Genomic DNA, 228,566 nt, shown 5'->3' with positions numbered 1-228,566 from the left:
GCGTTTCCCTCCGAGGACGGCCGCCGCATCCACCGCACTGACCGCCACCTCCGGCAACGCGCGTGCACACCACAATGCTGCGCGCCCGGAGGCACGCCCCGGCGCCACCCCCGGTGCTCCCAGGGGGAACCGGTGCGTTCCGCCGGCCGTTGTCGGGACAGGATTCCGATCTGCACCAGGGCGGCAGGATGAGCGAGCTGGTCCCCGGGGCCCATGTGCCCCTCCCGGGCGGTGTCCTGGTACTCCGGGTGCCCGGCCCCTTCGACATCTGCGCGCTCGTCACCGGCGACGGGCGCAAGGTCAGCGGCGACCGGGACTTCGTCTTCTACAACCAGCCGTCCGCCCCGGGAGCCCGGCTGGCCGGGGAGACCCTGCGGATCGAACCGGCGCGGCTGCGTGCCGGTGCCGGCCGGGTGACGGTGGCGGTCGGCTCCGCCCGGCCGGGCACACCGCTCGGACGGCTGCCGATACCCGTGCTGAGCATCACGGACGCGCGCGGGTGCGGTCTCGCGCGGTTCGCTCCCCCGTCGCCCGGCCCGGAGACGGTGCTGCTGCTGGCGGAGATCTACCGGCGGGGCACCGCATGGCGCTTGCGCGCACTGGGCCAGGGGTACGCCGACGGACTGGCGGGGCTCGCACGGGACTTCGGCGTGGACGTGGTCGAGGACACCGGCCCGGCCCCCGCCGCCGCACCTGCGGCGCCGTCGGCACGCAAGAGCGGCACCTCGCCCGCACCCGCCGGCTCGTCCGTCCGGGACGACTTCCTCGTCCCGGTCAACGCGGCCCGCGCCACGGCCGGGTCCCGGCCGGTTCTCACCGACACGCGGCTCGCCACGGCCGCCCGGGCGCACTCCCGCGCGATGGCGAGGGCCGGACGGCTCTGCGCCGAGGGGGCGGACGGGGTCTTTGTCCACCAGCGGGTGACCGCGGCCGGCTACGCCTACCTCACGGTCGGCGAGCATCTGGTCTCCGGTCCGCGCACGGCGCAGGAGTTCGTCGCGTACTGCCTGCGCGGCGAGGAGTCCCGCCGTGCACTGCACGATCCGGCCTTCACACACGTCGGTCTGGGCCGGTGCGCCGCAGGTGGCGACGTCTACTGGACGGCGGTGTGGGCGGCGCCGCTCACACCGGACGGGCTGGCGCGGACCGAGGCCGAGGTCGCCGACCTCACCAACCGGGAGCGGTCGCGTGCGGGCCTGCGGCCCTTGAGTGCCGATCCTCGGCTCGCCGCCGCCGCGCGGGCCCACAGCGCGGACATGGCCGCCCGGGCGTACCACGCGCACACCTCTCCGGACGGGACGCGCCCCAGGGACCGGGCCGCGGCGGCGGGCTCCACGCGGGGCACGATCGGCGAGAACATCGCGTGCGGCCAGCGGTCCCCCGCCGAGGTGGTGGCGGGCTGGATGGACAGCCCCGGCCACCGCGCCAACATCCTCCGCCCGGCGTTCACCCACATCGGTGTGGGCTTCGCCGGCGGCGGGCCGTCCGGCACGTACTGGACACAGCTCTTCGGCGCCTGACGCCGCGGCGGTGCTCCGTGGTGGCGGAAACCCGCCGACCGGCCAGGAGCTTACCCACGGTTACGTATCGCTCGTTGAACACCGGCCGCCGCGCTCCCCGTACCCATGGCAAAGAGCCGGGGGTTCAGCGAGAGGTGGCCATGGCCGACGTGCCCGTTCCCGCAGACGAGTTGATCGCGGGCAGATACCGGCTGCTGCGCGTCGTGCACCGGGAGACCAACCGCGTCTGCTGGTCCGGCGAGGACGTCGAGGCCGGGCGGCCCTGCCTGGTGACGCGGACAGGCCTGCCGACGGGGCCCGACACACCCCACGAGGAGGGGGCGCGCCGCATCACCGGCCGGGTGCTCCGCATGGCGGAGACGATGGTGCGCCTGTGCCCGGGCCGGATCCCCGTGGTCGTCGACGCGATCGTGGCGGAGGGAGGCCTGTGGACCGTCACGGAGGCCGTCGACGGGCCCGCACTGGGGGAGATCCTCGGCGAGCGGGTCGGGTTCCACCCCGTGCGGGCCGCCCGCATCGGTCTGGAGATCCTCGACGTGCTGCAGGCCGCGCACGACGAGGGCATCACGCACGGCGAGCTCAGCCCCGGCCAGGTGTTCGTGCGGGAACACGGCCCGGTGCTCGTGGCGGGCTTCGGACTGGCGGGCGCCACGCTGGCACCGCGCATGGCGGCGCCCTCGTACGCCTCTCCGGAGCAGGCGCGGGACGAGCGGATCGGTCCCGCCGCCGATCTGTGGGCGCTGGGCGCGATCCTGTACACGATGGTCGAGGGCCGACCGCCGTTCCGCGACCGGGACCGGCCGGAGACCACTCTGAGGGGCGTGGACCGGCTGCCGCTGCGCGCTCCGGTGCGGGCCGGGCCGCTCACGCAGACCGTGCGGGGGCTGCTGCGCAAGAACTCGCGGGAGCGGCTGACCCGTACGGCGGTGCGCGAGGCCCTCACCCGGGTGCTGAACGAGGACGAGGCCCCGCCCGAGGCACCCGTGCCCCGGCTGCGTCGCGCCTACCGCGCCGTGACCCGGCCGGGACGCACGGGGCGCGGGCGGGCCATGGCGTTCGGGACGGCACTGGCCGTCGTGACCGTCGCCGCCGCCGTCCTGGCCGCCACCGTCCACACACCCGGCGGCACGGTGGCCGAACCGCCGCCCCGCCGGCCCGCAGCGCCGTCGGCCCCGGTCCGGCCGAGCACGAAGTCCCCGGCCTCGCCCACCACGCCTCCGGCCGGGTTCCGCACCTACGCCGCGCCGGAGGGCTTCTCGGTGGCGCTGCCCGACACATGGCGGCGGCTGCGCACCACGCGCGTGTCCGATCTCGCCTACCGGGTGGTGTTCGGTGCCGACGACGACCCCCGCACCCTCGCCGTGACCTACAGCGAACGGGTCGGCCCCGACCCGGTCGCCGTATGGCGGGAGGACGTCGAGCCGGGGCTGAAGAAGGCGGGCGGCTACCGGCGGATCGGCGAGATCCGCGCCACGACGTACCAGGACCATGCTGCCGCCGACATGCAGTGGATCGCCTCCGTCGACGGCGAGCAGGTGCGGACCTTCGGGAGGGGCTTCCTGGTCGGCGGTGGACGCGGCTACTCGCTGCGCTTCACCGCCCCGGCCGCCGAGTGGACCGGGGCCGCCGAACGGCAGGCCCTGGACACGGCTCTGCGGACCTTCCGCCCGCCGTCAGGCTGAGGCTGCCCGGGGTGCGCGCCGGGAGCGGAGCGGGCCGGGGCCGAGCGGGGCCGTTCGCCAGCGCGCCGTGAAGGTGCGCTCCGGCAGGGAGCAGGTGACCTCCAGACGGTGCGGGGTCTCCAGGACGGCGACGTCCAGGGTGAGGGTGCCGGCGTCGGTCCACCCGCCGCTCACCGCGACCGGCAGGGGGTCCTCGGTGACGGTCCAGTCGTCCGGCCCGATCCGCAACGGCAGCCGGTGACCGTCCTCGGTGAGGGTGAGTGTCCAGCCCCGCCCGTCCCCGGTGAGTGCGGCACCGGTGAGGCCGGGCAGGTCCGGGCAGGTGCCGCCGCGCGGCGTGAAGGGGGTGCCGGACCAGTCGTCCCCGCGCCCGGGCGGGGCGTGCCTGCCGGGCGCCGCGGACAGGGCGAGAGCGGCGAGCCGTTCCCGCAGTGCGGTGTCCGCCTTCGCGCGGCCCGTCAGGGGAGCGGGGCCGAACGCGGGCAGGAGATGCTCCCAGACGAGGTCGAGCACCGCCTGCATGCCGACGGTCTCGGAGGTGAGTGCGACGACCGCGTCGTGCTCGGGCAGGACCAGGCAGAACTGGCCGAACGCGCCGTCGCCGCGCCAGCCGTGACGGGACATCCAGAACTGGAAGCCGTAGCCGCGGTCCCAGTCCCGGCGTTCCTGCTCGGCGAGGTGGGGTGCGGTGGGGATCTGCTCGCGGGTCGCCTCGGACACCCACTCCCGCGGCAGCAGCTGCCGTCCCTGCCACCGGCCGCCCCTGAGGTACAGCTGGCCCAGCCGGGCCACGGCGTCGGTGGTGGCGTGCAGTCCGCTGAAGCCCTGTTCGCGCCCGGCCCGGTCGCGCTGCCAGAACGCCTGGGCGATGCCGAGCGGTTCCAGCAGCCGGGGCCGCAGGTACTCGGTCAGGGACTGTCCCGTGACGCGCTGCACGATCGCGGCGAGGGCGTAGGTGGCGGGCTGGCTGTAGGCGAAGACGGCGCCCGGGTCGCGGTCCGGCGGCAGCAGCAGGAAACCCCGGACGAGGTCCCGCGGATCGAGCGCCAGCGCCCGCTGGAGGGTCTCGGAGGTGTGCCCGGCGGCCATCGACGCGACGTGCCGGACGCGCACGGCGCGGCTGCGCAGGTCGGTGATGTCCGCCGCGAACTCCGGGAAGTACGAGACCACCGGAGCGTCGAGGTCGATCAGCCCCTCGGCCTGAGCCAGGCCGGCGGCCGAGCCGGTGAAACTCTTGCTGAGGGAGTACAGCAGCTGGACACGGCCGGGGGTGTACGGCGCCCACCAGCCGGCGGCCACGACCCGGTCGTGGCGGAGGACGAGGAGGCCGTGCGGCGCGATCTGCGGGTCGGCTTCGAGGGCGTCGAGGAAGGCGTGCACACCGAGGGCGTCCACTCCCTCGGCGGCGGGCGTGCTCTCGGGCAGCGGGCGCGCGGTCATGCGTCCACCCTCCCCTGCGGCACCGCGGGAGAGCGATCGGATTCCGGCCCGGGGCACCGCGGTCGTCCGGCCGTGGGTGTGCGGCCCGCCGGGCTCGGTGGACTCGGGGTCCGCGGCAGGTGAGGTCGCCTGCTCGCCTGTCGCGCACGCAGGGCTGACGCGATGTCCATGCCCGTCAGGACCGCGAGCAGTTCCGGCCTGGGGTGGGCGGAGATCCGCGAAGGGGAGGCGGTCGTCCACCGCCGTCCGTCGAGCAGTTCGCGCCCGCGTTCCAGGACCGGACCGCCGAGTGCGCCCGAGGCCGGGCGTCCTGTGCGGGTGCGGCGTTCGGGGACCGGGCCGACGGCGTCGCCGCCGGAACGCGGGTTGTCCCGGTTGTGCCGATATGGGCTTCTGCACCGCACCGCCGTACCCGCTGCCGTACGCACCGCTGCGCGCGTGCGCCCCGGCATCCCGACCAGTTCCGGGGAGAGTCCGCCGCGACCCTGGCGACCGTCCCGTCCGAGACGTCTCCCGTCCCCGCGCCCCGAGTCCCGAGCGTCGCGCCGGACGCGCGCGTTCGGGGCCCAGGCGCGCACCGGCGGCTGCGTCTTCGTGCTGAGGGTGGCGCGCAGCGTGCGCCCGGGCGGGCCGGGTGCGCAGGAGACGGCGAAGGTCTCGGCGAAGGAGTGCGCGGAGCCGGACGGGTGCTCGGCCGAGCGGGTCGTGCGCCACCACCGGGCGTGGGACCGGGCCGCGGACGACGGTCTCGTCCCGCAGTTCGAGGAACTCGCCCCCGGTCAGGAGGTCGAACTGCCGGACGCGGACGTGTGGCCGGCTACCACGTGCGAGGGGCGCGCGCCGCGTCACCGGGTGGTGTGGCGGCGCCGCGCCCACAGGGGCAGAGCGAACCAGCACAGCAGGTACCAGGCGACGACTGCGGACACCAGCCACGGCACGAAGGCGCCGTGCGTGGCCACCCGCAGGATGAGCAGCAGCGAGGACGCCATGGTGGCCAGCAGCAGCACCAGGCCGACCACGGTCAGCTTGGCGGCCCAGCGCACGGCCTGCGGTTTGACGCGGCGCCCGGCGACCAGCCGGTGCAGGGAGACGGGGCCGATCAGGGCCCCGGTCGCGCAGGCGCCGAGGACCACGGTGACGATGTAGATCGACCGTTCGGCGTCCTCCAGCTGGAGGAAGCGCGGCGTGAAGACCACGGTGAGCAGGAAGCCGAAGAGGATCTGCACGCCGGTCTGGGCGACCCGGACCTCCTGGATCAGCTCGACCCACATCCGGTCCGCGCGTTCCTCTTCGGTCTCGTCGCGTCCGGTGCGCCTGCCCGGCCGTGCTCCGGTGGCCGACACGTCTCCTCCTGATGGCGCCGGCGACGTCTCCTCCCCCGGACGGGTTCCCCGTCCGGGCGGGTTCCGATCGTCGCCGGGCATCGGAGTTCCTCCGTTCTACCAGCGGCTCTCGACCTGGTCCTTGATCCGCCGCTCGTAGAGGTTCCGGACGGCGGCCAGCGTGGCCTCGTCCAGTTCCGGCAGCCGGGCGGCGGCGGCATTGGCTCGGGCCTGCCCGGGGGTGCGGGCACCGGGGATGACGGTGGTGACACCGGGCTGCTGGATGATCCACCGCAGGGCGAGCTGGGCGGGGGCGTATCCGCGGGGGGCGAGGGCGGAGAACTCGGCCGCCGCGTCGACGCCGGTGGTGTAGTCGACGCCGGAGAAGGTCTCGCCGACGTCGAAGGCCTCGCCGTGCCGGTTGTAGGTGCGGTGGTCGTCGGCGGCGAAGACGGTGTCCTTGGTGTACTTGCCGGACAGCAGGCCGGAGGCGAGGGGGACGCGGGCGATGACGCCGACCCCCGCCGCGCGGGCTGCCGGAAGCACCTCCCGCAGCGGCTTCATGCGGAAGGGGTTGAGGATGATCTGCACGCTCGCCACGTTCGGCCGGGCGATCGCCGTGAGCGCCTCCGCGCAGGTCTCGACGCTGACTCCGTAGGCCGCGACACGCTCCTCGGCCACCAGGGTGTCGAGGGCGTCGTACACCTCGTCCGAGGAGTAGACGGGGGTGGGCGGGCAGTGCAGCTGGACCAGGTCGACGCGGTCGACGCCCAGGTTGCGGCGGGAGCGGTCGTTCCAGGCGCGGAAGTTGTCCAGGACGTAGTTCTGCGGGATCTGGTCGACGCGGCGGCCCATCTTGGTCGCGACCAGGACGTGCAGGTCGGGCCTGCTGCTCTGGAAGGTGGCGATGGCCTGCTCGCTGCGGCCGTCGCCGTACACGTCGGCGGTGTCGAAGAAGGTCACCCCCGACTCGGCCGCCGCCTCCAGCACCGAGAGGGCCGCCTTGTCGTCGACGTCTCCCCAGTCGGCTCCCAGCTGCCACGTGCCGAGACCGACGACGGAGGCGTGCTGACCCCACCTGTCGAATGCGCGCTCTTCCATGCGCCCAGTCTGACACCCGGCCCGGCCGCGCAGCGGAAGGGGCCGTTCCGCGCGTTCGCCGGGACGGCCGGATTCATCTGCGGGAAGTGAGCGCGCGGGCGTGGGCCGTTCGGGCGACCTTCGGGCCCAGCCAGCGCTTGAGCCGGCGCAGTGCCTCCAGCCTCCCGGCCGCCCGGTCGAGCCGGTGGTACAGCTGGGGCGGCACGTACGGCAGCAGGGGCGAGTGGCGCTGGCCGAGCAGGGCGAACATCTGCTCCGGGGGGAGCTCGATGTAGCGGGGCAGGTTCTCGTACCACTGGGCGCTGTAGCGGGCGGCGCTCTGCACCGGCAGCAGTGCGGCCCTGCGCTCCTGCTCGTAGGCGGGCAGCGCCCGGGAGAGGTCGCCGTGCTCGCGCAGCGCCCCGGCCAGGGCCATGGCGTCCTCCAGGGCGAGGGTGGTCCCGGCGCCGATGGAGTAGTGGGTGGTGTGGGCGGCGTCACCGAGCAGGACGAGGTTGCCGCGGTGCCAGGTGCGGTTGGTGAGGGTGCGGAAGGTCAGCCAGGGGGCGCTGCCGTCGGCCGGGGAGCGGCCGATGAGGGAACGGCCGTCCAGGACGTGGGCGAACAGCTTCTCCAGCAGGGCCAGGGCGTCGGCCTCGCTCGCCCGGTCCAGGCCGAGGCCGGTGAAGGTCTCGGGGGCGCATTCGACGACGCAGGTGCTGCGGTCGGGGCCGTAGCCGTAGCCGTAGCACCAGATCCAGCCGTGCTCGGTCTCGACGAAGGCGAACGTGAAGGCGTCGAAGACCTTGCCGGTGCCGAGCCAGATGTAGGAGTTGCGGCCGGCTCGCACATCGGTGCCGAAGTGGTCGGCGTGCCGGGTGCGCAGGGCGCTGCGGACGCCGTCGGCGGCGACGACGAGGTCCGCGGCCGGGACGTTGCGTTCGGTGATCTCGTGCTCGAACTCCAGCCGCACGCCGAGCGAGCGGGCGCGTTCGGCGAGGATCTGCAGGAGCCGGTGGCGGCCGATGCCGAAACCCTGGTCGCCCTGGTGCCGGGTGCTCAGGTCGCGGACGTGCGCGACGCCCTCGTTCCAGCACACGGAGGCCTCGGCGATCGCGCGGGCGGACTCGGGGTCGTGGGCGCGGAGCCGGTCGAGCAGTCCCTGCCAGTAGGTGACGCCCCATCCGTAGGTCGACCCCTCGGGGCCGCGCTCGTGGACGGTGATGTCGCGGGACGGATCCTGCCGCTTCAGCAGGATGGACAGGTACAGGCCGGCGGGTCCGCCTCCGACGCAGGCGACCTTCACAGACACCCCCAATGGTCACAGAACGCGGTCGTACGGAAACGCAGGGTATCAGCGGCGGGGCCGATGCATCCGCCTCCCGTTTCGCGTCATTTCCGCGGCGTGAGCCGCGTCACGAGGGCGGGGCCCGGCGGCGAAGGTCCACCCCGAACGTCGCCGTACAGGGAAGGAATTGCCCCTTCCGGCAGCCTCGGACCGACGGCCGAAGCAAGATCACCTTGGTTCAACTCTGTATGACATGTACTCAATTGTCCTGATCGCAGCGATCCGGACGGGGGCGATTTCTCCCGGTCCCGGTGGTCTCGATAGGCATGCGGCATCACCTGTCGACCACGTCCCCCGGAGGTCCCGTATGCCGGAACTCAGCCGTCGCCGCGCGCTCACCGCCGCAGCCGCCCTCGCCGCCACGGCGGCGGGTGCGCAGACCCTCGCCGCGCCGCCCGCGCACGCCACCGAGCACCCGCACGACTCCCCCGCCCCCTTCGACGAGGTCTACCGGGGCCGCCGCATAGCGGGCCGGCCGGTGGCCGGGGGCGGCCACCACCACGGCGGCGGCTACGCCGTGTTCGTCGACGAGGTGGAGCTGCATGTGATGCGCAACGCCGACGGCAGCTGGATCAGCGTCGTCAGCCACTACGACCCGGTGGCCACCCCGCGCGCCGCCGCCCGCGCCGCGGTCGACGAGCTGCAGGGCGCGCAGTTGCTGCCGCTTCCCGTCAACTGACCAGCACCCACGCATCCCTGGAGCCGACCAGCCATGACCGTCCGCAAGAACCAGGCCACCCTGACCGCCGACGAGAGGCGCCGCTTCGTCGCCGCCGTCCTGGAGCTGAAGCGCAGCGGGCGTTACGACGCCTTCGTCACCACGCACAACCACTTCGTCATGTCCGACACCGACTACGGCGAGCGCACCGGACACCGCTCGCCGTCGTTCCTGCCCTGGCACCGCAGGTTCCTGCTGGAGTTCGAGCGGGCGCTGCAGTCGGTGGACGCCTCGGTCGCGCTGCCGTACTGGGACTGGACGGCGGACCGCACCGCGCGTTCCTCGCTGTGGGCACCGGACTTCCTCGGCGGTGACGGACGCAGCCGCGACGGGCGGGTGACGGACGGCCCGTTCGCCGCCGCGGCCGGCAACTGGCAGATCAACGTGCGGGTGGACGGCCGCACCTATCTGCGCCGGTCCCTGGGAGCCGGCGGGTGGGGGCTGCCGACCCGGGCGGAGGTGGAGTCGGTGCTGGGCATCCGGACGTACGACATGGCCCCGTGGAACAGCGCCTCGGACGGCTTCCGCAACCACCTGGAGGGCTGGCGCGGGGTGAACCTGCACAACCGGGTCCACGTGTGGGTCGGCGGGCAGATGGCGACCGGGGCCTCCCCCAACGATCCGGTGTTCTGGCTGCACCACGCCTTCGTCGACAAGCTGTGGGCGCAGTGGCAGCGACGCCACCCGGGGTCGGGGTACGTGCCGGACGGGGGGACGCGGGACGTCGTCGACCTGTACGAGACGATGAAGCCGTGGAACGACGTGCGCCCCGCGGACCTGCTGGACCACACGCCGCACTACACGTTCGACACCGACTGACGGCGCGCGGGCCGCGCCGGGACGGGCGGCGGGCTCAGGCGCCGGCCGTGCGGCACTCCGGGTGGCCCCAGCCCTGGGCGTTCTTCGCGATGGACTCGCCGGCCGCGTAAGCGCGGCCGCACTGGCAGCGGCCGGGGAACTTGGCCTTGATCGTGCGCGTGGCCCCGGCGGACTGCGCGGATCCGGAGGCCGTGCCCGCCCGCTTGCCGGGGGCCCTGCGGCGAGCGGGCCGGGACGCCGGGGCATCGGGGGCGGGCGGCGGTTCGGGGGAACCGAGCGCGCTGCCCGCGGCCTCCTGGACGCTCGCGGCCCGGCTGGCGGCCCGGTCCGCGAAGTCGTTGAGCGGGTCTCCGTCGACCTGGTGCGCGGGCACGTAGCGGAACTCCACCGAGCGGCCGGCGAGCAGCTCGTCGATGCGGACGACGAGCTCCTGATGGGCGACCGGCTTGCCCGCGGCGGTCTTCCATCCGTTGCGCTTCCAGCCGGGAAGCCAGGTGGTCACGGCCTTCATGGCGTACTGCGAGTCCATGCGGATCTCCAGCGGCACCTGCGGGTCGGTGGCCGCCAGCAGCTGTTCCAGGGCGGTGAGTTCGGCGACGTTGTTGGTGGTGCGGCCGAGCGGCCCCGCCTCCCAGCGCTCCGCGCTCCCCGCCTCGTCCGCGACGACCCACGCCCAGCCCGCCGGTCCGGGGTTGCCCTTCGATGCCCCGTCGCACGCGGCCACCACTTGTTCACGCATGGACTCGATCATGCCATGGCCGGGCGGTCCCGCCGCCGGGCGGTCCCGCCGCCCGGCGGTCAGGGGACGTCGGTGGTCTGCGGCATCTCTCCGGCCGTGGTCGTGACGTCGATCACGGAGAAGTTGGCGCCCTGCGGGTCGCTGAGCGCGGCGAACCGGCCGAAGGGGCTGTCCATGGGGCCGAAGCGCAGCACGGCACCCAGCTTCGTCGCCGTCGCGACCGCCTCGTCGCAGTCGGGGACGGTGAAGTAGACGTTGATGTAGGAAGGGACCTCGGGCGGGAAGTCGTCGGTCATCCTCATCCGGCCGAGGACGGTGCTGCCGTCCAGGTCGTAGAGCCGGAAGTCCATCCCGTCGTCCTGCATCTGCTTCGCCGTGTACGGGAAGACGGCGGACAGGAAGGCGTCGGTCCGGTCCGGATCGCGGGTGAAGACCTCGGCCCAGCAGTACGCGCCCGGCGTCTGCACAGGGGCCTCGAAGCCCTCGTGGGTACCCGCCTGCCACACGCCGAAGACGGCGCCGCTGGGCTCGCGAGCCAGGCACATCGTCCCGAACTCGCCGACCTGCATCGGCTCCATCAGGACCTCGCCACCGTTCTCCCGGATGCGGCCCGCGACGGCGGCGGCGTCGGTGGCGGCGAAGTACAGGCACCACTGCGACTGGCCTTCCTGGCCGGGCATCGGCGGGACGACGGCGGCGGCGGCCTTGCCGTCCGCGTAGGCCTGGGTGTAATTGCCGTACTGCGACGAAGCCTCGCCGAAGGTCCAGCCCAGTACCTCGCCGTAGAAGTCCTTGGCAGCCTCCAGGTCGGTGAACATCGCGTCGGCCCAGCAGGGGGTTCCCTCAGATGGTGCGGCCATGACTGCGAACCTCTTCCGGTGCGGTGGGTCGTCCCCCTCCCTCACGCTAGCCAGGAGCGGCACGAAGCGCGCGCCGAGGGCGCCGGTGCGTTCCAGACTTGAAGGGCGGAGGGCGACGGCTCTCGGCGGTTCTCCGGGGAAGCGAGGCACGGTATGGCGGACAGGACGATGCGGGCGTGGACGGTGGCGTCCCCGGGGCCGGTGGCGGAGGGTGCCCTGGAGTTCGTGGAGAAACCGGTCCCGCAGCCGGCCGACGGCGAGCTGCTCGTACGGGTGCGGGCGTGCGGGGTGTGCCGGACCGACCTGCACGTGGTCGAGGGCGACCTGCCGGTGCACCGGCAGCGTGTCACACCCGGCCACGAGGTGGTGGGCGAGGTGGCGGAGCTCGGGGCCGCGGTGACCGGTTTCGCGCCGGGCGACCGGGTGGGCGTGGCCTGGCTGCGGCACACCTGCGGCGCCTGCGCCTACTGCACGCGCGGCGCCGAGAACCTCTGCCCCGCCTCGCGGTACACGGGCTGGGACGCCGACGGCGGGTACGCCGAGTACACGACCGTCCCCGCGGCGTACGCCCACCGGCTGCCCGAGGGCCTGGACGACGTGGCCGCGGCACCGCTGCTGTGCGCGGGCATCATCGGCTACCGGGCGCTGCGCCGGGCCGCTGTGCCGCCGGGCGGACGGCTGGGGCTGTACGGCTTCGGGGGCAGCGCGCACCTGTGCGCACAGGTCGCGTTGGCCGAGGGCGCCACGGTGCACGTGCTGACCCGGGGCGCGGCGGCACGGCGGCTCGCGCTGGACCTGGGTGCCGCCTCGGCCGGCGGCGCGCGGGACATGCCGCCCGAGCCGCTGGACAGCGCGATCCTCTTCGCACCGGTGGGCGATCTGGTCCCCGTGGCGATGCGGGCCCTGGACCGGGGCGGGGTGCTCGCGATCGCCGGGATCCATCTGAGCGATGTGCCGCCCCTGCACTACGAGAGCGACCTCTTCTACGAGAAGGAGATCCGCAGCGTCACCTCCAACACCCGGGAGGACGCGCGCGACTTCCTCTCCCTCGCCGCCCGCCACGGGGTCCGCGCCACCACGCACCCCTACCCCCTCTCCGATGCCGTACAGGCCCTCACCGACCTGAAGGAGGGGCGGTTCGACGGGGCCGCGGTGCTGGTGGACGACGTGACGTGACAGAGGGCGCGGAGCGCGGGGCTTGCCGGGCCCGGCGGCGGAAAGCGCTTCGACGCGGGCGGTTTGATCCGGTGTCATGAAGGGTGTGTGCGCACAGAGAATGCATCCGGATGAGATCGAACTCGACGCCGCCCTCGTCTCCCGGCTGATCGCCGACCGGTTCCCGCACTGGGGACCGCTGCCCGTGCAGCGTGTTCCCTCCTCGGGGACCGAGAACGCCATGTTCCGGCTGGGAGCGGACCTGGTGGTGCGGCTGCCGCGGCGTCCCGGTGCCGTCCAGGACGTGGCGCACGAGCAGCGCTGGCTGCCCCGGCTGGCACCGCTGCTGCCGGCCGCCGTACCCGAGCCGATCGGGCACGGCCGGCCCGACGGTGCCTTCCCCCGGCCGTGGTCGGTCTACCGCTGGCTGGACGGCCGCAATCCGGAGGCCGGGGCGGTCGAGGAGCCGCGCCCGCTGGCCGAGGACCTGGGTGCCTTCGTCACCGCGCTGCGTGGGGTGGACACGTCCGGAGCACCGCGCGGTTCCCGGGGCGTGCCGCTGGCCCGGCGCGACGAGCCCACCCGCGCGGCCGTCGCCGAGTTGGGGGAACGGGTCGACGCCGACGCGGTGACGGCCCTGTGGGAGGAAGCGCTGCGGGCTCCCGCCCACGACGGGCCGCCGGTCTGGGCACACGGCGACCTGTCGCCCGGGAACGTCCTGGTCGAGCACGGCCGACTGGGCGCCGTGATCGACTTCGCCACGGCCGGCGTCGGCGACCCGGCCGTGGACCTGATCGTCGCCTGGAACCTGCTGCCCGCCGCGGCGCGCGGTACCTTCCGCAAGGCCGTGGGCTGCGACGACGCCGAGTGGGCGCGGGGCCGCGGCTGGGCGCTGTCCATCGCGCTGATCGCCCTGCCGTACTACTGGCGGACGAACCCGCCGCTCGCCGACAACTCGCGGCACGTGATCCGGGAGATCCTCGCGGAGTCCGCCCGGAGCGGATCCGGGCACGATCTCTGAGGTCCGGCGCCCGACCAGCGCCTCGAACGTGATCACTCGGTTGGATTTCCGGCATACGTCGAGGTGTTCGACGGCGCCCCGCGAGATCCGCGCGGGCCTGCCCCCGGCCGGCGGGCCCGCCCGCCCTCGCGTGTGCGGGGCCGATCGCGGTCGGGCGCGACGCGAGGGCCCCGGAGGCGCTGCGGACCGGGGCGGGACCCGCGCGGCGCGGCTGCAGCTACTCCCCCGCGTACGCCTTCTGCAGCGCGGCGATGTCGAGCTTGCCCATCGCGAGCATGGCCCCCATGGCGCGGGTCGCCCTGTCCGCATCCGCCGAGCCGATCATCTCCATGAGGACCTTGGGGACGACCTGCCAGGAGACGCCGTACTTGTCCTTCAGCCAGCCGCAGGGGCCCGGCTCACCACCCTCGGTGAGCTTCGACCAGTAGTAGTCGATCTCCTCCTGGTCGTCGCACAGGATCTGGAAGGAGACGGCCTCGTTGAAGGTGAACTCGGGGCCGCCGTTGAGACCTACGAACTTCTGCCCGTTGGCCGTGAACTCGACCGTCAGCACGGTACCGGCGGGGCGCGGGGCCCCCTCCGTGTAGCGGGTGACCTCGCCGAGGCTGGAGTTCTTGAAGATCGAGACGTAGTGGTGGGCGGCCTCCTCCGCCTGATCGTCGAACCAGAGGCAGGTGATGAATCCGTCGGCGGTCATGAGTACCTCCTGGGGGAACGGGACGCCGGTCATGTGTATGGACCGGGACGGTCCCCGAAACTCATCGCTCGCCGCGGAGTCGGCCGGAATGCACCCGGACGGCCCTGTCACCGGGCCGCCCGTGCCACGCCGGGCGGCCCGGTGACGGCGCGGCACGCGGACCGTCGCGGGCGACTACCGCCCGTTCGAGGCACGGCGGGGACGCCGTCCCGGGCATCACGACGGGCCGACGTCGCCCGGGACGCGACAACTAGTCGCCGCACCAGGCAACGTTCGCCCCGTCGCGACGCCCGGCACGCACTCTCGCTGCACCGGACGAAAGCCCGAGTACATCCCGTACGAGGGCTTCCGGCCGGCACACCGGGAGCACGCACCGGACGCCGCTCCTCGACGGGCGAACGTTGCCTGCCGCGGCACTAGCATCACGGTCATGACCGCCTCACCTGCCGACAGCGGCATCCGCCCCCTCCGCCTGGCCGTTCCGCAGCGTGTTCTCGACGACCTGCACGACCGCCTCGACCGGGCCCGGTGGCCGGACCGGCCACCGGGCCCGGACTGGGCGCACGGCGTCCCGCTCGACTACCTGCGCGACCTCGTCCGGTACTGGCGTCACGACTACGACTGGCGTGCCGCCGAGGCACAGCTCAACCAGTGGCCGCAGTTCACCACGACCATCGACAGGCAGAACGTCCACTTCGCGCGGGTCCGCTCCCCCGAGCCGGACGCCACCGCGCTGATCCTCACCCACGGCTGGCCTGGGTCGATCGCGGAGTTCCTCGACGTGGTGGGGCCGCTCACGGACCCCGTGGCCCACGGCGGGGACCCGGGCGACGCCTTCCACGTCGTCGTCCCGAGCATTCCCGGATTCGGGCTGTCCGGGCCCACCACCGAGGCGGGCTGGGAGGCGGGCCGCGTCGCGGACGCGTGGGCGGAGTTGATGACACGGCTCGGCCACGACCGGTTCGGCGTGCAGGGCGGGGACTGGGGCGCGGCGATCTCCCGCGAGGTGGGGCGCGCCCACCCCGGGCGGGTGATCGGCGTGCACCTCACCCTGCTGCCCGGGGCGCAGCAGGCCACCGAGCCGACGGAGCAGGAGCTCCGGGAACTGCCGGCCGGGGAGCGGGACCGCGCGCTCCGCTCGTGGCGGCGGTGGCAGGCGTTCTCGGCCGAGGGGACGGGCTACTTCCACCAGCAGGCCACCCGGCCGCAGACGCTCGCGTACGGACTCACCGACTCGCCCGTTGGTCAACTCGCCTGGATCGTCGAGAAGTTCAGGGAGTGGACGGACTGCCGCCAGGTTCCCGAGGAAGCCGTCGACCGGGACCGGCTGCTGACGAACGTGATGCTGTACTGGCTGACCGGGACGGCCGGTTCCTCGGCCCGGATCTACTACGAACGCCTGCACACCACCTCCGGCCGCGTGGCGGCGCCGGCAGAGCCGTCGACCGCGCCGACGGCGCTGGCGCTGTTCCCGGCCGAGCCGCAGATCCCCATGCGGCGGAACGCCGAGCGCACCGAGAACCTGGTGCGCTGGACGGAGTTCGACCGCGGTGGGCACTTCGCGGCGATGGAGGAGCCGGACCTGCTGGTCGGCGACGTACGGGCGTTCTTCCGGGGGCTGCGGGCCGAGGACGTGGAGTGAGGGCTCTGCCCGTGGCGAATTCGCCGCGGGCAGAGGAATCCCCCGCAGAGCGGGGTCCCGGCCGACAGTGGGTCTCGTCCACCGCACCGCACGTGACGACGAGGAGCACCGATGCCCCCACTGAGCGCCGGCCCCGCGCCGGCCCCGACGCCCCGCGCCCAGGAGGGCGACACCCCCGTGACCCGGTTCGACGACCAGCTCGCCGCCCAGTTGCTCGGGCAGCGGATCGTGCTGCTGGGCACGCAGGTCGACGAGGTCTCGGCGAACCGGGTCTGCGCCCAGCTGCTGATCCTGTCGGCGGAGGATCCGCGCACCGACATCGGCCTGTTCATCAACTCTCCCGGCGGCTCGGTCCACGCGGGCCTGGCCGTGTACGACACGATGCGGCTGATCCCGAACGACGTCTCGACACTCGCGATGGGATTCGCCGCCAGCATGGGGCAGTTCCTGCTGAGCGTCGGCGCGCCCGGCAAGCGGTACGCGCTGCCCCACGCGCGGATCATGATGCACCAGCCGTCGGCGGGGATCGGCGGCACCACCGCCGACATCGAGATCCAGGCGGAGAACCTGGAGTTCACCAAGCGGACCATCGAGCGGATCACCGCCGAGCACACCGGTCAGAGCCCGGAGACCATCTCCCGGGACGGCGACCGCGACCGCTGGTTCACGGCCGAGGAGGCCAGGGAGTACGGCATGGTGGATCGGGTCGTGGAGTCCTTCGTGGACATCCGCCCGGCGGCCGGCCGGCGACGGACGGGGCTGTGAGCATGGGCACCTACACCATTCCGCAGGTGATCGAGCGCACCCCGCAGGGGGAACGGTCCTTCGACGTGTTCAGCAGGCTGCTCGACGAGCGGATCGTCTTCCTCGGCACGGAGATCGACGACGGCGTCGCCAACGTCGTCATCGCGCAGCTGCTGCATCTGGAGTCGGCGGCCCCGGAGCGGGAGATCGCCCTCTACATCAACTCGCCGGGTGGTTCGTTCACTTCGCTGACCGCGATCTACGACGCGATGACGTTCGTGCAGGCGCCGATCTCGACGTTCTGCGTCGGGCAGGCGGCGTCCACGGCGGCAGTGCTGCTGGCGGGCGGGGATCCGGGGCGGCGGTTCGTGCTGGAGCACGCGCGCGTGCTGCTGGGGCAGCCCGCCTCCGGCGGCCGGCAGGGCACCGTCTCCGACCTCGCCCTGGAGGCCAAGGAGATGGTGCGTGTCCGGGCGCAGGTGGAGGAGGTGCTGTCCCGGCACACGCACCACGACGTGGCCACGCTGCGCGCGGACATGGACCGGGACAAGGTGTTCACCGCGCACGAGGCGGTGGCCTACGGGCTCGCCGACGAGGTGCTCGTCAGGCGGCTCCCGGGCGGGTGACCCCGCCGCTCAGGCAGCCAGGCACAGTCCGTCGAACGACGCCGTGGTCGACCTCGGGCGGCTGCGGTGCACGGGCCGGGTGAGCTGCGTGTGGGCTCGGGCCAGCAGGTCGCCGAGGCCGAGGCCGAGTGCGTGGGCGGCGGCCGCGAGGACCTCGGAGGAGGCCTCCTTGCGGCCCCGCTCGACCTCCGAGAGGTAGGGCATGGAGATCTTGGCGGCCTCGGCGACGTCCTTGAGCGTGCGCTCCTGCGCCAGGCGTTCGCGCCGCAGGATGTCGCCGACCAGATCGCGCCAGAGCGGTTCCTGGCCGGCGGGGCGGGGCCCGGGCCCCGGAGCCCGTTCCGCGGAGCGGGGTCCGGGGCCGGTCGCGGGCCGATCCTCGGGGCGATGCCCGGATCGGCGTTCGGGCCGGGCGGCGGGGGTCCGCAACGGGACGGCCCGGGCCTCGTCCGGCGTACGGCTGCTCACCTGATTCCACGTCTGATGGCTCACCCGGCCAGCCTAGGAGCGACGGCCGCCCGGCGGGGGGCATCGGCGTTCCGCCCTGCGAGAAGTCCCTTCGCGGCACGGCAGTTGGCATGCATGACGGGTACCGGGGTAGTCGGACCCTCGGTGAGCACGATGCCGACGTCCGTCTCATTCGACTTGCAGGAGGGGAAGCCGATGTCCACCGCCGTGATCCGGCAGGAGACAGAGGTCGTGGAGAAGAGCACCGGGACCAGCACGGGTGAGGGAGCCCTGCCGGACGTCGTCGACGCACGGAGTGTGGCACCGCGCGACGCGCGGCAGCTGTCGCGTCAGTTCTTCAGGCGCCTGGCAGAGCTCGAGGAGGGCACGCACGAGTACCAGTACGCCCGCAACACCCTCATCGAGATGAACATGTCCTTGGTGCGATTCGCCGCGGGGCGTTTCCGGGGTCGCGGGGACGACATGGAGGACATCGTCCAGACCGGGATGATCGGCCTGATCAAGGCCATCGACCGGTTCGAGCTGTCCCGCGAGGTGGAGTTCACCTCGTTCGCGCTGCCGTACATCGTCGGTGAGATCAAGCGGTTCTTCCGGGACACGACGTGGGCGGTACACGTTCCTCGGCGACTGCAGGAGCTGCGGGTGGAACTGGCCAAGGCGCGGGACGAACTGTCGGGCCGGCTGGACCGGGAGCCGACGGTGTCGGAGCTGGCCACGCTGATGAACCTCTCGGAGAACCAGGTCGTAGAGGCGCAGATCGCCGCCAACGGGTACAACTCCTCCTCGCTGGACGCGGCGCTCACCGGCGACGGGCCGGAGCAGGGAGAGGCCGTCCTCGCGGACTTCATCGGCGTCGAGGAGGACGGGCTGCGGCTCGTGGAGGACTTCCAGTCGCTGGCCCCGCTGATGGCGGACCTCGACGAACGCGACCGGCAGATCCTGCATCTGCGATTCGTGGAAGAGGCGACACAGGCCGAGATCGGCGCGCGGCTGGGATGCTCGCAGATGCACGTCTCGCGGCTGATCAAGCGGATCATCACACGGCTGCGGGAGGGCATGCTGGGCGAGCTGGACCACGCCTGAACAAGCGTGGGGAGCGGGCCGTCGGGGACGGCCCGCTCCCCACGTCCGGATCGGCTCACGTCGTGCGCGGTCCGGGCCGGCTCACCGCGCCTGCAGCGGCACCACGGCCCGGACGCGCTTTCCGACCGGCACCACCTCGCACCTCACCTCGGTCGCCAGGGCGTGGACGATCTCCAGACCGTGGCGGCCGATCCGTGTGGGGTCGCGCGGGAAACGCAGGGGAAGAGCGACGCTGCTGTCGTAGACGCAGACCGTCACAGCCGTGTCGGTGCCCTCCAGGTCCAGGACGTAGGGGCCGTTGCTGTGCCGGTCGGCGTTGGTCACGAGTTCGCTCACGACGAGCATGAGCTCGTCGCGTGCCCGGTCGCCGATCATGGCGCACCACTCGGTCCTGAGCTGATCGACGAACTGCGCGGTGAACGCCCGCGCAGCGGCGATGCTCCCCGGTTCGCCGGTGTAGTGGGCGGCCCGTCTGAGTGGTTCCACGGGCACGTCGAAACCAGTGGGTATCACTGCCCCGCCCAGGTGTTCGGTCATGCGTGGTCTTTCTGGATAGCCGGACTGGCCGGATCGTGCTGCACCAGTCCTCGTACCCCGAGCACGGCGGTGCACTCCCCGGGGCTGGTGCGTCGGGGAGTGCTGTTGGTTACAGCGTGAGTGCCGGTGCGCCGGCGGTCGTCCGCGCGGACGGCCCGGCGCCCGTGGCGGCGGCGCCCGGCGACCGGGACATCGGGGCCGAGGCCGAGGTGGACGTCGTCGCCGGCGACGCGCCGGTCGCGGGCGCCGAGGTGGTGGACGTCCCACCGCCCTACGACGTCTGGCTGGGCGGCGGCTCGGACGACGGCGACTGGCTCGGCGGTGTGGAGCCCGGGGACTCCGAGCCGGGCGACTGCGAGTCCGAGGACGGCGTGGAGGGGCTGGTCGACGTCGACGGGCAGCCGGTCGGCGGTGTCTCGTCACCGGAGGGGCACGGCGTGGGGCTGGTGGGCGTGACACTCGGGGTGGGCGTGGCCGGCGGCGGGGTCGGCTTGTCGTGGTGGCCGGTGTCACCGCGCTGGCGGGCGAACCAGTCGTGGTCGTCCGGGTCGTAGAGGACGAAGATGTTGATGATCGTCGTCGTCGGCTGGACCACCACGACGTTCGCGGGGTTGTACGACGGCCAGGTGTCGCCGGTGACCTTCGGGGTTCCCTGCTGGGCGACGGGCTGCGTGAGCGGGTTGCCGCAGGCACAGCGCACCCGGGGCACGCCGTGGCCGTCGACGAGGACGGCGGTGCCCGCCTGGAGGACAGCCTGGTACGTGGTGGCGGAACCGTCACGGTAGCCGTGGTTGGTCACCCGGGTGTCCATGCGCAGCTGGACGGGGGTGAGGGCGCGCAGGTAGCCGGGCACCTTGGAGGGCTGGACGCCCGCGACCGACGCGAAGGCCTGGTTCTTGTCCGGGTCGGACTGGAGGAACTTGATCTGCTTCTCCACGTCGCAGCTGGAGGTGTTGCGGGTGCCGCCGTACAGGCCGGGGGCGCCGCCGCTGACCCCGCGCACCTCGTTGGCGGGTGCGGACTCGCCGGGCGCGGGGGGCGAGACGGGCGGGGCGGAGCTGTCCTCCGCGGTGGACGCGGTGAACGGGTCGGGTCCGGTGTTGGCCGCCGGCTGGGCGAAGATCTCGCCGCCTCCGCCGCCGCCCGAGCCGCCGTCGGGCCGGGTGAGGACGACGACCAGAGCCACGACGGCGACCACCGCGGCGGCGGCAGCGGCCACCCGCGGCGCGGACCGCCACCAGGGGTGGTGGGGTTCGGGTCCGCCGTCTCCCCCGCCCGTGCCGGGCGGCTGGGAGGGCGGGCCCGAGGGCGGCTGGGAGGGCCCCGACAGGGGGCCGGACGGCGGCCCTGTGGGGCGGCCGGACGACGGCGGTTCGACGCTCACGAGCACTTCTTCCCGCGTGGGGCCCCATCGGAATAACCCGAATTCAGCCCATTCGATCCACAACACCCTATTGTGTGCATCGCTCGCTCCCGCGCCGCAAGCGGGACGCGGACGGGTCTCTCGGCGGGCGCGCGGCCCCGGGGCTGCTTAGCGTGGCGGTGTGAGCCCGTCGAACCCTTCCGGCCGGACCGTCGCCCCGCACGGCTGGGTGCAGGCCGTCGCCACCGCGCTGGCCGGCCTGGTCGCCATGGGGGTCACCGCTGCGCTGGGCCTGTGGGCGGCGGGCGCCGCCGATCTTCCGGGCGGCGGCTTCGCACCCGTGGTCGCGGCGACCGTGGTCACGGCCGTCGGCGGCACCGTGGAGGTGTCCGGGAACGCCGGGGGTCTCGCCGACACCGCGGCCGGGCTGACGGTGATGCCGCTGTCGGTCACGCTGGCCGGGGTGCTCGTCGTCGCGGCCGGATTCCTGCGGCCGTTGCGACACCGGGCGGTCGCGAGCGCCGGCGAACTGGCCGGCTGGGCCGGCCGCATCGCCGTGGTCTGGCTGCTCGGACTGATCGGCCTGGCGCTGGCGGCCCGGCACACCTTCGCCGTCCCGCTGGGCGACGAGACCATCAGCGACCTGGGCGACCTGTTCGGCGTCTCTCCGGAGGTCGGGTTCCGCGCGAACGTGCCGCTGACCGTGGTCGTCGGCCTGGTGTGGCTGGCCGGGACCCTGCTGCTGGCGCTGGCCGTGTCACGGCGGGCGCCGCTGCCGGGCAGGTTGCTGCCCTTCCAGACATCGGTGCGCCCCGCCGCGTACGCCATGGTGGTGCTGCTGCTCGTGCACGTCGTGGCGGGCCTGGTCGTCGCCGTGGTCGTCGCGGCGACCCGCGGGCACCCGGCCGAGACGCTCGCCGTGGCGCTGCTCGGGCTGCCCAACGTGGTGTGGCCGGCCCTGACCATCGGCCTGGGCGCCGACTGGCACGGCCGGGTGCAAGGCCCGTTCGACCTGCCGATGCCGCATGTGCTGGACGAGGTGCTGCGCACGCCGGACGTCTCCACTCTGAACCTGCAAGCGCTGGCCGACTACGACAACCGGTGGTGGTGGCTCGTGGTCGTCGAGGCCGTCCTGCTGCTCGCGGCGGGGTTCCTGACGGCGGTCCGGTCACCGGCCCGCATGCGGACGTGGCAGCACGCGGTGCACCTGGCCGTGGCGCTGGCGCTGACCGTGCTGATGATCTGCCTCGTCTGCCGGATCTCGGCGCACCTCGGCCTGTCCCTGTTCGGCATCGGCGACCTCGGCGGCGCCCTGTCCGCGCGGCTGTTCCTGCGCGCCGACGTGTGGCCCGCGCTGGGCCTGGCCCTGCTGTGGGGGCTGGTGGCCGGCTTCCTCGGGGCCCTGGCCGCCCGGCCGGTGCGGCGGCGCGGCGTCACCCCCGGCGACGCATGACGGGCTCCGCCCAGGCGGGGGGCGGTTTCGCGGTCCCGCCGGCGGGTGCGGGGGCCACCGCCACGTCGACCTCGGTCGGCGCGTGCCCGGCCGCGGGGCCGCCGGTACCGGCGTCGCGCAGCGCCGAGACGAACGCCAGGCAGGAGTCGTAGCGTTCGTCGGGGCTCTTGGCCAGGGCCCGGGCGAAGACCGCGTCGACCTCGGGCGGCAGGTCCGGGCGTGCCTCGGTGAGCGGCGGGGGCTCGTCGTACTGGTGGGCCCACAGCAGAGCCATGTCGTCGTCGCGGCGGAACGGCGGACGGCCGGCCAGGGTCTCGTGCACGACGCAGGCGAGGCCGTAGACGTCGCAGCGGCCGTCGACGGGTCGGCCGGAGATCTGTTCGGGGGCGACGTAGTCGAGGGTGCCCACGAACTGGCCGACGGTGGTGAACCCGGTCAGCGACAGCGACTTCTTGGTCAGCCCGAAGTCGGTGAGGTAGACGTGCTCGGGATGGTCGCTGTCGGTGCCGCGGGCCACCAGGATGTTGCCCGGCTTGACGTCCCGGTGGACCAGCCCGTGATCGTGTGCGGCGTCGAGCGCCGAGGCGACCTGTGTGGCGATGCGCACGGCGGTGGCCAGCGGCAGGGGCCCCTGCCGGTCGAGCAGGTGCCGCAGATCGCTGCCGGCGACGTAGCGCATGGCGATGTAGAGCACGCCGTCGGTCTCGCCCGCCTCGAAGACCGGCACGATGTGCGGGTGGTCGATGGCGGCGGCCGTCCGGGACTCGTGGACGAAGCGCTTGCGGAAGGTGTCGTTGCGTGCCAGCTCCGGTGCCAGCAGCTTCAGCGCCACCGTGCGGTCCAGCCTCAGGTCGCGCGCGCGGTAGACGACGGCCATGCCGCCGCGGCCGATCTCCTGCTCGATGCGGTAGCCCGCGACCCGGCGGCCGATCAGCTCGGAGGGGCGACCGGAGAACAGGCTCGTGTCACCGCCCATCAGCCGTCACCGTCGGGCGCCACTACGCGCGTCGGGGCGTGTCCGGCGCCCTGCCCGGGTGGGCGCGGTTCCCCCTCGGCCGCGTACGTGGTCACCCGGGTGCCGTCCCCGTAGAGCCACCGGTCGCGCTCGGCGTCGTACAGCCACATGTCCTCCCCGTCCACCACCACTCCGATCCGCAGCCCCTCGGTGCGCTGCCGGAAGGCGGCGCCGTCGAGCCCGCCGGCGGCGAGCTCCTGGGCGGCGGCGCGGTAGCGGGCGAGGACGGTCTCGACGCCGGAGAGCAGCGCGAGGGGGTCGCCGGCGGCCTCCAGGGAGCCGTCCGCGGTGGGTGGGTCCTGGGGTACGGCGACCAGGAGGCGGCCGTCGACCCAGGCGGACCAGCCGTTGGCGCACAGCACGTGCCCCCAGTCGCCGCGCCGCTCGGTGAGCTGGACGGGCAGCAGCGGATCCAGGGAGACGGTGGGCCGGGTCGGGTCGGGGGACTCCCAGGCGGGCATGCCGTCCGGGGGGACCACGTGCGAGGGCCGGAAGCCGGGCGTCGGCAGGGTCATCGCTCTCGCCTACCTCCGCATCACGGCGGGCTCGTGGCGGCGCAGCAGCCGGGCCACCAGCAGCCCGAAGAGCAGAGACAGCACGAGCAGCATGCCGATGTCGAGCAGCCAGGTCCCGGTGTCGTGGGCGAAGAGGGGGTCGCCGGTGAGGTCGCCGGGCACGATGCGGGCCAGGTCGAGGGTGCCGGCCATCGCGCCGAACGCCCATCGGGAGGGCACCAGCCAGGACAGCTGGTTCAGGCCCGGCACCCCGTCGAGCGGCAGCAGGGCACCGCAGAAGACGACCTGGACGATCGCCAGCAGCACCAGCAGCGGCATCGTCACCTCCTCCTTGCGCACCAGCGCGGAGATCAGCAGGCCGAGCATCATCGCGGTGAACGCGAGCAGGGCGACGGCGATGGTGATCTCGACGAGCGGGGGCATCAGCACGCCCTCGCCCCCGGGCGCGTTGAGGTCGACGCCGAGCAGGGCGACGAGGGTGAGGACCACGGCTTGGAGGATCGTGACCGTGCCCAGCACCACCACCTTGGACATCAGGTACGCCGATCTGGGCAGGCCGACGGCCCGCTCCCGCTGGTAGATCACGCGTTCCTTGACCAGCTCGCGCACGGCGTTGGCGGCGCCGGTGAGCACGCCGCCGACGCACAGGATCAGCAGCGCGTTCATCGCGGTCTCCCGGGTGAGCTCGCTGCCGGCGAGCGCGCGGGCCATGGCGCCCATCACGAACGGCAGCGCGATCATGATGGCGAGGAAGGTGCGGTCGGCGCTGAGAGCCGCGGTGTAACGGCGCACGAGCGTGCCGAGCTGGGCGCCCCAGCTGCGCGGCGGGGACGGCGGAGTCATGATCACCGGGCCCTCGCGGGGCCGGTGGGGCTGCACTCCGGCGTCGGAGACGTATCTGCGGTACTGGACGGAGAGGCGGTAGTCGCCTGCCCAGTCGCGTTCGCGGTCCCGTTCGAACGACTCGAAGGCCTCGGGCCACTCCTCGAACCCGAAGTAGGGCAGGGCTTCCCGGGGCGGCCCGTAGTAGGCGATCCGCCCGCCGGGGGCGAGCACCAGCAGCCGGTCGCAGACGTCGAGGCTGAGCACGCTGTGGGTGACGACGATGACGGTGCGGCCGTCGTCAGCGAGCCCGCGCAGCATGTGCATCACCGAGCGGTCCATGCCCGGGTCCAGACCCGAGGTCGGCTCGTCCAGGAAGAGCAGCGAGGGTTTGGTCAGCAGCTCCAGCGCCACACTGACGCGTTTGCGCTGGCCGCCCGAGAGGCTGTGCACGGGCTGCGCGGCGCGCTGGTCCAGGCCGAGTTCGCGGACGACCTCGTCGACGCGGGTGCGCCGCTCGTCCCGGGCGGCGTCCTGCGGGAAGCGCAGTTCGGCGGCGTAGCCGAGGGCGCTGCGGACGGTGAGCTGGGAGTGCAGGATGTCGTCCTGCGGGACGAGGCCGATGCGCTGCCGCAGTTCGGCGTAGTCGTGGTAGAGGTCGCGCCCGTCGTACAGGACGGTGCCGTGGTCGGCGGGGCGCTGCCCGGTCAGGGCGCCCAGCAGCGTGGACTTGCCCGCGCCGCTGGGTCCGACGACGGCGAGCAGGCACTTGGCCCCGACGGGGAAGGACACCTGTTCCAGCAGGGTCTTGCGGCCCCGGTCGACGACGACCGTGAGGTCCTGGACGTCGAGGGAGACCTCTCCGGTGTCGACGTACTCCTGGAGCTGGTCGCCCACGAGGCAGAAGGCGGAGTGGCCGATGCCGACGATGTCGCCGGGGGCGAGCGGGGCGCTGGTGACGCGGCGGCCGTTGAGGAACGTGCCGTTGTGGCTGCCGACGTCGGCGATCTCGTAGCCGGCCCCGGGCGCGAAGCGCAGTTCGGCGTGGCGGCGGGAGACGGTCAGGTCGTCGACGACGAGGTCGTTGTCGGCGGCACGGCCGATGCGCACGCTGCGGGCGGGCAGCGGGCGGACGGTGGTGGGCTGCCGGAAGGTGCCGGTCAGCGCCGGCATGGAGACCTCCGACGGACGCTCGGGCACCGGTTCCGGCTCCGGGGGGCTCACGAGGACCACGCAGGGGCCGTCGGCGGGGTTGCCGAAGCGGATGACACTGCCGGAGCCGACGTACCGGTCCTGGACGCGGTGGCCCTCGGTGTAGGTGCCGTTGGTGCTGTCGTCGTCGTGCAGGACCCATCTGCCGGCCTCGGGGTGCAGGACGGCGTGGTGCCAGGAGACGCGGGCGTCGTCGAGGAAGATGTCGCTCAGCGGGTCCCGGCCGACGTGGTAGTCGCGGCCCGGGGTCATCACCAGGGAGCCCGTCTCGGTCTGGAGCACGAGTTCGGGCGCGGTGGACAGGGCCGGCCGCTCCGCCATGCCAGGATTCTACCGATTTGGCGGTCGGCGCGCCCCGCAGACCGGGACCTCAGCCCACGGGCATGGCCAGCGACGCGGCCATCCGCTGCATGCGCAGGGCGTCGACGGACTCGGCGAGCAGTTCGTACTCGGTGGTGTCGTCGCTGGCGGCGACGCGCACCAGCCGGCCGTCGGCCAGTTCCTCGGCCACCAGCTCCTGCTCGCCGGCGTCGGCGCACCAGGCGCGCAGCACGCCCGGGACGTCGGGCACCCCGTCGGCGACCGGCACGAGTGCGGCGGTCGGCACGTGTGCGCTGTCGGGGCCGGGGTCCAGCCGCTCGGCGATCCAGGAGGCCCGGTCGCGCAGCCACCACAGCGCGAGCGCCAGCGTGGGAGCCCGGTAGGTGCCGAGCGGTACACCGACGCGCCGGCCGTCGCAGACGCCGTACGCCGTGACATGGCACAGGAACTCGTCGTGCACGTCTCACTCCCCCGTGACGCGTCGTTCGCCGGCCGGATCGGCCCGGCATTCCGTGCGGCTCGTGTGCGGTGCACTACCCCTCGTGTTCGAGTATGTTCACTCCTGAATCACTGTCACCACGCTTTTCCAGCCAGTCTCCTGGCATATGCGCGAGGCCGACTGGCCGAAACACGGCGACCGGGGCGCGGGCGGCTCGTGAACGGTTCCGGCGGCGGGGGACGCGGACCCGGTGGCCTACGGCCGGGGACAGCGGCTCCGGCATGCCGGTGCAGCGCGGGCGTACCCCTCGGGGCCAGGCACCAGGAGCCGCGCGGTGCAGCGCTGCCGCACAGCGGGGGCGTCCCGCAGGTACGCGGCGACGGTCTGTTCGACCGCGAACGTCGCGGCCGCGTGCGTCGCTTCGACCGCGCCGCCCTCCTCGATGAACCCGCCGTCCGGCAGGCACCGTCCGACGTCCCACCGCCGCGGTGCCCGGGCTGCGGTGGACGGTCCAGGCCACAGCGTCTGTTCGGCGTGGAGGATCACCGGGTCGGTGACCGGCTCGGGGTGGAGCCGGGCCTCGAGAATGTTGGGGGAGCGGGGGATCGGGCATGGCCAGGGAGTGCGTCCACACCCGGGACTGGAGCTGTTCCTGGCCTCTCGCAGAGCCCGGGACCGGTCCATTGCCGAAACCCAGGGCTCGCCGACCCACCGTGGCCCAGCCGGCGAGCCGGGAACAGGAGGCTCAGCGGGCCAGCAGGTCCTGGATCGCCTCGGCGATCTCGTCGGGCGCCTCCTCGGCCATGAGGTGCCCCGCTCGGGTCAGCCGGTGGTCCAGGTTCGGCGCCCACGCCTTCCACACCGCGGCAGCGTCATAGCCCAGCTGCGCGCCCCAGTCCTGCTGGACGACCGTCACGGGCATGGCCAGCTGCGACCCGGCGTCCAGGTCCGCTTGGTCGTGCGTGACGTCGATGCCCGCCGAGGCCCGGTAGTCCGCGACGATCGATGTCACCGCCGCGGCGCTCGCGCGCAGGTATTCGGCACGCACATCCTCCGGCATGGCGGTCGGGTCGTCGGCCCAGGCGTCGAGGAACGAGCCGAAGAACGCGTCCGCGCTGCCTGCGATCATCGCCTCCGGCAGGCCTGGCGGCTGCGCCATGAGGAAGAGGTGGTAGCCGACCACCGCCGAGGCACCGCGCAGGACGTTCCACATGTCGAGCGTCGGCACGATGTCGAGGATGCCCAGGTGGGTGATGGTCTCGGGGTGGTCCAGCCCCGCCCGGAAGGCGACCAGGGCGCCCCGGTCGTGGCCGACGAGGGCGAAGCGCTCGTGGCCGAGGGCCGCCGCCAGGGTCACGACGTCGGCAGCCATGGTGCGCTTGGCGTACACATCGGGGTCGGTGACCGTCGGCTTGTCGCTGGCGCCGTAGCCCCGCAGGTCAGGACAGATCACCGTGTGCTTGTCGGCGAGCCGCTCGGCGACGTGTCGCCACATCAGGTGGGTCTGGGGGAAACCGTGCAACAGCACGACCGGACTGCCGCTGCCGCCGACGGCGGCAGCCAGCTCCACACCGTCCGCACCGGGCAGGCGGATGTGATCGAAGCCGGGAAGGGTGAGCGTCATGAAGGCCGTCTTTCGGGTGGGGGACTGACCGGATCAGCCTGAGCGACGGCGATCAGCAGCCGATCAGTACGGTTGGGCGCAGCCGGCCCCTGGCACGGAGGATGAGGCCATGCGAATCGACGTGCTCGGTGCCGTGCGGGCCTTCCGCGCCGACGGCAGTCCGGTTGACCTGGGCGGACCCCGCCATCGCGAGGTACTCGCCCGGCTCGTCGCCGCCGAGGGACGGATGGTCACCACCGACGGCCTTGTCGACGACCTGTGGACCGATCCGCCGGCCCGCGCCGTGGGCGCCTTGCGTACGTTCGTCGCCGCGCTGCGCCGCGCCCTCGAACCCGACCGGCCGCCCCGCAATCCGCCGCGCGTACTCGTCACCGAAGGTCCCGGCTACGCGCTGTGCCTGCCGCGCGAGGACGTGGACGTCCATCGGTTCCAGGACACCCTGGCCCGCGCCCGCCGCGACCCCGGCACGGTGACCGACCTCGGCACGGTGCTCGCGGACTGGCGTGGACCCGCCTACGCCGACGTGACCGGCTCCCCATGGGCACAGCGCGAGCGGACTCGACTGGAGGAGCTGAGGTTGGAGGGGGCGGAACTGCGCGCCCGCATCCTCCTCGACTCCGGGGAAGGGGCCGACCTCGTCGCCGAACTGGGTGCCCACGTCGCCGAACATCCGTGGCGCGAGCCTGCCTGGGGGCTCCTCGCCCGCGCGCTGTACCGCGCGGGCCGGCAGGCCGACGCGCTGGCCGTCCTCCGTCGCGCCCGCACGATGCTCGTTGATCAACTCGGGCTCGACCCGGGTGCCAACCTCCAACGCCTGGAGACGGACATCCTCAACGGGTCCGTGCCCTCCGAAGGCGCGCGTACCGCGTGGACCGGCCATGGCGTCCGTCTCGGCCCGCGCACCACCGTGGATCTGGCCCGCACCCTCGCCCTGGCGGGTGGCGACGCCCTCGTCCGCTCGCGGCGCGACCGCCTCGCCGCCGTCCAGGCGGCGGAGAGCACGGGAGACCTCTCCCTGACCGCCCGGATCATCGGCGCCTACGACGTGCCTGCCATCTGGAGCCGGGCCGACGACCCCGAGCAGTCCCGCGCCGTCGTCGCGGCTGCCGAGCGCACGCTCACCGCGCTCGGCCCCGACGGCCCCGCCGACCTGCCCGCCCGCCTCCTGGCCACGATCGCCGTCGAGAGCCGCAGCGCCGATCTGTCCAGGTCCGAGCTGAAGCGCGCGCAGCAGGCGGCACTGCAGGCCGTGGCACTGGCACGGGACCTGGCCGATCCCGCCCTGCTGCTCTTCGCCCTCAACGGGGTGTTCCTGCAGTCCTTCACCCGCCCCGGGCTCGCGGCGGTACGAGACCGGACAGGCGCCGAGATCCTCGACCTGGCCACCCGGCACGAGCTGCCGAACTTCGCCGTACTCGGGCGACTCGTCCGCCTCCAATCCGCCTCGGCCCTCGGCGACCTCGACGCCGCAACCTCGCACGCCGAGGCAGCCGAACAGCTCGCCGCTACCACCGAAGCACCCCTCGTCTCCGTCCTCACCGGGTGGTTCAGGGCCCGGGCCGCGGCCGCCCGCAGCGCCGAATCCGGCGGACCGGCCGCCGCCACGGCCGCAGCGCACTACCGCGCTGCCGAGGATGCCCTCCAGACGGCCGGAATGCCGGGGCTGCACCAGGGCCTGTTCCCGCTCGCGCTGCTGGGGCTGCGCCTGCTGCACGACCGGCCCGCGCCCACCGACCCGCACCTCGACTGGGGCCCGTACCGACCCTGGGCGCGCCCCCTCGTGCTGCTCGCCCAGGACCGAGTCGAGGAGGCTCGTGCCACCCTCGCCGCGGTGCCCGAACCACCGCGTGACCACATGCAGGAAGCGCTGTGGTGCCTGACCGCCCGCGCCGCCGTACGCCTCGGCGAGCGCGGAATCGCCGCACGCGCCGAGGCCGCCCTGCGCAATGCCCGTGCCGAACACGCCGGCGCCGCCAGCGGAATGCTGACCCTGGGCCCGGTGGCGCGCTACCTGGCTGAGGCGGAGGCATGCGCCGATGCGGGATAGGCGACCGCAACACGCGAAACCCGAGCCAGTGCGCGCCCGCCCCACGGCCCCGCGTGATCAGGTCGCCATGGCGCTCAGAGGGCGTCCATTGCCGCCGCCAGGCGGTCGCTGACGGTCTCGGCATCGCGCACGTGGTGTCACTGCCCGCAAGCGTTCGCGAAGGCCGTCGTGGCGATCTGGGCGACAGCCCCGGGCGTGCCCGTTCCCGATCTCGCCAGAAGCTGACGATCAAGACCGGAAAGAACGCCGGACAGCACCCCTGCGTCGCCTCTGCCTACCGCGCGCTCGCGGACGCCGAGGAATCCGACGCACCGACCGGGCCGGACGTCACCACCCCGCGCCGGCCGACCCGGGTGGACCCCACCGGCCCCAGCTGCGGCACTCCCAGACCTGCTGCTCCGCAGGCAAGGGACTCAGCGGAATCTGCATCAGCGCCCAGCGTGTGGAGGTGAGCAGAGCTTCGCCGGCGATGCCCTCAAGCCGGTCGAAGTCCCGGTCCCCGCTCCCGGCGCCCGGAACGGCGGTGACGCGGCGCCCCCTCCCCGACGCCCGCCCCCGTCCGAGCCCATCCCGTCCGAGCCCATCCCGTGCGAGCCCATCCCGTGCGAGCCCATACCGTGCGAGCCCATACCGTGCGAGCCGTACGCCGCACAGCGGGCGAGCGGACGGGCGTGGCGCCGCACACGGGATCCGTCGGGCGCGCTATCCCTTGATCGCCGCGTCGATGCGCGCCAGTTCGTCCCCGGTGAAGTCCAGGTTGCGCACGGCGGCGACACTGTCCTCCAACTGCGCCGGGCTGCTCGCGCCGACCAGCGCGGAGGTCACCCGGCCGCCGCGCAGCACCCAGGTCAGGGCCATCTGGGCCAGGCTCTGGCCGCGCTCCCGGGCGATCTCGTGCAGGGTGCGCAGCCGGGCCACCAGCTCACCGGTGACCGCGTCCGTGTTCAGGAACGGACTGTCGCTCGCCGCACGGGAGTCCTCCGGGATCCCGTCCAGGTAGCGGGCGGTCAGCAGGCCCTGCTCCAGCGGGGAGTAGGCGATGGAGCCGACCTGCAGTTCATCGAGCGCGTCCAGCAGGCCGCCCTCCTCGGGGCGCCGGTCGAGCATCGAGTAGCGCGGCTGGTGGATCAGCAGGGGGGTGCCCAGCTCACCGAGGATGCGGGCGGCCTCGCGGGTCTGCTCCGCCGAGTAGTTGGAGACGCCGACGTAGAGCGCCTTGCCCTGCTGCACCGCGGAGTGCAGCGCCCCCATCGTCTCCTCCAGCGGAGTGTCCGGGTCCGGGCGGTGCGAGTAGAAGACGTCGACGTGGTCGAGGCCCAGCCGCTGCAGGCTCCGGTCGAGCGAGGACAGCAGATACTTGCGGGACCCCCACTCGCCGTACGGACCGGGCCACATCAGATAGCCGGCCTTGGTGGAGATCACCAGTTCGTCGCGGTAGCGCGCGAAGTCGGTCCGCAGGAACCCGCCCAGCGCGCCCTCGGCGGCGCCGGGCGGCGGACCGTAGTTGTTGGCCAGGTCGAAGTGGGTGATGCCGAGGTCGAAGGCGCGGCGCAGGACGGCCCGCTGGGTCTCGACCGGCCGGTCGGGACCGAAGTTGTGCCACAGTCCGAGCGAGAGCGCGGGGAGCTTCAGGCCGCTGCGTCCGGTGCGGCGGTAGGGCATGTCCGTGTAGCGGTCGGGATGTGCGGTGTACAACGCGACTCCATGAAAGGTGGGCGCCGGGGATGCGGTTCCGGAGAACCGCTACCACTCTGGCCCGACCTGCGGCGATACGTCCAACCGAAGAATCCGATGGTATTCAGCGAGCGAACTGCTGAATGCGGGTAGACTGCTTCACCGTGGAATTGCGCCAGCTCGAACACTTCGTCGCGGTCGCCGAGGACCAGCACTTCACCCGGGCGGCCGAGCGACTGCGGGTGTCCCAGTCGGGTCTGTCGGCGTCGGTCCGCGCCCTCGAACGCGAGCTGCAGGCCGCGCTGTTCGTCCGCACCACGCGCCGGGTGACGCTCACCGAGGCCGGGCGGGCGCTGCTGCGGGAGGCCGAGCGGATCCTGGCCGGGGTACGGGCCGCGTACGAGGCGGTGGCCGCGGTACAGGGCGTAATGCGCGGCACGCTCTCGCTCGGTACCGAGCAGTGCATCGCCGGAGTCGACGTGGCGGCGGTGCTGGCGGCGTTCCGGCGCCGGCACCCGGAGGTGGAGATCCGGCTGCGGCAGTCCGACTCCGCCGCACTGGCCGAGGAGGTCGCGGCCGGGCGGCTGGACCTGGCGTTCGCCTACCGCACCCAGGCCGACACCGACCAGCTGCGCTCCGTCGCTCTGGCGGGGGAACCGATGACGGTCCTGTGCCATCCCGGCCACCGTCTGGCGCGGGCGGGCGCGGCGGTGGCACCGGACGACCTGGGCGCCGAGGTCTTCGTCGACTTCCAGCAGGACTGGGGGCCGCGCCGGGCCACCGACGCCGCCTTCGCCGCCGCGCGGGTGCGGCGCACGGTCGCCCTGGAGGTGAACGACGTGCACGGCCTGCTGGACCTGGTCGACCAGGACCTCGGCATCGCCGTCGTACCGCGCCACTTCCGCCATAAGCGGGCCTCGCTCACCGCGCTGCCGCTCAAGGGGGTGGAGGAGACGGTGTACGAGACGGTCGCGCTGCTGCCCCCGGCACAGGCCACCAGCCCGGCGGCACGGGCGCTGATGGGTCTCCTCTCCGGGGAGGGGGACGACCCGCGGCCGCCGGAGGGCGCGTCGCCGCCGGCCTGAGCCGGCTGCGCCCCGCCATGGATCCGTGACCGAGGGGAACCGTCACCCTCGCCGGCCGGAGGTCCGACCGGACCCTCCCGCGCCCCGCGCGGGTCGGGCGGGCCCTGCGGCACCGGCAGCGCACCCGGGCGGGCGCCGTTCGCCGAGGACCGCGAACGCGGGGCCGACCGGTCCCGCGGGAGCGGGATCCGGACAGGTGAGGCGCTCCGGCCGGGACGGGAACGGGATTCCGGGGGCGGAGCGGGAGGCGATGCGCGATGGTGGACGTATGCATGCCAAGGACATCCTCATCGACGGCTTCGGCCGCATCCGGGAAGAAGTCCACGCCGCGGTCGCGGGGCTCGGGCCCGAGGGCCTGAACGTCCGCCCGACCACCGGCACCAACTCGATCACGTGGCTGGTCTGGCACCTGACCCGCATCCAGGACGACCACGTCGCCGATGCCTTCGGCCTCGACCAGGTGTGGCTCGTGCAGGACTGGGAGAAGCGCTTCGGCCTGGACGTGCCGCCCCGCGACACCGGGTACGGGCACAGCGCGGCGACGGTGGCGAAGGTGCGGGTCGACTCACCCGACCTGCTGACCGGGTACCACGACGCGGTCCACGCGCAGTCGCTGCGGGCCCTGCGCGACATGACCGCGGCGGATCTGGAACGCGTCGTGGACGAGCGCTGGGACCCTCCGGTCAGCCTCGGTGTCCGGCTCGTGAGCGTCCTGTCCGACGACCTCCAGCACGTCGGACAGGCCGCCTACGTCCGCGGTCTGCTTCAGAGCGCGGCGGCGTAACCCGGCAGGACCACGTCCTCGATGAGGGCCTTGCGCTCGTCGAAGGGCAGGAACGCGCTCTTCACGGCGTTCAGCGTGACGGTGCGCAGGTCCTCCACGGTCCAGCCGGCCTGCTCGACCAGCAGTTCCATCTCGCGGGTCATCGTGGTCCCGGACACCAGCCGGTTGTCGGTGTTCAGCGTGACCCGGAAACCGAGGTCCTTCAGCGCGGTGATCGGGTGCTCGGCGATGGAGGTCGCGCAGCCGGTCTGCAGGTTGGAGGTCGGGCACATCTCCAGCGCGATCCGGCGGTCGCGCACCCAGCCCGCGAGGCGGCCGAGCTTGCCGTCCACGATGTCCTCGGTGATCCGCACCCCGTGCCCGATGCGCTGTGCGCCGCACACCTGCAGGGCCTGGTGGATGCTGGGCAGGCCGTGCGCCTCACCGGCGTGGATGGTGAACGGCACGCTCTCGCGACGCAGGTGCTCGAAGGCGTCCAGGTGGTCGGCGGGCGGGAAGCCGTCCTCGGCGCCGGCGATGTCGAAGCCGACCACACCGGCGTCGCGGAAGGCGACGGCCAGATCGGCGGCCTCGCGGACGCGGTCGAACATCCGCATGCCGCACAGCAGGGTGCCCACACGGACGGGGGTGCCGGCTGCGGCCGCCTTGGCCATGCCCGCGGCAAGGCCCTCCTGGACGGTCTCGACCACCTCGTCCAGGCCGAGGCCGGCCCGCTGCATCAGCTCGGGGGCGTAGCGCACCTCGGCGTAGACGACGCCGTCGGCGGCGAGGTCGAGGACGTACTCCTCGGCGGTGCGCAGCAGGCCCTCACGGGTCTGCATGACGGCCAGGGTGTGCTCGAAGGTGGCTATGTAGCGGACCAGGTCACCGGAGTCGGCGGCCTCGACGTACCAGGCGGCCAGCTCGTCGGGGTCGGTGGTGGGCAGGGTGTGCCCGATCTCGGCGGCCAGTTCCACGACGGTGGCGGGGCGCAGACCGCCGTCGAGGTGGTCGTGGAGGACGGCCTTGGGCAGGCGGCGGAGAAGGGTGGGGTCTACACGCGTAGCGTTCATCGGTGGGTGTCTCCTTGAGCGGGCGAGCGGGGTGGTGCGATGCAGAGTGGACCGCGAGGGGGGGGGGACTGCGGAGGGAACCGGGAAGAAGGGGGCGCGGAGGACGAAAGGAGGAGCCGGGCGAGCGGCAGCCGGGGGGCGGGGCGATCAGCCCGCGGGTTGCAGAAGGTCCCAGCGGTTGCCGTAGAGGTCCCGGAAGACGGCGACGGTGCCGTAGGGCTCACGCCGGGGCTCCTCCAGGAAGGCCACACCGGCCGCCAGCATACGGGCGTGATCGCGGGCGAAGTCGTCGGTGTGCAGGAAGAAGCCGACGCGTCCGCCGGTCTGGTCGCCGACCCGGGCGGCCTGGGCCCCACCCTTGGCGCGGGCCAGCAGCAGCGCGGTGGCGGGGCCGGGGGCACCCGGCTCCACGACGACCCAGCGGGAGCCGTCGGGGCGGGGCGCGTCCTCGGCGAGACGGAAGCCGAGCGCCTCGGTGTAGAAGCGGATCGCCTCGTCGTAGTCGTCGACGACGAGGGTGACCAGGGCAATGCGTCTCATCGGGACCTTTCGGGAGGGCTGACCGAAGAGGTTATACGTAAAACTTCATCCGCGCCAGCGACCTCCACCCACAGCGGTCCGATCTATCAGTCAGGTTCATGCCATATCGATGCCGCACGGGTGTTACCCCGGAGTAATCCCTGGTGGTTTGATGTGCGGCGCCACTCAAACCCCCTTCACCCACAGGGAGATCCAGTGACGCTCTTCGCATCGCGCCGCACCCGGGGCGCCGTCGGGCTCGCCCTCGCTCTCGCCGCGGCGCCCCTGGCCGCCCCGGCGCCCGCCGCAGCAGCGGGGCAGCCGCCCGCGCTGCGCGTGCTGACGTACAACGTCTTCCTCATGAGCACGAACCTGTACCCGAACTGGGGTCAGGAGCACCGGGCCGCCCAGATCGCCAAGGCGTCCTTCCTCCACGGCAACGACGTCGTCGTACTCCAGGAGGCCTTCGACAACTCCTCCTCCGACTCGCTGAAGAGCGCCGCGGCGACCGAGTACCCCTACCAGACGCCGGTGGTGGGCCGCAGCAGGAGCGGCTGGGACGCCACGAGCGGCGCCTACTCGGCCCTGACGCCCGAGGACGGCGGCGTCACCGTGCTCAGCAAGTGGCCGATCCTGCACAAGGAGCAGTACGTGTACAAGGACGCGTGCGGCGCCGACTGGTGGTCCAACAAAGGGTTCGCCTACGTCGTGCTCGACGTGAACGGCACCAGGGTCCACGTGGTCGGCACCCATGCCCAGTCCACCGACCCCGGCTGCGACCCGGGTGAGGCGGCGGCGATGCGCAGCCGGCAGTTCCGGGCGATCGACGCCTTCCTCGACGCCGAGAACATACCGGCCGACGAGGAGGTGCTGGTCGCCGGCGACATGAACGTGGACTCGCGCACCGCCGAGTACGCGTCGATGCTGGCCGACGCGGGGCTCGTCGGCGCCGACACCCGCACCGGACACCCGTACTCCTTCGACACGAAGGAGAACTCCATCGCGCGCTACCGCTACCCCGACGACCCGCGCGAGGACCTGGACTACGTGCTGCACCGGGCGGGCCATGTCCGCCCCACGGTGTGGAAGAACGAGGTGGTGAAGGAGGAGTCGGCGCCCTGGACGGTGACCAGTTGGGGCACCGACTACACCTACACGAACCTCTCCGACCACTACCCGGTGACCGGCTACACCGGCTAGTGCCCCGGCCGGGGGCCGCCGGGCGACACGGGGCGTGCCACGCCGGCGGGCCTCTCCGTCGGCCGTGGCGGGCGGTCAGCTCCCCACGGTGTGCACCGAGTCCAGCTGCCGGAGTTCCTCGGCGGTGAGCCGCAGCGCGCCCGCGGCCACGTTCTCCGCGAGGTGGCCGGGGTTCCCGGTGCCGGGGATCGCGAGCACATGGGGCCCCCGGTGCAGGGTCCAGGCGAGGCGGACCTGCGCCGGGCTCGCACCGTGGGCGCGGGCCACGGCGTGGACCGCCTCGCCGTGGTCCGCCGTGGCGCCCCGCTCGGCGCCGTCCCCCGCGACGGCGAAGAAGGGCACGAACGCGATGCCCTGCTCACCGCACAACCGCAGCAGTTCCTCGGTGGCGGGCCGCCGCGCGTCGAGTCCGTACCGGTTCTGCACGGCCACCACCGGCGCGACGGCCTGCGCCTCCGCGAGGTGTCCGGGCCCGACGTCGGAGAGGCCGAGGTGCCGGATCAGGCCGGCGTCGCGGAGTTCGGCCAGTGCCCCGAAGTGCTCGGCGACCCGGTCCTGACCCATGCGGCGCAGATACACGAGGTCGAGGTGGTCGCGGCCCAGCTGGCGCAGGTTCTCCTCGACATGGCCGCGCAGGTCCTCCGGCCGGGCGGCGGTCGCCCACTCCCCCGCCCAGTCCCGGAAGGGGCCCACTTTCGTGGCGATCACCAGGTCGTCGGGGTACGGCGACAGGGCGCTGTTGATCAGCTCGTTGGCGGAGCGCAGCTGGGAGAAGTAGAAGGCCGCCGTGTCGATGTGGTCGACGCCGAGCTCGACGGCCCTGCGCAGGACCGCGATCGACCGCTCCCGGTCGCTGGGCGCACCGAGGTGGAAGGCGGCGCTGCCCGTGAGGCGCATCGCGCCGAAGCCGACACGGTGCACGGTGAGGTCGCCGAGCCGCCAGGTGCCCGCGCTGTCCGCGGTGATCGTCTGCGTGGTCATCGGCGCAGTGTGTCATGGCTCGCCGGGCCTGCCAGGTGAGCACCCGGCGCGCCCCGTCCGGACACCGGGCGTCCTGCCGTCAGGAGGCCGTCACCTGCCGGCCGTCCGCCTCCAGCACCACCGCCAGCCGGCCCAGCAGGGCGCGCAGCAGGTCCGCGTCGCCGTCCCCGGCCGCCGGCCAGTCCGCACGCACCGCGCGGTCGACCCGCCGCCAGTACTCGAGGCCTCGCGGGGTGAGGTGGGCCAGGATGCGACGCCGGTCCACGGGGTCGACGCGGCGGTGCACGAGGTTCCGGTCGACCAGGTGGTCGACGAGTTTGGTCAGCGTCGGCGGGGGCAGGAAGGCCGCCTCGGCGATCGCCGTCATATGGTGCCCCGCCCCGTCGGAGAGCAGGGCGAGGACCCGCCAGGCGTCGAGGGAGCAGCCCTCCGCGTCCAGGGCGGCCTGGATCCGGCGGGCGGCCAGCCGTTCGGCCCGCGTCAGCAGCTGCACCAGGTCGTGGGGCCTGCGGCCGGTTGCGGAGGTGGACATCGCGCTCCTAGGTCGGTGACCGGGAAGGGGTGGCCGGGTGGTCGGCGGCGTCCGGGGGTGCGTCGTACGGAGGTGCACGACCCGCGACACCGGACGTGCCCGGGCCGTGCGGCGACGCGGAGCGGGGGTACCCCGGCCGGAGGGCCGGCAGACACGTGCCGGGCGCCGCGGGCCGGTGGGCCCTCCCGGTCGCCGCGCGGGGTCACGGGGTGCGTACATCTTAGGAGACAGGCTGGAGTTCGGTCCGTGGACCCGGAATCATGACGCCATGTTCCGGCACGATCCCCGCTCAGCCGAGTGGTTCACCGCCGACGACTCCGTGCTCGGCGTCGCCCTGGTCTTCCCGCTGCAGGGCCCGGCCGGGATCTTCGGTCCGGCGTGCGAGTTGTGCGCGCGGCTCGCGGCGGAGGAGGTCAACCGGGCGGGCGGGGTGCTCGGCCGGGAACTGAGACTGCTGCCCGTAGACGGCGGCGCACCGCCGCGGGAGGTCGCCGAGCACGTCGAGGCGCTGGTGGAGCTGGGCGTCGTGCAGGGCGTCACGGGCTGGCACATCTCCTCGGTGCGGCAGGCCCTGGCGCCGAGGGTCGCCCATCGGGTCCCGTATGTCTACACGGCCCTGTACGAGGGCGGCGAGCACACCGCCGGCGTGTTCCTGACGAGCGAGACGCCCCGCGACCAACTCCGCCCGGCGATGGTCCTGCTGGCGCACGAACGCCGGGTGCGGCGCTGGTTCGTGGTGGGCAACGACTACGTGTGGCCGCGCCGTACGGCGCGTGCGGCGCACGCCTACGCGCGCGAGTGCGGGGGCAGGATCGGCGGGGAGGTGTATCTCCCCCTGGGTTCGCACGACTTCGAGCCGGTGCTGCGCCGTATCGAGCGGTCCGACGCCGACGCGGTGCTGATGCTGCTGGTGGGCAGCGACGCGGTCCGCTTCAACCGGGCGTTCGCCGAGTTCGGCCTGCACGCCCGCTGCCTGCGGCTCAGCACCCTGATGGACGAGAACATGCTGCTGGCCAGCGGCCCTGCGGCCACGCACGACCTCTACAGCACCGCGGGGTTCTTCGCCTCGCTCGCCAACCGGGACACCCTCGACTTCCACGGCCGGTACGCGGACCGGTACGGCGTCGAGGCGCCGGCCCCGGGCAGTCTCGGGGAGTCCTGCTACGAGGGCGTTCTGCTCCTCGCCGCGCTGCTGCGGCGGGCGGGGACCGTGGACGTGGCGGCGATCGGCGCCACGGCCGACCAGGTGTCCTACGAGGGTCCGCGGGGGCTGCTGCGGCTGCGCGGCGGCCATGTGCGCCAGCGGATCTACCTGGCCCGGGCCGACGGGCTCGACTTCGACGTGCTCACCGAACTGGCGCCGGGCATCCGCCTGCCCTGACGGTCCGTCAGTACTGCCGCGTTACTTCCCACGGAAAGTAAGGGGAATGCCCCGGGCGAATTGCGAATGCGCTCTTGGAATGCGCACCAGGGCCCGCCGGGGCGTCTTTTGTTGCCTCGGGGAAAGTCGCGCGAAACACCTTGGAAACAGGGCGACTTGAAGCTGTGGACCGCACTCCAGGGGGTCCTTGCCCCCGGCGCACCCGAGGGGGTTCTCCTTGTCCATCAGGCTCATCAGGTCCCTGCGGTCCACCGGTCCCGGCGCGCCCCGACCGCACCGCCGCCGGCTGCTGGCGGGAGGCGCGGCGCTCACCGCCGTCGTGGCGCTGTCGGCGTGCGGCGCCAAGACGGACACGGCCGGCGCGTCCGACAAGGCCGCGAAGATCGACGTCAGCGGCGACACCGTCAAGGTCGGCCTGCTCAACTCGCTGTCCGGCACCATGGCGATCAGCGAGGTGACCGTACGCAACTCGCTGCAGTTGGCGATCGAGGAGATCAACGCCTCCGGCGGAGTGCTCGGCAAGAAGATCAAGCCGATCAGCGAGGACGGCGCCTCCGACTGGCCGACGTTCGCGGAGAAGGCGCAGAAGCTCATCGAGGAGGACGGCGTCGCGGCCACCTTCGGCTGCTGGACCTCCGCCAGCCGCAAGGCCGTCAAGCCGGTCTTCGAGAAGAACAAGTCGCTGCTGTTCTACCCGGTGCAGTACGAGGGCCTGGAGCAGTCGCCGTACATCTTCTACACCGGGGCGACCACCAACCAGCAGATCGTCCCCGCCCTCGACTACCTCAAGGCCCAGGGCAAGAAGAAGATCTACCTGGTCGGCAGCGACTACGTCTTCCCCCGCACCGCCAACAAGATCATCAAGGCGTACGCCGCGGCGAACGGCCTGCAGATACTCGGCGAGGACTACGCGCCGCTGGGCTCCACCGAGTTCGGCACGATCGCCAACAAGGTCAAGGCGTCGAAGGCGGACGCCGTCTTCAACACCCTCAACGGCGACTCCAACGTGGCCTTCTTCAAGGAGTACAAGTCGGCCGGCCTGACCGCGGCGAAGATGCCGGTCGTGTCGGTGTCGATCGCCGAGGAGGAGGTCAAGTCGATCGGCCCACAGTACCTGGCGGGCCAACTGACGGCCTGGAACTACTACCAGACCACGCCGGGCGCGGCCAACGACACCTTCGTCGCGGCGTACAAGGCCGAGTACGGCGCGGACAAGCCGACCAGCGACCCGATGGAAGCCGCCTACACCTCCGTCCACCTGTGGAAGGCGATGGTGGAGAAGGCGAAGTCCTTCGACCCGGAGAAGGTCAGGGCGGCCGCCGACGGCATCACCTTCGCCGCCCCCGAGGGCACGGTCACCGTCGACGGAGCCACCCAGCACATCTACAAGACCGCGCGCATCGGCAGGATCGGCTCCGACGGTCTGATCAAGCAGGTGTGGGACTCCGGCGAGCCCATCGGGCCCGACCCGTACCTCAAGGGCTACTCCTGGGCCTCCGGCCTGTCCTGAGGGGACACCGCATGAGTGTGATCCTCGGCCAGACCTTCACCGGCATCAGCATCGGCGCCGTGCTGCTGCTCATCGCCCTGGGCCTGTCGCTGACCTTCGGCCAGATGAACGTCATCAACATGGCACACGGCGAGTTCATCATGGCGGGCGCCTACACCACCTACGTACTGCAGAAGTCCATTTCCGACGCAGGAATTTCGCTTCTGGTCGCACTTCCCGTCGCCTTTTGCGTGTCGGGCGTTCTCGGAGCTTTGCTGGAACGGCTGCTGATTCGCCGTCTGTATCTGCGGCCGCTGGACACACTCCTGGTCACCTGGGGCGTCTCGCTGATGCTCCAGCAACTCGCCCGGGACATCTTCGGCGCACCCAATGTGCAGACCCGGGCACCCGACTGGCTCACCGGCCACATCACCCTCGTCGGCGGCGACGATCCGCTCACCGTCGCCGACAACCGCCTGTTCATCCTGGGCCTGGCGGTCGCGGCCGTGGCGGCGCTGTCGCTGACGCTGCGGCTGACGCCGCTGGGCCGCCGGATCAGGGCCGTGGTGCAGAACCGGGACCTCGCCGAGGTGTCGGGCATCTCCACCTCGCGGGTGGACCGTACGGCCTTCTTCCTCGGCTCCGGCCTCGCCGGCGTCGCCGGAGTGGCCCTCACCCTGGTCGGGCCGATCGGGCCGACGATGGGCACCAACATCATCATCGACGCCTTCCTGGTGATCGTCGTCGGCGGCATCGGGCAGCTCAAGGGCAGCGTGATGGTCGCCTTCGCGCTCGGCGTGCTGCAGTCGGTGCTGGAGTACTCCACCACCGTCAGTGTGGCGAAGGTGCTGGTCCTGGTCGCCATCGTGGCGTTCCTCCAGTGGCGGCCCCAGGGGCTGTACACGCTGCGGACGAGGAGTCTGGTGTGAATGCGCTGAAAGGGCGTGCGGCGCGTGCCTGGTACGGCTTCGCCGCCGGGGCGGTCCTGCTGTTCGCCGTCGCGCCGGCGGCCCTGTCCGACTTCCGGCTGGGCCTGTTCGCCAAGTACCTGTGCATGGCGATGGTCGCGGTCGGCATCTGCCTCGCCTGGGGCCGCGGCGGGCTGCTCACCCTCGGCCAGGGTGTCTTCTTCGGCCTCGGCGGCTACGCGATGGCGATGCACCTGAAGCTCGCCGACGCCGGCCCTGGCAACCTGCCCGACTTCATGCAGCTGTACGGCACCGCCACCGAACTGCCTTGGTGGTGGCGTCCGTTCGCGAACCCGGCCGTCGCGCTCGCGGCGACCGTCCTGCTGCCCGTGGCGGTCGCGGCACTGCTCGGCCTGCTCGTCTTCCGCCGCCGGGTCAAGGGCGCCTACTTCGCGATCCTCGGCCAGGCCCTCGCCGCCGCGTTCGCGATCTGGCTGGTGGGCCAGCAGGCCACGACCGGCGGCACCAACGGACTCACCGACATCCAGGGATTCTTCGGCTACGACCTCCACGACCCGGTCAACCAGCGCATGGTCTACTTCGTCATCGCCGCCGTGCTGCTGCTGGTGGTCCTGCTCGCCCGGCAGCTGATCCACAGCCGCTACGGGGAACTCCTGGTGGCCGTACGGGACGCGGAGGAGCGGGTGCGCTTCCTCGGCTACAACCCGGCGAACGTCAAGCTCGTCGCCTACGTGGTGGCCGCGGGCACGGCCGGTCTGGCGGGCGCGCTGTTCGTGCCGGCGGTCGGCATCATCTCACCGGCACTGGTCGGCATCGTGCCGTCGATCGAGTTCGTGATCGGCGCCGCGGTGGGCGGGCGCGCCAGCCTGGCCGGCGCGGTGCTCGGCGCCGTCGCGGTCGCCTGGGCCAGGACGGCGCTGTCGGAGGAGTTCCCGGCGGCCTGGACGTACTTCCAGGGTCTGCTGTTCGTCGTGGCGCTGGCGTTCCTGCCCGGCGGCCTCGCCTCGCTGCCGGCCGTCGTCCGCAGGCGCAGGGCGGCGGCGCCCGTCGCGGTCGGGGAGGCGGCGTGAGCGGCGGACTGGAGATACGGGGCCTGCGGGTGGTGTTCGACGGCTTCACCGCCGTGGACGGGGTGGACCTCGACGTCCGCCCCGGCGACCTGAGGTTCCTCATCGGGCCCAACGGCGCCGGCAAGACCACCCTGGTGGACGCCGTCACCGGCCTGGTCCGGGCCGAGGGCTCGGTGCGGTTCGGCGGCGAGGAGCTGCTCGGCCGGAGCGTGCACCGCATCGCCCGGTCGGGTATCGGGCGCACGTTCCAGACGGCCACCGTCTTCGAGGAGCTGACGGTGCTGCAGAACCTGGACATCGCCGCGGGGGCCGGCCGCAGCATGTGGACCATGCTGCGGCGTCGCCGGGACGTGCCCGTGCCCGTGGCCCGGGCACTGGAGACGATCGGGCTGACCGATGTGGCCGACTCCCCCGCCGGGACGCTCGCGCACGGCCAGAAGCAGTGGCTGGAGATCGGCATGCTGCTCGTGCAGGACGTACGGCTGCTGCTGCTCGACGAACCGGTGGCCGGTATGAGCCACGACGAGCGGCAGGCCACCGGCGAGCTGCTGGAGCGCATCAGCGAGGAACGCACGGTCGTGGTGATCGAGCACGACATGGACTTCCTGCGCTCCTTCGCGCGCAGCGTCAGCGTGCTGCACGCGGGCCGAGTGCTGAGCGAGGGGACGGTGACCGAGGTGCAGGCCGATCCGCGGGTGCAGGAGGTCTACCTCGGGCACGCCCCCGAGGTACCGTCCCGCGGAGCGGACGACGGGCCGGACGACGGAGACGGCGGGGCGGCGGTCGGCGCAGGTGCCGCGTCGGCGGGCGACACGGCCGCGGACGCGGCCGTTCAGGAGGCGTGATGCTGCAGATCGACGACGTCCGGGTCGGCTACCACCGCAGCACCGTGCTGCACGGCGTCTCCGTGCGGGTGCCGCGCGACGGCGTGGCCGCGGTCCTCGGCCACAACGGTGCGGGCAAGAGCACCCTGCTGCGGGCCGCCGTCGGCCTGCTCCCGCCCGCCTCCGGGCGCGTCCTGCTGGACGGCGAGGACATCACCCGGCGGCGCCCGCACGAACGGGTCGCGCGCGGCATGGCCTACGTGCCGCAGGGCCAGCAGTCGTTCCCCCACCTGACCACGGCCGAGAACCTCCAGCTGGTCGCCGACGGGCGCAGGCGGGGCAGGGAGGCCATCGCCGAAGCGCTCGACCTGTTCCCCGCGCTGCGGGCGCTCGCGGGCCGTCGCGCGGGGCTGCTCTCCGGCGGCCAGCGGCAGCAACTGGCCATCGCCCGTGCCCTGGTGACGGAGCCCCGGGTACTGCTGCTGGACGAGCCGACCGAGGGCATCCAGCCGTCCGTGGTCGCCGAGATCGAGGAGACCGTCCTCTCCCTGGGGGCCCGCGGCGGGCTGTCGGTGCTGCTGGTCGAGCAGCACGTCGGTTTCGCCGTGCGGGCGGCCGGGCGCTACTACGTGCTGGAGGCCGGACGCGTCACGTCGTCCGGCGAAGGCGGCCAGGGTGCGGAGCGCACCGTGCGGGAGGCGCTCAGCGTGTGAGCACCCTGCCGGTCGGGGCGGGGCGCCGCACCGGCCCCGGCGGCCGCGCGGGCCCCTCGCGATCCGGGGCACGGCGGGCATCCGGAGCACGTGGCGACGGGGGTGGGGACGGCTCCCGGGGTGAGGAACATCCTTGTCGGATCGTGGGCCAGGACCTCAAGGTCCTCTCCGGCGCCTCGGTCCCGGCCGATCATGGCGCAGCCTTCGCGGGTCGGTGTCGTCGGTCACTGGAGGACCTGGTGGCAGGCTCTTGCAGAGCCCGGCCAGCCGGTACCGCCACCTCTCTACTGATTGGTAGCCCACCAGCCGGGTTCCCGTTAGAGTCTGGGTAAGCGATCGCTCAGTCACTGGTGGGGACTGTTCACCGCAGCGCCCGGGAGAAGGGGCCAGAACCGTGCCGGTCATCGATGCGTGGATGCAGCATCCGACGTTGCGCCACTCCAATCACGAGATGTTCGACTCCTTGCGGAGGTGGACCGGGCGCGGGCTCCTGGAGCAGGCGCTGCCGGTGGAACTGACGGTGGCCGCGCTGAGGGCGGCGGACGTGGAGATCGGTCTGTCGGCTGCCTGGTACGGGCCGCAGGGTGCGCTGATCAGCAACGATGAGGTGGCCGGGTTCGTCGCCGAGGCGGGCGGCCGACTGCGCGGGGTGGCGGGCGCCGACCTGGCCCGGCCCATGGAGGCGGTGCGGGAGCTGCGGCGGGCGGTTCAGGAGCTGGGGTTCGTGGCCCTGCGGGTGACGCCGTGGCTCTGGGAGCTGCCGCCCACCGACCGGCTGTACTACCCGCTGTACGCGGCATGCGTGGAACTCGGTGTCCCCTTCTGCACCCAGGTCGGGCACACCGGCCCGCTCAAGCCGTCGGAGACCGGGCGGCCGATCCCGTACATCGACCAGGTAGCGCTGGACTTCCCGGAGCTGACCATCGTCTGCGGGCACATCGGCTACCCGTGGACGACGGAGATGATCGCGGTCGCGGACAAGCACGAGAACGTCTACATCGACACCAGCGCCTACACCGCCCGCCGCTACCCGCCCGAACTCGTGGACTACCTGCGCGGCCGAGGCCGCCGCAAAGTCCTCTTCGGCACGAACTACCCGATGATCACCCCCGCCCAGGCCCTGGAACACCTGGACCGGCTGGGACTCGACGGGGAAGCACGTGAGCTGTTCCTGTCCGGCAACGCCCGCCGCGTCTTCGCCCTGTAGGTCCGGGCTCGGCACCTACTGTCCCCGGGCCAGCCCGCGGGCCCTGCGTTCCAGGACGGCTCGCTCCGCGGCGCTGTCGGTGAGCGCGACGGCCGACGCGTAGGCCCGCGCCGCCTCCGCGTCGCGGCCGAGGCGGCGCAGCAGGTCGGCCCGGACGGCGTGGAAGACGTGGTACCGGTCGAGATCCAGGGCGTCGACCAGGCCCAGGGCGGCCGCCGGCCCCTCGGTCTCGGCGACGGCGACGGCCCGGTTCAGTGCGACGACGGGGCTGGGCGCGAGGGCCATCAGCAGGTCGTACAGCTGCAGGATCTGCGCCCAGTCGGTGGCCTCGGGGGTGGATGCGTCGCTGTGCACGGCGTTGATCGCCGCCTGCACCTGGTACGGTCCCGGCCGGTTGCGGCGCAGGCACCGGCGGACGAGGTCGCGTCCCTCGGCCATCAGGGCCGGGTCCCAGCGGGTGCGGTCCTGCTCGGGCAGCGGTACCAGCGCGCCGTGCGCGTCCGTGCGGGCCGGGCGGCGGGACTGGTTCAGCAGCATCAGCGCCAGCAGGCCGACGGCCTCCGGCTCGTCCGGCATGAGCTCCACCAGGAGCCGGCCGAGGCGCACGGCTTCGTCGCACAGGTCCGGATCACCGGTGCAACCCTCGTTGAAGATCAGGTACACGACCGCCAGCACGCCCTTGAGGCGGTCGGGCAGATCGGCGTCGCGCGGCACCCGGTACGGGATGCCGGCCTTGCGGATCTTCGCCTTGGCACGGACCAGCCGCTGGGCCATGGTGGGCTCGGGCACCAGGAAGGCGCGGGCGATCTGGGCCGTGGTGAGGCCGCCGAGCAGGCGCAGGGTCAGGGCGACCTGGGCCTGCGGGGCGAGTGCGGGATGGCAGCAGGTGAAGATCAGTCGGAGCCGGTCGTCGCGCACGGGTCCCTCCTCACCGGGCGGGCCGGGGGCGAGCAGCAGGGCGGCCTCGGCGTGGCGAGCGTCCCGTGTCGACTCGCGGCGCAGCCGGTCGACGGCGCGGTGGCGGGCGGTGGTGATGATCCACCCGGCGGGGCTGGGCGGCACGCCGCTGCGCGGCCAGGTCCGCACGGCCGTGGTGAAGGCGTCCTGCACCGCCTCCTCGGCGAGATCGATGTCGCCGAGGAAGCGGACGAGGACGGCGACGGCCCGGCCGTACTCCGCGCGGAAGACGGCCTCGACGGCGGCGGTGTCGGTCATCGGTTCGGTGGTGGTGTCACCGGGGGTCCGCGAAGGGCCGCACCTCGATGGGGAGGGTGGTGGCCGCGGCGGCCTTGCGGCCCCATTCCATCGCCTCGTCCAGATCGGCGGCCCGGATCAGGCAGAGACCGGCCAGGTACTCCTTGCCCTCGGCGTAGGGCCCGTCCGTGACGAGCACGTCGCCCTCGTCGGGGCGGAGCATGGTCGCCGTCTCGGGGCCGTGCAGACCGCCCGCGAAGACCCAGGCCCCGGCGTCGCGCAGTTCCTGGTTGTAGGCCTCGACGCGCCGAGTGATCTCGGCGAGATCGTCGGGGGCGGGCGGTTCGCCGCCGGTGGGCTGGACCACACTGAGCAGGTAGTACGTCATGACGGCCTCCCGGGCGTCGCGGGTGTTCTCTCACCTCCTACACGAACGGCGCGGCCGCGGATCGACACCCCGCCCGGCGGGATCCCGGAAATCTTTCCGCGCACCGGGGCGCGGGCCCGGTCAGACCTCGGCCGGGACCCGGGCCTCCGTACGGCTCAGCCGTCCCGGCCACCAGGCGGCGGGCCCGATGTCGCGGACCAGGGCCGGCACGAGGAGGGAGCGCACGACGAGGGTGTCGAGCAGGACGCCGAAGGCGACGATGAAGGCGATCTGCGCCAAAAAGGCCAGGGGGATCACCCCGAGGGCGGCGAAGGTGGCGGCGAGGACGACACCGGCGGAGGTGATGACCCCGCCGGTGCTGACGAGGCCCACGAGGATGCCGCGGCGCACACCGTGGCGCAGTGACTCCTCCCGGACGCGGGACATCAGGAAGATGTTGTAGTCGACGCCGAGGGCGACCAGGAACACGAAGCCGTACAGGGGGACGGACGCGTCGGTGCCGTGGAATCCGAACACGTGCTGGAAGACCAGTGACGAGACGCCGAGGGTCGCGAGGAAGCTGAGGGCGACGGTGGCGACCAGGAGCGCGGGCATCAGCAGCGAGCGCAGCAGCGCCGTCAGGATCAGGAAGATGACGGCGAGCACCACGGGCACGATGACGGAGCGGTCGCGTTCGGCGGTGCGGACGGTGTCGTACTGCTGGGCCGTGTAGCCGCCGACGAGGGCGTCCGCGCCGGGGACGGCGTGCAGGGCGGTGCGCAGCCGGGCGACGGTGTCCTTGGCGGCGTCGCTGTCGGCCGCGTCGGAGAGCGTGGCGTCGACCCGGACCCGCCCGTCCGCCACGAGCGGTTCGCCGCCGGGGCGGCCGGACGCGGCCACCGCGTCCGCCGAGGCGACGCCGTCGGTGCCGCGGGCGGTCTCCAGGACGGGTCCCACGCTCGCGGCGTCGGCGATGACGACGGTGGGGTTGCCGGAACCGCCGGGGAAGTGCCGGGCGAGCGTCTCCTGCGCCGCGACGGAGGGGGCGCGGTCGACGAAGATCTCGTTCAGGGGCACCCCCCGGGAGGTGAGGGTCGGCGCGAGGGCGGCACAGGCCAGCAGTCCGGCCAGGGTGACGGCCCACACCTTGCGGGGTGCGCGGTCGACCAGGGCGGCGACACGGCGCCACACGCCGGCGCCGGTGCCCTGCTCCTCGCCCGCGCGGGGCCGGGCGGGCCAGTAGGCGGAGCGGCCGAGGGCGACCAGGACGGCCGGCAGGAAGGTCAGCGAGCTGAGCACAGCGCAGACGATGCCGATCGCGCCGACCGGTCCGAGCGCGCGGTTGTTGGTGAGGTCGCTGAACAGCAGGGCCAGCAGGCCGAGGGCGACGGTCGCGGCGCTGGCCGTGATCGCGCCCCAGGACTGGCGCAGGGCGGCCCGCACGGCCGTGAACCGGTCGTGGTGCCGGGCGAGTTCCTCGCGGCAGCGGGCGGTCAGGAGCAGCGCGTAGTCGGTGGCGGCGCCGATCACCAGGATGGACAGGATGCCCTGCACCTGTCCGTCGACGCGGACGACCTGGTGGTCGGCGAGCACGTACACGACGGCGCACGCGAGCCCGAGGGCGAAGACCGCGCCCAGGATGATCACCAGGGGGAGCAGGACACTGCGGTAGACCAGCAGCAGGATGATCAGGACCGCGGCGAGGGCGACACCGAGGAGCAGGCCGTCGATGCCGGCGAAGGCGTCCGCGAGGTCCGCCTGGGTCGCGGCGGGCCCGGCGAGCTGGACGGTGGTGCCGGGGACCTGCCCGGCCGCCGCGCGGATGCGGTCCAGCGTGCCGGAGAGTTCGTCGCCGAGGTCGGGACGCAGTGGTACCACTCCTTCGAGCGCCCGGCCGTCCTCGGAGAGCAGCGCCGGCGACGGCCTCCCCGCCACCCCCGGCGTGCCGGCGAGGGAGGCGAGGGCACCGGTCGCCGCCGCACGCCGGTCGGCGAGGTCCGTGCCGCCGGTCCACACGACGATCGCCGGCAGTGTCTCGTCCTGGCGGAAGGCCCGCTGGGCGGCGATGACCTCGGTCGACTCGGCGCTGCGCGGCAGGAAGGCGGCCTGGTCGTTGGTGGCGACCTCGCCGAGGCGTCCGGCGTAGGGGCCCAGCATCCCTCCGATGCCGAACCAGGCGAGGAGCAGGCAGAGGGGGATGAGCCAACGGGCCCTGCGGGCGGTGGTGGACATGTTGTTCCAGTTCTCCGGGTGGTCTGCGGGCTCGGTCCAGATCCATCTCGATGAAAAACAATCTCAATGATTGAGTTAGATCGGGTGCGTGAGCGTAACCGATGTCTGCTGTTCCGGTGTCGGGACCCCTGCGGATGCGGCCCGCGGAACGTCTCTTCGTCCGGGCAGGCGGGGGCGGCCCGGACCGGCCCGTCCTGGAGCCCGGCGTGCCTCTCCCCCGCCGGCAAGCCCCCTCGCCGGACCGTCGGGGCGCTATCGCAGGGCGGAGAGTTCCTCGTTCATGGCGGCGAGGAAGCGCAGGACGACGTCCAGTTCCTCGTCGGAGAACCGGGACCGGGCCGCCTCGGCCGCCTGGGCGAGCGGGCGGAAGTGGGTCCGGGCGGTCTCCCGCGCGTCGGCGGCGTAGTACAGGTGCACGACCCGCCGGTCGGCGCTCTCCCGGACCCGCCGGATGTGGCCCGCCCGTTCCAGCCGGTCCACGCACGCGGTGACGGCACCCGAGGTCAGGCCCAGGTGCTCGCGCAGCCCGCCGGGCGTCATCGGGCCGTCGGCGTCCAGGATCGCGGCGAGCGCCTGGACGTCCGTGGCGTGCAGGCCCTGCTCGCCGGCGAAGGCGTGCGCCAGACGGTTGATCTCTCCGTTCATCCGCCGCAGGTGCGCGGCGAGGGTGTACAGGCCGGCCGGCGCCTCCTGGCGGTCCCCGCCGGCTGCGTGCTGCTGCGTGTCGTCCCGTGTGGCCACACGAGCAGCGTATAGAACGCCGCCGGAAGCACCTTCCGCATCCGTCACGGCCCGTGGTGCGGAAGTCATCACGAGGCCGTCGAGACGAAGGGTGCGGGACGGATGCGCTACGAGGTGCCGGACACAGGGTCGACCTGCCTGGTGACCGGGGCGACCGGCTACATCGGCGGCCGCCTCGTGCCGGAGCTGCTCGACGCGGGCCACAAGGTGCGCTGCCTGGCCCGTTCCCCCGGACGGTTGCGGGACCACCCGTGGGCCGGGGAGGTCGAAGCGGTGGGCGGCGACGTGACGGACGAGGCGTCGGTCGCCGACGCGATGCGGGGCGTCGACGTCGCCTACTACCTGGTGCACGCGCTGGGCACCGGGAAGGACTTCGAGGAGACGGACCGCCGGGCGGCCCGCATCTTCGGCGAGCAGGCGCGCGCCGCGGGGGTACGGCGCATCGTCTACCTCGGCGGCCTGGCCCCCGCGGGGGTGCCGGAGGAGCAGTTGTCGCCCCATCTGCGCTCGCGCGCCGAGGTGGGGCGCATCCTGCTGGACTCGGGAGTGCCGACCGCCGTGCTGCGGGCGGCCGTGGTCATCGGCTCGGGCTCGGCCTCGTTCGAGATGCTGCGCTACCTCACCGAGCGGCTGCCGGTGATGGTGACCCCGAGCTGGGTGCACACCCGCATCCAGCCGGTCGCGGTCCGGGACGTCCTGCGCGTCCTCGTGGGCTGCGCCAGCCTGCCGGAGGAGGTCAACCGCGCCTTCGACATCGGCGGCCCGGACATCCTGACGTACCGGGAGATGATGGTCCGCTACGCGACGCTCGCGGGGCTTCCGCCCCGGCTGATCCTGTCGGTCCCCGTCCTGACACCGCGTCTGTCCAGCCACTGGGTCGGGGTGGTCACGCCGGTGCCGGCGTCGATCGCCCGCCCGCTCACGGAGTCCCTGCGCCACGAAGTGGTCTGCCGCGAGCACGACATCGCGGACCACCTGCCCGAACCCCCCGGGTGTCCGATCGGTTTCGACGATGCCGTACGGCTGGCCCTGGAGCGGGTGCGCGAGGCCCAGGTGGCCACCAGGTGGTCCTCGGCCTCGGTGCCGGGTGCCCCCAGCGACCCGCTGCCCACCGACCCCGACTGGGCCGGCGGCAGCCTCTACACCGATCTGCGCGAACTCTCCGTCGAGGCCACGCCCGAGGCACTGTGGCGGGTGATCGAGGGCATCGGCGGCGACAACGGCTGGTACTCGTTCCCGCTCGCGTGGGCGGTTCGGGGGTGGCTGGACCGCCTGGTCGGCGGGGTCGGGCTGCGCCGCGGGCGGCGCGACGCGCACCGGCTGCGGGTCGGCGACTCGCTGGACTTCTGGCGGGTGGAGGAGATCGAGCCGGGGCACCTGCTGCGGCTGCGTGCCGAGATGCGGCTGCCGGGTCTGGGCTGGCTGGAGATGCTCGCCGGCACCGACGCCGAGGGGCGGACGCGCTACCGGCAGCGCGCGCTGTTCCACCCGCACGGACTGCTCGGGCACGCCTACTGGCGGAGTGTGTCGCCGTTCCACGCCGTGGTGTTCGGCGGCATGGCCCGCAACATCGCGCGGGCCGCCGCCCGGGCACCGGCCGCCCCGGGGCGGGCGGGCGCGCCCGCCCGCTGACCCCCTCCCCCCGTCCCGTCGCCCTCTCCCCGAACTGCTCCGGAGCCGCTCCATGAACGTCTCGGTCGTCGTGTTCACCTCCGATCTGCGCCTGCACGACCATCCGCCGCTGCGCGCCGCCCTCGACGGCTCGCGGCCGGTGGTGCCGGTGTTCGTCCGGGACCCGGCCGTCGACCGCGCCGGATTCGCCGCGCCCAACCGGCTCGCGTTCCTCGCCGACTGCCTGCGCGACCTGGACACCGGGCTGCGCGAGCGCGGCGGCCGTCTGGTGGTCCGCCACGGCGACACGGTCGAGGAGGTGTGCAAGGTGGCCGCCGAGGCGGACGCCGACGAGGTGCACCTGGCGGCCGAGGCGGGTGCCTTCGCCCACCGGCGCGAACAGCGGCTGCGGCGCGCGCTGGAGACGGACGGGCGGCGACTGCACGTCCACGACGCGGTGACGACGGCGGTGCCGCCCGGGGCGGTCACCCCCGCGTCCTCCGACCACTTCGCCGTCTTCACGCCGTACTTCCGGCGCTGGTCGCAGCAGCCGCTGCGGGACACCCTGGCCGCCCCGCGGGAGGTGCGCGTGCCGGACGGGATCGGTTCCGAGGAGCTCCCCTCCCGCAACGGTGCGGCGGGGCTGTCGCCGGGTCTCGCGGCGGGCGGCGAGAACGAGGCCAGGCGGCGGGCGGCCGCCTGGCTGCGCTCGGGCGCGGAGTCGTACGAGGACCGCCACGACGACCTGGCGGGCGACGCGACCTCCCGGCTCTCGCCGCATCTGCACTTCGGGACGCTGTCACCCGTCGAACTGGTCCACCGGGCGCGCCGGACGGAAGGTCCGGGCGCCGAGGCGTTCGTACGCCAGCTCGCCTGGCGCGACTTCCACCGCCAGGTCCTCGCGGCGCGGCAGGACGCGGCACGCTCCGACTACCGCACCCGGCACGACCGCTGGCGGTCCGGGCCGTCGGCGGAGGCGGACACCGAGGCCTGGGGGGAGGGCCGGACCGGCTACCCGATCGTGGACGCCGCGATGCGGCAGCTGCTGCACGAGGGCTGGATGCACAACCGGGGGCGCCTGCTGGCCGCGAGCTTCCTCACCAAGACGCTGTACGTCGACTGGCGCGTGGGCGCCCGGCACTTCCTGGACTGGCTGGTGGACGGCGACGTCGCCAACAACCAGCTCAACTGGCAGTGGATGGCGGGCACGGGCACCGACACGCGCCCCAACCGGGTCCTCAACCCCCTGGCGCAGGCCAAGCGGTACGACCCGGACGGCGCGTACGTGCGCCGATGGGTGCCCGAGCTGGCGGGCGTACCGGGCGCGGCGGTGCACGAGCCGTGGAAGCTGTCCGGCGCACAGCGCACCGCGCTCTCCTACCCGGACCCGGTGGTCGACCTCCCGGAGGGGCTGGCCCGCTTCAAGCAGGCCCGCGGGCTGGGCTGACCGGCGCGGCAGGGCCGTTCAGCGGGCGCCCGTCGCGCCGTGCCCGCGTTGCAGGATCCGCAGCGCCTCCTGGAGCGTCGGCGGCCGGAGCATGCCGTGGCCCGGCTGTCCGGCCCAGCCGGGGCCGCCCAGCACGACCTGCGGCCGTCGCCGCGCTCCCTGCACGCCCCACTGGGTGTCGGCGACGTGCCGGGCGAGCGGGAGGCTCGCGCTGGAGCGGGCCTGCGCCCACAGCACCACGGCCGACGGGCCCAGTCGCCGGACCGCGGCCGTGAGGGCCTCGGCCGGCACGGCGGCGCCGAGCATGCGCGTCGGGACGCCGAGCCCGCTGAGCCCGGCGTTCAGCGCCTCCAGCGGCAGGGTGTGCTGCTCCCCGGGCACGCACGCCAGCATCACGGGCCCGGGCGTAGGGCCGCCGTACGGCGCGGGCGGGCGGGTGCAGCGGCGCAGGGCCGTGGAGACGTGCCAGGACAGCAGGTGCTCGACCTCGACGTACCGGTCGCCGGACGATTCCCAGGTGCGGCCGACGGCGTGCAGGGTGGGCACCATCACCTCCTGCCAGGCGACGGTGACGCCGTACTCCTCGACCGCCACGGTCAAGAGTTCCTCGACGACGGGGGCGTCCAGCCGCACGGCCGCGCGGGCCAGACCGCGGCACTCCTGCCGGACGTCGCCCAGCGCCAGGGGGCCCGGGCCGGCGTCGGCGGCCGGTGACTGCTGCCGCGGTGCCGGGGGCACGGGTGCGGCCGCCGCCTCCTTGGCCACGCGAGCGGCCTCGGCAGGGGGCACGCCCTCTGCGGTCAGGCGGCACAGCGTCTCCAGCACCGCCACGTCGCCCGGCGACCAACGGCGGTGCCGGCCCTCGTCGCGGACCGCGGGACCGATGCCGTAGCGGCGGTCCCAGGACCGCAGGGTGGTGGGCGACACGCCGAGGCGGCGCGCCACGGCGCCGGTGGTGAGTCCGGAAGCGCCGTGGGGACCATCGGCCGGGGGGTGGTGCTCCGCCCCGAGGTCGTCGTCGGTCCGATCCATGGGGCCGACTCTACCGACGCACGAACGATGCGAGTCGCCGTCGCCGGTGTCCCCGCTCCGGCGGGGCCGCCGCGGCTGCGGGCAGCCGTGCGAGGACCGCCCGCGCATCCGGGAGCGGTGCAGTGCCGCAAGAGTGTCGCACGCACTTCCCCGGGAAGAGTCGTCGCTTCCCGGAGAAGTGTTCGCGTCCGCGGCTGACCACTACACATAAGACTGAAATAAGCGCAAGATGGAGGTAACGCGGCGCTTACCGCGTACCGCATCAGACGCGGTCGGGCTTGCATGAAGGAGACGAATCATGGCCAACGTCTCGCACGGCACGGGTGACATCACCACCCACCCGGATGTCTCGGAAATGCGGGCCCGCTACGCCCGCATGCTCGGTGGCCGCGACGTGGCGCTCGTGGACGGACCGGTGTTCCTGCTCGGCGTCTACTGCGCCGCGTCCCCGTGGATCGTCCACTACACCACCAGCCAGCCCACGCTCGTGGTGCACAACCTGATCATCGGCCTGGCGATCACCGTGCTGGCCTTGGGGTTCACCGCGGCGCCGGCCCGCATGTACGGCCTGAGCTGGGCGATGTGCGCCTTGGGTGTGTGGATGATCGTCGCCCCGTGGATCGTCGGCGACAGCCCTGACGCCGGAGTCATCTGGAACAACGCCGTCATCGGCGGCCTGGCCGTGGTCCTGGGGCTGCTGTGCGCCGGCACGGCGGCCAGGAGCACACCCCGGCCGTAGGACAGGAACCGCCCAGGAAGGGGAACGGGAAGGGGAACAGGGCCGGGCCGCGTCCCGCGGCTCCGGCCCTTTCCCGGGTCCGGAGCGGATCGGCCCCTCTCGCGGCTCCGTCCGGGGTTCGGCACCCCGCAGCCCATCTGCCGCCTGCCGCCCTCCGCGCCACGCCGGCGGCCCGCGTACCGTCACACGCGCCCGACCAGCGCAAAAGCCCTGGACGCGGCGCTCGGCACAAGGCGGAGACGGGATCCGGACACCCGCCGCCGCACGGACTCCCGGAGCGAACACCCGGCGGAACGGAGTGTCCCGGCTCCGCGTGGGCAGAGAGACAGGCAACCGGAGTTTCCCCGAGGAGGGGGCGAAGATGGAGATCTCGGGCATCATCAGCGCCATCGTCATCGGCGCCGTCATCGGCGTCCTGGGACGCCTCGTCGTACCCGGCCGCCAGCACATCGGCGTCCTGTGGACGATCGCCGTCGGCATCGCGGCGGCGCTGCTCGGTTCGGCGATCGCCGCCGGCTTCGGCGTGGCCGACACCAAGGGCGTCGACTGGATCGAGTGGCTCATCCAGATCGCTCTCGCCGCCCTCGGCGTCGCCGCACTGGACCGCAGCCGGGCGCGCCGCTGACGGACGGCAGGCCCCGCTCCCGTGTCCTGCGTGGCCTCGGGACCGGGGCCCCGGGGAGACCGGCTACGGCAGGTGGACGTACGGCGTCGTGGTGGTGAGCGGGGCGAACCCGAGGCGCTGCAGGACAGGCCTGCTGTCGTCGGAGGCGTCGACCTGGAGGTAGCGGTATCCGCGGTCGGCTGCGATGCGGGCGCGGTGCGCGACCAGGGCGCGGTAGACGCCACGCCGCCGCCAGGCGGGCACGGTTCCACCGCCCCACAGCCCGGCGAACGCCGTGCCGGGCACCAGCTCCATCCGTGCCGCGGCGACCGGTGTCCCGCCGGCCAGGGCGAGGACGGCGACGACCGTGTCCGGGGTGGCGGCGAGCTGGTCGAGGAGGCGCTGCCGGAGCCGGGTACCGTCCGTGCCGAAGGCCTGCTCGTGCACGTCGGCGACGAGGCCGGCACCGGCGGCGTCCGTGACCGGGAGGATGTGGACTCCCTCGGGTGCGCCGGTGCCGAGCGGGACGGCGGCGGTCTCCGCCGCCATCAGCGTCTCCTCGGCCTCCGGGGTGAACCCGGCTGCCACGAGCCGCCGCGCGAGGTCCGCCGGCCGGTCGTGGCCGTACACCTTCCACTCGAACGCCAGACCCAGGCCGGTGAAGTGGGTCTTCTGCTCCTCGATCGCCTCGTCGGCGCCGTCCGCGTCCAGGCCGGACCAGAGGATGCCGTTCCAGCCGTGGGCGGGCCCGGTCTGGCGGACGAGGCGGCCGGTGCGCTCGATCCGGGAACCGGGACCGTCCGGGCGGGCACCCGCACGCATCTCACGGTCGTAGCGGGCGAGCACCTCGGCGTGATCCATGGGCCCACCTCAGCAGGACGCCCTGGAGGACGCAACGGAATTGTCAGGACCGCCGGCCCGTCCGTGGTCGGGCTCGTCCGGCGTCACCCCCTGCCCGCCCGTCGGTGGTCGACGGCATCCGCCGTCGACGCCCGCACGAGGCCGGCGCCGTCCGCCGTCGGCACCCGCCGCCGGGCCCGGGTGTGCGCCCCGGCCCTCTCCGGGCGGGAACGCGCCCCGGTGGGGCTGTTGCGCCACGGGTCGGGCGGGGCTCCCGCCGTCGGCGGCGTCAGCGCTGCGCGCCCGGCCGGAAGCGCCGGTACAGGGCGGCCCCGCTGACGATCAGGGCGGCGCTGCCCAGCCCGGCCGGCACGGTGAGGTCCGCGCCGGTGTGGGCGAGGGACACCGACGACCGCGGCGACGGCGGTGTCGTCACGGCGTCCGGCTCGGTGACCGGGTGCTGCCGGGGCGGTGCGGTGGGCCGCGGTGCGGGAGTCTCGGGAAGGTCGGGGCTCCCGGGGGCCTCGGGGCGGCCGCCGGTGCCGGTCGTCGCGGTGTTGCCGATGGCCGGGTTGAGGACACCGGCCGCGTTCACCGTGTTGCCGCTGGCCTGGACCGGGAGGTCCACCGGCAGCTGGAGGCCGTTGCCGGAGAGCACGCCCGGGGATCCCTTCGTCGTGCTCACGGCCTCCGGACTGCCCGACGTACCGCCGGCGGCGCCGTCGGGCGTGGTGCCGCCGTAGTCGGCCCGTTCGCCGGCCGGGGTGCCGGTGGCGGCGCAGCTGTTGCCCGCGGCCGGGTTGAGCAGCCCGACCACGCTCACCGTGTTGCCGCAGGCGTTCACCGGGAGGTGCACGGGCAGTTGGACGGTGTTGCCGGAGATCAGACCGGGCGACTGCGCGGCGGCGCCGTCGGCCGCGGAGTCGGCGTGGGCCGGCGCCGCCACCAGCGCGCCGGAGGCTGCAGCCACGGCGATCACACCGTTTCGGGTAGCCCGTTTCATCGGTTCCCTGCCTTCCAGACTTCGTCGCGGGCTCTCGCCCGCACCGGACCGCGGGCACGTGCCCGCACCGGATAGAACGCATCCGAACCGTCCGGGTTATGGCTTCTCCGTCGTTCACCCCCATCGGGCGCACATCCGTCGAACTATGGACAGAACCGGTGATACGCGGCTATAGGAGCCGGACCTCAGCGGGCCGACCGCCGGACCGCTCCGCCGGGAGGCGGGGTCCTGGGGTGCCGCCTATGGTGAGCGAGGGCGCCGGACCCGGTCCGCGACGGGGCGCCCGTGGAGGCATCGATGCTGGCCGAGCTGTCGAAGCGGTGCGCCGCACCGGCGCGCCGTGCCCTCGTTGCCGCCGCCGGGCTCGCCCTGCTCGCCCCGGCCCTGCCGGCGCACGGGGAGGACGGGGCGGACGGCGGCACGCGGCCCGACCTGAGCCGGTTCTACCAGCAGAAGGTGACCTGGTCGGCGTGCCCGGGCGGGGGCATGCCGAAGGATCTGCAGTGCGCCGACGTGACCGTCCCCCTCGACTACGCCGACCCGGGCACGGGCACCCTCGACCTGGCACTCGCCCGCTACCGCGCCACGGGGCACCGGCGCGGCTCGGTGGTACTGAACTTCGGCGGCCCCGGCGGCGCAGGAGTGAACCAGCTCGCGGCCGGCGGCAAGGACTTCATGGACCTGACCGACAACTACGACGTCGTCTCCTTCGACCCCCGGGGCGTCGGCCGCTCCTCGCCGGTCAGCTGCGGCGACGGCCAGGACAGTGCCCTGGCCACGGTCGACGGCAGCAACGGCGTCGAGCACCCCGAGACCCTTCTGCGGCAGCTGCGGACTGCGGCCGCCGCGTGCGAGAGGCATTCGGGGCCGGTCCTGAAGCACATCGGCACGGTCGACGCGGCGCGGGACCTCGACGTCATACGGCAGGCGCTCGGCGACCGGAGGCTCAACTACCTCGGCTTCTCCTACGGCAGCCGGCTCGGCGCGGTCTACGCGGCCGAGTTCCCCGGCAAGGTGGGCCGTATCGCCCTGGACGGCGTGGACACCCTCACCGAGCCGCTGACCGAGCAGGGCCTCGCGGGTGCCCGGGGGCAGCAGGTGGCGCTGGAGGACTTCGTCGCCTGGTGCGTGAAGGACATCGCCTGCCCCCTCGGGCAGGACGCGCGCTCGGGGCGGGAGGCCGTCGTCCGGCTCGTGCGGTCGCTCGACCGGGATCCCGTGCCGACCGGCTTCGGCGAAGCGTTCACCGGCCAGGACCTGGTGGACGCCTTCGGGCAGGCCCTCTACAGCAGGGAACTGTGGCCGTCGCTGGAGCGGGCCCTGGCCGAACTGGTCGAGGACGGCGATCCCGGTGGGGTCGTCGGGTTCACGTCCGGCGGTTACGCCCTGCCGCTCCGGCAGCAGCGGGTCCCGCACAGCGGGCTGGTGGACCCCGAGGACGTACCGCTGGACAACCTTCCGGCGGCGCTGATGGCGATCAACTGCGCCGACGACCCCGATCGTCCCGACGCTGCCCGGCTCACCCGCGAACTCGGCCGGCTGCGGTCCGCCTACGACCACGCCTCCCCCGTGTTCGGGCAGTACCGGCTGATGCAGGTGCTGATGTGCTATGGCCGCCCGAAGGGCACCGCCTTCATCCGCGAGCGGGTCAAGGACCTCGACACGCCGAAGTTGCTGCTCGTCGGCACCCGGGGCGACCCGGCGACGCCGTACCGCTGGACGGTGGAGACGGCCGAGCGGCTCGGCCCGTCCGCGGTCGTCCTCGACAACCGCGGCGAGGGCCACACCGGCTACGGCTCCTCCAAGTGCGTGCACGGCAAGGTCGACGCGTTCCTGCTGTACGGCACCCTGCCGCCCAGCGGCAGCTCCTGCGGGGCCGAGAGGGACGAGTGAGCCCTTCCGGCAGCCGCGAGCGCTCCCGCAGGGCCGGGTCTCAGGCGCCGTCCGACAGGAACCGGTCGATCGCGGCGGTGAGTTCGGCCGGCTTCTCCACCGGCAGCTCGTGACCGGCGTCGACCATGCGCACCACGGCATCCGGATAGGCCGTGGCCATGCGCAGCATCTGCTTCACCGGCAACTGCACGTCGTGGCTGCCGTGCACCAGCAGGGTGGGCACGCGGATCTCGCCGACCCGGTCGAGCACGTCGAAGTCCCGCATGGCGCCGTACAGGGTCATGACGACCTCGCGCGAGATGCCCCCGGACGCCTCGACGTACGCCCTGACCTCCTCGCGCGGGTAGCCGGGGGCGAAGGCGCGCTGGATGTTCGCCGCGATGAACAGCTTGAACGGCACCAGCGTCGACGCCGCCATGAGCAGGGCCCGGCCGGGGTTGTAGGCCATACGGCTGATGGAGTTCACCAGGACGAGCCGCTCGACCCGCTCGGGGTGCGAGAGCGCGACGGTCTGGGCGGTCATGCCGCCCATGGAGTGACCGATCAGCACACACCGCTCGATCTCGAGGTGGTCGAGGAGGGCGAGGACGTCGCGGGCCACCTCCTCGATCGTGCGCACTCCCGCCCCGGTGCTGTCACCGTGGCCCCGCAGGTCGAGGCGGACGACGCGGCGGCGGACGGAGAAGTACGCCGTCTGGTGGTCCCAGCGGTGCCGGTTCGCGGTCCAGCCGTGGACGAACACCAGGGGCACGCCCCCGCCGTCGCGAGGGCCCTCGTCGTCGTACGTCAACGTCGCGCCGTCGACCTCGAACTGCGGCATGGGGCGCCCTCCTGGAATGCGAACCGGTTACTCGCCGGTAGCGTAGTCGGCGGGGCGCCCGCCCGTCACCGGTGAGCGCCGAGGAAATCGAGGATGTGACCGTACACGTCCAGCGCGGCCCCGCGGCCCAGGAACGTGTCGAGGTGCCCGTAGCCCGGGATCTCCGTGTAGGTGACGTCCAGCTCCGGCCTGCGGTGGGCGAGGACGTCGCGGCAGAGTTTCTGCGAGTCCAGCCACAGCCCGTTCTCGCTTCCGGCGAGCAGCAGCACCGGGGTGTCGATGCGCCCGGCGGCGTCGAGGGCGTTGGCCGGCAGGGCCCGGTAGCGGTGGTCCCCGTCGTGCCAGCGGACGACGGTGCGGGCCAGCTCGATACGGCGCAGGTGCGGCAGGATCCACAGCGGGGCGGGGCCCAGCAGCTGGGCGAGCCGGTCGTGGGTCGCCTCGGCCAGGTTCTCGTGGACGAAGAGGGAGGCCCCGGTCCCCCACGCCGAGTTGTGCAGGATCTGGCAGGTGGGGTCGGGGCAGTCCGCGCCGCGGGAGGCCAGGGCGAACAGCGGCGTGTACTTCGACCACAGGCCCACGGTGCGGAAGTCGACGGGGATGTGGTCGATGCGCGTCCTGAGCAGTTCGCCGGCGACCGTCATCCGCAGCGAGGTGCGGCCGGCCAGCTTGGGGGTCAGGAAGACGCCCTGGGAGACCACGCCGGCCAGACCGGGCACCAGGCCGGCCGTCATGCTCAGGGACAGGGTGAGCGAGCCGATGCAGTGCGCGACGGCGAACAGCGGCCGGTCGCCGATGCGTTCGCGGATGTGGGAGACGGCTGCCGGGATGTCGTACAGGGCGACGTCGTCGTAGGTGTAGCGCCGGCCGGTCTCGTTGTAGGGCAGTCGGCAGCTGCCGCGCCAGTCCAGCAGCCAGGGCTCGTAGCCCTCGTCGAGGAGGACGTCGACGAGGTTGCGGGTCTCGGGCAGCAGGAACATGTCGGCGGACGCGGTGTGCCCGTGCAGCAGCAGGACGGCGGGCCTCCCCCGGTCGCCGGGGTCGACGCGGGTGAGGCCGAGACGGACGCCGTCGGCGGCGTGCAGGGGGATCTCCTCCACCCGGGACGCGTCGAGGCGGTGCCGGAGCGGGCGCGGCGTCGGGGTGGTCCGCACCCGTCGCAGGGCGGGTCGTGGGCGGGTCGTACGGGTGGTACGGAAGATCATCGGTGGCGCTCCGTGGGGGCGGGGGTGCGGCGCAGGTCGAGCAGGTCGGCGGCGGCGCGGGCGAAGGGGCCCGCGAGTCCGCGGCCCATCTCCAGGCCGAACCAGGCGAGCCAGGTCAGCTTGGCGGCCCGCCTCTCGCGGCCGGTCAGCCGCGGGTCGACCCGGATGCCGTCGATCTGGTCGCGGACGTAGGTGTCGGCGGGGACGACGACCTCGCCGGCGAAGGAGGCCGACTCGCCGGCGCGGCCGATCTCGACGGTGAGGGCCCGGGTCTGACGCCACACATCGCGGCGGGCCCGGGCGTACTTGTGGCCCTCCAGCCACCAGGTGCCGCCGTCGAGGTCCGTCAGCTCCAACCGGTAGCGCAGCAGCCGGTGCCGCAGGCCGTGCTGGTGCGGGATGCCCTCGTCCGGGCGGACCCAGACATCGCCGTGGGCGACGGTCAGCGGCCCGGGGTGCACGGCCGGGCAGGTCACCTCGCCCGCGACGTCGATCCGGCGCTCCTCCACCAGCTGGTACATGCTCGCCAGGGAGAGGGTGAGCGCCATGGAGCAGGGCTCTGAGGCGGGCGCGCCGACGGGTCCGACACTGCCCTCGGTCCTCTCGTCGAACCACAGGTAGGGCCGGTCGTCGCGGTGCGGCAGCCGGGCCAGCCCGTCGGCGGCCAGCTTCTGGTACGTCCTCAGCTGGGCGCGGGAGTCGTAGCGGGCGGCCGGGGGCAGTCCCAGCGCGTCGACGAGGGCGGCGGTGCGGGTGTCCTCGGCGGCCGGGCCGGTCAGGGTCGCCTCGCACAGCTTCAGCGCGGTCGGGCTGCGCAGCACCCGGCCGAGGAAGGCGAGTTCGGGGACGGGTTCGGCCTCCAGGCGGGCCAGGGTGTCGGCGCGCCACTCGTCCCAGTCCTGCACGCGCACGTGCATCCCGCCGAGCGCCATGTCGCGGACGACGTCGTCGAGCGTGCTGGGCACACCGGTGAGGTGGTAGTCGAAGCCCCAGGCGTCCGGTTCGCAGACGACGGCGGCGGCGACGCGGCTGACCCGGTCCACCGGTGCCACGTTGAGGTACCGGAACGCCGGGACGGTGCGGTGGCGGCCGAAGGCCGAGATCAGCCCGCTGCTGAGGTCCAGCGGGTTGTAGGCGCCGGTCGTGGTGTGGCCACCGATGCCGCCGGGCCGCAGAGCGGTCACGACGAGGCCGTGGTCGCGGGCGCGGCGCAGAGCGGTCTCGGCGGCCCACTTGGACTGGTCGTAGCCCGAGACGAGGCGGTCCACGTGGGCGAGCGGGTCGTCCTCGCCCATGGAGGTGATGCCGACCTCGTTGAAGACGGCGACGGAGGAGATGTGATGCAGGGGTTTGGGCCGTCCGGTGGCGGCGAGTTCGGCCAGGGTGAGCGCACCGAGGACGTTGCTGGCCCGCAGAGACCGGTATCCGCGCAGGAAGTCCACGGCGGCGGCGACGCCGACGACGCTGTCGACTTCGCGGGCGAGGGTGTGCCACGTCTCCTCGGACAGGCCGAGCCGGGGGTGGCGGAGGTCGCCGGGCAGTACGGTGATGCGCCGGCGCACCTCGGACGACCAGGGCAGCCGGTACGACCGGAGCGCCTCGCCGAGGCGGGCGAGCGCCGCGTCCTCGTCGGCGGCGCGGACCAGGCAGTACACATGGGCGTCGCTGTGCCGCAGCAGGTCGAGCAGCAGATGACTGCCCAGGAAGCCGGTGGCGCCGGTGAGCAGGATGCGCCGGGGCGGCACCGGCTCGGGCAGGTCCGTGAAGGGCAGCCGGTCGGCGAGCGCGAGGTCGGCCAGGATCTGGTCGAGGTCCTCGCGCCGTGCCCGGGGAGCGAGGTCGCCGCCGATCGGCCCCGCGGGACCCGGAACAGCCAGGGGTGCGGCGGCGTGCGGCAGGAGCGCGGCCGGGCGGGCGGCGCCGGACGGGGACGCGGCCAGGGGGACCGGCCCGGCCGGGGCGACGGCGCCGGGCGGGGACGCCGGCGGGAGCGGCGTGTTCCCGGGCGGGGTTCCACCGGCCGCGGCGGGCGCCGCAGCGCCGGGTGGGAGCACCGTGGCCGGGTCCGCCGCGACGGGTGCCGGAGCGTCGGCGGCCCGCGGCCCGCCCGGAACCGTCGCGCCGGTCGGCGGGACGTGCCCGGAGGCCAGCCACCGGCGGGCCAGGCTCGCCGGGCGGGCGTCGGCGAAGACCTCGTCCAGGTCGATCTCGCGTCCCAGCAGCTCCTCCAGTTCGGCCACCAGCTCCACGGCCGCCACGGACGTCCCGCCCGCGTCGAAGAAGTCCGCGTCCGGCGCGAGACGCCCCGACGGCAGGTGGCGGCCCGCGACGGCGGCGATCTCCGCCGTCAGGGCCGCCTCGTCCCGCTCGGCGGGCGCATCACCTGTGTCGGCGGGCGCGGCGGGGGGGTCCTGCCCGGTAGGTGTGCCTGCGGCGCCGACCTTCGCCAGCAGGTCGTTCAGGCCCAGGCCGGTGCCGCCGTGCTCGATCTGCTCGGCGACGGCCCGCTGCCCGGCGGCCTCGTTCGTCTCAGGCATGGGCGCCCTTCGTGGTGTGCACGGTGTGTTCCTCTCGGTGCTGTCGGTGCTGTCGGGTCGTCTCAGTGCTGCCAGGAGCGGAACGCCCTGAGGTGTTCGGGCGTCGTGACGATCTCCAGGCGTTCGTCGTCCGGGTCGGCACCGCCGAGCGAGGCGAGCAGGCGCCGGGCGGGTGCGTTGCGCTGGGTGCGCTCCGCCCTCAACCGGACCTTGGTGCAGCCGAGTTCGTCGGCGCGGTCGGCCAGTCGGCCCAAGAGGCGCTCCTCCACCCCGCGGCCCAGCGCCCGGCAGCTCATCAACCAGGCGAGGACGTCGAGCCGGTCGCCCTCGGCCTCCACGGCGAGCAGCCCGATCTGCCCGTAGTCGCCGAACCGGTCCCGGGCGGCGGCCGTCCACACCTCGCCCCGCTCGCGCCAGCGGGCCAGGTCCCCCCCGTCGGCCGACCGGGACCGCAGGGTGAACTGGTTGGTGCGGCGGACGAGTTGCTCGGCCCGCTGCACATCGCCCTCGGTCAGGGGCCGGACATCGACCTCAAGCTCCAGCCGCTGGAGGAACTCCTCGAAGCCGCTCGTCTCCCGTACCGCGTCCCGTTCCCGCTCCTGCGCGTAGAAGCGGGCGCGCAGCGCGTCCTCGGCCGTCGCGGCGGCCGGGACGAGCGGCCACAGGCGATCGAGGAACTCCTCCATCCGGTCCGCGGGCGGGCAGGTGACGGAGAGGACCTGGGGCAGCGCGGCCCGCATCCGGGCGATCTCCGCCGGGTTGTCGTCCAGGAAGAGGAAACTGTCCAGACCCAGGTTGAGGGTGCGGGCCGCCTGTGCGAGGCGGTCGGGCTTCGGCTCCCAGGCGGCGGAGACGACGCTGAAGTGCTCCGCCTCGAGCAGGCTGTCCGGGCGGTCCAGGACGGCCCGGACGGTGGCCTCGTCGTTGTTGCTGACGAGGACGAGCAGGGCCCCTGCCGCCCGCCACTGCAGCAGCCGGCGGGCGAGCAGTTCGCGGGGCCCGGTGAGGTCGACGGACCCGGGGCCGGTCTCCCCGGCCACCCCTGCCCACAGGGTCTCGTCGCCGTCCACCGCGATGACCTTCGGCGCGGGCCGGCGCACCGCGTGGACGGCCTCGGCCAGCCGCAGCGCCACCGCCGCCTGGAAGGACGGTGTGAAGGGCAGGTGGGCCAGGCGCTCGGTCCGCTCGTCGAAGGGCTCGTCGACCGGGTGGCGGCGGGTCCACTCGCCATGGCCGAGGACCCCGATGCCGGGAGTGCCGGCGAGGTCCGCTGCGACCCCCTCCTCCCACCGGGTGAAGCGGTCGTCGGGGCGGGCGCAGGGCAGGAACCCGACCAGCAGCGGCCTGCGGGTCCGTTCGGCGAGGGAGCGCAGCGCGGCCGGGTAGGCAGTGCGCGTCTCGGCGAGGAGGGCGTCGTCGACGGGGCCGAAGCGCTCCAGGTCCGCCGCGCGCAGCAGGACGACGCCGACGGCGGTCGCGGGGTCGCAGAAGACCGACGTGGGGTCCTGAAGGGTCGCAAGGACCTGGTGGTACGGCGCCTCGGTGACGGTCAGCGGTGCCTCGCCGGTGCCCTCGTTCACCGCGGTCCGGCACATCAGCGGCAGGTTGCCGAGGGCGAAGGTGGCGGCGACGGCGAGGTGGCCGCCGGCCGGGCGGACCGGGACGGCCGGGTCCTCGGCCGTCTCCCCGAGCAGGCGCAGGAAGTCCTCGCCCAGCCCGGCCGCGGCGTCCGCGTCGAGGATGTCCAGATTGTGGTCCAGGCGGATCCGGCCCGCGTCGGGGGTCATGGTGACCATCAGGTCGAGGTCGGACCAGCCCGTTCCGGCGGGCAGCACCTCCAGGCGGGTCGTGCGGTGGGCGGAGCGTACGTAGTTGAAGTACACCTCGACGAGCGGTGCGTCCTGCCGGTGCAGTCCCTGACGGGTCAGGGTGGCGAGAACGTCGGTGAACGCGGCGCCCCGGTCCAGGATCCGCTGGAGGCGGTCACCGGTGCGGCGCAGCACCTCCGCCACCTGTTCGCCGGGCCGGGCCTCGGCCGGGAACGGCACCGGGACGCCGTAGAAGCCGACCGCGTCGTGGGCGTCGGCGTGGATGCGGGTGTCCACGGGCACGGCGAGCGCGAACCGTTCCCTGTGCCGTTTCCGGGCGAGCAGCACGGTCAGGGTGCCGAGGCAGAACGCGGCCGGGGTGACGGCGAGCCGGGTCGCGGCGGCGGTCACCCGGTCCATGAGCCCGTCGGGGATCGCGACGGTGACGCTGCCGGCGCGGTACGTCCGGGCCGGCGGGCGGGGCCGGGACAGCTCCAGGTCGAGCCGCTCGCTGCCGTGGAAGGCGGCGCGCCAGGCGTCGTCCGGGCCGCCCGCGCCGTCCCGCTGGGCCTCGACGAGAGCGGCGACGTCGCGGTTGGTGGCCGTGCCGTCGAGTTCCGCGCCGGACAGTTCGGCGTCGATCTCCCCCGCCACCAGCAGCAGGGACTGCAGGTCGGAGACGGCGTGGTGGGCGCCGTACACGAGGAGCTGACCGTGCGGGCCGGCGTCGAGGAGTTCGAACCGCCACAGCGAGGTCCGGGTCAGGTCGAAGGGTTCCTCCAGCAGCGCGCGCAGCCGCCCGGCGGCGTCCGGCGGCACGTCGCCGTGCAGGACCGTCCACCGCAGCACCGGCTGCTGCGGTGCGCGGTCCACGCGCAGGAACCGCTGCCCGTCCTCGCTGCCGGTGACGACCGCGGTGCGCAGGGCGGCGTGCCGTGCGGTGAGGCGGTCGAGGACGGCGGTGAGCTCCTCGCGGGTGGTCGGGGTGGTGAGCCGGACGGCCAGGCCGACGCCGTGGGCGGCGCCCGGCATGCCGGGCCGGGCGCTGCGCAGCAGCCGTACGACGTCGCGGGTGGCGGGGAACACGGCGGCCTCCGGGACCGTGTCTCCGGGGTCGGCCGGTGACGGCTCCGCCACCGGGAGGGGCCGGTCGGGAAGGGCGTCCGTCAGCGTGCGGGCCAGGCCGCGGATGTCTGCAGCGGCGAAGACGTCCGCGGCGGGGAGTTCGGCGCCGAGTTCGCGGGCGAAGGTGTTGCGCAGCCGCACCAGCATGAGGGAGTCCAGGCCCAGTTCGTTCAGGGCTGTGGTGACGGAGGCGTCCACGGTGCCGCCGGAGACCTCGCCGACGCGGGCGCGGACGTAGGCCTCCAGCCAGGTGGTCCGTTCCTCGCCGGACGAGGCTGCGAACACCTTCTGCACCAGCCCGTCGGCGGCCGGTCCTCCGGCCGGGGCGGGTATGAGGCCGGCGAGGATCGGGCGGGTGCGCGCAGCGTCGGGGGCGAGGGCGAGCAGTTCGCGGTCCAGGGCCAGGGGCGCCAGTTGGCGGCGCCCGGTGCCCAGGACGCGGTCGAAGAGTTCGCCGCCCTCCTCGGGGGTGAAGGCGATCAGGCCCGATCTGCCGGTCTCGGCGGACCGGGTGCCGGAGGCGGCGACCATGCCGACGCCCGCCCAGGCTCCCCAGTCGAGGCTGAGCGCGGGCCGTCCGGTGCGGGACAGGTGGTGGGCCCAGGCGTCGAGGAAGGCGTTGGCGGCCGCGTAGGCGCTCTGCCCGGCGGAGCCGAGCAGTCCGGCCGCCGAGGCGAACAGCACCGTCTGCCGTGCCTCCGGGACGAGTTCGGTGAGGTGGGCGGTCCCGAGCACCTTGGGGTCCAGGACGCGCAGGACGCGTTCGGGGGTCAGGTTCGCCGCCGTGGCGTCGTCGAGGACGCCGGCGGCGTGCACGATGCGGTCGATCGGGCCGGCCGCCCGGCGCACGCCGTCCAGCGCGGCGGCCAGTCCGGCGCGGTCGGCGACGTCGGCGCGGGCGAGGTGGACGTGCACCCCGCGCTGCCGCAGGCCGCCGATCCAGCGTGCGGTCTCCGGGTCCGGGGTTCCCCGGCCGAGGAGCGCCAGACTGCGGACGCCGCGTCGCACCAGGCGCTCGGCGACGACCCGGCCGAGGCCGCCGAGACCTCCGGTGATCAGGTGGACGCCGCCGGTGGCGGTGTCGCCGGGACCGTCGCCGTCCGGCCGGGTGCGGGCCAGCCGGGGCACCATGCGGCCGGAGTCGCGCAGCGCGACGAGCCGTTCGTCGTCGGCGTGCCACAGCTGGGTCCACAGCGCGTCCAGGCCGCCTTGCGGAGGCAGGTCGACCAGGGTGGCCGCCAGCTCCGGGTGCTCCTGCGCCAGGGAGAGCGTGAAGCCCCAGGCGAGCGCCTGCTGAGGGTGCGTCACCCGGGTGCTGTCGCCGGCCGCCTGCGTGCCGCGGACGACGACGAAGAGCCGGGGCGCGGGCTGCTGCCGCTCGGTGAACGCACGGACCAGGTGCAGGGTGCTCAGGCAGCACAGTCGTGCCGCTTCCCGGGCCGTGACCGCGTCGGTGACCGCAGGGGCGTCCAGTGCCGACAGTTGCACCACGCGGGCGGGCGGTGCGTCGGGGAAGGCGTCGTCGAGCAGGCGGGCCAACTGCTGCGGGTCGGCCGGGTCGAGCACGTACCGGCCGGGGCCCTCGGCGGCGTACGCCCGGCCGGGCCGGGCGAGGACGCACGGCACGGACTCCGGCAGCCTCGCGGCGAGTTCGGCGCCGACGCCGGTGCCGTCGGCGAGGACGAGCCAGGCGCCCCCGGCCGGCGTGCCGGACGCGGGCGGGCGGGGCTGCCAGCGGGTCTCGTACAGAGCGCCGTCCAGCGGGGAGAGCGCGGCCAGCTCGAAGCCCTCGATCGTGAGGAGCAGCCGGTCGTCGGCGTCCCACAGCCGGAGGTCGAACACGGCCCTGTCGCCGGCGACCGACCGCAGGTCGCAGGTCACCCGGGCGGGCGTGGTGCGCCGCCCGGTGAACCGGAGCCGGGCGGCGCCGGCCGGGACGAACGCCCGTCCCCGGGGGGCTTCGCCCGGCAGGGCCGCGGCGTGGAAGGCGGCGTCGAGGACGGCGGGGTGGAGCAGGTGCCCGGCGGCGGGCCGCTCGGCGAGCCGGCCCTCCGCGGCGGTGGCCGTGCGCCGGCCGGCCTCCAGGGCGCGGAAGGCGGGACCGTAGTCGATGCCGAGGGAGGCGAGTGCGGCGTACATGGCCGGCAGGTCGGCCGGGTCTCCGTACGGCTCGCCCGTGCGCTCCGGCTCCGGGGCCGAGGCCTCGTCGGTGAGGACGTGTCCGGTGACGTGCCGCTCCCAGCGGGTGCCGCCTGCGGTGGTGGAGGCGACGGTGAAGGCGCGCCGGCCCTCGGCGGCGGGCCGCAGGACCAGCTGCAGCCGTGCGGGACGGTCGGGGTCGAGGCGCAGCGGCCGGACGAAACGGATGTCGGCCAGGTGCACTTCGGTGCTGTGCCCGACGGCGGACGCTGCCTCCAGCGCCATGTCGAGGAAGGCGGCGCCGGGCAGCCAGGTCTCGCCGTTGACCTGATGGTCCATCAGGTAGGCGAACCGGCTGTCGCGCAGGTCGATCTCGGTCTGGAACAGGTGCCGGTCCGGTTCGTCGCTGGCCTCGACATGGGTGGCGAGCAGCGGGGAGGCGCCGGGGGCGGTCGCGGGGGCCGGGGCGAGCCAGTGGCGGTCGCGGTCGAAGGCGTAGGTGGGCAGGTCGACGCGGCGGCCCTGCGGGTGCAGGGCGGTCCAGTCGGGGGTGTGCCCCGCGGTGTACAGCTCCCCCACGCCGCGCAGCAGTTGGCGGCGGCCGTCGCGCCGCCGGCGCAGGGAGCAGACCGCGACCGCGTCGACGCCCGCCTCCGCGGCCACCGCCTCGACGGCGGCGGTCAGCGAGGGGTGCGGGCTGAGTTCGACGAAGTAGCGGTAACCGTCGTCGAGCATCCGGCGCACGGTGTCCGCGAAGCGGACGGGCCGGCGGAGGTTGTCGAACCAGTGCGCGGCGTCCAGCCGCTCGCCGGGTACGCGCTCGGCCAGGACCGTCGAGTACACCGGGGTCGCGGTGCTCCTGCCGTGCACGTCGGCGAGGCGGCCGGTGAAGGCGGCGCGCAGCGGTTCCATCAGGGGGCTGTGGGAGGCGAACGGCGTCGACAGCGGGCGGGTGGGCACCCCTCGGTCCGCCAGCCGGCGGCCCAGCTCGGCCAGTGCCTCGGCCTCGCCGGAGACCGCGGTGGCCGCGGCGCTGTTCACGGCGCCGACGAACAGGCGTCCGGTGTAGGGCTCGAGGAGTTCCTCGACCTGGGCCTGCGGCAGTTCCACGGCGAGCATGCCGCCCCGACCGACCAGGGGTGCGACCGAGGCGGCCCGTCCGGCCACCACGGCCGCGGCCTCGTCCAGCGTCAGGGCACCGGCGGCGTGGGCGGCGGCGATCTCGCCGAGGCTGTGGCCGACGACGGCGTCCGGAACCACGCCGAGGGAACGCCAGGCGGCGGCGAGGGCCGCGTTGACCGCGAACAGCGCGGGTTGCAGGTACTCGGTGCGTTCCAGCGGGGAGAACTCCTCCGGAGCGCGCAGGGCCGTCAGGACGGACCAGCCGACGTGCCCCCGCAGGGCCTCGTCGATGCGGGACAGCTCGCTGCGGAATGCCTCCGTGCCGGCGAGCAGGTCGAGGCCCATGCCGGGCCACTGGCCGCCGTGACCGGCGAACACGAAGGCGACCTTGCCGGCGTGCTCCTCGCGGGCCGGTGCCAGGGGTGCCCGGCCGGAGGCGAGCGCCTCCAGGGCGGCGCGCAGTTCGTCCCGGTCGCCCGCCACGATCGCCGCCCGGCGCTCGAAGTGGCTGCGGTGCCGGGCCAGGGTGTGGGCGACGTCCACCAGAGAGCTGTCGCCGGCCGGCCCGGCGGCCGGTGCGGTCGTGCCCGGTACGGCGACGGCCGGTGCGGGGATCACGGTTCCGGAGTCGTCCGCCGGGGAGTCCTTCGGTGCGGGATCGCGGCCGGGGCCGCGCGCCGGCGCGGCGTCGGCCTCCGGGCCCTCCGGGTGGGCACCGGGGCCGGAACCGTCCGGCCGCCCGGCTCCGGCCGCCGCGACCTCCGTCGGTATGTCGTCGGCCACCGCGACGTTCGCGTCGGCCGACGGAACGGCCGTCGGTCCGGCATCGCCCTCGGCCGCGGACTCCGGTGCGGCGTCCGTCTCCGGGGACTCCGCCGCCCGCGCGTCCTCCGGTCCGGCACCCGTGACGCCGGCACCTGCCGCGGCGGCTCCCCCTGGTGCGCCCGCCGGTCCGGCGTCGGACACGACGGGGGCACCGTCGTCGTCGGCCGGCCCGGACTCCGTGCCGGGCGCGACGGTCGGCTCCGGTCCGGCCGGGCCGGCGTCCGTGGCCAGGTGCCGTGCCAGGCGTGCCGCCTGACCGCGTACGGCCGCCTCGCTGCGTCCGGACACCACGAACAACTCTGGCCCGGACAGGACATGACGCTCCGTCGGAACGTCGGCGGGCGGAGCCTCCTCCACCACGACGTGGGCGTTGGTGCCGCTGATGCCGAAGGCGCTCACGCCGGCGCGCCGGACGCGGCCGGGTGAGGCGGGCCAGCTCGCGGGCTCGTGCAGCAGCCTCAGCCCGCTGCTCTCCCAGTCGACGTGGCGGCTGGGGGTGGCGGCGTGCAGGGTGGCCGGAAGGGTGCCGTGGCGCAGGGCCTCGACGACCTTGACGAGTCCGGCCACGCCCGACGCCGCCTGCGTGTGGCCGATGTTGGACTTCAGCGAACCCAGGTACAGCGGCCGGTCCAGCGGGCGGTCGGCGCCGAACACCGCGGTGAGGGCGCCCGCCTCGATCGGATCGCCCAAGGTCGTGCCGGTGCCGTGCGCCTCGACGTAGTCGATGGCGTCGGGCCCCAGACCGGACCGTTCCAGGGCGCGGCGGAGGACCTGCTCCTGAGCCGGGCCGTTGGGCGCGGACAGGCCCTGGCTGCGGCCGTCCTGGTTGACGGCGGTGCCGCGCAGCACGGCAAGCACCTCGTCGCCGTCACGGCGGGCGTCGGCGAGCCGTTTCAGGACGAGCATCCCGGCACCCTCCGACCAGATCGCCCCGTCGGCGTCGTCGGAGAAGGAGCGGCAGCGACCCGTCGGTGAGAGCCCACGCAGGCGGCTGAACTCCACGAAGGTCTGCGGGGTCACCATCAGCGTCACACCGCCGGCGAGGGCGAGGTCGCACTCCCCCGCGCGCAGTGCCTGGGCGGCCAGGTGGGTGGCGACGAGCGAGGACGAGCAGGCGGTGTCCACGGTCATCGCCGGGCCGTGCAGGCCGAGCGTGTAGGCGAGGCGTCCGGAGGCGACGCTGGGCGCGGAGCCGGTGCCGACGTAGCCGTCCAACTGGTCCAGGCGGGTTCCGGCGAGGTAGTCGCTGCCGAACATGCCGACGTAGACGCCCGTGGTGCTGCCGGTCAGGTCGGCGGGGACGGTTCCGGCGCGCTCCAGGGCCTCCCAGGCGGTCTCCAGCAGCAGGCGCTGCTGCGGGTCCATGGCGGCGGCCTCCTTCGGGGTGATGCCGAAGAATCCCGCGTCGAAGGAGTCGATGCCGTCGAGGAAGCCGCCCTCGCGCGCGTAGGACGTGCCCGGCCGGTCCGGGTCGGAATCGTACAGGGCGTCGATGTCGCCCCAGCGGTCGGCCGGGAAGGGGCCCACCGCGTCGCGGCCCTCGGCGACCAGGCGCCACAGGTCCTCGGGACCGTCGACGCCTCCGGGCAGGCGGCACGCCATGGCGACGACGGCGATCGGCTCGTCGGGCGCGGGGGCGGACGAGGTGCCGGCGGCGCTCGCGGCGCTCGCCGCGTTCTGCGGTCGTGCGGCGGGCGCGGGGTCCCGTGCGGCGAGGACACCGGTCAGCAGGTGGCCGGTGAGGCGGGCCGGGGTGGGGTGGTCGAACAGGAGGGTGGCGGGCAGCCGGACGCCGAGGCGGTCGGCGAGGCGGTTGCGCAGTTCCACGGCCGTGACCGAGTCCATGCCGATCTCCCGCAAAGGCTGCTCGGGACGGACCGACTCCGCCGCGCGCAGGCCGAGGACGCGGGCGGTCTCCTCGCGCACCAGGGCCAGGACGCGGTCGCCGCGGTCGGTCTCGGGCAGCGCAGCGAGCCGGTCCGCCAGGGCGCCCGGCCGGCCGGCCGCGGCGGGGGGCGCGGGCAGCAGGGAGCGCCAGAGGGCGCCCGTGGCGGTCTCCCGCAGCCGGGCCGTGTCCAGTGCCCAGGCCACGGTGTGCGGCGCGTTGCGCCGCAGGGACAGCTCGACCAGGTCGCGGCCCTGCTCGGGGGTGAGGGCGCGGTGCCCGTGGCGGGCCATGCGTGCGAGGTCGGCGTGGTCGGCGGCGAGGCCCTCCCCGGCCCAGGCTCCGAAGGCGATGGACACGGCGGGCAGGCCGAGGGCGCGGCGGTGGTGGGCGAGTTGGTCGAGGAAGGCGTTGGCGGCCGCGTAGTTGGCCTGGCCGGCGCTGCCGACGACGCCGGCGGCCGAGGAGACGAGCAGGAAGAGGTCGAGTTCCCGGTCGGCGGTGAGCCGGTGCAGGTGGGCGGCCCCGTCGGTCTTGGGGCGCAGCACCCGGGCGAGACGCTCGGGGGTGAGGTCGCCGAGCACGCCGTCGTCCAGGACGCCGGCGCAGTGGACGACACCGCGCAGGTCGTCGACGGGGTCCAGCAGGGCCGTGAGGGCGGCTCCGTCGGAGACGTCGCAGGCCGCGATCTCGACCTCGGTGCCGAGCGCGGTGAGCTCGGCGGTGACGTCGGCGGCGCGGGGATCGCCGGGTCCCCTACGGGACGTCAGCAGCAGCCGGGGCGCTCCCTGTTCGGCGAGGAGCCGGGCGATCGCCCGTCCGACGGCGCCCAGGCCGCCGGTGACCAGGACGGTGCCGTCGGCGGCGAGCGGGGCGGTCCCGCCCGGCCGGGCGCGCACCAGCCGGGGGGCGAGCAAACTGCCGTCCCGCAGGGCGAGTTCGGGTTCGTCGCGCTGAGCGGCGGCGGCGCGCAGCAGGTCCGCGGGGGCCGGGCCGTCGAGATCGAGGAGGGTCAGGCCGAGGTCCGGGTGCTCGGCGCGGGCGGTGCGGGCCAGTCCCCACAGCACGGACTGGGCGAGGTGCGGAACCGTGTCGCCGTCGGCGGCGGCGAGCGCGCCGCGGGTCACCCACAAGGTCTGCTCCGGTGCCTCGTCCGCCGGCCGCGCGAGGAGGGCCTGCAGCTCGGCGAGCGCGGTGGCCGCCAGTTCCTGTGCGGCGGCGTCCGGTCGACCGACCGGGAGGGGCCAGAAGCGTACGATCGTCCGCGCCCGCCGACCGGTGTCGCCGGGGCTCGTCGGCTCCCCCGCGCGCAGGGCGTCGGCGACCTGCGGATCGGTGGGGTCGCCGAGGACGGTCATGGCGTCCTCGGTCAGCCCGCCCGCCGCCGCTGCCGCGACGGCGGTCCAGGCCACCTCGTACAGGTGGCGTGCGTTCGGCGAGCCGCTGCCCAGGTCGCCCGGGTGGACGGTTCGCAGCCGCACGTCCTGGAGGCGGCCGGCGAAGAAGCCGTCACCGTCCCACAGGGTGACGTCCAACGTGAGGTCGGTGGTGGTTTGCGTGGTGCGCCGCACGAGCGCGGTCAGCTCGGTGCCGTCGCCGGGCGGCAGGACGCTGCTGCCGATCGCGACCGGCAGCAGCACCCGGTCACCGGTGGTGTGGAGGCCGGCGGCGACGTGCAGGGCGGCATCGAGGAGCGCCGGGTGGACGGGGTGGGCGTCGGCCGTGTCGCGGCCGGCGGCCGGCAGGGTGAGTCGGGCCAGCAGCGCGTCGTCGCCGATGCGCACCGCCTGCCGTACGCCGCGGAAGGCGGGGCCGTAGGTCAGGCCGTGCTCCGCCAGCCGGTCGTAGGTGCCGGGATGCCAGGCGGGTTCGGCGTCGTGCGGCCAGGCCGGCGGCTGCTGTGCCGCGGGCTGCGGCGCGGGCTCGGCTGCGGTCGCGGTGGCGTGCAGGGTCCAGTCGCCGGGCTCGGCGCCCCGCGGGCGACTGTGCACGGTGATCTCGGGGGTGGGGCCGTCGCCGACGACCTCGACGGACACCTCGACCGTGGCGGCGGGGGCTCCCGCCCGGCCGGGCGCCGCCTGCGACACCGGGGAGGGCAGGACGAGGGGGGTGAGCACCAGCAGGCCGGTGAGGTCGGCGGGGGTGTGCGGGCGGGCCTCGGCGAGGGCGGCGCGGCACAGTTCGAGCAGGGTCGTGCCGGAGACGACGGTCCGGCCGAACACGGTGTGGTCGGACAGCCAGTCGGCGGTGGCCGCGGACCATTCCGAGCGGAAGGTCCAGCGCGTGGCGTCCGCCGACCGGAGCAGGATGCCGAGCAGCGGGTTGGCGGCCCGGTCGAACAGGCCCGGGGCCGCGGAGGTGGCTTCCGGTTCGGTCCAGTGGCGCTGCGCGTCCCAGGCGTAGGTCGGCAGACCGGCCGGATCACGGTCGGCCACGAGGCGGCGCCAGTCGATGTCCCGGCCGTGGGCGTGGAGTTCGGCGGCGGCCCGGTCCAGGCAGGCCGGCCCGTCCTCGGCGCGGCGCAACGAGCCGACGGCGACCGGGTCGCAGCCGGCCTCCTCGGCGATCGTGCGCACGGCGGTGAGCAGGGAGGGGTGGGGGCTGAGCTCGACGAACCAGCGGTAGCCGTCGGCCATCATGCGCGCCGCCGCGGGGGCGAATCGGACCGGCTCGCGGAGGTTGGTGTACCAGTAGCCGGCGTCCAGTTCGGCGGTGACCGGCTCCCCGGTCACCGTGGAGTACCAGGCGACGGAAGCGGGGCCGGCGACGACACCGTCGAGTTCCTCGCCGATCCGGGTGCGGATCGGTTCGACGTGGGCCGTGTGCGACGCGTAGTCGACGTCGAGGCGGCGGGCGAAGACCTGCTCGCGGTCGAGGTCGGCGACGAGGGCGTCGACGGCCGCGGTGTCACCGGCGACGACGGTGGCGCGGGCGCTGTTGACGGCGGCGACCGACATCCGCCCGCCGTAGGCGGCGAGTCGGGGTTCCAGTGCGGTGTGCGGGAGGGCGACGACGGCCATGGTTCCGGTGCCGGACAGCTCCGTCAGGGCCTGGCTGCGCAGGGCGACCACGGCGGCGGCGTCGTTGAGGCTGAGGGCCCCGGCGACGCAGGCGGCGGCGACCTCGCCCTGGCTGTGCCCGAGGACGCCGTCCGGGCGGACACCGCGGGCGCGCCACACGGCGGCCAGGGACACCATCACGGCGAACAGGACGGGCTGGACGACGTCGACGCGGTCCGTGGTGGGGGCGTTCGGATCGCCGCGCAGCACGGAGGTCACCGACCAGCCGGTGAACGGGCGCAGCGCCGCGTCGCAGCGGTCGAGTTCGTCGGCGAACACCGCGTCGCGTTCCAGGAGGTCGCGGGCCATGCCGGCCCACTGTGCGCCCTGGCCGGGGAAGACGAACGCCACTTTGCCCGCGGGCCGCACGGGGTGCGGGCCGGTGGTGCGGTCGGGGTCGGGTCGGCCCTCGGCGAGGGCGTGCAGGGCGGCGAGCAGGTCGTCACGGCCGTCGGCGTGCAGGACGGCGCGCTGCTCGAAGTGGGTACGGTGGTGGGCCAGGGTGGCGGAGACGGCGGGCAGCGGAAGCTGCGGGTCGGCCTTCAGCGTCGCGTGCAGGCGGGCGGCCTGCCCCTGGAGGGCGGTCAGGGTGCGCGCGGAGAGCGGGAACGGCACGGCGCGCCCGTCCGCCGCGGACCCGGCGGGTCCGGAGGAGTCCCCCGCCGCAGGCTCGGCGGGCGCGGCCGTGTCCTGCGCTGCGGAGCCGGCGGGCGCGGTGGCCCGGTCCGCTTCGGCTTCGGCTTCGGCTTCGGCTTCGGCTTCGGCTTCGGCTTCGGCTTCGGCTTCGGCGGGTCGATCCCCCGCGGGGGCGATCGGCTCGTGGACCCGTTCCCCGGCGGCCTCGCCGGACTCAGCGGTCGGCTCCGCGGCGGGCTCAAAGGGCCCGCCGGACCGTACGGGGGACGGCCGGCCGGTGTCGGGGGCCTCCTCCAGGACGACGTGGGCGTTGGTGCCGCTGATACCGAAGGCGCTCACCCCGGCCCGGCGGATCCGGTCGGCGCGGCGCGGCCACGGCTGTGGGCTGTCGAGCAGGCGCAGTCCACCGGTGTGCCAGTCGATGTGCTCGGTGGGGGTGCCGGCGTGCAGGGAGGCGGGGATCAGTTCATGACGCAGGGCCAGGACGGTCTTGATGACGCCACCGATGCCCGCAGCGGCCTGGGTGTGGCCGACGACGGACTTCAGGCTGCCGACGCCGAGGGGCCGGTCGGCAGGGCGTCCGGGACCGAAGACGGCGGCGAGCGCGTTGCCCTCGACGGGGTCGCCGAGCCGGGTCCCGGTGCCGTGCGCCTCGACGTACTCCAGGTCGGCCGGGGCGAGTCCGGCATCGTCCAGGGCGGCGCGCAGGACCCGCTGCTGGGCCGGCCCGTTGGGTGCGCTCAGTCCCTGGCTGCGGCCGTCCTGGTTGATCGCGGATCCCTTGACCACCGCGAGGACGGTGTCGCCGTCCCGGCGGGCGTCGGCGAGCCGCTTGAGGAGCACCAGCCCGCAGCCCTCGGCCCACACCACGCCGTCGGCGTCGGTGGAGAACGGGCGGCACGTGCCGGTGGGGGACAGCGCCCGCAGCCTGCTGAACTCCACGTGTCCGCGGGGAGTCACCAGCAGTGTCGCGCCGCCCGCGAGGGCGAGGTCGCACTCGCCGGCGGCCAGGGCGCGTGCCGCCAGGTGCAGGGCGACGAGGGAGGAGGAGCAGGCGGTGTCGACGGTGACGGCCGGGCCGCCCAGGCCGAGGGTGTAGGCGATGCGGCCGGAGGCGACGCTCGGGGCGGAGCCGGTGCCCACATGGCCGTCGAGCCGGTCGAGGGGCGCGGAGGCGAGGTAGCCGCTGTCGTACAGGCCGACGTAGACACCGGTGGAGCTGCCGTCGAGCGTGCCCGGCACGATGCCGGCGCGTTCGAAGGCCTCCCAGGCGGTCTGGAGGAGCAGGCGCTGCTGGGGGTCCATGGCGGCGGCCTCGCGGGGCGAGATGCCGAAGAAGGCCGCGTCGAAGCGGTCGATGGCGTCGAGGTATCCGCCGCGCAGGGTGTAGGCGGTGCCGGTGGCCTCGGGGTCGGAATCGTACAGGCCGCGGGTGTCCCAACGGCCGGCGGGCACCTCGCCGATGGCGTCCTCGCCGGAGGTGAGCAGCCGCCACAGCGCGTCGGGGTCGTCCGCGCCGCCGGGGAAGCGGCAGGCCAGCGAGATGATCGCGACGTCGTCGGCGGCGGTGCGCGCCACCGCCGTGCCGGACGGCGGGGCGGCCGGTGCGCGCGGGGGGCTCAGTACGGCGTCGGCCACGGCGGCGAGAGTGGGATGGTCGAACAGCAGCGTCGGTTCGAGAGCGCGGCCGGTACGCCGGGACAGCTCGGCCCCCAGGGCGACCAAGTGCCGTGATCCCAGGCCGTACTCGGCGAGGGGGCGGTGCGGGTCGAGGGTCGCCGGGTCGGTTCCGGCCGCTTCGGCGACGGCCGACGCGAGCCAGGCCCGGATGTCCGCGGGGGACGCGGCGGACGGCCCGGAGGACCCTGCGCGGGACTGTTCGCGCAGCTGCTCGGAGGAGGGTTCGGTCGGCCGTCCGGGGGACGGTTGCGGGGACTCGTGCGCAGACATCGGGGCAGGGGTGTCCTCAGGAAGGGGGGTGGCGTGTTCGGCGGGCAGCCCGCGGCATGTGACGGCGGGCGGCCCGCGGGGCTCGGCCGGCCGGCCCACCGGACGGTCGGCCGGCCGGCCGCGGCGCGCACGGCGGGCGGCCCGCGGCGTCAGCGTGTGGCCGGCGCGTCGATCCGGGCGAGCGTGCCGTCGAGATGGGCCGCGCGGGTGGCACGGCGCTGGATCTTGCCGCTGGAGGTCTTCGGGATGGTGCCGGCGTGGACGAGGACGACCTCCTGCAGGTGCAGGCCGTGGGCGTCGCCGATCGCGGCGCGCACCAGGTCGGTGATCTTCTCGATCTCGCCGGCCGCGTCCGGGTCCGCCTCGGCCACGAGCACCGGCTGTTCCCCGTCGGCGCCGGTGTCCGCGGAGAACGCGGCGGTGCAGCCGGGGCGCAGCGCCGGGTGGGCGAGTTCGGCCGCCAGTTCCAGGTCCTGGGGATAGTGGTTGCGTCCGTCGATGACCATCAGGTCCTTCAGCCGGCCGGTGACGAAGAGTTCGTCGTCGTGCAGGAAGCCGAGGTCGCCGGTGCGCAGGAAGCGGCCCGCGCGGCCGGGAAGGGTGGCCCGGAAGGTCTCGCGGGTGGCGAGGGCGTTGCGCCAGTAGCCCTTGGCGACGCTCGCGCCGCCGACCCAGATCTCGCCGGTCTCGCCGTCGGGCAGCTCCGTGCCGTGGTCGGGGTCGACGACGGCGACGGTGACGCCGGGGCCGGGCCGGCCGCAGCCGACGGCCGCGGCGTCCGCCTCGCCGGCGGGGTCGGTGGCGAGGCGGGTCGCCGGGGCGGTCTTGGAGCCGCCGGTGACCATGAGGGTGGCCTCGGCCAGGCCGTAGCAGGGGTAGAGGGCCTCGCGGCGCAGGCCGGCCGGGGCGAAGGTGTCGGTGAAGCGGCGCAGGGTGGCGGCCCGCACGGGTTCGGCGCCGTTGAAGGCGACCCGCCAGGAGCTCAGGTCGAGGCTGTCGACGAATTCCGGGGTGGCGTGCTTGAGGGCGAGTTCGTAGGCGAAGTTGGGGCCGCCGCTGGTGTGCGGGCGGTAGCGGTCGACGGCGGTGAGCCAGCGCTGCGGCTGCTGGAGGAAGTGGAGCGGGGAGAAGAGAGTGGCGGTGACGCCGAGGTGGACCGTGTTGAGGACCGGGCCGATGAGGCCCATGTCGTGGTACATCGGCAGCCAGCTGACGAACATCTCGCCGCCGTGCTCGGCGATCGCCTCCGGGGTGTGGCCCATGCGCTCGGTGATGACGTGCTGGTTGTCCAGGAGGTTGCCGTGCGTGACGGCGACGCCCTTGGGGGCCGACGTGGAGCCGGAGGTGTACTGGAGGAAGGCGACCGTGTCGGCGGTGAGGCCGGGTTCGCGCCACGCGTCGGCCGCGTCGTCGGGTATGTCCTCGGTCGCGATCCAGGTGAGGCCTGCGGTCTCCGGCAGTTGCTCCGCCTGGGCGGCGAGGGAGGCGATCACCTCGCGCCCGCCGAGGATCACCTTGGCGTCGGAATCGGCGATCAGGCGCCGCATCCTGATCAGTGCGCGGTGGTTGTGTGCGCGGCCCTGCGGCGGGACACCCGGTACGGCGACGACGCCGGCCGCGAGGCAGCCCAGGTAGCCGCAGACGAACTCCAGGCCCGGTGGATGGAGCAGCAGGGCCCGGGCGCCGGTCGGCAGGCGGTCCTGGAGCCAGGCGGCGACGGCGCGGGACCGCAGGGCCAGCCGCGCGTAGGACATGTACTGGATCTCTCCGTCGCTGTCACCCGTGACGAGGTAGCGGTAAGCGATGCGGTCGGGATGCTCCGAGGCATGTGCGGTCAGCAGATCGATCAGGGATCGAGCCATAGGACGAGTCTCACCTGTCTGAATGGGTCAGCGAGGGAACTGGAGTTCGACATTCGGGTCGTGTGGGGGCGTGTGCCCCTTCCGGGCCCGGCCCCCTTGCCGAACCGCCCGTCTCGGCGAACCGTCCGGGGAACTGCCGTGGCACGCATGCCCGTTCCCCACCCCGCTCGGCTTGCTACCAACGGGTAGAACCCTAGCAAGTCCGTGCGTACGACGCGTCGAACGCAGGTAAACCCTGTGTGTCCGAGCGAGTTGACCCGCCACACGTGCGCCGTCGCCAGGCCGGTCCGGACGGCCGGAGAACCGGCTGCGGAGCGTCTGCGAGCGGCCGGGGCAGCGGTGCGCGGCGGCCCCGAACGCCCGAACGGCGGATCGGTCCGATCGGTCCTATGGTGCTGTTATGGAGCACGCACTCAGTCCCGCGACCCTCGCCGAGCTGCGCCGTCCGCGGCCCTATCCGGCGGTCTCCGTGCTGACGCCGACCCACCGCCGGGCCCCCTTGAACACCCAGGACCGCGTCCGGCTGCGCAACGCCGTGGCGCAGGCCAAGCGGCAGCTGGACTCCGATCCGGCGGTCACCCGGGAACGCCGGGCGGACGTGGTGCAGGAGCTTGACCGCGCCCTGGCGGAGATCGATCTGGCCCACGCCGAGGACGGTCTGGTGATCTTCGCCGCTCCGGGCGAGCACCAGGTCTGGTCGCTCGCCAGGAGCGTCCCGGAGCGTGTGGTGCTGTCGGACACCTTCCTGACCCGCAACCTGGTCTCCGCGCAGGTCTCCGAGCGGCCCTTCTGGGCCCTCTCCGTCTCCGCCGACCGCGTCACCCTGTGGAGCGGCGGGGTCGACCGGGTCACGGAGAAGCACGTCGGCGGCTTCCCGCTGACCCGCAGCCGGCAGAACTTCGACGCCGAACGGCAGGAGCGGATCGGCGACCAGCCGAGCATCTTCCGCGACGAGAACACCCGGCAGTTCCTGCGGGAGGCCGACGCGGCGATGACCGGCGTCCTGCGCGACGAGCCCCGCCCGGTGTACGTCACCGGCGAGCAGGCGGCCCTGTCCCTCCTGGACGAGGTGGGCAGCGTGGCCAAGTGCGCGGTGCACGTCCCGCACGGCGGCCTCGCCCACGGCACGCCGGAGGCGGTGTGGCAGGCTGTGCACCCCGTGCACGAGGCCGAGCAGCGCAAGCAGGCCGCCGAGGTGGCCCGCGAGCTGACCTCCGCGCGCGGCCACCGCACGTTCGCTGCCGGCGTCGACGAGGTGTGGCAGAGCGCCCGGGAGGGCCGCATCAGGCTGCTCGCGGTGGAGGAGAACTTCAGCATGATCGTCCGCGACGTCGGCGACCACCTCGAACCGGCGACGAGCGGCGAGTTGGACGCGCGCGAGGACATCGTCGACGAGATCGTCGAGCAGTGCCTGGAGACGGGTGCAGAGGTCCGGTTCGTGCCGGACGGCACCCTGGGCGACGCGACGGGGATCGCGGGCGTCCTGCGCTACTGAGCCGAGGGCGCGGTCCCCCCTCTCGACGGCCGTGGAACCCTGGTGGCCGTACATTCGTGCGAGCCGCACCTGCGTGCCCCCTCCCCGGCAGCCGCCAGGGAGGGGGCACGGCCGGGGGTGTGCGCGACACCGGGGAAGGGGCCGACAGAACGTGTCCGAACTGCTGGGGGTGGCCGTGCTGGGCGCCGGCCACATGGGCGCCGACCACATCCGCCGTCTGGACCGCGGGGTGAGCGGGGCGCGGGTCGCCGCGGTCGCCGACCCCGACACCCGCCGCGCCGAGGCGGCGGCGGCCGGGATCGAGGGGGTCCGGGTGCACGCGGACGTGGAGGCCGCGCTCGACGCCCCGGGCGTGGGCGCCGTCCTCGTCGCCTCACCCGGCCCGGCGCACGAGGAGGCACTGCTCGCGGCCTTCGCGCGCGGGCTGCCGGTGCTCTGCGAGAAGCCGATGGTGCCGGACCCCGAGGGCGCCCTGCGGGTGGTGGAGGCGGAGGCTCGGCTCGGGCGGCGGCTGGCACAGATCGGTTTCATGCGCCGCTACGACGCCGAGTACCGGCGGCTGAAGGCCCTGCTGGACAGCGGCCGGCTGGGGCGCCCGCTGATGCTGCACTGCACGCACCGCAACGTGTCCTCGCCGCCCGGATTCACCAGTGCGATGCTGGTCGACAGCTCTGTCTCGCACGAGATCGACGCGGCCCGCTGGCTGCTCGGCCAGGAGCTGACCGCGGTGACGGTGCTGCGCCCGCGCTCCTCGGCAGCCGCCCCGCAGGGGCTGATCGACCCGCAGTTCGTGCTGTTCGAGTCCGAGCAGGGCGCCCTGGCCGACGTCGAGGTGTTCGTCAACTGCGGCTTCGGTTACCAGGTGCGCTGCGAGGCGGTGGGCGAATCGGGCTCCGCGCGCATCGGCGAGGACCACGGCATGCAGGTGACCGGTGGCGGCGACACCTGCCGGGAGGTCCCGCAGGACTACCTCGTCCGCTTCGCCGACGCCTACGACCGTCAGGTCCAGGACTGGGTCGACGCCACCCGGCGCGGTGCCGTCACCGGCCCCTCGGCCTGGGACGGCTATGCCGCCGCGGCGGTCGCCGAGGCCGGGGTGCGGTCGCTGGAGGACGGCAGACGGGCGACGGTCGATCTGGCGCCGCGCCCGGGACCCCACATCGCCTGAACACACGACCGACGAACGCCCGAGCGAGCGCCCCCCACCGTTGCCGACGTTCCGTCATATTCCTTACTGGGACTACGACTTGATGCGCTGAGACCCATCACCGAGGGTGCTCCGCAGCCGACCCGCAAAGACTCTGACATATGCCAGAAGCATCACCGTATCGTGTGTTGCCAAATCCCTTACACGGCATCGCGGCCTGTGCAACAGTCGTAACGGTCCACTCGGCCCTGGCCGTACCGTCCCCGCATCGGAGTGCGTCATGCCGTCCCATCTCTCTGCGGATCGCCCAGCCGCGCAGCCGCCCGGTCGCGGCTCGGTGGACGCCTTGATATCGCAGACGCGGCGGCTCAAGGGTGACGTGGTCGCCGTACGGCGGGACGCCCGCGGCGACGACTCGGACCCCCGGGGACGGTGGCAGCGCGCACTGTACGACCTGGCGCTGCACCAACTGGAAGACCTCGACGTGCACTTGGCGCAGCTGCAGGAAGGGCCGCCCCCCGACCCCGACGTCGAGCCCGCCCCCGAGCCACCCCTCGCGGCGCCACCCCCCGAGGGGCTGCTGAGCCGGGTCGGCAGCGCCGAGTGGAACCTGCTCACCGACGAGGCCACCTGGTCCGGGGAGTTGTACCGCATCCTCGGCCGCTCACCGTCGGCTCCCCCGCTCACCCTGGACGAGCTGCCGTCTCTCGTGTTCGACGAGGACCGGCCGAAGCTGGGCGCGATGGTCACCGACTGCCTGATCGACGCCAAGCCGATCGACGGGGAGTTCCGCATCGTCCGCCCGGACGGCGAGGCACGCACCGTACACATGATGGGCGAGCCCGTGCTGGACGCCGACGGCAGCACCACCTCCATGTGGGCCGTGCTGCGCGACGTCAGTGAGCTGCGGCGCAGCCAGCGGGCGGTGAGCGAGACCTGCGACTCGCTCCGGGTCCACGAGCACCGCGCGCAGACGGAGCACCGCGTCGCGGTCGAGCTCCAGGAGACGGTACTGCCCCCGTGGCGAGGCTCCCTGCGGCTCCCCCGTCAGGGTCCGGGTGCCCTCGACGTCGCCGCTCACTACCTGCCCGCATCGACGGACACGCTGATCGGCGGGGACTGGTACGACGCGCTGGAGGTGACCGGCGGCGAGACCCTGCTCAGCGTCGGCGACCTGGCCGGTCACGGCCCCGCCGCGACCTCGAACATGGCGGCGCTGCTGGGCGCCGTCCGCGGTATGGCGATGGCCGGCACCCAGCCGGGGCCGCTGATGACTCTGCTCAACCAGCTGCTGGACGCCACCGTCCAGCCGACCCTGGGCAGCGCGCTGTGCTGCCGCTACCGGCCGGACACCCGCACGCTGGTGTGGGCGCAGGCCGGACACCCCGGCCCGCTGCTCTTCCGCGACGGCACGGGGCGCCGGCTGGAGGCGCCGGACGGCGTCCTGCTCGGCGCGACGCCCGGCGCCTCCTACGGCCAGACCGAGGCCACCCTTCGGCCCGGCGATCTGCTGCTCCTGCACACCGACGGGCTGGTGCCGCGCCACGGCCCGGCGACCGCGGCTCCCCGCCTCCTGGACCTGGCGTCCCGGATGGCAGGGGCACGCACCGCGCAGGACTGTGTCCGCGTGGTGGTCGAGGAGTTCGGCGCGGGCGAACGGGACGACGACGCCTGCGTGCTGGTGGCGAGGGTGACACCGTGACCTGCTGAGCGTGCGGGCCTCATCGCCCGTACGCTCGCACTGCCCTCCCTCGTTCACACGCGCGCGGCCGCGTCTCCGCCGCCTGTGCGGTAGCAGTGTGCCGGTGCGGCAGCGGTGCCGCTTCTCCGCGTGCTCGGCCGCGATCGGTTCGGTCGCGGTGCGTTCCTAGGCCCGCGCGCTCCCGGCGCCGCCGCGGTCCCCCCTCCCCTTGGGCAGCGCCTGCATGATTTCGTCGCGCAGCTGCTGGATCCTCGGATAGCCGGCGTACTCGGCCGTGAGCCGGTACATCTGGCGGAGCCGGTCCCAGGTGCGGCGGGAGGAGTTCGCCCCCATCGACATCAGTGCCAGCCGGGCGTACCGATCCGCCTGCTCGGGGTCGTCGGCGATGAAGCAGGCGGACGCCATGGAGAGATGGTCGAAGATCTTCGACCGCTCCCGTCCGTCGATGCGCAGCGCCAGCGCCTTCTCCGCGTAGTACTGCGCGTGTGCGGCGGCACCCGGTTCGAACTCCGCCAGGGTGCGGTAGGCCAGGGCCTGCATGCCGTACAGATCCTCGTCCTTGAAGGTCTGCATCCAGTCGGGCGGTTCGAGGTCGTTGCGGTCGGAGACGAAGAGGTCCTCCGCCCGGCCCAGGGTGCGGCGCATCGCCTGGCCCTTGCCCATCGACGCCTGTGCCCAGGCCTCGATGGTGTGGAACATCGCCCGGGTGCGCGGCAGCACCTGCTCGCCCGAGCCGGACTGGGCGAGCTTCATCAGGTCCAGCGCCTCGTCGGGCCGGCCCAGATGCACCATCTGGCGGGCCGCGCGGGAGAGGGCCTCGCCGGCGCGGGGCCGGTCGCCGCCCTCCCGCGCGGCGTGCGCGGCGATGACGAAGTACTTCTGGGCCGTGGGTTCGAGGCCGACGTCGTGGGACATCCAGCCCGCGAGGACGGCGAGGTTGGCGGCGACGCCCCACAGGCGCCGCTGGAGATGGGGAGGGTGCCGGTAGGCGAGCATGCCGCCCACCTCGTTGAGCTGTCCCACCACCGCCTTGCGCTGCAGCCCACCGCCGCGGGCCGCGTCCCAGGCGCGGAACACCTCGACGGAACGCTCCAGTTCCTCGATCTCCTCGTACCCGATGGGGGCGGCCTCGTAGCGGTCGAACCCGGCGGAGTCGGCATGGAGGGGACGGTCGATGACGGGGGCGTCGGCGGTCAGGGCAGGATCGGTGTGGAGCCAGTCGTACATGGCGCTGCTGAGTGCTGAGCCCGCGGCGAGCGCGGCACCCGCGCCCACCAAGCCGCGTCGGTTGAGCATGAGGTCCATTCCCGTGAATTCGGTGAGGACCGCGGCAGTCCGCTCAGGCGCCCACGGCACGCCGTCGGGATGCTCCGTGCTCCCGCCGCCCTGCCGTTTCCCCGCACGCCCGCGCCGTACCAGACCGAGGTCCTCGATGGTCACGACACGGCCGAGTCGCTCGGTGAACAGAGCCGCCAGCACCCGCGGCACCGGATCGCGCGGGATCTCTCCCGTGTCGATCCACCGCCGCACCCGCGAGGTGTCGGTCGACAGCTGGGGGTGGCCCATGGCCGCCGCCTGCTTGTTGACCAGCCTCGCGAGCTCGCCCTTGGACCAGCCGGCCAGGCCGAACAGGTCCGCCAGGCGGGTGTTGGGTTGTCCGCTCACGTCAAGCCCCCAGGTTCTCGGCTGAGTTGACACTAGCCCGGGGAAAGTTGCCGGGCGACTATTCGCCAGGGTTCGCCAGGGTGCGCCAGATGGTGTGCCACCGGGCATCGGGTGTCAGGTAGGAATGCGCCACCCCGACCCGGCCGCCACCCGATCCGACGGGCGCATTCCCCAGGGTGCACCCGGCGGCCGGGCCGGGGCAGCGTTTCGACGTCCGGCACACGAAGGGATCTGTCTCGCCCATGTACGCAGCATCGTCCTCCGTGTCCGCCCCGCCTCGTCCACTGCGCCCGCGTCCCGCGGCCACCGGCCCCTACCTGGAGCCCGGGCGTCCCGCGACCGCTGTTCTCGGTGCCGGCCTCGGCCGGCGTCCCGCCGGGCTCGGTGCCCAACCGCTCAGCGGAAGGCTCGACCTGTCCGGCCCTCAGGGCTCCCAGCTGCGCGCGGCGATCGCCTCCGTGCACCGCATCTGCCCCGAGTTCGCCCCGGTGCAGGTGCTGCGCCGCAGCGGACGGTCCGTGCTCCTGGTCGGGACGACCGGTCGGACCACGGCCGTGGCGAAGTGCTTACTCGACCACTCCCCCGCGTGGGCGGAGCGCTACCGGCACGAGATAGCTGCTTATCGCACGTTCGTCCGGCACCGGCCTCCGGTGCGGGCGCCCCGGCTGGTCGCGGCGGACCCGGACAACTGCATCCTCGTGGTGGAGCGGATGCCGGGACGCGTGGCGGCTCTGCAGCGGCACCCGGTGGAGGCGCCGCCGCGGGCGGACATCCGGGCGGCGCTGTCCGCGATCTGCCGGCTGAACGCCTGGCGGCCTCCGGTGGGCACGTTCGACGCCCCGCTGGACTACGCGGCGCGCATCTCCCGCTACCACGAGCTGGGCCTCCTCACCGACCGGGACCTGGGCGACCTGCAGAAGCTGCTGCACGGCATCGCGCACGCCGCGGGCCGGGGCGGCATGGGCCAGTTCTGCCACGGCGACGCCCTGCTGTCGAACATGCTCCTGTCGCCGGCCGGCCCCGTGCTGGTGGACTGGGAGCACGCGGGCTGGTACCTGCCGGGCTACGACCTGGCGACGCTGTGGTCGGTGCTCGGCGACGCACCGGTCGCCCGCCGGCAGATCAGCCAGCTCGCGCAGGGGGCCGGCCCGGCGGCGCGGGACGCCTTCCTGGTGAACCTGATGCTCGTCCTCACGCGTGAGATCCGCACCTACGAGACGGCCGTGCAGCGCTCGATGATCGACGCGGCCCCGACGGCCTCCGGTGCGGCTCCCCAGGGTGCCGTGCCGTCCGGTGAGGAGCAGCGGCTGCTGCTCCGGCGGCTGCACGACGACTGCCAGCTGGCCCGCCGGGCCGTGCGGGCGGCGGTCGGGACCCGCTGAGGGAGAAGAAGGCCCCGCCCGCGGTGCCGCTGTGTGCGGCGGCACCGCGGGCCTTCGCATGCCCGCGCCACGCGAGACAGGGCACCGGGCACCGGGCACCGGGCACCGGGCACCGGGCACCGGGCACCGGGCACCGGACCGAGGGTCCCCCCGCGGGGGTGCCGACCCCCGCCCGCCGGGAGCCCCATTGCTGTAGTCCGGTGACGCGCCGCAGGCCCGCGGTGCGGCGCCGTGAATCTCGCCCGGCCCCCTGCTGACATGGGAAATCGGCCTGTTGTGGGCACGATTGACGGAACGTCGGAGAGCCGGTACCACTGACCGGGTTCGGCCCCCGCGCGCCCCGCCACGCCCCACCGTCCCAGGAGGCAGCATTGCGAGGATCCGCCACCGACCCCCTGTCCGCGCCCGGTCGCAGACGCACGCGCAGAGCCGCCGGCACCCTCGCCGCGGCGGCTCTGCTGCTGCCGCTGCTGGGCGCCGCGCCCGCCCCCACGCCGTCCGCCGCGGACCGTCTGCAGCGTGCGTTCGCCGCCGCTGCCGCCGAGTACCACGTGCCGCAGAGTGTCCTGCTCGGCGTCTCCTATCTGCAGTCCCGGTGGGACGGGCACGGGGGCGCACCGAGCGTCACCGGCGGCTACGGCCCGATGCACCTGACGGACGCCCGCACCGCACTCCGCGCGGCGTCGCACCACAGCGAGGGCACCGAGGACGCCCGCGGCGACGCGGCACGCCACGCGTCGGCCCCCACGGCCCGGATCACCGGGCGGGCCGACCTCCCGGCCCGGCTGCGGACGCTGCCGCGGGCCGCGGAGCTGACCGGGATCGCGGCCGCCGAGCTGCGCACGGACGAGGCCGCGAACATCGCGGGCGGTGCGGCCCTGCTGGCTGCCGCGCAGCGCGCGCTGGGCGAACCGCCGAGCGACGACCCGGCGCAGTGGTACGGGGCGGTGGCGCGCTTCTCCGGCGCCGACGACAGCGCCACGGCCGCCGCGTACGCGGACGACGTGTTCGAGGTGCTGCGCACCGGCGAGGAGCGGATCACGGACGGTGGGCAGCGGGTGGCTCTGGCCGCCCGGCCGGACCTGGTGCCCGACACGGCCCAGCTGGGCCGCACGGGCCTGCGCGCCTCCTCCTCGGCGGGCACCGAGTGCCCGACGTCGGTGGCGTGCGAGTGGGTTCCGGCTCCGTACGAGGAGTTCGGGGGCGACGACTACGGCAACCACGACCTCGGCGACCGTCCGGCGTCGCAGAGCATCAGGTACATCGTCGTCCACGACACGGAGGGCCGCTGGGGCGGCGTCCTCGACCTGGTGCAGGACCCGGCCTACGTCTCCTGGAACTACACGCTGCGCTCCACCGACGGGCACGTGGCGCAGCACGTGAAGGCGAAGGACGTGGCCTGGCACGCGGGCAACTGGTACGTCAACGCGAAGTCGATCGGCCTGGAGCACGAGGGATTCCTGGCAGACCCGGACTCCTGGTACACGGAGGCGATGTACCGCTCGTCGGCCCGGCTGGTGACGTACCTGGCGACGAAGTACGGCATCCCGCTGGACCGGCAGCACATCCTGGGCCACGACACCGTGCCCGGCCCGACCGCCGGCACCGTCCCCGGCATGCACACCGATCCGGGCCCGTACTGGGACTGGCGGCACTACTTCGAACTGCTGGGCCACCCCCTGCAGCGCACCGGGCCGCGCAACGGCGCCGGCATGGTGACGATCCTCCCCGAGTACGCCGCGAACCGGCCGGTGTACACCGGCTGCTCCGCGGGCGGGAAGCGCTGCCCCGCGCACGGGTCGAGCGAGGTGCGGCTGTACTCCGACCACGACGAGGACTCCGCCCTGATCGAGGACATCGGCCTGGGCACCACGCCGACGACGGGCGTGAACGACCTGTCCTCCCGGGTCTCGACGGGCCAGCGGTTCGCGGTGGCGGATCGCTGGGGGGACTGGACGGCGATCTGGTACCTGGGGCAGAAGGCCTGGTTCCGCAACCCCGGGGAGCAGCCGACGGCCGTGCCCGCGACAGGGCGGGTCGTGACGCCGAAACCCGGTGCCACGAGCGTCCCGGTGTACGGCCGCGCCTATCCGGAGGCCTCGGCATACCCGGCGGGGGTGCCCGCGCAACCGGTGTCCCCGCTGCCGTACAGGCTGCTCGCGGGACAGAAGTACGTGGTCGGTGACGAGGTGCCGGGCGAGTACTACTACGCGGTCACCTTCGCCGTCGACTCGCACCGGGTGGTGGTCGGCGAGGACCTGTACTACGAGATCCAGTTCGGCCGCCGCGTCGCGTTCGTGCGCGCCGCCGACGTGCAGGTGGAGCCGTCGGCCGGGTGACGCGGGCCGTGGGCCTCAGCCCTGCTGGAACAGTTCCGCGGGCAGCGGCTTCAGCAGGGCGTACAGGTCGTCGGTGATGGGCCGGTCCCAGGCGGCGATGGTGACCAGGACGTTGTCGCTGCGGTCGAACTGGACGCAGGAGATGCGGGACTCCGACAGCTTCAGCCTACGCACGATGAGGAGGTTGTCGCCCTGCATGACCGGCACGTCCTCGGCGCCGACGACGGTCACCTCCTCGTCGTTCTCCAGGGCCAGCAGCAGCTGGGCGACCTCGAAGGGGATCTCGCCGTCGTCGGTCTCGCGGGCCGGGGAGCCCTCGGGAAGGTTGCCGATGATCATCGCGGGGCCGCGGCCGCCGAAGAGGTCGTAGCGCAGGAAGACGCCCTGGCAGCTGCCGTCGGGCGCGGGCAGCAGCCCGGCACCGAGATTGCCGGGCCAGTCGCCCGGATCCATGGCCAGTACGTCGAAGTCGGGCCCGGCGGGAGTGGCGCTGCGGCGGCGGAGGAACGACATGCCGCCATGGTACGTGCCCCGGTCCGGTCCATGCCGGGTGGCCGGATCCGTGACGCCGCCCCCGGGCGGGCCGTCCGCGCAGGCTCAGGCCGTGTTGCGGTGCCGGGCGTGGTGGCGGGCGACACGGGCGCGATTGCCGCAGGAGGGTTTGCACCACTCCTGGCGTGGGTGCTCCTTGAGGAAGTAGCGCACGCAGCGGGGGGCGTGGCAGGCCCGCAGGCGCTGCCGCTCCGGTCCGGCGAGGAAGGCGGATGCCGCCCGCGCGAGGGCGGCGACGAGGTCGTCCGCCGCGGCGGGCTGCTGCCGCAGCACGGGGTCCGCCTCGTCGGTCCAGTGCAGGACGGGGACCGTGGGGGTGCGGGCGGCTGCGGCGTTCAGGCGCCGCAGGGCCTCCGGTACGGGCACGAGGCGATCGGCGTCGGCGCGGCTGGGCGCGCCGGGACGCACGGCGCGGGCGAACAGGGCCCGGACGGCGGCCCGCAGCTCCCGGACACACCCCGGTGTCTCCTCGTCGGCGACGAACCGGGCCGCGTCGGGCACGACTCCCGGATGGGCCCGCACCCAGGCGGTGAGCCCGGCGGGGCCGGCGAGGTCGTCGGCGACGCCGCCGTTCCCGTCGTGCCGGATGGTCGATGCGAGATCGAGGGCGAGCCGGGCGTCCTCACTGGGGGTGTCCTGCATATCCCTAATGATAGGCAAGCCGCTTGCCATTAGCGGCGCGCTCACAGCTCCCTCGTCGGCGTCCGCCCCGGCCGGGACCGCCGCGACCAAGCACCCTCGGTAATGGTGCGTACCGACCGGGTGCGGGACGGCCCGGTCTTCCCCGTACCAGTCGTCGACCTCGCGTGTCAGCCGCTGCACACGCGGGCCGGCGGCGTCGCACAGACGGTCCGCCCCGGTGCCGTCGTCCTCCTTGGACGAGCTCGCCGCCGACCCGGAAGGCGCCGGAGGTGCACCGGAGGGCACCAGGGGCGAGGGCGGCGGGTCCCCGCACAGGCCACAAGGTGTGGAACCCCCGGGCGTTCGGCTGCCGGCCCGTGCCGACCTCTCGGACCTGGCCGCCGGACACCCGCGTGCGACATCCGTCCGACCGCGAGTCGCAGTCGAACGCGTGGCCCAGAGGTTCAGCGGGGCGGGGAACACCGGCAGGTCGCGTCCTGTCGCCCCCGCATCAGGTCAGGTCGAACTCGCCGTCCCTCGCGCCCGACACGAACGCACCCCACTCCGCCGGTGTGAAGATCAGGGACGGGCCCTCCGGGCGGCCGCTGTTGCGCATCGCGATGAAACCCTCGACAAAGGCGATCTGGACATCCCCCAGCCCTCGGCTGCTGGACTGCCATTCGGCATTGCTCAGATCCAGTTCCGGCTTGTCCCAGCCCATGACCAACTGCTGCTGGGTGGTGCTCTCGGCCACGTCCGTGCTCCTCCCGAATCCGTCGTCCGCGGCCAGACTAGCGATCGGGTCCCACCGCCGACAGGCCACGCAAGGTGGACACTCGGCGGCCGGGACGCGCGGATCCCCTCAGCCGCGTGGAGAGGAACCGCCCGTGCCGCCGTCGCCCGTGCCGCCGTCGCTTGGGGCCCTGCGGACGATGCCGTCGCAGAGGCCGCCGCCGGCTCCCGCGAACACGCTCGTTCCTGCGTCTGGAGCGCCGTTCGTGTCGACCGCGATCACTCCGGCGGGCGCGGGTGGTCGTCACGGACACGGATACGCCGCGCGAGGGGCGTACGGCGGGCTCAGCGTGCCGCGCGGTCACCGTCACCGTCGCCGTCGCCGTCGCCGTCGCCGTCGCCGTCGCCGTCGCCGTCGAGGAAGGTGAGCACCCTGCGCAGGAACCACTCGGCGTCGTCGAGCCACGGATAGTGCCCGGCACCGGGCTGGACGGCGAGGACGGCGTCGGGGAAGGACTCGGCGGTGCGGCGCGCCAGTCCGGGGCGGGGGCCACCGTCGAGCTCGCCGGCGAGGACCAGTACCGCGGCGGTGAGCCGGGCCAGGGCGGCACGGATCCCGGCCGGGTCGCAGACGGCGTCGATGCCGGCGTAGTAGCGGTCGCAGGCCTCCTCGTTCGTCTCGTCCGGCTCCGCCGCCGCGTGGGAGCGGGCGGCGGCGTCCCAGCGGCCGTAGAAGAAGGGCGTGAAGGCGTCGTCGTACTCGGCCGCCCCGGCCAGCCACGCCTCCAGTGCGGGGCGGGCCTTGTCGAACCACGGCTCGCCGGTGCGCAGCTCCGCCGCCGCCAGCCGGTCCTCCGGCGTGGCCGGCAGGCCGAGGGGCCGCACGGCCGCGGTGATGAGCGCCAGCCGGGCCACCCGGTGCGGGTACCGGGCGGCGTAGAGCGTCGCGAGGGATCCGCCCGCGGAGTGCGCGAGCAGGTCCATGCGCTCCAGGCCGAGGTGGACGCGGAGTGCCTCCACGTCCTCGACCAGCCGGTCGCAGCGGTAGGTTCCCGGATCGGCGGCGGGAGCGGAGTCACCGGTGCCGCGCAGGTCGAGCAGGTGCAGTCGCCGGTGCGCGGCGAGCCCGCCGAGGTCCCCGAGGTAGCGGGACGCGCGCATGGGGCCGCCGGGCAGGACGACGAGGGGCGGGCCGTCGCCGCGGACGTGGTGAGCGAGTTCGGTTCCGTCGGGAGCGGTCAGGATCGGCATGGGCCGATCATCGCGGCACCCGGCGGCCGGCCTCAACGGGTTTGCCCATGGCGGACGGTGCGACGCGACGCGGCGAGAAAGTGCAGGCCGACCCCTTGCGATCGTCCCGGCGGACTGAATAACTGATCCTGAGCACTCGACCGAATGATCGGTCGCCCGGATCGACGTGGTGGGTGAGGGAGAAGTCCCCATGGCGGATGCGACGGCGGACCTGCTGGACGACGGGGAGCGGCTGGGCGTCGAGGCGCTGCGGGAGCTGCAGCTGGAGCGGCTGCGCGCGTCGCTCCGGCACGCCTACACGCATGTGCCGTTCTACCGGGAGTCCTTCGACAAGGCCGGCGTACGCCCCGAGGACTGCCGTTCCCTGGACGACCTGGCCCGATTCCCGTTCACCACGAAGGCGGACCTGCGCGAGAACTACCCGTACGGCATGTTCGCCGTGCCGCGGGAGCGCATCCGGCGCATCCACGCCTCCAGCGGCACCACGGGGCGCCCGACCGTCGTCGGGTACACCGATGCCGATCTGGGGATGTGGGCCGACATGGTGGCCCGCTCGATCAGGGCGGCCGGGGGCCGCCCCGGTGACACCGTGCATGTGGCGTACGGGTACGGCTTGTTCACCGGGGGGCTCGGAGCGCACTACGGTGCCGAGCGCCTGGGCTGCACGGTCGTCCCCGCCTCCGGCGGCATGACCGCCCGGCAGGTGCAGCTGATCCAGGATCTCGAACCGCGGATCATCATGGTCACACCGTCGTACATGCTGACACTCCTGGACGAGTTCGAACGCCAGGGCGTCGATCCGCGCGGCACGTCCCTTCAGGTGGGCATCTTCGGCGCGGAGCCCTGGACGGAGGAGATGCGCCGCGAGATCGAGGAGCGGTTCGGCATCGACGCGGTGGACATCTACGGCCTGTCGGAGGTGATCGGGCCGGGCGTCGCCCAGGAGTGCGCCGAGACCAAGGACGGCCTCCATGTCTGGGAGGACCACTTCTTCCCGGAGGTCGTCGACCCGATCACCGGTGAGGTGCTGCCGGAGGGCGAGGAGGGCGAACTGGTGTTCACCTCGCTGACCAAGGAGGCCATGCCGGTGATCCGCTACCGGACGCGGGACCTGACCCGGCTGCTGCCGGGCACGGCCCGCTCGTTCCGGCGGATCCAGAAGATCACCGGCCGCAGCGACGACATGGTGATCCTGCGCGGCGTGAACCTCTTCCCGACCCAGGTCGAGGAGATCGTCCTGCGCACCGAGGGTGTGGCGCCCCACTTCCAGCTGCGTCTGACCCGGGAGGGCCGCCTCGACGCCCTCACCGTCCGCGCCGAGGCGCGTCCCGGCGCCGGACCCGAGGTGCGTGAGGAGGCCGCCCGGTCCATCGCGGCGGCCGTCAAGGACGGCGTCGGCGTGTCGGTGGCGGTGGAGATCGTGGAACCGGAGTCGCTGGAACGCTCGGTGGGCAAGATCAGGCGCATCGTCGACCTGCGGCCCCGCGACTGATCGCGCGGGCGTGGCGGGCCCGGGGATCAGCCGGCTGGTGGAGGCGGCACCGTGCCGAGCCGTTCCCGGAGCTCACGCTTGAGGATCTTGCCGCTGGCATTGCGCGGCAGCGCGTCGACGAACACGACCCGTTTGGGCGTCTTGAAGGCGGCGAGCCGGTCGCGGGCGTGGGCCACGAGCTCCGCCTCGGTGACCTGACCGCGCGGGACGACGACCGCGGTCACCGCCTCGATCCACTTGTCGTCGGGCAGGCCGATGACCGCGGCCTCGGCGACCCCCTGATGCGTGTACAGGGCGTCCTCGACCTGGCGTGAGGCGACCAGCACGCCACCGGAGTTGATGACGTCCTTCAGCCGGTCGACGATCGTGAAGTAGCCGTCGGCGTCGCGTACCGCGAGATCGCCCGAGTGGAACCAGCCGCCGCGGAACGCCTCGGCGGTCTCCTGCGGCTTGTCCCAGTAGCCCTCGCACAACTGCGGTGAGCGGTAGACGACTTCACCCGGGGTGCCGTCGGGGACGTCCCGGCCGTCGTCGTCGACGAGCCGGGCGTCCACGAACAGCACCGGGCGCCCGCAGGAGTCCATGCGGCCCTCGTGCTCGTCGGGGCCGAGGACGGTGGCGAGCGGGCCGATCTCGCTCTGGCCGAAGCAGTTGTAGAAGGCGAGCCGCGGCAGGCGGGCGCGCAGCCGTTCCAGGACCGGCACCGGCATGACGGAGGCGCCGTAGTACGCCTTGCGCAGTCCGCTCAGATCGCGGGTGGCGAAGTCGGGACGGCCGGCCAGGCCGATCCACACCGTGGGCGGGGCGAACAGGCTGTCCGCGCGGCCGGATTCGATCAGATCGAACAGACGGTCGCCCTCGGGTGCGTCGAGGATGATGTTGGTGGCGCCGACCGCCAGGCCGGGCAGCAGGAAGACGTGCATCTGGGCCGAGTGGTACAGCGGCAGCGCGTGCACCGGGCGGTCCCCGGCGCTCAGGTCCAGGGCGGTGATGGCGCTGAGGTAGGCGTGGACGAGGGCGCGGTGGGTCATCATCGCACCCTTGGGCAGCGCGGTCGTACCCGAGGTGTACAGCAGCTGCACGAGGTCCTCGCTGCGCGGTTCGGGTCCGTCGTACGGTGCCGCCGACGCGAGGGCGTCGAGCAGCGAGCCGTCGGCGTCGCGCAGCGGGAGGGTGCGTGTGCCGTCCGGCAGGCGGTCCGCGAGGTCCGGGTCGGCCAGTACCAGCGAGCTGCCCGACTGGCCGACGATGTAGGCGAGGTCGCCGCCGGTCAGGTTCTGGTTGACGGGGACGTGCACCAGGCCGGCGCGGGCGCAGGCGAGGAAGGCGACGAGGTAGGCGTCGGAGTTGTGGCCGTAGGCCCCCACCCGGTCCCCCGGGGTGAGGCCCTCACCGAGCAGGACACCCGCCGCGCGGGAGACCGCGTCGTCGAGTTCCTGGTAGGTCCAGGAGCGGTCGCCGTACTCGACGGCGACGCGCGCGGGGGTCCGGCGGGCGCTGCGACGCAGCACCCCGTCGACGGTGCTGCCGTGTCCGGGCGTCATGCCGTGTGATCCTCGGCCTGCGGCCACCCGGTGGTCAAGTCGTGCGCGCGGTCCGGGGGGCGGTCCCACCCCGGATCGGCACGGGCGCGGGCGCCGGTGGCGGTTCTCCCGAACTCCACGGCCGGCCATGCAGCCTCCGGCCGCGTGCTGGTGCACGCGGGTTCGGCGGATTGCGTTGCCGGGCGTGAGGCATACCACCATGCTTTCTGACATGGATCTGGGGGACAAGCCGGGGCAACACCCGGCGATGCTGGACGTGTTGGGTCAGGAGTTGCACAGAATTCGGGTGCTCGGGCTGATGCGGTTGCACGAGGCAGCACTCGTCGAGTTGCCCGGATTGCTCGCGCGGTCCACCGGTACGGACGGGCGCCGGGGGCCCGGGCCGGGCGAGGTGGACACGGCCGCGGTGGAGGAGGCGCTGCGCCGTGCGGTCGACGGGCTCGACCCCGGGCAGCGCGATGTGGGGCGGATCACCTTCGGCCTGCTGCCGGGTACACGCGCGTTGCCGGGCAAGGCGCGCCGAAGCATGGCTGCCGAACTGGCCGACATCGGCGTCGACCGTTTCCGCAAACACCAGGAGAAACTGCTCATCCGTCAGGTCGCCGCGGCGATCATGGCAGCGGCCGGAACCGGTGCGCCGATGACGCACGGCAACGCGACCGGGCCAGGGCCCGTCGCGACCGCCGCGGCGTCGTCGCCGGCATCCGAGACGCCTGAAGCGTCCGCGGTGTCCGGGACGTCGCGACCGCCGAAGTCCGTGCGGGCGGGGCGGCACCGGGTGGACACGCCCTTTCCGCACGGCGAGGTGACGATCACACTGCATGTTGCGCCCATCGAGCTGATCGAGGATGTCGATGTGCTGGTGTCGTCGGAGAACGTCTACTTCGAGATGTCCAAGACGTTCCGTCGCACGATCTCCGGGAGCTTGCGCCGGGCGGGCGCGACGAAGGACGCCGGCGGGCGGATCGTCGACGACGTGATCGCGCATCAACTGAGGTCCTGGAGCGAGCGCTCGGCGCCGTCCGGGCTTCCCGTGGCCCCCGGCACCGTGGCGGTGACCTCGGCGGGTGCACTGGCGACGCGCGGGGTGCACAGGATCTTCCATGCGGCGGTCACCACTCCCCGTGCGACCGGGAACGGCTACGAGACGGCACCGGAAGCGGTCGCACTGGCGGTCCGGCGCGTTTTCGAGCTGGCGGGCGAGGAGCGGGATTCCGGCGAAGTCCCGCTGCGGTCCGTGGCACTGCCCCTGTTCGGCGCGGGGCGCGGCGGCCTCGCCGCGTGGAGGAGCGCGGAGGCCGTCCTCGGAGCGCTGGAGATCGCCCTTGCAGCCGACCCTGCCTGGTCGGTGCACCTGGTGACCCGCAATCCGGTCAGCGCGGGTGTCGTGCTGGACGCGCTCGCCGCGAGGCGGCGGTGAGCCCCGGCAGCAGCCCGACAGCGGCACCGGGACGCGACGGTCGGTACGGCACGCTCAGCTCGTCTCGGTGAGGAGGTACTTCGTCGTCCCGCCCTCGGGCGGGACGACGAAGACGTACCTCCCCCGGATGATGTACTGGTACGACCCGTTGCGCGCCCGGTAGCCGTCCGCGGTGCGCTCGGCAGGGACGGTGATCTCTTCGGACCGCTTCTGAGCGGTGTCCGGGTGAAGCCAGGAGCCGTCGTAGTAGATCTTGCCGCTCACGGTCTGACACAGGCTGATGCGGTGCGCCTCCGTCGTGTACGCGTGCAGCAGCGTCGCTCCGGTGCCGTCGGGAATGCGGGCGGCCACCGGGGCGGGGCAGCGTTCCCCTGCCCGCAGAGGCACCCCGGTGGTGGGAGCGGCGGAGTCGTGCGTGAACACATAGGCACTGGTCCCCCCCACCGCCAGGACCGCCACCGCCGCCGCGACGATGCCCCACGTCCTGTTGCGGCGGCGGGCAGGCACGGGTGCCGGCGCCGGCCGTCGTTGCAGGGGTGGTCCGGGGGACCACCCCTGCTGCGCGGGCGGCGTGACCTGAGGCCGCACGTTCACCCGAGGCTGCGGCCGCGGCTGCGGCTGGACTCTGGGTGCCTGCACCGTGAGACCGGTCGCAGGGGTCGCGCCCGGTCGCTGGGCAGCTTGCTTCCGCTGGACCTCCTGGCGACGCGGGAGGGCGTAGTCGTCCAGGACACGCAGTGCGTCAGCACGGTAGGACGGCGGGCGGCCACCGGTGAGGAAGGCCCTGTGCAGTGCGCGATGCCAGTCGGCCGCACCGGGTCGTGTGGTTGTCGCGAACGGGTCGTCGAGCGCGCGGCTGAACATCCGCCGCAGCTCCGGGTCCAGTCGGCCGGGGAATTGCGCGGGCTTGATCCACCGCCCGTTCTCATGTCCGCGATCCCAGCGAGGACCGCCCGGGTTGAGGAACAGCCCGCGGTAGAGCACCAGTGCGAGGGCGTACCGGTCGCTGAACCGGTCGTGTGCCGGGATCTTCCCGGCGACACACCGCGGATCCGTCCACTCCTGCGTGGTGACCCCGTGCGCGGGCGGGGCGCTCCACGGGGTCAGCCCGTCGCAGTCGATGAGGTAGGCGTGTGTGTCATGCTCCCGCCATACCAGGTTGTCGGCGGACAGGTCCCCGTGAGTGAGTCTGAGGTCCTCCAACTCCTTGAAGATGTCGCACACGCGCAGCAATACGCCCACACGTACCTGCGCCGCCGGTGGCGGTGGCTCGGCGCGGGCCAGGTAGAGGAAGGCCAGCGTGCGGGCAGACAGACGACGGTTCGAGTCCGTGAACATGAACGACGGCGGGATGAAGGGCAGTACGACGCCCACCACGCCGCCGTTCCTGCCGTGGATCACGTCGATGGGCCAGTTGATGGACGACTCGGCGGTCGTGGCGAGCTCTCCGCGCCCCGGTACGCCGCGGCCGTTCTCGGCACGGTGGACGATGTCCCGACCGAGAACGGCCAGTCCGTGCAGCCGGTGGACCTCGGACGACGCGGACACGGGGGTCTTGTACTCCTTGTAGACGCGCCCCACTCCGTCCTGGTCCACACAGCGGTACAGCAGGCCCTGGCCGCCTTTGTCGTTGAAGGGGTGCGCCTCGACCTGGTACCTGCGGCCGAGCCTGCTGGTGACCGTGCGCATGGCTCACCCGTCCCGCAGCGGCCGTGACCACACCACCACAGCCGTCCGGTCGTCGTGCGAGCCACGGCGCCGGTATCGCAGGGAGTCCGCCATCGCGGCCGCGTCACACGGTTGGGACCAGCGTTCGGCGAGCCAGGCCCGCACTGCGGGAGAGCCGAAGGCGTCCTCCGCCAGCCCGTCCGATGCCAGGATCAGACGGTCGCCAGGGCTCTCCTCGGCCAGCGGGGCGTACTCGGCGATCTCTGCGGGAACAGGGTGGGGCAGCACGGCGGAGACCTTGTTGAGCGGTCCCCCGTCGCGCTGGAAGACGGTTTCCCACGCCTCGCCGGCCAGCCGCATCACGGCGCAGTCCCCGACCCGGGCGGCCCAGCCGGGGCCCGCGGCCGGGAGCAGGACCAGGGCGGCCGTGCAGGAGAGGTCCTTGTCCGTCAGGCCGGGCATTCCCGCCGCGCGCAACCTCGCCGTCCGCGCGCATGCCGCGGCGAGGACATCGCCCAGCACGGCGCGGGGGTCGGCCGCGAGCTGTTCGGCGGTGGCCCTGCCGCCTGCTTCGCACAGCAGGGTGGCCAAGAGGGTCGCGCCGAGCTGGGCGGTCCGCGGACGCGAGCCCAGGCCGTCACAGACCGCCGCGACCAGCAGGGAGCCGTCGTCGGAGAGGGTGAACTGGTAGGCGTCCTGGGCCGTGGTGCCGCTGTTCAGGTGGGACTGCCCGGCAAGGCTTGCCGCCCCGAGCCATCGGTCGCCCAGCAGCCCCCCATCGGCCCGCAGCCCGGGCAGCGAGGTCGTCGGGGACGCGAGACGCGGAAGCGGCAGCGGTGGCAGGGGATCGCCCACGCGCGGGGCGTCCGTGGGCAGGGTACGGGGCGGCGCGGCTGCCGGGCGTGCGGTGGCCGCCGAGAACTCGGGGACGGATCCGCGAGCCCGGGCGCCGCTGCCGGCCGTGGCACCGGGAGCGTTGCAGGTGACAGCGCCGTCCGGGGCCGGGGCGCTGTCCACGGCGGCCTCGGGCTCCTGCGCGGGCCGCCCGGGGCCGGCGGTCGGCACCGGCTGCGGAGCATCCGCAGCCGGTGGGCTCGCCGTCGTCGGGCCTGCCGCCAGGGAGCCTGTGGGCTGGGTCGTCCCGGGTGCGGCCCTGAGGACCAGGTTCTCCTCATGCGGATGACCGGGGTCGCCCTGCCGGGAGGCAGTGGCACGGGCGCCCCGTGCGGGGGGTCCGGTGGAGTCGGCCGCGAGCGGCTCCGGCACGTCCGACGGAGCCGGGCCGGTGCCGGCCGCCTCCGGGAACACGTCCGGTACGGCGGCCCCGTGGGTCCCCTCCGCCCCCGCCTCGCCGCCGTCGCCCTCCTCCGGGGCCGCGTGCCGGCCCCGACGCCGCTTGAACATGTTCACGCTCAACTCACCGTGCGCTGGGCCAGCGGGAGCTGCGTGAGTTTCGTTCCGTCGACAGGCACCGAGACCGCACCCCCGGAAGCGGAGGAGAAGCTACTGGATGTGGTCCGGATACTCCTGATCACCGTGCGCAGGATCTCGCGCACGGCCGCACCTGGGTCGCTCTCGTCGGTGAAGAAGGCGAGGCCCGTCGAGACCTGTCGGATGGCGTCCCGGTTCGCCTGGCCGAAGCCGAAGCTGACGATCTGCGCTCCGTACTTGTCGTCCCTGGAGGTGATCTGTCCGTGAGTGTGGGTCCAGTCGACGGCCGCGTTGTGCTCGCCGTCGCTGATGAAGAAGATCACCGGTTGGTGGTAGGGGCTGCCCTTGCCGAGGCCCTTGATGCCGTCGCGCAGCGCGTCACCGGAGGCGCGCAGCCCCACATCGAAGTTCGTGCCGCCCTGCGGTGACAGCGTGGGCATGTCGGCGTAGCCGATGTCGGTCAGGGGCAGAAGGATCTCGGCCCGGTCGGAGAAGGTCACGACGGCGAGTCGCGCGATCTCACCGGTGGCCGGATCCCCCTTGATCGCCGACTTGATCTCGGGGAGTGCGTTGTTGACGGCTGTCATCGGCGGTCCCGTCATCGAGTAGGAGACATCGATGCAGAGGCACACCGGGAAAACAGCGGGAAGCTCGACGTTCGAGAATTCAGACATTCCTGTCCTGACGTGATTCGGTGATCGAAGTGAGAAAGAGGCCGAGCATTGCCTTGCCGGGAAACAGTGCGGCCCCCGCGGCCCTTTTCACTGCACGGCTGGACGCATCGACATGGTCGACCGTTCGGAAATCGAATACATGTCGGCGCGTTCGCACACAAAGCGCCGGAGGATGAAGCCCTGGGCATCCGGCAACTACTGAGAGAAAAGTATGCACGTGTGTGCACGATCGGTCTGCGGTTTCATCCAAATGCCCTTGAAGAACCCGGAAGACGCCCGGCTTTCGCCCGGGTCGCGCCCGCCCGACCTCGGGGGGCGACCGCGCCGGGGCCGGAGGCGAAGGCCGAACGCAGGCCGGCCGCCAGGACCGCCGGCGTCAGCCCCCGGCGCCTTCCGCGGTGTCGGGGGGCCCGACCCTGACCCTGAACCGCCTCAGTTGCTCGTCGACCCACCGCACGTTCTCCGACTCGTCGAGATCGCGGGCGGGTTCCTCGGCGGCCTCCAACAGATCGCTGTGCGCACAGCGGTCGAACAGCACCAGCGAGACCTCCGGGAACGCGAGCCGCGACTCGTAGAGGAAGCCCTGCGCCCAGGGGGCCTCGGCACGCAACCAGTGCGCCCAGCGGCGGGTGAAGGCGTAGTCCGTGGGCTTGGACCGCACCAGCCAGTCGTCCTCCTGCTGAACGGCGTTGAGGTCGAACAGGCTGCGCAGCGAGAGCAGCGCCACGTCACGAGCCAGCCGAACCTGCGAGAGCCGTTTGCCCTCCAGCTCCCTGTGCGGCAGCACACGGGTGGGATTGTCACCGTCGAATCCGATGTCGCGCAGCAGCCGCTCGGCCAGCGCCGTCGTCGGTTCGGGCGCCGCATACAGGTAGGAGTAGAGGTCATTGGGAGTGCTGTCGAACCGTCCGCCGCCGAAGTGGTGATCCTGGGGCGTGGGGTTGAACTCCACCGCCTCCCGCTTGCGCGAGTGCACCCTGTGCAGGACCCGGCCCCTCTCCCAGTCGACCCGCCTCGGTTCGGCCATGCCGGCATCGGGCAGTCGTGCGCCTCGGGCCATCTCAGTCCTCCTCTCCCACCACGCCGGCCGCAGCGAGCAGTTGCCCGTCCAGGCCCGCACCGAGCAGCGACGCCGGGGCTGCGGCCAGCCAAGGATTGGGGCCGAGCCACCAGTCGGCCACTCCCCAGGGGTCCTCCGCGGCGCCCAACATGCGATTGACCGCGACGACCACGTCCCGGGGCCGGCCGTCGCCGTCGAACTGGAAGGCCGGCAGTCCCTCCGTGCCGTCGCGGCGGCGCAGGCGGATCAGCTCGGGAGCGGTCGCCTCCACACCGAAGTTCTCCCTCAAGTCGTCCGCGGAGAGGGAGGGTGCCGCCAGCAGCCGTTCGTACGGCGAGGGTGGAGCCTCCTCACCGCGCACCGGAGCCCGGGCGCCGGTTCCGTACACGTGCGCCGGCCGGCCGCGGAACGAGGCGAACGACGCGAGCAGTTCGTGCGGCGGAGGCGACGTCGTGCCGGCGAACCGCCTCTCGGCAGCCTGGACCTCCTGTTCCGGCAGGGCGGCACGCAGGTGCGCCGCGACGGCACGGGCCACCGCCCGCCGACGCCGCTCGTCACCCCCTTCGGCGGCCAGGTCGAGCAACGCGTCGAGCTGGTTCCGGTCCTCCGGGGCGAGTTTTTCTCGTATCGCCTGCCGATCCCTCGTCAACGCCCTGATGAGTCGCGCCTCGTACTCGTCCATGCGCCCCCCTCGGCAATCGGGATGGATCCGTACGGTAGTGAGGTACCGTAATTTTGGCAATTGGCCGGTCTCGGGAATCGAGCGAATGTATAGCATTCGCCGGGACCCGCGTGCGGAATTCGGGAAGCACGCCCGAGGGCGCGGAATCCGGCGGACACGCCGCGTCCCGCGGACCGCGACCGCGCCGCGGAATGGGCATGCATCGAATCGGGGTGGGGAATGGCCGAGGTCGAAAGAAGTGGCATGAGCCGGGAGCAACCGCTGGAGCGGGTGGCCCGACTGCTCGAGGCGGCCGAGCATTCCGTGGCAGTGGGGTCGGGGCGGGTGACGGCCGCCGGCCCGGTGCCCGCGGGGCCGGCCCCCGTGGAACTGCACGAGGCCGAGGCCCTTCTTGCCAGGCTGTGCGACACGGTGACGGACGTCGATCGACGCCTCGCGTTGTACGAGATGTCCTTGGCCGCCGCGGCCGTCCGCTGCATGCTGGAACCGGCCGGACACCGGCTCGTCCGCCTTCGGGAGCGGTTCGCCACCCTGTACACCCTCGCGGCCGACCAGTGCGGCGCCGGCGGCCCGGACCCCGAGCGTCTCGCGAAGGTGGACCTGACCTGCGCCTGGGCGTTCCTCGTGGCCGACCGTTGGAGCCGTGCCTCGCCCGGCGCGCCGGGCGAGGCGGACGCGGACCTGATCGTCTGTCTGCTGGGGGATCTTCTGCACGGACCTGACCGGGACCTCGTCTCCGAACCCGCTCGCGCCCGGGCCGTCCTCGGCCTCGTGCTGTCGGACCGGTCGCGTTGTGCGGAATTCCGCAGTCCGGAACGGCTCGCCGATCGTCGGACCGCCCTCGCCCTGCTGGACGCCGCGAGGACCGCCGACGATCTCGATCCCTTGCTGGAGCCGGCCGTGACCTTCGACTTCGTGCAGCTCTCCGTTCTGGAACTCGACGACCGCGTCCGCGCCGACCCGTCTCCCGACACGGCAAGAGCGGGGGCCGAGGACGCGGTCGCCCTCCTCGACCTGATGCCGCGGCTGCTCGACGGCGACGACCCGGCGAGTCCGGCGGAACTGGGCACTCTCCTGTGCGACCTGCTGCTGGAGATCTCCACCGCGCCACAGCATCAGGGGCGGGCCATCGACTGGTACCGGGCCGCTCTCGCCCGTCCCGGCATGCCGGACGAGACCCTGCTCGGGCTGAAAGGGGGACTGGTCCACGCCCTGTGCCTGCGCTCCGAGGAGAACCGGCACGCGCAGCGCCCCGGCGACCCCGCCCCGGCGCAGGACCGCGCGATCGCCGTCGAACTGTTGGAGGAGATGCTGGCAGCGCATCCCGCCATGCAGCCGGCGGATCCGCGCGATCCGGGGGAGTCCGCCGTCGGCACCACCGAGAACCCGGCGGCTCACGGTCTGCTGGCGGACGACGGGTTCGTGGCGCACTTCGACAGCCTCGTGCAACTGCTCTGGCTGGACCTGTCGGAAGGGGTGCTGGGGGACCGGGGGCACGACCGGCTCGCCGTGTGCGCGCGACAGCTCGTACCGCTGATCGGGCCCGAGGACGACGACCGGGCCGCCACCGTGCTCAAGGCCGCGATCGTGCTCGGGCAGCGGGCCGTGCGACGTGGGCTCCCCCTGGCCCACGGTCTCGCCGATCAAGCCGTCATGAACGGGCGGCAGAGTCCCTCCATGGCCCTCGAACGCACCGCGCCACACGTGGTGGCGGATGTCCGCGAGGCCATCGACCTGCTGCGCACGGGGACGGGACTCTATCCGCACGACGACGAACTCCACCTCTACGCACAGGGATTCCTGGGCGTCGCGCTGCTGCTGGACTTCGCCTGCCGGCTGCCCGTGCCCGAACACACAGTGCTGCGGGAGGGACTCCGCTGCATGCGGGTGGCGATGGAACGCCTGCCCGAGCGCGACGGGCTGGGGGACGCCGACTTCAGGGGCGCGTTCCTCATCGCCCTGATGTACCAGGTCTGGTACACGGAGCCCTTCCTGCGCGCGTCGGCCGACCACAACAGCCCTGCGGTGCCCGACGTGTCCGGATTCCCGACCGTCGAGGACGACGTGCAGCTGCTCGACGCGGTACTGGGCTCGTCCGACGGCGAGGAGGAGGAACCCCTGCTCGCCTTTCTCTTCGTCATGGTGCGGCTGCTGCGGTCCCCGGCGGGACCGCCCTCCGTGGCGGATTCCCGTGCCTGGTCGGAACGGCTGCGGCGGGCCGTCCCCCGACTCGATGCCCGGGCGGCAGGCCTGCGGGTGATCATGCTGGGCGTCGCGGGCGTCCTCGGGCTCCGGGTCGAGGAGGAGGGCGAGGCCACCGACGTCGAGAGGAAGGCCGCCCGGGCGGCGCTCAGGGAGGCGCTCTCCCTTCTCCCTCCGGATTCGCCGCTGCGTCCGCCGGTCGTGGCTGCTCTCAACCGGCTCGGCACGGGCGACGCACGGCGGTTGCTCGGGCTCTTCCTGAACGTCTCGACGCAGGCGGAGCCGTACGGAGCGGAACAGGACCCGGCAAAGGAAGCGCCGCGGGACGGGGTCCCCTCCGAAACAAGCCGGACGTCCGGGACCGGAGATTCGCTCCGCACGGGCGGCATCCCCGGGCCACGGAGCGGGAGCCCGGCCCCCGGCGGCAGCAGGCCGGGCCCGCCCGGCGGCCCGGCAGCTCCGGACGGAGCCCCGGTGCTCGACCTCGACGCGGCCGTTCTGCTCGGTGACGGCACGCCCGACCCCTTCGCGGTACCGGCCACCCGGGTCGCCGAACTGGTCGGAGCCCATGAGCCGATGAGCGCGCCGGCCACGGCGACCCTGGCCGTGCTGCACCACCACCGCTGGCTGCGGGACCGCGACGGCCGGGACCTGGAGACAGCCGTCGCACTCGCGCGCAGCGCGGTGGCCGCTCTCGGCACAGTCGGCGCGCCGGTCTCAGCCGACACCGCCCTCGCGGACCGCTGCGCCGAGTTCCTGGCCCGGCTGCTCCTCGACCGGCACCTCATCCTCGGCGACCGAACCGACCTCGACGCAGCCGCCCGCGCCTACGCGGAACTCCTGGGGCGCAGTTCCGGCGACGTGGTCCTGCCGCCGCTGTGCGAACTCCTCGCGGACTCGGGCGACCCCCGCGTGCCCGCGCGCCTCTTCCGGCCGGTTCCCACGCAGTGGACGGCACCCTTCCGTGCCGAACTGCTCGCCGTCGCCTGGACGGGTCCGGCGGCTCGGTCCTCCGTGAACGGCTCCGCGGTCTCGACCGAGGAGGCCGCGCACGCGCTCCGCGTGCTTCCGGACGGGCACCCCCGGCGCCCGGCCCTTCGCGGGGAGCTGATCAGACGCGAACTCGAGCGGGCCGTCGCCGCGGGCGACCTGGCGGCCGCACGGTCCGCCGCCGGGGAACTCCTCGATGTTGCCATCGCCTGCCCCGAGGAGGGCATGCAGCGGCCGAGCCTGCTGCTCAGGGCGGCGGCGACGCTCTGCGACCTGTACCGGGTGCAGGGCGCCCGCGGGGCGGGCGCCGGCGACCTGCACGACGTCCACGACCGCGCCGTCGACACCCTGCTGGACCGTGCCGTCACCGTGCTCGGAACCGAAACCGAACACGGATCACACGGGTACCACGGTTCCCGCAGCCGCTGCGCGTACGGTCTGGGCGTCCTGCTGCTGACCCGCTACGGGCGCGGCGGTGACGCCACGGACCTCGACCGTGCGCTACGGGTACTGCGTGACCGTTGGGCGGTGCTGCACACCGCCCCCGGCGACCCGCTCGCCCGGGCTGTCCTCCGGGCGCTCGCCGACGCCCACCGCGCCCATGGTCCCGCTGATGCCGGGCATCGCCGGGACGCCCGGGACACGGCCCGGTCTCTGCTGAACGCACACGGCCGTGCGGTCCTGCTCCAGTCCGGCACGGGACACGCCCTCGAGGTGGCCCGCGCCGTCGCATCCGACATGCTCCGCCTCGTCCGCTGGAGCCTGGAGGACGGGGAACCCGGGACGGCGTACGAGGCGCTGGAACTCGGACGCGGGCTGGTCCTCAACGCCGCCACCGTCGGTGTCACGGTGCCCGAACTGCTGCGCGAGGGCGGGCACGACGAGCTGGCCCGGCATTGGGAGGACACCGCGAGCGGCGGCGAACAGCACGCCGTGCCCGACGGGTTGCGCCGCCAGGTCCTGGAGGCGCTCGCCGGAAGCACTGCCGAGAGGCGGCTCGTGTCCGCGCCGAACGCCGGCCGGGTGGGCCAGGCGCTGCGCCGTCTCGGGCGGGACGCACTCGTCTACCTCGTGCCCGGCGAGCATGCGGAGGCCGGCGGGTACAGCGGCGGCCGGGCCGCCACCGGGCACGCGGTGGTCGTCGGCGCCACCGGCGTGGTGGAAGCGCTCGCGCTGCCGGGTCTCGTCGTCTCCGCCGACAGTCCGCTCGGCGCCTACGACCGTGCCGCCGAGGCGTTCCGCAGCGCCGCCCGTGCCGACGACCGCCCCGCTCCGGGCGACCCGGAGGTGATGCACACCAATCACGAACGCCGGCTCGCGCGCTTGGAGCGGCAGTGGCGGGACGCCCTCGACGCACTGTGCTCCTGGGCGGGCGAGGTGGCGATGGGCCCGGTGTTGTCCGCCTCCCGCAGCCGGCTCCGCCGGACGCCCCGGCTGGTGCTGGCGCCGGTGGGGGCGCTCGGCGCGGTGCCGTGGCACGCCGCCCGCTGTGCGGACGGCCCGGCCGGTGCGGCGTACGCCTGCCAGCGGGCGGTACTGCAGTACTGTGCCACCGCCCGCCAGCTCATGGAGGTGGCCGACCGGCCCCGTGCCCGGATCGGCGCGGGGTCCGTGGCGGTGGTCGCCGACCCGCAGGGCTCCTGGCGGATGCACCGGGAGGCAGCACTGGTCGGCTCGATGTACGAGGGGACACGGGTCGTCGGGGGCCTCGGTACGCACGCCCCCGCCGACGCGCCTCCTCCGCTGCCTCCCGTGCCCGAGTCCCTCCACGGGCTCCTGCCCGGTCAGGCCCGGACTCCGGCTGCCCTGCTGCATGTCAACTGCCACGCGGACACGGGGAGTTCCCCTGCGGACTCGGTGCTCCGGCTGGGTGCCGGGCACAGCGTCACGGTGGCGGACGTGCTCGCGGGGGCCGCCGACCGCGCCCCCGGGACCCCCGGGGGGACCGTCGTCCTCGCGAACTGCACCAGCGACCTGACCGTGAGCGACCACGACGAGGCGCTCACCCTGGCCACGGCCTTCCTCAGCGCCGGCGCCACCGCGGTGATCGGGTCACGCTGGGATGTGGCCGACGATCCGCGCACCACCGCTCTGATGCTCGTCCTCCATCACCGGCTGCGCACCGGGGAGCCGGCCGGAGAGGCGTTGCGGGCCGCCCAGTTGTGGATGCTGGACCCGCATCGAACCGTGCCGGACGAACTCGAGGCGTACATCGATGTGTTCACAGAGGCGGAGCGACGCGGTCCGGACGAGCTGGAGGTGTGGTCCGCCTTCGCGCACCACGGGCAGTAGCCCTGCCCGGCATGGTCAGGGCGCCGGGTCGTCGATGCGGAGGTCGCGGCGCATCGTCCTCCGCAGGTCGGTCAGCACGGTCCAGGCGGATTGGACCCGTTGCTCGCACTCGGGCGGGGCCGGGTTCCGGGGCGCGTCGGTCAGTGACCGCTTCAGCGCGCCATAGTCGTCGTTCAGCCTGCGGCTCACCTCCGACGCCGCGGCGAGGACCGGGTCCGGCAGGAGCATCTGTGCCTCCGCGTAGCTCGCGCGGAAGGCCGTGCGAGCCTCTTCCAGAGCCTCGACGCACTCATTCACGCCCACGCCGGCACGCAGTCCGTGCAACACGCTGATCTGTGCGGTCTGGTAGTGCCGGGCCGCGGTGTTGAAGGCGATGCAGCAGGCGCGCAGCCGGGCGTGCGCCTCAGCCCGGTGCGCGGCGGCCCGCTGCTCTCGGGCGTCCGCCAGCTCCAGTGCGCGCATCCGCTCGTCGTGTGCCCGGTCCTCAGCGTGCTGCCCGCGCAGGGAGTCGATCTCGAGCAGCTTGACGCGGTCCGCCCTGATCTGGGTCATGAGCGCCGCGCTCAAGGTACCGATCACGCCGACAACCGCCACCAGGAGTGGTAACCACGTCTGCGCCACGTCGCTCCCCCGTTTCCCCGCGTCAGGTCGCCGATCGGCACCCGCGTCGTGCGTCCGGTGGGCCGGCACCCGCTGCGGCAGGGGTCTGTACGGTCGGTACCCCTGGGCGTTTGATGCGACCCGTCGCCGAGGCCGCGAGTGGACGCGGACCGTGGTACGCCGTCGTGCTGCCGGGAGCGGACCGGCCACGCCCCGATCCTGAACGAGTGCCTGTGCTCGGTTTCACCGGGCGCGCCCCCGTGATCCGCACCCGACCACATCACCCGCTCCCCCTCGCCGCCACCCGACGCCATTGTGCGGTGGGCTCGACCCAGCTGTCCCGGAAAGTGGCCACCTGGCACAGGCCGGAGGGAAGGTGCCGGGACAACGGACCGGCAGGGGCGGAGGCAGGCCCCTCGAAGGGCAGCATCCCGGCAGCGAGTAGCGGGTCGTGCAGAGCGGGAGCCGCCCGGTCTCCGCAAGTACGAGGCCGGTCGTGTCGCGGGCAGGCCGCGCATGCCGCCGTTCGGACGCTCAGGCCGGTTCCGTCTCCAGGACCGCCATGGCGGCGTTGTGCCCCGGTACCCCGCTGACCCCTCCGCCGCGCACGGCACCCGCCCCGCACAGCAGGACGTTGGCGTGCCGGGTCTCCACGCCCCACCGGCCGGTGCCGTCCTGGGCGTGGGGCCAGGCCAGCTCCCGGTGGAAGATGTTGCCGCCGGGCAGCCCGAGATCGCGCTCCAGGTCCAGCGGGCTCTTGGCCTCCAGACAGGGACGGCCGTCCGCGTCGGTGGCCAGGCAGTCGGTGATCGGCTCGGCGAGGTGGGCGTCGAGCTGGGCGAGGGTCGCCTTGAGCAGTTCCTCCCGCACGGAGTCGTTGTCGCGGGCGAAGAGCCGTGCGGGGGTGTGCAGGCCGAAGAGGGTGAGCGTCTGGAACCCCCGTTCGGCCAGGTCGGGTCCGAGGATGGAGGGGTCCGTCAGCGAGTGGCAGTAGATCTCGGAGGGCGGTGCCGCCGGCAGCTCTCCGGCCGCGGCCCGGGCGTGGGCGGCCGCGAGCTGGTCGTAGCCCTCGGCGATGTGGAAGGTGCCGGCGAAGGCCTCGCGGGGATCGACGGACGTGTCCCGCAGCCGGGGCAGCCGTTCGAGCAGCATGTTCACCTTCAGCTGGGCGCCCTCGGCGGGGTCGGGCGCGGTGTCGCCGGTCAGCTCGGCCAGTCGCTGGGGCGACGCGCCGACCAGGACGTGCCGCGCGGCGACGGTGTCCTCGCCGTCTGCGGTCCGGTAGGTCACCTCGGCGTGGCGGCCGTCGGTGTCGATCCGCACCGCCTCGTGCCCCGTGGCGAGGACCGCGCCGGCAGAGCGGGCCGCGTCGGCGAGGGCGTCGGTGAAGGCACCCATGCCGCCGACCGGGACGTCCCAGTCGCCGGTGCCACCGCCGATGACGTGGTACAGGAAGCAGCGGTTCTGCTTCAGCGACGCGTCGTGGGCGTCGGCGAAGGTGCCGATGAGGGCGTCGGTGAGGACGACGCCGCGCACCAGGTCGTCGTGGAAGCGCTCCTCGATCGCCGCGCCGATCGGCTCCTCGAACAGCGTCCGCCAGGCCTCCTCGTCGTCGACACGGCGGCGCAGTTCCGACCGGGTGGGCAGCGGTTGCGTGAGCGTGGGGAAGACGCGTTCGGCGACGGAGCGGGTCATGGCGTGGAAACGGCGCCAGGACTCGTACTCCCCTTCGCCCCCGGTCAGCCGCGCGAACGCGTCCCGGGTGCGCTCCTCCCCGCCGCCGACCAGCAGCCCCGTCGGCCGTCCGGCCCGCTCCACGGGCGTGTACGACGACACCGTGCGCTTCCGCACCCGGAAGTCGAGGCCGAGATCCCGCACGATCTTCCCCGGAAGCAGGCTCACCAGGTAGGAGTACCGGGACAGGCGTGCGTCGACACCGGCGAACGGCCGCGTGGACACCGCGGCACCGCCGGTGCCCGGCAGCCGCTCCAGCAGCAGCACCGACCGCCCGGCGCGGGCCAGGTAGGCGGCGGCGACGAGGCCGTTGTGTCCTCCGCCGACGATGACGGCGTCATAGCTGCGGTGCGTCCGGGGTGCGGGCATGGTTCTTGGTAACACGGATGCCCCTGGGGCGACCAGAGGGACTCCGGGGCCCGGCGGCTCGGCCTCCGGTTCGAGGGACGCGCGAGGTGAGCCCTCTCCCGCCGCGCACGCCGTACCCGCCGAGCGTGTCGCCTGCCGCACGGCCCCGGTCCCGGTGCGGGTCCGGGGCCGACGCCGGTCTCGTCGCGCCCGGGGAACCGGGGCGCTGCTTCGGCGGCGGGGCAACGGGGAGTTGCGCACGGCGACTTGGCCGCCGAGGTCTCCTGGGCCCCAGGTCGGCACGGACCGGCTGCTGGTGGCGGTCGGCCGCCGCCCCTCCCCCGCGACAGCACGGCGCCCGGAGACGACGTCCCGGCGACACCGGTCCGTCGGCCGTACCGCCGGCCCGGCTCCGTGCGTGCCCGGGCACTCCGCGGTCCGGGCGAGCCCGGGGAAGCGCCGAGGGGGCCGGTCAGCGGCCTCCCGCTCGCTGCTGCCGCAGGGCCGCCGCTCTGCGGTACAGGGCGGCGGCCTCGGCGGCCCGGCCGAGCTGTTCCAGACAGTGCGCCTCGTCGTTGCGGCTGGAGAGGCTGTCGGGGTGGTCGGCGCCCAGGACGCGTTCCCTGGCCGCGGCCACGCGCCGGTACTCGGTGAGGGCGTCGGCCCAGCGCCCGAGCCAGCCGAGGCCCACGGCGACCTCCCGGCGGCTGACCAGGGTGTCGGGGTGGTCGGGGCCGAGGACGCGCTCCCGGATGGCGCACACGTCGCGGGACTCGGCCAGTGCCTCCTCCCAGCGGCCCAGACGGCCGAGGTTGACGCCGAGGCCGTGCCGGGCGCGGAGGGTCTCCGGATGGGCGGGTCCGCTGATCCGGGCCCGGTCCTCGACGAGTTCGCGGTAGAGCTGGTAGGCCTCCGCGCTGCGGCCCAGACGGCCGAGGCTGATGCCGGTCTCGTAGCGGGCGGCGAGGGTGTCGGGATGGTCGGCGCCGAGGGCGCGGGCGCGGGCCTCCGCGACCTCGCGGTAGGTCTGCAGGGCGTCGGCCCAGCGGCCCAGTTGGCCGAGCGCGTAGGCGACCTCGTAACGGGTGACCAGGGTGTCGGGATGCGCCGGCCCGAGCACCCTCGCCCGGGCGTCGGCCACCTCCCGGGCCATCAGGTACGAGTCCTCCGGCCGGCCGAGCCGGCTGAGGTTGAACGCGAGGTTGTGGCGGCAGCGCAGGGTGTCGGGGTGTTCGGCGCCCATCGTGCGCTCCCGGTCGGCCAGCACCGACAGGTACACCCGGTGGGCGTCCGGGTGACGGCCCAGCTGGCCGAGCACGTACGCCATCTCCTGGCGGGCGGCGAGGGTGTCGGGGTGGTCGGCGCCGAGGAGCCTCCTACGGGCCGCGGCGACGTGCTTGTAGGCGCGCAGCGCGTCGGCGGCGCGACCGGTGCGACTGAGGGTGAAGGCGACCTCGTAGCGGCTGGCGAGGGTGTCGGGGTGGTCCGGGCCGAGCAGGTGCTCGCGCTCGGCGGCGACCGCGCGGTGCACCTCTCCCGCCTCCGCCCACCGGCCCAGCCGGCCGAGGCTGAGGCCCGCGTCGTGCCGGCCGGCCAGCGCGGTGAGCAGTGCGGGGTCCGTGGTACGGGAGGGAACGCGATGCGGTGGACCGGGACGGCCGGTGCGGTCGCGCGGGACCCACTCGCCGCTCAGGCCCGCCGAGGGGTCGGGGGGTGTGCTGCGCAGGCCGGCTCCGGTCGCCTTGTGGCCGGTGGTCATCCCCCGGGTCCAGGACGGCAGGCGCCGCTCGCTCGGGGCGGCGGCGGGAGGCGGGACCGTCTCGGGCCGCGGGGTGACCACGGTCGGCACGTACGCCGGGGTGGTGCGGCCGAGGTCGAGGCGGCGCCCGAGTTCGCGGGCGTCGTACGGGCGTTCCTCGGGCCGCTTCGCCAGGAGGTCCAGGATGATCCGGTCGAGGTACTCGGGCAGGTCGGCGCGGTGGCTGCGGGGCGGGCGGGGCGGGGTGTCGCGGTGGCCGATGAGGATCGCCCAGGGGTCGTCGAGGTCGAAGGGCGGCACGCCGGTGGCGATCTCGTAGAGCACGCAGCCCAGCGAGTACAGGTCGCTGCGCTGGTCGACCTCGTCGCCGCTGATCTGCTCCGGGGACATGTAGTGCGGGGTGCCCATGGCGATCCCGGTGCCGGTCAGGCGGGAGGTGAGGCCGATGTCGTGGCCGAGGCGGGCGATGCCGAAGTCGCAGATCTTCACGGTGCCGTCGGTGAGCCGCACGATGTTCGCGGGCTTCAGGTCCCGGTGCACGATCCCCTGCCGGTGCGTGCAGGCGAGCGCGGCGGCGACCTGTTCGGCGACGTCGACGACGTCGGGCACGGTCAGCGGGTGCTGCCGGTTGTCCTCCAGGAGCTGGCTGAGGTTGCGGCCCTGGAGCAGTTCCATGACCAGGAACAGGACACCGTCGCTCTCCCCGAAGTCGTGGACGACGGTGACGCCGCGGTGCTGGAGGGCGGCGGCCACCCGGGCCTCGCGCCGGAAGCGTTCCCGGACGACCCGGGCGACGCTCTGGTCGTGCTGCGGTCCGAGCGGCTTGAGGCACTTGACGGCGACGTGCCGGGCGAGGGACTCGTCGCGGGCCCGCCACACCTCGCCCATGCCGCCGCGCCCGATCAGGTCGAGCAGCCGGTACCGGCCGTGGATCAGTCTGCTGTCCCCCATCTCCCGCGCTCGCCCCCGTCACCGTTCGTCCCGCCCTCCCCTGGCTCGTCCAGTATGGCGGGCAATCGCCCGGCTTTGTACGGGGCCGGGCGCGCGTCGGGGCCCAGGCGGGCCATGGCGCGCAGGATGTGCCGGGGCGGCAGTTGCCAGCGCAGATGTGCGGGGATGTGGCGCAGCAGGGCGCCGGCGGCGCGCAGCCGTCGGGTGACGGTCGCGGGTTCCGGCACCGGTCTGCCGTAGAGCTCGTGGGCGTACGACGGCAGGGAGGCGTAGGCCAGTTCGGCCACGCGCCGCCACAGCACCTCGCGCGCCGGGATCAGCAGGGGGTGCGTCGGAGGGCGGAGGAGGAAGTCGTCGACGGCCTGCGCGTCGGCTCCCGCGGCGAGTTCGGGCCGCACCCCCTCGACGTAGGCGGCCAGGTCCGCGCGGTCGGCGAGCACGCTCGCCGGGTCGAGGCCCACCAGCCGGGCCGCGGTGCGCTGTTCGGCGAGGTAGCGGTCGGCGGTGGCGCCGTCGAGCGGGAGGCCGGAGCGGCGCAGCACGTTCAGGTAGGAGTCGACCTCGGCGCAGTGCACCCACAGAAGCAGCCCGGGTTCGTCGATGCGGTACCGCTCGCCCGTGTCCGGGTCGGTCGCCGACAGCATGCCGTGGATCCTCCGCACCCGGGCGCCGGCCTTCTCGGCGGCGTCGGCGGTGCCGTAGGTGAGGGTGCCGACGAAGTTCGCGGTGCGCATCAGCCGGCCCCAGGCGTCCTGCCGGAAGTCGCTGTTGTGCATGACCCCGCGCACGGCCCGCGGATGCAGCGCCTGGAGGTACAGCGCGCGCACCCCCGCGATCCACATGACGGGGTCTCCGTGCACCTGCCACGTCACCGAGTCGGGGCCGAACAGCCCCGGGTCGCCCCTGGGCGCGCGGTCCGCTGCGGCGGACGGGGTCACGGCCACGAGTGGTCACCTCCGTCCGCAGTGCCGTCACCGCTCTTCCCTGCCATGCATCCACGCGGCACCCTCTCCCGTCAAGGAGCCGGCCCCCGGTGGCCGCGAGACCGGGTTCCTCCGACCGCCTGTGCCGGGAGGAGTTTCCACCAGGGCGGCGGATACGGGCGGCGGGTGGCGGGTGGCGGGTGGCGGGAAGACCCGGTCACGGAGCCGGTCCGCCCGGCGAGGGCCGGTGAGGTGCCGGTCGGGGAGCGCGGGGCACGGTGCCGCCCCGCCGTCGGCGGCGTACCGTTCCCCGCGGCCTGGCGCCGGCGAAGCGGGTGATCACCGGGCCGGTCACGGCGAGCAGGAGCACGTAGGCGGCCACGAGGGCACCGAGCCGGTCGTGGCGCACCCCCACCAGGCCGATGATGACGATGGAGAACTCCCCCCGGGCGATGAGCGCGGTCCCGGCCCGCACACGGCCCCGGCGCCCCGCGCCGTCCCGCCGCGCGGCGTACCAGCCGGAGGCCACCTTCGTCAGGCCGGTGACCAGAGCCAGCAGCAGGGCGACGGGAAGTGCCGGGACCAGGGCGGCCGGGCTCACGGCCAGGCCGATGGCGAGGAAGAAGACCGCGGCGAACAGATCCCTCAGCGGGCTCAGCACCTTGCGGGCCCGCTGCGCCGTCTCGCCGGTGAGCGACAGGCCGACGAGGAACGCCCCGACCGCCGCGGAGACATGGACGGCCTCGGCGAGGGCCGCGACGATCAGCGTCACGCCGAGGACGCGCAGCAGGAGTTGCTCCGCCTCCGGGTGCGACAGCAGCCGTCCCAGGTGCTGGCCCCACCAGTACGACACGGTGAACGCGGCCAGGACCGCGCCGAGTGCCAGCAGTACGCCGAGCAGCGCCTGCCGCCAGGTGCCGCCTGCGGCGATGACGGCGAGCAGCGGGAGGTACGCGGCCATCGCGAAGTCCTCCAGCACCAGCACGGACAGCACCGCCGGAGTCTCGCGGTTGCCCATCCGGCGCAGATCGCTCAGCAACCGGGCGACGATGCCGGAGGAGGAGATGTACGTGACGCCCGCCAACGCCAGGATCCCGGCGCCGTCCAGCCCGAACAGCCAGCCCGCCACGGCTCCCGGGGTCGCGTTCAGCACCAGGTCGACCACGGCCGAGGGCAGGTGGCGGCGCAGGCTGACGGTGAACTCCGGCACCGTGAACTCCAGCCCGAGCACCAGAAGCAGCAGGACCACTCCGATGCCCGCCCCGGTCTCCACGAACGCGCCGGCTGCCGGAACCGGGGCGATCCCCCCTTCGCCGAGCACCAGCCCCGCCAGGAGGTACAGCGGGACGGGCGAGAGCGCATAGCGCCGCGCCATTGCCCCGAGCACGCTCAGCACGGTCAGGATGATGCCCAGTTCCAGCAGCAGGGCGACCGAGATCTCCACCGGCTCAGCCCCGCACGATCTGTTCCACCGCGGCGATCCCGTCGTGGGTTCCGATCACCACGAGCACGTCCCCGGGATGCAGCACCCGCTCCGGCCCCGGCGACGGGATCACCTGTTCGCCGCGGACGACGGCCACGATCGACGCACCGGTGCGTGTCCTGGCCCGGGTGTCCCCGAGCGGGCGGCCGGCGAACGGTGTGCCGGCGCGCACCTCGATCTGTCCGGCACTCAGTCCGGGAACCTCCTTGGTGAGGTCGGCGAACCGCTCGGCGATGCGCGGGGCGCCCAGGATCTCGGCGAGGGTGTCCGCCTCCTCCTCGGTCAGCCTCAGCACGGCCCGCGCCTCGTCCGGATCCGCGCCCTCGTAGACCACGAGCTCGAAGTCGCCCGACCGGCGGACCACCACGCCGATCCGGTCGCCGTCCTGGTTGACGAATTCGTATCGCAGCCCCACACCCGGCAGGAGCACCTCGTTGACGTCCACGCACACACCACCCTGTCCGTCGTGCCTCGGGAACCTGCGGGAGGCCCCTCGGCGCCTTGCCGCGGCACGGGCCCTCCGCGTACCCATCTTGGGCGGACGGCGGCGGGGACTCGACCATCGGCACCGGTCCCGGCGCGCCGGGACGGGCGTTCCCGCACGCGGGCGTCCGGCCGCCGCCGACGGCGGAGTTGAGCTCCGGACAGGACACCGGGGCGTTCCCTGGTCCCGGGACGGCGTGCCCCCGGCACGCGGGATCCGTCGGGGCCGGTCGGGGGCGTACGGCCGGGGCGGGCCGGCGGGGCGGACCGAACCGGTCCGGTCCGCCCGCCCGTTGAGGCCGTCCGTCGCCGCGACATGGGGCCGATCGGCCCTGCTGCCGCGGTGGCCTGCGCTGACAGCGTGGGAACAGGCCGCACCGGGCCCGTACATCTCTAGGAGGCCATCGCCATGCCCCGTACCGTCACCGTCGGAGTGGACGGCTCGCCCGAGAGCCTCGCAGCCGCCGAGTGGGCAGCCCGCGAGGCGGAGCTGCGGGATCTGCCGCTGCACCTGGTCCACGCCTGGGGGTGGCAGCCGCAGGCCTGGCCGGCACCGGAGGGTGACGGGCCGCGCCACTGGGCCGAGCGGGTGCTGCGGGAGACCATCGAGCGGCTGCGGCAACGCCACCCGGTTCTGACGATCACCTCCGAGCAGGTCACGCGGCCCCCGGCCACCGCGCTGCTCGCCGCTGCCGCCGACGCCGAACCGCTCGCCATCGGCTCCCGGGGGCTGAGCGGCGTCACCGGTTTCCTGATCGGTTCCATCGGCTTCGCCGTCGTCGCACAGGCCGAACGGCCCATCGTGCTGGTGCGTGCCGGGGCCGCGATCGAGGACGAGCACCAGCCGGACGCGGACGGTCTGCCGTCGGCGACGACTCCCTACCGCGACGTCGTCCTGGGTCTGGACCACGAGCACCCCGACGACGCCGTGCTCGCCTTCGCGTTCGACGCCGCCGCCCGGCGCGGGGCCCGGCTGCGGGTGGTGCACGGCTGGGGTCTGCCGCCCTACTACGCCTATGGGCTCGGTATGGACCCGCAGCTCAACGCCGACCTCGCCCAGCAGGAGGCGAACGCCGTCGACCGGGTGCTGGCGCCGTGGCACGAGAAGTTCCCGGGCGTCCAGGTCGTCGAGCAGACCGCCATCGGCAGCGCGGCCGGCCACCTGGTGGACGCAGCGGCCGACGCCTCGCTGGTCGTCGTGGGCCGGCGCATCCGGCGAGCGCCGCTCGGGCCGCGCATCGGTCCGGTCGCGCACGCGGTGCTGCACCACGCCAAGGCCCCCGTCGCGGTCGTCCCGCACGACTGACACCGGCACCGCCGTGCTCGTCGCCGCCGCTCTCCTCGACGTGCTGATCCTGGCCGGCGCCCTGTACGACTCGACGCGCCTGCTGCGGCCGGCCGGGCGCCGTCGCCTCCGTGCCCTGGAGGGCGCCGAACGGAGGCTGGTGGGCCGCCGGATGCGCGGGCGCATCGGAGCCGCGGCGTACCGGGAGGGGATGCGGTCGCTCGCCGAGGGCCGACGACCACCTCGCCTCCTGCGCTGACCGCGGTCGGCATCCGGCGCGCCCGGGGGCCCGGCATGGCCGTACCCCGTCCGGCCGAGGCGACGTGCGCCGGTGGGCGCCCGGCCGCGGAGGCCGGACGGCCGACGGCCGGTTTCCCGGCTTCGGCGTCCCGAAATGCCGTCAGCCGAGCGTGTGCAGGAAGGCGGTGCAGGCACGGGCGCACGCCCGGCAGTGGTCCGCCGCATCCTGCGCGCCCTGCTGCCCGTCGAACACGTGGGCGGTCTCCAGGCAGACGGCGCGGCACCAGTCCAGCTGGATGCGGACACCGTCCTCGTCCAGCGTGTTCTGCTCCGCCAGCACCCGGCAGGTCGCGTCGCAGACCTCCGCGCACATGATGCCCTTGCGGCGTAGGAGTTCCTGCTCGTCCGCGCCACCGGGGTCCACCAGGCTCGCCCGCAGGGCGCAGGCCCGGGCGCACTCCGTGCAGGCCTGCGCGCAGGCGAAGCGGTCCTCCAGGAACCGGACGAGATCCTGCTGCGATGTGGAAGTCACCCTGCGCGGGTAGCCCCGGGGCCGGGCCGTCAAACCCCGGCGCGGCCGTCACCCTCGCCGCGGTGCGGGCACTCGCCGTACCCCCACGAGAACGCGGACGACGCAGGTGGCACCGGTGCCGGGACGAAGCGAACCGCCGCCGACCCTGGAGCGCTCCTCCCCGGACGCCCGGCGGACCTGGGTCGAGGCGCACGACTCGGCGGTCGACCCGTACGGCGGGGGAACGCCCGCACAGCGTGGCGTACAGCGCCCTCAAGCACACGCACGAGAAGGCGGGCTACGACCGGGAGCGCAAGGAGGGCGGCCGGAAGGGGCCCGCGGGCCCGCGGTCGGCCCGGCTCCGGCAGCAGGGCGGGCGCAGCGGGGAGGGCGTGGACGAGCACGCCGAGAAGGAGCATCTCCACCGCGATCGCCCAGCGACTGGACATCGACGGTCGCTCGCGGATGCCGAAGGGCGAGCTGCTGGAGGTCATCCGCGGCGCCACGCGCGCCCCGGACGCGTGCGTCACGCTCTTCGAGACGGTGGTAAAGCACCCGTTTGGGGGGTATTCATGAGATATGAGTACCGTAGCGATGCAGCTGGCGGAGCGGAGCGGCGCCCTCGTCATCGGGCCGATCGTCATCGGGGTCGCGCTCGTGGCCCTGCTGATCGGCGCGTTCTGGCGGGGCGACATCCTCAAGAGCCGTGAGCCGGCTCCTCCACGTCCGGAGGAGCAGCCGCACCTGCCGCCGGAGGGCGCGGTGCACGAGGCCAGGGAGAACCGGGAACCGGAGGAGGTACCGCAGGACGGCCGCCGCAGGCTGCCGTCCGAGTTCGGCAACCTCGGCACCCGGCCGAGCGAGTCCACGGAACGCCCGCGGTGGAGCAAGGGCAGCAGCGGATCGTTCGGTGGCGGGGGTCTGGGAGCCCACTGAACGTCGGCCCGGTTTGCCGAAAGGCGGGCCGGGACCGTACGGCGAGCCGGGCGGAACGCCGCCCGGCCGTCACTGCGGCGGTGGCCCGGCCCCAGAGGAGTGTGGGTCCATTTCGGTCCCGGCCGCTCCGTCCTGCCTCTGCCGGACTACGACCACCTGCCGCTCGGCGGTCTGGAGAGCCGCGTGCGGTCGCTGACGGCGGAGGGGGTCGAGGAGCTGCTCGCCTACGAGCGGGCCCACGGGCACCGTCTCCCGGTCACCGAGGTGCTCATGTCGCGGCTGAACCAGCTGCGGGCCGGCGCCGAGCCCACCTCGGGCGACCCGACCGCCCTGCGCCCCGAGCGCTCCGAGCCCCGCGCGGGCGCGGCGCGTCCGTCGACGGCCCCGGCGACCTCGCCGCGCCCCTTCAGCCCGCCGCCGCACGGTACACCCGACCGACGGGGCAAGCCGAGGAGCGAGCACTCGTAGCGGCCCGACCGGACGGTGCGGCGTCCGCCGCCGGGCCGGTGCACACCCGGGTGCCCGGCACGCCCCCCGCGTCACCGATGCCGCCCGTGCGGCCCGTCCCCGCCCGCGGAAGGGCCCGCCCTCCCGATCCGTCTCCGGCCCGTTCGGCCCCGTGCGTGCGGCGGGCGGGGCCGGGCAGGCTGGGGCTGCCCGAGTCGACGGAGGAGCGGCCGTGGAGCAACAGGTGATCGTCGTCGGAGCCGGTGCGTCGGCCCGCGGCCGCGCCGCCGCCGACTGGGCGGCCGGGGAGGCTCTGCGGCGTGGAGTCCCGCTGCACGTGGTCCAGGTGTCTCCGGCGGGTGGGGCGTCGGCGGATGCGGAGCGGATCGCCGCCGAACTGGCCCAGAGCCTTCCGGCCTTGACGGTGAGCTGCGAGGCGCCCGCCGGTGACGCGGTCCCGGTGCTGCGGTCCCTCGGCACACGGGCCGGACTGACGGTGCTCGGTGTCGGCGGGACCGCGTCGGCCGTGGCCGGCGGATCCGCGGGACCGGTGGTGCTGGTGCCCGCGCGGGCGTTCAGGCCGGCCGGGTCGGACGCGGTGGCCGTCGGCGTGACCCCAGGGGATCCGCCCGGCGCAGCGATCGGCTTCGCGTTCGAGGAGGCACGGCTGCGCGGCGTACGGCTGCACGCGGTGTCCGCCTGGGCCCTGCCGGCCGAGGCGGCCCGCTCCCCGCTGGCCGTGCCCGAGGAGGACCGCGCCGCCTGGGAGGACGAGCAGGTGCAGTCGCTGTCGGACGCGTTGCGGCCCTGGCGGAGGACGTACCCGGACGTGGAGGTGCTGACGGACGTCGTGCTGCTGCCGCCCGCGGACGCCCTGGTGCACGCCGCGGAGGGCAGCGGACTGCTCGTCGTGGGCCGAAGAGGCGCCGCGGACCTGCCGGGGCTCACCATCCGCCTCGTCCTGCGCGAGGCGCGCTGCCCGGTCGCGGTCGTGCCCGAGCCCGGCCCGCGAGCCGGACAGGGGAGTCACAGTGCCAGGGCGCCGCGGGCCGCCGACAGGGCCTGTTCGGCATAGCCGCGGCCGAACAGCACGGCGTGCACGAGCAGCGGGAAGAGCTGGTGCACCCCGATGCGGTCACGCCGGCCCGCTGCGGGCGGGTGCGTCTCTCCGTAGCCTTCCAGGATCCGGTCCAGGTGAGGACAGCCGAACAGCTCCAGCATCGCCAGGTCGGTCTCCCGATGGCCGCCGTGCGCGGCGGGGTCGATGAGCCAGACCCGCCCGTCCGCGCCCCACAGCACGTTGCCGTTCCACAGGTCCCCGTGCAGCCGGGCCGGCGGCTCGGCCGGCCCCGCCAGCTCCGGCAGGCGCGCGCAGACCTGCTCGACGACGGACGCCTCCGCGGCCCGCAGAGTGCCGTCGTCGACCGCGCGGCGCAGATAGGGCAGTACGCGGTGCTCGGCGTACCAGTGCGGCCAGTCGTCGTCGACGGCGGTGTTGCGCATGGGGGCGAGCCCGATCCACGCGTCCTCGGGCCCGCCAGGCGGCGGAGCACCGAACGCCGGGGCGCCCGCGGCGTGCAGAGCCGCCAGGGAGCGCCCGAAGCGGACCGCTGCGTCGGGGCCGGGCCTGCCGGCTGGGACGCGGTCGGTGACCAGCCACCGTTCGTCGTGCCCGTGCACCACGGGCACCGGAACCGCACCGGCGTCGGCCAGCCAGCGCAGCCCGGCCGCCTCGGCCCGTACCGCGCCGGCGTCGCCGTGCTTGACCATCACCGCACGGCCGCCGTCCACGGTCACTTCGGTGAGCGTCGCGGACCGGTGCCGTGCACCGGTCACCGCCGATCCGGTGAACCGGGCCGCCGCGGCGGCCGGGCCGCCGTCGGGGGACCCGTCGGAGGAATTGCGCACGGCGCCAGGGTACGGCCGGGCCGGAGGCGGTCCGGTCGCAGGCGGGGCGGGTCGGCCGGCAGGGCGGGCCGTTCGGCCCCTGCCGGGCGCCGGTGGGCGGGGGCAGGGTCGGATCAGGGGACGCGACCGCCGGGATGGCCGTCCCTGCCCTGGGAGGCCGAGATGTCTGAATCTCCGCACACGGTCAGCGACGTGATGACGCAGACCGTCGTCGCCGTCGGCAGTGAGGCGCCGTTCAAGGAGGTCGTCGAGCTGCTGGATCAGTGGAAGGTCAGTGCCCTGCCGGTCCTGGCCGGCGAGGGGCGGGTGATCGGCGTGGTCTCGGAGGCGGACCTGCTGGCGAAGGAGGAGTTCCGCGACACCGACGAGGGCGCGTCCGAGCACCGGGTGAAGGCCGGCGCGATCACCGCGGGCGAGCTGATGAGCAGCCCCGCCGTGACCGTGCACGCGGACGCGCCGGTCTCCGAGGCGGCGCGCATCATGGCGCGCCGGCATGTCAAGCGGCTTCCCGTGGTGGACGGCGTGGGCGTGCTCCAGGGCGTGGTCAGCCGCGCCGACCTGCTGAAGGTGTTCCTGCGGCCCGACGCGGACATCGCCGAGGACGTGCGCCGGGAGGTCCTGGAGCCGGTCGAGGCCGCCGCCGCGGTGACGGTGGCGGTCGACGAGGGGGTGGTCACGCTCGGAGGCACCCTCGCCGACCGGCTCCTGGTCCCGGTGATCGCCCGGGCGGCCCGCGCCGTGGAAGGCGTCGTGGACGTCCGTCTGGAGCTCGCGGGCCGCTGACCCGAAGGGGCGGCCGTGCCGCGGTTCCGGGTCAGCGGTAGTCGGGGTTCGGTGCGTCGAAGCGGCAGCCGGCGTCCCATTCGGAGCGCTGGTTGCCGTGGGCGGGAATGCCCCCGTTGCGCTTCAGCAGCGCGGCCACGTGCATCAGGTTCCAGGTCATGAACGTCGTGTTGCGGTTGGTGAAGTCGTTCTCCGGACCGCCGGAGCCGGGGTCCAGGTACGAGGGGCCCGGCCCCGCCGCGCCGATCCACCCCGCGTCCGCCTGGGGCGGGATGGTGTAGCCGAGGTGCTGGAGGCTGTAGAGGATGTTCATCGCGCAGTGCTTGACGCCGTCCTCGTTGCCGGTGATCAGGCAGCCGCCCGCACGGCCGTAGTAGGCGTACTGGCCCTGCTCGTTCAGCTGGCCCGAGCAGCTGTAGAGCCGCTCGATGACCTTCTTCGTGACCGAGCTGTTGTCGCCCAGCCAGATGGGGCCGGCGAGGACGAGGATGTCGGCGGCCATGACCTGCTCGTAGAGCGCGGGCCAGGTGTCGGTGGCGGAGCCGTGCTCGGTCATGTCCGGGTAGACGCCGGTCGCGATGTCGTGGTCCACGGCGCGGACGACGTCCGTGGTCACCCCGTGCGCGTCCATGATCGCCCTGCTCTTGTCGACCAGCCCTTGGGTATGGCTGAGCTGCGGCGACGGCTTGAGGGTGCAGTTGATGAACAGGGCGGTGAGATCGTCGAAGCGGTACGCGCCGTCGGTCGGCGCGGAGGACGGGACGGCCATGGCGGACTCCTTGACGGACCGTGCGGGACGGGCTGGTCGGCCGCCCGGTGAGCGGCTCCAGCGGCAGCTTCTCTCATGGATCACCATTTGTCGCCTTTTACGGGCTGTCACGATCCGGACGGGTGCATGCGCCTTTGGGCGTGCGCCCCGCGCCGCCGGCGGCGCGGTTGCGTCGGGCGCACGCGTACCTCCCGTCGGCGGGCGCGCTCGCCTGCCCTCCCCCGCCCGCCGAGGGATGTGGGGCGTCGGCGTCGCGCCGACGGGGCGCCGGTCCGACGCCCCCGCGCCGGTCCGACGGGGCGCCGGACCGGCGCGGGGGCGGCGGGAAACCGGTGGCCGTTCACCCGGCCCGGGTGCGCCGGGCCCGGGATCCGCAGCGATTCGAGGTGCACACGGAACGGCCGGTCACTACGGTTCTGCTCGGGTGGTCCGGCACCGCGGCGAGGGGAAGAGGCGGCATGGCCGAGAAGCAGGCGGCGAAGCTGCCGCGCAAGGTGTACGAGAGCGAACTACTGCGGCTGCAGGCCGAGTTGGTGAAACTCCAGGAGTGGGTGCGGGCGGAGCGCGCCCGGCTGGTGGTGGTCTTCGAGGGGCGGGACGCCGCCGGGAAGGGCGGCACGATCAAGCGGGTCGCCGAGCACCTCAACCCGCGCGTGGCCCGGATCGCGGCGCTCCCGACGCCGACCGAACGGCAGCGCACACAGTGGTACTTCCAGCGGTACGTCGAGCATCTCCCGGCCGCCGGCGAGGTCGTGCTGTTCGACCGGTCCTGGTACAACCGGGCCGGGGTGGAGCACGTGATGGGTTTCTGCACCAGGGAGGAGTACCAGCTCTTCCTGCGCCAGTGCCCGATCTTCGAGCGGATGCTGATCGAGGACGGCATCCTGCTGCGCAAGTACTGGTTCTCCGTCAGCGACGCCGAGCAGCAGGAGCGCTTCCGGCGCCGGCTGGAGGACCCGCTGCGGCGCTGGAAGCTGTCGGCGATGGACCTGGAGTCGATCACCCGGTGGGAGGCCTACTCGCGGGCCAAGGACGAGATGATGGTGCACACCGACATCCGCGAGGCGCCGTGGTACGTCGTCGAGAGCGACGACAAGCGGCGGGCCCGGCTGAACATGATCGCCCACCTGCTCGACTCCGTGCCCTACCACGACGTGCCCCCGCCGGTGCTGGAACTGCCCGAGCGCCCGCCGTCGACGGGCTACCAGCGGCCGCCGCGCGATCTGCAGACCTACGTCCCCGATCACGCGGCGCGTCTGTGACAGGTGGCGTCAGGCGTGCGGCACCACGGCGACGGGGCAGGCGGAGTGGTGCAGCACCGCGTGGGCGACCCGGCCGAGCTGGAGCCCGTGGCTGCCGTGACGGCGCCGGGCGCCGACGATCAGCAGATCGGCGTCGTGCGAGACGTCCACCAGGGTCCGGCGGGCGTTCCCCTCGACGGTGAGTCTCCGCACCCGCACGTCCTCGGGCACGTCCGCGAGGGCGGCCTCCAGCACCTCGGCGGCCCGCTCCTCGTGCACCCGGGCGGGGCCGCCCGCGAGGAGAGGGTGGTCGGCGCTCTCGTGCGCCGGGCACCGCCAGGCCCGCAGGGCCTCCAGGGGCACTCCGCGGCGACGTGCCTCCTCCACGGCGAACCGGACGACGGCGCCCTCGCCCTGGTCCTCACCGACTCCGACGACGACCCGGCCGTGGACCGCCGTGGCCGCCTGGTTGTCGTGGTTGCCGCGCACCACGACCACGGGGCAGTCGGCGTGACCGGCCACGGTCAGGCTCACCGACCCCAGGAGCGCCTCCGCCACCCCGCTGCGCCCCCGGGTGCCGAGCACCAGCGCGGTGGCGTTGCGGCCCTCGCGCACGAGTGCGTACTCGGCCTCCTCGGGGAGTACGTCGCCGGAGACCTTGACGTCCGGCTGCCGCCGTTCGGCCCGGCGGACGGCCCCGTCGACGATGTCGGCGGCCCGCACCTCCTCGGACGGCTTGTGCAGGTCCCGGGCGAGGGATGTGCCCTCGTAGCGCTCCCACAGGGAGGCGTACACCACGCGCAGCGGCAGGCCGCGCAGCACGGCCTCGTCGGCCGCCCAGTCCACGGCGCGCAGGCTCGGCTCGGAGCCGTCCACGCCCACCACGACGGGGAGTTCCATGGTTGTCACCCTTCCGCTCCGAGATCGAAGACGATGCGGGCCTTGACCTCACCGCGCAGCACGGCGTCGATGCAGTCGTTGACCGCGGCCAGCGGGCGGGTCTCCTGGACGACCCGGGTGCGGCCCGCGGCGTGCAGCTGGAAGACCTCGGCGAGATCCTGCCGCGTGCCGACGATGGAGCCGATGACCGAGGTGCCGTTCAGCACCGTGTCGAAGATCGGCAGTTGTACGGTGCCGTGGGCGGGCAGGGCCACCATCACGAGCTTCCCGCCCCGCCGCAGGCCGGAGTTGACGGCGGTGAACGCCGCGTCGTCCACCGCGAGCGCGAGTGCCGCGTGCGCACCTCCGTGCTGCCGCAGCACAGCGCCGACGTCCTCGTGCCGGGCGTCGATGACGAGATCGGCGCCCAGTTCCGCGGCGAGGCCGAGCTTGTCGTCGGTCACGTCGACCGCGGCGACGGTGGCCCCGGCGATCTTGGCGTACTGGACGGCGAGATGTCCGAGCCCGCCGACTCCGGAGACCGCGACCAACTGCGCCGGGCGGACGCCGGCCACCTTGAGCGCCTTGTAGGTGGTGACGCCGGCGCAGGTGAGGGGGGCGGCGTCGAACGGGGAGACACCGTCGGGCACCGGCTGGGCGAAGTCGGCCCAGGCGAGCATCTTCTCGGCGTAGCCCCCGTCGCAGCCGTACCCGGTGTTGACCTGCTGCTCGCACAGCGTCTCCCGGCCCGACAGGCAGTGCTCGCACCGCCCGCACGCCCGGCCGAGCCACGGCACCGCCACGCGCTGACCGACCGCCGGCCCGTCGACGCCTTCACCGACTTCCTCGACGACCCCGACACCCTCGTGGCCGGGGACGAACGGCGGGTCGGGCTTGACGGGCCAGTCGCCGTGGGCGGCGTGGATGTCGGTGTGGCACAGCCCGCAGGCCTCGACACGGATGCGGACCTGTCCGGGACCGGGCTCGGGGTCGGGGCGCTCCTCGACGACCAGGGGCTCGCCGAAGGCTCGTACGACCGCTGCCTTCATGGTGCAACTCCTCGCGGATCCTCGCGGACCGGAACGGGTCAGCCGTGTGCGACGACGGCGACGGGGGCGGTGGCGTGGTGCAGGACGGCGTGCGCGACGGACCCGATGTGGGTGCCGAGCCGACCCCGGCGGATCTTCCGCCCGACGACGACCAGGGATGCCCCGCGGGAGGCGTCGACCAGCTGCTGGGCGGCACTGCCGGACCGGGACACCTCGACGACCTCCACGGACGGGTACTCCTTGCGCCAGCGCCGGAGTGCCTCGGTGAGCTCGTCGGTCTTCTCGCGGATCACCTCGTCGTGGAAGCCGGCGTCGGCGGAGAGGCCGTAGACGTAGTACGGCGGCAGATTCCAGGCGTGCACGACCCGCAGGGTGGTGTGCCGGCGGGCCGCCTCCTCGAAGGCGAAGGCCACGACGGCGTCGGCCGGGTTGTCGACGTCGAGACCGAGGGCCACGGGGCGGAACGCCGTGCCCGCGGAGGGGATCCCCGCGGGATCGGTCTCGTGCTCGTCGGCGGCCTGCTCACCCGCCCTGACGAGGACCACGGGGACCTCGGTGTGCGCGATCACGGACTGGCCCACGGAACCGACCAGGAAGCCGCCGAACCCGCTCATGCCGCGGGAGCCGAGCACGAGCAGCTCGGCGTCCTCGGCCGCCTTCGGCAGGACCTCGGCGGGCCGGCCGCTCAGCTGGTCGGCGGTGACCTCGACGCCGGGGTGCCGCAGCCGCAGGCCCTCTGCCGCCTCGCGCGGGATCCGCTCGGTCCAGTGGGCCTGCGTCTCCGCACCGAGCATCGGCGCCTGGGCCATCGGCTCGGGAACCGGTTCCCACACGTGCACGATCTTCAAGGGCAGGCCGCGCAGCTTCGCCTCGCGTGCCGCCCACTCCGCCGCGGCGCGGCTCTCCGGCGAGCCGTCCAGAGCTGCGACAACGGTGCGGTCCATGGTGTGTGCCTCCTGGTCGGGGATCTGCTTACAGCGTGGTGATCCGACGGCGGCCGGTGCAGGGGCCGCAGGTCCCCGGCGGGGGCCGACCGGCCCCACGCCGCAGGCGGGCCGGGGGACGGGAGCGGCGCGGCTGGCGGCTGGCGGCTGGCGGCTGGGCAGCATGGGCAGCATGGGCGGGACGGTGAAAGCGCGGGTGGCGGAGGAACGGCCGGCCGCGACACCGGGTGACGGACGAACGACGGCGGGGCACGGGCGCGGGAGACGGCCGGGCACCGACCGGCCGGGGGACGGGCGGGCGCGGATCGACCGGCGGCCCGGGAAACCTCTTCCGCCGACCGGGGATCGGACCGGCTCCCGGATCCGTCAGGCGCCGGGCAGGGCGGGGCGCACCAGGGTGCCCGACAGGCCGTGCACGATCTCGTGGGCGGCGTCGAGGTGGCCGATGGCGGCGAGCCCGCCGGTGCGCTCGACGAACCGGGCGGCGGCCTCGGCCTTGGGGCCCATGGTGTCGGGCGGGTAGTGCCCGCGCCGCAGCTCGGCCGGGGTCGCGTCCAGCACGGGCCGCTGCCGCCCGGTGCCGCGGTCGGCGTAGAGGTTGGGCACGTCGGTGAGCAGCAGCAGGAAGTCGGCCTTGAGGTCCTCGGCGAGCAGGGCGGCGGCGAGGTCCTTGTCGACGACCGCCGGCACGCCGCGCAGGGCGCCGGTCCGGTCCGTCAGGACGGGCACACCGCCGCCGCCCGCGCAGACGGTCACGGTTCCCGAGTCCAGCAGGGTACGGACGGTGTCCGTCTCCAGGATGCGTTCCGGGCCGGGCGTGGGCACCGCGGACCGGGCGCCGGGCGCGGAGGGCCGGGTGAAGGCGGGGTCGTCGGCGCGGACCAGGGTGTGGGTGAGCACCGCGGCCACCCGGCGGCCCGGCAGCACGTCGTGGAGCGCGCAGACGAGCAGCGAGCCGATCCGGCCCTGGTTCTGCGCGACGAGCGGGTCGACGCGGGCGCCGGCCGTCGGCTCGTGCCCGGCCGCTGCTCCGGGCCGGGGGTCGCCGCCGTGGGTGACGACCAGGTCGTGCTCGTGGGCGAGCGGGGCGATCGCGGTGGCCACTCTGACGACGTTCGCGCGCTGGAGCTCGGCGTCGGGCCGCTGCCCGCGACGCAGGAGGGCGTTGTTTCCTAGAGCGATGACGATGCGCATGGCCGGGTCCTTCACGCATGGGGTCCGGGGCGGGCGTCTGCGCCCCCGCACTCCCATCGAACAACCGCCGTACGGCGCGCGCAGGGTGCCCATGGGCCGCCGCGGCAGCGCCGGTCGGCCTGTTCGAGGGGGCCGAGTGGCCCCTGGCCCGCGGGCCGGCGCCCGCCCACCCTGGAGGTGATCGGTCCGCACCTGCTGTTGGAGGCGCGTCATGAACGCACCCGTCACCACGAGCATGCCGCGGGCGCTGCCCGCCGAACACCGGCAGCGGCTGATGGCGTTGGCCCATGAAGTGGCCTTTCCCCAAGGCACGCGCCTCTTCGACGAGGGTGGCAGGGCCGAGCGGTTCTGGGTCATCCGTACCGGCACGGTCGATCTGGACATGCGGGTGCCCGGTCGCCGGCCCGCCGTGATCGACTCCCTCGGCCACAACGAACTCGTCGGCTGGTCCTGGCTGTTCGCCCCGCACATCTGGCACCTGGGTGCGGAGGCGGCGACCCCGCTGAGGGCGTACGAGTTCGACGCAGCCGAGGTGCGCGCCCTGTGCAAGGCCGATCCCGAGTTCGGTCTGAACGTCACCCAGTGGGTGGGCGATGTCCTGGCCCAGCGACTGCGCGCGGCCCGCACCCGCCTGCTGGACCTGTACGCGCCCTACGGCAGCGGCGGCATGCGCTGACCCACGGGGTGCCCGTGTCGCGCGGCCCGCCGCTCCGGTGCCCGCGCGACTCACAGACGGCCTCCTGCCGCGTGCCGGCCGACCGGCACGCGGCAGGAGGCCGTCGGCATGCCGTAGCTGCGGCAGGCGACGTTCGCCCGTCAAGGAGCGGCGTCCGGTGCGTGCTCCCGGCATGCCGGCCAAAAGCCCTCGTACTGGATGTACTCGGGCGTACTGGATGTACTCGGGCTTTCGTCCGGTGCGGCGAGAGTGCGTGCCGGGCGTCGCGACGGGGCGAGGTCGCCTGTTGCGGCACTGGGCCGCTCGGGCCCCGCCGGCCGCGCTGTCCGCACCGGCGCCCACGGCCGCCGCCGGCCTACGAGGCTCACGCCGACGCCCGAGACCCGCACCGGGGTACGAGTCGCCCGGCGTACGGGTGCAGCCATCGAGCGACGCGGGCGTGCAGCATTCAGCCATGCAGGCGTGCGGACGCGGCGGGAGCATCGGGCTGACGCGGAACGGCCCCGGGGGCGCCTTCCGCGTCGCGGGGGGCCGTGCCGGTCCGGGACGGGCCGTCGCGAGGCTCGCGCGACGGCCCGTTCGCTGCACCGCTCCGGGGCAAGGGCCCCGCAGGCGGTGACGAGGTGGGCTTCAGCGGGCGGCTGCCGGGACGAGAGCGACGGGGCAGCGGGCGTGTCGCAGGGCCGACCAGCCGGACGCGGCGTTCAGGGCGGCGCCCAGCGCGCCGGACCGGGGCCGGGCGGAGACGACGACGAGCTGGGCGCCCGCGCTCGCCTCGGCCAGGGCCCGCCGCGTGCCGCCACGCACCCGCCGCGGGCGGACCGCGACGTCCGGGTGGGCGGTGCGCAGATCCGGCGCCAGCGCCTCGCCGTCGCGGGGATGACCGCGGCGCGGGGTCAGCACGACGAGGTCGGTGCCCCGCCCGGCGGCCTCGAGGAAGGCGAACTCGGCCGCGGCTCGGTCCGCCGGCGCACCGCCGTCGACCAGGACGACCGGGCCCCCGGCGACGAGGCGCCCGCGCACCACCAGCACCGGGCCGCGACCGCGAGCGCCGAGCAGACGGCCCACGGAAGGGCGCGGCACTCCCCTGCGCCGGATCGGGCTGCTCCCTACCACGGTGAGTGCGGCGTCCCGCCCCGCGCACTCCAGCACGGCCGCGGGTTCTCCCACCAGCACGTCCCAGCTGATCGCCAGCCCGGGCACCTCGCGTCGGGCCCGGCCCTCGGCAGCACGCAGCACGCAGTTCATCCGGGCGCGTCCCGCGGCCCCGTCGGGGTCCCAGGGCGCCACGCCGGGCGGCGTGTCCCCCGCACCGCGGCCGAGGGCGTGGGCCAGTCGCAGGCCCACGCCCCGCCGCTCCGCCTCGCGGGCCGCGACCTCCACCGCGACCAGGCTCGACGGCGTTCCGTCCACTCCCACCACGACAGGACCGAGCATGGCGTGCCTCCCCTCAACGGATCCTCGACCGGCGGCCATCGACCGCGGCCGCCGACCGGCCGCCCGCGAACGATGCCGCCGGCCCTCGTCGAACGGCCGACGCTGCCGGTGGCCGGTGACCGCAGCCGTCGACTGCCGCTGCCGACGGCGTGGACCGGCACCGGGCCACCGCAGACCGACGGTCCCGTGACCGGCGAGCCGGCGTCCCGTGGGTGCCCAGAGTCCCGTCCACCGCACCGCCGCGACACGGGGCCGTACGGCCCCGGCGGAACCCGTACGGCCCTGCCCGGAGGGGACCGTCGCGGGACGGCCCGGCCGCGGCCTCAGCTCATGTCCAGGACGTCCTCGACCGGCCGCCGCGGGGACACGGTTCCCGGTGTGCCGTAGCCGAGGCGCAGGACCATCTGGACGAAGCCGAGGGAGGACTCCGGGTCCCGGGCCAGCTCCCGCAGGTCGGGCCGCTCCAGGGAGTGCGAGGTCAGGGCGGTGGCCAGCCCGGCCAGGGTCGCGAGGAGCAGTACCCGCTCCAGGGCCTGCCCGGCGCGCAGCCAGTCGGCCTGCCGGTCGTTCTCCGTGCCCAGCAGGACCAGGTTCGGCACGGACTCGAAGACCGCCGCCGCCCGGCCCGGTACCCGCTCGCGGCCGGCGAAGTCGCGTACCGGGGCGCGACCGCCGCGCTTGCGGGGTCCGAGGGCGTACTCGGGAATCCCGTCGAGGGCGGGTCCGCCGTCCCGGTCGCCCACGCGGACCCACCGGCGGACGTCAGCCAGACGCTCGGGTTCCAGGGTGTCGCGTTCCTCGGCGTCCCGGACGTGGTCGAGCAACGCCTCGGTGTGCCAGGGCCCGGGGAAGACGAGCTGGGCGCCCTCCTGGCGGGCCGCCTCGGCGAGCGCCTGCTGGACGTCGGGCGGGATGGGCTTCTCCTCGAAGGGGTGGCGGCTGGTGTGGCGCCGTGGGATCGCCGGGTACAGCCGGGCCAGTTCGTCGTCCGGCCGTCCGGTGCCGGTGAGGCCGACGGTGGCGAGCAGCCAGGGGTCGGCCGGGTCGGGCACCAGGCGTACGTCCGTGGGCCGGCCGGCGTCCGCGGCGGCGACCCGCAGGTTGAACAGTGCCGCCCCGCAGCCGAGGTGCAGGGCGCGGTGGCCGGGGTCCAGACGCGGCATCGTCCGCTCCGGATCCGCCCGCAGTGCCAGCACGCCGGTGCCGGAGTGCCAACGGAACTGCCAGGGCTGGGCGTTGTGCAGGGACGGGGCGGCCGTGGCGGCGCGTACCAGCGACGTCACCGCCTCGTGGTCGAGTGCTGGGGCCGGCATGACGGCGCCTCCTCGGGGTGCGGGCGGGACGTGGCGGGCGGAAGGGCAGTCGGTGCGGTGCGGTGCGGAACGGCCCTCGGCGCGCGGGACGGCCGGGCGTCGCCGGCGTTCGCAAGCGCCCTTCCCGCGCCCGGCGGGCCGCACTGCGCACGGTCGCGCACGGTCGTGTCCGGCCGGACGCCGGGCGTGGGCGGGTGCGCGGCACCGTGTTCCGGGCCCGGTGCGCCGGGGCGCCGTGCCCGACGGGCGGCCGGGCGGACGGACGGGGCGGACGCACCGGGCGGGCGTCCCGGCACCGTCGGGATCGACGGCGGGACGGCGCCGTCGCGGCGCACCGGGAGCGGGGCCGCGGTGGAGCGCGCCGGAGCGGGACCGGCCGGGCGGACAGCGGACCGGGGCGTGCGGGACCGGGCCCTGCCTCGGGGCGCGGCGGTCGTGCCGTGGTGGTCCCGGTGCATCGGCGGGTCACTCCCTCCGGAGCCGGCCGCCTGCGTGCGGTACGCATCCGATGACTCCGGCTGCCCGTACGATCAGCCTGCCCCCGCGGCACGGTGCCGGGTAGGGCCGCCGGGTCCTTCCCGCGGGGTCCGTCCGGCCCCACCGGGGTGGCGGCCGCCGGTGGAGGCGGCGCGTCAGTCGGCGAGGAGCAGCCTGCCGGTCTCCCCCGGTTCCAGGGACACCGCGCGGTCCGGGAGGCGCACGTCGATCGGGGAGGCGTCGGAGGACGGTACTGCGATCTCCAGCAGACCTCGTTCCAGGCGCAGGCGGACGCCCCAGTGGCCCTGGTAGCGCAGGGAGAAGCCGTACGACGACAGTTCGGGCAGCGGCACCGGATCCAGCCAGAGGGCGCCCTCGCGCGTCTCCAGACCGGGCAGTCCGCGCTGGACGAGGTCGAGGGTGCCGGCCATGGCCCCGAGATGGATGCCCTCGGCGGTGGTGCCGCCCTGGATGTCGGCGATGTCGCCCTGGAGTGCCTCCTGGCAGAACTTCCAGGCCTCGGCGCGCCGGGCCCGGGCCAGCACCCAGCCGTGGACCAGGCCGCTGAGGGTGGAGCCGTGGCTGGTGCGGTGGAGGTAGTAGTCGACGGTGCGCTGCCAGGTCTCGTCGTCCAGGCGCAGTCCCAGCCTGCGGAAGAGGCCTTGGAGCTCCGCCGGGGAGAAGAGGTAGCCCAGCATGAGCACGTCGGCCTGTTTGGACGCCTGGTACCGGTTGACGGTGTCGCCCTCGGCCTCCAGGATCCGGTCCAGGCGGCGGATGTCGCCGTACCGCTCGCGGTAGCCGTCCCAGTCCAGTTCGGCGAGGTCGCCGTACCCGGCGAACTGGCTGATGACGCCCTCGTGGAAGGGCACGTGCAGAGTGCGGGAGACGTCCTCCCACTGCTCGCGTTCGCCGCCGTCCAGGCCGATGCGCTCGACGAGTTCGCGGCGCCGGGGCTCGGGCAGGACGTCCAGCAGCTCCAGGGCGCGGGCGAGCACCCAGGCGGCGGTGACGTTGGTGTAGGCGTTGTCGTCGAGGCCGGGCGCGGTGGCTCCGGGATAGGCCTCGTGGTACTCGTCCGGGCCGACGACGCCCCTGATGCGGTGCCGGCCGAGCTGTTCGTCCCAGACGGCCGAGTCCGCCCAGAAGCGGGCGATCTGGAGCAGCATCTCGGCGCCCTTGGTGTGCAGGAACTCCGCGTCGTCGGAGGCCTGGCAGTACTGCCACACGTTGTACGCGATGGCCGAGCCCACGTGGTGCTGGAGCCGCGAGTGGTCCGGCAGCCAGCGTCCCGAGCGCGGGTTGAGGTGCACCTGCTGGGTCTCCTCGCGGCCGTCGCTGCCGCTCTGCCAGGGGTACAGGGCGCCCCGGCGGCCCACGTCGCGGGCAGCGGTGCAGGCCTGCTCCAGGCGCCGGTGGCGGTAGCGCAGCAGAGCCCGGGAGACCTCGGGGAAGTGCAGGTTGAGGTAGGGCAGCACGAACAGCTCGTCCCAGAAGACGTGGCCGCGGTAGGCCTCGCCGTGCAGGCCCCGGGCGGGCACGCCGACATCGAGGTCGGCGGTGTGCGGGGAGAGCGTCTGCAGCACGTGGAAGAGGTGCAGCCGCAGGATGCGGCCCGACTCCCCGGGCACGTCGAGGTCGGCGCGCCGCCACAGCTGGTCCCAGGCCGTCAGGTGCGCCTCCAGCAGGTCGTCGTAGCCGGGGGCGCGGCGGACCCGGGCCACTGCGGCGTACAGGGGGTCGCTGATCGCCGGGTCGCGCGAGGTGTGCAGGGCGACCGTCTTGTCGACGACGGCGGTACGGCCGGGCGCGAGCTCCAGCCGCACGCGCTGGACCGCGCGCGGGTCCTGGTGGCGGACCTCGATCGGCGCGTCGGCGGTGAGGCGGGAGGCCATGCCGATGCGGATGTCGGAGGTGCGGGTGCGGCAGCGCAGCCAGACGACGTCGGGAGCGGCGTCGCCGGTGTGCCCGTGGGTGAGGTGGTGGCCGTCCAGGTCGCGGTAGCGGGACACGCCCGCGTTGCTGACGCCGCCCTCCAGGGCCGCCTCGACCTCCAGGGTGCCGGACCAGCCCTCGGGGGTGAACTCGGTGCGCATGACGGCGAGATGCGGGTCGGCCATGTGCGCCAGGCGCTGCTGGTGCACGACCAGGGCCCGGCCCTTGCCGATGTCGAACCGGGTGCGCCGGTCCAGCAGCCCCGAGCACAGGACGAGCCGGACGTGGTGGTCGAGCACGGGGGCGGTGTCGGGGCTCAGCCAGGAGCCTCCGGCCGGGCGGAAGCGCAGCGGCAGCCAGTTGGGGACGTTGACCATGTCCTCGTTCTCGACCTGTCGGCCGGCCACCGGCGAGGTCAGCCGGTTGTAGCAGCCGGCGACGTAGGTGCCCGGATAGTGCACGTCGTCCGCGGCGCACTCCGGCAGCGCCCCCCGGGTGGCGAAGTAGCCGTTGCCCAGCGTGCACAGCGACTCGCGCAGCCTCTCGTCGGCGGGCGCGTATCCCTCGTACGTCCAGCTCCAGCCCGTCACCTCGACGCTCCTCACGTCAGTGGTCCTCGGTCTCCTGCTCGCCGCCCACGCGGCGGTGGGGGCGCCCGTGTCTTCGGTCCTGCCGCCCCGAGTCCCCCGTCCCGGCCCGTTCCACGCCCCCGGGGTGCCTTCGCGCCCTCAGCGCAGAGCGGGCCTGCGGTGGCGGCGGGCCGGGCGCGCCGGGTGCGTCTCGTGCGCCGGACGCGGGGGCCGCCGCTGCGGGGCGCGGCGCGCGCGGCGCAGGGCGCGGGCGTCGTGGGCCGCGGTGGCGGCGAAGCCCAGGCCCGCCGCGGCGGCCAGGAGCAGGGCCGCGCCTTCCCAGGAGTCCGGTGTGAGGGTGGTTCCCACGGTTCTCGCCCCTTCGGTCGTGTCGTGGTGCTCACCTCGAGCCAACCGCAGGGGCGGCCCGCCGCGCTTGAGCCGACCGGCCCCCCGCACCGGGCTGGACCGCCCTTCAGGGACGGGCTGCGGCCGGGCCCGGCGCGAGGGTGGGGCCGGTCGGCCCTGGCGGATGTGCGGCCGCTGTGCTGTGCTGAGGGCGGCGGGAAGGACCGCATCGAGACGCGGAGAAGCGGCCGCGTGCCGTGCACCGCGCAATGAGGATCCGCAAGAAGCGGATGGTCCTTCCCGCCCTGTCGCGGACCTGCGGCGAACGGGGCGCCGTGCCGCCGGCGCCGCACGCGGCACCGGACGCGGTACGAGCGGCGGAGGATCCGGTTCCGCCGCCGCGGGCCCTCACCACGGTGAGGATGCCGACCCCGGCCAGGCACGAACCCGGGTTCCGTGGTCATCCAGGTCGAACTCCCGACGATCATCTTTGAGCAGGAAACGGCTAGTAAACGACATTCCGGGGCGGGCTCACCCCGGACGCGCTGTGATGGCCTGATTCCTCGCACGGGAGGGGGCCGCCAAATGGCCGACATGGTGTTCCGCGGTTTGCTGGAGGCCGCACCGGACGCAATGGTCATCGTCGACGACACGGGAGTCATCAAGCTCGTCAACGCCCAGACCGAGGCGATGTTCGGCTATCGGCGCGAGGAACTTCTCGGCCATCCGGTCGAGTTGCTGATGCCGTACCGTTTCCGCGCTCAGCACACCGGACACCGCGACGGGTACGCGGCCAACCGGCAGGTCCGCCCGATGGGCGCGGGTCTGGAACTGCACGGGCTGCGCAAGGACGGCACCGAGTTCCCCGTCGAGATCAGCCTGAGCCCGCTGGAGACGGCTGACGGGCTGCTGGTCTCCGCCGCCGTGCGCGACGTCAGCGACCGCAAGGCGGTCGAGGCCCGCATCAACGAGCTGGCGGGGATCGTGGAGTCCTCGCAGGACGCGATCCTGGCCAAGACGCTCGACGGGTACATCACGTACTGGAACGCCGCGGCCCAGCGCCTGTACGGCTACACGGCCGAGGAGGCGATCGGCAGCCACGTCGGCGTGCTCGCCCCGACGGAACGGCGCGGGGAGGTCGGCATGCTGCTGGAGCAGCTGCGGGACGGCGCGAAGGTCGAGCACTTCGAGACGCTGCGGATGACCAAGACGGGCGGCATGCTGGACGTCGACGTGACCCTGTGGCCGACACGCGACCCGTCCGGCGCGGTGGTCGGGGCCTGCGCCATCGTGCGGGACATCAGCGACCGCAAGCGTGCCGAGGCCGAACTCACCGCACTCTACGAGCAGCAACGGCACATCGCGCTGACGCTGCAGCGCAGCCTCATGGGCACGCCGCCCGCGCTGCCGGGGCTGGCCACGGCGAGCCGCTACCGGCCCGCCACGCAGGGCGCGGGTGTGGGCGGCGACTGGTTCGACCTGGTGCCGCTGGGCGCCGACCGGGTCGGGGTGCTGATCGGTGACGTGATGGGCCGCGGCCTGGAAGCGGCGGCCGTGATGGGGCAGCTGCGCTCGGCGGCGCACGCTCTGGCGAAGACCGGCATGGAGCCGAACCGGCTGATGCAGGCCCTGGACAGCTGCGTGGCCGACCTGGACGTGCCCGATCAGCTGGTGACCTGCTGCTATCTGGTGATCGCGCCCGACGCGGGGACGGTGACGGTGTGCTCGGCCGGTCATCTGCCGGTCCTGGTCGCCGGCGCCGGCGCCGGCGTCAGCCCGCTGCGGACGCCGGTCAATGCCCCGCTCGGGGTCGGCGACGTGATCTACGAGCAGTCGTGCACGGAGATCCCACCGGGCGCCACCCTCGTGCTCTACACCGACGGGCTGATCGAGACGCCGGGGAGCGACATCGAGGAACGGATACGTGAACTCTCCGTCGTCCTGGCGGAGTTCTTCACCGGCGCAGCCTGTCTGGAGACCGCCGCCGACCAGGTCCTGACGAGCCTGCTGCCGGACGCCGACAGCCACAACGACGATGTGACGCTGCTGCTCGCCCAGTTGCCGCCGGCCCCGCTGGCGGCGCGCAACACGGAGCTTCCGGCCGTGGCGGAGTCCGTGCCGGAGGGGCGTGCGTTCCTGCGCAAGGCCCTCACCGCGTGGAACTGCGCCATGGACCCCGACGACGCCCTGCTCCTGCTGTCGGAGATCCTCACCAACGCCGTCCAGCACGCCGAGGGGCCCATCGCGCTGCGGCTGCGCCGCACCGCCACCGAGCTCACCGTCGAGGTCAGCGACCGCAGCCCGCATCTGCCGCAGCCGCGTCTCGCGGCCGGGGACGAGGAGTCGGGTCGCGGGCTGATCCTGGTGCGGACGCTGGCGGGAAGCTGGGGGGTGCGACCCACCGACGACGGGAAGACGACCTGGTTCACCCTCGGGCTGTGAGCCGGACCTCGACGGAAGCCGGCAGCCTCCGGGCTCCGGACGACCGCCGACGAGCGGGCCGGGGGCGACAGGGCGACAGGGCGACAGGGCGAGGGTTCCGGCGGCCTCGCCCGGCCTCTCCCCACCGCAAGCCGAGCGAGCCGCCGGGGGTCACCGGTTCACCGGCGGCCCGTCCACGGGGTGTTCCGGCGCACACGTACCCGTCCCCCGGCGGGGCAGGACGAAGGCTCCCGGAAGGCGGCCGGAGTCCGCACCGGGTCGCTGCCGGTCCCGCCCCGCGGGAAGGGAGCACCCGGGCGGCTCCGGGCAGGCCCGTGAGCCTTGTCGCGCCACCCCAGGAGTACGGCACCGGGTCCGGTGGGAACACGCGCACGGAATCCCATCCCCAGGACCGCCGACGCTCCCTGTACCCGAACAGACGTGTCCGCCACCTGATCCGACAGGTCGTCACCCATCGGTCCGGGAGCGGACGGGACCGGGCGACGCCCCCCTTCGAGGGGCGAAGGCCGTTCTCCACGACGGGAACGCTAGGCGGCGAGGTGTCGGGCCGCTCTGGGCCGAACGTCCCTGCCCGGGCCCTGTCCGGCCCTGTGACCGCAAGCGGCTCACCTTCTACAAAGGGATGGGCCGCGTCCGCCGGACCCGGCTCCACTCACGCTGCACCACACGTCCGGCTCCCGCCCCGATCCAACTCCTTCGTCCCACCCTCGGGAGGCTTCATGCTGTCCGCAGAGTCCGCATCCGTCGTCAGGGCAACGCTGCCCGCCGTGGCCGGTGCGCTCGACGAGATCACCACGCGCTTCTACGGGGCGATGTTCCACGACCGCCCCGAGCTGCTGGACGGCATGTTCAACCGCGGCAACCAGGCCAGCGGGGCCCAGCGCCGGGCACTCGCCGGATCGATCGCCGGCTTCGCCCGGGCCCTGCTGGCACGGCCCGACGAACGGCCGGACGCGCTGCTGTCGCGCATCGCCCACAAGCACACGGCGGTCGGGGTCACCGACGACCAGTACACGATCGTCCACAAGTACCTGTTCGGTGCGATCGCCGAGGTGCTCGGCGACGCGGTGACACCGGAGGTGGCCGCCGCCTGGGACGAGGTGTACTGGCTGATGGCCGGTGCGCTCATCGCCCAAGAGGCGCGCCTCTACCAGGAGGCGGGGGTGGAGCCGGGCGAGATCTGGCGGCCGTGGACGGTGGTGGAGCGGCGCCAGGAGACCGCTGACGTGGTGTCGTTCGTGCTGCGTCCCGCCGACGGCGGGCCGGCCCCGGCCGCGCGTGCCGGGCAGTACGTCAGCGTCCGCGCCCTCATGCCGGACGGGGTCCACCAGGTGCGCCAGTACAGCCTGTCCGGCGATCCGGGACGCGACCTGCGCCGCATCACCGTCAAGCAGGTGGCCGGCACCGACGGCGCGCCCGACGGCGAGGTGTCGGAGCTGCTGCACCGAACGGTACGCGTCGGCGACGAGCTGACGCTGTCCGCGCCGTTCGGCGACATCGCCCTCGACGAGGCGGACACCCCTCTGGTGCTGATCTCGGCGGGCATCGGCTGCACGCCGATGGTCGGCATGCTCGACCGTCTCGCGGGGACCGGGTCCACCCGCCCGGTGCTGGTGCTGCACGCCGACACCACCCCCGAGGACCATGCGCTGCGCGCGGAGACCCGGAGGCTGACCGATCGGCTGCCGCACGGCCGGGCACGCTTCTGGTACGAGCGTCCCGGCGCGGCCGAGCCGGACGCGCAGTCCGGCCTGCTCGATCTCGACGCGGCAGAGCTGCCCGCCGACGCGACCGTGTACCTGTGCGGTCCACTGCCGTTCATGCGCGCGGTGCGGGCCGAGCTGCTGCGGCGCGGTGTCCCGGCCCGCCGGATCCGCTACGAGGTGTTCGGCCCCGACCTGTGGCTGCCGGACGCCGCCGTGTGAACGGCGCCGTCGGGGCGGACGTCGAGTACTGCGCCGTGGGGCGAGGGCCGGGGTGGGGCGGTGCCGCCCCCCGGCCCGGCCGGTGCGGTCGTGTCACCCCGTGGCCGGTGCCGGCCGGCAACCGTCGTTCCCTTCCCGACGGAGCGGCGCGGTCGCGTGCCGGCGGCGGATCGACGTCCAGCCGAGCCCCCGTACGGGGCGCTGCCCGGGCGGGGTCCGCGGCGTCCGGGAAGTCACTGCTGCCCCACCGGCACCCGCCACACCAGCGTGGTCCCGCCGTGCGCCGGGGTCAGGGTCTCCAGCTCGCCGCCCAGCTGCTCGGCCCGCTCCGCCATGTTCCGCAGGCCGCTGCGGCGGCCCCCCTCCGGCAGTCCGACGCCGTTGTCGGTCACCGTCAGGCGCACCTCGTGCCCGTCGGTGGCCAGGACGACGTCGGTGCGGTCCGCGCGGGCGTGCCGGGCGACGTTCGTGAGAGCCTCGGAGAGCACGGCCACCACGTGGTCGGCGGTCTCCCGCGGTACGTCGGTGTCGAGCAGGCCCTCCATGCGGACGCTGGGCGCGAAGCCCAGCACCGGGGCGACCTCGCCGACCGCGCGGACCACGCGGGCGCGCAGCCCCGCGCCGGCGCTGCCGTCCTCCCGGGAACGCAGGCCGAAGATGGTCGAGCGGATGATCTTGATGGTCTCGTCCAGGTCGTCCACGGCCCGGACGACGCGCTCGGCGGCCTCCCGGTGCTCGATGAAGCGTCCGGCGCTCTGGAGGGTCATCCCCGTGGCGAACAGCCGCTGGATGGCCAGGTCGTGCAGGTCGCGCGCGATGCGGTCACGGTCCTGGAGGACCGCGATCTGCTCGGCGTCCTGCCGTCGTTCGGCCAGCTCCATGGCGACCGCGGCCTGGGCGGCGAAGCCCTTCAGCGGTTCGATGTCCTTCTCGGAGAACACCGTCTCGCCGGCCTCACGGACCAGCAGCACGACACCGCGTACGCCTTCGACGCCGGTGCCGATGGGAACGGCGACGGCCGGGCCGAGCCCGGACAGCCTGCCGGACAGGAGCGCGACCCGGTCGTCCGCCAGGACGTCCAGACTGGTGACCGGGGCGGCGGAGGCATAGGCCTCGCCGACGAGGGTGCCCTCCACGGGCAGCACCTGGCCCCGGTGGCGGTCGGCGTCGGCGCCGGTGGCGAGTTCCACGGTCAGGGACCCGGTGTCCTCCACCGGCATCGCGACCGCGACGAGGGACGCCTGGGTGATCTCCCGGGCCCGGTCGGCGAGCAGGCCGAGGACCTCGGAGCGCTCGACGCCGGACATCAGGCTGTGGGTGATCTCCGCGTTGGCCCGCAGCCACCGCTCGCGCAGCCGCGACTCCTCGTACAGGCGGGCGTTGTCGATCGCGACACCCGCCGCCACGGCGAGCGTGGACAGGACCGACTCGTCCTCCTCGTCGAACTCCGCCCCGCCGCGCTTCTCCGTCAGGTACAGATTCCCGAACACCTGCTCGCGCACCCGGATGGGAACACCGAGGAAGCTGTTCATCGGCGGATGGTGCGGCGGGAACCCGTAGGACGCCGGGTGCTGCGACAGCTTCGCCAGCCGCAACGGCTCCGGATGCCGGATCAGCTCGCCCAGGATGCCGTGCCCCTCCGGATACGGCCCGATCCGCGCGATCTGCTCCTCGCTCACCCCCACCGTGTGGAACGCCGACAGCCGCTTGCCGTCCGGGCCGATCACACCCAGCGCCGCGTACTCGGCGTCCACCAGGGCCGCCGCCGCCTCCACGATGCTGTGCAGGGCCTGCTCCAGGTCCAGCTCACGCCCGACCGACAGCACCGCCTCCAGCAGACTGTGCACCCGGTCCCGGGTACCGCGCGCCGCGTCGATCCGGGCCTGGAGCTCCTCCAGCAACTCGTCCAACCGCAGCTGCGGCAGCCGTACGCGAGGCTCTTCCCGGCCTTCGCCATCCTTGGTCCCGTGGGAACCTGCCACCCCGCGTTCCTCTCCGCTCCGTCACGCCACCGAGCGCCGTACACGCCGTTCATAGGCCACGTTAACGGTCCCGAGCGGTGGCGGGCAGCCGGGTGGTCGAGGAGACGGGAATTTCAGTGCTCCTGCTGCCGGAGCCGATCCTGTGCCTGGGTGGCGATGACGGCGGCCTGGATGCGCCGCTCCACACCGAGCTTGGCCAGCAGCCGGGAGATGTGGTTCTTCACCGTCTTCTCGGCGAGGAAGAGCCGCTGCCCGATCTGCCGGTTGGTCAGCCCCTCGCCGATCAGGGCGAGGATCTCGCGCTCGCGCTCGGTGAGGCCCGGCAGCACGTCCGGCTGCTCCTCCTCCTGCTGGTCCTGGCGGAGCCGGGCCATCAGACGCGAGGTGGCGCTCGGGTCGAGCAGGGACTGGCCGGCGGCGACCGTGCGCACGGCCGAGACCAGGTCGGAGCCCTGGATCTGCTTGAGCACGTAACCGGAGGCACCCGCCATGATCGAGTCCAGCAGCGCCTCCTCGTCGTCGAACGAGGTGAGCATCAGGCACGCCAGCTCCGGCATGCGCGAGCGCAGCTCGCGGCAGACGGTCACACCGTCGCCGTCCGGGAGGCGCACGTCCAGAACGGCCACCTGCGGACGCAGCGCGGGCACCCGTACCAGCGCCTGAGCGACGTTGGCGGCCTCACCGACCACGGTGATGTCCGGCTCGTCGTTGAGCAGGTCGTGCACGCCTCGCCGCACCACCTCGTGGTCGTCCAGCAGGAAGACCCGGATGGGTTCGCCGGGGCCGGGCCGCTGGCTGTCCGCCATCGGTTGCTCCTTCTCGTGTGCTCGTTCTCAGTTTCCGGCGGCGGGGCGCCGCCGGGTCGGGGTCCTGGTCATTGTCGCCCGTGATGCCGCCCGGAAACCGGTTCCGGCCCGGATTCGTTTCCCGTCACATCCGATCACGTCCGGTCGCGTCCGGTCCCCTGCGGGGATCATTCGCCCTTCAGGGCCGAACGGCCAGGGCCGGTCGGCCCTATTTTCGATCTACCGCCCCTTCACCCGCTCCGACCCGGGACGGCGGGGACTGCCGGCCCGTACCGGAGGGCCGGGTGGCCCTTGGGGCGCGTGCGGTGGCGGCGCGAGCGTGGAGGCATCGGTCGGCGCACGACGACGACGCGTCACGGAGCACAGCGTGCGGAACGGGCAGAACGCAGCAGGCGCGGCAGGGCCGGGCCGATCGACCGAGCGCAGCAGTACGGCGCGGACATCGCAGCCGTACGCAGCAGTACGACGCGGAACGATGAGACAAGGGAGCGGAGCACATGACTCCGAGGGACACCGGCGTCCAGGACACCCCCACCGCCGCCGTGCGGGTGAGGGCGGCCGAGGGCGACGTGGACGAAACGTCGCTGGCCCGCATCCGGGCCAAGGTGCTCGCGGCCCTGGACCGGCCGGGGCTGCCGCCGCTCGGCGGCGAGGTGCGGATCACCCGCGCCGCGGCGCGCCACACCGAGCAGCCCTGGTCGGCGGGCGGCGAGATCCGGGTGGGCGCCGACCTGGTCGTCGTGCACGCACAGGAGGCGACCGCGTACCGGCTCGCCGACCGGCTGCACGACCGGCTGCGAGGACAGGTGGAGCGGGTGGTGCACCGGGGCGAGACGGCCCGCCGGACCTCGGCGCCGCCGCCGTGGCGCGGCGGCCCGGGCGGCGCACAGTCTGCTGAGGCCTCCCCCGGCTCGTAGGCGGGCGCCGCCGGCCGCGCGGGAAATCGTTTGCGGCGTGCCCCGCGTGCCGGATGAGGTGGCGCCATGGATGACACGACGGACGACGTACAGCAGGCCATCGCCGGCGAGCTGCGGCTCATGGACCCCCGGGTGCGTTCCTCCCGGGAGCTCACCGGCCGGCTCCTCGACCCCGAGTTCGTCGAGGTCGGCGGGTCGGGGCGGCGGTGGACCCACGAGACGATGCTGGCGCGGCTCGCGGACGCCGCGGGCAGTTCACCGGACGGGCCCCGCTACGAGCCGTCGCGAATGGAAGGGGTGTGCCTCGCCCCCGGCGTGGTGCATCTGACGTTCGAGACGAGGCTCGGTGAGGTGAGGACGCGGCGCAGTTCGATCTGGCGCAGGCGCGAGGGAGACACGACATGGCGGATGTACTACCACCACGCCACGCCGGTACCGCCCGGCACGGACTGAAGTCCGCGTTCCGCAACACCCGCGGCGCCCCGCCTTCCCGGGCGGGGCGCCGTCGCGCTGCCGGCGCCCGCTCCGGCCCGCGGATGACGACGGAACCGGGCACCCCACCACGGCACACCGGGAGCGAACGGGGGTCGGCCGGGCACCGTTGCAGGGCCGAACGGCCCTAGTCCGGCCCCGGACGGCCGCGTTCGAATGTCCTGACCGCGTCCCGCCCGGACCTGCCTCCTCACACGTACGGAATCCCCGCCATGGCCATCGACAACGCCTCGCCGGTCCCGGCGGGGCCCCGCCGCAGCGTCGAGCTCGACAGCCGGGAGGCTCTGCGGCTGCTGGGCAGCGTCTCCTTCGGGCGGATCGTCTTCACCCAGCACGCGCTGCCGACGATCCGTCCGGTCAACCACGTCCTGGACGACGGCGACATCGTCATCCGCACGCACGAGGGAGCGGCCCTGACCACCCGGACCCGGCAGGCAGGCGCCCCCGGCGTCGTGGTGGCCTACGAGGCGGACCTCATCGATCCGGACACCCACCTCGGCTGGAGCGTGGTCGTCACCGGCTACGCCCACCTGATCACCAACGCCTGGGAACTGGCCCACTACCGGGCGATGTTGCGCCCCTGGGTGGACCGCACGATGGACTACGCGGTGCGCATCCGCCCCGACCTGGTCACCGGGATCCGGCTCACCCCCGTCTAGGGGCACGCCGTCACCGGAGTACGGCGCGTCCGGGAACGGGCCCGCGCCCGGACCTCGCGCTCCCTCCCCGCCCCCGAGGTGACGGCGCGGACCGGCGGGGGATGTCGCGGGGCGCCGCGCCGGCCCGGGGATCGCGGTTCGGTGGCGGTAGGGCTGCCGTTCTCCCGGAGCTGCTCCAGCCCGAGGCGGTCCCTCAGCTGCCGGCCGCCGGAACCGGCCGAGTCTGCCGCGACGCGCCGAAGCCGCGGTGCCCGCCCCTGGCCCTGACGAGCGCGTCGAGGTGGGCGCGGACGTAGGGAACGGCCACGCTGCCGAGCTCGCCGTCGACGAAGGCGGGTTGAACGTTGACCTCGAAGACGACGCCGCCGTTCTCGACCGCGAGGTCCACGCCGGCGAAGGGCAGTCCGACGGACGCCGTGGCGGCGACGGCGAGTTCGGTGAGGCGGGCGGGCAGGTCGCCGGCGGCGACGGGGACGGGCGTCGCCCCCTGGCAGGTGTTGCAGGGCGTGTCGGGGGCGGGCTGGAAGTGCTCCCGGGCGTGGACGACCCGGCCGCCCAGCACGAACACGCGGAACTGGTGCCGCTGTCCGTCGGCGGTGATGTTCCCGGCGTCCCGCGAGAGCAGCCAGTCGGTGCCGCGCTCGGCGTAGAAGGCGGCGACCTCGCGGAGCCGGCCGTCGGTCGTGATGTGGAAGGTGTCGTCGCCCCCGGTGCCGACGACGGGCCGGGCCCAGGTGTCGCGGCCGAGCTTGTCGAAGGCGGCCGTCGCCTCCTGGGCGGTGGGCCGGGACAGGACCAGGGTCTCCATGTGGGCGACGCCGTCCCTGCGGAAGCGCTCGACGGTGAGGTTCTTCTCGGTCGCGGTGCGCCAGGCGGCCGTGCCGGTGCCGAGGGTGACCACGTCGTGCCGTTCCAGCAGCCGCTGAAAGGCGGCGAGTTCAGGGCGCCGGTGCGGCGGGATCTCGTAGAGGACGACGATGTCGGGCGTGAAGTCGACGCTCTGGGACGGGGCTTGCAGGCGTAACCGGTGCCCGTCGCGGATGCCGCGGCCGGTACCGCCGGTGCCGAAGTGCCGGGAGTCGATACGGACCGGCGGGGCACCGGTGAGCAGGGCGACCGCTTCGGCGAGGTACGCGCTGCACCCCTCGGGGGAGGTGGGGTCGGCGATCAGGGCGACGCGGGGTCGGGACACAGCAGCCTCCAGCGACTTACGACGTGCACGGTTCCGCACGCTCTCGGCGCGCGGCCCGAGCGGATTCACGGGAAGGGTGGTGCCTGTCGTACGGGCGGTCGGTCTCCGCCCTGCCGGATCGGTGTCACAGCGCTGTGGCGCCACCACCGTAGGCGCCGGGCGCCAGGTCATGACAGGGCGCATTCCCCTGTCCCTCCCGCTCCGGGCCCTGCGCCGTCCGCCCCCGTGCGTGCGCCCTGCCGCAGCGGGCCCCGGCCCACGGCAGCGCACCGCCCGGCGGGGAGAACTCCCGCGCCGGGCGGTGCCGGTGTGGCCGTCAGCGCAGCCAGCGGTTGCGGTCGACGATCGGCAGCCGGGCCCACAGGCGGCCGAGGCCCCAGGTGGCGCCCGCGCCCGCCACGGCCAGCGCGATCAGGACCACGGCGTAGACGAGGTGGTAGTCGGCGAACGGGTTCGTCGACATGCTGGGCGAGCCGTCCGACAGGTGCTTGGCCGGTGGCCACTCCGCCATCCACATCAGCGCCATCATCACGGTGCCCGCCGCGGCGGCGAGCCGCAGGGCTATGCCGGCCATGAGCGCGACGCCGATGCCCAGCAGGCCGAGCATGAACAGCCAGTCCGCCCAGGCGGCGCCCGCCCAGGAGTGGAAGGTGGACTCCATCGGTCCGGCGGCGACGTGGCTGAGGAAGCCCTTGGTGGGCGAGCCGCCGTCGATCCATCCCTTGCCGGACTGGGTGGCGTAGCCGAGGCCGAACGTCTTGTCGAGGAACGCCCACAGGAAGACGAAGCCGGTGAGCAGACGCAGTCCGGCGAACGCGTAGGCGCGGATCGCGGTCGCCTCCGCGGTGCCGGCGGCCTCCGGTGCGGTCCCGGCCCGGTCGGTGGACCGGAAGTGGAAGCCGAAGCGGCGGTGCGGGTGTTCGTGAACTGCCATGGTGCTCATCCCCTCCGAGACCGGCAGGCGCTGGGTCGCGCCTGTCGTTGCGCCTTCAATGTCCCGCGTGGGGCGGTCGTGCCACAGGGGGCCGCGGGGCCCGGCCGGAGGACCGAACGTCCCGTGGGCCGGGCCCGGCGGGCCCCCTGTCAGCCGTCCCAGGCCCAGTCGGCGACCTCGGGAAGGTCGGTGCCGTGGATCCGGATCCAGTCGTGGTGGCGCAGCCGCGCGTCCTCCATCCGCTGCCGTACGGACGCGGCGCGCACCGCGAGGCCCGGCACGCGGTCGATGACGTCCATCACGAGCCGGTAACGGTCGAGGTCGTTCTTGACGACCATGTCGAAGGGCGTGGTGGTGGTGCCGATCTCCTTGTAGCCGCGCACGTGCAGGTTGCGGTGACCGCTGCGGCGGTAGGCGAGCCGGTGGACCAGCCACGGGTAGCCGTGGTAGGCGAAGATGACGGGCCTGTCGGTGGTGAACAGTCCGTCGTACTCGAAGTCGGTCATGCCGTGGGGGTGTTCCTCACTGGGCATGAGGCGGGCGATGTCGACGACGTTGACCACGCGTACCGCCAGCTCGGGCAGGTGCCGGCGCAGCAGCTGCGCGGCGGCCAGGACCTCCTGGGTGGGCACGTCGCCGGCGCAGCCGAGGACGACGTCGGGGTCCCGGGTACCGTCCTCGGTGCCGGCCCAGTCCCACACGCCGGCGCCGCGGGCGCAGTGGACGCGGGCCTGGTCCATGGTGAGCCAGTCGAAGCAGGGCTGCTTGCCGGCGACGACGACGTTGACGTAGTCACGGCTGCGCAGGGCGTGATCGGCCACGGACAGCAGGGTGTTGGCGTCCGGCGGCAGGTAGACGCGTACGGCCTCGGGACTCTTGTTGAGGATGTGGTCGACGAAGCCGGGGTCCTGGTGGGAGAAGCCGTTGTGGTCCTGCCGCCACACGTGTGAGGTGAGCAGGTAGTTGAGGGAGGCGATGGGGGCGCGCCAGCTCATCGGGCGTGTGACGCGCAGCCACTTGACGTGCTGGTTGACCATCGAGTCGACGATGTGCACGAACGCCTCGTAGCAGGAGAACAGCCCGTGCCGGCCCGTCAGCAGGTAGCCCTCCAGCCAGCCCTGGCAGGTGTGCTCGGAGAGGATCTCCATGACCCGGCCGTGCCGGTCGAGGTGTTCGTCGACCTGGAGCGTCTGCGCCTGCCAGGCCTTGCCGGAGGCCTCGTACACGGCCTGGAGCCGGTTGGAGGCGGTCTCGTCGGGGCCGACGAGGCGGAAGTCTCGCCGGTCCGCCGTGGCCTGCATGACGTGCCGGAGCAACTCGCCCAGCACACGGGTGGGTTCGTGCATCGTCGCGCCGGGTTTGTCGACGGGGACGGCGTAGGTGTCCAGGTCCGGCAGGGGCAGTTCGCGCAGCAGCAGGCCGCCGTTGGCGTGCGGGGTGGAGCCCAGGCGGCGGGTGCCGTCGGGGACGCAGGCGAGGACCTCCGGCCGAGGGCGGCCGTCCTCGTCGAACAGTTCCTCGGGGCGGTAGGAGCGCAGCCACGCCTCCAGCTGCCGGAGATGATCGGGGTTGTCGCGGACGGCGGACAGCGGCACCTGGTGGGCGCGCCAGGTGCCGGCGACGGGCAGGCCGTCGACCTCGGCGGGGCCGGTCCAGCCCTTCGGGGTGCGCAGCACGATCATGGGCCAGCGCGGGCGTTCGGTGGCGCTGTCCTCGCGTGCGGCGCGCTGCAGGGCGGCGATGCGGTCCAGGGCGGTGTCGAAGGCCTCGGCCATGGCGCGGTGGACGGCGGCGGGGTCGTCGCCGGTGACGTGGATCGGGTCGTGGCCGTAGCCCCGGAGCAGGTCGTCGAGCTCCGGCTCGGGAAGGCGGGCCAGTACCGTCGGGTTGGCGATCTTGTAGCCGTTGAGGTGGAGGACCGGCAGGACCGCTCCGTCGTGGACGGGGTCGAGGAACTTGTTGGAGTGCCAGGAGGCGGCCAGCGGCCCGGTCTCCGCCTCGCCGTCGCCGATGACGCAGGTCACCACCAGGTCGGGGTTGTCCAGGGCGGCGCCGTAGGCGTGCGAGAGCGCGTAGCCGAGTTCTCCGCCCTCGTGGATGGAGCCCGGTGTCTCGGGGGCGACGTGGCTGGGAATGCCGCCGGGGAAGGAGAACTGCTTGAACAGGCGGGCCATGCCGGGCGCGTCCTGGGTGACGTCCGGGTAGGTCTCGGTGTACGAGCCCTCCAGCCAGGAGTTGGCGACGACCGCGGGGCCTCCGTGCCCGGGCCCCCAGATGCACAGGGCGTTCAGGTCCCGGGCCCTGATGACGCGGTTGAGGTGGGTGTACACGAGGTTCAGGCCGGGTGACGTGCCCCAGTGCCCGAGCAGGCGCGGTTTGACGTGCTCGGGGCGCAGCGGCTCGGTCAGCAGGGGGTTGGCCATGAGGTAGATCTGGCCGACGGCCAGGTAGTTCGCGGCGCGCCAATGGGCGTCCAGGGTCCTCAGTTCGTCGGCGTCGAGCCGAGGGGACGCCTGCTGGGGATCGGCGGGCATGTCGGGGGTCCCTTCCGGTCGGGTGCGGTGGGGCGGTGCAGGCCGTACGCACCTCACCACCCTGTCCGCCGTGCCGGGGACCCGACAGGGCCGATCGGCCCATCCGGCCGAAACGGGTAAGCCGTCCGGGGCGGTCACGGATCGAGGCCGTACCGGCTGTGGCCGGCGACCAGTTCCCGGCCCGTCACCAGGTCGGGCTCGATGCGCACGAAGACCTCCCACGGGGACGGCGCCCAGGAGCGCGGGCCGGTGCGGGCCAGGCGCTCGTGCTCGGCGGGGTCGGTGATCACCGCGGCGGGGCCGGTGACGACGACGCTCCAGCCGCTGAACCGGGCGCTGTCGATCTCGTCGGCCTCGAAGGCGACGACGGCGCCGTCGACGGCGCGCACCAGGTCGGAGGCGGCGGAGGTGCACAGCAGGACGGCGCCGTCGGCGTCGACGCGGAAGTTGACCGGCAGCACCGCGGGCAGGGCCTGGCGCGTGAAGACGACCCGCCCGACCGGGACCTTGGCCATCAGGCGCAGGCACTCCTGCCGGTCGAGTTCGCGGAATCCGTCGTTGGGATACATGGGCGTTCGTCTTTCACCGGATGCGATGGGCGGTGTGGTACCGGACCAGCCTCCGCCGGGCAGCGCCGGGAACGGAGGGGCCATGAGTCCCGGCCGAGTCGGACAACGGACCCTTTCAGGCCGAAATGCGACGTCCGGAGATGGCGGCGGGATCGATACGGATCCACAGGGGGCGCAGTCCGCCGGCCCAGGGCTCGCCGGAAGCGCGGTCCGCCAGCCGGCGCACGGCGGCCGGATCGGTCACGGCCTGCGCCGGTCCCCTGACCAGGACGCTCCAGCCGGTGCTGAAGGCGTCGTCGATGCGGTCGACCTCGAAGGCCACCCGGCGGCCGGCCGCCCGAGCGGGTGTCGCCCGCGGGTCGGTGCGGTAGACGACAGCGCCGTCGACGACGCTGTAGTTGACGGGGACGACGACGATGCCCTCGACGGTGAGCAGGGCAAGCCTCCCGACGCCGTGCTCGGCCAGCAGGGCACGGCACTCCTCGGCGTCCAGTTCGGTGAAGGAGGCACCGCGCAGGGCCCGGCCCGGACCGGGTGGCCGGTCGGCGCCGGCGCCCATCAGCTCGGCCAGACTGGTCTGGAGCGCCGCGGCCACCCTCCGCAGGGCGCCGGAACCGGGCGCGGCCCCCGGGTGCTCCTCCAAGTGGCGCAGGTAGGAGCCGGGCATCCCGGCGCGGGCTGCCGCTTCCTCCCGGGTGAGCCCCAGCTGCGCGCGCCGCAGGGCGATCCGGCGCCCCAGGTCGCCGGTCGGAGTCTCCTTCGCCGTCTTCGGCAGAGCCTGTCCGGCCATGGCGGTCACCTCCTGAGTTCGGGCCGTGCGGGCGGCGGCCCGGAGCGATGGGGAACCGGGCCGGCAGGGCTCGGCCGCCCTGTGTCCGTCCGGCACCTCCAGACTGGGCCCGGCCGGGACGCAATGCTTGGGCCGGTCGGCCCTTCCGCACGCACCGTCCAGCCCGATTGTCTGTCCGTATGTCCGAACCATCCGCCGACCCCGCACCGGCCGACAGCAAGGGTTCCGCCACCGGGACGACGGTCGTGGCCCCGCGCGGCGACCTGGACCTGCTCAGTGCGCCGCCGCTGTCCGCGCGGCTCGACACACTCACCGCCGGGCCGCGACCGGACGTCGTGCTGGATCTGCGGGCGGTGTCCTTCATCGACTGCGCCGGACTCGGGGTGCTGTGTCGTGCCCGCAACCGGGCCCTGGCCCGCCAGGGGCGGCTGCGGCTCGTCGCGGACAACGCCCACTTCCTGCGCATCGTGCGCCACGTGGGCCTCGACGGCGTCTTCGACATCATGCCGCGGCTCCCGGAGACCCTCGCTGTCGCGGGGGCCGGGCGCGCCGCGGCGCCGGCCGGGGACCTACGGGGCTGAACGGCCCCTCGGCCGGCCTTCGAAGGGGACCCAACGGTCCCCTGCCACGGCCGGTCGGCCTCTGCCGACGGACCGGCTCCCACCGTCATCGTGGCGGCATGGAGGCGAAGAGGCGAAGCGGACGGCGACGAGGAGGTGCGCACCGATGAGCGGCACGCGTGTGAAGCGACGCCTGTGGCGGTGGCGCAGCAATCCGCTGCGGCGGCACGACGACGTCGTCGAGGCCTGGGTGGTCCTGGTCGTCTGGCTGGTGATCACCGTGGGCGGAACGCTCGTCGGTCTGATGGCGGCACACGCCACGGACCAGGCCCTCGCCCGGCAGCGCACCGAGCGGTATCCCGTCCAGGCCGTCCTGGTGACCGACTCATCGCGACCGGCCATCGGGGACTCCAGCTCCGGGGACCGGGTCACGGCGAAGGTGCGCTGGACGGCGCCGGACGGCGCCACCCGCACCGGCTACGCCCTGGTGGACTCCGGGCAGAAGGCCGGCGCGCACGTCGTGGTGTGGCTGGACGCGCGTGGGGCGCTCGCCCACGAGCCGCCGAGCCCGGCGGAGGCCGCCCTCGAGTCGGCCCTGTTCGGCGGCGCCGCCGCGCTCGGCCTGGCGGGTCTGGCGCTCGGCTGCGGTGCCGTGGTGCGGTGGCGTCTGGACCGGCGGCGCATCGAGGCCTGGGGCAGGGAGTGGGACGTGGTGGAACCCCGCTGGGGCCACCGGACCGGCTGATGCCGCGGTAGGTGGCGCATCCCTACGGTCGACCGGCTGACGCCGCCCGTGCGGCGGCGGGTCCCTACGGCGCCTGTGCGGGAGTCCGGGCCCGGTCCAGGCGTGCCACCCGGGCCAGGTTCTCCCGGTCGTCAGCCTCGTCACCGGCCGCGCCGGCGAACCACGCGTCGAGGATCTCCTTGAGCAGCGGCTCGGAGGTCAGCCTCAGGCTCAGGGCGAGTACGTTGGCGTCGTTCCAGCGGCGCGCCCCGTCCGCCGTATAGGCGTCCGTGCACAGGGCCGCGCGGACACCGGGCACCTTGTTGGCGGCGATCGAGGCGCCGGTGCCGGTCCAGCAGCACACGACGGCCTGGTCGGCGCGGCCCGCGGCGACCTCGCGGGCCGCCGCCGCGGAGCAGGCCGCCCACTGCGGGTCGTCACCGGGCCGCAGTGCTCCGTACGCCGCCACCTCGTGGCCGCGCTGCTCCAGCTCCGCGATCAGGGCGCGGGCCACGGGTGCGTCCATGTCGGAGTAGACGGAGATCCGCATGTCCGGAGCCTACCGCGCGCCCGGGTCCGCGCAGGAGCGGCGGATCGGGCGTGCGGTCGGGGGGCGTCTACCGGCGGGGGCGTCCTGACGGAGTGGCCCCGTGAGCGGCGCGTCCGCGCGTCCCCTCGGCGGGACGCCGCCCGGTCGCCTGGGCGCGGGTCGGCCGCGACGCGGAGCCCCCTTCGGCACGCGCGCGTGACCTTCGCCACCTCAAGGTCGATACTGCCCCCAGAAGACCCCGGGCCACCGCACGTACGTCGAGCCACGACCGCCTGACGCACCGTTACCGAAGTCGGCACGTCCCCGTTGCCCGTACCGCCGGAACACTCTTCCGACCGCCGCGGACGGCCGCGGCCGCCAACTGAAGACACCAGCTCCGACCGGTGGGAACACAGGTCGGGGAGTCGCTGCTCCGCTCCTTTGGAGGTACCCATGAGGATGCTCATCAACGTCCCGGAGACCGTCGTCGCCGACGCCCTGCGGGGCCTGGCCGCCGCCCACCCGGAGCTGACCGTCGACGTCGACCGACGGGTGATCGTACGACGGGACGCGCCCGTGGCCGGCAAGGCGGCGCTGGTGTCCGGGGGCGGCTCGGGGCACGAGCCGCTGCACGGCGGTTTCGTGGGCCCCGGGATGCTGTCGGCGGCGTGTCCCGGTGAAGTGTTCACCTCGCCGGTGCCCGACCAGATGGTGCGGGCCGCGGCGGCCGTGGACAGCGGGGCCGGGGTGCTGTTCGTCGTGAAGAACTACACAGGCGACGTGCTGAACTTCGACATGGCGGCGGAACTGGCCGAGGACGAGGGAATCCAGGTCGCCAAGGTCCTCGTCGACGACGACGTGGCGGTCACCGACAGCCTCTACACGGCCGGGCGGCGCGGCACCGGGGCGACGTTGTTCGTGGAGAAGATCGCGGGCGCGGCGGCGGAGGAGGGGCAGCCACTGGAGCGGGTGGAGTCGGTCGCCCGGCAGGTGAACGCCGGATCGCGCAGTTTCGGGGTGGCGCTCGGTGCGTGCACGACGCCGGCCAAGGGCAGCCCCACGTTCGATCTTCCGCCGGGCGAGCTGGAGTTGGGGATCGGCATCCACGGCGAGCCGGGGCGCGAGCGGCGGCCGATGATGACGTCCGCTGAGATCGCCGACTTCTCCGTGCACACCATCCTGGAGGACATGAGCCCGCGCAACCCCGTACTGCTCCTGGTCAACGGCATGGGCGCGACGCCCCTGCTGGAGCTGTACGGATTCAGCGCCGAGGTGCAGCGCGTGCTGACCGAGCGGGGCGTGGCCGTCGCGCGCGTCCTCGTCGGCAACTACGTGACGTCGCTCGACATGGCGGGCGCCTCGGTCACGCTGTGCCAGGTCGACGAGGAGCTGCTGCGGCTGTGGGACGCGCCGGTGCGGACGCCGGCGCTGCGCTGGGGCATGTGACCGGCGTACGCGAGACGACAGGGGCCGGTGCGGCGACCCGTCCGCCCCGTCCCGCCCCACCCCATGCCGCGCCACCTCTCACGCTAGGAGATCCCGTGCTCGACGCCGACTTCTTCCGCCGCTGGATGACGGCGACCGCCGTCTCCGTGGACCGCGAAGCCGAACGGCTCACCGCTCTCGACTCACCGATCGGGGACGCCGATCACGGCAGCAACCTCCAGCGGGGCTTCACCGCGGTCGCCGCCGCGCTGGAGAAGGAGGACCCGAACACGCCGGGTGCCGTGCTGCTGCTGGCGGCCAGGCAGCTCATCTCGACGGTCGGAGGGGCGTCGGGGCCGCTGTACGGAACGCTGCTGCGCCGCACCGGCAAGTCCCTCGGCGACGCCGCCGAGGTCGGGGAGGCGGAACTGGCGGCGGCGTTGCGCAGCGGCGTGGACGCGGTCATGGCGCTCGGCGGAGCCTCGCCCGGCGACAAGACCATGATCGACGCCCTGGTCCCGGCGGTGGACGCGCTCGCCGACGGGTTCGGCGCGGCCCGCGCCGCCGCCGAGCAGGGGGCCCTGGCCACCACGCCGATGCAGGCCCGCAAGGGCAGGGCCAGCTACCTCGGGGAGCGCAGCATCGGGCACCAGGACCCGGGGGCGACCTCGTCGGCCCTGCTGATCGCCGCGCTCGCGGAGGCCGGGAGCGAGGCCGCCGGTGAGTGACGCGCTGCGGGTGGGGGTCGTCCTGGTGTCGCACAGCGCGCAGGTCGCGGCGTCCGTGGCCGAGCTGGCGCGGGGCCTCGCTGGTGCCGGCGCGTCGGTGGCCGTCGCGCCGGCCGGCGGCACCGAGGGCGGCGGGCTGGGCACCAGCGCGGAACTGATCGCCGGGGCGGCCGCCTCGGTGGACCGCGGTGCCGGGGTCGCCGTCCTCGCCGACCTCGGCAGTGCGGTGCTGACGGTGAAGGCGTTGCTGGCCGAGGGCGACGAACTGCCCCCGGACACGCGCCTGGTGGACGCCCCGTTCGTGGAGGGTGCCGTCGCCGCGGTCGTCACGGCGGCCGCCGGCGCCGACCTCGACGCGGTGGAGGCGGCGGCCGCGGAGGCGTACGGCTACCGCAAGGTCTGACGACGCGGGAGCCAGGGCCCGCGGAGTCGCTCGGGTCGCCGACGACGGTGCTCCGGGGTGCTGGTGGCCGGGGCGGGGAGCGGCCGGCGGTGCCGGTGCCGGACGTGGTGGTCCGACGGGGGCGCCGGGAGCCTGGCCGGGGCACTGCCCGGCGGGCGGCCGGTGCGCGGGCCCTGACCCGCCCGGTCGCCCGCGTCGCGCGAGGGGGCCCCGGGTCAGTCGCCGCCGACGACGAACAGCCGGGCCAGCCGTTGTCCCACCGCCACCGCCGCCGTGTGGTCCTCGATCGGCTTCACCTGGGAGTGGCGGAAGACGATGTACGTCACCCCGGAGGCCGCCCCGCCGCCGCGCGGGTCGGCACGGATGCCGAGGGCCCGGGCGGTGGCAAAGGAGGCCTCGCCGATGATGTCGGCGGGGCCGGTGTCGGCGACGACGGCGTACTCCACCCGGTTCTCGTGGACGACGGCGGCGACGGAGCCGCCGCGCACACCGTCGCCGCGGGGGTCCCAGATCCGGCTCGGGGCGGGCACGACGATATAGGGCAGGTCCTCCGCGCTCGGGTAGCGGCCGTCGGACTGCACGGAGGCGGTGGTCCCGTTGTACAGCGGATCCGTGAGGTGGTTGCAGGCCGGGCCGGGCCGGCCGTCGCAGTCGATGTCCATGTCGGCGGTCCAGAAGACGGCGTCCCGGGTTCCGCACACCGCGACCGTCGGCTCCTCACCGTCGTCGGTGCGGTAGCGGCCCCGGGAGATCTGGTCGCACGTGCGCACCCGCGCCAGCAGGTCGGCCGCCCCGACCACGCCCTCCTGCCGCACCGCCGCCGAGGCCCCGGCCGGACCTGCCGCGGGCCGCGGGGCGGCGGGTGGCATCGTCGGGGCCAGCAGGGCGAGGCCTGCCGCGGCCAGCGTCAGCGACTGGACACGCACGATGGGACCCCCTCATGGGGACGGTGGCGGACACCCGGCCCAATCTGACGCGGGTCCCGGCGCGCGGCCACTTCGAGGGGGCCGTATGGTGCACGGCGCCTGACGGTCCGACAGGGGCCGGGGGCCGAGCCTGCCTCGGTTCCGGCCCCCGGGCCGCCTGCACCGGCGCGGGGACAGCGACGACAGCGGCCCGCGCCGTCGGCATGAACTTCCCAGCCCTCGTCGGGAGTTCAGCCGCAAGGGGGTTCAGCATACGTAACTTCTCCCGATGGTCACCAATGCCGGCCCGTACGGCGACCGACCCCTTGATGCACCCTCACCCCGGGGCGCATATTGGTCCGTACCAACACATGCCCGTGTCGGACCGGGAGGTCACGTCGTGCGACGCGTTCTGCTGTACGGGTGCCTGCTGCCGGCGACCGCCTGCGGCTGGGCGGGCGCGACCACCGGGGAGAGCGGCCGGATGCCCGGAGCGCCGACCGGTGTCATCGCCGAGGCGGGCAGCGCCACCGGTGTGCACGTGATGTGGAACGCGGTGTCCGCCGCCGACGGCGTGCGCGCCTACGAGGTCTACCGGGGCGGCAGCAGGGTCGTGGAGGCTCCGACGACGGCCGGGCCACCGCCCCGACCGGTTTCGGCGCCGGGTCGCACCGGGCGGGCGGCGCCTACTACCTGGACCTGTCCTGGGTGCCGCCGGGCGCGGACGGGGTGGTCACGGAGTACGAGATCCAGCTCGACGGCCGGACCGCCACGTCACTGGTGTGGGGCGGCAGCGCCCCGCAGGAGCGGGCGTCGTACAGCTTCTACGCGGGCCGGGAGGCCGGCGTCACGCACCGGGTGCGGCTGCGGGCGAAGCTGCCGGACGGCACCTGGGGCGGCTTCACCCCGGAGCGGACGGTGACCACGGGGCACTGACACCGCCCCGTCGCAGGCCGCGGCCGGCGCCGCCGGGCGGGGCCCGCATGGGCCGTCCGATGGAATCCGTCACCTGCCCGGATGCGGTCCGCATGCGGGCGGCACCGCGGGCACGTTGGCTGCGTCTGAGGCAGCACGGGCGTTCCCGATCCTCGGCGGCGCAAGGGATGTACCGCCAACCGTGCCGCCGGAGGACACTCCCATGCGCAACGTGAGACTTCTCCGCCGCGGCGGCCTGACCGTGGCAGCCGCCGCCGCGTTCCCGCTCGCCCTGGCTGCCGCGGGACCGGCCGACGCCCGCGGCTCGGGCATCTCGGTGAGCACGACCGGGTCCACCGTGTCGGTGGTGACCAGTGCCTGTACCCAGATCAACGGCAGTTGGGGCACGGGCTCCCTGCTCAACAGCAGCCAGGACGACTTCTCCCAGGGGCGCCAGGTGGCACTGTCGGGGACGGGGGTGAGCCAGTCGGCCGCCTGGTCCGACGTCAACCCCGGCACGTACACCGTGGTCGTCGTCTGCTCCAACCAGCAGACCGCGGGCACCCAGTCCGTGATCGTGTCCGCGCCCTCCACACCGACCATCTCGGCGACGGCCTCGCCCTCACGCGGGGTGGCGGGCGGCCTGGGCGGTGCCGTCCGTGACTACGGGCCGGTCACCTTGGGCGTCGGTGCGGCCCTGGTCGGCGCCGGGGTCATCGCGACGGCGTGGTTCGTGCGCCGTCGCTCGAAGCCGTACCGTCTGTGACGTCCGTGCCGCCGCCCGGTCCGCCGGGCAGGTCGGGCAGCTCCTCCAGGGCCTGGGCGAGCCACTGCGTCCAGAAGGTCTCCAGGTCGATACCCGCCCGCAGGATCAGGTGATGCAGCCGGTCCTGCGGGCCGTCCTTGCCGGGCGGGAAGTCGCGCCGCTCGATCTCCCGGTACTCCTCCAGCTGCCGCCGGTGCAGCTGGAGGTGGCGCCGCAGATCGCCCTCCAGCCCGGCGGTGCCGACCACGGCCGCGGCGCGCAGCCGCAGCAGCAGGGCGTCGCGCAGGGGCTTGGGGTCCTGCGCCGCGGCCGTCCACCGTTCCAGTTCGGCGCGGCCCGCGGGCAGGACCTCGTAGCTCTTGCGCTGCCCTCGGGCCGGCTGCTCCGGCGGCAGCGCGCGGATGTGGCCCTCGGCCTCCAGCTTCCCCAGCTCACGGTAGATCTGCTGGTGCGTCGCGGACCAGAAGTAGCCGATCGACTTGTCGAACCGGCGGGTGAGCTCCAGTCCCGAGGACGGCCTTTCCAGCAGGGCGGTGAGGATCGCGTGCGGGAGTGACATGGACTCATCCTAGGGACGGGGGCGGCGACCCCCGCACCCGTCGCGGTGCGGGGCCCGGCGACGTCCGCCCGTCGGGGAGGGCGGTGCCGGGCCACCGCCTCCCGCGTCGACACGGCTGGTGCCGGGACCGGAAAGGTCTGCCGGTGAACCCTTCCGGTCACAGCGCTGGAGACCAGTGCCGCGGCAGGCAACGTTCGTCCGTCGAGGAGCGGCGTCCGGTGCGTGCTCCCGGTGTACCGGCCGGAGGCCCTCGTACGGGATGTACTCGGGCTCTCGTCCGGTGCGGCGAGAGCGCGTGCCGGGCGTCGCGACGGGGCGAACGTCGCCTGGTGCGGCACTAGAGCGCCGCCGCCAGCTCGGTGCCCTGCTTGATGGCCCGCTTGGCGTCCAGCTCGGCGGCCACGTCGGCGCCGCCGATCAGGTGGACGCTGCGGCCGGCGGCGCGCAGTTCCTCGTACAGGTCGCGGCGCGGCTCCTGACCGGTGCACAGCACGACGGTGTCGACCTCCAGGACGGTGCTCTGCCCGTCGACGGTGATGTGCAGCCCGGCGTCGTCGATGGCGTCGTAGCGCACGCCGGGGATCATGGTGACGCCGCGCTGCTTGAGTTCGGCGCGGTGGATCCAGCCCGTCGTCTTGCCGAGGCCCGCGCCGACCTTGCTGGTCTTGCGCTGGAGCAGGTGCACGGAGCGCGGCGGGGCGGGCCGCTCGGGCGCGGTGAGTCCACCGGGGCCGCGGTAGTCCTGGTCGACGCCCCAGTGGCGGAAGTACGTCGTCGCGTCCTCGCTCGCCTTGTCGCCTCCGTCGGTGAGGTACTCGGCGACGTCGAAGCCGATGCCGCCGGCGCCGAGGACGGCCACGCGGTCGCCGACGGGGGCGCCGGCCTGCAGGACGTCGAGGTAGCCGATGACGCGGGGGTGGTCGACACCGGGGATGTCCGGGGTGCGGGGGGTGACGCCGGTGGCGACGACGATCTCGTCGTAGCCGTCCAGGTCCCCGGCGGTGATCCAGCCGCCGAGCCGGACGTCGACGCCGTGCGTGTCGAGCTGATGGCGGAAGTAGCGCAGCGTCTCGTCGAACTCCTGCTTGCCGGGGACCTTGCGGGCCACGTTGAGCTGGCCGCCGACCTCGCTCGCGGCGTCGAAGAGGGTGACGTCGTGGCCGCGCTCGGCGGCGGTGACGGCGCAGGCGAGTCCGGCGGGGCCGGCGCCGACGACGGCGACGCGCTTGCGCAGCCGGGTCGGCGAGAGCACCAGCTCGGTCTCGTGGCAGGCGCGCGGGTTGACCAGGCAGGAGGTGATCTGGCCGCTGAAGGTGTGGTCGAGGCAGGCCTGGTTGCAGCCGATGCAGGTGTTGATGGCCTCGGCGCGTCCCTCGGCCGCCTTCTGCACGAACGCCGGGTCGGCGAGCATGGGGCGGGCCATCGACACCATGTCGGCGACGCCGTCGGCGAGCAGCTGCTCGGCCAGCTCGGGGGTGTTGATGCGGTTGGTCGTGACGAGGGGCACCGACACCTCGCCCATCAGCCGCTCGGTCACCCAGGTGTAGGCGCCGCGGGGGACGGAGGTGGCGATGGTGGGGATGCGGGCCTCGTGCCAGCCGATGCCGGTGTTGATGATCGTCGCCCCGGCCTCCTCGATCGCCTTGGCGAGGGTGATCACCTCGTCGAGCGTGGAGCCGCCGGGAACGAGGTCGAGCATGGACAGCCGGTAGATGACGATGAAGTCGTCGCCGACCGCCTCGCGCACCCGCCGCACGATCTCCACCGGGAAGCGCATCCGGTTCTCGTACGAGCCGCCCCAGCGGTCGGTGCGGTGGTTGGTCCGCGCGGCGATGAACTCGTTGATCAGGTAGCCCTCGGACCCCATGATCTCGACGCCGTCGTAGCCGGCCGAGCGGGCGAGCCGGGCGGCGTGGGCGTAGTCGTCGATGGTCCGCTCGACCTCGGCGTCCGTCAGCTCGCGCGGCGGGAACGGGCTGATCGGTGCCTGCAGCGGGCTCGGACCGACCAGCTCCGGGTGGTAGGCGTACCGCCCGAAGTGCAGGACCTGCATCGCGATGCGGCCGCCCTCGCGGTGCACCGCGTCGGTGATCTCCCGGTGCTGCTCGGCCTCCGCCTCGGTGGTCATCTTGGCGCCGCCCGGATAGGGCCGGCCCTCGTCGTTGGGTGCGATGCCGCCGGTGACGATCAGGCCCACGCCCCCGCGGGCCCGCTCGGCGTAGAAGGCAGCCATGCGTGCGAAGCCGCGCTCGGCCTCCTCCAGGCCTACGTGCATCGAGCCCATCAGGACGCGGTTGGGCAGAGTGGTGAAGCCCAGGTCGAGCGGGCTCAGCAGATGGGGGTAGCGGCTCATCGGGCCCTCCGTGCGCGGTGTCGGTCCTCCTGTTGTAGAGGACCGACACCCCTTTATGCAACTAGTTGCACAATGACGGAGGGCCCGGCCGGCGGACGGCCCTCATCCCGGCGGGCCGCCCGCGGGTGTCATCGGCTGCCCAGCAGGACGTGCAGTTCCCGCTCCTGGTCGCCCGAGGCACTGGAGAGGTCCCGCACGGCGAAGAGGGAGTCCAGGGTGCTGCGCAGCCGGTCGATGGCCCAGTAGCCGCCCTGCGCGTCGGCCTCGACGGTGGAGGACAGCCGGCCCGGCGGCGGGCAGGTGTGCGCCTCCGTGACCTCGAAGGTGCCGAGCCACACCATGGGGCGGGTCTCGTGCAGCTGCTGGGGGACGTCCCCGGCGCCCCGGTCGGACTCGAAACACGCGCACAGCGCGTCGAAGACGATGCGGGCGTCCTCCTTGCTGCAGCCGCTGATCTCGACGGAGACGGGCTCCTCGTGCAGTCGCTTGCCGGCCATGGTGATCGCTCCTTCCCTCACCGCGGCGCGGCGGTGCGGGTTCTCCGCGTCGCCGCTCCCGCACCCCCAAGAAAAGCACCGGCCGCCGGTGGGGGCCACCGGCGGCCGGTTCGGGGTGCCGGGGCCGGGCCGGCACCCCGCGGTCAGCCCCGGGTGAAGCGGTAGGTCATGCTGTCGGTGAGGACGCAGAAGCCCGGCGACATCACGATGACGCGCAGGGTCCCGGTCCGGCGGTCGTAGTCGATGCCCTCCGTCTCGAAGCCGCCGGAGCAGCCGGAGCGCGTGGGCAGCCGGCGCAGGGCCGTGACGTGGCCGGCGACGTCGGAGCCGCCGGGTGCCGCGGACAGGTCGACCTGCAGGAGCGGCTTGGTGAGGCCGAACAGGCTCCCGTCGGGGTCGTCGGAGGAGCACAGCAGACGGGTGGCGGTGACGAAGTCGCAGCCCTGCACGTCGCGCACGGCGCGGTCGAGCCGCACGGTCGAGGCCTGCGGCAGGTCGGACGAGGGCGAGGTGGCCGCGTTGACGCCGGGCGTGGGGAAGACGAGCAGCCGGCTCATGGTGCCCCACTCGCCGGCCAGCATCCACTGACCGTCGGGTGAGACGGCGACCCAGGAGTTGTTCAGGGCCTCGCCGGGGCCGAGCGCGTGGACGTACTCCGACCAGGTGCCGTCCGGCGCCTGTACGCGGAACATCTTCGCGCCCCCCGAATCCCGCTGGTAGGGCTCTATGTAGTGGCCGTCGTACGAGGCGTCGGGGTCGCCGACGTGGTTCCAGCCGCGCAGGGCGACACCGAAGGGGATCGTGCCGATGCCGGTGTAGTGGTTGGGGCTGCCGGAAGGGATCTCCACCGAGGTCAGGCCCTGGCTCTCGGTCAGCGGGGCGGCCCGGTCGGAACCGACCTCGGTCCAGGTGTCGGAGGCCGCCGCGGGCGGTGCGGCGGACAGGGTGAGGACGGTGGCGGTCGCGAGAGCGGCCAGGCCCGTCAGGGCCGACCGACAACGTTGCCGGACAGGGTTCAGCGGCATGGAACGGACTCCTCGGGTGGGGCGGCGCACGGGGGCGGTCCGGCGCTCAGTCTGGCCCGATCAGATGGTCATGTACAGACCAAAACAGGAAACGGCATCGGTCGCCCCGGTGACCGTGTCGCGGCGGGCGGTCGCGCGTCGGATCCATTCCCTCCGGGCGGGCGTCGGGAGTACGTTTCCGGCCGTGTTGAGGGATCGTGGAGGTGGGTGCAGGAGGCGTGGGAGAAAGGGTTGTGCGCGGTACGACGGGGGCAGTCGGCACGGGGGAAGACGGGCCGCACACACGGGCGGAGGCGAGGCGGTGCGCGGGATGAGTACAGCCGGATCTCCGGTGGCCGAGGGAGGCGGGCCGGTGCGGCCCAGCGGCTTGCTCGACGTGCTGAACGTGGCCTCCGTGGTCCTCGACGACCAGGGCCGGGTGGTGCTGTGGAGCCCCCAGGCCGAGGAGTTGTTCGGGTACTCGGCAGGAGAAGCCCTGGGACGGCCCGCGGCCGAGATCATGGTGCACGAGCAGCACGTCGACCTGGTCGTGAAGCTCTTCACCGATGTGATGCAGACCGGCCAGAGCTGGGCCGGTGCCTTCCCGGTGCGGCACAAGGACGGCTCCACCCGGCTGGTGGAGTTCCGCAACGTGCGCCTGCTGGACGACCGGGGCGACGTCTACGCCCTCGGGCTGGCCGCCGACCGGTCGACGCTGCGTCGCCTGGAGCGGGACGTGGCGCTGTCGACCCGGATGGTGTCGCAGTCGCCGATGGGCCTGGCCGTGCTGGACACGGGCCTGCGCTACCTGTCGGCGAACCCCGCACTGGAGCAGATCAGCGGCGTGCCGACCGAGGACTACCTGGGCCGCACCGTGCGGGAGGCGCTGCCGCAGATGGACGCCGAGGGGCTGGAGGCCGCCGCCCGACAGGTGCTCGGCACCGGGTTGCCGATCCTGGACCGGCCCGCCGTGGGCCGCATCCCGGGCGACCCGGACCAGGACCGGGCCTGGTCGGTCTCCCTGTACCGGCTGGAGGACACCCTGGGCACCGTGCTCGGTGTGGCCGCCTCGGTCACGGACATCACCGACCAGTACCGGGCCGGGCTGGAGGCCGAGGCCGCCCGGCGGCGCCTGGCCCTGATCGCCGATGCCTCCACCCGCATCGGCACCACGCTGGAGCTGGAGCGCACCGCCCACGAACTCGCCGACGTCGCCGTGCCGGAGCTGGCGGACGTGGCCGCCGTCGACCTGCTGGAGGCGGTGGTCGAGGGCCGCCGCAGCAGCCTCGGCCCCGCCGAGCCCGCGGTGATCCGTGCCCTGGCGGTGCAGGCGGACGCCGCTCCCGAGGCACTGCGGGCGGCCGACCCGCCTGGGAAGATCGCCCGCTACGGACCGGACCGCCTCGTCACGCAGTGCGTGCGCACGGGACGGCCGGTGCTCGTGGAGCACGTCGAGGAGGCGGACCTGCCGCGCATCGCCCGCTCCCCCGAGGCCGCCGAGTTGCTGGCCGCCGCGGGCGTGCACTCCTATCTGGCCGTGCCGCTGATCGCCCGCGGGGAGGTGCTCGGGTCCCTGGACCTGAAGCGGACCCGCAATCCCCTGCCGTTCGGCCGGGACGACCTGGTGCTGGCCCGGGAGCTGGCGGCGCGGGCGGCCGTGCAGATCGACAACGCCCGCTGGTACCAGAACGCCCGCAACGCCGCCCTCACCCTCCAGCGCAGCCTCCTGCCCAGCCATCCGCCGGTCACCGGGGGCCTGGAGGTGTCCTCGCGCTACCAGCCCGCGGGCGCCACCACCGAGGTCGGCGGCGACTGGTTCGACGTCATCCCGCTGGAGGACGGCAAGACGGCACTGGTCGTGGGGGACGTGATGGGCAGCGGCATCAACGCCGCCGCCACGATGGGCCGGCTCCGCACCGCGACCACCACCCTCGCCACTCTCGACCTGGACCCCGCGGTGCTGCTGGAGCACCTGGACCGGATCACGGCGGGCCTCGACGAGGCCATCGCGACCTGCGTGTACGCCGTCCACGACCCGCGGCTCGGCCGGTGCCGGATCGCCAACGCCGGGCACCTTCCCCCGGCGCGGGTACGCCCCGGACATCCGCCGGAGCTGCTGGAGCTGCCCACCGGAGCGCCACTGGGCGTGGGTGGGGTGGCCTTCTCCACGGTCACCGTCGACATCGCCCCCGGTGACCTGCTGGTGCTCTACACCGACGGCCTGGTCGAGACCCGCCGGCAGCCCCTGGACGAGCGGCTGGAGGAGCTGCTGTCCCTCCTCGACGATCCCGCGCGCCCGCTGGAGGAGGTCTGCGACCTCCTGCTGCGCGCCCTGCACCACCCCGACAACCACGACGACGTGGCCCTGCTCATCGCACGGGCCCGCGTGACGCCACCGTAGACGACCACTGAACGCCGGCCGGAGCCGCGCGCACCGCCGATCACGCGCCGGAGAGCCGGAGAGCCGGAGCGCTCGCGTACCGGGGCGGCTGTGGGGCGGCGCCCGGATTCACAGGAAGCCGTTACCGGTTCCTTATCGCGCGCGTCCCACAATCGCAGCATCAGGTGGACGGCGTGGCCGAAGGAGTGAGCCGTGATGCACGATCCGGACCGGGAAGACCGCACGACCGGGTGGACCGGGCCCGAGCTGCTGGGCGAGCCGGGTGGGGGCCGCCCGCGGCGGGGGCCGGCCGCGCTGTGGAGGCGCCGCTCGGTGCGCGGCAGGGCCGTGATCGCCGGGACCACCGTCGCCGTACTGGCCCTGGGCGGGACCGTCGCCTACGCGGCGACCTCGGACGGCTCCGGTACCGCCTCCCCCGGTGCGTCCTCGTCGGCGTCACCGTCCCCCGGCGAGCCCGACGGCAGGCACGGCCACCTCGGCCGCTGGTTCGGCGGGGCCGGTGCGGGGGTGCACGGCGAGGCGACCGTCAAGGACCGCGACAGCGGCGAGTGGATCGTCCGGGTCTGGCAGCGCGGCACTGTCGAGAAGACGGACGGCGACCAGGTCACCGTGAAGAGCGAGGACGGCACGTCCTGGACCTGGACGGTGAGCGGAGACACCACCGTGCGCCGGTTCGACGACTCGTCGTCCGGCAGCCCGGAGAAGGACTCCGGGGCCGGTGCCCTGAAGAAGGGGGACCGGGCCGTCCTGGTCGGCACCCGGGCCGACGACGGTACGCGGACGGCCGTCCACGCGGTCTCCGGCGACCTGGACGCCCTCAAGGACAGGGCACCGCGCGACCGGCACGACCGGCACTCCTTCCACGGCCCGCGCGGCCACGGCGGACGTCCCTCGGCGCCTCCGGGCACGCCGGAGAGCGGAACGACGACCTGAGGGGCCGTCAGGTCCGGGTGCCCACGACGACATGGGAGTGCAGTTCTGCGGACACCACCGGGTCGGCGGCGAGCCCGGCGCGGACGAAGGCCTCGGCTGCGGCCGGGGCCTGCCGCTCACTCGTCTCGACGAGGAGGCAGCCGCCGGGGGCGAGCCAGCGGGGCGCCTCGGCGGCGACCCGCCGCAGGATGTCGAGGCCGTCGGAACCGCCGTCCAGCGCGGTCAGCGGTTCGTGGTCCCGCGCCTCGGCGGGGAGCAGGGCCACCTCGGCCGTGGGGACGTAGGGCACGTTCGCGGCGAGGATGTGGATCCGGCCGCGCAGGTCGACGGGCAGCGCCGAGAACAGGTCGCCGGTGTGCACCCGGCCGCCGTGCCCGGCCGTGTTGCGGCGGGCGCAGCGCACCGCGGCCGGGTCGACGTCGGCGGCGTGCAGTTCCACGACCCCGAGGGCCGCGGCCAGCGCCGCGCCGACCGCGCCCGAACCGCAACACAGGTCGACCACGACGGCGGCGTGCGGGACGCGGGACAGCGCCTGCTCGACGAGGAACTCGGTACGGCGGCGCGGGACGAACACACCTGGTTCCACGGCGATACGCAGACCGCGGAACTCGGCCCAGCCGAGGACGTGTTCCAGGGGCAGTCCGGCCGCCCGGCGCTCCACCATCGCGGTGAGTTCGGCGGGGGTGCGGGCGGCGCCGAGGAGGAGGCGCGCCTCGTCCTCGGCGAAGACGCAGCCTGCGGCGCGCAGCGCGGCGACGACGTCCGAGAACCGGTCGGAGGGGGCGGCGGACGGGAAGGAGACGGGCATGGGAGCCGAGGGCCTTTCGTGGGCGAAGGGCGCTCTCGTCGTCAGCGGCTGACGGGGATTCGAGGGGAGAGCACCCGACCTGACATGGCGGGAATGGGTCTCACCTCCTCGTTTGCCTGCCGCGGACGCTCCGCGGACGAACCGCCACCCTACCCCGGCCGGCGACAGGACGCCGACCGCCTCCCCGGCCCGCCCTCGATCTCCTCCCCGGCCGTCACGCCGGCTGCCGCCCCGGCCCTCGACCCGGCCTCCGGCCCCGGGGCCGTCCCGGCCCGTTCCGGTGGGGGTTCCGTGTGCGCGGTGGGCACGGCAAGCGGGCGGGCCGGTGCGTCGGGCACGGCGGGCACGGCGCACGGCGGGCCGATCGGGGCCGCGGGAACCCCGTCGGCCACCGGGTGCGGGTCCTGCGCCCGGCCGACGCCGAGCGCCGTGTCCTGACACAGGTCGCGGACGGCCGCCGTGCCGCCTTCCCCGCCGGGCGGGCCGGCGGGCCGGCGGGCGGGGAGGATCCGGCCCGGTTCGCGGAGTATCCGTGTGCGGCAACGCCCGGACGCCGCCGGGCCGGAGGGAGCCCGGGACCGGATCGCGGGCGCGCCCCGGGGAGGGAACGGAGCACCGTCCGCGACCCCGTACGGTTGAACCATGAACGTCACCCGCGGCTTCACCGGACGCGCCCGACCGCAGGGCGCGAGCGGTGCCTCCGGCCCCGTCCTCCCACCCGGGCAGTACGACGCCCGCGACGACTGGCCCGTGCTGTCCGCCGAGGTCACGCCCATGCTCACGGCCGAGGAGTGGACCTTCCGGATCGACGGGCTGGTGACCCGGCCGAGGACCTGGGACTGGGCCCAGGCGCAGGAGCTGCCCGGGTCGGTGTACGAGGGTGCCGTCCACTGCGTGACGGGCTGGTCGAAGTTCGGGATGCGGTTCTCGGGCGTGCCCCTGGACGTCTTCCTGGCGGAGGTCCGCCCCGACCCCTCGGCCACGCACGCGGTGGCGTACTCCCACACCGGCTATACCGCGAACCTGCCACTGGCGGACCTCACCGGCGGTCGGGCCTGGATCGCCTTCACCCAGGACGGGCGGCCCCTCGCTCCCGAGCACGGCGGCCCGGCACGCCTGCTGGTGCCGCACCTGTACTTCTGGAAGAGCGCCAAGTGGATCGCCGGCCTGCAGCTCCTCGATCACGACCAGCCCGGCTTCTGGGAGCGGAACGGCTACCACGCCCGCGGCAACCCCTGGGAGGAGCAGCGGTACTCCGGTGACTGAGACCTTCACTCCCCCGACGCGTTTCGCGGTGCCCGGCCGGATCGAGGTCGGCGGCCGGGCGGCCTCCGTGTGGCAGACCGCCACGATCAGCGGGATCCGCCGCGAGACCCCCCGTGCGACGAGCTTCCGGCTGGCCGTGCCGGGCTGGGCGGGTCATCTGCCCGGCCAGCACCTGATGCTGCGGCTGCGGGCCGCCGACGGATACACCGCCCAGCGCCACTACTCCCTCGCCTCCGCGCCCGACGACACCGGGCACATCGAGCTGACCCTGGACCACGTCGAAGGCGGCGAGGTGTCCGGCTGGTTCCACACGGTGGCCGAGGTCGGCGACCGGGTGGAGGTGCGCGGCCCGCTCAGCGGCTTCTTCGCCTGGCCCGGTGACCGGCCCGCACTGCTCCTCGGCGCCGGCTCCGGTGTCGTACCGCTGATGTCGATGGTGCGGCACCACCGGGCGCGTGCCCTCGCCGCCCCGCTGCGGCTGCTGGTGTCGGCGCGCAGCCCGCGGGAGCTGATCTACGCGCGGGAGTACGGCGCTGAGACGACGCCCGTGTTCACGCGCAGCGCGCCGCCCGGTGTGCCGATCGGACGGCTCACGGCCGCCCATGTTGCGCCCGTGGTGGCGGATGCCCCCGACGGCGGATGGGAGGCCTACGTCTGCGGCTCGAACGCCTTCGCCGAGCACGCGGCGCGCCTTCTCGTCGGGGCCGGCCAGCCCGTGGACCGCATCCGCATCGAGCGCTTCGGCTGACGCGCCGCACCGCTGCCCCCGCCCACCCCCGTCTTGCGCTCGACCCGCCCATTTGCGCGAGTACGGTGAACATTGTCCTCTGGATGGAGTACACACCGTGTGGGCACTCGCGGGCGTGACGGCGAGGAGGTCGACATGCGAAGCCGGGCGCGCGCCCGGCGCCGGCAGCGCAACCCGCTGCGGCGCCGGTCGGACATCGTGGAAGCCTGGACGGCGCTGGCCGTGACCGTCCTGCTGGTGCTGGGCGCCCCCCTGGCCGGGGTGGTCACCGGCTGGTGGGCCCATGACGACGCGGAGGCCATGGCGGCACAGCAGCGCGCGGATCGCCACCGGGTCAGTGCGAAGGTCGTCGGCACGACGCCGGACAGGCCGCCGGCGATGGAGGGCGCGACCCCGCGGACCTTCAGTGTCGAGGCGCGCTGGACGGATGAGGGCGGGCGGACAAGGACGTCCGAGGTCCGCGTCCCGGCCGGGACGCGCAGCGGCGACACGGTCGACGTGTGGTTCGACTCCGCCGGGCGGAACGTACCGCCACCGCCCGGTGCGACGGCGGCCTGGCAGCACGCGTTCACCTTGGGCATCTGCGCCGCCGGCGCCACGGCGGCGACGGTCCTTCTCGCGCAGTCCGCGGTGCGCCGGGGGGCGATGCGGCGCCGGATGGCCGAGTGGGACCGGGACTGGGCCCTGACCGAGCCGGAGTGGACCCGGCGGAGCCGCGGCGAGATCTAGTGCCGCCGGGCGGCGTTCGCCCCCTCACGACACCCGGCGCGCTCCCCCACTGCCCCAAGGCGCGGGAGGTACCCCCACCACTGCCCCAGGAGATGCCTTCGCCGCTGCCCCAAGGACGCCGGAGGCTACCTCGCCCGCCTCGCCGGCCGAGCACCCGAGTGTGTCCCGTACGCGGACTTCCGGTCTTACGGCCCGCTCTCCCGCCAGGCTCTTCGGGCACGGGGTACCCCCGGAGCACACACCGGACGCCGCTCCTCGACGGGCGGGCGCCGCCTGCCCCGACACCGGCTCGGACGCGGGCGAACTCCGCTGAGGCGGCCGGCCCCGGGAAGCGGGGGGCGGCGCGCCGCAAGGGCTGCGCGCCGGGGTCTCCGCCGCCGGGCGGTGGGGGTGGAAGGCGCTCCCGTCCACCGCCTACGGTGTGATCGTCCGCATGTCCCCGCACGTGAAGGCGGTCCCGCATGGCCCTGTTCGACCTTCCGCTCGACGAGCTCCGCGGCTACCGCAGCACCTCCGTCGCGCCGGAGGACTTCGACGCGTTCTGGTCGAAGACCCTGCAGGAGACGCGGGAGCACGACCTGGATGCCCGGTTCGAGCCGGTCGACACGGGACTGACCACGGTGACGGTGTACGACGTGACGTTCGCCGGCTTCGGCGGTCACCCGGTGAAGGGCTGGTTGATCCTGCCGGCCGGCGCCGGGGAACCGCTGCCGCTGGTCGTGGAGTTCGTCGGGTACGGCGGCGGGCGCGGGCTGCCGCACGAGCATCTGCTGTGGGCGTCGGCCGGGCGCGCGCACTTCGTGATGGACACACGCGGCCAGGGCAGCGCCTGGGGCGGCGGCGGGGGCACCGCGGATCCGCTGGGCGGCGGGCCGGCCTACCCGGGCTTCATGACCCGGGGCATCGACGCACCCGAGAACTACTACTACCGGCGGGTGTTCACGGACGCCGTGCGGGCGGTCGAGGCGGCCCGCTCGCATCCGCAGACCGACGCGACGCGGACCGCCGCCGTCGGTGCCAGCCAGGGGGGCGGTATCGCACTGGCCGTGGGCGGCCTGGTTCCCGACCTCGTCGCGGTCGCCCCGGACGTGCCGTTCCTGTGCGACTTCCCGCGCGCCACGACCCTGACGGACCGGCATCCGTACCGGGAGATCGGCCTGTACCTCAGGACGCACCGGGGCCGTTCCGGGGAGGCCCTGCGCACCCTCTCCTACTTCGACGGGGTGCACTTCGCCGCCCGCGGCCGGGCCCCCGCCCTGTTCTCGGTGGGCCTGGAGGACCAGACCTGCCCGCCCTCCACGGTCTTCGCCGCATACAACGCCTGGGCGCACGAGGACAAGGCCGTCGAGGTGTACGACTTCAACGACCACGAGGGCGGCGGCCCTCACCACGAGGCGGCCAAGCTGCGCTGGCTGCGCTCGTACGCCTGAGTGCCGGGGCGGGTGCCGCACGGCCCGCCGCAGCCCTTTTCTCTGGTCCGACCAGTCGGTATGTTCAGGGGTCACGGGCCGCGACGGAGCGGCCTCTTCCCGTCGACACGGAGGACCGATGAGCGAGCACGAGGCACCACGGATCCACGGCCACTGCGACCCGCGCTTCAGTGCGGTGCGCGCGGCGTTCGAGGAGAACTTCCGGGGCCGGGGCGAGCTGGGTGCCGGCGTGGCGGTGAGCGTGGACGGCAGGCGGGTCGTCGACCTGTGGGGCGGCTGGGCCGACGCGGCACGCACCCGGCCGTGGGAGCAGGACACGGTGGTCAACGTGTGGTCGACCACGAAGGGACCGGTGGCGCTGTGCGCGCACATCCTGGCCGACCGGGGGCTGCTCGACCTGGACGCCCCGGTGGCCGCGTACTGGCCGGAGTTCGCCGCGGCCGGCAAGGAGAAGGTCCTGGTGCGGCATCTGCTCTCCCACCGCGCGGGCCTGGCCGGCCTGCGCGAACCGCACTCGTTCGAGGACCTGTGCGACTGGGAGCTGACGACGGCCCGGCTGGCCGCCACCGAGCCCTGGTGGGAGCCGGGTTCCCGTTCGGGCTACCACGCGCTCACCTACGGCTTCCTGGTCGGGGAGGTGGTGCGGCGGGTGGCGGGGCTGCTGCCGGGGGCCTTCCTGGAGCGGGAGGTGACCGGACCGCTCGGCATCGAGTTCACCATCGGGCTGCCGGAGAAGGACGCCGACCGGGCGGCGGAACTGGTCCACCCGCGGGCGGCGGCCGCCGGAGGGGGCACCCCCGCGTCGTTCGGCCAGCTGCCACCCGCCGCGCTCGCCGCCCTGGCCAATCCGCTGGTGGGTGCCGCCCACGCCGGCACGCCCCGGTGGCGGGCCGCCGAGATCCCGGCCGCGAACGGCCACGGCACCGCCCGCGCGATCGCGGCGCTGTACGGCATTCTCGCGGGCCGGGGGACGTACGACGGCCACCGGATCCTGTCGCCGGAGGCGGCCGAGCGGGTGCGTGAGGGGCAGGGCAGCTGCCGGGACCTGGTCCTGGGAGCCGGGTTCGAGCACGAGACGGAGATCGGGCTCGGCCTGTGGCTGAGCGGGGCCAACGGCTCGTACGGACCGAACCCGCGCGCTTTCGGACACGACGGCTTCGGCGGCTCGTGCGGCCTGGCGGACCCGGAGGCGGGCGTGTCCCTGGGGTACGCGATGAACGCGATGGGGCCCCGTATCGCCGACGACCCCAGGAAGACGGCACTGGTCGACGCCCTGTACAGCGTGCTGTAGGTCCGGCTGCGGGCAGTCCGCTTTCAGCCGAACAGGGCGACTTCTCTTCCCAAGTGGTTTAGACCAATGCTAGATCTGGTGGCGCACCGAACCCGCACGGACACGGCACGTCACCAACAGGAGGCGCGGCATGGCCCGCACCACCCCGTACGACCCCCCGCACACCCTCGATCACCGGGACTCCTTCGGAGGCCGGCACCCGCTCGGCGCCCTGCCCCCGTACGACGCCCGCCCTCCGCTCGACCGCCCCGCCCCGCGGCGGCTCGGGCTCGACCATCCGCGTGAGGAGCCGCCGCTGTACTGGCGCGTCGCGACGGAGCTGCTCGGCGAGCTGCGGGACGGCACCGTTCCGCCCGGCGAGCGGCTGCCGGGCGAACGGCAGCTGGCCGAGCACTTCGGCGTCAGCCGGGAGACCGTCCGCCAGGCGCTGGAGGTGCTGCGCCGCCGCGGGCTGGTCGCCACCGACCGGCGCGGCAGCCACGCCGCCCTGCCCGGGCCGCCCGTCGAGCATCCCGCCGCACTGACGTTCCCGGTCGGTGCGCGCAGCCCGCATCCGGACGGACCGGACCGGACCACGGTGGCCTGGGAGGCGCCGCCGCCGGAGCACGCGCAGGCCCTCGGACTGGCCCCGCACCGGCCGACTCTGGTGCACCGCTACGAGTCGGCCGCCGCCGCGGGGCGCGGGCGGCGTACGGCGGTCACCTCCTTCTCCACCGTCGCGCTGTCGGAGGTGGAGGAGCTGGCCCGCTACCGGGGCCGGGCCGACGGCACCACCTCGGCCCAGCTGCGGCGCGCCTACGACTGGATGCGCCGGGCCGGGCTCAGCCTGCACCACCGCGACTCCATCACGAGCCTCGACGACGCCCTGTCGATGCGGGTGACCCGGCACGTGCACGACCAGTACGGCCGTCCGCTGGAGATCACCGACCTGTTCGTGGACATCCGGGAGGACGACGCGCTGGTCTACGAGTTCACCCTTCCCTCCGCCGGCTGACGACACGACCGGCGGTGCCGTCCCGCGGACCGCCCGCCCGGGTCGCCACCGCCGGAGTGCGACGTCCTCGGGCCCGGCCGGCCCGTGCGGCGCCCGCGCTCCGGATCGGGCCGCGCCCGTCCCCGCCGTCCACCCGGTCAAAGCCACGGGCGGCTCCCGGTGCCCGCGGAATGAGCCGCGCGCCGGAGGGGAAGCGGGTGTCGGGCGCTATGCCTCGCGCCGGGCCAGGACCATCCGCACGCGAGGGCTGCCGTCGCGGCGCCGCCCGAACTCGGTCAGCGGGCGCAGTTCCACGGCGAACCCCGCACGCTCCAGCTCGCGGCGCACGTCCCCGAGCCGGAAGGCGCGGTAGTACATGACGAACGGCGGGCGCCACACCGCGTTGCGCACCCGCATCGCGGTGTCGAAGCCCAGCAGCATCCAGTAGGCGGGCGTGGTCGGGCGGGGCGGGGCGAGGATCGGGAAGGCGAACCGGCCGCCGGGACGCAGCACGCTGCGCACCTGGCGGAACAGGCCGGGCAGTTCGCCGGGCAGGAAGTGCCCGAACGCACCGAAGCTCACCACCAGGTCGAAGGCGGCGGCGAACGGCAGGGCGCGGGCGTCGGCGCGCACCCATGCCGTGCGCGGGTGCGCGCCCCGCGCACGGCTGCGGGCCACCTCCAGCATGCCGGCGCTGAAGTCGACGCCGGTCACGCTGGTGCGGCACAGGCGGGCCAGCACGTCCGCGCCGGCGCCCGTGCCGCAGCACAGGTCCAGGCCGTCCTCGAAGGGGCCGGCGTCCTCCAGCGCCGCGGCGACGGCGTCGAGGACGGCGTGGGGCGTCCGGAACGGGGTGTGGTCGAACTTCGGCGCGAGCAGGTCGTAGCCGCGCTCGACGGACGACAGCGCCTGCACCGCGAGTTCGCGCAAGGTGGGGCCTTCGGGGCTGAACATCCCTGGACACGCTACCAGCGAGGGGCATCGGGCCTTCCGCGCGTCGCCCGGGCGGTCAGATCCGCACGGGCAGCGCGCCGACGCTGTTGCCGACGAAACTCGGCAGCCGGGGCAGTTCGGAGTCGGGGACGGCGAGGTCCAGGTCCGGGAAGCGGGTGAAGAGGCGTTCCAGGGCGACCGTGGCCTCCAGCCGGGCCAGGGGGGCGCCCAGGCAGTAGTGGGTGCCGTGCCCCAGGGACAGGTGGCGGGCCGCCGAGGCGCGGGACGGGCGGGTCACGTCGAACCGGTCGGCGTCCGGTCCGTACACGGCCGGGTCGCGCCCGGCGGCGGAGTACCCCGCGAGCACGGGAAGACCCCGCGGAAGGACCGTGCCGTCGAGGGTGAGGTCCCGGACGGGGTAGCGGAAGGGGAAATAGCTGACGGGGGCGTCCCAGCGCAGCGTCTCCTCGACGACGTCGTCCCAGCCCGCCTCGCCCTCGCGGACCCGTGCGAGTTGGTCGCGGTGCGCGCACAGGGCCCGCACGGCGTTGGTGATGAGGTTGAGGGTGGTCTCATGGCCGGCGATGACCATCAGCAGCATGGTGCCGATGAGTTCCTGCCCGTCGAGCCGGTCGCCTCCCTCGTCCCGGGCCGCGATCAGGGCACTGGTGAGGTCGTCCCCGGGGTGCTCGGCCTTGGCGGCGGCGATCTCGCCCAGGAGGGCGACGAGTTCGCGGTTGGCTGTGATCGCCTCGGCGGGGTCGATGTCGGTGGCTACGACCTGGCCGGACAGGCGGTGCAGTCGGTCGCGGTACTCGGCACCCACACCGAGCAGTTCACCGATCACTCCCATCGGCAGAGGCAGCGCGACATGGCGGCGCAGGTCGGCGTCGCCGCCGCTCTCCTCCGCCGAACGGGCCAGGTCCTCCAGCAGACGATCCGTCAACTCTACTATCCGGGGCCGAAGTTCCTCGACACGGCGGGGGGTGAAGGCCCGGCTGACCAGCCCGCGCAGCCGCCGGTGGTCGTCGCCGTCGGCCGTGGTCATGCCCGGCACGGTCGCGAACGTCATCAGCGGCCAACCCGCCGGGATGCGCCCCTCGCGCAGAGCCGTGAAGTGCTCCGGGCCCTTGGCGACCTCGGAGTGTGCGAGGAACTCCCGGAGCGCCTCGTGCCCGACCACGGCCCGCCCCTCGATCCTGCCGGGCAGCACCACCGGCACGACCGAACCACGTTCCAGAAGTGCCGCGTTGGCGGCGTGGGGACAGCCGCCGGCGGCGTCCATGCGGTGGGGCGGGACGGGCTGGTGATCCACCTGGGCTCCTCGGCGAAGCGGAGTGACACGGAAAGCGCCGTTCGATTCTGCCCGTACGACCCAGCCCGGGGAAGGGCCGGGAAGCGGGGCTCCGGCCACGCGCTCACCTGCCGTGCCGGGTACCCGCGTCCGCGCCGACGGGGCCTGGGGACGCTCGCCGGAACGCCGCCGCGTCAGGGGGAGGTCCCGCCGCAGGCGAGGGCGCCGAAAGGAGACGTGCCGGATCGCAGCCGGCCGGTGGTACAGTGACGGCAGCACGTTTGTACGCCCCGTCGCGGGCGACGTGCAGACAGACCGTCCACGGTCTCTTCACATCACTCCTCTCACGGGCTCTTCCGGATTCTCGCGGACCCTTCGGGTTCTCACGGTTCCCTCGGACGGTCGCGAAGTCCCGCGGACTCTCACGGAGTCCGGCCGAGCCCCGCGGATCTTCCGGATCGCTCCCGTGGCGACGGCCTCGACCCGTCGCGCCCGAGCGACCGTTCCCGCCGCCGAAGGCGCGCTTGCCCGCCGTCCTGACGTGCGCGGCGTCTCCTTCACCCCCTTGCCTCGTGCCCCAGTCCGGGAAAGGACCGACCGACCACCGTGACCACCACACTCGACAACCCGCCCCTGCACCAGCCCTCCGCCGCACGGCCCGTCATCGGTGTCCTGGACGTCGACGGCAGCGGCAAGGGCCATCTGCGCTCCGCCACGACCTGCCTGCCCTCCCCCGCCGACCCCCAGGTCCCGGCCGCGCTGATCCGCCGGTACGGCCTGCGCACGGGCGACCTCGTCGAGGGTCCGCACGGCGGCCGTGCGGGCGTCACCGACATCGTCCGCGTGGGCGGCCGCACGCCCGACGCGCTGCGCGGGCGGCGCCGTTTCGGCGACCTGACACCGTTGCACCCCGACCGGCGCCTGCGGCTGGAGCACCCCGCCGCGGGACTCACCGGGCGGGTCGTCGACCTGATCGCGCCCGTCGGCAAGGGGCAGCGCGGGCTGATCGTCGCGCCGCCGAAGACCGGCAAGACCGTACTGCTCCAGCAGATCGCGGCCGCCGTCGCCGGCAACCACCCCGAGTGCCGGCTGATGGTGGTGCTGCTCGACGAGCGGCCCGAGGAGGTCACCGACATGCGGCGTTCCGTGCGGGGCGAGGTGTACGCCTCCACCTTCGATCGTGCGCCGCGGCAGCACATCGCCCTGGCCGAGCTCGTGATCGAGCGGGCGCGGAGGCTCGTGGAGGACGGCGAGGACGTCGTCGTCCTGCTCGACTCCCTCACCCGGCTGTGCCGGGCGCACAACCACGCTGCCGCCGCCGGGGGCCGCACGCTCAGCGGTGGCGTCGACGCCGCCGCACTGCACGGGCCGAAGAAGCTCTTCGGTGCCGCCAGGTCGGCCGAGGAGGGCGGCTCCCTCACCCTCCTCGCCACGGCCCTGGTCGAGACCGGGTCCCGCGCCGACGACCTCTTCTTCGAGGAGCTGAAGAGCACCGGGAACATGGAGCTCCGCCTCGACCGGGAACTGGCCTCCCGGCGGCTGTTCCCGGCCGTCGACGTCGAGCGGTCCGGCACCCGCCGCGAGGAACTCCTGCTCTCTGCCGCCGAGTCGACGGCCGTGGCGGGACTGCGGCGGGCTCTGCGGACCCGTGACGGCCACGCCCGCACGGAGGCCCTGCTGGAGAAGCTGCGCGAGACGCCCGACAACGCCGTTTTCCTGCGCCGGATCCGGCCGGCTCTGCCATCGGTGTGAGGGTCCCACCCCGGCTCGGCGCCGCTCGGCCTCCACGGGGCCGGTATTCGTCCGGATCGTCCCGTCGGCATGCACGACGGCCCCGGACTCGGCGGAGCGACGCTTGCGGAAGGCCAGGCCGTCGTCGGAGCGGACCCGGCCCCCCGGGGGTGACCGGCAGGGCGCTGAGATCGACCGGGGCGTCGCGTGCTGCGGGCCGATCGTGATCCGGCCCTCCCCCACCCCCGTGTCGGCGCCCGTCCCGGTTCCGGTATCCCGCCCGCCCTCGTTCGATCCGCTCGGGCCGGTTCCGGCCGTGCGGGCCGTTGCGCCCTGTTCCGTCCCCGGCAGGCCTGTTCCGCCCCCCCTGTCGCACCGTCACATCGGGGCACAGGCGTTCGCCCGTCGCGCCGCCTGCCGGATTCCGGCCGGGCGGACGACGCGGGGGCGGTGCGGCATCCGGGTGCTCGCGCGCGGCGTTCGGCCCGTCCCGCCTGGCGGACAGAGCGTCAGTTCCTAGGTTGATTCATATGATCAACGGGATTTGCTCTCGGACGTGTCTGTCGGTCTGCGCCCTCACCCTCACCGGAGGGCTCGCGCTCGCGCCGCTCGCGGCGGCCGCCGGGGACGCGGCGGAGCCGACGCCGGGGCAACCGAGGGCGGGCCGACCGCAGCCGTCGCCGCTCGACCGGCCCGGCACCCAGGTCCGCCCGCGGGCCGGGGCGCCCCGAGTGCCGGACGTCTCCGCGCTGTCGTGGCTGGTCTCCGACGCCGGCACCGGGGAGGTGCTCGCGGCGCACGACGCCCACCGCAGGCTGCCACCGGCCAGCACCCTCAAGACGCTGTTCGCCCTCACCGTGCTGCCGAGGCTGCCGGCCGGACTGCGGCACACCGTCAGCGAGGACGAACTGCGGGGCATCGGCCCCGGCAGCAGCCTGGTCGGCGTGGCCGAGGGGCAGACGTACAGCATCGCCGACCTGTGGCGCGGGGTGTTCCTCAACTCGGGCAACGACGCGGTGCACGTGCTCGCCGCGCTCAACGGAGGCTGGGAGGCCACCACCGCCCAGATGCAGGCTGAGGCCCGCACCCTCGGCGCCCGCGACACCCGCGTGGTCTCCCCCGACGGGTACGACGCGCCGGGCCAGGTGTCGTCGGCGTACGACCTCGCCGTGTTCGGCCGGGCCGGACTGCGCAACGCGGACTTCGCCCGCTACTGCGGCACGGTCTCGGCCCTCTTCCCGGGGGCCCACGGGGGGTCGTACGGCATCGCGAACACCAACCGGCTGCTGACCGGCGCCGACGGCGTGGGGCGGTACCCGGGGCTGATCGGCATCAAGAACGGCTACACCAGCCACGCGGGGAACACCCTCGTCGCCGCGGCCCGCCGGGACGGGCGGACCCTGGTGGTCACCGTGATGAACCCTCAGGAGGGCGGCGGGCTCGCCGTCTACGAGGAGGCGCGCGCCCTGCTGGACTGGGGGTTCGCCGCGGACGGGCTGGTGGATCCGGTGGGTTCGCTGGACGGGGAGAGGGCCGGGCCGCAGGCCGGGCCGGCGGCGGCTCCGGTCTCGGCGGACCCGGTCTCGGCCGCCGCGGCCACGGCGGACGACGGGGAGAGCGGCGCGGGCTGGGGTCCGATGGCGGCGATCGCGGGCGCAGCCGGTGCGGGGGCGGCGGGCACGGCATTGGCGCTGCGGCGCGCGGTACGTCCCGTCGGCGGGGACGTGACCGGCCGGCAGCCGCAGGAGCAGGAGCAGGAGCAGGAGCAGGAGCAGGAGCAGGCCGAGCGTGATCCACGTGTACGTGCTTCCGCCCAGGAAGCCGCCGATCCCTGAGGCGTCGTCGAACCACAGCCACACCACGCTGCTGCACAGCACCGCGTACAGGGTGCCCGCGGTCCGCGGGCGACCGGCGCGGATCAGCACCGCGAAGGCCGGGAGCAGCCACACCAGATGGTGCACCCAGGTGACCGGGCTGACCAGGCAGGCGGCGAGCCCGGTGAGCGCGAGGGCCGCCCGCCGGTCACCCGCCACCACCGCGCGGCGGGCCCGCCGGGCCCACACGCCGAGCACGGCCAGCACGGCGACCGCCCACAGGAGGCGGTGCGGTTCGCCGAGCCGGGCGAGGACGCCCTGCAGGGACTGGTACCGCTTGCGCGGCCTGGGCGGGGAGGACGGCCGCGGCGAGGGCGAGGACGAGCATCAGGCGGCCGCGGTCGGTGCGCGGGCCCCTCACGCCGCCGGTCCCGGTGCCGGGGCCCGCACCGCCTGACGGGCCTGCCACAGCACGACGAGGGCGAGCGCGCCGCCCGACACGGCCGGCACCGACCGGCCGAGGTCCGCGGGGCCGCCGCCGGGGAGGACGGTGAGCGCGAGGACCCCGGTGACGGTCCGGTCCCTCGTTCCCCGCCTCCGGCTCCGCTGCCGGCGAAGCCCCCTGCGGGGACTGATCGGCGGGGACGCCTCAACGGGGCCCGGGGCGGGCGCCGTCTGCCGGGGCGGCCGGCCGAACCGGGCCGGGCCGCATCGCCGGCGGGCCCGGGACGGGACACGAGGGCCGCGGGCACCCGAGGGGGTGCGGAGGTCCGGGAGAGCGGGAAACCCGGCGGGGTCGGCCGCCGGCTCACAGGACGGGGACCGGTGGCCCCGTCGGGCCGGAGCGGCCGGGGCCCGCGGGCAGGTCCATGGGCTCCTGGGCAGGTCCTGGGCCCACAGGCCGGTGCTTCCTCCGCCGGACCATGCAGACGATCTCGACGGACGGACGGGGCGCCTCGTCCTCAACCGGATCACCAGGGTGCGCGGGCGGGCCGGCACGCGGCCGTCGCGGCGGCGTCCCGGTCAGAACACGGACAGGCCGGTCAGTGTGGTGAACCGGTCCAGAGCGGCCACCCCCGCCACCGAGTTGCCGCGCTCGTCGAGGCCGGGACTCCATACGCACAGGGTGCAGCGGCCGGGGACGACGGCGATGATGCCGCCGCCGACGCCGCTCTTGCCGGGCAAGCCGACGCGGTAGGCGAATTCGCCCGCCGCGTCGTAGGTCCCGCAGGTCAGCATCACGGCGTTGACCTGCTTGGCCTGGCTGCGGGTGAGCAGCCGGCCGCCGTCCGCGCGGATGCCGTGCCGGGCCAGGAAGCCGGTCGCCAGGGCCAGGTCGGCGCAGGAGGCGCTGATCGAGCACTGGCGGAAGTACTGGTCGAGGAGTTCGGGGACGGGGTTGCCGATGTTGCCGTAGGCGGCCATGAAATGGGCGAGGGCCGCGTTCCGGTCGCCGTGGGCGTTCTCGGAGGCGGCGACCTGGGTGTCGAAGCCGAGGCCGGGGTTGCCGCTCTCGGCGCGCAGGAACGCCAGCAGCTCGCCGGCAGCGTCGCCGGTGCGGGTGTGCAGGCGGTCGGTGACGACGAGGGCGCCCGCGTTGATGAAAGGATTCCGCGGGATGCCGTTCTCGTACTCCAGCTGCACCAGGGAGTTGAACGGGTTGCCGGAGGGCTCGCGGCCCACGTGCTCCCACAGGGCGTCGCCCTCGCGGGCGAGGTCGAGGGCGAGCGTGAAGACCTTGGTGATGGACTGCGCGGAGAACGGCTCGCGCCAGTCCCCGACGCCGTACACCGTGCCGTCCAGCTCCGCCACGGCCATGCCGAAGCGGCGGGGGTCACGGGCGGCGAGGACCGGGATGTAGTCGGCGGGACGCCCGCGGCCGGGCAACTGCTCGACCTCCCTGGCGATGCGCTTCAGGACCGGCTCGAAGGTCATCGACGACGTCATGATCACTATTCTGCCTCCGGGCCGGTTCTGGCGCGCTTTCGCAGGTCAGGCAAGCCGTGCGCCGCTGCCGGCGACGACTTCGGGACGGAGCAGCGCGGCGAGTCGGTCGGCCGGCAGCAGCCCCTTCTCCAGGACGAGTTCGGCGACGCCCCGACCGGTGACGAGTGCCTCCTTGGCGATGTCGGTGGCGGCCGTGTACCCGATGTGCGGGTTGAGCGCCGTGACCAGGCCGATGGAGCTCTCCACGCTCGCCCGCAGCACCTCGGTGTTGGCGGTGATGCCGGACACGCAGCGCTCGGCCAGGGTGAGGCAGGCGGCGCGCAGATGGGTGATGGACTCGGAAAGGGAGTGGAGGATGACCGGCTCGAAGGCGTTGAGCTGGAGCTGTCCGGCCTCGGCGGCCATGGTGATGGTGACGTCGTTGCCGATGACCTGGAAGGCGACCTGGTTGACGACCTCGGGGATCACCGGGTTGACCTTGCCGGGCATGATGGACGAACCGGCCTGCACCGGCGGCAGGTTGATCTCGCCGAGGCCCGCGCGGGGGCCGGAGGACAGCAGGCGCAGGTCGTTGCAGCTCTTGGAGAGCTTGACCGCTATGCGCTTGAGCACGCCGGACATCTGGACGAACGCCCCGCAGTCCTGGGTGGCCTCGACCAGGTTGGCGGCGGTGACCAGCGGGAGGCCGGTGATGTCGGCGAGATGGCGGCGGACGGCCTCAGCGTATCCGGCGGGCGCGTTGAGGCCGGTGCCGATGGCCGTGGCACCGAGGTTGATCTCATGGATGAGTTCGACGGCCTCGGCGAGACGGCTGCGGTCCTCCTCGATCATGACGGCGAACGCGGAGAACTCCTGGCCGAGGGTCATCGGCACCGCGTCCTGCAACTGGGTGCGGCCCATCTTGAGCACGTCGCGGAACTCGACGGCCTTGCGGGCGAAGGCGTCCTGCAGCACGGACATCGCCCTGAGCAGGCCCCGGACCGCGAACACCGTCGCGATCTTGACGGCGGTCGGGTACACGTCGTTGGTCGACTGACCGCGGTTGACGTCCTCGTTGGGGTGCAGACGGGCGTACTGGCCCTTGGCGGAGCCGAGCAGTTCCAGCGCCCGGTTGGCGACCACCTCGTTGGCGTTCATGTTGGTCGAGGTACCGGCGCCGCCCTGCACGACGTCGACGACGAACTGGTCGTGCAGGGCACCCCCGCGGATCTCGCGGCAGGCGGCGACGATCGCGGCGGCCTTCTCCGGCTCCAGCAGGCCGAGTTCCTCGTTGGCGAGGGCAGCGGCCTCCTTCACGGCGGCGAGGGCGTCGATCAGGTGGGGGTGGGCGGAGATGGGGGTGCCGGTGATCGGGAAGTTCTCCGTGGCGCGCAGGGTGTGGATGCCCCAGTACGCGCCGGCGGGGACGTCGCGCTCGCCCAGGAGGTCGTGTTCGCTGCGGGTGGCGGCGGTCATGGCGGTGTGGGTCCTCTTTCCGAGGTGCGGGGAGTACGAGAGGGCGGGCGGGGCGGCGGTCAGGCCCCGGTCGGCGCGGCGAGCGGGTCCAGGGCGCGCACCGGGTGGACACGGCCGACCGGCACCCCACCGCCGAGCAGCGGCTCGCCCGCGAACTCGGTGAGCAGCCCGGGCTCGACGCCTGCCCGGGCGACGGCGGCGGCGGCCACGGGTATGCGGGCGCGGTCGGCGCCGTCGGCGATCTTGACGGCGACGGCGCGGCCGTCGGGAAGCGCGGCGACCTGCACACCCTCGAAGCCGTCCTTGGCGAGCAGTCCGGGCACGGCCCGCATCAGCGCGGCCACGTCACGGCCGGAGCCGGACGCCATCTCGGCGTGCTCGCGCATCGCGTCGGCCACCTTCGCCTCGGGCGTGCCGGGCGGGGCGGCGGTGATGCGGGCCGCGGCGCGGGCGAGGCCGTGCAGGGAGACGGAGAACAGGGGCGCGCCGCAGCCGTCGACCGTCACCTGGGCGACCCGCTGCCCGGTGAGTTCCTCGACGACCTCCGCGACGGCCTTCTGCAGCGGGTGGCCGGGGTCGAGGTAGTCGTGCAGGGACCAGCCGTTGAGCCGGCAGGTGTACAGCATCGCGGCGTGCTTGCCGGAGCAGTTCTGCGCGAGCCGGCCGGGCATGCGCCCCTCGCGGATCCACGCGTCCCGTACCACCGGGTCGAACGGCAGGTCGGGGATGTTGCGCAGGTCGGCCTCGGTGAGCCGGGCCAGCTCCAGGATCCGCCGGGTCCCGGCGAGGTGGCGTTCCTCGCCGGAGTGGCTGGCCGCGGCGAGCGACAGCAGGTCGCCCTCCAGCGGCAGCCCGGCCCGGACCATGGCGACGGCCTGGACGGGCTTGAGCGCCGAGCGCGGGTAGAAGGCCACCTCGATGTCGCCGAGCTGGAGTTCGACGTCGCCGCCGGTACCGAGGACGACGACCGAGCCGTAGTGGATGCCCTCGATCACCCCGCCGCGGACGAGGTGGGCTACGGGGGCGTGGAGGGGTTCACGGACAAGGGGTGCGTCCGCTGGAGAGCTGCTGTACATCACTGCCTGGATCACTGGTGGGTTGTCGTGGCCGGGCGCGGGGGTGCGCGCGGCGGCCCTGGAAGAGGTGCGGGAGACGGGCCCGCGGAGGCCGGTCCGGCCGGCGGCCGCGCCGCCCGCGTGCGGCGGCGCGGACGGCCCGGTGGTGGGTCCGGCACGGCCGGCGGCGGGGACCGGCGCGGGGCCGGCGGCGGGCGGGGCCGGCGCCACGGGTCCGGCGCAGGGGACGCCCGGCCGCCGCGACTGCTCGCTCATACCGGGGGCCCGCCGTCCGCCGGGGCGTCCTGCTGGGCGGAGCGCACGATCGTCGTGAGGGTGTTCTCGACGCCGTCGAGGTGGAACCGCATGGCCTCCACGGCGTCGCTCTCGCTGCCGTCCAGCAGGGCCTCGTAGATCGCCACGTGCTCGCGGTGGCCCCGGTCACGCCGTCCGCCGACCTCGTTGAGGAACGCGGACTGGCGGGCCAGGGCATCCCTGATCTCCTCGATCACCCGGCGGAAGACGGGGTTCTGGGAGGCTTCGGCGATCGCGAGATGGAAGAGGGTGTCCATGGCCACCCACGCGGTGGTGTCGGACTCGTGCTCCATGCGGTCCAGCAGATGCTCGATGTGGTCGAGGTCCTCCCGGGTGCGGCGCGCCGCGGCGTATCCGGCGACCGGGATCTCGATGTGGCGGCGGACCTCCAGCAGGTCACTGGCCGCGTAGTCGCCGAAGGTGGGGTCCTCCACCGCGTTGGCGACCACGAAGGTGCCCTTGCCGGTCCTGGAGACGGTCAGGCCCATGGTCTGCAGGGCGCGCAGCGCCTCGCGCAGCACCGGCCGGGAAACCTCCAGGGTGCGGCACAGCTCGGCCTCGGAGGGCAGTTTGTCGCCGATCGCGTACTCGCCGTGCTCGATGGCGTGGCGCAGGTGCGCCAGCACGGCCTCCATGGCGCTGACGCGCCGGGGACCCTGACCAGCTGTCTGGCTGTCTGACAGGTTCACGGGAGTGATACTCCGGGTGGCCGGACCTCGGTGTCAAGACGGATGCGAACAAGAATCCGGGGGCGGGGAACCTGGACGAACAGGTTCCCCGCCCCCGAGGGCGCGACCGCGGCTCAGCTGTCGAGCACGCCCGCGCCGAGCAGGCCGAACAGCGCCACGCCGATCACGATGCGGTACAGCACGAAGGCGTTGAAGGAGTGCTTGGCCACGAACTTCAGCAGCCAGGCGATGGAGGCGTAGGCCACGACGAAGGAGACCGCGGTGCCCACGGCCAGTGGTGCGGCGCCCACCCCGGCACCCAGGGCGTCCTTCAGCTCGTACAGGCCGGCACCGGTGAGCGCGGGGATGCCCAGGAAGAAGGACAGGCGGGTGGCGGCGACGCGGTCCAGGTCGAGCATGAGAGCGGTGGACATGGTGGCGCCGGAGCGGGAGAACCCGGGGAAGAGCAGGGCGAGGATCTGCGAGCTGCCGACCAGCATCGCGTCCTTCAGAGAGGTGTCGTCCTCTCCGCGCTTGTGGCGGCCCATCTGGTCGGCCGCCCACATCACACCGCTGCCGAGGATCAGCGAGCCGGCCACCACCCACAGCGAGGCGAGCGGGCCCTCGATGAGCGGCTTCGCGGCGAGGCCCACGACGACGATCGGGAGGGTGGCGTAGATCACCCACCAGGCGAACTTGTAGTCGTGGTGGTAGCGCTCCTCCTTGTCCTGCAGCCCGCGGAACCAGGCGGAGACGATCCGCACGATGTCCTTGAAGAAGTACAGGAGCACGGCGGCGATCGCCCCGACCTGGATGACGGCCGAGAATCCGACCACGGCGGCGTCGTCCACGGGAATGTCCATGAGCCCCTCGGCGATCTTGAGATGGCCGGTGGAGGAGACGGGCAGGAATTCGGTCACCCCCTCGACGATTCCGAGGACGACGGCCTGACCGACGCTGATGGCGCTCATGGGATCCAGTTCTTCTCAGGGTGGGGCGGGTGCGGCGGGGACAGTCTTACTACACGGGGGCAAGAGACCGCGCCCCGGGTACGTGGCGGACGGTAGCGCCGTGCGCCCGGAGGGCGGGTGCCGGGGCGTGCGGTGCGGGTGCGCACACACGGCGTACGGCCGCACCCGCCCCGGACGGAAACGAACGGACCGGGCACCGTGCGGCGGGTGAGCGTGCCCGGCGCCCCGAGGCGCGCGGGGACGTCCGCACGACCCCCCGCGCGCGTGGCGGACGTGCCACCGGCCGCCCGAGCGCGGGCCCCGGGCAGCCTCGCCGAAGGGCACCGTCCGCCCGCGCCGGGGGCTCGCCGACGGCACACCCGCCGCCGGGGACAGGGGCTCGCCGGACCGCCGAGTCGGGAACGGCACCCGATCCGCGTGGCCGGACCGGCCCGCGCGGCTGCGGGGGCCCGTCCCGGCCGCGGGCCCGGCGGTGCCGGGCGGTAGCAGTGGGCACGGCACCCGTGCCGTGCTGTCGCTCGCCGTGATCTCTTCGCACCCGGCGACCCGACCTCATGGATCCAGCCGCCCGGGGCGGAGGGACTCCGGCTTCTCGCCGTGCAGTTCGTCGGCCCCGGCCTCCGGGTGCTCACGGCCGTGGCGGTGCTCGCCGGGCTCGCCGGGCTGTGGCCCCTGCGGCGAACCGGCCCGGTCGGTCCGACCGCCGTGGCGCTGCCGCGAGCGGTCTGGTGCAGTTGTACGTGCGCGGGCGAGCCGGCGTACACGGGGGCCACGGCAGGCGCTCCGGGCGCGCGGGAACCAGGCTCACACGCGTGTGACAGGGGGCCGGCCGGGGCCGCGCACGGCAGCGGGCCTGGTGACGAGGTGACACCGACGAGCGGCGTCCGGCGAGGTCGGCCGAACCGCCCGGTGCGACGCGCTTCTGCGAGCAGGGCGACCGGAGGACCCTCAGGCCCACAGCCCGCGGGCGAGGGTCACGCCCAGGAAGGCCGCTCCCAGGCCGGCCGCGATGCTCGCCGCGACGTTGAGGACCGCGTAGAACCGGGCTCCGGTCTCGGTCAGCCGCAGCGTCTCGTAGGAGAAGGTCGAGTACGTGGACAGGGCGCCGCACAGCCCCGTGCCGAGCAACAGCCGCAGGTGGGAGCCGGCGGCGCCGGCGACCGCGGCGCCGGTCAACAGGCCGAGGAGCAGGCAGCCGGTGACGTTGACGGCGAAGGTGCCCCAGGGGAAGACCGAATCGTGGCGGGACTGCACCGCGCGGTCGGTGAGGTAGCGCAGGGGGGCGCCGATCATGCCGCCGCCGACGACCAGCAGCCAGTTCACAACGAGTTCTCACCCTTCGCGTCCGTCGTGCCGGAGCCGGTGCCGCGGCCGACGTACCGGATGACCTCGCAGTCGTCGAGGATCACCAGGCCTTCCGTGACGAGTTCGTCGAGCTGCGGCAGGAAGGCCCGGACGCGCTCCTCGGTGTCGACGACGACGACCGCCACCGGCAGGTCCTCGCTCAGCGACAGCAGCCGCTGGGTGTGGATCAGGGACGAGGCGCCGAAGCCCTCGATGCCGCGGAAGACGCTGGCCCCGGCGAGGCCGGCGGCGTGGGCGCGGTGGACGATCTCGCTGTAGAGCGGTTTGTGGTGCCAGGTGTCGTTCTCGCCGATGAAGACGGTCACGCGCAGGGCGCGGCCGGTCAGCCTCGTCATCGCTGCCTCCAGGTCAGGACGCGCCGGGTCGCCGCGGCGGCGGCCCAGACCGCGGCCAGCGCCGCGAGCGGGGTCGCCGCCAGGTAGGCCAGCGCGGTGCGCGCATGGCCGGTGTCGACCAGTTTCTGGATGTCGACGGCGTAGGTGGAGAAGGTGGTGAACCCTCCGAGGACGCCGGTGCCGAAGAAGGGCCGCACGAGCCGGTGGGCGGCGAGCGCCTCGGTGATCAGGACCATGAACACGCCTATCACCGCGCAGCCGGCGACGTTGGTCCAGAAGGTCTGCCAGGGAAACCCGCCGGCCGGCGAGGCCCCCCAGAGCGAGACCCCGTACCGGGCGGCGGCACCGGCACCGCCGCCGAGCGCCACCGCCGCGAGGACGGGGATCTGCGCCCGCCACGCGGACCGCCACGGCGCGCGCGTCCGGACGCGGAGGCTCTCGGCTCCCGGGGCTGTCATCGTCGTACGTCTCCTACTGGACCCCCCGACCGCACCGCCGGGGGGGTGATCATGGCCGGTCCTCACCCTATCCCGCGGCCCCGGCGGGGGTCACTTCGCTTCCGGGGCGGCGCACACGGCGACGCCCGGCTCCCACAGGCTGCCCAGGACGAGCCGCTCCCCCACCGCGCAGACGCTGGTGACCATGCGGAAGCCGGAACGGCGGCGGGCGAGGTGGTGCAGGATGCGGCCGTCGTCACCGACGGCGAGGACGGCGACACCGCCCATGGGGCGGAAGGGTGCGTGCACGGCCGCGCGGGCGGCGCCTCGACGGACTCCGGGGCCGGCGCGATGCAGCAGGTCCAGCGGGGGTACGCGCGGCCCGGCCAGCGCGACCCAGATCGGGCCGTCGGGTCCGGCGCGCCAGATGTTGTCCGGCATGCCTGGCAGGTTCTCGGCGAAGGGCTCGGCGTTCCCGGCGCGGGGGCCGGTGAGCCAGTAACGGGTGAGTCGGTACGCGCCGGTCTCCGCGACGACGAGGAAGGAGCCGTCGGGGCCCACTGCGCATCCGTTGGCGAACTGGAGCCCGTCCAGCAGTACTTCGGGCTCGTGCCGACCGGGCCGAAGGCGCAGCAGCCGCCCGGTGCCGGTGTGTTCGACGAGGTCGCCGATCCACTGGTCCAGGGGGTAGCGGCGGCTGGAGACGGTGAAGCAGGCGCTGCCGTCGGGCAGGGCGACGACGTTGCTGGCGAACCGGATCCGTTCGCCCTCCACCGTGTCCGCGAGGACCCGCACGGTGCCGTCGCCGAGGGAGACGCGCAGCAGCCCCCGCTCGGCGTCGCACACCAGCAGGTCGCCGTCCGGGGGGAGTTCGAGCCCGAGGGGCCGGCCCCCTGTCTCGGCGAGCACCTCGGTGCGCACCGGTGTTCCGGGCTCCGCGAGCCCGGAGACGCGCACGATGCGCCCGTCCTCCAGTCCGGTGAGGATTCTTCCCTGCCCGTCGGCGACGACGTCCTCGGGGCCGCGGCCGGGGAGGCGGAGGTAGTGGAGCGGGACGAGTTCCTCAGGTCGGTCCATGGGTGCCTGCCCTTCGCCGGGTGTGCCGCCCACCTTAGGGCCGACCGGAGGGAACGGGGGGAGCCGAGGGACGCCGTCGGCCGACGCCGGTCGACGGGCCGGTACAGGCAGGCGCGGGAGAACCCGCGCCGACGTCCCGTGGCCCTGCCGGCGTGCTGCGGTCCGGGCAGGCCGTCCGAGACAGCCGTCCGGGGAGGTCGTCCCCGGTGGCCGCGGGGCGTGCCGCGGCCGCTGTGGCCCATGAACCGCGCTCGCCGGTGGCGTGACGGGCGCCGAGCCGTGGACCCCTCGCCGTCTGCGGCACGGTCGCTCTGGCGCCCCCGTTGGTCGCCGTCGGAGGCTCACCAGCCCTTTTCGAACATCCTCGCCACCTCGGCGATGCGTATCTCGTCCCGGCGGTACAGCGTGCGGCGCCGGACGTGCCGTGTGCGCAGCAGACCTATGCGCGCCAGCAGCGTGAGATCGCTCTCGGCGACGCGGCGGGGGACGCCCAGCGCGGCGGCGACCGCCTGCGCGGTGACGCCGTCCTCGGCCGGGTCGCCCCGCCACTCCGGCGGGAAGTGTGCGCAGGGATCCTTGAGCCGCTCCAGGATGTCCAGGCGCCGGTCACTGACGGGAGTCCTCAGCATCGCGCTCCCCTCCGTCCCTTCCGTCGGGGCTGCCTCACACCGCGTCTTCCCACTGTTCCGTATGCCGGGCCGCTCTGTCCGGGCCTTCCGGTCCTTTGTCCGGTACCGAACGGCCGTGCGAGCAAAGCCCGTTCGGGTCGGGTCGCCGAAACGGCCGGGCCCTCGGGAGCGGCGCGGCCGTACCCCCTCACGCGACCGGACCGCACGCCGGGTGGACGGTGGCCGAACCCCGTCGTGGTCGGCGGTCGCCCTGAACGATGATCTGCGTCCCGGGGCCGCCCTCGGTTGCCCGCTCGACACGCCGTCGGGCACGCCGGCGGGCAAGTCGGCCGTGCTCCTCGGGGTGTCGACAGTGGTGTTCGCGTCGGGCCCGGCGATGACGCCGGCCGGCTACGACGGCGGTCGCACCACCTACGACGTGACGGTGTACGTGGGCAGCCACCACGACGGCAAGGAGGTTCTCCCGACGCACGGCGACCGCGCGATCCAGTCGCTGCTGGAGGGGCTGCCGGGCGCGGCCCACGTGATCGCGCGCTCCGACGACGAGGCCCTGATTCGATGACGGACGTCCGGGATGCGCCCACCGTCGGGCTGCCGGCCCTGGCGGGTGTCCTGATCGCGGCCGTGGGCGCGGCGGCGGTCCCGGCCCGGCGGGCGGCCCGGCTCACGGTCTCCGAGGTCCTGCACAACGAGTGAGGCGGGGACGGGAGCCCGCGACCGGTCAGGATCGAAGAAGCCCCGGCGGGCTCCCCGGGCCTAGCGTGAGAGAACCGACGACGACCTGTCGGGCGATACCACCAGAAGGAGTGAGTGCCATGACCGCCGGCGTCCAGACGATCATCTACCCGGTCAAGGACCTGGAGCGGGCGAAGCCCCTGTTCGCCGCGCTGCTGGGGGTGGAACCGTACGCGGACGAGGCGTACTACGTGGGGTACAAGGCCGCCGGACAGGATGTCGGGCTCGACCCGAACGGCCACGCCAAGGGCATGACGGGGCCGGTGCCCTACTGGCACGTGGACGACATCCGGGACCGGCTGGCCGCGATGCTCCGGGCGGGCGCAGAGCTGCTGCAGGACGTGCAGGACGTCGGCGGCGGGCGGCTGATCGCCTCGGTGAAGGACCCGGACGGCAACCTGGTGGGGCTGCTGCAGGACGGCGCGTGAGTCCCCTGCCCCGGAACTAGTTGCACACTCAACTGGTGGCCGTTCCGGTGTTACCGTGCAGACATGGCACTGACGACGGCCGAGACCCGGCTCGAGGAACGCTGGCGGGACATCCTGTCCGTGCATGCGCGCACCATGTGCGAGATCGACCGCGCCCTGCATCCGCACGGCCTGGGCGCGAGCGACTTCGAGGTGCTCGACGTCCTCGCCGCGGCCGCCCCCGAGGAGGGTGACCTGTGCCGGGTGCAGAACCTCGTCGGGCGGGTGCACCTCAGCCAGAGCGCGCTGTCCCGCCTGATCGGCCGCCTGGAGAAGGACGGTCTGGTGCAGCGTTCGATCTGCGCCGAGGACCGCCGCGGTGTGTGGGTGGCCCTCACCGGCAAGGGCCGCCGCCTGCACGACGAGGTGCTGCCGCTCCAGCGGGGAGTGCTGCAGCGGATGCTCGGCGAGCGGCACGAGGACCGGTTGTAGGCGCACCGCCGCGGAGCCTGCGACCGGTGGCGGCCGCAGGCGGAGCCGGCGGACGAGGTGCACCCCACGGATCGGCCCTGCGGCCGACGCCCGCCCTCAAGGCCGGGCCAGCAGTGTCCGTACCCCCTCGGAGGTGAGGGTCAGCGGATGCGAGGAGCCGGCGTCGATGGTCAGGGAGACGTCGTCGGTCGGCCACTGCGCGGCCAGGGCGCCCAGGGGCACCAGGCGGTAGCGCGAGATGTACGGCAGCAGCCCGGCCATCTCCAGTTCCGAGGTGAAGACCGGGACCACGGGCTCACTGCCCGGCCGTTCCAGCACCGGCAGGGCCACGGCGGAGGGGTCCCCGGCGGCCGCGTCGGTGGCGTCGTCGGGCACGGGCACCAGTACGTCGCAGCCGGCGAGCGTCTCCAGTGCCGCCGCGTCCTCGGTGTCGCGGGCCAGGGCGTCCAGCGCGCGCTGCGCCGGGCTGGCGTGGTTGTCGTTCGCGGAAGTGTCCATCACGGCTTCCCTCGTTCGCGGGGGGCGTGTCGCCCACGAGCGGTGCAGCTCACGGGCGCGATCGCGCCTCGCGTACCCCGTCCCGGGCGGGTGCATTCCTGCGGCGGGGGAATCCTTCGGACCGACACCGGAGTCGGTCGTACGGCGGTGGACCGCACGGGGCCGGGCCCCGGGTCGGCGACTGTCGCCGGTTCCCCGGCCTGGGCCCGGTGCGCGACGGCGGCCGTGCCGCACGCGCCACCGCTCGGAGAGGCCTGCGCCGCCGCGGGACGACCGGGCGCCTTCCGGGAGTCCGGGCGCGACGACCACCGCCCTCCTGCCGGCGCCCTGACCGCGCGTGTCAGGTGCCGGGGCGCGTGGCCGCGGTCAACCAGGACAGTGCCCGGGAGATGTCGGCGAGCGTGACGATGCCGACCAGGCGATCACCGTCCAGGACCAGAGCCCGGCGCGCATGGCTCGCTTCCAGCCGCGGCACGAGGTCCACGACCGGGTCGTCCGGGCCGCTGGTGATCACGTCCGCCAGTGGGAGCATCACGGCGCCGACCGTGGTGACGGACCTGGCCTCTACGGGAGTGCGGTTGACGAGCGGGACCGTGATCAGCCCGACCACCGTGCCGTCAGGGGCGACGACCGGGAAGGCGGAGTGCCGGTAGTGCCCGAAAGGACCCTCCGCCAGGAACGACGCGAGGGTGACGGCGGCCGGGACAGTGACCGGGTCACGGGTCATCACCCGGCTGACCGGCAGGTCGGCGAGCACGCCGCGCAGCTGTGCCTGGCGTTCCTCGGCCGTCGCGGTGGCGACCAGGAACCAACCGATCAGGGCGGCCCAGAGCCCGGACAGGTCACCGGCGAGGAGTACCGCCGCGAAACCGGTCACGATCATGAACCAGCCCAGGGCCCGGCCCGCGGCCGCAGCACCGCGGGTGGCCCGCATGCGGTCGCCGGTACGACGCCACAGCCAGGCCCGCAGCAGTCGCCCGCCGTCGAGCGGGGCGGCGGGCAGGGCGTTGAAGACGGCCAGCACGATGTTGATGGCGGCGAGCCATGCCACGGCCTCCACGACCAGCCCGGAGGCGTGCAGGGCATCGAGCCACAGGGCCAGCGCGGCGCACGCTCCGCCGATGGCTGCGCTGGTCAGCGGCCCCACGGCAGCGATCCTCAGCTCCGCGCCGGGCGTCCGGGCCTCGCTGTGGAGACGGGCGACGCCGCCGAGCATCCAGAGGGTGATGTCGTCTACCGCGACGCCGTTGCGCCGTGCGACGACGGCATGGGCCAGTTCGTGGGCCAGGAGCGAACCGAGGAACACCACGGCAGCCAGAAGGGCGAGGATCCAGTAGGCCCAGGCGGAGTGTCCGGGATAGGCGTCCGGGAAGCGGCCGACGGCGAGCGTGCCGGCCACCAGGGCGATGATGACCAGCACGCTCCAGTGCAGGCCGACGCGGATTCCCGCGATCCGCCCCAGGGGCAGCGTCTCCTTCACCGCACGCCTCGCTCTCCGTCCCTGCCCGAGCCGGAGCCCGTGTCGACGGCTTGGGCAGGGCACCTCGTCCCCGTCGGCGGACGGCGCGGCCCCGCCGGGCAGCGCCGTTTCATGCGGCGTGCTGCACGGGGCCGAACACCTCGGCCTCGTGACACACCGAACAGATCACGCGACGCGCGAGCGTCCGGCTGGAACTCGGTCCCATGCCCGCCGGCCGCTGCACGGCCTGACCGACCACGCACGCGTGCTCCATGCAGAGTCCGCAGCCGCAGTGCGCACACACGGCGATCGCGGGCGTCACCTTCTTCTCCAGCGCGCAGTCGTAGCAGTTCACGACACACCTCCCTGCCTGCCCGACACCTGTGTCCCACCCCTTCTTCGCTGTCCACCTCCATGGTGGGCCGGGGAGCGGCGGCGGGGACGGGGCCGGTCGGCTCTTTCCCCCGGGACGACCGGCCGCCACCGGGGCCGCACGGGAACGCGCCGGTCGCCCGATCAGCACCGGCGGCACGACCGCCGTCACGGGCCCTCGCGGGGTTCCGCGTCAGGGGAGTCGCGGCGCCCCGGCCGGCGCCTGCTCGGGTCCCGACCGGTGCGGGGCGGGACACGGCGGGGTCAGGCGGCCGGGGCCGGGAGGCTGAGGCGTCCGTCGTGGACCTCGGCGACCCGGTCGGCGGCGGTGAGGTGCGTGCGGTCGTGGGTGACCAGGACGGTGGCGGTGGCTCGCTCGTGGGTGAGGCGGGTGACGAGGCCGACGACGGCGGCCCCGCGTTCGTGGTCCAGGGCGCTGGTGGGTTCGTCCACGAGGAGCACCGTGGGGTCGTTCATCAGCGCACGGGCGATGTTGACGCGCTGCCGCTGCCCACCGGAGAGCTGGTGGGGGCGTCGCTGCGCCTGGTCCGCGAGGCCGACGGCGTCCAGCAGTTCCATGGCCCTGCGACGTGCCGTGACCGGGGACCGGCCGTCGATCCGGGCCATGACCTGGAGCTGTTCGGCCGCGGTGAGGGAGGGCAGCAGGTTGGGCTGCTGGAAGACGATGCCGATCGTGCGGCGGCGCAGTGCGGCGAGCGCACCGCGGGTCATGCCGGTGGTGGTCGTGCCGTCGACGCAGACGGTGCCGGAATCGGGGGTGACGAGTGTGGCGGCGACGGCGAGAAGGCTGGACTTGCCTGATCCGGAGGGGCCGACCACGGCGGTCAGGCTGCCCTTCGGCACGTGCAGGGTGACGTGGTCGAGGGCGGTCAGGCGGCTGTCACCGTCGGGATAGGTCAGGGTGATGTCGGTCAGGTTCAGGCTCATCGGGCACTTCCCAGGGCGGTCAGGGGGTCGACGGAGGTGATACGGCGGACGGAGAGCGCGGCCCCGAGCGCACCGAGCAGGATCATCACGGCGGCGGGTACGAGGACCGTGGCGGGAGTGAGGACGAAGGGCACGTCCGAGCCGCCGAGCGAGGCGCCGATGCCTGCGGCGATGCCGCTGCCGAGAAGGGTGCCGCCGGTCAGGAGGACGACGGCCTGGCCGAGGGCGTCCTTGAGCAGGGCGCCGGTCGAGGCGCCGAGGGCCTTGAGGACGGCGATGTCGCCGCTGCGCTGGATCGTCCAGACGGTGAAGAAGGCGCCGACGACCAGGGCGGAGATGGCGAAGAGGAAGGCCCGCATCAGCTGCAGGGAACCGTTCTCGGAGGTGTAGGAGCCGATCGCGGTCAGCGACGCGTCCTTGGTGACCGTCCGGGTCCCGGCGGCCCGGTCGGCGGCCGTCACGTCGGCGCCGTCGCCCGTGGTCAGGGCGATCACGGTCGCGGTCGGGGTGTCGCCCGCGCCGGCCGGCGGCGCGGTGGTCCGCCAGGTGTCGAGGCTGGTCCACACGACCGGTGTGTGGCTGAAGGAGGCGTCGCCCTCGATGACGGCCACGGTCAGGTGCCGCCCGGCGAGGCCGACGGTGTCGCCGGGCTCGGCGCCGAGTTCCTCCGCGGCCGTGGTGGACAGCACCACGGAGCGCTCGTCGATCCGGGCACCGTCCGGGGCGAGGGGTGAGCCGGGGCGGACGCCGAAGACGGACACCCCTGCGCTGTGATCACCCGCGGTGGCCTTCGTCGTGGTGATGCCCAGCGGTTCGGCGCGGGTGACGCCCGGACTCGCGGACCAGCGCCGCCACTGCTCCTCGGTGACGGTCGAGTCGGAGAACGAAAGGTCCTGCCCGTCTGCGGGCTCGTCGAAGGCGATCCGGTCGGCGGGCAGACCGGTGATCGCGGAGACGTTCTGCCGTCCCAGCCCGGCGGTGAGTCCGGAGAGGAGGGCGACCAGCAGGGTGATCAGCACGATGACGGTCCCCATCAGGGCGAACCGCCCCTTGGCGAACTTGAGGTCTCTCCAGGCGACGTACACGGTTCGGGCTGCCCTTTCCGACGGTGGTGGTGGGTGTCTCCACCGTCGCCGCTCGCCCCCCGCGCGGGCATCCGGCCGGGGATGGCACTTCACGGATCGAAAGGCAGCGCCGGGGTTGTAACTTTCGATGGAGGCCCCCACGTGCTCCGTTTCCTTAGGCTGGAAGGACTGTGAACACCACCGCTCCCGCTCTCACCCCGACCACCCGTGCCCTGGCCTGGTGCCTGCATCTGCTGATCGTCGCGCTGCTCGCCCTCGCCGGCGCCCGGGCCGTGGTCGACGGCCGGCAGCACGCCGGGGCGATCGTCGCCGCGGCGGCGCTGTGCGGTCTGGTGTACGCGGCCGGACCGCTCCTGCCCGGTGTCCGCCGCTCCCGCCGGGCCGCGGTGTGGTGGCTGGCCGCGGTGGGGGCCGCATGGCTGATGCTGCTGGTGCTGTCCGCGGACGGCGTGTGGTTGGCCTTCCCCCTGTACTTCCTCCAGCTCCATCTGCTGCCGCGGCGCTCCGGCCTGGTCGCCGTGGCCGCGACCGCCCTGGCCGCGACGGGTGCCTTCGCCGCTCACCAGGGCTCGTTCAGCCCGGCCATGGCGATCGGCCCGGCGCTCGGCGCCGCGGTCGCGGTCGCCGTGGTGTGGGGGTACCAGGCCCTGTACCGGGAGAGCGAGCACCGCAGGCGTCTGATCGAGGAACTGACCGCCACCCGCGCCGATCTCGCCGAGGCCCAGCACACCGCCGGGGTGCTGGCCGAACGGGAACGTCTGGCCCGCGAGATCCACGACACCCTCGCACAGGGGTTCTCCAGCATCCAGCTCCTGCTGAGTGCCGCCGAGCGGACCCTGCCCGACACCTCGGGAAACGCCGCCCGCTATGTCACCCAGGCCCGCCAGGCCGCCGCGGACAATCTCGTCGAGGCCCGCCGCTTCGTGGCCGCTCTCACGCCGCCCGCGCTCGAAGGGACCACCCTCGCGGACGCGCTGGAACGCCTGTGCGCCACGACCGGCGCGCGGCACCGGATCGCCGCCCGCTTCCGCGTGACCGGCACGGCGGTGCCCCTGCCGACGGCCGTCGAGGTGGCTCTGTTGCGCGTGGCCCAGTCCGCTCTGGCGAACACCGTCCGCCACGCGCACGCGACCACGGCCGAGGTCGCCCTCCGTCACCTCGGGGACCACGTCGCCCTGGACGTCGTCGACGACGGTGTCGGGTTCGACCCCGGCCGGCTCCCCGCCCCGGACCCGGCGAGCGGCGGATTCGGGCTGGCCGCGATGCGCGCGCGGATCCACGATCTGGACGGAACCCTGACCCTGCGGTCGTCCCCGGGCCAGGGCACGGCCCTCACCGTCCGGCTGCCCCTCGCGGCTCTCCCGGCGTCCCCTCCCACTCCTCCTCCCACTCCTCCTTCCGCATCTCCTTCCGCATCTCCTTCTGCTCCTGCTGTCTCCTCCTCCGCGAACGACCCCGAGGACCGCCCGTGACCGCGCCCCCCATCCGCCTCCTGCTCGCCGACGACCATCCGGTGGTGCGGGCCGGCCTGCGTGCCGTGCTGGAGACCGAGCCGGGCCTGGAGGTGGTGGCCGAGGCGGCCACCGCCGAGGATGCGGTCGCGCGCGCCGCCGAGGGCGACATCGACGTCGTCCTGATGGACCTGCAGTTCGGCAGGGGGATGAGCGGGGCGGAGGCCACGGCCGCGATCACCGCCCGCCCGGCCGCCCCGCGGGTCGTCGTCGTCACCACCTACGACTCCGATGCGGACACCCTGCCCGCGATCGAGGCCGGTGCCACCGGCTACCTTCTGAAGGACGCACCGCCCGAGGATCTGGCGGCCGCCGTGCGCACCGCTGCCGCCGGCCGCACCACCCTGGCCCCGGCGGTCGCCGACCGGCTCATGAACCGGCTGCGGTCGCCCGGCACCTCCCTGACCCGGCGGGAGACGGAGGTCCTGGCCCTGGTTGCCGACGGCCTGTCCAACCAGGCCATCGGCCGGCGGCTCCACCTCACGGAGGGCACCGTCAAGTCCCATCTGGCCCGGGTCTACGCCAAGCTCGGTGTCGACTCCCGCACCGCCGCGGTCGCAGCCGCGACCGGCCTCGGCCTGATCCGACGCTGAGCGGGCGGCCGCCGACCACCCGCCACGAGCCACCGTCCAGCCACCCGCCGCCCGGACCGGGGCGCGGTGTGTCCCACCCCGCCCCGCGCCCGCACACCATCCGGTACTCCGCGCCGTGGACGGTCCCGCAGCACCACGGGGCACATGTCAGGGAGCGAGCGAGAAGTAGTTCTCCTCCTCCTGCGTGAAGTGCAGGCGCAGGACCGTGTTCAGGCCGTAGAGGCAGGAGCGCAGGTCGTCGAGCTGCTCGGGTGCCAGTTCGCCCTCGGCGTGGGCCAGTTGCAGATGGGTGGCGATACGTCGGGACAGGCGCTCGATCTCGGTGTGGGCGCGGCTCATGGTGGCGGTGGCCTCGGGTCCGCCGAGGGTCGGGGCCAGGGCCGGGTAGAGCTGGTGCTCCTCTGCGTACTCGTGCGGCAGGAGACGCTCCGTCAGCAGCCGGTGGGTGTCCTCGACGGCGGCCAGGGCGGTCGGGCCGGGGGTACCGGAGAGGCGGTCGGCGGCGTCGCGCACGGCTTCGAGGACGTCCTGCAGATCATCGTGCTCGGCGGCGAACCGGTGGATGAGGGCCTCGGCCGCCGGGGTGAGGGCCGGCCGCACGGCCCGGTCGACCCGCAGGGCGCGCAGGGCGTTGAGGATGACGGCGACGTCGATGCCTTCCTGGAGCAGCGCGCCGACGGCCGGCGGCAGCAGGCCGGCGGCGGCCGCCGCCATGGCGGCCAGCGACATCAGCATGCCGCCCAGGGCGCTCTGCACGGCGATCCGCCGGGCACGCTGGGCGATGGACACGGCGTCGGCCAGGCGGTCCACGCGGTCGGTGGTCAGGACGATGTCGGCGGCCTCGGAGGAGGCGGTGGACCCGCGCGCCCCCATGGCGACGCCGATGTCCGCCGCGGCGAGCGCCGGTGCGTCGTTGACGCCGTCGCCGACCATCACGGTGACCGCGCGTTCGCGTTCGGTGCGTACGGCGGCGACCTTGTCGGCCGGGCCGAGTTCGGCGCTCACGGCGTCGAGGCCGAGGACGGCGGCGACCTCCTGGGCGGGCGCGGCACGGTCGCCGGTGAGCATCACGAGCCGGTGGATCCCCGCCGCGCGCAGGTGGCGCAGGGTGCGCGGGGCGTCGTGGCGCAGGGGGTCGCGCAGCAGGACGGCTCCGGCCAGGTGCCCGTCGACGCTGAGCCAGGCGACGGCCGCGCCGTCGAGGAGGGCTCGGTTGTCCACCGCCGTGGCCCAGGCAGGCCGCGCGCCGCCCCCGGGACCGGGCCGGCCGACGGAGATCTGGTGCCCGTCCACCCGTCCGGTGACGCCCCGCCCGGCTTCCTCGCTGACGTCGTCGGGGAGCGACAGCTCCAGCCCCCGCTCGCGGGCGGTGTCGACGATGGCCCGGGCCAGGACGTGGGGCGAGTACTGGTCGAGCGATGCGGCCAGGCGGAGGACCTCCGCGGGCCGGATGTCGGGGGCGGCCGTGACGTCGAGGACGCGGGGCCGCCCGCGGGTGAGGGTGCCGGTCTTGTCGAGCAGGAGGGTGCGGGCCCGCCCCAGGTTCTCCAGGGCGCCGCCGTCGCGGACGACGACACCGAGGCGGGAGGCGCGGGAGATGCCGGAGACGACGGCGACCGGCGCGGCGAGCAGCAGCGGGCAGGGCGTGGCGACGACCAGGACGGCGACGGCGCGTACGGCGGAGCCGCTGAGCAGCCACGCCAGTCCCGCCACCGCGAGGGCCAGGGGCAGGAACCAGGCCGCGTAGCGGTCGGCCAGCCGGACGACGGGCGCGGACTCGGCCCCGGCCTGCCGGGCCAGCCGCACGATCGCGGCGTAGGTGCTGTCCTGCTCGGTGGCGTCGGCGCGCAGTTCGAAGGCGGCACCGGCGTTGACCGCGCCGCTGCGTACCCGTTCGCCCCGGCTCCGCTCGGCCTGGAGGGGCTCGCCGGTGAGCACCGACTCGTCGAGGACGGCGGCGGCGCTCTCGACGCGTCCGTCGACGGGGACGACTTCGCCGGAGCCGACGACGAGCAGGTCGCCGACGGCGACCTCGTCCAGGGGGATCGTGGAAACACCGGCGTCCGTGCGGCGGCGCGCCGAGCGAGGCGCGTGTTCCAGCAAGGCTCGCAGATCGTGGGAGGCGCGCCGGCGGGCGGCCGCTTCCAGGGTGCGGCCGGTGGCGAGCATCAGCGCGATCAGGGCACCGGCCAGGTACTCGCCGACGGCCAGTGTGCCGCCGAGTGCGAGCACGGCGATGAGGTCCACACCCGCGTGGCCGTGCCGCAGGGCGGCCAGTACCCAGCCCATCGCGGGTACGACGGCGGACACGGTGCCCAGGGCCCAGAACAGGTCCGCCGTGCCGGGGGCGCCGAGGAGCCACGCGACGACTCCGGCGGTCAGGGCTGCCGCCGTGACGGCCAGGAGCACCGTTTCGAACCGGGGGGAGGCGCCCTCGGCGGCCGGGCGGCGCAGCCGCTCGCGGAGGGTGGTGTGGTCCATGGCGCACCTCGGTCCTTCCGGGCGGCGGGCCGGTTCCCGTCCGTCGCCTCCCCCTCCATACAACGCGCGCGAGAGGTCCGGCGGCAGGGGACGTCCGGCCCTGCTCCCAGGGCCGGACAGCCGGTGCGGTCGCGGGAGGGTCACCCGGGGCGACGTCCGGTGTCGTCGAGGCGCAGGGCCAGGCGCGGGCAGGCGGCGACGGCGCGGCGGGCGTGGCCGCGGAGCCGGCCGGGGACGGTCGGGTCCGCGACGACGGGGTAGCCCCATTCGTCCAGGGCGATCAGCTCGGGGAGCAGTTCGGCGCACAGGCCCCGCCCGGTGCAGGCGATGCGGTCGACGCGCAGGGTGCGGGTGCCGGCGCGGGCGCGGTTCATCGCCAGGTCTCCGGGGGTGTGGCGGGCGGTACGGGGATGCGGGGCGTCCGGTGGGCGGCGGGGCAGGCGCCGCGGGTGAGGTGCCGTTCGATGTCCTCGGCGAAGGTGCGCAGCGCGGAGGCGGCGAGGCGGGCGGCTCCGTCCGGGTGGCGGCAGGCGCCGCGGTCCGGCAGCAGGGCGGTCCGGCGGTGCAGCCGGGAGGGCAGCTCGGGGTCGGCCCGTCCTGCGGCCAGCGTGGCGAAGTCCGCGGCGACGGCGGGCAGCCCGAACCGGCAGGGACCGCACTGCCGGGCTCCGTGGGCGGCCAGGTAGGCGAGGATGCGGGCCGTCTCGCACGGCCCGCAGGCCGAGGCGGGCAGTGCGACGAGCACGCCCGCCCCCGGTGCTGCGCCCAGCGGGGCGAGGTCGCGCCGGGTGAGGGGGGTGGGCAGGTGCTCGGGCGGCAGCCAGGTCCCGGCGAAGCCCCCGAGCAGGACCGCCTGCAGCGGCTCGGTGGGGCCGCCGGCACGGTCGAGGACGGCGGCGACCGGTGTGCCGAGCGCGACCTCCAGGACGGCCGGGACGGCGACGGCGCCGGAGACCGTGACGAGTGTGGTGCCGGGCTCCTGCGGTGTGCCGGCCTGCCGGAACCAGGCGGGTCCGTGCCGTGCGACGAGGGCGAGATGGGCGAGGGTCTCGGCGTTGTGGACGAGGGTGGGCCGCCCGGCCACGCCGCGGTCGTGCAGGCGCGGTGTGCCGCCGCGGGGGCGTGCCGGTCCCCCGTCGAGCCAGCGGGCCAGGGCGGTCGACTCGCTGGAGACGTAGGCGTGCGGGAGGGCGTGCAGGCGCATCCGCACCGGGTCGAGGCGGGCGTGGGCGCGTTCCTCGACGGCCGCACCCAGTTGCTGGAACTGGGCGTGACGGAGACGGGGCACGCATACGTGGACGGTGTCGGCGCCGACCGCGGTCGCGGCGAGGACGGCGCCGTCGAGGACGAGGTGGGGCGCGACGGCGAGCAGGAACTGGTCCTTGCGGCTGGCGGGCTCGCTCTCCATGGCGTTGACCACGACGACCGCGCGGCCGCGGGCCGCCGCGACGGCACGCAGCTTCCGCGCGGTGGGGAATCCGGCGCCGCCGCGCCCGGTGAGCCCGGCCTCCTCGACCACCGCTGCCAGGGTTGCCGCCACGCCGGCGCCGGCCCGTGCGGCCTTCGGGGGCGGCCCGTGCCGCCGCAGGTGGCCGGTCAGGTCGGCGGGACGGCCGGTGGCCCGCCAGCCGGCCAGCAGCCGGTCCGTCGCGGGATCGTCGGCTCCGGCTGCGGTGCCGTTCGGAGCGAGGGGCGCCGGGGCCGGGCCGTTCACCGTCCGCCTCCGGCAGTGATCGCCGCCGCGGCGGCGCGCTGGGCCCAGCCGGGCTGCAGCGCTCCGCTCGCCAGGAACGCGGTCAGCAGCACCGGGACGGCGCCGGCGGACAGGGCCGCCACCAGGCGTCCGGTGACCCGGCCCGGACCGGACCGGGCGAGCCGCCACCACACGGCGGCGACCACCGCGGCCAGGCACGCGGCGTACAGCCACAGCTGGAGGGGGAGCCGGGTGTCGGTGCCGGTTCCGACGCCGTGGAAGAGGGCGAGCGGCCACGCCGCGTACGCGGTCCAGTGCACCGCCTTCCAGCGCCGCACTCCCAGCCGCAGCCGCAGCGCGGTGGTCGCCAGCACCGCCAGCAGCAGATCCGAGGCGGCGGTGCCCAGGCCGAGCCAGAGCGGCCGGTACGACGCCCCGAACGGCAGCACGGCCACCGCCCAGCTCAGGTGCACGAACGGATCGAGCACCACCGTCGCCACGTGCACGGCGAGGAAGGCCAGGGTGAGCAGGGACAGGTTGCGGTGGAGCACACCGATCTCGAAGCGGCCGATCCGCCGGGGTGCCGCCCGCCCGCCGGAGGCGATGCCGAGCACCACGGTGGCGGTGAGCAGGATCAGCGCGACGGTGCCGCCGGCGCGGCCGGCGTACCACAGAGGGCTGCCGTTCAGGGCGAGGGTCGTCATCGCGGGCCTCCCGGGGCGGGGGCGCGGGTGTCGGGCGGCCAGCCGGCGAGTCGGACGACGGTGCCGTCGAGGCCGGTCAGCCGGGCGGGCAGGGCGGCGTCGCGCAGCCATGGCACGGCGCGGTCGCCGAGCACGACGGCCGCCGTGCTGGCGGCGTTGGCGTCCACGCAGGTGGAGGCGGCGACGGTGACGGTGCGCCAGACGGGCGCGGCGGGCTCTCCGCTGGCCGGGTCGACGATGTGGTGCAGGGTGCGTCCGCCGCGCCGCCAGGTGCGCACCCGGACGCCGGAGGTGGCCATCGCTCCGCTGTTCACCGCGACGGCGGGTCCCGGCCGGGTGCCGGGCCGTGCGTGGTCGTCGGCGAGTGCGATCCGCCAGCCCCCTTGCGGTGGGGTTCCGGCGACCGCAAGGTCGCCGCCGAGGCTGACCAGGACTCCGCTGCCGGTGGTGGCGGCGGCGCGGCGGGCGGCCCGGTCGGCGGCCAGGGCCTTGGCGGTGGCGCCCAGGTCGAGGCGGGTGTGCGGGGGCAGGCGGAGTCGCCGGGTGCGCCGGTCGAAGTCGATCCGCTGCCAGCCGGGCGCCGGGCGGGCCACAGGCACGGGGCGGGCGTCCTCGGGGCGGACGGAGGCGAAGGTGCGGTCGTAGCCGAGCGCGATGACGGCGCTGCCCACCGTCGGGTCGACGGCCCCGCCGGTGAGCCGCGCGGCCCGCAGGGCGGTGTGCAGGGCCTCCGCGAAGCGGGCGCTGACCGTCGTCGTGGTGCCCGCGCCCAGGTTGACGCGGGTGAGTTCCGAGTCGGGGCGGAAGCGGCTGCAGGTGAGGTCGGCGGCGGCCAGTTCGGCTCGCAGGACGAACTCGGCGGTGGACAGGGCGTCCGGGTCGGTGACGAGGAGGTCGGCGGTGGTGCCCAGGGCAGGGAAGACGAGGCGTGCGGGCGGGGGTGCCGGCGGGCGGGTGGTCATGACGCCCCCGTCGTGGTGTGCGGCTGCTGCCCGGTGGGGGTGGGAGGTTGGGCCGGGGGCTGGGGCGCCGCGGGGGTGGCACCGTCGTCGTCGTGCTCGCCCGGTTCGCCGTGCCCGCCGTCGTCGTCCCCCGCGGTCGTGGCCGGGGACGCCGCCGGTTGCCGCGCCGGTGCCGGGGCGGCCGAACCGCCCGGCAGGAGGTGGGTGTACAGGCCGCCGAGCGCGGCGGCGCCGGCTGCGGCAGTGACGGCGATCCACCGGGTCAGCCGCCGGCTGCGGCGGAGTCCGCGTTGCCGTGCCTGTGCGGAGGGGGCCGGCGGGACGCTCGGGTCGAAGTCGTGGGGCGGGGAGGTCATGGCAGCGCTCCTGGTGGACGTGCGGCCCGGATCGGCTGCGTGCACTCTCCAGCCTGTGCCGCGGGTGCTCAGGAACCCGCTCACGTCTTCTTCAGAACCGGTGAAGATCTCGGCGCGCCCCGTCCCCGCCCGTCCTGCGGCCACAGCGGGAGATCCAGGACGACGGTCAGCCCTCCGCCGGGGGTGTCCTCCAGCCGTGCGGTGCCGCCGTTGGCCGTGACCAGCCGGTGGACGATGGCCAACCCGAGTCCGGTGCCCCGGGCCTCGGGGTTGCCGAACCGGCGGAAGGCAACCGCCTTCGCCCCGTCCGTCATCCCGGGTCCGTCGTCCCGCACCCGTATCCGGGCGGTGCCGCCCGCGGCGCGGTGGTCGACGGTGACCGTCCCGCCGGCGGGGACGGCGTCGACGGCGTTGGCGATCAGGTTGTCCAGGATCTGCTCCAAGTGGCCGGTGCCGAGTGCGACGGCCGGGGTCGGCCCGCCGGACACGCCGGCCAGCCGGACACCGCGTTCCTGGGCGACGGGCGTCCAGGCGGCCAAACGCTCGGTCACCACCTCCCCGACCCGCACGGCGGTGGGGCGGGGTGTGGCCTGCTCGGCGCGGGCGACCGCGAGGAGTCCGTCCACGAGCCGGGACAACCGGGCGATCTCCTCCTGGGCGGCGGCGAGTTCATCCGCGGTGTCGCGGTCGGCCCCGGCGGCGAGGACGTCGAGCCGCAGCCGCAGCGCGGCCAGCGGGGTGCGCAGTTGGTGGGACACATCGGCGATCACGGCCCGGTGGCCGTGCACCAAGGCCTCGGTGCGCGCCGCCATGGTGTTGAACGTGGCGGCCAGCCGGCGCACCTCAGGCGGTCCTCCGCCGACGTCGGCCCGTTCCCCGAGGGCGCCCTCGCCCAGTCGCCGGGCGCTGGCGTCCAGGGTCGACAGGGGGCGGCTGACCCAGCGGGCGAGGCGGACGGACAGCAGCACGGACGCGGCCAGCCCGGCCGTGCCGATCGCGGCGGACCAGCCCCAGATCGCGGCGATGCGGGCGTCGAGCGGGGACGCGGAGCGGGCCAGCACGACGGCTCCGGCGGGCCGGCGCACCTCGCCGGCGGGTTCCGCCGCCAGCAGCCGGCCCTCGTTCTCCGGCGGCTCCGGTTCGTGCCCGGCCAGCACCTCCGCCACGAGTTCCTGCGCCTCCTCGCCCTGCGCCGCCGTGCAGGGGGTGGCGGCCACCAGGTGCCGGGTGGCGTCGTACACGGCGGCGCAGTCGCCGACCCGGGCGGCGGCGGTGAGCTCGCGCCGCATGGTGGTCGCGGACTTGTGGTCGGAGAGGTGTTCCTCGGCCGCCGCGGCGATGACGCGGGTGGCCGCTCGCTGGCTGTCGCGGTAGGCGACCCGCTCGCGCGCCGTCATCGACACCGCCAGCGGTACGACCGCCAGCACGAGCAGCACGCAGGTGAGGGTCAGGAGGGTCCAGGTGATGCGGCGGGTCACGGCCGCTCCTCCGGCTGCCGGTCCGCGCGGACCGTGCCGAGCCGGAATCCGTGCCCGTAGACCGTCTCGATCAGGCCCGGTGCGGCGAGTTTGCGGCGCAGCGCGGCGACATGGACGTCCAGCACCTTGGTCGGGCCGTACCAGTGGGCGTCCCAGGCCCGTTCCAGGATCTGCTGCCGGCTGACCACCCGGCCCGGGTCGGCGGCCAGGCACTCCAGGATGGAGAACTCCTTCGGGGTCAGGGTCACCGTGCGTCCGTCGACTGCGACGTGCCGGGTGCGCAGGTCGAGCGCGAGCGGCCCGTGGCGCAGGATCTCCGGCTCGGCCGGGCGCCGGCGGCGCAGCACGGCTCGGATCCGGGCCAGCAGCTCGGCCAACCCGAACGGTTTGACGAGGTAGTCGTCTGCGCCTTCGTCCAGGGCCACCACGCGGTCCGCCTCCTCGCCCCGGGCGGTCACGGCGATGATCGCGGCGTCCGAGCGGGCGCGGAGCCGGCGGCAGACCTCGACGCCGTCGACGTCGGGAAGTCCCAGGTCGAGCAGCACCACATCGGGCGACGGGGCTGCCAGGGCCGCCCGGCCGGTCCGGACGCCCTCGACGGCGTATCCGGCCTGCCGCAGGCCGCGCACGAGGGATTCCGCGATGCCCCGGTCGTCCTCGACCACGAGCACGCGCGTGCTGCCGTCCCTGTCGGTGGCCCGGGTGCTCATGGGGTGTCGGCCGCCTTCCGGTCCGGGGATGCGCCCGCGTCAGGCCGCGGCGCCGACGCGGTGGCGCAGGTTGTGGAACTGGCGGGTCTGCATGACGAAGTGCGCGGGCTCGCCGAACAGGACGTCGAACAGCCGGGTGAGCGGATGCGGGTGGCTCCGGCCGCGGGTGCGCACCACCAGGCGGGTTCCGCCGTCGGGGGTCGGCCGCAGGTGGAAGCCCCAGATCCCGTCCGCGCGCGCCCGCGGCACGGCGTCGTACTGCGGGTCGAAGGAGCGGCCGCCGGGCAGACGCAGGTCGGAGCGCAGGACAAGGGTCCGGTTCGGCTCCAGGCGGGCCACGGTGAACCAGGCGTTGCCGTCACGCGTCGCGGTCAGCCGCTGCCCCTCCTCCAGTTGCTGCCAGTCGGGCTCGATGCGCTCCGCGCTCGGTTCCCCGCAGTGGTCGAGGCGGTCCCAGCTGTACCAGCCCGCGCGATCGGCTCCCATCTGCGCCAGCCAGGGCCAGACCTCCTCGGGCGGCGCGGGCAGGGTGGTGGCCATGGTGGAGGCGGTGTCGGCGTCGGGGAACAGTTCGTCGCCGGGGTAGTCGGCCGCTGCCTCGTCCGGTGTCGCACCCCAGCTCAGCAGGCGTGGCCGCAGTCGCCGCGCATACAGTACGGACGCCGCGCAGAGCGTGAGGGGCAGCAGGCGGGCTCCCCGCCGCCGCCCGCATTCGGGCTGCTGGGACATGGTGTCCTCCCTGATCGTCGGGGAGCGGACCCGGCTGCCGGCGGAGCCGGTCGCCTGCTCCCGGCTTACCGGGTCGGGGGCGGCTCGCGCGAGAGCCGGTCGGTCCCGTGGTGGGGCCGGTCGGTCCCGCGCCCTCGCGGCAGGTCCCGGACGCCCCGCGCTTCCGCCTCCACCCGCCGCGTGGTGGCTCGTGGCCGGTCAGTGCCGGACGCCCGTTCCGCCTCCCGCCCGGGCCGTTCCGCCTCGCGCCGGCTCCGTGCCGACCTGCGACCGGCCGGCCCGGCTGCCCGGTCGATCCCGCCCCGCGCTCCTCGCCGGTCATGAGCGGTGTCCGGTCGGTCCTGTCGCCCTGCCCACCCGGGCCCGGACCGGCGTGCGCGCACCGCCGGGGCGCGCCGGGTGTGCCGGGCGCGCCCTCTCCTCGCCGTCCGGCACCCGGGTGCTGGTGCCGCCTGCCGAGGCCTCCGTACCCCTCGGGTGCCCGCGCGCACCGTCCCTCGCGTGGCCGCGAGCACCACGTCCGCCTTCTGCTCGACGGCCCGCCACCAGCGGGCGGCACGGCGCGGAGGGTCCCCTGGCGGTGGCATCACCGGTCCCCTGGCGGTGGCATCACCCGTCCGGGGGAAGGCGACGGTTCCGGCCGGACACCGGACCGCCGGGTCCCGCGGCCGGAGGCCCGGAGCCGCCGTCGCCCCGTGGGGACGCCGCTCGCGCCGCGCGCTCGGGCCGGCCCGCGGGGCCGTTCCCGAGGCGTCGCGGATCGCCGCAGGTTGTGAGACACGAGCACCGGGCAGGGACAATGGAGGGCATGTCCGCGCAGGCCACCACGGTCACGACGGACGACGGCGCACGTCTCCACGTCACCGTCGCCGGTGACCCGGACGCACCCCTGACAGCGGTGCTCTGCCACGGCTACATGCTCGACGCCACCGCCTGGCAGTTCCAGGTCCCCGACCTCGGCCGGGTCTCCCGCCTGGTCCTGTTCGACCAGCGCGGCCACGGCCGATCCACGCTCGGCGCGGCCCCGGTCACCGTCGAGCGCCTGGGCGACGACCTCCGCCAGGTGCTGGGGGCAACGGCCCCGACCGGGCCGGTGGTGCTCGTCGGCCATTCCATGGGCGGTATGGCGATCATGGCCCTGGCCTCCGCGTGTCCCGAACTGTTCGGGACCCGGGTCGCGGGGACGGCTCTGCTGTCGACGTCGGCCGGGCAGCTGAACGGCACGCCGATGGGGCTGCCGCCCGCGGCGGCCCGGGTCCTGCACCTGGCCCTGGCCACCGGTCTGCCGCGGCTGGCCCGCGTGCCGCGGGCCGTGGACACCGTGCGCCGCTACACCGGCCGGATCGCCTTCCTGCTGAGCCGGCCGCTGCTGTACGGGGACCCGGTGGACCCCATCGCCGCCCGGCTCACCATCCAGGCCATGACCCGAGTGCCCACGATGACCATCGCCGCCTGCTATCCGGCGCTCATGGCGCACGACCAGCTGGCGGCCCTTCCCGTGCTGGCCCGGTGCCCGGTCCTCGTCGCGGTGGGCGCGCAGGACCAGATCACGCCCGCCTCGCACAGCGCCACCCTCGCCGCCGGAATCCCCTCCGCCGATCTCGCGGTGGTGCCGAGGGCCTCGCACCTGCTGCCGCTGGAACGTCCGGCCGAGGTCAACCGGCTCCTGCTGGAACTGGTGGCCCGCAGTACGGCGGACGCGGTCGGTGGCAACGGGTTGCCCCGGGCCCGAGCCCGTCGCCGTCGGCGGCGTCCGTAGGCTCGCGCCTTCCGGCCCGGGCCCCGTGCCGGAGGGCGTGCGGGGGCGGGTCCGGCGGCTCGCCGGTGGGGCCGCGGCCGCCCATGATGGTGGGGAGGGTCCTTCGGGCCCCGGGTCCGCCTCGACGGAGACGGGCAGTGTGACCCTGACCGTGCGACCGGCGGCCGATCCGCACCCGCCGACGTCACACCGTGCGCGAAGGAGGGAGTCATGAGGGTCGGAGTGCTGACCGGTGGCGGCGACTGCCCCGGTCTCAACGCCGTGATCCGCAGCGTCGTGCGCAAGGGTGTCCAGGAGTACGGCTTCGACTTCGTCGGTCTGCGGGACGGCTGGCGCGGTGCGCTGGAGGGCAAAGTGGTGCCGCTGGCCGTCTCCGACGTGCGGGGGATCCTTCCGCGCGGCGGAACGATCCTCGGCTCCTCCCGTACGAATCCGTACAAGCACGAGGACGGGGTGCAGCGCGTCAGGGACACCCTGGCCGAGTACCGCGTCGACGCGCTGGTCGTGATCGGGGGCGAGGACACCCTCGGTGCGGCCACCGAGCTGAGCCGCGAGGGCATCCGGCTGGTCGGCGTGCCGAAGACGATCGACAACGACGTGGTCGGCACCGACTACACCTTCGGGTTCGACACCGCCGTCGGCATCGCGACGGAGGCCATCGACCGGCTCCACACCACCGCCGAGTCCCATATGCGCACCCTGGTGGTGGAGGTGATGGGCCGGCATTCGGGATGGATCGCGCTGCACGCCGGCGTGGCCGGCGGCGCGAACGTCATCCTCATCCCGGAGCGGCCGTTCGACATCGACCAGGTCTGCGCGTGGGTGCAGAGCCGATTCAAGATCAACTACGCGCCGATCGTCGTCGCCGCCGAGGGTGCCGCACCCAAGGAGGGACAGATGGTGCTCAAGGACCGCTCGCTGGACGAGTACGGCCATGTGCGGCTGTCCGGCATCGGCGAGTGGCTGGCGCAGGAGATCGCGCGGCGCACCGGCACGGACGCCCGCACCACGGTGCTCGGTCACATCCAGCGCGGCGGGACTCCGAGTGCCTTCGACCGGTGGCTGGCCACGCGCTTCGGACTGCACGCGATCGACGCGGTCGCGCAGGGCGACTTCGGCACGATGGTCGCCCTGCGCGGCACCGACGTCGTTCTACTGCCGCTGGACGGCAGCAGGCCGAAGACCAAGCTCGTCGACCCGTCGTTGTACGACGAGTTCGAAGTGTTCTTCGGCTGACCGTCGCCGAGGTCGCGGTCAGGACTCCGCCTCCCCGAGCGCGCCGGAGCCGCTCGGGGCCGCGTACCGGTCCGCCGGTGCGCGACGGCGGTCGCTGTCAGGGCGTGGCCGAGGTCCCGCCGCGGCCGCGGCGGGACGGTGCCCGGCGTACGGTCACAGCGGCCATCCGGCGACCTGGTGGGCGCCCGGCCGGGGCGAACCCGCGTGCTCGATGTCGCGTTCAGCGGCGTTCAGCAGCTTCTCGGCGAGGTCGCGCATGGCCCGGCCGGCCGCCAGTTCCTCGCCGATGCCCGGGTCGTCGCGGTCCGCGGGGTTGCGGTGGGCCGTCCCGTGGCCCGTGACCGCGGTCGTCCCCGTGTCCAGGACCACGTGCGCCTGTGTCGTCCCGTGCTCGTCCTCGAAGAGGTGAAGACGTGCCTTCCATTCCGATGAGTGCGTCATCGTTGTCCACCTCGCCTCGCTGCGGACCGATCAGGTCCGTCCGCTCTGTTGCCTACCCCTGCCGCGGCCCTCCGCCGCCGGTCCCCGATGCGGATCCCTGCCACGGGCTCCGTCGCGGACCCTGTCGTGTGCGGTCATGGATCCTCACGGATCGCCGACACGGCCGCACCGTGCGCGACGTCCCGCCGGACGCGGTCGGTCAGCGCGCCGAGACGCGCCGACGCGGTCGCCCCTGGCGCACGCGGGGCCCGGATCCTGCGCGCCGCCGGGGGCAGCAGGTCCAGATCCGCCGCGAGTCTTTGCCGGCACACGTCGACGGTGGGGCTCGCGCCAGTACGCTGCCCGTCCCGCATCACCGTCTCCAGCAGGGGGACACCGTCGGAGGGCGGCGGCTCGTCGGCGAGGCCGATCACGTCGGCGCACCGCCTGCGCCGGAACACCTGCTTGGCACCCGGTGCCGTCACCTTGCCGGACGAGAGCTTCATCACCGGACGGCCGTCGTACTCCACCATCTTGTACGCCGAGTCCAGATACGGCGCGTCGGCCGAGACACCGACCCGGGTGCCGACGGCATAGGTGTCGACCGGTGCCCCGGAGCGGACCAGGTCCTCCACGGCGAACTCGTCGAGCCCGCCGCTGACGACGATCCGGACGTCGGGCAGGCCTGCGGTGTCGAGGAGCAAGCGGCTCCGCTCCGCCAGGGCGCCGAGGTCACCGCTGTCCAGGCGCACCGCGGAGCCCGGGCCCCGGTCGAGGTCGCGCAGCACACGGGCCGCGGTGCGGACGCCCTCCTCGGTGTCGTAGGTGTCCACCAGGAGGGTCACCGGACCGGGGTGGGCCCGTGCGAAGGCGCGGAACGCCTGCTCCTCCGTACGGAACGCCTCCACGTAGGAGTGGGCCATCGTGCCGACGGCGGGTGTTCCGAGGGCCGTGGCCGCGGCGACGTTGCTGGTCCCGGCGAAACCGGTCAGCGCACCGAGCCGGGCGGCCTGGAAGCCGGCCTGCGGTCCGTGGGTGCGCCGGAGGGAGAAGTCCACGACGGGGTGCCCGGCCGCCGCGAGGACGCAGCGCACCGCCTTCGAGGCGATCGCGGTCTGGTGGCTGAGCACGTTGAGCACGTACGTCTCGACGATCTGGGCCTGCGGCAGGGGCGCGGTGACCTCCAGCAGCGGCTCCCCCGCGAGGACGACTCGCCCTTCCGGAACCGCCCGCACCGAGCCGGTGAACTCCAGGCCGAGGAGGGGTTCCAGGTCCCGTCGCGGCCGGTGCAGCGCGGCGGCGAAGGCGTCGACGTCCTCCGGGCCCACCTGCAGGGCGGCCAGGTGGGCCAGGGCCGATTCCAGTCCGGCGGCCACCAGGAAGCCCCGGTCGGGGGGAAGTTCACGGACGAAGAGACTGAACGTCGCGGGGGCGGTCATCCCCTCCCGCAGATAGGACATGGCCATGGTGACCTCGTAGAGGTCGGTGGTCAGGGCATCGGACACCGCCGTCACCTCCTCGTCCCCGTCCGCTCCGGGTGCCCCTCGCCGGCCCCGCGCGAGGGTGGTACCACCGGTACGCCCACTCCGTTCCGTTGCGTCCCTTTCGTCCCACCATCGAGCGTCACCGGGCCTCGGTCACGGGGCCGAAGGTCCCTGCGGAGCCGCCCTGCGTCCCGGAGACGGGGCGGCATCCCCCCTGCCGGGTGCACCTCGGCGGCCTCGCGGACCGTGGCCCGCTGCTGCATGGTGGACCTCGGGGCGGCACGACGCCCGGGAGGCGGAGCGGAGCCGACGGCGGGAGGGCCGGGAGGCCCCGCGGAGGGAGGCACCATGGACCACGAGGCGGGCACGGGTGAGCAGCGGGCGCTCCCCCCGGGCGCCGCGTGGCGGTCGGTGGCCGCCTGCATCCTCTCCAGCTTCGTACTGCTGGGGCGCGGCCGGGTCCACCTCCCGGCGGGCCGGCTCGGGATGCGGCTGACCTTCGCGGACGGCACCTCGGCCCGCGTGTACCGGGAGACCTGCCTCGGCAGCGGCCTGGCGAAGGACCCGTGCACGCTGGTGGTCTGCTTCCGGCTCCGCCGGGTGCGCGGGCGGGCCCACGCGCTGTTCCGCCGGGAGAGCCTGCTGAACACCCCGCTGTTCGTGGGATTCCCCGGTTTCACGTCGAAACTGTGGCTGGCCGACGACGAACTCGGCCGCTACCGGGGCGTGTACGAGTGGGACGGCCCGGAACGCGCCGAGCACTACGCGCGCTCGCTGTGGCGGGTACTGGCCCTGGTCAGCGAGCACGGGTCGATCGGGTACGCCGTCCTGCCGCGTCTGCGGCGCGACGACGTGATCGCCGGCCCCGGTCCGGCCGGAGACCGCGGCGCGGGACGGGACGCGGGCGCCTGGTGGCTCCCGGCGGGCGGGATGTGAGAACGATGGTGGACGTCCTTGTCGTGGGAGCCGGTCCCACCGGCCTCACCCTGGCGCTGACGGCCCACGACCACGGAGCCCGGGTCCGGGTCGTCGAACGGCGTCCCGATCCGTTCCGCCCCTCCCGTGCGCTCATCCTGCATCCGCGCACCCTGGAGGTCCTGCGGCCGCTGGGCGTCACGGAGGCGGTGCTGGACCGTGCGGACACCGCGCCGACGGCCCGCCTGCATCTCGGCCCCCGTGTCGTGGAGGCGGGCCTCGGGGATCTCGCCCTGCCCGACACGGCGTTCCCTCACCTGTCGCTGGTGCGCCAGACGGACGTCGAGGAGGTCCTGGCGCAGGCTCTCGCCGAGCGCGGGGTGCCGGTGGAGCGCGGCACCGAACTCGTCGACGTCCGCGACGACGGGCGCAGCGCACGGGCCGTGCTCCGGTCCCGGCGCGGCGACGAGGAGTTCGGGGCTCGTGTCGTCGCCGGTTGCGACGGTCCGGCCAGCACGGTGCGCCGCTGCGCGGACATCGGGTGGCACGGCAGGCCCTACGCCGTGGAGGTGCTCCTCGCCGACCTCGACCTGGAGGGCCTCGCACCCGGTACGGGGGCCCAGGTGTTCGCGGCGCGGACGGGACTGCTGTTCCTGTTCCCGCTCGGGGAGCAGGCGCCCTGGCGGCTGCTGGCCACGCGGGCCTCCCCCGGCGGAGCGGGGCGGGCCTACGGCCAGCCCGGGCCCGCCGTCCCGGCGGTGGAGCTGCAGCGCCTCCTCGACGAGGCGGGCCTGCGGGCGCGGATCGAGCGCCTCGCCTGGTCCGCACGCGTGCCCTTGCGGTGCAGCCTCGCCCCGAGGTTCCGCCGGGGACGGCTCTTCCTCGCCGGAGACGCAGCACACACCTACTCCCCGGCCACCGGCCAGGGTATGAACGCCGGTGTCCAGGACGCGGTGAACCTCGGCTGGAAGCTCGCCTTCGCCGCGGACCGCCTCGACGGTGAACGGGCCAACGGGCGGGGAGGCGACCCGCTGCTGGACTCCTACGAGGCGGAGCGCAGGCCGGCAGCCCGGCGGAGGCTGGCCCTCACCCACACGGCGTTCTGGGCGGAGGCGTCGACCGGCCCGCTGCCCTCATGGCTGCGCGGGGTGGCCGCTCCGTACGCGGCCCCGGCGGTGCCCGTCCTGCTCAACCGGCGACGGCTGGTCGCCGAGGCCGTCCGGACCCTCTCGCAGCTGCGGGTGAACTACCGGCACAGCCCCGTGTCCGTGGAGGGCTCCCCGCGTCCGCGCGGGATGCCCCGCCCGGGTGACCGGCTGCCCGACGCCACGGTCAGCACCGGCGGGCCTCCTCAGCGGCTGCACGGGCTGCTGGCCCGCCCGGGGGTGCACGTCCTGCTCCAGCGCGACGCCGCCCCTCTGCCGGACGCGGTGCCGCTGTCCCGGGTCACCGTCCTGCGCCTGGCCAGCAGCCCCGGCCGCGGCGTGCTGGCCGTCCGCCCGGACGGCCACGTCGGCTACACCTGCGGCGCCACCGACCCGGTCGGCCTGATGGCCTGGCTCTCCCTGGCCGGCGCACTCCCGCAGCCCGCTGCCCGGCGGTGACCACTCCGTCGCCGGGAGGGCGTCGGCCCCGGGACGCCCCCGGTCGGGCCGTACTCGGGCGCCGGTCGGACGCAGGTCCGGCAGGACCGAGACCCGGTCACACGCGGGTCAGGAGCCGCTCCAGCGGCCGGGGCACGCGGTCGAGGTCCAGGTGCGCGACGAGTGCCTGCGCGTAGAGCGCCTTCCGGCCGCTGTGCGTGCCCAGGAAACGCCGCAGCTGGTGCTCCACAGGCCGTTCCCGCTGCGCGGGCTGGTTCTGGAAGGTGCGGAAGGCACGCATCTCGCCCTGCACCTCGATCACCTGCTGCACCCCCTCCGCCCCGAGGGCGCGGATGAGCTCGTCCTCCAGGTCGGCGACGCAGACGTGGAAACCGAGGGACTCCAGCCCGGCGCCCGTGAGGTCGGCGCCGAGCCCGACGCGCTCCAGATGGCGCCGGAAGTGCCGCTCCTCGGCGACGTCGCACAGACCCGCCAGCGACAGGCCGAGCCCCGGCGGGCCGCACACGTCCAGATAGCGCCCGATGTTCGTGGCGCCTCCGAGCGGTATCACCGCGACGCCCTCCGCGCCGAGGTCGCGACCGTGGCGCGCGGCCAGCGTTTCGAGCGCGGCCAGATCGCTGCCACCCTCGACGAGGACGGCCGTGCGCAGACCGCCGCCGGCCAGTTCCCGGGCCGCCACCGCGGCCGTGTCCGCCCGCGGCCCGCCCCCCGCCCATGCTCCCAGCGCCAGCCGGAACCGCCTCAACTCGTCCACACGACCTCGCTTCCCGACGCCATCGTGGCACGGCGGAGCTGTGGCGGGCATGCCTGTTTTCGCGGCGGAGGGCGCCGGTCGGGCGCGGAGCGGCATCCGGGCCGGCTGCCGGTCCGGGGCGGTCAGGCGATGTGCAGGACGATCTTGCCCTGGTGGTGCTCCTGCTCCAGCGCCGTGTAGGCCTCGGCGGTGTGCTGGAGGGGCACGACCCGGTCCACTCGCGGAGTCAGCCGACCGGACTCGACGAGTGCGGCGAGTTCCTTGAGCCCCTCCTGGTCGGGCTCGACGACGAAGAACACGGCGCGGCCCTCCGGTCCCGGCGCGGGCGGGGGCGGCGCGGCGATGCTGACCAGGGTTCCGTCGGGCCTGAGTACCTGCCAGGAGCGTGCGGCGGTGTCGCCGCCCACGGTGTCGAAGACGACATCGACGTCCCGGACCTCCTCCTCGAAGGGCCGGGCGGTGTAGTCGACGACGCGCTCGGCGCCCAGCCCCCGTACGAAGTCCGCGTCGGCACCGGTGGCGGTCGCGGTCACGGCGCCGCCCAGTGCGGCCGCGACCTGCACCACGAAGGAGCCCACGCCGCCCGCGCCGCCGTGGACGAGGACCCGCTGGCCGGCCCGGAGCCCGGCATGGCGCACCAGTCCCTGCCATGCGGTGAGCCCGGCCAGCGGAAGGGCGGCGCACCGGTCGTGGTCCAGGGACGGCGGCTTGAGTGCGAGGACCCCCTCGGGCACGGCCACGAACTCGGCTGCCGCGCCGTCGCGGAGGAAGGGAATGAGCCCGTAGACGTCGTCGCCGACACGGAACCGGGACGTCCCGGGTCCCAGTTGGTCGACCGTCCCGGAGACCTCCTTCGACGGGATGATCGGTGTGCGCGGTTCGCCGCTTTCGTCGAAGGCGGTGGTCCAGGTGGCGGGCCACCGGAGCTCCCCGCGCGTGATCGACGCCGAGCGGACGGCGACCAGTACCTCGCCGGGCCCGGGTTCGGGCACGGGCGCGTACCCGTAGACGAGCCGCTCGGGGCCTCCTCGGCGGTGAGCTCGCACGGCGTGCATCTCGATCATGGCTTCCTCCGATGTCATGGCTTCGTACGGCCTGGTGACGTCTCGGACGTCACAGCGTCTTCGGGTGGACGACGGGTGGCTTCCGCGGCCGGCCGGGCGCCCCCGCGACCGGTCGTTGCATGACTGTCGAGGGCCGCCGGGGCGGGAGCGTCGGCGGGCGGCACGGCGCCGTACGCCGGTTGTGCGAGGCGCGCGGGGCGGTGGACGGGGACAGGCGTGCCGCCGGTCGGGGGCCCCGTGGCGACGGTCCGCGCGACCGGTCGCCCCACCGCCGGGGCGAGACGGCGGGGGTGGTGCGGGCACCTCACCGGAACCTCCCGATTTCATGTCTTTTGGATCAGTGTGGCAGAGGGTGCCGTGCGGCTTCTCGAGTTGAACGACTGCGCGTCGGCCGGTGGCAGGGCGACCCTCCTCGCGCCGCCCGCGGCCATGCGGCCCGCGGGGGCGAAACCCCGGCTTCGGGGCCGGCGACGGGCCCGAGCCGGCCGGTGGAGCGTGTCGTCCACCTGTCGCCACACTCCACTGGAAGACAGTCACCTTGCTCGAGCGGGAACCACCGGTGCCGCGCCACTCTGGAGGAGTCGGAGGAAACGTCTGCGGGAGCCCTGCCGTGCCAGCCTCTCCCATCCGGCCGCTCTGCCGCGCCGCGTCGGCGAGGAACCCCATGGCGCCGTGGGACTCACGCTGGTCGGCGTAGGGAGACGCAGGGGCGAGAGCGCAGCCGGCCCTCGCCTTCCGCTCACCGGACCTCGCACGAGGGCCCGGCTCCTTGCGGGCCGGCGCTCGGCCCGCGGCGAGGGTGGTGGCCTCGGCGGGCCGGGGAGGACCCGGCTGTGCGAACGGGGCGGGGACGCGGCTTCGCACCACCAGCCGGGAGCCGGCGTCGGCTCGCGCCGCGGCCGGGCTGCCCCCGCGGTCCGGCCCGGCCGCGGCCTCCCCCCGCTCCCCGGCTACTGCGGGTCAGGGCTGCGCCGCGGCGGACAGCCGGTACAGGCGCAGCGCCAGCTGGATCTCCAGGGCGCGGGCCGGGCTCTGCCAGTCGCCGCCGAGGAGGCGGCCGACCCGCTCCAGGCGCTGGGCGACCGTGTTGACGTGGACGTGCAGCTCGTCCTTGGTGCGGGCCGGGCTCATGCCGCACGCGAAGTAAGCCTCCAGGGTGCGCAGCAGTTCCGTGCCGCGCCGGCTGTCGTAGGCCACGACCTCGCCGATGGTGCGGTCGACGAAGCCCGCCATGTCGCGGTCCCCGGCGAGCAGCAGGCCCAGGAAGCCGAAGTCCTCGGCGGCGGCTCCGTCGCCGCTGCGGCCCAGCAGCCGGAGGGCGTCCAGGCAGCGCCTGCCCTCGGCGTAGCCGGCGGCGACGGCATCGGGGTGGGGGGCGAGCCCTTCGACGGGAGCGGAGGCGCCGACGGTGACCGGCTCGTGGACGGCGGTGCCCAGATGCCGGGCGGTGCGGCGCGCGAGCTGTGTGGCGGTGTCGCCGGGGGCGAGGGGCAGCAGCAGCACGGTGCCGCCGTCACGTGCGGCGGCCAGTCCGTGCCCGGTGGCGGCCAGGTGGGAGGCCGCCGACCACAGGCGGCGGCGCGCGTCGGCCTCCTGCTCGGCGTCGGCGACCGGGCCGTCGAGCCGGGCGGCGAGCACGACGTGCACCGCGTCGAGGTCGGCGTGCAGGCGGGAGGCACGCTCGCGCAGCAGGCGGGGGTCCCGGTCGCGGGCGTCGAGCAGGTCGTCCAGGAGCTCCCCGCGGACGCGCTGTTCGGCATCCGCGGCGGAGCGTCGGGCCAGCAGCAGGAGGGAGGTGACCATCGCGGCACGCTCAAGGGTGCGCTGGTCGACGGGGTCGAGGCCGGGGTGGCCGTGCAGGACGAGCGCGCCGAGCAGTTCGCCGCCGGCCGCCACCGCGGCGATCCAGTCGTCCCCGTGGCGCACGGCGTGGCCCTCGGTACGGGAGGCCTCCAGTGCGACCGCGGGGGCGGCGTCGGTGAACTCCACCGTGCCGCCCAGGACCTGGGAGACCGCGGCGGCGACGTCGTGCACCCCGCCGCCCCGCAGGACCAGTTCGGCGAGCCGGTCGTGGACGTCCGAGGCGCGTTCGATGACGGCGCTGCGGTCCCGGATGATCTCGTTGGCCCGCTCCAGGTCGGTGAGGGCCGAGCGGGTCTCGGTGAGCAGGTTGGCGGTGTCGATGGCGGAGGCGGCGAGCGCGGCGAAGGAACCGAGGAGGGCGGTCTGCTCCCGTTCGAAGACGCGGGCGCGGCGGTCGGCCGCGAACAGGACGCCGATGACGTTCGGCCCGAGCATCAGGGGGACCCCGAGGATGGCGACCAGGCCCTCGTCACGCACGCCCGCGTCGATGCCGGCGGTGTGCTGGAAGCGTTCGTCGTGGAAGTAGTCGTCGGTGACGTACGGCCGGGCCGTCTGGGCCACCAGACCGCCCAGCCCCTCCCCCATCCCCAGTCGCAGTTGCTGGAAGCGCGCGGCGACCGAGCCCTCGGTGACCCGCATGTAGGTGTCGCCGTGCCCGGGATCGTTGAGGCTGAGGTAGGCGACGTCCGTGCCCAGCAGGGACCGGGCGCGGTGGACGATGGCCCGCAGAACGGCGTCGACGTCCCGCAGGCCCGCCAGGTCGTGGGCGGTCTCGAACAGCGCGGACAGCTCCGCCTCCCGTCTGCGCCGCCCCTCCAGTTCGGCGCGGACGCGCAGCCCGAGCAGCTTGGCCTGTTCCAGGGCCGCGATCCGCTCGGCCGGCTGTCCGTCGGCGCGTGCCCGCAGCGCCGGCTGTTCGTAGGCGTCGGCCGCCGCGCCTCGGGTCAGCAGCTCCAGGAACGGCGCCTCGGCACTGCCCGGCGGCGCTCCGACGGAGGTGTCGGAGCGCTGCGGCGACGGGATGTGTTCGCTGGGCATGGTCACAGGATTCCCCATGGGCCGGGTGCCCGGTGGGCCCTGTGGACAACTCGGTCGTAGGCCGGACGATGGCCGCCGGCCTGTGGACGAAGGGCTCCGCGGTGGCGTGGCCCCCCTCCCCGGGGCGGGCGGGTTCAGTGGGCCGTCCACCCGCCGTCCAGGACCAGGGAGGTGCCGGTCACGAAGGAGGCCCGCGGGCCGCACAGGTAGGCGACGGCCTCGGCCACCTCCTCCGGTTCGATCAGCCGTTTGACCGCACTGTCCTTGAGGAGCACCTCGGCGAGGACGCGTTCCTCGGCGATGCCGTGGGCGCGGGCCTGGTCGGCGAGCTGCTTCTGCACCAGCGGGGTGCGGACGTAGCCGGGGCTGACGCAGTTGGAGGTGACGCCGTGCGGGGCGCCTTCGAGGGCGGCGGTCTTGGACAGGCCCTCGAGCCCGTGCTTGGCGGCCACGTAGGCCGACTTGTGGGCCGAGGCGCGCAGGCCGTGCACGGAGGAGATGTTGACGATACGGCCCCAGCCCTGACCGTACATGTGCGGCAGGGCGCCCCGGACGAGGCGGAAGGGTGCCTCCAGCATCACGGTGAGCACCGTGTGGAAGACCTCGGGAGGGAACGCCTCGATGGGGCGTACGAGCTGCAGCCCGGCGTTGTTGACCAGGATGTCGGTGCCGGCCGCGGCGAGCTCGGCGGCGTCCAGGTCGGTGAGGTCGAGGACGTGCGGCTCGACGCCGCCGGGGAGGCCGGCGGACCGTTCGGACAGCTCCTGGAGGCCGGAGGCGTCCCGGTCCACCGCTCTGACCTCGGCTCCGGCGGCGGCCAGCCGCAGCACGCAGGCGCGGCCGATGCCTCCGGCGGCACCGGTGACGAGGGCGGTACGGCCGCCGAGGTCGAGCGCGGCGGCAGGGGCATCCATGGGGCGGCGGGACGCGGTCATGGCTCGACCCTAGGCAGGGCACCCCCCTCACCCCATATGGTCAATCCCCATACTTCACCTGGGTTCAATGGGGTCGAACCATGTGGGGCCGTCCGACATCGCCTGCTTGATCCTGAAGAGATCCGCCTCGTCGAGCTCCGGGAGGGCATCCGCCTCGAACCAGCCCACCTCCACGGACTCGTCGTCGTTGACCTGTGCCTCACCGCCGACGGCCCGGCAGCGGAACGTGATGTCCATGTACTGGCAGACGTCGCCGTTGGCGTAGGTGACGGGGTCGAGGGCCTGGACGAGGACGACCCGCTCGGCGACGCAGTGCACGGCCGTCTCCTCGTGGACCTCCCGTACGGCGCAGGCGGCGGGCTGCTCGCCGGGGTCCGGTATGCCGCCTATCACCGACCACCTGAGGGTGTCGGCCCGGCGCCCCAGCAGCACTCTGCCCCTGTCGTCGAAGACGATCGCGGTGACTCCGGGAAGCCACAGCAACTGCCGGCCGGCGGAGTCCCTGAGGGCGCGGATGAAGTCGGGGATGGCCATGCACCGACCCTAACCGGCGACGCCTGCCCGCCCGCGCCGGTTGGACGGACGCACCCCGGGCGTACGGCTAGGCGTCACCGGGGCGCCGCCCGCGGATCCCCGCGCCGATCGCCCATCCGAGACCGCCTGCGGCGACCAGGACCAGCGCCACCTCGGGGAGGATGCCGAGCGTCGTGGCAGGTGTCCGGGACGAACGCAGCGGCACCTTCTGCACCAGGGAGTCGGCGACGAACATGCCGGTCCGCTGGGTGATCGTGCCGTCGGGCATGATGATCGCGCTGACGCCGCTGGTCACCGGGACGGTGACGGTCCGGCTGTGCTCGACGGCGCGGACCCGCGACATGGCGAGCTGCTGGTAGGTCATCTCGCTGCGGTCGAACGTCGCGTTGTTGCTCGGCACGGAGATCATCTGTGCGCCGTGGGTGACGGTGTCGCGCACGGCCCAGTCGAAGGCGGCCTCGTAGCAGGTCGCCAGGCCGACCTTGGTGCCGTCGATGTCGAAGACTCCGGGCTCGCTGCCCCGGCTGAAGTCCTGGCGGACCATCGAGGTCCAGTCGCTGTTGATGGCGCCGATGAGGGAGCGCAGCGGCAGGAACTCGCCGAACGGCTGCACCTGCCGCTTGTCGTAGGTCTGCGTGGGGCCCTTGGCCGGGTCCCACAGGATCTGCTCGTTGAGGAGCTTGCCGTCGCGCTCCACGACGCCGCCGACGGAGACGGGTGCGCCGATGGACCGGGCTGCGTACTCGATGACGGCTGCGGCGTCGGGATTGGCGAACGGGTCGATGTCGGAGGAGTTCTCCGGCCACAGCACGAAGTCGGGCCGGGGCTGCTTGCCGGCCTTGACCTCGGCGGCCAGCCGCTCCGTCTCGCGCGCGTGGTGGTCGAGGACGGCCCGGCGCTGCGAGTTGAAGTCCAGGCCCAGCCGGGGAACGTTCCCCTGGATGACGGCGATCGTCGCGGTGCCGTCCTCTGCCTTGTCGCTGACCAGCGGCCGCGCGGCCACCGCGCCCGCCACCGGCACGGCGACGCTCAACAGCGCCGCGGCGGCGGCGCCGCGGCGCACGGCGCGTGTGCGGCGCCCCTGGGCGACCAGGCGGGCGGCCTCGTACAGACCGAAGCCGCACAGCACGACCGCGAATCCGAGCACCGGGGTGCCGCCTACCGCGGCGAGCGGCAGGAAGACGCCGTCCGCCTGCCCGAAGGCGATCTTGCCCCAGGGGAATCCGCCGAAGGGCACGCGTGCGCGTGCCGCCTCTCCGGCGACCCACAGCGCCGCCGCCCACACGGGCCAGGCGGGCAACCGGGACACGGTGGCGACACCGGCGCCGACCAGCGCGACGAAGACGGCCTCCACCGCGACCAGGGCCAGCCAGGGCCCCGAGCCGACCTCCACACCGGTCCACACCAGCAGCGGCAGCAGGAAGCCGAGGCCGAAGAGGTATCCGAGGCCGAGTCCCGCCTTCCAGCTGCGTCCGCGCACCACCCAGCCGAACACGGCGAAGGCCGGCAGCGCCAGCCACCACAGGGTGCGCGGCGGGAAGCTGACGTAGAGCAGTACTCCGGCGAGTGCCGCGGCGGCGGCCGGGGCCAGGCGCCGCAGGCGCGCACCGCGTCCGGGCGCGGTCTGCGGCTGGAGCTGGTCGGGCTGGCCCACGGATGTTGCGGTGACGGTCACTCCGGGAGTGTACGGCGGGTGACCTCGCCACGAACACTGCGGCCCGATCGGCAGCGGGGCTGCCGCACCGGGATGCACAGCAGCCGCACGGCCACCCCGGGCGCCCCGCCGGCGCATCGTTCCTGCGCATCTGCGCGCAACTCATCCACAAACCGTCCATCAGCCGTTACGGTGTGGCCGAGTCCCGTCCTGCGGTCCCTGGCCGCTCGGGGACGGGAAGGTGCACAGGTCGGGGGGCGACCGGGTTCGGGGGTCTGGTGGGTTCCACGGCGAGGGCGTCCGGTGCCGGGTCGGCCGCCGGCGAGCGGCGGCACGTCTCGGACGCGGCGGGCATCGTCGTCCTCGGTGCCTGCGCCGCCTGGTCCGTGATCACGGCGGCCGCCCAGGACGGGCGTCCCGAGGGCATGCTGCTCGCGGTGCTGGCGGTGACCGCCGGCCATGCCGCCGGGAGGATCTCCGGGGCCCTGATGCCGGTCGCCGCGCCGTGCCTCGGGGCACTTGCCGGGCTCGCTCTGGTGGTGACCGTCCCCGATCTCACGCCGGGCCCCCGGGTGCTCGCCCCGCTCGGCCACGCGGGCGCCACGGCCGCCCTGCTCACGTTGTGCGTCGGTGCCGCCTGCTGCGCCGCCTGGTCGGCCGCCGCGTCCGGAGTGCGGCTGGCGCTGCGGCTGCTGGCCGCGGCGATCGTGGCCTTCGCGGCCGTCCTGGGCTCGACCGCGGGTGCCGTGGCCGGCGCCGCCGTCCTGCTGTGCTCGCTGGCCGCCGGCCGGATGCGGCACCGCGGGGTGGGGATCGCGGGGCTGGCGCTGGCCGTGGCGACGGTCACCGCGGGAACGTGGGCGGTCGCGGCGGACGTGCTGCCGGGCGGGCTGACCGACGCCCTGCGGGGCCGGCTCACACCGCACCGGGTGGGGCTGTGGCACGACGCCCTGCACCTGGCCGGGCACGACGCCGCGCTGGGGGTGGGCCCGGACCGGTTCGGGGAGCTGAGTCCGACGGCGGGCCAGGCGCTGCAGCCCGACGGCAAGCCGCACTCGGCGCCCCTCCAGCTGGCGGCCGAGCAGGGGGTGATCGGTGTCGTGCTGCTGGCGGCGGTCTTCGCCTGGGTGCTGGTCGCGCTGTGGCGCACCCGCCGCCCCACGCCGGTGGCGCTCACCGCGGGCGCCGCCGTCACGGCGCTGGCGGTGCTCGCCGCCGTCGGCAACGCGCTCAGCTTCACGGCCGTGTCCGTCGGCGCGGGACTGCTGACGGGACTGGCCACGGCACGTCCGCTGGCCGACGAGTCGCCGCGGGGTACGGCCCGGCCACGCGCGCGTGAGGACCGGCCGGCCCCGTGAGAGGAACGGGCAGCGAACCCGCGCGGTCGGGCGGGAACACCGGCCGGCCCCGTCCCTCGGGGCCGGGAGCGGCTCTTCCACGGCGACCGCCGGCGAACACCGACGGGCTCCGGGCGCGCGGCCCGCGCGGTGCGCCCGCTCCGCTCAGTGCGCGGTGCCGGGGGTCCCGGCCCGCAGGCGTGCCCTGATGGCCCGGACGGCGGCCTCGGCGTTGTCCACGGTGATCGTGAAGGAGTGGCCGTCCCACAGGCGCAGTACGACACCCTCGCCGCGGCGTACGACGACGGCGGTGCCCTTCTCGGGCCGCCAGCGGTAGCCCCAGCCGCCCCACTGGCGCGGGGTGACGTTCGGCGCGAAGTCGGCCCCGGCCACGTGGGTGAGGGGGATGCGGCGGCGGGGCACGCCGATGTGGCCGCAGCGCACCTCCACGGAGTCCTTGTCGAGTCTGAGGTCGACGTGGACGAAGGCGAGGGTGCCGAAGAGGACCAGCAGCCCCGCGGCGATGCAGCCGACCACAGACATCGCGAGGGGGGCGATCCCGGTCGTCCAGGCTGAGTCGACGGCCAGCTCGATGCCGAGTGCCATGCAGGCCGCTCCGACGAGCGCCAGGAGCCACTGGACCCGGTTGGTGGCGCGTCCGGTCCATACGTCGGCGTGCGGGGCGTCCTCGCGGGCGTGGTCCCTCATGTTTCGAGGGTACTCATGTTTCGCTGCGCGGGTACCGCGTAGCGCACAGTGACCGACACGCCCGGGACGGGGGCGCGGCCCGGGGGTGGCTACGAGGCGGGGCTGGCTGCGGTGAGCAGGCGGCCCTCGGCATAGGCCAGCGCGGGTGCGGGCAGCTCGCCCTCCTGGCCGCTGAGGAGGACGGTGACGGTGCCGACGGCGGCGGCGTCGGGGGTGGGGTGGCCGCCGATGCGGCGCAGGGCCTGGGCGGCGACCGCACCGGCGGAGCCGTGCAGGGCGAGCGGCGGCCGGCCGGTGCGCTGGACGGCGGCGCGGATGCGCTCGGCGACCAGCTCGTAGTGCGTGCAGCCCAGGACGACGGTCGTCACGTCCTCGGGGGTCAGCGCCGCGGCGCCGGTGACGGCGGCGTCGACGGCCGCCTCGTCCGCGCGTTCCACGGCCTCCGCCAGACCCCAGCAGGGGACTTCGGTGACCTGGACGCCGTCGGCGAAGTCGCGGATCAGGTTCCGCTGGTAGGGGCTCCCGGTGGTGGCGGGCGTGGCCCAGATCGCGACGTGGCCGCCGCCCGCCGCGGCCGGCTTGATCGCCGGTACGGTGCCGACGACCGGGATCCCCGGTTCGAGGGCCGCCCGCAGCGCGGGCAGCGCGTGCACGGTGGCGGTGTTGCAGCCGACGATCAGGGCGTCGGGGCGGTGGGCCGCCGCGGCCCGGGCGACGGCCAGGGCGCGCCCGGTGAGGTCCTCGGGGGTGCGCGGCCCCCAGGGCATGCCGTCGGGGTCGAGCGAGAGCACGAGATCGGCGTCGGGCCGCAGGCGCCGTACCGCGGCGGTGGCCGCCAGCAGCCCGATTCCGGAGTCCATGAGCGCGATCTTCACCCGGCCACGATAGACGATGGTCCCCGTGCCTCCGGCCGGGTGGGGCAGACTGCCCGGGTGAGCGCCATCGTGTGGAGTGCTGTCGTGTCCCTCGCGGCCTGGCTGTGGCTGCTGCTCGCCCAGGGCATGTTCTGGCGGACCGACGTGCGGCTGCCGCCCCGCCGGGATCCCGGCGTGTGGCCACCGGTGTGCGTGGTGGTGCCGGCGCGCGACGAGGCGGCCGTGCTGCCGCTGAGCCTGCCGACCCTGCTGGCCCAGGACTACCCGGGGCGGGCGGAGGTCTTCCTCGTCGACGACGGCAGCTCGGACGGCACCGGTGAGCTGGCGCGCGAGCTGGCGCGGCGGAACGGGGGGCTGCCGCTGACCGTGGACGGTCCGGGGGAGCCTCCGGCGGGCTGGACCGGCAAGCTGTGGGCGGTGCGGCACGGCATCGCCCTGGCACGTGCACGCGACCCCGAGTACCTGCTGCTCACGGACGCGGACATCGCGCACGCCCCGGACAGTCTGCGCCGCCTGGTGGCCGCTGCGGACACCGGAGGGTTCGACGTGGTGTCGCAGATGGCGCGGCTGCGGGTGGAGAGCGTGTGGGAGCGGCTCGTGGTACCGGCGTTCGTCTACTTCTTCGCGCAGCTGTACCCGTTCCGCCGGGTCGGGCGGGCGGAGGCCCGGACGGCGGCCGCGGCGGGCGGCTGTGTGCTGCTGCGGACCGGAGCCGCGGAGCGGGCGAGGGTCCCGGAGGCCATCCGGCACGCGGTCATCGACGACGTCGCGCTCGCGCGCGCTGTCAAGGGGAGCGGGGGCCGGATCTGGCTGGGTCTGGCCGAGGCCGTGGACAGCGTGCGCCCCTATCCCCGTCTGCACGACCTGTGGCGGATGGTGTCGCGCAGCGCCTACGCGCAGCTGCGCCACAACCCGCTGCTCCTGCTCGGCACGGTCACCGGTCTGGCGCTGGTGTACCTGGTGCCGCCCATCGCCGTCGCCGCGGGCCTGGCGGGGAGCGGCACGGCGGCCGTGGCGGCCGGCGCGGCGGCGTGGCTGGTGATGGCGGGGACGTACGTGCCGATGCTGCGGTACTACCGGCAGCCGCTGTGGCTCGCTCCCCTGCTGCCCTGCACGGCGGCGCTGTACCTGCTGATGACGGTCGACTCGGCGGTGCAGCACTACCGGGGGCGCGGCGCGGCCTGGAAGGGCCGCACCTACGCCCGCCCGGAGGCGGTGTCCGAAGAGCGCTGACGTCCCGGAACGTGCCTACTTGCGGCCGGGGGTCCAGTTCATGCCCCAGCCGTAGGCGCGGTCGACGGTCCGCTGGGGGCTGACGCCGCGTTCGGGGACCAGGTAGCGCGCCTCGCGCTGGACCACGAGGTCGCCGCCGTTGTTGGTGATCAGCGCCAGGGCGCACACCGGGGAGGGGACGGTGCACTCGTCGAGCGAGAACTCGATGGGGGCGCCGTGCTGGGGCTGGAGCGTGACCGTGGCGTGCAGGTCCGCGAAGGAGCGGGCGCCTTCGTAGATGGTGACGAAGACGAGCAGGCGCCGGAGATCCTGCTTGTGGTCGAGGTTGACGGTGAGGTTCTCGCCCGCCGCGACGGCGCCCGTGCGGTCGTCGCCGTCGAGATGGACGTACGGCGGCCGGTCCAGCGCGCCGAACGCGTTGCCGAGCGCCTGCACGACCCCCTTGCGGCCGTCCGCGAGCTCGTACAGCGCGCACAGGTCGAGGTCGAGGTCGGCGTGCAGGGCGACGGCCCGGCCGCGCTTGCTGCCCCAGCCGGAGAACTGCTTGCGCACCTCCCAGTTGAGGTTGACGCGCAGGGCGCCGGACGTGCCCCCCTGCTTGGCGAGCGACACGCTCGGGGACGCCTTGGTGAGCGTCACCTTGGACAGGCTCACCGGCTGCTGCGCGGGCGGGGCCGCGGGCGGCGGCGGTACGTGCGCGACGGGCGGAGGTGTGACCGCCGGTGCGGCGGCGGTGGCCGTCGGCGCCGGCGCCGGCGGGGCGGCGTGCTGCGGCTCGTCGACCGTGATGCCGAAGTCGGTGGCCAGGCCCTCCAGACCGCTGCCGTAGCCCTGTCCGACGGCACGGAACTTCCAGGCGCCCTGGCGGCGGTAGAACTCGCCGAGCACGAAGGCGGTCTCGACGCTCGCGCCGGTGCTGTCGAAGCGGGCGACGACGGAGCCCTGCGCCGCATCGCGCACCTCGATGTAGAGGTCGGGCACCTGGCCGAAGCTGCCGCCGTCGGTGGAGGAGGCGAGCACGACGGTCTCGATCGCGCCCTCCACGCGCGCGAGGTCCACCAGCAGCGTGTCGGTCACCCTGCCGCCGGCGTCCCGCTTGCCCTCGTGGCGCACGGCTCCGGAGCCGTGCGCCGGCTGGTTGTAGAAGACGAAGTCCGCGTCGGAGCGGACCTTGCCGCCGACCAGCAGCAGGGCCGAGGCGTCGGCGTCGGGCACGCCGGGACCGGACCGCCAGCCCAGCTCGACGCGCAGTGCCGTCGTCGGCACCGGCACATTCGACCCCTTCGACATTGACATGTCCGCCCCCATCACGCGTCACCGGGCCGGGTCGCTCCCGGCACTCACTTCTGATGCCTACCCGGACAACCTATTCCGTGCGGGTGGCACAGCCCCATGATCGGCACGGGGAAGGACTCCGTCCAACCCCCGGTAACCCGCCGGGAACTCGGGCTTTACCAGATTTGAACGTGTCAGGGTGCCCCTTTTTCCCACGTTCGCTCTCATTGGGGATACCGGGTCACTGCGGACTCGGAAAACAACCCTCTTATCGGTCTCCCCAACCAGCACATCGTGGGCTTAAGTTATGGCCATGACCTCCCCCCGCTCCACTTATGGTGGCGGCTACTACTCCGCCTCCTTCCCGGACACCCCGATCTACGACTCGCTCGTCGCCGAGCGGGGCACCCCGCAGATCGCCCCGATCCGGGTCCCCGCGGCCTACGACACGCCGGGCGGCAACCTCCCCGCGCTGCCCTCGGCACTGCCCGCCCTTCCGGCGGCCCCGTCCCAGCCCTCCTACGGCTACCCGCAGGCGCAGCAGCCGGCGCCGCTGCAGCAGGCGCCGACGGCGTACATCCCGCAGCAGGCGGCCCCGCGCGGCTATCCCGGCCCGCAGCCGCAGCAGCCCCGCGCCGCCGCACCCTCCATGGGGTACGAGGCCATGCGGCCCGCCGCCCCGCGGCCGGCTCCGGCTCCCTACCAGGATCCGTACAACAACCAGCAGTACCGCGGCTACTGACCCCGACCGCGGGCGCGGGACCGCCGTCCCCGGCCTCCGGTGCCGCCTGGCACGATGGCCGCATGGGGAATGCGGAACTGCAATCGATTCACGTGCATCCGGTCAAGGCGTTCCGGGCCGTGCCGGTCCGGGAGGCCGTCGTGGAGCCCTGGGGGCTGGCCGGAGACCGACGCTGGGTGCTGATCGACGACGGGGGGAAGGTCGTCACACAACGCCAGCAGCCACGTCTGGCCCTGGCCGCCGCCGAACTCCTGCCCGGCGGCGTCCGGCTGTCCGCGCCCGGCACGGACCCGGTCGAGGTGGCCGTCCCCGAGCCGCTGGACACGGTGACGGTGGACATCTTCGGCACCAAGGTGGAGGGCGTTCCCGCCGACGCCGCGGCCCACGCCTGGTGCAGCGCCCTTCTCGGCGCGGACACCTGCCTGGTGCACATGGACGACCCGGCCACGCGGCGCCCGGTCGACCCGGACTACGCACTGCCGGGCGAGACCGTCTCGTTCGCCGACGGCTTCCCACTGCTGGTCACCACGACCGCCTCGCTCGGGGCCCTGAACGACCTGATCGCTCACGGGGAGAACGCGCACGAGGGACCGCTGCCCATGAACCGGTTCCGGCCCAACCTGGTGGTGTCGGGCACCGACCCGTGGGCCGAGGACGACTGGACGCGCATCGCTGTGGGCGAGGTCGAGTTCCGTGTCGCCGGGATGTGCGGGCGGT

189 protein-coding genes and 3 pseudogenes (1 of these 192 running past the window's edge) are annotated in these 228,566 nt (G+C 74.3%); 81 read left to right on the top strand and 111 right to left on the bottom strand.

Annotation, left to right across the window (positions count from 1 at the left end; translation table 11 throughout):
* Window positions 1-188: 188 nt before the first annotated feature.
* Together JS756_RS06810 and JS756_RS06805 are read left to right on the top strand one after the other, a co-directional pair.
* On the top strand, window positions 189-1,520 hold the full coding sequence (locus JS756_RS06810) for a CAP domain-containing protein (protein WP_205382030.1): 1,332 nt from the start codon (window positions 189-191) through the stop codon (window positions 1,518-1,520).
* Between the two features lie 140 nt (window positions 1,521-1,660).
* Window positions 1,661-3,202 (top strand): serine/threonine protein kinase, encoded by a 1,542-nt coding sequence (locus JS756_RS06805; RefSeq protein ID WP_205382029.1) that lies wholly within the window; start codon window positions 1,661-1,663, stop codon window positions 3,200-3,202.
* On the opposite strand, the gene JS756_RS06800 is transcribed toward JS756_RS06805, so the two are convergent.
* The 4 genes from JS756_RS06800 to JS756_RS06785 all read right to left on the bottom strand — a co-directional run bounded on the left by JS756_RS06800 (window position 3,194) and on the right by JS756_RS06785 (window position 8,350).
* Window positions 3,194-4,642 carry a serine hydrolase domain-containing protein gene (locus JS756_RS06800; RefSeq protein ID WP_205382028.1) on the bottom strand — a complete coding sequence of 483 codons (1,449 nt, stop codon included), beginning with the start codon at window positions 4,640-4,642 and terminating at the stop codon, window positions 3,194-3,196. The genes JS756_RS06805 and JS756_RS06800 overlap by 9 nt on opposite strands.
* A gap of 845 nt (window positions 4,643-5,487) precedes the next feature.
* On the bottom strand, window positions 5,488-5,913 hold the full coding sequence (locus JS756_RS06795) for a DUF6328 family protein (protein ID WP_240203398.1): 426 nt from the start codon (window positions 5,911-5,913) through the stop codon (window positions 5,488-5,490).
* A 168-nt stretch (window positions 5,914-6,081) separates the two neighbouring features.
* Complete coding sequence (locus JS756_RS06790; protein WP_205382026.1) at window positions 6,082-7,065, bottom strand: aldo/keto reductase; 984 nt, start codon at window positions 7,063-7,065, stop codon at window positions 6,082-6,084.
* Between the two features lie 73 nt (window positions 7,066-7,138).
* Window positions 7,139-8,350: an FAD-dependent monooxygenase gene (locus tag JS756_RS06785; protein ID WP_205382087.1), complete on the bottom strand. Its 1,212-nt coding sequence runs from the start codon at window positions 8,348-8,350 to the stop codon at window positions 7,139-7,141.
* 349 nt (window positions 8,351-8,699) lie between these two features.
* Here JS756_RS06785 and melC1 point away from each other — a divergent pair, with 349 nt between their 5' ends.
* Both melC1 and melC2 read left to right on the top strand, forming a co-directional pair.
* Window positions 8,700-9,071 carry an apotyrosinase chaperone MelC1 gene (melC1, locus tag JS756_RS06780; protein ID WP_205382025.1) on the top strand — a complete coding sequence of 124 codons (372 nt, stop codon included), beginning with the start codon at window positions 8,700-8,702 and terminating at the stop codon, window positions 9,069-9,071.
* Between the two features lie 33 nt (window positions 9,072-9,104).
* Window positions 9,105-9,929: a tyrosinase MelC2 gene (melC2, locus tag JS756_RS06775; protein WP_205382024.1), complete on the top strand. Its 825-nt coding sequence runs from the start codon at window positions 9,105-9,107 to the stop codon at window positions 9,927-9,929.
* 34 nt (window positions 9,930-9,963) lie between these two features.
* On the opposite strand, the gene JS756_RS06770 is transcribed toward melC2, so the two are convergent.
* On the bottom strand, window positions 9,964-10,680 hold the full coding sequence (locus JS756_RS06770; protein ID WP_205382023.1) for a ribonuclease H family protein: 717 nt from the start codon (window positions 10,678-10,680) through the stop codon (window positions 9,964-9,966).
* Window positions 10,681-10,727: 47 nt separating this feature from the next.
* Entirely contained in the window at window positions 10,728-11,528 is an 801-nt protein-coding gene (locus tag JS756_RS06765; RefSeq protein WP_205382022.1) for a VOC family protein, read from the bottom strand.
* Between the two features lie 168 nt (window positions 11,529-11,696).
* Here JS756_RS06765 and JS756_RS06760 point away from each other — a divergent pair, with 168 nt between their 5' ends.
* Together JS756_RS06760 and JS756_RS06755 are read left to right on the top strand one after the other, a co-directional pair.
* Window positions 11,697-12,704 (top strand): zinc-binding alcohol dehydrogenase family protein, encoded by a 1,008-nt coding sequence (locus tag JS756_RS06760; RefSeq protein ID WP_205382086.1) that lies wholly within the window; start codon window positions 11,697-11,699, stop codon window positions 12,702-12,704.
* Window positions 12,705-12,804: 100 nt separating this feature from the next.
* Entirely contained in the window at window positions 12,805-13,704 is a 900-nt protein-coding gene (locus JS756_RS06755) for an aminoglycoside phosphotransferase family protein (protein WP_205382021.1), read from the top strand.
* Between the two features lie 217 nt (window positions 13,705-13,921).
* Here the strand turns inward: JS756_RS06755 and JS756_RS06750 are convergent, their stop codons facing one another.
* On the bottom strand, window positions 13,922-14,401 hold the full coding sequence (locus JS756_RS06750) for a VOC family protein (RefSeq protein ID WP_205382020.1): 480 nt from the start codon (window positions 14,399-14,401) through the stop codon (window positions 13,922-13,924).
* A gap of 430 nt (window positions 14,402-14,831) precedes the next feature.
* On the opposite strand from JS756_RS06750, the gene JS756_RS06745 reads away from it, so the two are divergent.
* The 3 genes from JS756_RS06745 to JS756_RS06735 all read left to right on the top strand — a co-directional run bounded on the left by JS756_RS06745 (window position 14,832) and on the right by JS756_RS06735 (window position 17,413).
* Window positions 14,832-16,043 carry an epoxide hydrolase family protein gene (locus tag JS756_RS06745; protein WP_205382019.1) on the top strand — a complete coding sequence of 404 codons (1,212 nt, stop codon included), beginning with the start codon at window positions 14,832-14,834 and terminating at the stop codon, window positions 16,041-16,043.
* A 111-nt stretch (window positions 16,044-16,154) separates the two neighbouring features.
* Window positions 16,155-16,808 carry an ATP-dependent Clp protease proteolytic subunit gene (locus JS756_RS06740; RefSeq protein ID WP_205382018.1) on the top strand — a complete coding sequence of 218 codons (654 nt, stop codon included), beginning with the start codon at window positions 16,155-16,157 and terminating at the stop codon, window positions 16,806-16,808.
* Window positions 16,809-16,810: 2 nt separating this feature from the next.
* Window positions 16,811-17,413, top strand: coding sequence for a ClpP family protease (locus JS756_RS06735; RefSeq protein WP_205382017.1), 603 nt, complete (start codon window positions 16,811-16,813; stop codon window positions 17,411-17,413).
* 9 nt (window positions 17,414-17,422) lie between these two features.
* On the opposite strand, the gene JS756_RS37530 is transcribed toward JS756_RS06735, so the two are convergent.
* A complete protein-coding gene (locus tag JS756_RS37530) occupies window positions 17,423-17,881 on the bottom strand; it encodes a helix-turn-helix domain-containing protein (RefSeq protein ID WP_205382085.1) in 459 nt (152 codons plus the stop codon).
* 195 nt (window positions 17,882-18,076) lie between these two features.
* Between JS756_RS37530 and JS756_RS06725 the strand changes: the two genes are divergently transcribed.
* On the top strand, window positions 18,077-18,964 hold the full coding sequence (locus JS756_RS06725) for an RNA polymerase sigma factor SigF (protein ID WP_205382016.1): 888 nt from the start codon (window positions 18,077-18,079) through the stop codon (window positions 18,962-18,964).
* An 81-nt stretch (window positions 18,965-19,045) separates the two neighbouring features.
* Here the strand turns inward: JS756_RS06725 and JS756_RS06720 are convergent, their stop codons facing one another.
* The gene (locus tag JS756_RS06720) at window positions 19,046-19,501 is read right to left on the bottom strand and encodes an ATP-binding protein (protein WP_205382015.1); all 456 of its coding nucleotides are present in this window, start codon (window positions 19,499-19,501) and stop codon (window positions 19,046-19,048) included.
* A 109-nt stretch (window positions 19,502-19,610) separates the two neighbouring features.
* A pseudogene (locus tag JS756_RS06715) lies at window positions 19,611-20,885 on the bottom strand (DUF6777 domain-containing protein).
* Between the two features lie 160 nt (window positions 20,886-21,045).
* On the opposite strand from JS756_RS06715, the gene JS756_RS06710 reads away from it, so the two are divergent.
* A complete protein-coding gene (locus JS756_RS06710; protein WP_205382013.1) occupies window positions 21,046-22,317 on the top strand; it encodes a streptophobe family protein in 1,272 nt (423 codons plus the stop codon).
* Here the strand turns inward: JS756_RS06710 and JS756_RS06705 are convergent.
* From JS756_RS06705 to JS756_RS06685, 5 genes are all read right to left on the bottom strand, one after another.
* Window positions 22,298-23,293: a serine/threonine-protein kinase gene (locus JS756_RS06705; RefSeq protein ID WP_205382012.1), complete on the bottom strand. Its 996-nt coding sequence runs from the start codon at window positions 23,291-23,293 to the stop codon at window positions 22,298-22,300. The two genes, JS756_RS06710 and JS756_RS06705, sit on opposite strands and share 20 nt — an antisense overlap.
* Window positions 23,293-23,841: an SH3 domain-containing protein gene (locus JS756_RS06700; protein ID WP_205382084.1), complete on the bottom strand. Its 549-nt coding sequence runs from the start codon at window positions 23,839-23,841 to the stop codon at window positions 23,293-23,295. The genes JS756_RS06705 and JS756_RS06700 overlap by 1 nt, the downstream gene beginning before the upstream one ends.
* A 15-nt stretch (window positions 23,842-23,856) precedes the next feature.
* On the bottom strand, window positions 23,857-26,202 hold the full coding sequence (locus tag JS756_RS06695; protein ID WP_205382011.1) for an ABC transporter ATP-binding protein/permease: 2,346 nt from the start codon (window positions 26,200-26,202) through the stop codon (window positions 23,857-23,859).
* 49 nt (window positions 26,203-26,251) lie between these two features.
* Window positions 26,252-26,662: a hypothetical protein gene (locus tag JS756_RS06690; RefSeq protein WP_205382010.1), complete on the bottom strand. Its 411-nt coding sequence runs from the start codon at window positions 26,660-26,662 to the stop codon at window positions 26,252-26,254.
* A 724-nt stretch (window positions 26,663-27,386) separates the two neighbouring features.
* Entirely contained in the window at window positions 27,387-28,265 is an 879-nt protein-coding gene (locus JS756_RS06685) for an alpha/beta fold hydrolase (RefSeq protein WP_205382009.1), read from the bottom strand.
* Window positions 28,266-28,374: 109 nt separating this feature from the next.
* Between JS756_RS06685 and JS756_RS06680 the strand changes: the two genes are divergently transcribed.
* Window positions 28,375-30,312, top strand: coding sequence for an AfsR/SARP family transcriptional regulator (locus tag JS756_RS06680; protein ID WP_205382008.1), 1,938 nt, complete (start codon window positions 28,375-28,377; stop codon window positions 30,310-30,312).
* Window positions 30,313-31,014: 702 nt separating this feature from the next.
* On the opposite strand, the gene mgrA is transcribed toward JS756_RS06680, so the two are convergent.
* Window positions 31,015-32,007, bottom strand: coding sequence for an L-glyceraldehyde 3-phosphate reductase (gene mgrA, locus JS756_RS06675; protein ID WP_205382007.1), 993 nt, complete (start codon window positions 32,005-32,007; stop codon window positions 31,015-31,017).
* A gap of 143 nt (window positions 32,008-32,150) precedes the next feature.
* On the opposite strand from mgrA, the gene JS756_RS06670 reads away from it, so the two are divergent.
* Together JS756_RS06670 and JS756_RS06665 are read left to right on the top strand one after the other, a co-directional pair.
* Window positions 32,151-33,071: a LysR family transcriptional regulator gene (locus JS756_RS06670; protein WP_205382006.1), complete on the top strand. Its 921-nt coding sequence runs from the start codon at window positions 32,151-32,153 to the stop codon at window positions 33,069-33,071.
* Window positions 33,072-33,339: 268 nt separating this feature from the next.
* Entirely contained in the window at window positions 33,340-33,855 is a 516-nt protein-coding gene (locus JS756_RS06665; RefSeq protein ID WP_205382005.1) for a mycothiol transferase, read from the top strand.
* Here the strand turns inward: JS756_RS06665 and JS756_RS06660 are convergent.
* Together JS756_RS06660 and JS756_RS06655 are read right to left on the bottom strand one after the other, a co-directional pair.
* Window positions 33,837-34,907 (bottom strand): adenosine deaminase, encoded by a 1,071-nt coding sequence (locus tag JS756_RS06660; RefSeq protein ID WP_205382004.1) that lies wholly within the window; start codon window positions 34,905-34,907, stop codon window positions 33,837-33,839. The two genes, JS756_RS06665 and JS756_RS06660, sit on opposite strands and share 19 nt — an antisense overlap.
* 147 nt (window positions 34,908-35,054) lie before the next feature.
* Window positions 35,055-35,447: a VOC family protein gene (locus JS756_RS06655; RefSeq protein WP_205382003.1), complete on the bottom strand. Its 393-nt coding sequence runs from the start codon at window positions 35,445-35,447 to the stop codon at window positions 35,055-35,057.
* Between the two features lie 195 nt (window positions 35,448-35,642).
* Here JS756_RS06655 and sph point away from each other — a divergent pair, with 195 nt between their 5' ends.
* Complete coding sequence (sph, locus tag JS756_RS06650; RefSeq protein WP_205382002.1) at window positions 35,643-36,626, top strand: sphingomyelin phosphodiesterase; 984 nt, start codon at window positions 35,643-35,645, stop codon at window positions 36,624-36,626.
* A gap of 75 nt (window positions 36,627-36,701) precedes the next feature.
* Here sph and JS756_RS06645 read toward each other — a convergent pair whose 3' ends face one another.
* Window positions 36,702-37,607, bottom strand: a complete 906-nt coding sequence (locus JS756_RS06645; RefSeq protein WP_205382001.1) for an aldo/keto reductase — start codon at window positions 37,605-37,607, stop codon at window positions 36,702-36,704.
* Window positions 37,608-37,686: 79 nt separating this feature from the next.
* Complete coding sequence (locus JS756_RS06640) at window positions 37,687-38,139, bottom strand: MarR family winged helix-turn-helix transcriptional regulator (RefSeq protein WP_205382000.1); 453 nt, start codon at window positions 38,137-38,139, stop codon at window positions 37,687-37,689.
* Window positions 38,140-38,407: 268 nt separating this feature from the next.
* Here JS756_RS06640 and JS756_RS06635 point away from each other — a divergent pair, with 268 nt between their 5' ends.
* The 7 genes from JS756_RS06635 to JS756_RS06605 all read left to right on the top strand — a co-directional run bounded on the left by JS756_RS06635 (window position 38,408) and on the right by JS756_RS06605 (window position 45,752).
* Window positions 38,408-39,520, top strand: coding sequence for a substrate-binding domain-containing protein (locus tag JS756_RS06635; protein WP_205381999.1), 1,113 nt, complete (start codon window positions 38,408-38,410; stop codon window positions 39,518-39,520).
* Between the two features lie 217 nt (window positions 39,521-39,737).
* Complete coding sequence (gene urtA / locus JS756_RS06630) at window positions 39,738-41,030, top strand: urea ABC transporter substrate-binding protein (protein WP_240203332.1); 1,293 nt, start codon at window positions 39,738-39,740, stop codon at window positions 41,028-41,030.
* Window positions 41,031-41,041: 11 nt separating this feature from the next.
* Entirely contained in the window at window positions 41,042-41,938 is an 897-nt protein-coding gene (gene urtB / locus JS756_RS06625) for an urea ABC transporter permease subunit UrtB (RefSeq protein WP_205381998.1), read from the top strand.
* Window positions 41,935-43,008: an urea ABC transporter permease subunit UrtC gene (gene urtC / locus JS756_RS06620; protein ID WP_307790355.1), complete on the top strand. Its 1,074-nt coding sequence runs from the start codon at window positions 41,935-41,937 to the stop codon at window positions 43,006-43,008. Before urtB ends, urtC begins: the two co-directional genes overlap by 4 nt.
* Window positions 43,005-43,853 carry an urea ABC transporter ATP-binding protein UrtD gene (gene urtD, locus JS756_RS06615; protein ID WP_307790353.1) on the top strand — a complete coding sequence of 283 codons (849 nt, stop codon included), beginning with the start codon at window positions 43,005-43,007 and terminating at the stop codon, window positions 43,851-43,853. The genes urtC and urtD overlap by 4 nt, the downstream gene beginning before the upstream one ends.
* A complete protein-coding gene (urtE, locus tag JS756_RS06610) occupies window positions 43,853-44,545 on the top strand; it encodes an urea ABC transporter ATP-binding subunit UrtE (RefSeq protein WP_205381996.1) in 693 nt (230 codons plus the stop codon). Before urtD ends, urtE begins: the two co-directional genes overlap by 1 nt.
* A gap of 394 nt (window positions 44,546-44,939) precedes the next feature.
* Window positions 44,940-45,752, top strand: coding sequence for an amidohydrolase family protein (locus JS756_RS06605; protein ID WP_205381995.1), 813 nt, complete (start codon window positions 44,940-44,942; stop codon window positions 45,750-45,752).
* Between the two features lie 15 nt (window positions 45,753-45,767).
* On the opposite strand, the gene JS756_RS06600 is transcribed toward JS756_RS06605, so the two are convergent.
* From JS756_RS06600 to JS756_RS06585, 4 genes are all read right to left on the bottom strand, one after another.
* Window positions 45,768-46,967, bottom strand: a complete 1,200-nt coding sequence (locus tag JS756_RS06600; protein ID WP_205381994.1) for an RNA polymerase sigma factor — start codon at window positions 46,965-46,967, stop codon at window positions 45,768-45,770.
* A 16-nt stretch (window positions 46,968-46,983) separates the two neighbouring features.
* On the bottom strand, window positions 46,984-47,334 hold the full coding sequence (locus JS756_RS06595) for a YciI family protein (protein ID WP_205381993.1): 351 nt from the start codon (window positions 47,332-47,334) through the stop codon (window positions 46,984-46,986).
* A gap of 120 nt (window positions 47,335-47,454) precedes the next feature.
* The gene (locus JS756_RS06590) at window positions 47,455-49,545 is read right to left on the bottom strand and encodes an MMPL family transporter (RefSeq protein ID WP_205381992.1); all 2,091 of its coding nucleotides are present in this window, start codon (window positions 49,543-49,545) and stop codon (window positions 47,455-47,457) included.
* 252 nt (window positions 49,546-49,797) lie between these two features.
* Entirely contained in the window at window positions 49,798-50,286 is a 489-nt protein-coding gene (locus JS756_RS06585; protein WP_307790350.1) for a MarR family winged helix-turn-helix transcriptional regulator, read from the bottom strand.
* A gap of 102 nt (window positions 50,287-50,388) precedes the next feature.
* Here JS756_RS06585 and JS756_RS06580 point away from each other — a divergent pair, with 102 nt between their 5' ends.
* Window positions 50,389-51,918, top strand: coding sequence for an SDR family oxidoreductase (locus JS756_RS06580; RefSeq protein WP_205381990.1), 1,530 nt, complete (start codon window positions 50,389-50,391; stop codon window positions 51,916-51,918).
* 52 nt (window positions 51,919-51,970) lie between these two features.
* Complete coding sequence (locus tag JS756_RS06575; RefSeq protein ID WP_205381989.1) at window positions 51,971-53,344, top strand: cryptochrome/photolyase family protein; 1,374 nt, start codon at window positions 51,971-51,973, stop codon at window positions 53,342-53,344.
* 18 nt (window positions 53,345-53,362) lie between these two features.
* On the opposite strand, the gene JS756_RS06570 is transcribed toward JS756_RS06575, so the two are convergent.
* The gene (locus JS756_RS06570; protein ID WP_205381988.1) at window positions 53,363-54,376 is read right to left on the bottom strand and encodes a MerR family transcriptional regulator; all 1,014 of its coding nucleotides are present in this window, start codon (window positions 54,374-54,376) and stop codon (window positions 53,363-53,365) included.
* A 298-nt stretch (window positions 54,377-54,674) separates the two neighbouring features.
* On the opposite strand from JS756_RS06570, the gene JS756_RS06565 reads away from it, so the two are divergent.
* Both JS756_RS06565 and JS756_RS06560 read left to right on the top strand, forming a co-directional pair.
* On the top strand, window positions 54,675-55,115 hold the full coding sequence (locus JS756_RS06565; protein WP_205381987.1) for an SPW repeat protein: 441 nt from the start codon (window positions 54,675-54,677) through the stop codon (window positions 55,113-55,115).
* Between the two features lie 361 nt (window positions 55,116-55,476).
* The gene (locus JS756_RS06560; RefSeq protein ID WP_205382082.1) at window positions 55,477-55,740 is read left to right on the top strand and encodes a GlsB/YeaQ/YmgE family stress response membrane protein; all 264 of its coding nucleotides are present in this window, start codon (window positions 55,477-55,479) and stop codon (window positions 55,738-55,740) included.
* 63 nt (window positions 55,741-55,803) lie between these two features.
* On the opposite strand, the gene JS756_RS06555 is transcribed toward JS756_RS06560, so the two are convergent.
* Both JS756_RS06555 and JS756_RS06550 read right to left on the bottom strand, forming a co-directional pair.
* Window positions 55,804-56,580: a GNAT family N-acetyltransferase gene (locus JS756_RS06555; RefSeq protein ID WP_205381986.1), complete on the bottom strand. Its 777-nt coding sequence runs from the start codon at window positions 56,578-56,580 to the stop codon at window positions 55,804-55,806.
* Window positions 56,581-56,848: 268 nt separating this feature from the next.
* Window positions 56,849-57,529 (bottom strand): chaplin, encoded by a 681-nt coding sequence (locus JS756_RS06550; RefSeq protein WP_307790347.1) that lies wholly within the window; start codon window positions 57,527-57,529, stop codon window positions 56,849-56,851.
* A 330-nt stretch (window positions 57,530-57,859) separates the two neighbouring features.
* Between JS756_RS06550 and JS756_RS06545 the strand changes: the two genes are divergently transcribed.
* Window positions 57,860-59,455, top strand: coding sequence for an alpha/beta hydrolase (locus JS756_RS06545; protein WP_205381984.1), 1,596 nt, complete (start codon window positions 57,860-57,862; stop codon window positions 59,453-59,455).
* 40 nt (window positions 59,456-59,495) lie between these two features.
* Here the strand turns inward: JS756_RS06545 and JS756_RS06540 are convergent, their stop codons facing one another.
* From JS756_RS06540 to JS756_RS06505, 5 genes are all read right to left on the bottom strand, one after another.
* Window positions 59,496-60,275, bottom strand: coding sequence for an alpha/beta fold hydrolase (locus JS756_RS06540; protein ID WP_205381983.1), 780 nt, complete (start codon window positions 60,273-60,275; stop codon window positions 59,496-59,498).
* 65 nt (window positions 60,276-60,340) lie between these two features.
* Window positions 60,341-61,480, bottom strand: a complete 1,140-nt coding sequence (locus JS756_RS06535) for an alpha/beta hydrolase (protein ID WP_205381982.1) — start codon at window positions 61,478-61,480, stop codon at window positions 60,341-60,343.
* Window positions 61,477-64,017, bottom strand: coding sequence for a thioester reductase domain-containing protein (locus tag JS756_RS06530; protein WP_205381981.1), 2,541 nt, complete (start codon window positions 64,015-64,017; stop codon window positions 61,477-61,479). Before JS756_RS06530 ends, JS756_RS06535 begins: the two co-directional genes overlap by 4 nt.
* Before the next feature lie 62 nt (window positions 64,018-64,079).
* The gene (locus tag JS756_RS36580; RefSeq protein WP_240203331.1) at window positions 64,080-78,566 is read right to left on the bottom strand and encodes a type I polyketide synthase; all 14,487 of its coding nucleotides are present in this window, start codon (window positions 78,564-78,566) and stop codon (window positions 64,080-64,082) included.
* A gap of 149 nt (window positions 78,567-78,715) precedes the next feature.
* Window positions 78,716-80,428, bottom strand: a complete 1,713-nt coding sequence (locus JS756_RS06505; RefSeq protein ID WP_205381980.1) for a fatty acyl-AMP ligase — start codon at window positions 80,426-80,428, stop codon at window positions 78,716-78,718.
* 400 nt (window positions 80,429-80,828) lie between these two features.
* Between JS756_RS06505 and JS756_RS06500 the strand changes: the two genes are divergently transcribed.
* The 3 genes from JS756_RS06500 to JS756_RS06490 all read left to right on the top strand — a co-directional run bounded on the left by JS756_RS06500 (window position 80,829) and on the right by JS756_RS06490 (window position 84,772).
* Complete coding sequence (locus JS756_RS06500; protein WP_205381979.1) at window positions 80,829-81,923, top strand: baeRF3 domain-containing protein; 1,095 nt, start codon at window positions 80,829-80,831, stop codon at window positions 81,921-81,923.
* Window positions 81,924-82,074: 151 nt separating this feature from the next.
* On the top strand, window positions 82,075-83,091 hold the full coding sequence (locus JS756_RS06495) for a Gfo/Idh/MocA family protein (protein ID WP_205381978.1): 1,017 nt from the start codon (window positions 82,075-82,077) through the stop codon (window positions 83,089-83,091).
* Window positions 83,092-83,350: 259 nt separating this feature from the next.
* Complete coding sequence (locus tag JS756_RS06490) at window positions 83,351-84,772, top strand: PP2C family protein-serine/threonine phosphatase (protein ID WP_205381977.1); 1,422 nt, start codon at window positions 83,351-83,353, stop codon at window positions 84,770-84,772.
* A 165-nt stretch (window positions 84,773-84,937) separates the two neighbouring features.
* On the opposite strand, the gene JS756_RS06485 is transcribed toward JS756_RS06490, so the two are convergent.
* Complete coding sequence (locus tag JS756_RS06485) at window positions 84,938-86,437, bottom strand: DNA-binding protein NsdB (RefSeq protein WP_205381976.1); 1,500 nt, start codon at window positions 86,435-86,437, stop codon at window positions 84,938-84,940.
* Between the two features lie 242 nt (window positions 86,438-86,679).
* Between JS756_RS06485 and JS756_RS06480 the strand changes: the two genes are divergently transcribed.
* Both JS756_RS06480 and JS756_RS06475 read left to right on the top strand, forming a co-directional pair.
* On the top strand, window positions 86,680-87,819 hold the full coding sequence (locus JS756_RS06480) for an aminoglycoside phosphotransferase family protein (RefSeq protein ID WP_205381975.1): 1,140 nt from the start codon (window positions 86,680-86,682) through the stop codon (window positions 87,817-87,819).
* Window positions 87,820-88,190: 371 nt separating this feature from the next.
* Entirely contained in the window at window positions 88,191-90,158 is a 1,968-nt protein-coding gene (locus tag JS756_RS06475; RefSeq protein ID WP_205381974.1) for an N-acetylmuramoyl-L-alanine amidase, read from the top strand.
* Between the two features lie 15 nt (window positions 90,159-90,173).
* Here JS756_RS06475 and JS756_RS06470 read toward each other — a convergent pair whose 3' ends face one another.
* The 4 genes from JS756_RS06470 to JS756_RS06455 all read right to left on the bottom strand — a co-directional run bounded on the left by JS756_RS06470 (window position 90,174) and on the right by JS756_RS06455 (window position 93,314).
* A complete protein-coding gene (locus JS756_RS06470) occupies window positions 90,174-90,671 on the bottom strand; it encodes a hypothetical protein (RefSeq protein ID WP_205381973.1) in 498 nt (165 codons plus the stop codon).
* 84 nt (window positions 90,672-90,755) lie between these two features.
* Complete coding sequence (locus JS756_RS06465; RefSeq protein WP_205381972.1) at window positions 90,756-91,352, bottom strand: CGNR zinc finger domain-containing protein; 597 nt, start codon at window positions 91,350-91,352, stop codon at window positions 90,756-90,758.
* A gap of 490 nt (window positions 91,353-91,842) precedes the next feature.
* On the bottom strand, window positions 91,843-92,085 hold the full coding sequence (locus JS756_RS06460) for a DUF397 domain-containing protein (protein WP_205381971.1): 243 nt from the start codon (window positions 92,083-92,085) through the stop codon (window positions 91,843-91,845).
* A 323-nt stretch (window positions 92,086-92,408) separates the two neighbouring features.
* On the bottom strand, window positions 92,409-93,314 hold the full coding sequence (locus JS756_RS06455; RefSeq protein WP_205381970.1) for an alpha/beta fold hydrolase: 906 nt from the start codon (window positions 93,312-93,314) through the stop codon (window positions 92,409-92,411).
* Window positions 93,315-93,504: 190 nt separating this feature from the next.
* Between JS756_RS06455 and paaK the strand changes: the two genes are divergently transcribed.
* Window positions 93,505-94,806, top strand: a complete 1,302-nt coding sequence (gene paaK, locus JS756_RS06450) for a phenylacetate--CoA ligase PaaK (RefSeq protein ID WP_205381969.1) — start codon at window positions 93,505-93,507, stop codon at window positions 94,804-94,806.
* A 26-nt stretch (window positions 94,807-94,832) separates the two neighbouring features.
* On the opposite strand, the gene JS756_RS06445 is transcribed toward paaK, so the two are convergent.
* Entirely contained in the window at window positions 94,833-96,350 is a 1,518-nt protein-coding gene (locus JS756_RS06445) for an acyl-CoA synthetase (protein ID WP_205381968.1), read from the bottom strand.
* A 127-nt stretch (window positions 96,351-96,477) separates the two neighbouring features.
* Between JS756_RS06445 and JS756_RS06440 the strand changes: the two genes are divergently transcribed.
* Complete coding sequence (locus tag JS756_RS06440) at window positions 96,478-97,770, top strand: macro domain-containing protein (protein ID WP_240203330.1); 1,293 nt, start codon at window positions 96,478-96,480, stop codon at window positions 97,768-97,770.
* Window positions 97,771-97,824: 54 nt separating this feature from the next.
* On the opposite strand, the gene JS756_RS06435 is transcribed toward JS756_RS06440, so the two are convergent.
* The 5 genes from JS756_RS06435 to JS756_RS06415 form a co-directional block, all read right to left on the bottom strand.
* The gene (locus tag JS756_RS06435) at window positions 97,825-99,459 is read right to left on the bottom strand and encodes a serine/threonine-protein kinase (protein WP_205381967.1); all 1,635 of its coding nucleotides are present in this window, start codon (window positions 99,457-99,459) and stop codon (window positions 97,825-97,827) included.
* A 3-nt stretch (window positions 99,460-99,462) separates the two neighbouring features.
* Window positions 99,463-100,842, bottom strand: coding sequence for a protein phosphatase 2C domain-containing protein (locus JS756_RS06430; protein WP_240203387.1), 1,380 nt, complete (start codon window positions 100,840-100,842; stop codon window positions 99,463-99,465).
* 8 nt (window positions 100,843-100,850) lie between these two features.
* Window positions 100,851-101,543: a vWA domain-containing protein gene (locus tag JS756_RS06425; RefSeq protein ID WP_205381965.1), complete on the bottom strand. Its 693-nt coding sequence runs from the start codon at window positions 101,541-101,543 to the stop codon at window positions 100,851-100,853.
* Between the two features lie 376 nt (window positions 101,544-101,919).
* Window positions 101,920-102,603, bottom strand: a complete 684-nt coding sequence (locus JS756_RS06420) for an RES family NAD+ phosphorylase (protein WP_205381964.1) — start codon at window positions 102,601-102,603, stop codon at window positions 101,920-101,922.
* A 1-nt stretch (window position 102,604) separates the two neighbouring features.
* A complete protein-coding gene (locus JS756_RS06415; protein WP_240203329.1) occupies window positions 102,605-103,285 on the bottom strand; it encodes a DUF3168 domain-containing protein in 681 nt (226 codons plus the stop codon).
* A 243-nt stretch (window positions 103,286-103,528) separates the two neighbouring features.
* On the opposite strand from JS756_RS06415, the gene JS756_RS06410 reads away from it, so the two are divergent.
* Window positions 103,529-108,769, top strand: a complete 5,241-nt coding sequence (locus JS756_RS06410) for a CHAT domain-containing protein (protein ID WP_240203328.1) — start codon at window positions 103,529-103,531, stop codon at window positions 108,767-108,769.
* A 15-nt stretch (window positions 108,770-108,784) separates the two neighbouring features.
* Here the strand turns inward: JS756_RS06410 and JS756_RS06405 are convergent, their stop codons facing one another.
* From JS756_RS06405 to JS756_RS06380, 6 genes are all read right to left on the bottom strand, one after another.
* The gene (locus JS756_RS06405) at window positions 108,785-109,321 is read right to left on the bottom strand and encodes a hypothetical protein (RefSeq protein ID WP_240203327.1); all 537 of its coding nucleotides are present in this window, start codon (window positions 109,319-109,321) and stop codon (window positions 108,785-108,787) included.
* Window positions 109,322-109,903: 582 nt separating this feature from the next.
* A complete protein-coding gene (locus JS756_RS06400; RefSeq protein WP_205381961.1) occupies window positions 109,904-111,472 on the bottom strand; it encodes a phytoene desaturase family protein in 1,569 nt (522 codons plus the stop codon).
* Window positions 111,473-111,923: 451 nt separating this feature from the next.
* Window positions 111,924-114,161 (bottom strand): serine/threonine-protein kinase, encoded by a 2,238-nt coding sequence (locus JS756_RS06395; protein ID WP_205381960.1) that lies wholly within the window; start codon window positions 114,159-114,161, stop codon window positions 111,924-111,926.
* Window positions 114,143-115,105: an oxygenase MpaB family protein gene (locus JS756_RS06390; protein WP_438817287.1), complete on the bottom strand. Its 963-nt coding sequence runs from the start codon at window positions 115,103-115,105 to the stop codon at window positions 114,143-114,145. The genes JS756_RS06395 and JS756_RS06390 overlap by 19 nt, the downstream gene beginning before the upstream one ends.
* 196 nt (window positions 115,106-115,301) lie before the next feature.
* Window positions 115,302-116,528 carry a cation:proton antiporter gene (locus JS756_RS06385; protein ID WP_205381959.1) on the bottom strand — a complete coding sequence of 409 codons (1,227 nt, stop codon included), beginning with the start codon at window positions 116,526-116,528 and terminating at the stop codon, window positions 115,302-115,304.
* Window positions 116,529-116,532: 4 nt separating this feature from the next.
* Complete coding sequence (locus JS756_RS06380) at window positions 116,533-117,012, bottom strand: cation:proton antiporter regulatory subunit (protein ID WP_205381958.1); 480 nt, start codon at window positions 117,010-117,012, stop codon at window positions 116,533-116,535.
* A gap of 447 nt (window positions 117,013-117,459) precedes the next feature.
* On the opposite strand from JS756_RS06380, the gene JS756_RS06375 reads away from it, so the two are divergent.
* Window positions 117,460-118,356: a universal stress protein gene (locus tag JS756_RS06375; protein ID WP_205381957.1), complete on the top strand. Its 897-nt coding sequence runs from the start codon at window positions 117,460-117,462 to the stop codon at window positions 118,354-118,356.
* 13 nt (window positions 118,357-118,369) lie between these two features.
* A complete protein-coding gene (locus JS756_RS06370) occupies window positions 118,370-118,594 on the top strand; it encodes a hypothetical protein (protein WP_205381956.1) in 225 nt (74 codons plus the stop codon).
* Between the two features lie 141 nt (window positions 118,595-118,735).
* Here JS756_RS06370 and JS756_RS06365 read toward each other — a convergent pair whose 3' ends face one another.
* Window positions 118,736-119,107, bottom strand: a complete 372-nt coding sequence (locus JS756_RS06365; RefSeq protein WP_205381955.1) for a four-helix bundle copper-binding protein — start codon at window positions 119,105-119,107, stop codon at window positions 118,736-118,738.
* 115 nt (window positions 119,108-119,222) lie between these two features.
* Between JS756_RS06365 and JS756_RS36575 the strand changes: the two are divergent.
* The 4 genes and pseudogenes from JS756_RS36575 (at window position 119,223) to JS756_RS06350 (ending at window position 121,544) form a co-directional block, all read left to right on the top strand.
* Window positions 119,223-119,636, top strand: a pseudogene (locus tag JS756_RS36575) (ChaB family protein).
* A gap of 29 nt (window positions 119,637-119,665) precedes the next feature.
* Window positions 119,666-120,022, top strand: coding sequence for a DUF6479 family protein (locus tag JS756_RS06360; protein ID WP_205381954.1), 357 nt, complete (start codon window positions 119,666-119,668; stop codon window positions 120,020-120,022).
* Window positions 120,023-120,121: 99 nt separating this feature from the next.
* Window positions 120,122-120,490 carry a DUF8129 domain-containing protein gene (locus JS756_RS06355; RefSeq protein WP_205381953.1) on the top strand — a complete coding sequence of 123 codons (369 nt, stop codon included), beginning with the start codon at window positions 120,122-120,124 and terminating at the stop codon, window positions 120,488-120,490.
* 211 nt (window positions 120,491-120,701) lie between these two features.
* On the top strand, window positions 120,702-121,544 hold the full coding sequence (locus tag JS756_RS06350) for a universal stress protein (RefSeq protein WP_205381952.1): 843 nt from the start codon (window positions 120,702-120,704) through the stop codon (window positions 121,542-121,544).
* On the opposite strand, the gene JS756_RS06345 is transcribed toward JS756_RS06350, so the two are convergent.
* Window positions 121,496-122,377: a fructosamine kinase family protein gene (locus JS756_RS06345; RefSeq protein ID WP_205381951.1), complete on the bottom strand. Its 882-nt coding sequence runs from the start codon at window positions 122,375-122,377 to the stop codon at window positions 121,496-121,498. The two genes, JS756_RS06350 and JS756_RS06345, sit on opposite strands and share 49 nt — an antisense overlap.
* Window positions 122,378-122,539: 162 nt before the next feature.
* On the opposite strand from JS756_RS06345, the gene JS756_RS06340 reads away from it, so the two are divergent.
* Window positions 122,540-123,160, top strand: coding sequence for a CBS domain-containing protein (locus JS756_RS06340; RefSeq protein WP_205381950.1), 621 nt, complete (start codon window positions 122,540-122,542; stop codon window positions 123,158-123,160).
* Window positions 123,161-123,191: 31 nt separating this feature from the next.
* Here the strand turns inward: JS756_RS06340 and JS756_RS06335 are convergent, their stop codons facing one another.
* On the bottom strand, window positions 123,192-123,929 hold the full coding sequence (locus JS756_RS06335) for a flavodoxin family protein (RefSeq protein WP_205381949.1): 738 nt from the start codon (window positions 123,927-123,929) through the stop codon (window positions 123,192-123,194).
* A gap of 458 nt (window positions 123,930-124,387) precedes the next feature.
* On the opposite strand from JS756_RS06335, the gene ppk2 reads away from it, so the two are divergent.
* Window positions 124,388-125,191 carry a polyphosphate kinase 2 gene (gene ppk2, locus JS756_RS06330; RefSeq protein ID WP_205381948.1) on the top strand — a complete coding sequence of 268 codons (804 nt, stop codon included), beginning with the start codon at window positions 124,388-124,390 and terminating at the stop codon, window positions 125,189-125,191.
* A gap of 9 nt (window positions 125,192-125,200) precedes the next feature.
* On the opposite strand, the gene JS756_RS06325 is transcribed toward ppk2, so the two are convergent.
* The 4 genes from JS756_RS06325 to JS756_RS06310 form a co-directional block, all read right to left on the bottom strand.
* A complete protein-coding gene (locus JS756_RS06325; RefSeq protein ID WP_205381947.1) occupies window positions 125,201-126,070 on the bottom strand; it encodes a universal stress protein in 870 nt (289 codons plus the stop codon).
* 5 nt (window positions 126,071-126,075) lie between these two features.
* Window positions 126,076-127,098 (bottom strand): zinc-dependent alcohol dehydrogenase, encoded by a 1,023-nt coding sequence (locus JS756_RS06320; protein WP_205381946.1) that lies wholly within the window; start codon window positions 127,096-127,098, stop codon window positions 126,076-126,078.
* A 38-nt stretch (window positions 127,099-127,136) separates the two neighbouring features.
* Window positions 127,137-128,042, bottom strand: coding sequence for a universal stress protein (locus JS756_RS06315; RefSeq protein WP_205381945.1), 906 nt, complete (start codon window positions 128,040-128,042; stop codon window positions 127,137-127,139).
* 366 nt (window positions 128,043-128,408) lie between these two features.
* The gene (locus JS756_RS06310) at window positions 128,409-129,236 is read right to left on the bottom strand and encodes an amino acid kinase family protein (RefSeq protein WP_205381944.1); all 828 of its coding nucleotides are present in this window, start codon (window positions 129,234-129,236) and stop codon (window positions 128,409-128,411) included.
* Window positions 129,237-129,447: 211 nt separating this feature from the next.
* Between JS756_RS06310 and JS756_RS06305 the strand changes: the two genes are divergently transcribed.
* The gene (locus JS756_RS06305; RefSeq protein ID WP_205381943.1) at window positions 129,448-129,912 is read left to right on the top strand and encodes a Crp/Fnr family transcriptional regulator; all 465 of its coding nucleotides are present in this window, start codon (window positions 129,448-129,450) and stop codon (window positions 129,910-129,912) included.
* Window positions 129,913-130,542: 630 nt separating this feature from the next.
* Here JS756_RS06305 and JS756_RS06300 read toward each other — a convergent pair.
* The 4 genes from JS756_RS06300 to JS756_RS06285 form a co-directional block, all read right to left on the bottom strand.
* On the bottom strand, window positions 130,543-131,349 hold the full coding sequence (locus JS756_RS06300; RefSeq protein WP_205381942.1) for a universal stress protein: 807 nt from the start codon (window positions 131,347-131,349) through the stop codon (window positions 130,543-130,545).
* 323 nt (window positions 131,350-131,672) lie between these two features.
* Window positions 131,673-132,662 (bottom strand): Acg family FMN-binding oxidoreductase, encoded by a 990-nt coding sequence (locus JS756_RS06295; RefSeq protein ID WP_205381941.1) that lies wholly within the window; start codon window positions 132,660-132,662, stop codon window positions 131,673-131,675.
* A gap of 632 nt (window positions 132,663-133,294) precedes the next feature.
* Window positions 133,295-135,664 (bottom strand): glycoside hydrolase family 65 protein, encoded by a 2,370-nt coding sequence (locus JS756_RS06290; protein ID WP_205382077.1) that lies wholly within the window; start codon window positions 135,662-135,664, stop codon window positions 133,295-133,297.
* Window positions 135,665-135,802: 138 nt separating this feature from the next.
* The gene (locus tag JS756_RS06285; protein WP_205381940.1) at window positions 135,803-136,012 is read right to left on the bottom strand and encodes a hypothetical protein; all 210 of its coding nucleotides are present in this window, start codon (window positions 136,010-136,012) and stop codon (window positions 135,803-135,805) included.
* Window positions 136,013-136,576: 564 nt separating this feature from the next.
* Between JS756_RS06285 and JS756_RS06280 the strand changes: the two genes are divergently transcribed.
* Both JS756_RS06280 and JS756_RS06275 read left to right on the top strand, forming a co-directional pair.
* On the top strand, window positions 136,577-138,433 hold the full coding sequence (locus JS756_RS06280; protein WP_205381939.1) for a PAS domain S-box protein: 1,857 nt from the start codon (window positions 136,577-136,579) through the stop codon (window positions 138,431-138,433).
* A 719-nt stretch (window positions 138,434-139,152) separates the two neighbouring features.
* A complete protein-coding gene (locus JS756_RS06275) occupies window positions 139,153-140,358 on the top strand; it encodes a globin domain-containing protein (protein WP_205381938.1) in 1,206 nt (401 codons plus the stop codon).
* Between the two features lie 233 nt (window positions 140,359-140,591).
* Here the strand turns inward: JS756_RS06275 and JS756_RS06270 are convergent, their stop codons facing one another.
* Both JS756_RS06270 and JS756_RS06265 read right to left on the bottom strand, forming a co-directional pair.
* Window positions 140,592-142,340 (bottom strand): sensor histidine kinase, encoded by a 1,749-nt coding sequence (locus JS756_RS06270; RefSeq protein WP_205381937.1) that lies wholly within the window; start codon window positions 142,338-142,340, stop codon window positions 140,592-140,594.
* A 113-nt stretch (window positions 142,341-142,453) separates the two neighbouring features.
* On the bottom strand, window positions 142,454-143,146 hold the full coding sequence (locus JS756_RS06265) for a response regulator (protein ID WP_205381936.1): 693 nt from the start codon (window positions 143,144-143,146) through the stop codon (window positions 142,454-142,456).
* A gap of 497 nt (window positions 143,147-143,643) precedes the next feature.
* On the opposite strand from JS756_RS06265, the gene JS756_RS06260 reads away from it, so the two are divergent.
* The 3 genes from JS756_RS06260 (at window position 143,644) to JS756_RS06250 (ending at window position 145,214) form a co-directional block, all read left to right on the top strand.
* Window positions 143,644-144,063, top strand: a complete 420-nt coding sequence (locus JS756_RS06260; RefSeq protein ID WP_205381935.1) for a hypothetical protein — start codon at window positions 143,644-143,646, stop codon at window positions 144,061-144,063.
* 66 nt (window positions 144,064-144,129) lie between these two features.
* A complete protein-coding gene (locus tag JS756_RS06255) occupies window positions 144,130-144,516 on the top strand; it encodes a nuclear transport factor 2 family protein (protein WP_205381934.1) in 387 nt (128 codons plus the stop codon).
* A gap of 251 nt (window positions 144,517-144,767) precedes the next feature.
* On the top strand, window positions 144,768-145,214 hold the full coding sequence (locus JS756_RS06250; RefSeq protein WP_205381933.1) for a pyridoxamine 5'-phosphate oxidase family protein: 447 nt from the start codon (window positions 144,768-144,770) through the stop codon (window positions 145,212-145,214).
* Window positions 145,215-145,407: 193 nt separating this feature from the next.
* Here the strand turns inward: JS756_RS06250 and JS756_RS06245 are convergent, their stop codons facing one another.
* The 5 genes from JS756_RS06245 to JS756_RS06225 all read right to left on the bottom strand — a co-directional run bounded on the left by JS756_RS06245 (window position 145,408) and on the right by JS756_RS06225 (window position 151,233).
* Window positions 145,408-146,406, bottom strand: coding sequence for an ATP-grasp domain-containing protein (locus JS756_RS06245; RefSeq protein ID WP_205381932.1), 999 nt, complete (start codon window positions 146,404-146,406; stop codon window positions 145,408-145,410).
* A 316-nt stretch (window positions 146,407-146,722) separates the two neighbouring features.
* Entirely contained in the window at window positions 146,723-147,340 is a 618-nt protein-coding gene (locus JS756_RS06240) for a DoxX family protein (RefSeq protein WP_205381931.1), read from the bottom strand.
* A 149-nt stretch (window positions 147,341-147,489) separates the two neighbouring features.
* Entirely contained in the window at window positions 147,490-149,874 is a 2,385-nt protein-coding gene (locus JS756_RS06235; RefSeq protein WP_205381930.1) for a phosphoketolase family protein, read from the bottom strand.
* A 134-nt stretch (window positions 149,875-150,008) separates the two neighbouring features.
* On the bottom strand, window positions 150,009-150,443 hold the full coding sequence (locus JS756_RS06230) for a pyridoxamine 5'-phosphate oxidase family protein (protein ID WP_205381929.1): 435 nt from the start codon (window positions 150,441-150,443) through the stop codon (window positions 150,009-150,011).
* Between the two features lie 115 nt (window positions 150,444-150,558).
* The gene (locus tag JS756_RS06225) at window positions 150,559-151,233 is read right to left on the bottom strand and encodes a helix-turn-helix domain-containing protein (RefSeq protein ID WP_205381928.1); all 675 of its coding nucleotides are present in this window, start codon (window positions 151,231-151,233) and stop codon (window positions 150,559-150,561) included.
* A 179-nt stretch (window positions 151,234-151,412) separates the two neighbouring features.
* Between JS756_RS06225 and JS756_RS06220 the strand changes: the two genes are divergently transcribed.
* Entirely contained in the window at window positions 151,413-151,814 is a 402-nt protein-coding gene (locus JS756_RS06220; protein WP_205381927.1) for an STAS domain-containing protein, read from the top strand.
* Window positions 151,815-151,959: 145 nt separating this feature from the next.
* Window positions 151,960-152,538 (top strand): Rv1733c family protein, encoded by a 579-nt coding sequence (locus tag JS756_RS06215; protein ID WP_205381926.1) that lies wholly within the window; start codon window positions 151,960-151,962, stop codon window positions 152,536-152,538.
* A gap of 64 nt (window positions 152,539-152,602) precedes the next feature.
* Here the strand turns inward: JS756_RS06215 and JS756_RS06210 are convergent, their stop codons facing one another.
* Window positions 152,603-153,067 (bottom strand): RpiB/LacA/LacB family sugar-phosphate isomerase, encoded by a 465-nt coding sequence (locus JS756_RS06210; protein WP_205381925.1) that lies wholly within the window; start codon window positions 153,065-153,067, stop codon window positions 152,603-152,605.
* A 432-nt stretch (window positions 153,068-153,499) separates the two neighbouring features.
* Here JS756_RS06210 and dhaK point away from each other — a divergent pair, with 432 nt between their 5' ends.
* From dhaK to JS756_RS06195, 3 genes are all read left to right on the top strand, one after another.
* Window positions 153,500-154,492, top strand: a complete 993-nt coding sequence (gene dhaK, locus JS756_RS06205; protein WP_205381924.1) for a dihydroxyacetone kinase subunit DhaK — start codon at window positions 153,500-153,502, stop codon at window positions 154,490-154,492.
* 95 nt (window positions 154,493-154,587) lie between these two features.
* A complete protein-coding gene (dhaL, locus tag JS756_RS06200; protein WP_205381923.1) occupies window positions 154,588-155,199 on the top strand; it encodes a dihydroxyacetone kinase subunit DhaL in 612 nt (203 codons plus the stop codon).
* On the top strand, window positions 155,192-155,602 hold the full coding sequence (locus tag JS756_RS06195) for a PTS sugar transporter subunit IIA domain-containing protein (RefSeq protein ID WP_205381922.1): 411 nt from the start codon (window positions 155,192-155,194) through the stop codon (window positions 155,600-155,602). The genes dhaL and JS756_RS06195 overlap by 8 nt, the downstream gene beginning before the upstream one ends.
* Before the next feature lie 215 nt (window positions 155,603-155,817).
* On the opposite strand, the gene JS756_RS06190 is transcribed toward JS756_RS06195, so the two are convergent.
* Window positions 155,818-156,528: a glycoside hydrolase family 75 protein gene (locus JS756_RS06190; protein WP_205381921.1), complete on the bottom strand. Its 711-nt coding sequence runs from the start codon at window positions 156,526-156,528 to the stop codon at window positions 155,818-155,820.
* Window positions 156,529-156,907: 379 nt separating this feature from the next.
* Between JS756_RS06190 and JS756_RS06185 the strand changes: the two are divergent.
* Window positions 156,908-157,443, top strand: a pseudogene (locus JS756_RS06185) (hypothetical protein).
* Between the two features lie 202 nt (window positions 157,444-157,645).
* Window positions 157,646-158,188 (top strand): hypothetical protein, encoded by a 543-nt coding sequence (locus tag JS756_RS06180; protein WP_205381920.1) that lies wholly within the window; start codon window positions 157,646-157,648, stop codon window positions 158,186-158,188.
* Here JS756_RS06180 and JS756_RS06175 read toward each other — a convergent pair.
* The 4 genes from JS756_RS06175 to JS756_RS06160 all read right to left on the bottom strand — a co-directional run bounded on the left by JS756_RS06175 (window position 158,136) and on the right by JS756_RS06160 (window position 162,622).
* Window positions 158,136-158,747: a PadR family transcriptional regulator gene (locus JS756_RS06175; RefSeq protein ID WP_205381919.1), complete on the bottom strand. Its 612-nt coding sequence runs from the start codon at window positions 158,745-158,747 to the stop codon at window positions 158,136-158,138. The genes JS756_RS06180 and JS756_RS06175 overlap by 53 nt on opposite strands.
* 337 nt (window positions 158,748-159,084) lie before the next feature.
* Entirely contained in the window at window positions 159,085-161,100 is a 2,016-nt protein-coding gene (locus JS756_RS06170) for an NADPH-dependent 2,4-dienoyl-CoA reductase (RefSeq protein WP_205381918.1), read from the bottom strand.
* 128 nt (window positions 161,101-161,228) lie between these two features.
* On the bottom strand, window positions 161,229-161,597 hold the full coding sequence (locus tag JS756_RS06165) for a hypothetical protein (protein WP_205381917.1): 369 nt from the start codon (window positions 161,595-161,597) through the stop codon (window positions 161,229-161,231).
* Between the two features lie 143 nt (window positions 161,598-161,740).
* Complete coding sequence (locus JS756_RS06160) at window positions 161,741-162,622, bottom strand: hypothetical protein (protein ID WP_205381916.1); 882 nt, start codon at window positions 162,620-162,622, stop codon at window positions 161,741-161,743.
* Between the two features lie 310 nt (window positions 162,623-162,932).
* Between JS756_RS06160 and JS756_RS06155 the strand changes: the two genes are divergently transcribed.
* Together JS756_RS06155 and JS756_RS06150 are read left to right on the top strand one after the other, a co-directional pair.
* Window positions 162,933-165,002 (top strand): SpoIIE family protein phosphatase, encoded by a 2,070-nt coding sequence (locus JS756_RS06155; protein WP_205381915.1) that lies wholly within the window; start codon window positions 162,933-162,935, stop codon window positions 165,000-165,002.
* A 195-nt stretch (window positions 165,003-165,197) separates the two neighbouring features.
* On the top strand, window positions 165,198-165,935 hold the full coding sequence (locus JS756_RS06150) for a hypothetical protein (protein WP_240203374.1): 738 nt from the start codon (window positions 165,198-165,200) through the stop codon (window positions 165,933-165,935).
* Window positions 165,936-165,942: 7 nt separating this feature from the next.
* On the opposite strand, the gene JS756_RS06145 is transcribed toward JS756_RS06150, so the two are convergent.
* Window positions 165,943-166,743 (bottom strand): putative protein N(5)-glutamine methyltransferase, encoded by an 801-nt coding sequence (locus tag JS756_RS06145; protein WP_205381913.1) that lies wholly within the window; start codon window positions 166,741-166,743, stop codon window positions 165,943-165,945.
* 642 nt (window positions 166,744-167,385) lie between these two features.
* On the opposite strand from JS756_RS06145, the gene JS756_RS06140 reads away from it, so the two are divergent.
* The 6 genes from JS756_RS06140 to JS756_RS06115 all read left to right on the top strand — a co-directional run bounded on the left by JS756_RS06140 (window position 167,386) and on the right by JS756_RS06115 (window position 173,201).
* Window positions 167,386-168,009 carry a sulfite oxidase-like oxidoreductase gene (locus JS756_RS06140; RefSeq protein WP_205381912.1) on the top strand — a complete coding sequence of 208 codons (624 nt, stop codon included), beginning with the start codon at window positions 167,386-167,388 and terminating at the stop codon, window positions 168,007-168,009.
* Window positions 168,002-168,757: a ferredoxin reductase gene (locus tag JS756_RS06135; RefSeq protein ID WP_205381911.1), complete on the top strand. Its 756-nt coding sequence runs from the start codon at window positions 168,002-168,004 to the stop codon at window positions 168,755-168,757. The genes JS756_RS06140 and JS756_RS06135 overlap by 8 nt, the downstream gene beginning before the upstream one ends.
* A 135-nt stretch (window positions 168,758-168,892) precedes the next feature.
* A complete protein-coding gene (locus tag JS756_RS06130) occupies window positions 168,893-169,486 on the top strand; it encodes an Rv1733c family protein (protein ID WP_205381910.1) in 594 nt (197 codons plus the stop codon).
* Between the two features lie 461 nt (window positions 169,487-169,947).
* Window positions 169,948-170,916 carry an acetylxylan esterase gene (locus tag JS756_RS06125; RefSeq protein WP_205381909.1) on the top strand — a complete coding sequence of 323 codons (969 nt, stop codon included), beginning with the start codon at window positions 169,948-169,950 and terminating at the stop codon, window positions 170,914-170,916.
* A 118-nt stretch (window positions 170,917-171,034) separates the two neighbouring features.
* On the top strand, window positions 171,035-172,207 hold the full coding sequence (locus tag JS756_RS06120) for a serine hydrolase domain-containing protein (RefSeq protein WP_205381908.1): 1,173 nt from the start codon (window positions 171,035-171,037) through the stop codon (window positions 172,205-172,207).
* A gap of 130 nt (window positions 172,208-172,337) precedes the next feature.
* Entirely contained in the window at window positions 172,338-173,201 is an 864-nt protein-coding gene (locus JS756_RS06115) for a winged helix-turn-helix domain-containing protein (RefSeq protein ID WP_205381907.1), read from the top strand.
* A 207-nt stretch (window positions 173,202-173,408) separates the two neighbouring features.
* Here JS756_RS06115 and JS756_RS06110 read toward each other — a convergent pair whose 3' ends face one another.
* Both JS756_RS06110 and JS756_RS06105 read right to left on the bottom strand, forming a co-directional pair.
* Window positions 173,409-174,134, bottom strand: a complete 726-nt coding sequence (locus JS756_RS06110; RefSeq protein WP_205381906.1) for a class I SAM-dependent methyltransferase — start codon at window positions 174,132-174,134, stop codon at window positions 173,409-173,411.
* A gap of 55 nt (window positions 174,135-174,189) precedes the next feature.
* Window positions 174,190-175,398 (bottom strand): cytochrome P450 family protein, encoded by a 1,209-nt coding sequence (locus JS756_RS06105; protein WP_205382076.1) that lies wholly within the window; start codon window positions 175,396-175,398, stop codon window positions 174,190-174,192.
* 615 nt (window positions 175,399-176,013) lie between these two features.
* Here JS756_RS06105 and rho point away from each other — a divergent pair.
* The 3 genes from rho to JS756_RS06090 all read left to right on the top strand — a co-directional run bounded on the left by rho (window position 176,014) and on the right by JS756_RS06090 (window position 179,409).
* The gene (gene rho / locus JS756_RS06100; protein ID WP_205381905.1) at window positions 176,014-177,159 is read left to right on the top strand and encodes a transcription termination factor Rho; all 1,146 of its coding nucleotides are present in this window, start codon (window positions 176,014-176,016) and stop codon (window positions 177,157-177,159) included.
* 509 nt (window positions 177,160-177,668) lie between these two features.
* The gene (locus JS756_RS06095) at window positions 177,669-178,973 is read left to right on the top strand and encodes a D-alanyl-D-alanine carboxypeptidase family protein (protein WP_205381904.1); all 1,305 of its coding nucleotides are present in this window, start codon (window positions 177,669-177,671) and stop codon (window positions 178,971-178,973) included.
* Window positions 178,927-179,409, top strand: a complete 483-nt coding sequence (locus JS756_RS06090; protein ID WP_205381903.1) for a hypothetical protein — start codon at window positions 178,927-178,929, stop codon at window positions 179,407-179,409. The genes JS756_RS06095 and JS756_RS06090 overlap by 47 nt, the downstream gene beginning before the upstream one ends.
* Before the next feature lie 566 nt (window positions 179,410-179,975).
* On the opposite strand, the gene JS756_RS06085 is transcribed toward JS756_RS06090, so the two are convergent.
* From JS756_RS06085 to JS756_RS06040, 10 genes are all read right to left on the bottom strand, one after another.
* Entirely contained in the window at window positions 179,976-180,899 is a 924-nt protein-coding gene (locus JS756_RS06085) for a glutaminase (RefSeq protein ID WP_205381902.1), read from the bottom strand.
* A 45-nt stretch (window positions 180,900-180,944) separates the two neighbouring features.
* Window positions 180,945-182,354 (bottom strand): aspartate ammonia-lyase, encoded by a 1,410-nt coding sequence (gene aspA / locus JS756_RS06080; protein WP_205381901.1) that lies wholly within the window; start codon window positions 182,352-182,354, stop codon window positions 180,945-180,947.
* Window positions 182,355-182,413: 59 nt separating this feature from the next.
* Entirely contained in the window at window positions 182,414-183,430 is a 1,017-nt protein-coding gene (locus tag JS756_RS06075; RefSeq protein ID WP_205382075.1) for an asparaginase, read from the bottom strand.
* A gap of 251 nt (window positions 183,431-183,681) precedes the next feature.
* A complete protein-coding gene (locus tag JS756_RS06070; RefSeq protein WP_205382074.1) occupies window positions 183,682-184,359 on the bottom strand; it encodes a FadR/GntR family transcriptional regulator in 678 nt (225 codons plus the stop codon).
* 167 nt (window positions 184,360-184,526) lie between these two features.
* Window positions 184,527-185,363 (bottom strand): undecaprenyl-diphosphate phosphatase, encoded by an 837-nt coding sequence (locus JS756_RS06065; protein ID WP_205381900.1) that lies wholly within the window; start codon window positions 185,361-185,363, stop codon window positions 184,527-184,529.
* Window positions 185,364-186,311: 948 nt separating this feature from the next.
* Entirely contained in the window at window positions 186,312-186,686 is a 375-nt protein-coding gene (gene crcB, locus JS756_RS06060; protein ID WP_205381899.1) for a fluoride efflux transporter CrcB, read from the bottom strand.
* On the bottom strand, window positions 186,683-187,063 hold the full coding sequence (locus tag JS756_RS06055; RefSeq protein WP_205381898.1) for a DUF190 domain-containing protein: 381 nt from the start codon (window positions 187,061-187,063) through the stop codon (window positions 186,683-186,685). The genes crcB and JS756_RS06055 overlap by 4 nt, the downstream gene beginning before the upstream one ends.
* Window positions 187,060-187,521: a FluC/FEX family fluoride channel gene (locus JS756_RS06050; RefSeq protein ID WP_205381897.1), complete on the bottom strand. Its 462-nt coding sequence runs from the start codon at window positions 187,519-187,521 to the stop codon at window positions 187,060-187,062. The genes JS756_RS06055 and JS756_RS06050 overlap by 4 nt, the downstream gene beginning before the upstream one ends.
* A 90-nt stretch (window positions 187,522-187,611) precedes the next feature.
* Complete coding sequence (locus JS756_RS06045) at window positions 187,612-188,577, bottom strand: SMP-30/gluconolactonase/LRE family protein (protein ID WP_205381896.1); 966 nt, start codon at window positions 188,575-188,577, stop codon at window positions 187,612-187,614.
* Window positions 188,578-188,918: 341 nt separating this feature from the next.
* Window positions 188,919-189,206 (bottom strand): ArsR family transcriptional regulator, encoded by a 288-nt coding sequence (locus tag JS756_RS06040; protein WP_205381895.1) that lies wholly within the window; start codon window positions 189,204-189,206, stop codon window positions 188,919-188,921.
* Window positions 189,207-189,417: 211 nt separating this feature from the next.
* On the opposite strand from JS756_RS06040, the gene JS756_RS06035 reads away from it, so the two are divergent.
* The 4 genes from JS756_RS06035 (at window position 189,418) to JS756_RS06020 (ending at window position 190,840) form a co-directional block, all read left to right on the top strand.
* Window positions 189,418-189,768, top strand: a complete 351-nt coding sequence (locus JS756_RS06035; RefSeq protein WP_205381894.1) for a hypothetical protein — start codon at window positions 189,418-189,420, stop codon at window positions 189,766-189,768.
* Window positions 189,765-189,902 (top strand): hypothetical protein, encoded by a 138-nt coding sequence (locus tag JS756_RS06030; protein ID WP_205381893.1) that lies wholly within the window; start codon window positions 189,765-189,767, stop codon window positions 189,900-189,902. The genes JS756_RS06035 and JS756_RS06030 overlap by 4 nt, the downstream gene beginning before the upstream one ends.
* A 119-nt stretch (window positions 189,903-190,021) precedes the next feature.
* Window positions 190,022-190,369, top strand: a complete 348-nt coding sequence (locus JS756_RS06025) for a VOC family protein (RefSeq protein ID WP_205381892.1) — start codon at window positions 190,022-190,024, stop codon at window positions 190,367-190,369.
* Window positions 190,370-190,432: 63 nt separating this feature from the next.
* Complete coding sequence (locus JS756_RS06020; protein ID WP_205381891.1) at window positions 190,433-190,840, top strand: MarR family winged helix-turn-helix transcriptional regulator; 408 nt, start codon at window positions 190,433-190,435, stop codon at window positions 190,838-190,840.
* Between the two features lie 96 nt (window positions 190,841-190,936).
* On the opposite strand, the gene JS756_RS06015 is transcribed toward JS756_RS06020, so the two are convergent.
* The 5 genes from JS756_RS06015 to JS756_RS05995 form a co-directional block, all read right to left on the bottom strand.
* Complete coding sequence (locus JS756_RS06015; protein WP_205381890.1) at window positions 190,937-191,338, bottom strand: SseB family protein; 402 nt, start codon at window positions 191,336-191,338, stop codon at window positions 190,937-190,939.
* A 340-nt stretch (window positions 191,339-191,678) separates the two neighbouring features.
* Window positions 191,679-192,818, bottom strand: coding sequence for a site-2 protease family protein (locus JS756_RS06010; protein ID WP_205381889.1), 1,140 nt, complete (start codon window positions 192,816-192,818; stop codon window positions 191,679-191,681).
* A gap of 109 nt (window positions 192,819-192,927) precedes the next feature.
* On the bottom strand, window positions 192,928-193,152 hold the full coding sequence (locus tag JS756_RS37785; RefSeq protein ID WP_205381888.1) for a DUF2180 family protein: 225 nt from the start codon (window positions 193,150-193,152) through the stop codon (window positions 192,928-192,930).
* A gap of 281 nt (window positions 193,153-193,433) precedes the next feature.
* Window positions 193,434-194,117: an ABC transporter ATP-binding protein gene (locus JS756_RS06000; RefSeq protein WP_205381887.1), complete on the bottom strand. Its 684-nt coding sequence runs from the start codon at window positions 194,115-194,117 to the stop codon at window positions 193,434-193,436.
* The gene (locus JS756_RS05995) at window positions 194,114-195,202 is read right to left on the bottom strand and encodes an ABC transporter permease (RefSeq protein WP_205381886.1); all 1,089 of its coding nucleotides are present in this window, start codon (window positions 195,200-195,202) and stop codon (window positions 194,114-194,116) included. Before JS756_RS05995 ends, JS756_RS06000 begins: the two co-directional genes overlap by 4 nt.
* A gap of 170 nt (window positions 195,203-195,372) precedes the next feature.
* Here JS756_RS05995 and JS756_RS05990 point away from each other — a divergent pair, with 170 nt between their 5' ends.
* Both JS756_RS05990 and JS756_RS05985 read left to right on the top strand, forming a co-directional pair.
* Entirely contained in the window at window positions 195,373-196,674 is a 1,302-nt protein-coding gene (locus JS756_RS05990) for a sensor histidine kinase (protein ID WP_205381885.1), read from the top strand.
* Window positions 196,671-197,306: a response regulator gene (locus JS756_RS05985; RefSeq protein WP_205381884.1), complete on the top strand. Its 636-nt coding sequence runs from the start codon at window positions 196,671-196,673 to the stop codon at window positions 197,304-197,306. The genes JS756_RS05990 and JS756_RS05985 overlap by 4 nt, the downstream gene beginning before the upstream one ends.
* Before the next feature lie 147 nt (window positions 197,307-197,453).
* Here the strand turns inward: JS756_RS05985 and JS756_RS05980 are convergent, their stop codons facing one another.
* From JS756_RS05980 to JS756_RS05940, 9 genes are all read right to left on the bottom strand, one after another.
* Window positions 197,454-199,787 (bottom strand): heavy metal translocating P-type ATPase, encoded by a 2,334-nt coding sequence (locus JS756_RS05980; RefSeq protein ID WP_205381883.1) that lies wholly within the window; start codon window positions 199,785-199,787, stop codon window positions 197,454-197,456.
* A 140-nt stretch (window positions 199,788-199,927) separates the two neighbouring features.
* Window positions 199,928-200,161, bottom strand: coding sequence for a ferredoxin (locus JS756_RS05975; protein WP_205381882.1), 234 nt, complete (start codon window positions 200,159-200,161; stop codon window positions 199,928-199,930).
* A complete protein-coding gene (locus JS756_RS05970; RefSeq protein ID WP_205381881.1) occupies window positions 200,158-201,501 on the bottom strand; it encodes an NADH-ubiquinone oxidoreductase-F iron-sulfur binding region domain-containing protein in 1,344 nt (447 codons plus the stop codon). The genes JS756_RS05975 and JS756_RS05970 overlap by 4 nt, the downstream gene beginning before the upstream one ends.
* A complete protein-coding gene (locus JS756_RS05965; protein WP_205381880.1) occupies window positions 201,498-202,184 on the bottom strand; it encodes a ferric reductase-like transmembrane domain-containing protein in 687 nt (228 codons plus the stop codon). The genes JS756_RS05970 and JS756_RS05965 overlap by 4 nt, the downstream gene beginning before the upstream one ends.
* Entirely contained in the window at window positions 202,181-203,146 is a 966-nt protein-coding gene (locus JS756_RS05960) for an FAD:protein FMN transferase (protein WP_205381879.1), read from the bottom strand. The genes JS756_RS05965 and JS756_RS05960 overlap by 4 nt, the downstream gene beginning before the upstream one ends.
* The gene (locus JS756_RS05955) at window positions 203,143-203,502 is read right to left on the bottom strand and encodes a hypothetical protein (protein WP_205381878.1); all 360 of its coding nucleotides are present in this window, start codon (window positions 203,500-203,502) and stop codon (window positions 203,143-203,145) included. Before JS756_RS05955 ends, JS756_RS05960 begins: the two co-directional genes overlap by 4 nt.
* An 80-nt stretch (window positions 203,503-203,582) precedes the next feature.
* A complete protein-coding gene (locus tag JS756_RS05950) occupies window positions 203,583-204,980 on the bottom strand; it encodes a sensor histidine kinase (protein WP_205381877.1) in 1,398 nt (465 codons plus the stop codon).
* The gene (locus JS756_RS05945) at window positions 204,977-205,690 is read right to left on the bottom strand and encodes a response regulator transcription factor (protein WP_205381876.1); all 714 of its coding nucleotides are present in this window, start codon (window positions 205,688-205,690) and stop codon (window positions 204,977-204,979) included. Before JS756_RS05945 ends, JS756_RS05950 begins: the two co-directional genes overlap by 4 nt.
* A gap of 39 nt (window positions 205,691-205,729) precedes the next feature.
* Window positions 205,730-206,419 (bottom strand): SRPBCC family protein, encoded by a 690-nt coding sequence (locus tag JS756_RS05940; protein ID WP_205381875.1) that lies wholly within the window; start codon window positions 206,417-206,419, stop codon window positions 205,730-205,732.
* Between the two features lie 808 nt (window positions 206,420-207,227).
* Between JS756_RS05940 and JS756_RS05935 the strand changes: the two genes are divergently transcribed.
* The gene (locus tag JS756_RS05935; RefSeq protein ID WP_205381874.1) at window positions 207,228-208,178 is read left to right on the top strand and encodes an alpha/beta fold hydrolase; all 951 of its coding nucleotides are present in this window, start codon (window positions 207,228-207,230) and stop codon (window positions 208,176-208,178) included.
* 210 nt (window positions 208,179-208,388) lie between these two features.
* Window positions 208,389-209,414 carry a 6-phosphofructokinase gene (locus tag JS756_RS05930; protein ID WP_205381873.1) on the top strand — a complete coding sequence of 342 codons (1,026 nt, stop codon included), beginning with the start codon at window positions 208,389-208,391 and terminating at the stop codon, window positions 209,412-209,414.
* Window positions 209,415-209,567: 153 nt separating this feature from the next.
* Here the strand turns inward: JS756_RS05930 and JS756_RS05925 are convergent, their stop codons facing one another.
* Together JS756_RS05925 and JS756_RS05920 are read right to left on the bottom strand one after the other, a co-directional pair.
* Window positions 209,568-209,855, bottom strand: a complete 288-nt coding sequence (locus JS756_RS05925; RefSeq protein WP_205381872.1) for a dsRBD fold-containing protein — start codon at window positions 209,853-209,855, stop codon at window positions 209,568-209,570.
* A 134-nt stretch (window positions 209,856-209,989) separates the two neighbouring features.
* Complete coding sequence (locus JS756_RS05920; protein WP_205381871.1) at window positions 209,990-211,339, bottom strand: nicotinate phosphoribosyltransferase; 1,350 nt, start codon at window positions 211,337-211,339, stop codon at window positions 209,990-209,992.
* A 327-nt stretch (window positions 211,340-211,666) separates the two neighbouring features.
* On the opposite strand from JS756_RS05920, the gene JS756_RS05915 reads away from it, so the two are divergent.
* On the top strand, window positions 211,667-212,254 hold the full coding sequence (locus tag JS756_RS05915; protein WP_205381870.1) for a hypothetical protein: 588 nt from the start codon (window positions 211,667-211,669) through the stop codon (window positions 212,252-212,254).
* Window positions 212,255-212,259: 5 nt separating this feature from the next.
* Window positions 212,260-213,837: an FAD-dependent monooxygenase gene (locus JS756_RS05910; RefSeq protein ID WP_240203326.1), complete on the top strand. Its 1,578-nt coding sequence runs from the start codon at window positions 212,260-212,262 to the stop codon at window positions 213,835-213,837.
* Window positions 213,838-213,934: 97 nt separating this feature from the next.
* Here the strand turns inward: JS756_RS05910 and JS756_RS05905 are convergent, their stop codons facing one another.
* The 6 genes from JS756_RS05905 to lnt all read right to left on the bottom strand — a co-directional run bounded on the left by JS756_RS05905 (window position 213,935) and on the right by lnt (window position 221,700).
* Window positions 213,935-214,591 carry a TOPRIM nucleotidyl transferase/hydrolase domain-containing protein gene (locus JS756_RS05905; protein ID WP_205381869.1) on the bottom strand — a complete coding sequence of 219 codons (657 nt, stop codon included), beginning with the start codon at window positions 214,589-214,591 and terminating at the stop codon, window positions 213,935-213,937.
* A gap of 122 nt (window positions 214,592-214,713) precedes the next feature.
* The gene (locus JS756_RS05900; protein ID WP_240203324.1) at window positions 214,714-215,673 is read right to left on the bottom strand and encodes an NADP-dependent oxidoreductase; all 960 of its coding nucleotides are present in this window, start codon (window positions 215,671-215,673) and stop codon (window positions 214,714-214,716) included.
* 942 nt (window positions 215,674-216,615) lie between these two features.
* Window positions 216,616-218,556 carry a helix-turn-helix domain-containing protein gene (locus JS756_RS05895; RefSeq protein ID WP_205381868.1) on the bottom strand — a complete coding sequence of 647 codons (1,941 nt, stop codon included), beginning with the start codon at window positions 218,554-218,556 and terminating at the stop codon, window positions 216,616-216,618.
* Between the two features lie 134 nt (window positions 218,557-218,690).
* Window positions 218,691-219,491, bottom strand: coding sequence for a 3-hydroxybutyrate dehydrogenase (locus tag JS756_RS05890; RefSeq protein ID WP_205381867.1), 801 nt, complete (start codon window positions 219,489-219,491; stop codon window positions 218,691-218,693).
* Between the two features lie 54 nt (window positions 219,492-219,545).
* Complete coding sequence (locus tag JS756_RS05885; protein ID WP_205381866.1) at window positions 219,546-220,025, bottom strand: NUDIX hydrolase; 480 nt, start codon at window positions 220,023-220,025, stop codon at window positions 219,546-219,548.
* Between the two features lie 67 nt (window positions 220,026-220,092).
* The gene (gene lnt / locus JS756_RS05880) at window positions 220,093-221,700 is read right to left on the bottom strand and encodes an apolipoprotein N-acyltransferase (RefSeq protein ID WP_205381865.1); all 1,608 of its coding nucleotides are present in this window, start codon (window positions 221,698-221,700) and stop codon (window positions 220,093-220,095) included.
* A 257-nt stretch (window positions 221,701-221,957) separates the two neighbouring features.
* On the opposite strand from lnt, the gene JS756_RS05875 reads away from it, so the two are divergent.
* Complete coding sequence (locus tag JS756_RS05875) at window positions 221,958-223,037, top strand: O-antigen ligase family protein (RefSeq protein ID WP_205381864.1); 1,080 nt, start codon at window positions 221,958-221,960, stop codon at window positions 223,035-223,037.
* A gap of 144 nt (window positions 223,038-223,181) precedes the next feature.
* Here the strand turns inward: JS756_RS05875 and JS756_RS05870 are convergent, their stop codons facing one another.
* Both JS756_RS05870 and JS756_RS05865 read right to left on the bottom strand, forming a co-directional pair.
* A complete protein-coding gene (locus JS756_RS05870; protein WP_205381863.1) occupies window positions 223,182-223,724 on the bottom strand; it encodes a hypothetical protein in 543 nt (180 codons plus the stop codon).
* A gap of 89 nt (window positions 223,725-223,813) precedes the next feature.
* Window positions 223,814-224,599, bottom strand: coding sequence for a glutamate racemase (locus tag JS756_RS05865; RefSeq protein WP_205381862.1), 786 nt, complete (start codon window positions 224,597-224,599; stop codon window positions 223,814-223,816).
* A 39-nt stretch (window positions 224,600-224,638) separates the two neighbouring features.
* Here JS756_RS05865 and JS756_RS05860 point away from each other — a divergent pair, with 39 nt between their 5' ends.
* Window positions 224,639-225,832 carry a glycosyltransferase gene (locus JS756_RS05860; RefSeq protein ID WP_205381861.1) on the top strand — a complete coding sequence of 398 codons (1,194 nt, stop codon included), beginning with the start codon at window positions 224,639-224,641 and terminating at the stop codon, window positions 225,830-225,832.
* A gap of 15 nt (window positions 225,833-225,847) precedes the next feature.
* Here the strand turns inward: JS756_RS05860 and JS756_RS05855 are convergent, their stop codons facing one another.
* A complete protein-coding gene (locus JS756_RS05855; protein WP_205382071.1) occupies window positions 225,848-227,122 on the bottom strand; it encodes a TerD family protein in 1,275 nt (424 codons plus the stop codon).
* A gap of 298 nt (window positions 227,123-227,420) precedes the next feature.
* On the opposite strand from JS756_RS05855, the gene JS756_RS05850 reads away from it, so the two are divergent.
* On the top strand, window positions 227,421-227,849 hold the full coding sequence (locus JS756_RS05850) for a DUF6643 family protein (protein WP_205381860.1): 429 nt from the start codon (window positions 227,421-227,423) through the stop codon (window positions 227,847-227,849).
* A 62-nt stretch (window positions 227,850-227,911) separates the two neighbouring features.
* A protein-coding gene (locus JS756_RS05845) for an MOSC domain-containing protein (protein WP_205381859.1) crosses the window boundary here: on the top strand, window positions 227,912-228,566 show its 5' portion. It continues 167 nt past the right edge of the window; only the first 655 of its 822 coding nucleotides appear in the window; the start codon lies at window positions 227,912-227,914; its stop codon lies off the right edge, out of view.

This window comes from Streptomyces actuosus (assembly GCF_016921115.1).
Lineage (GTDB): Bacteria > Actinomycetota > Actinomycetes > Streptomycetales > Streptomycetaceae > Streptomyces > Streptomyces actuosus_A.
The sequence above is the reverse complement of the archived record's forward strand: the minus strand, read 5'-3'. Positions and strand labels throughout refer to the sequence as shown.

What these genes read in the sequence shown, in the direction of transcription:
- JS756_RS06755 (WP_205382021.1), top strand. Translation starts at nt 12,805, where the DNA reads ATGCATCCGGATGAGATCGAACTCGACGCCGCCCTCGTCTCCCGGCTG.
- JS756_RS05960 (WP_205381879.1), bottom strand. Translation starts at nt 203,146, where the DNA reads ATGACCACCCGCCCGCCGGCACCCCCGCCCGCACGCCTCGTCTTCCCT.
- JS756_RS06230 (WP_205381929.1), bottom strand. Translation starts at nt 150,443, where the DNA reads ATGTATCCCAACGACGGATTCCGCGAACTCGACCGGCAGGAGTGCCTG.
- JS756_RS06335 (WP_205381949.1), bottom strand. Translation starts at nt 123,929, where the DNA reads ATGGCCGTCCCGTCCTCCGCGCCGACCGACGGCGCGTACCGCTTCGAC.
- melC1 (WP_205382025.1), top strand. Translation starts at nt 8,700, where the DNA reads ATGCCGGAACTCAGCCGTCGCCGCGCGCTCACCGCCGCAGCCGCCCTC.
- JS756_RS05870 (WP_205381863.1), bottom strand. Translation starts at nt 223,724, where the DNA reads ATGAGGGACCACGCCCGCGAGGACGCCCCGCACGCCGACGTATGGACC.
- JS756_RS06150 (WP_240203374.1), top strand. Translation starts at nt 165,198, where the DNA reads ATGCACGATCCGGACCGGGAAGACCGCACGACCGGGTGGACCGGGCCC.
- JS756_RS06375 (WP_205381957.1), top strand. Translation starts at nt 117,460, where the DNA reads ATGCCCCGTACCGTCACCGTCGGAGTGGACGGCTCGCCCGAGAGCCTC.
- JS756_RS06445 (WP_205381968.1), bottom strand. Translation starts at nt 96,350, where the DNA reads ATGACGCCCGGACACGGCAGCACCGTCGACGGGGTGCTGCGTCGCAGC.
- JS756_RS05850 (WP_205381860.1), top strand. Translation starts at nt 227,421, where the DNA reads ATGACCTCCCCCCGCTCCACTTATGGTGGCGGCTACTACTCCGCCTCC.
- JS756_RS06530 (WP_205381981.1), bottom strand. Translation starts at nt 64,017, where the DNA reads ATGCCTGAGACGAACGAGGCCGCCGGGCAGCGGGCCGTCGCCGAGCAG.
- JS756_RS05900 (WP_240203324.1), bottom strand. Translation starts at nt 215,673, where the DNA reads ATGACATCGGAGGAAGCCATGATCGAGATGCACGCCGTGCGAGCTCAC.
- JS756_RS06640 (WP_205382000.1), bottom strand. Translation starts at nt 38,139, where the DNA reads ATGTCCACCTCCGCAACCGGCCGCAGGCCCCACGACCTGGTGCAGCTG.
- JS756_RS06260 (WP_205381935.1), top strand. Translation starts at nt 143,644, where the DNA reads ATGACTCCGAGGGACACCGGCGTCCAGGACACCCCCACCGCCGCCGTG.
- JS756_RS05855 (WP_205382071.1), bottom strand. Translation starts at nt 227,122, where the DNA reads ATGTCGAAGGGGTCGAATGTGCCGGTGCCGACGACGGCACTGCGCGTC.
- JS756_RS06395 (WP_205381960.1), bottom strand. Translation starts at nt 114,161, where the DNA reads ATGGGGGACAGCAGACTGATCCACGGCCGGTACCGGCTGCTCGACCTG.
- JS756_RS06050 (WP_205381897.1), bottom strand. Translation starts at nt 187,521, where the DNA reads ATGACAGCCCCGGGAGCCGAGAGCCTCCGCGTCCGGACGCGCGCGCCG.
- JS756_RS06680 (WP_205382008.1), top strand. Translation starts at nt 28,375, where the DNA reads ATGCGAATCGACGTGCTCGGTGCCGTGCGGGCCTTCCGCGCCGACGGC.
- JS756_RS06425 (WP_205381965.1), bottom strand. Translation starts at nt 101,543, where the DNA reads ATGTCTGAATTCTCGAACGTCGAGCTTCCCGCTGTTTTCCCGGTGTGC.
- JS756_RS06465 (WP_205381972.1), bottom strand. Translation starts at nt 91,352, where the DNA reads ATGCAGGACACCCCCAGTGAGGACGCCCGGCTCGCCCTCGATCTCGCA.
- JS756_RS06325 (WP_205381947.1), bottom strand. Translation starts at nt 126,070, where the DNA reads ATGGAACTCCCCGTCGTGGTGGGCGTGGACGGCTCCGAGCCGAGCCTG.
- JS756_RS06295 (WP_205381941.1), bottom strand. Translation starts at nt 132,662, where the DNA reads ATGCCGGCCCCAGCACTCGACCACGAGGCGGTGACGTCGCTGGTACGC.
- JS756_RS06110 (WP_205381906.1), bottom strand. Translation starts at nt 174,134, where the DNA reads ATGTTCAGCCCCGAAGGCCCCACCTTGCGCGAACTCGCGGTGCAGGCG.
- JS756_RS06555 (WP_205381986.1), bottom strand. Translation starts at nt 56,580, where the DNA reads ATGGATCACGCCGAGGTGCTCGCCCGCTACGACCGTGAGATGCGTGCG.
- JS756_RS06105 (WP_205382076.1), bottom strand. Translation starts at nt 175,398, where the DNA reads ATGGACGCCGCCGGCGGCTGTCCCCACGCCGCCAACGCGGCACTTCTG.
- JS756_RS06300 (WP_205381942.1), bottom strand. Translation starts at nt 131,349, where the DNA reads ATGCTCGGTCCTGTCGTGGTGGGAGTGGACGGAACGCCGTCGAGCCTG.
- JS756_RS05925 (WP_205381872.1), bottom strand. Translation starts at nt 209,855, where the DNA reads ATGACGCACTCATCGGAATGGAAGGCACGTCTTCACCTCTTCGAGGAC.
- JS756_RS06055 (WP_205381898.1), bottom strand. Translation starts at nt 187,063, where the DNA reads ATGACGAGGCTGACCGGCCGCGCCCTGCGCGTGACCGTCTTCATCGGC.
- JS756_RS06275 (WP_205381938.1), top strand. Translation starts at nt 139,153, where the DNA reads ATGCTGTCCGCAGAGTCCGCATCCGTCGTCAGGGCAACGCTGCCCGCC.
- JS756_RS06115 (WP_205381907.1), top strand. Translation starts at nt 172,338, where the DNA reads ATGGCCCGCACCACCCCGTACGACCCCCCGCACACCCTCGATCACCGG.
- JS756_RS06480 (WP_205381975.1), top strand. Translation starts at nt 86,680, where the DNA reads ATGTACGCAGCATCGTCCTCCGTGTCCGCCCCGCCTCGTCCACTGCGC.
- JS756_RS06235 (WP_205381930.1), bottom strand. Translation starts at nt 149,874, where the DNA reads ATGCCCGCCGATCCCCAGCAGGCGTCCCCTCGGCTCGACGCCGACGAA.
- JS756_RS06140 (WP_205381912.1), top strand. Translation starts at nt 167,386, where the DNA reads ATGAACGTCACCCGCGGCTTCACCGGACGCGCCCGACCGCAGGGCGCG.
- JS756_RS05915 (WP_205381870.1), top strand. Translation starts at nt 211,667, where the DNA reads ATGGACCACGAGGCGGGCACGGGTGAGCAGCGGGCGCTCCCCCCGGGC.
- JS756_RS06025 (WP_205381892.1), top strand. Translation starts at nt 190,022, where the DNA reads ATGACCGCCGGCGTCCAGACGATCATCTACCCGGTCAAGGACCTGGAG.
- JS756_RS06805 (WP_205382029.1), top strand. Translation starts at nt 1,661, where the DNA reads ATGGCCGACGTGCCCGTTCCCGCAGACGAGTTGATCGCGGGCAGATAC.
- JS756_RS05935 (WP_205381874.1), top strand. Translation starts at nt 207,228, where the DNA reads ATGTCCGCGCAGGCCACCACGGTCACGACGGACGACGGCGCACGTCTC.
- JS756_RS06175 (WP_205381919.1), bottom strand. Translation starts at nt 158,747, where the DNA reads ATGTCACTCCCGCACGCGATCCTCACCGCCCTGCTGGAAAGGCCGTCC.
- JS756_RS06415 (WP_240203329.1), bottom strand. Translation starts at nt 103,285, where the DNA reads ATGGACGAGTACGAGGCGCGACTCATCAGGGCGTTGACGAGGGATCGG.
- JS756_RS06770 (WP_205382023.1), bottom strand. Translation starts at nt 10,680, where the DNA reads ATGATCGAGTCCATGCGTGAACAAGTGGTGGCCGCGTGCGACGGGGCA.
- JS756_RS06075 (WP_205382075.1), bottom strand. Translation starts at nt 183,430, where the DNA reads ATGTACAGCAGCTCTCCAGCGGACGCACCCCTTGTCCGTGAACCCCTC.
- JS756_RS06180 (WP_205381920.1), top strand. Translation starts at nt 157,646, where the DNA reads ATGCGCAACGTGAGACTTCTCCGCCGCGGCGGCCTGACCGTGGCAGCC.
- JS756_RS05945 (WP_205381876.1), bottom strand. Translation starts at nt 205,690, where the DNA reads ATGAGCACCCGGGCCACCGACAGGGACGGCAGCACGCGCGTGCTCGTG.
- JS756_RS06310 (WP_205381944.1), bottom strand. Translation starts at nt 129,236, where the DNA reads ATGCGCATCGTCATCGCTCTAGGAAACAACGCCCTCCTGCGTCGCGGG.
- JS756_RS06400 (WP_205381961.1), bottom strand. Translation starts at nt 111,472, where the DNA reads ATGCCCGCACCCCGGACGCACCGCAGCTATGACGCCGTCATCGTCGGC.
- JS756_RS06490 (WP_205381977.1), top strand. Translation starts at nt 83,351, where the DNA reads ATGCCGTCCCATCTCTCTGCGGATCGCCCAGCCGCGCAGCCGCCCGGT.
- JS756_RS06560 (WP_205382082.1), top strand. Translation starts at nt 55,477, where the DNA reads ATGGAGATCTCGGGCATCATCAGCGCCATCGTCATCGGCGCCGTCATC.
- JS756_RS06685 (WP_205382009.1), bottom strand. Translation starts at nt 28,265, where the DNA reads ATGACGCTCACCCTTCCCGGCTTCGATCACATCCGCCTGCCCGGTGCG.
- JS756_RS06130 (WP_205381910.1), top strand. Translation starts at nt 168,893, where the DNA reads ATGCGAAGCCGGGCGCGCGCCCGGCGCCGGCAGCGCAACCCGCTGCGG.
- JS756_RS06045 (WP_205381896.1), bottom strand. Translation starts at nt 188,577, where the DNA reads ATGGACCGACCTGAGGAACTCGTCCCGCTCCACTACCTCCGCCTCCCC.
- dhaK (WP_205381924.1), top strand. Translation starts at nt 153,500, where the DNA reads ATGAGGATGCTCATCAACGTCCCGGAGACCGTCGTCGCCGACGCCCTG.
- JS756_RS06735 (WP_205382017.1), top strand. Translation starts at nt 16,811, where the DNA reads ATGGGCACCTACACCATTCCGCAGGTGATCGAGCGCACCCCGCAGGGG.
- JS756_RS06580 (WP_205381990.1), top strand. Translation starts at nt 50,389, where the DNA reads ATGCGCTACGAGGTGCCGGACACAGGGTCGACCTGCCTGGTGACCGGG.
- JS756_RS06125 (WP_205381909.1), top strand. Translation starts at nt 169,948, where the DNA reads ATGGCCCTGTTCGACCTTCCGCTCGACGAGCTCCGCGGCTACCGCAGC.
- JS756_RS06000 (WP_205381887.1), bottom strand. Translation starts at nt 194,117, where the DNA reads ATGAGCCTGAACCTGACCGACATCACCCTGACCTATCCCGACGGTGAC.
- JS756_RS06800 (WP_205382028.1), bottom strand. Translation starts at nt 4,642, where the DNA reads ATGACCGCGCGCCCGCTGCCCGAGAGCACGCCCGCCGCCGAGGGAGTG.
- urtE (WP_205381996.1), top strand. Translation starts at nt 43,853, where the DNA reads ATGCTGCAGATCGACGACGTCCGGGTCGGCTACCACCGCAGCACCGTG.
- JS756_RS06790 (WP_205382026.1), bottom strand. Translation starts at nt 7,065, where the DNA reads ATGGAAGAGCGCGCATTCGACAGGTGGGGTCAGCACGCCTCCGTCGTC.
- JS756_RS06545 (WP_205381984.1), top strand. Translation starts at nt 57,860, where the DNA reads ATGCTGGCCGAGCTGTCGAAGCGGTGCGCCGCACCGGCGCGCCGTGCC.
- JS756_RS05975 (WP_205381882.1), bottom strand. Translation starts at nt 200,161, where the DNA reads ATGAACCGCGCCCGCGCCGGCACCCGCACCCTGCGCGTCGACCGCATC.
- JS756_RS06015 (WP_205381890.1), bottom strand. Translation starts at nt 191,338, where the DNA reads ATGGACACTTCCGCGAACGACAACCACGCCAGCCCGGCGCAGCGCGCG.
- JS756_RS06430 (WP_240203387.1), bottom strand. Translation starts at nt 100,842, where the DNA reads ATGTTCAAGCGGCGTCGGGGCCGGCACGCGGCCCCGGAGGAGGGCGAC.
- JS756_RS06215 (WP_205381926.1), top strand. Translation starts at nt 151,960, where the DNA reads ATGAGCGGCACGCGTGTGAAGCGACGCCTGTGGCGGTGGCGCAGCAAT.
- JS756_RS06440 (WP_240203330.1), top strand. Translation starts at nt 96,478, where the DNA reads ATGCAGCCTCCGGCCGCGTGCTGGTGCACGCGGGTTCGGCGGATTGCG.
- JS756_RS06745 (WP_205382019.1), top strand. Translation starts at nt 14,832, where the DNA reads ATGACCGCCTCACCTGCCGACAGCGGCATCCGCCCCCTCCGCCTGGCC.
- JS756_RS06435 (WP_205381967.1), bottom strand. Translation starts at nt 99,459, where the DNA reads ATGCGCACGGTCACCAGCAGGCTCGGCCGCAGGTACCAGGTCGAGGCG.
- JS756_RS06340 (WP_205381950.1), top strand. Translation starts at nt 122,540, where the DNA reads ATGTCTGAATCTCCGCACACGGTCAGCGACGTGATGACGCAGACCGTC.
- JS756_RS05885 (WP_205381866.1), bottom strand. Translation starts at nt 220,025, where the DNA reads ATGGCCATCCCCGACTTCATCCGCGCCCTCAGGGACTCCGCCGGCCGG.
- JS756_RS06540 (WP_205381983.1), bottom strand. Translation starts at nt 60,275, where the DNA reads ATGCCGCAGTTCGAGGTCGACGGCGCGACGTTGACGTACGACGACGAG.
- JS756_RS06165 (WP_205381917.1), bottom strand. Translation starts at nt 161,597, where the DNA reads ATGGCCGGCAAGCGACTGCACGAGGAGCCCGTCTCCGTCGAGATCAGC.
- JS756_RS06665 (WP_205382005.1), top strand. Translation starts at nt 33,340, where the DNA reads ATGCATGCCAAGGACATCCTCATCGACGGCTTCGGCCGCATCCGGGAA.
- JS756_RS06315 (WP_205381945.1), bottom strand. Translation starts at nt 128,042, where the DNA reads ATGGACCGCACCGTTGTCGCAGCTCTGGACGGCTCGCCGGAGAGCCGC.
- JS756_RS06255 (WP_205381934.1), top strand. Translation starts at nt 144,130, where the DNA reads ATGGATGACACGACGGACGACGTACAGCAGGCCATCGCCGGCGAGCTG.
- JS756_RS06635 (WP_205381999.1), top strand. Translation starts at nt 38,408, where the DNA reads ATGTTCCGGCACGATCCCCGCTCAGCCGAGTGGTTCACCGCCGACGAC.
- JS756_RS06085 (WP_205381902.1), bottom strand. Translation starts at nt 180,899, where the DNA reads ATGACGTCGTCGATGACCTTCGAGCCGGTCCTGAAGCGCATCGCCAGG.
- JS756_RS06655 (WP_205382003.1), bottom strand. Translation starts at nt 35,447, where the DNA reads ATGAGACGCATTGCCCTGGTCACCCTCGTCGTCGACGACTACGACGAG.
- JS756_RS05930 (WP_205381873.1), top strand. Translation starts at nt 208,389, where the DNA reads ATGAGGGTCGGAGTGCTGACCGGTGGCGGCGACTGCCCCGGTCTCAAC.
- JS756_RS06590 (WP_205381992.1), bottom strand. Translation starts at nt 49,545, where the DNA reads ATGTCCACCACCGCCCGCAGGGCCCGTTGGCTCATCCCCCTCTGCCTG.
- JS756_RS06645 (WP_205382001.1), bottom strand. Translation starts at nt 37,607, where the DNA reads ATGACCACGCAGACGATCACCGCGGACAGCGCGGGCACCTGGCGGCTC.
- JS756_RS06145 (WP_205381913.1), bottom strand. Translation starts at nt 166,743, where the DNA reads ATGCCCGTCTCCTTCCCGTCCGCCGCCCCCTCCGACCGGTTCTCGGAC.
- JS756_RS06305 (WP_205381943.1), top strand. Translation starts at nt 129,448, where the DNA reads ATGAACGCACCCGTCACCACGAGCATGCCGCGGGCGCTGCCCGCCGAA.
- JS756_RS06240 (WP_205381931.1), bottom strand. Translation starts at nt 147,340, where the DNA reads ATGGCAGTTCACGAACACCCGCACCGCCGCTTCGGCTTCCACTTCCGG.
- JS756_RS06595 (WP_205381993.1), bottom strand. Translation starts at nt 47,334, where the DNA reads ATGACGTACTACCTGCTCAGTGTGGTCCAGCCCACCGGCGGCGAACCG.
- JS756_RS06320 (WP_205381946.1), bottom strand. Translation starts at nt 127,098, where the DNA reads ATGAAGGCAGCGGTCGTACGAGCCTTCGGCGAGCCCCTGGTCGTCGAG.
- JS756_RS06030 (WP_205381893.1), top strand. Translation starts at nt 189,765, where the DNA reads ATGACGGACGTCCGGGATGCGCCCACCGTCGGGCTGCCGGCCCTGGCG.
- JS756_RS05980 (WP_205381883.1), bottom strand. Translation starts at nt 199,787, where the DNA reads ATGGACCACACCACCCTCCGCGAGCGGCTGCGCCGCCCGGCCGCCGAG.
- JS756_RS06170 (WP_205381918.1), bottom strand. Translation starts at nt 161,100, where the DNA reads ATGAGCCGCTACCCCCATCTGCTGAGCCCGCTCGACCTGGGCTTCACC.
- JS756_RS06760 (WP_205382086.1), top strand. Translation starts at nt 11,697, where the DNA reads ATGCGGGCGTGGACGGTGGCGTCCCCGGGGCCGGTGGCGGAGGGTGCC.
- JS756_RS06725 (WP_205382016.1), top strand. Translation starts at nt 18,077, where the DNA reads ATGTCCACCGCCGTGATCCGGCAGGAGACAGAGGTCGTGGAGAAGAGC.
- JS756_RS06535 (WP_205381982.1), bottom strand. Translation starts at nt 61,480, where the DNA reads ATGATCTTCCGTACCACCCGTACGACCCGCCCACGACCCGCCCTGCGA.
- JS756_RS06040 (WP_205381895.1), bottom strand. Translation starts at nt 189,206, where the DNA reads ATGCTGAGGACTCCCGTCAGTGACCGGCGCCTGGACATCCTGGAGCGG.
- JS756_RS06360 (WP_205381954.1), top strand. Translation starts at nt 119,666, where the DNA reads ATGAGTACCGTAGCGATGCAGCTGGCGGAGCGGAGCGGCGCCCTCGTC.
- JS756_RS06280 (WP_205381939.1), top strand. Translation starts at nt 136,577, where the DNA reads ATGGCCGACATGGTGTTCCGCGGTTTGCTGGAGGCCGCACCGGACGCA.
- JS756_RS06070 (WP_205382074.1), bottom strand. Translation starts at nt 184,359, where the DNA reads ATGGAGGCCGTGCTGGCGCACCTGCGCCACGCCATCGAGCACGGCGAG.
- JS756_RS06500 (WP_205381979.1), top strand. Translation starts at nt 80,829, where the DNA reads ATGGAGCACGCACTCAGTCCCGCGACCCTCGCCGAGCTGCGCCGTCCG.
- JS756_RS05890 (WP_205381867.1), bottom strand. Translation starts at nt 219,491, where the DNA reads ATGACCGCGTCCCGCCGCCCCATGGATGCCCCTGCCGCCGCGCTCGAC.
- JS756_RS06155 (WP_205381915.1), top strand. Translation starts at nt 162,933, where the DNA reads ATGAGTACAGCCGGATCTCCGGTGGCCGAGGGAGGCGGGCCGGTGCGG.
- JS756_RS06210 (WP_205381925.1), bottom strand. Translation starts at nt 153,067, where the DNA reads ATGCGGATCTCCGTCTACTCCGACATGGACGCACCCGTGGCCCGCGCC.
- JS756_RS06705 (WP_205382012.1), bottom strand. Translation starts at nt 23,293, where the DNA reads ATGGGCGGTGACACGAGCCTGTTCTCCGGTCGCCCCTCCGAGCTGATC.
- JS756_RS36580 (WP_240203331.1), bottom strand. Translation starts at nt 78,566, where the DNA reads ATGTCTGCGCACGAGTCCCCGCAACCGTCCCCCGGACGGCCGACCGAA.
- JS756_RS06600 (WP_205381994.1), bottom strand. Translation starts at nt 46,967, where the DNA reads ATGACCGACACCGCCGCCGTCGAGGCCGTCTTCCGCGCGGAGTACGGC.
- JS756_RS06120 (WP_205381908.1), top strand. Translation starts at nt 171,035, where the DNA reads ATGAGCGAGCACGAGGCACCACGGATCCACGGCCACTGCGACCCGCGC.
- aspA (WP_205381901.1), bottom strand. Translation starts at nt 182,354, where the DNA reads ATGACCGCCGCCACCCGCAGCGAACACGACCTCCTGGGCGAGCGCGAC.
- JS756_RS06220 (WP_205381927.1), top strand. Translation starts at nt 151,413, where the DNA reads ATGTCCGAACCATCCGCCGACCCCGCACCGGCCGACAGCAAGGGTTCC.
- JS756_RS05910 (WP_240203326.1), top strand. Translation starts at nt 212,260, where the DNA reads ATGGTGGACGTCCTTGTCGTGGGAGCCGGTCCCACCGGCCTCACCCTG.
- JS756_RS05895 (WP_205381868.1), bottom strand. Translation starts at nt 218,556, where the DNA reads ATGCCCAGCGAACACATCCCGTCGCCGCAGCGCTCCGACACCTCCGTC.
- urtB (WP_205381998.1), top strand. Translation starts at nt 41,042, where the DNA reads ATGAGTGTGATCCTCGGCCAGACCTTCACCGGCATCAGCATCGGCGCC.
- JS756_RS06565 (WP_205381987.1), top strand. Translation starts at nt 54,675, where the DNA reads ATGGCCAACGTCTCGCACGGCACGGGTGACATCACCACCCACCCGGAT.
- JS756_RS06265 (WP_205381936.1), bottom strand. Translation starts at nt 143,146, where the DNA reads ATGGCGGACAGCCAGCGGCCCGGCCCCGGCGAACCCATCCGGGTCTTC.
- ppk2 (WP_205381948.1), top strand. Translation starts at nt 124,388, where the DNA reads ATGGCCGAGAAGCAGGCGGCGAAGCTGCCGCGCAAGGTGTACGAGAGC.
- JS756_RS06405 (WP_240203327.1), bottom strand. Translation starts at nt 109,321, where the DNA reads ATGACCCAGATCAGGGCGGACCGCGTCAAGCTGCTCGAGATCGACTCC.
- JS756_RS06470 (WP_205381973.1), bottom strand. Translation starts at nt 90,671, where the DNA reads ATGTCGTTCCTCCGCCGCCGCAGCGCCACTCCCGCCGGGCCCGACTTC.
- JS756_RS06740 (WP_205382018.1), top strand. Translation starts at nt 16,155, where the DNA reads ATGCCCCCACTGAGCGCCGGCCCCGCGCCGGCCCCGACGCCCCGCGCC.
- JS756_RS06420 (WP_205381964.1), bottom strand. Translation starts at nt 102,603, where the DNA reads ATGGCCCGAGGCGCACGACTGCCCGATGCCGGCATGGCCGAACCGAGG.
- JS756_RS06660 (WP_205382004.1), bottom strand. Translation starts at nt 34,907, where the DNA reads ATGAACGCTACGCGTGTAGACCCCACCCTTCTCCGCCGCCTGCCCAAG.
- JS756_RS06160 (WP_205381916.1), bottom strand. Translation starts at nt 162,622, where the DNA reads ATGCCGCTGAACCCTGTCCGGCAACGTTGTCGGTCGGCCCTGACGGGC.
- paaK (WP_205381969.1), top strand. Translation starts at nt 93,505, where the DNA reads ATGGCGGATGCGACGGCGGACCTGCTGGACGACGGGGAGCGGCTGGGC.
- JS756_RS05940 (WP_205381875.1), bottom strand. Translation starts at nt 206,419, where the DNA reads ATGTCCCAGCAGCCCGAATGCGGGCGGCGGCGGGGAGCCCGCCTGCTG.
- JS756_RS06810 (WP_205382030.1), top strand. Translation starts at nt 189, where the DNA reads ATGAGCGAGCTGGTCCCCGGGGCCCATGTGCCCCTCCCGGGCGGTGTC.
- JS756_RS06020 (WP_205381891.1), top strand. Translation starts at nt 190,433, where the DNA reads ATGGCACTGACGACGGCCGAGACCCGGCTCGAGGAACGCTGGCGGGAC.
- JS756_RS06695 (WP_205382011.1), bottom strand. Translation starts at nt 26,202, where the DNA reads ATGGCGGAGCGGCCGGCCCTGTCCACCGCGCCCGAACTCGTGCTCCAG.
- JS756_RS06750 (WP_205382020.1), bottom strand. Translation starts at nt 14,401, where the DNA reads ATGACCGCCGACGGATTCATCACCTGCCTCTGGTTCGACGATCAGGCG.
- JS756_RS06250 (WP_205381933.1), top strand. Translation starts at nt 144,768, where the DNA reads ATGGCCATCGACAACGCCTCGCCGGTCCCGGCGGGGCCCCGCCGCAGC.
- JS756_RS06095 (WP_205381904.1), top strand. Translation starts at nt 177,669, where the DNA reads ATGATCAACGGGATTTGCTCTCGGACGTGTCTGTCGGTCTGCGCCCTC.
- JS756_RS05965 (WP_205381880.1), bottom strand. Translation starts at nt 202,184, where the DNA reads ATGACGACCCTCGCCCTGAACGGCAGCCCTCTGTGGTACGCCGGCCGC.
- JS756_RS06570 (WP_205381988.1), bottom strand. Translation starts at nt 54,376, where the DNA reads ATGGATCGGACCGACGACGACCTCGGGGCGGAGCACCACCCCCCGGCC.
- JS756_RS06720 (WP_205382015.1), bottom strand. Translation starts at nt 19,501, where the DNA reads ATGACCGAACACCTGGGCGGGGCAGTGATACCCACTGGTTTCGACGTG.
- JS756_RS06765 (WP_205382022.1), bottom strand. Translation starts at nt 11,528, where the DNA reads ATGGCCGCACCATCTGAGGGAACCCCCTGCTGGGCCGACGCGATGTTC.
- JS756_RS06455 (WP_205381970.1), bottom strand. Translation starts at nt 93,314, where the DNA reads ATGCCGATCCTGACCGCTCCCGACGGAACCGAACTCGCTCACCACGTC.
- melC2 (WP_205382024.1), top strand. Translation starts at nt 9,105, where the DNA reads ATGACCGTCCGCAAGAACCAGGCCACCCTGACCGCCGACGAGAGGCGC.
- JS756_RS06795 (WP_240203398.1), bottom strand. Translation starts at nt 5,913, where the DNA reads ATGTGGGTCGAGCTGATCCAGGAGGTCCGGGTCGCCCAGACCGGCGTG.
- JS756_RS06225 (WP_205381928.1), bottom strand. Translation starts at nt 151,233, where the DNA reads ATGGCCGGACAGGCTCTGCCGAAGACGGCGAAGGAGACTCCGACCGGC.
- JS756_RS06575 (WP_205381989.1), top strand. Translation starts at nt 51,971, where the DNA reads ATGAACGTCTCGGTCGTCGTGTTCACCTCCGATCTGCGCCTGCACGAC.
- JS756_RS05955 (WP_205381878.1), bottom strand. Translation starts at nt 203,502, where the DNA reads ATGACCTCCCCGCCCCACGACTTCGACCCGAGCGTCCCGCCGGCCCCC.
- JS756_RS06065 (WP_205381900.1), bottom strand. Translation starts at nt 185,363, where the DNA reads ATGAGCGCCATCAGCGTCGGTCAGGCCGTCGTCCTCGGAATCGTCGAG.
- JS756_RS06410 (WP_240203328.1), top strand. Translation starts at nt 103,529, where the DNA reads ATGAGCCGGGAGCAACCGCTGGAGCGGGTGGCCCGACTGCTCGAGGCG.
- JS756_RS06505 (WP_205381980.1), bottom strand. Translation starts at nt 80,428, where the DNA reads ATGGCTCGATCCCTGATCGATCTGCTGACCGCACATGCCTCGGAGCAT.